At 60.7% G+C, this 218,553-nt stretch carries 208 protein-coding genes, 4 tRNA genes and 3 pseudogenes (1 of these 215 only partly in view); 104 read left to right on the top strand and 111 right to left on the bottom strand.

All coding sequences use genetic code 11. The features are described from left to right. Positions 1 to 532: 532 nt before the first annotated feature. The 5 genes from ACVW0Y_RS02355 to ACVW0Y_RS02335 form a co-directional block, all read right to left on the bottom strand. Positions 533 to 955: a group I truncated hemoglobin gene (locus ACVW0Y_RS02355; RefSeq protein WP_457435805.1), complete on the bottom strand. Its 423-nt coding sequence runs from the start codon at positions 953 to 955 to the stop codon at positions 533 to 535. A gap of 2 nt (positions 956 to 957) precedes the next feature. Further along, positions 958 to 1,818, bottom strand: a complete 861-nt coding sequence (locus ACVW0Y_RS02350) for a DUF3034 family protein (protein WP_457435803.1) — start codon at positions 1,816 to 1,818, stop codon at positions 958 to 960. Positions 1,819 to 1,885: 67 nt separating this feature from the next. Then, positions 1,886 to 4,258 carry a putative bifunctional diguanylate cyclase/phosphodiesterase gene (locus tag ACVW0Y_RS02345; protein ID WP_457435801.1) on the bottom strand — a complete coding sequence of 791 codons (2,373 nt, stop codon included), beginning with the start codon at positions 4,256 to 4,258 and terminating at the stop codon, positions 1,886 to 1,888. After that, a complete protein-coding gene (locus ACVW0Y_RS02340; RefSeq protein ID WP_457435800.1) occupies positions 4,242 to 4,937 on the bottom strand; it encodes a methylamine utilization protein in 696 nt (231 codons plus the stop codon). Before ACVW0Y_RS02340 ends, ACVW0Y_RS02345 begins: the two co-directional genes overlap by 17 nt. Before the next feature lie 233 nt (positions 4,938 to 5,170). Then, positions 5,171 to 5,923 (bottom strand): helix-turn-helix domain-containing protein, encoded by a 753-nt coding sequence (locus tag ACVW0Y_RS02335; protein ID WP_457435835.1) that lies wholly within the window; start codon positions 5,921 to 5,923, stop codon positions 5,171 to 5,173. Positions 5,924 to 6,182: 259 nt separating this feature from the next. Here ACVW0Y_RS02335 and lon point away from each other — a divergent pair, with 259 nt between their 5' ends. The 5 genes from lon to cmoB all read left to right on the top strand — a co-directional run bounded on the left by lon (position 6,183) and on the right by cmoB (position 11,739). Then, the gene (gene lon, locus ACVW0Y_RS02330) at positions 6,183 to 8,588 is read left to right on the top strand and encodes an endopeptidase La (protein WP_457435799.1); all 2,406 of its coding nucleotides are present in this window, start codon (positions 6,183 to 6,185) and stop codon (positions 8,586 to 8,588) included. Positions 8,589 to 8,745: 157 nt separating this feature from the next. Beyond that, on the top strand, positions 8,746 to 9,144 hold the full coding sequence (locus tag ACVW0Y_RS02325) for a protease inhibitor I42 family protein (RefSeq protein ID WP_457435797.1): 399 nt from the start codon (positions 8,746 to 8,748) through the stop codon (positions 9,142 to 9,144). Between the two features lie 187 nt (positions 9,145 to 9,331). Next, entirely contained in the window at positions 9,332 to 10,009 is a 678-nt protein-coding gene (locus ACVW0Y_RS02320; RefSeq protein WP_457435795.1) for a lysoplasmalogenase, read from the top strand. Positions 10,010 to 10,042: 33 nt separating this feature from the next. Further along, positions 10,043 to 10,786: a carboxy-S-adenosyl-L-methionine synthase CmoA gene (gene cmoA / locus ACVW0Y_RS02315; protein WP_457435793.1), complete on the top strand. Its 744-nt coding sequence runs from the start codon at positions 10,043 to 10,045 to the stop codon at positions 10,784 to 10,786. After that, positions 10,783 to 11,739 carry a tRNA 5-methoxyuridine(34)/uridine 5-oxyacetic acid(34) synthase CmoB gene (cmoB, locus tag ACVW0Y_RS02310; RefSeq protein ID WP_457435791.1) on the top strand — a complete coding sequence of 319 codons (957 nt, stop codon included), beginning with the start codon at positions 10,783 to 10,785 and terminating at the stop codon, positions 11,737 to 11,739. Before cmoA ends, cmoB begins: the two co-directional genes overlap by 4 nt. Positions 11,740 to 11,851: 112 nt before the next feature. Here the strand turns inward: cmoB and pdxJ are convergent, their stop codons facing one another. The 11 genes from pdxJ to rpoE form a co-directional block, all read right to left on the bottom strand. Next, positions 11,852 to 12,595, bottom strand: coding sequence for a pyridoxine 5'-phosphate synthase (gene pdxJ / locus ACVW0Y_RS02305; protein ID WP_457435789.1), 744 nt, complete (start codon positions 12,593 to 12,595; stop codon positions 11,852 to 11,854). Further along, complete coding sequence (gene recO / locus ACVW0Y_RS02300; protein WP_457435788.1) at positions 12,588 to 13,286, bottom strand: DNA repair protein RecO; 699 nt, start codon at positions 13,284 to 13,286, stop codon at positions 12,588 to 12,590. Before recO ends, pdxJ begins: the two co-directional genes overlap by 8 nt. Positions 13,287 to 13,301: 15 nt before the next feature. Next, the gene (gene era / locus ACVW0Y_RS02295) at positions 13,302 to 14,204 is read right to left on the bottom strand and encodes a GTPase Era (RefSeq protein WP_457435787.1); all 903 of its coding nucleotides are present in this window, start codon (positions 14,202 to 14,204) and stop codon (positions 13,302 to 13,304) included. Then, complete coding sequence (rnc, locus tag ACVW0Y_RS02290; RefSeq protein ID WP_457435784.1) at positions 14,197 to 14,886, bottom strand: ribonuclease III; 690 nt, start codon at positions 14,884 to 14,886, stop codon at positions 14,197 to 14,199. Before rnc ends, era begins: the two co-directional genes overlap by 8 nt. Continuing rightward, positions 14,883 to 15,260: a DUF4845 domain-containing protein gene (locus ACVW0Y_RS02285; protein ID WP_457435783.1), complete on the bottom strand. Its 378-nt coding sequence runs from the start codon at positions 15,258 to 15,260 to the stop codon at positions 14,883 to 14,885. The genes rnc and ACVW0Y_RS02285 overlap by 4 nt, the downstream gene beginning before the upstream one ends. 96 nt (positions 15,261 to 15,356) lie before the next feature. Further along, on the bottom strand, positions 15,357 to 16,211 hold the full coding sequence (gene lepB, locus ACVW0Y_RS02280; RefSeq protein ID WP_457435781.1) for a signal peptidase I: 855 nt from the start codon (positions 16,209 to 16,211) through the stop codon (positions 15,357 to 15,359). Positions 16,212 to 16,216: 5 nt separating this feature from the next. Continuing rightward, positions 16,217 to 18,016 (bottom strand): translation elongation factor 4, encoded by a 1,800-nt coding sequence (lepA, locus tag ACVW0Y_RS02275; protein WP_457435780.1) that lies wholly within the window; start codon positions 18,014 to 18,016, stop codon positions 16,217 to 16,219. Between the two features lie 153 nt (positions 18,017 to 18,169). Continuing rightward, entirely contained in the window at positions 18,170 to 19,603 is a 1,434-nt protein-coding gene (locus ACVW0Y_RS02270; protein ID WP_457435779.1) for a DegQ family serine endoprotease, read from the bottom strand. Positions 19,604 to 19,727: 124 nt separating this feature from the next. Further along, entirely contained in the window at positions 19,728 to 20,675 is a 948-nt protein-coding gene (locus tag ACVW0Y_RS02265) for a MucB/RseB C-terminal domain-containing protein (protein WP_457435777.1), read from the bottom strand. Positions 20,676 to 20,683: 8 nt separating this feature from the next. Further along, the gene (locus ACVW0Y_RS02260; protein WP_457435775.1) at positions 20,684 to 21,286 is read right to left on the bottom strand and encodes a sigma-E factor negative regulatory protein; all 603 of its coding nucleotides are present in this window, start codon (positions 21,284 to 21,286) and stop codon (positions 20,684 to 20,686) included. Between the two features lie 31 nt (positions 21,287 to 21,317). Beyond that, a complete protein-coding gene (gene rpoE, locus ACVW0Y_RS02255) occupies positions 21,318 to 21,899 on the bottom strand; it encodes an RNA polymerase sigma factor RpoE (protein ID WP_108095477.1) in 582 nt (193 codons plus the stop codon). A 374-nt stretch (positions 21,900 to 22,273) separates the two neighbouring features. Here rpoE and nadB point away from each other — a divergent pair, with 374 nt between their 5' ends. After that, on the top strand, positions 22,274 to 23,890 hold the full coding sequence (nadB, locus tag ACVW0Y_RS02250) for an L-aspartate oxidase (RefSeq protein ID WP_457435774.1): 1,617 nt from the start codon (positions 22,274 to 22,276) through the stop codon (positions 23,888 to 23,890). On the opposite strand, the gene ACVW0Y_RS02245 is transcribed toward nadB, so the two are convergent. Beyond that, positions 23,859 to 24,296, bottom strand: a complete 438-nt coding sequence (locus tag ACVW0Y_RS02245) for a protein YgfX (protein ID WP_457435773.1) — start codon at positions 24,294 to 24,296, stop codon at positions 23,859 to 23,861. The two genes, nadB and ACVW0Y_RS02245, sit on opposite strands and share 32 nt — an antisense overlap. Beyond that, positions 24,280 to 24,534 carry an FAD assembly factor SdhE gene (locus tag ACVW0Y_RS02240; RefSeq protein WP_457435772.1) on the bottom strand — a complete coding sequence of 85 codons (255 nt, stop codon included), beginning with the start codon at positions 24,532 to 24,534 and terminating at the stop codon, positions 24,280 to 24,282. Before ACVW0Y_RS02240 ends, ACVW0Y_RS02245 begins: the two co-directional genes overlap by 17 nt. 121 nt (positions 24,535 to 24,655) lie before the next feature. On the opposite strand from ACVW0Y_RS02240, the gene ygfZ reads away from it, so the two are divergent. From ygfZ to ACVW0Y_RS02220, 4 genes are all read left to right on the top strand, one after another. After that, positions 24,656 to 25,597, top strand: a complete 942-nt coding sequence (gene ygfZ / locus ACVW0Y_RS02235; protein WP_457435770.1) for a CAF17-like 4Fe-4S cluster assembly/insertion protein YgfZ — start codon at positions 24,656 to 24,658, stop codon at positions 25,595 to 25,597. A gap of 47 nt (positions 25,598 to 25,644) precedes the next feature. Next, entirely contained in the window at positions 25,645 to 26,481 is an 837-nt protein-coding gene (locus ACVW0Y_RS02230) for an HDOD domain-containing protein (RefSeq protein WP_108095482.1), read from the top strand. 438 nt (positions 26,482 to 26,919) lie between these two features. Continuing rightward, positions 26,920 to 27,858 carry an omptin family outer membrane protease gene (locus tag ACVW0Y_RS02225; RefSeq protein WP_457435768.1) on the top strand — a complete coding sequence of 313 codons (939 nt, stop codon included), beginning with the start codon at positions 26,920 to 26,922 and terminating at the stop codon, positions 27,856 to 27,858. Positions 27,859 to 28,105: 247 nt separating this feature from the next. Continuing rightward, positions 28,106 to 28,960: a DUF6279 family lipoprotein gene (locus ACVW0Y_RS02220; protein ID WP_457435766.1), complete on the top strand. Its 855-nt coding sequence runs from the start codon at positions 28,106 to 28,108 to the stop codon at positions 28,958 to 28,960. A 36-nt stretch (positions 28,961 to 28,996) separates the two neighbouring features. On the opposite strand, the gene ung is transcribed toward ACVW0Y_RS02220, so the two are convergent. Further along, positions 28,997 to 29,689 carry a uracil-DNA glycosylase gene (ung, locus tag ACVW0Y_RS02215; RefSeq protein ID WP_457435765.1) on the bottom strand — a complete coding sequence of 231 codons (693 nt, stop codon included), beginning with the start codon at positions 29,687 to 29,689 and terminating at the stop codon, positions 28,997 to 28,999. A 144-nt stretch (positions 29,690 to 29,833) separates the two neighbouring features. On the opposite strand from ung, the gene ACVW0Y_RS02210 reads away from it, so the two are divergent. Then, positions 29,834 to 30,259: a PaaI family thioesterase gene (locus tag ACVW0Y_RS02210; protein WP_457435763.1), complete on the top strand. Its 426-nt coding sequence runs from the start codon at positions 29,834 to 29,836 to the stop codon at positions 30,257 to 30,259. A 10-nt stretch (positions 30,260 to 30,269) separates the two neighbouring features. Here ACVW0Y_RS02210 and ACVW0Y_RS02205 read toward each other — a convergent pair whose 3' ends face one another. Next, the gene (locus ACVW0Y_RS02205) at positions 30,270 to 31,169 is read right to left on the bottom strand and encodes an aspartyl/asparaginyl beta-hydroxylase domain-containing protein (protein WP_457435762.1); all 900 of its coding nucleotides are present in this window, start codon (positions 31,167 to 31,169) and stop codon (positions 30,270 to 30,272) included. 223 nt (positions 31,170 to 31,392) lie between these two features. Here ACVW0Y_RS02205 and ACVW0Y_RS02200 point away from each other — a divergent pair, with 223 nt between their 5' ends. From ACVW0Y_RS02200 to ACVW0Y_RS02190, 3 genes are all read left to right on the top strand, one after another. Further along, positions 31,393 to 32,241 carry an HDOD domain-containing protein gene (locus tag ACVW0Y_RS02200; protein ID WP_457435761.1) on the top strand — a complete coding sequence of 283 codons (849 nt, stop codon included), beginning with the start codon at positions 31,393 to 31,395 and terminating at the stop codon, positions 32,239 to 32,241. Positions 32,242 to 32,408: 167 nt separating this feature from the next. Continuing rightward, positions 32,409 to 33,227, top strand: a complete 819-nt coding sequence (locus ACVW0Y_RS02195) for an enoyl-CoA hydratase (RefSeq protein ID WP_457435759.1) — start codon at positions 32,409 to 32,411, stop codon at positions 33,225 to 33,227. A gap of 15 nt (positions 33,228 to 33,242) precedes the next feature. Continuing rightward, positions 33,243 to 34,346 (top strand): enoyl-CoA hydratase/isomerase family protein, encoded by a 1,104-nt coding sequence (locus ACVW0Y_RS02190; RefSeq protein ID WP_457435758.1) that lies wholly within the window; start codon positions 33,243 to 33,245, stop codon positions 34,344 to 34,346. 92 nt (positions 34,347 to 34,438) lie between these two features. On the opposite strand, the gene ACVW0Y_RS02185 is transcribed toward ACVW0Y_RS02190, so the two are convergent. The 3 genes from ACVW0Y_RS02185 to ACVW0Y_RS02175 form a co-directional block, all read right to left on the bottom strand. After that, positions 34,439 to 35,791, bottom strand: a complete 1,353-nt coding sequence (locus ACVW0Y_RS02185) for an HlyD family type I secretion periplasmic adaptor subunit (RefSeq protein WP_457435757.1) — start codon at positions 35,789 to 35,791, stop codon at positions 34,439 to 34,441. Next, positions 35,781 to 37,982, bottom strand: a complete 2,202-nt coding sequence (locus tag ACVW0Y_RS02180; RefSeq protein WP_457435755.1) for a type I secretion system permease/ATPase — start codon at positions 37,980 to 37,982, stop codon at positions 35,781 to 35,783. The genes ACVW0Y_RS02185 and ACVW0Y_RS02180 overlap by 11 nt, the downstream gene beginning before the upstream one ends. 214 nt (positions 37,983 to 38,196) lie before the next feature. Further along, a complete protein-coding gene (locus tag ACVW0Y_RS02175) occupies positions 38,197 to 39,549 on the bottom strand; it encodes a TolC family outer membrane protein (RefSeq protein ID WP_457435754.1) in 1,353 nt (450 codons plus the stop codon). A gap of 370 nt (positions 39,550 to 39,919) precedes the next feature. On the opposite strand from ACVW0Y_RS02175, the gene ACVW0Y_RS02170 reads away from it, so the two are divergent. From ACVW0Y_RS02170 to ACVW0Y_RS02150, 5 genes are all read left to right on the top strand, one after another. Continuing rightward, positions 39,920 to 48,496, top strand: coding sequence for a retention module-containing protein (locus ACVW0Y_RS02170; protein WP_457435753.1), 8,577 nt, complete (start codon positions 39,920 to 39,922; stop codon positions 48,494 to 48,496). 168 nt (positions 48,497 to 48,664) lie between these two features. Then, positions 48,665 to 49,003, top strand: coding sequence for a tryptophan synthase subunit beta (locus tag ACVW0Y_RS02165; RefSeq protein WP_457435752.1), 339 nt, complete (start codon positions 48,665 to 48,667; stop codon positions 49,001 to 49,003). 145 nt (positions 49,004 to 49,148) lie between these two features. After that, a complete protein-coding gene (locus tag ACVW0Y_RS02160) occupies positions 49,149 to 49,529 on the top strand; it encodes a hypothetical protein (RefSeq protein ID WP_457435750.1) in 381 nt (126 codons plus the stop codon). 558 nt (positions 49,530 to 50,087) lie between these two features. Next, positions 50,088 to 51,443, top strand: coding sequence for an MATE family efflux transporter (locus ACVW0Y_RS02155; RefSeq protein WP_457435749.1), 1,356 nt, complete (start codon positions 50,088 to 50,090; stop codon positions 51,441 to 51,443). 111 nt (positions 51,444 to 51,554) lie between these two features. Beyond that, a complete protein-coding gene (locus ACVW0Y_RS02150) occupies positions 51,555 to 52,049 on the top strand; it encodes a hypothetical protein (RefSeq protein WP_457435748.1) in 495 nt (164 codons plus the stop codon). Positions 52,050 to 52,412: 363 nt separating this feature from the next. Here the strand turns inward: ACVW0Y_RS02150 and ACVW0Y_RS02145 are convergent, their stop codons facing one another. Next, on the bottom strand, positions 52,413 to 53,075 hold the full coding sequence (locus tag ACVW0Y_RS02145; RefSeq protein WP_457435747.1) for a TetR/AcrR family transcriptional regulator: 663 nt from the start codon (positions 53,073 to 53,075) through the stop codon (positions 52,413 to 52,415). A gap of 57 nt (positions 53,076 to 53,132) precedes the next feature. Between ACVW0Y_RS02145 and ACVW0Y_RS02140 the strand changes: the two genes are divergently transcribed. Next, the gene (locus ACVW0Y_RS02140) at positions 53,133 to 54,221 is read left to right on the top strand and encodes a DUF2855 family protein (protein WP_457435746.1); all 1,089 of its coding nucleotides are present in this window, start codon (positions 53,133 to 53,135) and stop codon (positions 54,219 to 54,221) included. Between the two features lie 128 nt (positions 54,222 to 54,349). Here the strand turns inward: ACVW0Y_RS02140 and ACVW0Y_RS02135 are convergent. The 5 genes from ACVW0Y_RS02135 to ACVW0Y_RS02115 form a co-directional block, all read right to left on the bottom strand. After that, positions 54,350 to 55,572 (bottom strand): IS3 family transposase gene (locus ACVW0Y_RS02135; protein ID WP_457435745.1). Its coding sequence is split into 2 segments (ribosomal slippage): positions 54,350 to 55,221 and positions 55,221 to 55,572, totalling 1,224 coding nucleotides; the frame shifts between segments, so codons are not numbered across the junction. Positions 55,573 to 55,662: 90 nt separating this feature from the next. Beyond that, positions 55,663 to 57,135, bottom strand: a complete 1,473-nt coding sequence (locus ACVW0Y_RS02130) for an inorganic phosphate transporter (protein WP_457435743.1) — start codon at positions 57,133 to 57,135, stop codon at positions 55,663 to 55,665. Positions 57,136 to 57,295: 160 nt separating this feature from the next. After that, positions 57,296 to 58,468, bottom strand: coding sequence for an MFS transporter (locus ACVW0Y_RS02125; protein ID WP_457435742.1), 1,173 nt, complete (start codon positions 58,466 to 58,468; stop codon positions 57,296 to 57,298). A gap of 123 nt (positions 58,469 to 58,591) precedes the next feature. Next, positions 58,592 to 59,395, bottom strand: coding sequence for an SDR family oxidoreductase (locus tag ACVW0Y_RS02120; RefSeq protein WP_457435741.1), 804 nt, complete (start codon positions 59,393 to 59,395; stop codon positions 58,592 to 58,594). Between the two features lie 114 nt (positions 59,396 to 59,509). Then, positions 59,510 to 59,890, bottom strand: a complete 381-nt coding sequence (locus tag ACVW0Y_RS02115; RefSeq protein WP_457435740.1) for a DUF2784 domain-containing protein — start codon at positions 59,888 to 59,890, stop codon at positions 59,510 to 59,512. A 138-nt stretch (positions 59,891 to 60,028) separates the two neighbouring features. Here ACVW0Y_RS02115 and ACVW0Y_RS02110 point away from each other — a divergent pair, with 138 nt between their 5' ends. Beyond that, positions 60,029 to 60,187 carry a DUF3309 family protein gene (locus tag ACVW0Y_RS02110; protein ID WP_108095509.1) on the top strand — a complete coding sequence of 53 codons (159 nt, stop codon included), beginning with the start codon at positions 60,029 to 60,031 and terminating at the stop codon, positions 60,185 to 60,187. Between the two features lie 179 nt (positions 60,188 to 60,366). Here ACVW0Y_RS02110 and ACVW0Y_RS02105 read toward each other — a convergent pair whose 3' ends face one another. From ACVW0Y_RS02105 to ACVW0Y_RS02095, 3 genes are all read right to left on the bottom strand, one after another. Next, positions 60,367 to 62,025 carry a cation acetate symporter gene (locus ACVW0Y_RS02105; RefSeq protein ID WP_457435738.1) on the bottom strand — a complete coding sequence of 553 codons (1,659 nt, stop codon included), beginning with the start codon at positions 62,023 to 62,025 and terminating at the stop codon, positions 60,367 to 60,369. Then, positions 62,022 to 62,333 (bottom strand): DUF485 domain-containing protein, encoded by a 312-nt coding sequence (locus ACVW0Y_RS02100; RefSeq protein ID WP_457435736.1) that lies wholly within the window; start codon positions 62,331 to 62,333, stop codon positions 62,022 to 62,024. Before ACVW0Y_RS02100 ends, ACVW0Y_RS02105 begins: the two co-directional genes overlap by 4 nt. 336 nt (positions 62,334 to 62,669) lie before the next feature. Next, the gene (locus tag ACVW0Y_RS02095; protein WP_457435735.1) at positions 62,670 to 63,524 is read right to left on the bottom strand and encodes a glycine betaine ABC transporter substrate-binding protein; all 855 of its coding nucleotides are present in this window, start codon (positions 63,522 to 63,524) and stop codon (positions 62,670 to 62,672) included. Positions 63,525 to 63,612: 88 nt separating this feature from the next. Between ACVW0Y_RS02095 and ACVW0Y_RS02090 the strand changes: the two genes are divergently transcribed. After that, complete coding sequence (locus ACVW0Y_RS02090; protein ID WP_457435733.1) at positions 63,613 to 63,846, top strand: hypothetical protein; 234 nt, start codon at positions 63,613 to 63,615, stop codon at positions 63,844 to 63,846. 79 nt (positions 63,847 to 63,925) lie between these two features. Then, on the top strand, positions 63,926 to 65,485 hold the full coding sequence (locus tag ACVW0Y_RS02085) for a glycoside hydrolase family 17 protein (protein WP_457435732.1): 1,560 nt from the start codon (positions 63,926 to 63,928) through the stop codon (positions 65,483 to 65,485). Between the two features lie 115 nt (positions 65,486 to 65,600). On the opposite strand, the gene ACVW0Y_RS02080 is transcribed toward ACVW0Y_RS02085, so the two are convergent. Then, entirely contained in the window at positions 65,601 to 65,984 is a 384-nt protein-coding gene (locus ACVW0Y_RS02080; protein WP_457435731.1) for a hypothetical protein, read from the bottom strand. Positions 65,985 to 66,150: 166 nt separating this feature from the next. Here ACVW0Y_RS02080 and ACVW0Y_RS02075 point away from each other — a divergent pair, with 166 nt between their 5' ends. From ACVW0Y_RS02075 to ACVW0Y_RS02060, 4 genes are all read left to right on the top strand, one after another. Beyond that, the gene (locus ACVW0Y_RS02075) at positions 66,151 to 66,639 is read left to right on the top strand and encodes an N-acetyltransferase family protein (protein WP_457435730.1); all 489 of its coding nucleotides are present in this window, start codon (positions 66,151 to 66,153) and stop codon (positions 66,637 to 66,639) included. Positions 66,640 to 66,718: 79 nt separating this feature from the next. Then, the gene (locus ACVW0Y_RS02070; RefSeq protein WP_457435729.1) at positions 66,719 to 68,014 is read left to right on the top strand and encodes a serine/threonine protein kinase; all 1,296 of its coding nucleotides are present in this window, start codon (positions 66,719 to 66,721) and stop codon (positions 68,012 to 68,014) included. Further along, positions 68,011 to 68,799 carry an MlaA family lipoprotein gene (locus tag ACVW0Y_RS02065; RefSeq protein ID WP_457435728.1) on the top strand — a complete coding sequence of 263 codons (789 nt, stop codon included), beginning with the start codon at positions 68,011 to 68,013 and terminating at the stop codon, positions 68,797 to 68,799. The genes ACVW0Y_RS02070 and ACVW0Y_RS02065 overlap by 4 nt, the downstream gene beginning before the upstream one ends. A 155-nt stretch (positions 68,800 to 68,954) precedes the next feature. Further along, positions 68,955 to 69,794, top strand: coding sequence for a pirin family protein (locus tag ACVW0Y_RS02060; protein ID WP_457435726.1), 840 nt, complete (start codon positions 68,955 to 68,957; stop codon positions 69,792 to 69,794). 29 nt (positions 69,795 to 69,823) lie between these two features. Here the strand turns inward: ACVW0Y_RS02060 and ACVW0Y_RS02055 are convergent, their stop codons facing one another. Both ACVW0Y_RS02055 and ACVW0Y_RS02050 read right to left on the bottom strand, forming a co-directional pair. Beyond that, positions 69,824 to 71,017, bottom strand: a complete 1,194-nt coding sequence (locus ACVW0Y_RS02055; RefSeq protein ID WP_457435724.1) for a patatin-like phospholipase family protein — start codon at positions 71,015 to 71,017, stop codon at positions 69,824 to 69,826. Between the two features lie 45 nt (positions 71,018 to 71,062). Beyond that, positions 71,063 to 72,013 (bottom strand): lipid A biosynthesis lauroyl acyltransferase, encoded by a 951-nt coding sequence (locus ACVW0Y_RS02050; protein ID WP_457435723.1) that lies wholly within the window; start codon positions 72,011 to 72,013, stop codon positions 71,063 to 71,065. Between the two features lie 162 nt (positions 72,014 to 72,175). Between ACVW0Y_RS02050 and minC the strand changes: the two genes are divergently transcribed. The 7 genes from minC (at position 72,176) to ACVW0Y_RS02015 (ending at position 77,612) form a co-directional block, all read left to right on the top strand. Next, positions 72,176 to 72,913 carry a septum site-determining protein MinC gene (minC, locus tag ACVW0Y_RS02045; RefSeq protein WP_457435722.1) on the top strand — a complete coding sequence of 246 codons (738 nt, stop codon included), beginning with the start codon at positions 72,176 to 72,178 and terminating at the stop codon, positions 72,911 to 72,913. Between the two features lie 99 nt (positions 72,914 to 73,012). Continuing rightward, positions 73,013 to 73,828 carry a septum site-determining protein MinD gene (gene minD / locus ACVW0Y_RS02040; protein ID WP_271197518.1) on the top strand — a complete coding sequence of 272 codons (816 nt, stop codon included), beginning with the start codon at positions 73,013 to 73,015 and terminating at the stop codon, positions 73,826 to 73,828. Further along, positions 73,825 to 74,079 (top strand): cell division topological specificity factor MinE, encoded by a 255-nt coding sequence (gene minE / locus ACVW0Y_RS02035; protein WP_108095523.1) that lies wholly within the window; start codon positions 73,825 to 73,827, stop codon positions 74,077 to 74,079. The genes minD and minE overlap by 4 nt, the downstream gene beginning before the upstream one ends. Positions 74,080 to 74,153: 74 nt before the next feature. Then, the gene (locus tag ACVW0Y_RS02030) at positions 74,154 to 74,789 is read left to right on the top strand and encodes an RluA family pseudouridine synthase (RefSeq protein WP_457435721.1); all 636 of its coding nucleotides are present in this window, start codon (positions 74,154 to 74,156) and stop codon (positions 74,787 to 74,789) included. A 146-nt stretch (positions 74,790 to 74,935) separates the two neighbouring features. Further along, positions 74,936 to 75,772, top strand: a complete 837-nt coding sequence (locus tag ACVW0Y_RS02025) for a hypothetical protein (protein ID WP_457435720.1) — start codon at positions 74,936 to 74,938, stop codon at positions 75,770 to 75,772. 52 nt (positions 75,773 to 75,824) lie between these two features. After that, the gene (locus ACVW0Y_RS02020; protein WP_457435719.1) at positions 75,825 to 77,111 is read left to right on the top strand and encodes a M18 family aminopeptidase; all 1,287 of its coding nucleotides are present in this window, start codon (positions 75,825 to 75,827) and stop codon (positions 77,109 to 77,111) included. A 102-nt stretch (positions 77,112 to 77,213) separates the two neighbouring features. Continuing rightward, positions 77,214 to 77,612, top strand: coding sequence for a GFA family protein (locus ACVW0Y_RS02015; RefSeq protein WP_457435718.1), 399 nt, complete (start codon positions 77,214 to 77,216; stop codon positions 77,610 to 77,612). Between the two features lie 78 nt (positions 77,613 to 77,690). Here the strand turns inward: ACVW0Y_RS02015 and ACVW0Y_RS02010 are convergent, their stop codons facing one another. After that, positions 77,691 to 78,407, bottom strand: coding sequence for a UTRA domain-containing protein (locus ACVW0Y_RS02010; protein ID WP_457435717.1), 717 nt, complete (start codon positions 78,405 to 78,407; stop codon positions 77,691 to 77,693). 330 nt (positions 78,408 to 78,737) lie between these two features. On the opposite strand from ACVW0Y_RS02010, the gene ACVW0Y_RS02005 reads away from it, so the two are divergent. The 7 genes from ACVW0Y_RS02005 (at position 78,738) to ACVW0Y_RS01975 (ending at position 85,075) form a co-directional block, all read left to right on the top strand. After that, entirely contained in the window at positions 78,738 to 79,796 is a 1,059-nt protein-coding gene (locus ACVW0Y_RS02005) for an ABC transporter substrate-binding protein (RefSeq protein WP_457435716.1), read from the top strand. A 180-nt stretch (positions 79,797 to 79,976) separates the two neighbouring features. Beyond that, a complete protein-coding gene (locus ACVW0Y_RS02000) occupies positions 79,977 to 80,783 on the top strand; it encodes an alkaline phosphatase family protein (RefSeq protein WP_457435715.1) in 807 nt (268 codons plus the stop codon). Beyond that, complete coding sequence (locus ACVW0Y_RS01995; protein ID WP_457435714.1) at positions 80,780 to 81,622, top strand: ABC transporter permease; 843 nt, start codon at positions 80,780 to 80,782, stop codon at positions 81,620 to 81,622. The genes ACVW0Y_RS02000 and ACVW0Y_RS01995 overlap by 4 nt, the downstream gene beginning before the upstream one ends. Then, positions 81,609 to 82,406: an ABC transporter permease gene (locus ACVW0Y_RS01990; RefSeq protein ID WP_457435713.1), complete on the top strand. Its 798-nt coding sequence runs from the start codon at positions 81,609 to 81,611 to the stop codon at positions 82,404 to 82,406. Before ACVW0Y_RS01995 ends, ACVW0Y_RS01990 begins: the two co-directional genes overlap by 14 nt. Continuing rightward, positions 82,403 to 83,389, top strand: coding sequence for an ABC transporter ATP-binding protein (locus ACVW0Y_RS01985; protein WP_457435712.1), 987 nt, complete (start codon positions 82,403 to 82,405; stop codon positions 83,387 to 83,389). Before ACVW0Y_RS01990 ends, ACVW0Y_RS01985 begins: the two co-directional genes overlap by 4 nt. Next, a complete protein-coding gene (locus tag ACVW0Y_RS01980) occupies positions 83,389 to 84,042 on the top strand; it encodes an HAD family hydrolase (RefSeq protein ID WP_457435710.1) in 654 nt (217 codons plus the stop codon). The genes ACVW0Y_RS01985 and ACVW0Y_RS01980 overlap by 1 nt, the downstream gene beginning before the upstream one ends. 169 nt (positions 84,043 to 84,211) lie before the next feature. Continuing rightward, positions 84,212 to 85,075, top strand: coding sequence for a lipopolysaccharide kinase InaA family protein (locus ACVW0Y_RS01975; RefSeq protein ID WP_457435709.1), 864 nt, complete (start codon positions 84,212 to 84,214; stop codon positions 85,073 to 85,075). Between the two features lie 58 nt (positions 85,076 to 85,133). On the opposite strand, the gene ahpF is transcribed toward ACVW0Y_RS01975, so the two are convergent. The 3 genes from ahpF to ACVW0Y_RS01960 all read right to left on the bottom strand — a co-directional run bounded on the left by ahpF (position 85,134) and on the right by ACVW0Y_RS01960 (position 88,670). Next, on the bottom strand, positions 85,134 to 86,690 hold the full coding sequence (gene ahpF / locus ACVW0Y_RS01970; RefSeq protein ID WP_457435707.1) for an alkyl hydroperoxide reductase subunit F: 1,557 nt from the start codon (positions 86,688 to 86,690) through the stop codon (positions 85,134 to 85,136). A 289-nt stretch (positions 86,691 to 86,979) separates the two neighbouring features. Further along, entirely contained in the window at positions 86,980 to 87,543 is a 564-nt protein-coding gene (ahpC, locus tag ACVW0Y_RS01965) for an alkyl hydroperoxide reductase subunit C (protein ID WP_457435705.1), read from the bottom strand. A 164-nt stretch (positions 87,544 to 87,707) separates the two neighbouring features. Beyond that, positions 87,708 to 88,670 carry a zinc-binding dehydrogenase gene (locus ACVW0Y_RS01960; protein WP_457435703.1) on the bottom strand — a complete coding sequence of 321 codons (963 nt, stop codon included), beginning with the start codon at positions 88,668 to 88,670 and terminating at the stop codon, positions 87,708 to 87,710. A 138-nt stretch (positions 88,671 to 88,808) separates the two neighbouring features. On the opposite strand from ACVW0Y_RS01960, the gene ACVW0Y_RS01955 reads away from it, so the two are divergent. Next, the gene (locus tag ACVW0Y_RS01955; protein WP_457435702.1) at positions 88,809 to 90,896 is read left to right on the top strand and encodes a carboxy terminal-processing peptidase; all 2,088 of its coding nucleotides are present in this window, start codon (positions 88,809 to 88,811) and stop codon (positions 90,894 to 90,896) included. Between the two features lie 94 nt (positions 90,897 to 90,990). Next, positions 90,991 to 92,751: a bifunctional diguanylate cyclase/phosphodiesterase gene (locus tag ACVW0Y_RS01950; protein WP_457435701.1), complete on the top strand. Its 1,761-nt coding sequence runs from the start codon at positions 90,991 to 90,993 to the stop codon at positions 92,749 to 92,751. Between the two features lies 1 nt (position 92,752). Here the strand turns inward: ACVW0Y_RS01950 and ACVW0Y_RS01945 are convergent, their stop codons facing one another. The 7 genes from ACVW0Y_RS01945 to ACVW0Y_RS01915 form a co-directional block, all read right to left on the bottom strand. Then, entirely contained in the window at positions 92,753 to 93,223 is a 471-nt protein-coding gene (locus tag ACVW0Y_RS01945) for a sel1 repeat family protein (protein WP_457435700.1), read from the bottom strand. Further along, entirely contained in the window at positions 93,224 to 93,589 is a 366-nt protein-coding gene (locus ACVW0Y_RS01940) for a hypothetical protein (protein WP_457435698.1), read from the bottom strand. Next, positions 93,586 to 93,921, bottom strand: a complete 336-nt coding sequence (locus ACVW0Y_RS01935; RefSeq protein ID WP_457435696.1) for a helix-turn-helix domain-containing protein — start codon at positions 93,919 to 93,921, stop codon at positions 93,586 to 93,588. Before ACVW0Y_RS01935 ends, ACVW0Y_RS01940 begins: the two co-directional genes overlap by 4 nt. A gap of 118 nt (positions 93,922 to 94,039) precedes the next feature. Continuing rightward, on the bottom strand, positions 94,040 to 94,489 hold the full coding sequence (locus ACVW0Y_RS01930; RefSeq protein ID WP_457435694.1) for a YkvA family protein: 450 nt from the start codon (positions 94,487 to 94,489) through the stop codon (positions 94,040 to 94,042). Between the two features lie 355 nt (positions 94,490 to 94,844). Next, positions 94,845 to 95,585, bottom strand: a complete 741-nt coding sequence (locus ACVW0Y_RS01925) for an FKBP-type peptidyl-prolyl cis-trans isomerase (RefSeq protein ID WP_457435693.1) — start codon at positions 95,583 to 95,585, stop codon at positions 94,845 to 94,847. Positions 95,586 to 95,901: 316 nt separating this feature from the next. Next, a tRNA-Asp gene (locus ACVW0Y_RS01920) sits at positions 95,902 to 95,978 on the bottom strand. Positions 95,979 to 95,993: 15 nt separating this feature from the next. Beyond that, a tRNA-Val gene (locus ACVW0Y_RS01915) sits at positions 95,994 to 96,069 on the bottom strand. Positions 96,070 to 96,229: 160 nt separating this feature from the next. Here ACVW0Y_RS01915 and rdgC point away from each other — a divergent pair. The 3 genes from rdgC to sugE all read left to right on the top strand — a co-directional run bounded on the left by rdgC (position 96,230) and on the right by sugE (position 98,573). Beyond that, positions 96,230 to 97,150: a recombination-associated protein RdgC gene (rdgC, locus tag ACVW0Y_RS01910; RefSeq protein ID WP_457435692.1), complete on the top strand. Its 921-nt coding sequence runs from the start codon at positions 96,230 to 96,232 to the stop codon at positions 97,148 to 97,150. A 16-nt stretch (positions 97,151 to 97,166) separates the two neighbouring features. Continuing rightward, the gene (locus ACVW0Y_RS01905; protein WP_457435690.1) at positions 97,167 to 98,141 is read left to right on the top strand and encodes a bile acid:sodium symporter family protein; all 975 of its coding nucleotides are present in this window, start codon (positions 97,167 to 97,169) and stop codon (positions 98,139 to 98,141) included. Positions 98,142 to 98,258: 117 nt separating this feature from the next. Further along, entirely contained in the window at positions 98,259 to 98,573 is a 315-nt protein-coding gene (sugE, locus tag ACVW0Y_RS01900) for a quaternary ammonium compound efflux SMR transporter SugE (RefSeq protein WP_457435689.1), read from the top strand. A gap of 126 nt (positions 98,574 to 98,699) precedes the next feature. On the opposite strand, the gene ACVW0Y_RS01895 is transcribed toward sugE, so the two are convergent. The 5 genes from ACVW0Y_RS01895 to ACVW0Y_RS01875 all read right to left on the bottom strand — a co-directional run bounded on the left by ACVW0Y_RS01895 (position 98,700) and on the right by ACVW0Y_RS01875 (position 103,271). Then, on the bottom strand, positions 98,700 to 100,574 hold the full coding sequence (locus ACVW0Y_RS01895) for an MFS transporter (protein ID WP_457435688.1): 1,875 nt from the start codon (positions 100,572 to 100,574) through the stop codon (positions 98,700 to 98,702). A 197-nt stretch (positions 100,575 to 100,771) separates the two neighbouring features. Next, positions 100,772 to 101,101: an AzlD domain-containing protein gene (locus tag ACVW0Y_RS01890; RefSeq protein WP_457435687.1), complete on the bottom strand. Its 330-nt coding sequence runs from the start codon at positions 101,099 to 101,101 to the stop codon at positions 100,772 to 100,774. Continuing rightward, a complete protein-coding gene (locus ACVW0Y_RS01885) occupies positions 101,101 to 101,814 on the bottom strand; it encodes an AzlC family ABC transporter permease (protein ID WP_457435686.1) in 714 nt (237 codons plus the stop codon). The genes ACVW0Y_RS01890 and ACVW0Y_RS01885 overlap by 1 nt, the downstream gene beginning before the upstream one ends. Positions 101,815 to 101,843: 29 nt before the next feature. Further along, complete coding sequence (locus ACVW0Y_RS01880; RefSeq protein ID WP_457435684.1) at positions 101,844 to 102,698, bottom strand: AraC family transcriptional regulator; 855 nt, start codon at positions 102,696 to 102,698, stop codon at positions 101,844 to 101,846. A 3-nt stretch (positions 102,699 to 102,701) separates the two neighbouring features. Further along, the gene (locus ACVW0Y_RS01875; RefSeq protein WP_457435682.1) at positions 102,702 to 103,271 is read right to left on the bottom strand and encodes a GNAT family N-acetyltransferase; all 570 of its coding nucleotides are present in this window, start codon (positions 103,269 to 103,271) and stop codon (positions 102,702 to 102,704) included. Positions 103,272 to 103,438: 167 nt separating this feature from the next. Between ACVW0Y_RS01875 and ACVW0Y_RS01870 the strand changes: the two genes are divergently transcribed. Both ACVW0Y_RS01870 and ACVW0Y_RS01865 read left to right on the top strand, forming a co-directional pair. Next, positions 103,439 to 106,924: a hybrid sensor histidine kinase/response regulator gene (locus ACVW0Y_RS01870; protein WP_457435680.1), complete on the top strand. Its 3,486-nt coding sequence runs from the start codon at positions 103,439 to 103,441 to the stop codon at positions 106,922 to 106,924. Between the two features lie 189 nt (positions 106,925 to 107,113). Next, positions 107,114 to 108,025 (top strand): alpha/beta fold hydrolase, encoded by a 912-nt coding sequence (locus ACVW0Y_RS01865; RefSeq protein ID WP_457435678.1) that lies wholly within the window; start codon positions 107,114 to 107,116, stop codon positions 108,023 to 108,025. Positions 108,026 to 108,102: 77 nt separating this feature from the next. Here the strand turns inward: ACVW0Y_RS01865 and rmuC are convergent, their stop codons facing one another. Continuing rightward, positions 108,103 to 109,485 carry a DNA recombination protein RmuC gene (gene rmuC / locus ACVW0Y_RS01860; RefSeq protein WP_457435834.1) on the bottom strand — a complete coding sequence of 461 codons (1,383 nt, stop codon included), beginning with the start codon at positions 109,483 to 109,485 and terminating at the stop codon, positions 108,103 to 108,105. A 167-nt stretch (positions 109,486 to 109,652) separates the two neighbouring features. Further along, positions 109,653 to 110,063, bottom strand: coding sequence for a tetratricopeptide repeat protein (locus ACVW0Y_RS01855; protein WP_457435676.1), 411 nt, complete (start codon positions 110,061 to 110,063; stop codon positions 109,653 to 109,655). Between the two features lie 668 nt (positions 110,064 to 110,731). Here ACVW0Y_RS01855 and ACVW0Y_RS01850 point away from each other — a divergent pair. The 7 genes from ACVW0Y_RS01850 to ACVW0Y_RS01820 all read left to right on the top strand — a co-directional run bounded on the left by ACVW0Y_RS01850 (position 110,732) and on the right by ACVW0Y_RS01820 (position 115,639). Then, entirely contained in the window at positions 110,732 to 111,724 is a 993-nt protein-coding gene (locus ACVW0Y_RS01850; protein WP_457435674.1) for a D-cysteine desulfhydrase, read from the top strand. A gap of 118 nt (positions 111,725 to 111,842) precedes the next feature. Next, positions 111,843 to 112,643, top strand: coding sequence for a cystine ABC transporter substrate-binding protein (gene tcyJ / locus ACVW0Y_RS01845; protein WP_457435673.1), 801 nt, complete (start codon positions 111,843 to 111,845; stop codon positions 112,641 to 112,643). After that, positions 112,643 to 113,308, top strand: coding sequence for a cystine ABC transporter permease (tcyL, locus tag ACVW0Y_RS01840; RefSeq protein ID WP_457435833.1), 666 nt, complete (start codon positions 112,643 to 112,645; stop codon positions 113,306 to 113,308). The genes tcyJ and tcyL overlap by 1 nt, the downstream gene beginning before the upstream one ends. 7 nt (positions 113,309 to 113,315) lie before the next feature. Then, positions 113,316 to 114,086, top strand: coding sequence for an L-cystine ABC transporter ATP-binding protein TcyN (tcyN, locus tag ACVW0Y_RS01835; RefSeq protein ID WP_457435832.1), 771 nt, complete (start codon positions 113,316 to 113,318; stop codon positions 114,084 to 114,086). Between the two features lie 201 nt (positions 114,087 to 114,287). Continuing rightward, on the top strand, positions 114,288 to 114,500 hold the full coding sequence (locus ACVW0Y_RS01830) for a cold-shock protein (protein WP_108095560.1): 213 nt from the start codon (positions 114,288 to 114,290) through the stop codon (positions 114,498 to 114,500). 561 nt (positions 114,501 to 115,061) lie between these two features. Beyond that, entirely contained in the window at positions 115,062 to 115,298 is a 237-nt protein-coding gene (locus tag ACVW0Y_RS01825; protein WP_457435672.1) for a hypothetical protein, read from the top strand. Positions 115,299 to 115,351: 53 nt separating this feature from the next. Then, a complete protein-coding gene (locus ACVW0Y_RS01820; protein ID WP_457435671.1) occupies positions 115,352 to 115,639 on the top strand; it encodes a DUF3509 domain-containing protein in 288 nt (95 codons plus the stop codon). A gap of 74 nt (positions 115,640 to 115,713) precedes the next feature. On the opposite strand, the gene ACVW0Y_RS01815 is transcribed toward ACVW0Y_RS01820, so the two are convergent. From ACVW0Y_RS01815 to dapA, 6 genes are all read right to left on the bottom strand, one after another. After that, positions 115,714 to 115,992, bottom strand: coding sequence for a hypothetical protein (locus tag ACVW0Y_RS01815; protein WP_457435670.1), 279 nt, complete (start codon positions 115,990 to 115,992; stop codon positions 115,714 to 115,716). A 66-nt stretch (positions 115,993 to 116,058) separates the two neighbouring features. After that, positions 116,059 to 116,346 carry a hypothetical protein gene (locus ACVW0Y_RS01810; protein WP_457435668.1) on the bottom strand — a complete coding sequence of 96 codons (288 nt, stop codon included), beginning with the start codon at positions 116,344 to 116,346 and terminating at the stop codon, positions 116,059 to 116,061. Positions 116,347 to 116,870: 524 nt separating this feature from the next. Continuing rightward, a tRNA-Ser gene (locus ACVW0Y_RS01805) sits at positions 116,871 to 116,960 on the bottom strand. Positions 116,961 to 117,117: 157 nt separating this feature from the next. Then, positions 117,118 to 117,987: a phosphoribosylaminoimidazolesuccinocarboxamide synthase gene (locus tag ACVW0Y_RS01800; RefSeq protein WP_457435667.1), complete on the bottom strand. Its 870-nt coding sequence runs from the start codon at positions 117,985 to 117,987 to the stop codon at positions 117,118 to 117,120. A 106-nt stretch (positions 117,988 to 118,093) separates the two neighbouring features. Next, the gene (gene bamC / locus ACVW0Y_RS01795; protein WP_457435665.1) at positions 118,094 to 119,212 is read right to left on the bottom strand and encodes an outer membrane protein assembly factor BamC; all 1,119 of its coding nucleotides are present in this window, start codon (positions 119,210 to 119,212) and stop codon (positions 118,094 to 118,096) included. A 17-nt stretch (positions 119,213 to 119,229) separates the two neighbouring features. Further along, complete coding sequence (dapA, locus tag ACVW0Y_RS01790) at positions 119,230 to 120,108, bottom strand: 4-hydroxy-tetrahydrodipicolinate synthase (protein WP_457435663.1); 879 nt, start codon at positions 120,106 to 120,108, stop codon at positions 119,230 to 119,232. 167 nt (positions 120,109 to 120,275) lie between these two features. Here dapA and ACVW0Y_RS01785 point away from each other — a divergent pair, with 167 nt between their 5' ends. Next, positions 120,276 to 120,836, top strand: a complete 561-nt coding sequence (locus ACVW0Y_RS01785) for a glycine cleavage system protein R (protein ID WP_457435662.1) — start codon at positions 120,276 to 120,278, stop codon at positions 120,834 to 120,836. Between the two features lie 10 nt (positions 120,837 to 120,846). After that, positions 120,847 to 121,320 carry a peroxiredoxin gene (locus ACVW0Y_RS01780; RefSeq protein WP_457435660.1) on the top strand — a complete coding sequence of 158 codons (474 nt, stop codon included), beginning with the start codon at positions 120,847 to 120,849 and terminating at the stop codon, positions 121,318 to 121,320. A 61-nt stretch (positions 121,321 to 121,381) separates the two neighbouring features. Here ACVW0Y_RS01780 and ACVW0Y_RS01775 read toward each other — a convergent pair whose 3' ends face one another. Continuing rightward, a complete protein-coding gene (locus ACVW0Y_RS01775) occupies positions 121,382 to 122,452 on the bottom strand; it encodes an AI-2E family transporter (protein ID WP_457435658.1) in 1,071 nt (356 codons plus the stop codon). Between the two features lie 47 nt (positions 122,453 to 122,499). Then, positions 122,500 to 122,739: a sulfurtransferase TusA family protein gene (locus tag ACVW0Y_RS01770; RefSeq protein WP_457435657.1), complete on the bottom strand. Its 240-nt coding sequence runs from the start codon at positions 122,737 to 122,739 to the stop codon at positions 122,500 to 122,502. A gap of 98 nt (positions 122,740 to 122,837) precedes the next feature. Between ACVW0Y_RS01770 and ACVW0Y_RS01765 the strand changes: the two genes are divergently transcribed. After that, positions 122,838 to 124,271, top strand: coding sequence for a M48 family metalloprotease (locus ACVW0Y_RS01765; RefSeq protein ID WP_457435655.1), 1,434 nt, complete (start codon positions 122,838 to 122,840; stop codon positions 124,269 to 124,271). 60 nt (positions 124,272 to 124,331) lie between these two features. Here ACVW0Y_RS01765 and nadA read toward each other — a convergent pair whose 3' ends face one another. The 17 genes and pseudogenes from nadA to ACVW0Y_RS01680 form a co-directional block, all read right to left on the bottom strand. Further along, on the bottom strand, positions 124,332 to 125,390 hold the full coding sequence (gene nadA, locus ACVW0Y_RS01760; protein WP_457435654.1) for a quinolinate synthase NadA: 1,059 nt from the start codon (positions 125,388 to 125,390) through the stop codon (positions 124,332 to 124,334). 160 nt (positions 125,391 to 125,550) lie between these two features. Continuing rightward, positions 125,551 to 125,626: transfer RNA gene (locus ACVW0Y_RS01755), tRNA-Lys, on the bottom strand. 54 nt (positions 125,627 to 125,680) lie between these two features. Then, positions 125,681 to 126,355 (bottom strand): 7-cyano-7-deazaguanine synthase QueC, encoded by a 675-nt coding sequence (gene queC / locus ACVW0Y_RS01750; protein ID WP_457435652.1) that lies wholly within the window; start codon positions 126,353 to 126,355, stop codon positions 125,681 to 125,683. 1 nt (position 126,356) lies between these two features. Continuing rightward, positions 126,357 to 127,004, bottom strand: coding sequence for a 7-carboxy-7-deazaguanine synthase QueE (queE, locus tag ACVW0Y_RS01745; protein WP_457435650.1), 648 nt, complete (start codon positions 127,002 to 127,004; stop codon positions 126,357 to 126,359). Between the two features lie 118 nt (positions 127,005 to 127,122). After that, positions 127,123 to 127,941 carry a tol-pal system protein YbgF gene (gene ybgF / locus ACVW0Y_RS01740; protein WP_457435648.1) on the bottom strand — a complete coding sequence of 273 codons (819 nt, stop codon included), beginning with the start codon at positions 127,939 to 127,941 and terminating at the stop codon, positions 127,123 to 127,125. A gap of 6 nt (positions 127,942 to 127,947) precedes the next feature. Beyond that, positions 127,948 to 128,445 carry a peptidoglycan-associated lipoprotein Pal gene (pal, locus tag ACVW0Y_RS01735; RefSeq protein ID WP_457435647.1) on the bottom strand — a complete coding sequence of 166 codons (498 nt, stop codon included), beginning with the start codon at positions 128,443 to 128,445 and terminating at the stop codon, positions 127,948 to 127,950. A 52-nt stretch (positions 128,446 to 128,497) separates the two neighbouring features. Beyond that, a complete protein-coding gene (gene tolB / locus ACVW0Y_RS01730; RefSeq protein WP_457435646.1) occupies positions 128,498 to 129,796 on the bottom strand; it encodes a Tol-Pal system beta propeller repeat protein TolB in 1,299 nt (432 codons plus the stop codon). Next, complete coding sequence (gene tolA, locus ACVW0Y_RS01725) at positions 129,793 to 130,788, bottom strand: cell envelope integrity protein TolA (protein ID WP_457435645.1); 996 nt, start codon at positions 130,786 to 130,788, stop codon at positions 129,793 to 129,795. The genes tolB and tolA overlap by 4 nt, the downstream gene beginning before the upstream one ends. Next, positions 130,788 to 131,240 carry a protein TolR gene (gene tolR, locus ACVW0Y_RS01720; RefSeq protein ID WP_108095578.1) on the bottom strand — a complete coding sequence of 151 codons (453 nt, stop codon included), beginning with the start codon at positions 131,238 to 131,240 and terminating at the stop codon, positions 130,788 to 130,790. The genes tolA and tolR overlap by 1 nt, the downstream gene beginning before the upstream one ends. Positions 131,241 to 131,280: 40 nt before the next feature. After that, complete coding sequence (gene tolQ, locus ACVW0Y_RS01715) at positions 131,281 to 131,976, bottom strand: protein TolQ (protein WP_108095579.1); 696 nt, start codon at positions 131,974 to 131,976, stop codon at positions 131,281 to 131,283. Positions 131,977 to 132,014: 38 nt separating this feature from the next. Then, positions 132,015 to 132,428 (bottom strand): annotated as a pseudogene (gene ybgC, locus ACVW0Y_RS01710) (tol-pal system-associated acyl-CoA thioesterase); the annotation flags it as partial. Between the two features lie 77 nt (positions 132,429 to 132,505). Then, positions 132,506 to 133,558 carry a Holliday junction branch migration DNA helicase RuvB gene (gene ruvB / locus ACVW0Y_RS01705; protein ID WP_457435644.1) on the bottom strand — a complete coding sequence of 351 codons (1,053 nt, stop codon included), beginning with the start codon at positions 133,556 to 133,558 and terminating at the stop codon, positions 132,506 to 132,508. Further along, entirely contained in the window at positions 133,559 to 134,164 is a 606-nt protein-coding gene (gene ruvA / locus ACVW0Y_RS01700; protein WP_457435643.1) for a Holliday junction branch migration protein RuvA, read from the bottom strand. It lies immediately after the preceding gene. A gap of 28 nt (positions 134,165 to 134,192) precedes the next feature. Continuing rightward, positions 134,193 to 134,717, bottom strand: coding sequence for a crossover junction endodeoxyribonuclease RuvC (gene ruvC / locus ACVW0Y_RS01695; protein WP_457435642.1), 525 nt, complete (start codon positions 134,715 to 134,717; stop codon positions 134,193 to 134,195). A gap of 138 nt (positions 134,718 to 134,855) precedes the next feature. Continuing rightward, positions 134,856 to 135,605: a YebC/PmpR family DNA-binding transcriptional regulator gene (locus tag ACVW0Y_RS01690; RefSeq protein WP_457435640.1), complete on the bottom strand. Its 750-nt coding sequence runs from the start codon at positions 135,603 to 135,605 to the stop codon at positions 134,856 to 134,858. A 95-nt stretch (positions 135,606 to 135,700) separates the two neighbouring features. After that, entirely contained in the window at positions 135,701 to 137,476 is a 1,776-nt protein-coding gene (gene aspS / locus ACVW0Y_RS01685; RefSeq protein ID WP_457435639.1) for an aspartate--tRNA ligase, read from the bottom strand. Between the two features lie 62 nt (positions 137,477 to 137,538). Continuing rightward, complete coding sequence (locus tag ACVW0Y_RS01680) at positions 137,539 to 137,760, bottom strand: FmdB family zinc ribbon protein (protein WP_119955747.1); 222 nt, start codon at positions 137,758 to 137,760, stop codon at positions 137,539 to 137,541. A 344-nt stretch (positions 137,761 to 138,104) separates the two neighbouring features. On the opposite strand from ACVW0Y_RS01680, the gene ACVW0Y_RS01675 reads away from it, so the two are divergent. From ACVW0Y_RS01675 to ACVW0Y_RS01660, 4 genes and pseudogenes are all read left to right on the top strand, one after another. Further along, a complete protein-coding gene (locus ACVW0Y_RS01675) occupies positions 138,105 to 138,575 on the top strand; it encodes a Dps family protein (RefSeq protein ID WP_457435638.1) in 471 nt (156 codons plus the stop codon). A gap of 115 nt (positions 138,576 to 138,690) precedes the next feature. Continuing rightward, positions 138,691 to 139,758, top strand: a complete 1,068-nt coding sequence (locus tag ACVW0Y_RS01670; protein ID WP_457435636.1) for a GGDEF domain-containing protein — start codon at positions 138,691 to 138,693, stop codon at positions 139,756 to 139,758. Between the two features lie 162 nt (positions 139,759 to 139,920). Further along, positions 139,921 to 140,241 (top strand): annotated as a pseudogene (locus ACVW0Y_RS01665) (cold shock domain-containing protein membrane protein); the annotation flags it as partial. A 57-nt stretch (positions 140,242 to 140,298) separates the two neighbouring features. Beyond that, on the top strand, positions 140,299 to 140,523 hold the full coding sequence (locus ACVW0Y_RS01660; protein WP_162998724.1) for a cold-shock protein: 225 nt from the start codon (positions 140,299 to 140,301) through the stop codon (positions 140,521 to 140,523). Between the two features lie 64 nt (positions 140,524 to 140,587). Here ACVW0Y_RS01660 and ACVW0Y_RS01655 read toward each other — a convergent pair whose 3' ends face one another. Together ACVW0Y_RS01655 and ACVW0Y_RS01650 are read right to left on the bottom strand one after the other, a co-directional pair. Beyond that, positions 140,588 to 140,794, bottom strand: a complete 207-nt coding sequence (locus ACVW0Y_RS01655) for a SlyX family protein (protein WP_457435634.1) — start codon at positions 140,792 to 140,794, stop codon at positions 140,588 to 140,590. 3 nt (positions 140,795 to 140,797) lie between these two features. Then, on the bottom strand, positions 140,798 to 141,223 hold the full coding sequence (locus ACVW0Y_RS01650) for an HIT domain-containing protein (RefSeq protein ID WP_457435633.1): 426 nt from the start codon (positions 141,221 to 141,223) through the stop codon (positions 140,798 to 140,800). An 817-nt stretch (positions 141,224 to 142,040) separates the two neighbouring features. Between ACVW0Y_RS01650 and ACVW0Y_RS01645 the strand changes: the two genes are divergently transcribed. Next, positions 142,041 to 143,303 (top strand): OprD family porin, encoded by a 1,263-nt coding sequence (locus ACVW0Y_RS01645; RefSeq protein WP_457435631.1) that lies wholly within the window; start codon positions 142,041 to 142,043, stop codon positions 143,301 to 143,303. Positions 143,304 to 143,391: 88 nt separating this feature from the next. Here ACVW0Y_RS01645 and ACVW0Y_RS01640 read toward each other — a convergent pair whose 3' ends face one another. Further along, entirely contained in the window at positions 143,392 to 143,799 is a 408-nt protein-coding gene (locus ACVW0Y_RS01640; protein ID WP_457435831.1) for a PaaI family thioesterase, read from the bottom strand. 114 nt (positions 143,800 to 143,913) lie between these two features. On the opposite strand from ACVW0Y_RS01640, the gene ACVW0Y_RS01635 reads away from it, so the two are divergent. The 3 genes from ACVW0Y_RS01635 to ACVW0Y_RS01625 are packed head-to-tail and all read left to right on the top strand — an operon-like array spanning position 143,914 to position 147,202. Next, complete coding sequence (locus tag ACVW0Y_RS01635) at positions 143,914 to 145,629, top strand: proline--tRNA ligase (RefSeq protein WP_457435629.1); 1,716 nt, start codon at positions 143,914 to 143,916, stop codon at positions 145,627 to 145,629. 32 nt (positions 145,630 to 145,661) lie between these two features. Continuing rightward, positions 145,662 to 146,618 carry a hypothetical protein gene (locus tag ACVW0Y_RS01630; RefSeq protein ID WP_457435627.1) on the top strand — a complete coding sequence of 319 codons (957 nt, stop codon included), beginning with the start codon at positions 145,662 to 145,664 and terminating at the stop codon, positions 146,616 to 146,618. 8 nt (positions 146,619 to 146,626) lie between these two features. Continuing rightward, positions 146,627 to 147,202 carry a lytic transglycosylase domain-containing protein gene (locus ACVW0Y_RS01625; RefSeq protein ID WP_457435626.1) on the top strand — a complete coding sequence of 192 codons (576 nt, stop codon included), beginning with the start codon at positions 146,627 to 146,629 and terminating at the stop codon, positions 147,200 to 147,202. Between the two features lie 80 nt (positions 147,203 to 147,282). Here ACVW0Y_RS01625 and ACVW0Y_RS01620 read toward each other — a convergent pair whose 3' ends face one another. Together ACVW0Y_RS01620 and ACVW0Y_RS01615 are read right to left on the bottom strand one after the other, a co-directional pair. Further along, positions 147,283 to 147,558: an acylphosphatase gene (locus ACVW0Y_RS01620; protein ID WP_457435624.1), complete on the bottom strand. Its 276-nt coding sequence runs from the start codon at positions 147,556 to 147,558 to the stop codon at positions 147,283 to 147,285. 4 nt (positions 147,559 to 147,562) lie between these two features. Beyond that, entirely contained in the window at positions 147,563 to 148,060 is a 498-nt protein-coding gene (locus ACVW0Y_RS01615; protein WP_457435622.1) for a TlpA disulfide reductase family protein, read from the bottom strand. Between the two features lie 30 nt (positions 148,061 to 148,090). Between ACVW0Y_RS01615 and ACVW0Y_RS01610 the strand changes: the two genes are divergently transcribed. Next, positions 148,091 to 149,500 (top strand): PilZ domain-containing protein, encoded by a 1,410-nt coding sequence (locus ACVW0Y_RS01610; RefSeq protein WP_457435620.1) that lies wholly within the window; start codon positions 148,091 to 148,093, stop codon positions 149,498 to 149,500. A gap of 127 nt (positions 149,501 to 149,627) precedes the next feature. Next, positions 149,628 to 150,020, top strand: coding sequence for a hypothetical protein (locus ACVW0Y_RS01605; protein WP_457435618.1), 393 nt, complete (start codon positions 149,628 to 149,630; stop codon positions 150,018 to 150,020). Between the two features lie 69 nt (positions 150,021 to 150,089). On the opposite strand, the gene ACVW0Y_RS01600 is transcribed toward ACVW0Y_RS01605, so the two are convergent. Then, positions 150,090 to 150,311 carry a hypothetical protein gene (locus ACVW0Y_RS01600; protein ID WP_457435615.1) on the bottom strand — a complete coding sequence of 74 codons (222 nt, stop codon included), beginning with the start codon at positions 150,309 to 150,311 and terminating at the stop codon, positions 150,090 to 150,092. A gap of 165 nt (positions 150,312 to 150,476) precedes the next feature. Beyond that, entirely contained in the window at positions 150,477 to 151,715 is a 1,239-nt protein-coding gene (locus ACVW0Y_RS01595; RefSeq protein WP_457435613.1) for a virulence factor BrkB family protein, read from the bottom strand. Between the two features lie 110 nt (positions 151,716 to 151,825). On the opposite strand from ACVW0Y_RS01595, the gene arsC reads away from it, so the two are divergent. The 3 genes from arsC to ACVW0Y_RS01580 are packed head-to-tail and all read left to right on the top strand — an operon-like array spanning position 151,826 to position 153,193. Further along, positions 151,826 to 152,179, top strand: coding sequence for an arsenate reductase (glutaredoxin) (arsC, locus tag ACVW0Y_RS01590; RefSeq protein ID WP_457435830.1), 354 nt, complete (start codon positions 151,826 to 151,828; stop codon positions 152,177 to 152,179). After that, positions 152,176 to 152,793, top strand: a complete 618-nt coding sequence (wrbA, locus tag ACVW0Y_RS01585; protein WP_457435611.1) for an NAD(P)H:quinone oxidoreductase — start codon at positions 152,176 to 152,178, stop codon at positions 152,791 to 152,793. The genes arsC and wrbA overlap by 4 nt, the downstream gene beginning before the upstream one ends. Further along, complete coding sequence (locus ACVW0Y_RS01580; RefSeq protein ID WP_457435609.1) at positions 152,786 to 153,193, top strand: DUF2069 domain-containing protein; 408 nt, start codon at positions 152,786 to 152,788, stop codon at positions 153,191 to 153,193. The genes wrbA and ACVW0Y_RS01580 overlap by 8 nt, the downstream gene beginning before the upstream one ends. Before the next feature lie 126 nt (positions 153,194 to 153,319). On the opposite strand, the gene hda is transcribed toward ACVW0Y_RS01580, so the two are convergent. The 3 genes from hda to ACVW0Y_RS01565 form a co-directional block, all read right to left on the bottom strand. Then, complete coding sequence (gene hda / locus ACVW0Y_RS01575) at positions 153,320 to 154,024, bottom strand: DnaA regulatory inactivator Hda (RefSeq protein ID WP_457435608.1); 705 nt, start codon at positions 154,022 to 154,024, stop codon at positions 153,320 to 153,322. A 415-nt stretch (positions 154,025 to 154,439) separates the two neighbouring features. Next, a complete protein-coding gene (locus tag ACVW0Y_RS01570; protein ID WP_457435606.1) occupies positions 154,440 to 155,552 on the bottom strand; it encodes an AI-2E family transporter in 1,113 nt (370 codons plus the stop codon). Between the two features lie 86 nt (positions 155,553 to 155,638). Continuing rightward, the gene (locus ACVW0Y_RS01565) at positions 155,639 to 156,733 is read right to left on the bottom strand and encodes a DUF2066 domain-containing protein (RefSeq protein ID WP_457435604.1); all 1,095 of its coding nucleotides are present in this window, start codon (positions 156,731 to 156,733) and stop codon (positions 155,639 to 155,641) included. A 167-nt stretch (positions 156,734 to 156,900) separates the two neighbouring features. Between ACVW0Y_RS01565 and ACVW0Y_RS01560 the strand changes: the two genes are divergently transcribed. The 4 genes from ACVW0Y_RS01560 (at position 156,901) to ACVW0Y_RS01545 (ending at position 161,131) form a co-directional block, all read left to right on the top strand. Continuing rightward, positions 156,901 to 158,514: a methyl-accepting chemotaxis protein gene (locus ACVW0Y_RS01560; protein WP_457435602.1), complete on the top strand. Its 1,614-nt coding sequence runs from the start codon at positions 156,901 to 156,903 to the stop codon at positions 158,512 to 158,514. 183 nt (positions 158,515 to 158,697) lie between these two features. Next, positions 158,698 to 159,756 (top strand): phosphoribosylformylglycinamidine cyclo-ligase, encoded by a 1,059-nt coding sequence (purM, locus tag ACVW0Y_RS01555; RefSeq protein ID WP_457435600.1) that lies wholly within the window; start codon positions 158,698 to 158,700, stop codon positions 159,754 to 159,756. After that, the gene (gene purN, locus ACVW0Y_RS01550) at positions 159,756 to 160,412 is read left to right on the top strand and encodes a phosphoribosylglycinamide formyltransferase (RefSeq protein WP_457435598.1); all 657 of its coding nucleotides are present in this window, start codon (positions 159,756 to 159,758) and stop codon (positions 160,410 to 160,412) included. The genes purM and purN overlap by 1 nt, the downstream gene beginning before the upstream one ends. Before the next feature lie 8 nt (positions 160,413 to 160,420). Continuing rightward, positions 160,421 to 161,131 (top strand): DUF3108 domain-containing protein, encoded by a 711-nt coding sequence (locus ACVW0Y_RS01545; RefSeq protein ID WP_457435596.1) that lies wholly within the window; start codon positions 160,421 to 160,423, stop codon positions 161,129 to 161,131. Positions 161,132 to 161,227: 96 nt separating this feature from the next. On the opposite strand, the gene ACVW0Y_RS01540 is transcribed toward ACVW0Y_RS01545, so the two are convergent. Then, positions 161,228 to 162,811: a phosphatidylinositol-specific phospholipase C gene (locus tag ACVW0Y_RS01540; protein ID WP_457435594.1), complete on the bottom strand. Its 1,584-nt coding sequence runs from the start codon at positions 162,809 to 162,811 to the stop codon at positions 161,228 to 161,230. A gap of 419 nt (positions 162,812 to 163,230) precedes the next feature. Here ACVW0Y_RS01540 and ACVW0Y_RS01535 point away from each other — a divergent pair, with 419 nt between their 5' ends. From ACVW0Y_RS01535 to ACVW0Y_RS01525, 3 genes are all read left to right on the top strand, one after another. Continuing rightward, positions 163,231 to 163,524 (top strand): hypothetical protein, encoded by a 294-nt coding sequence (locus ACVW0Y_RS01535; RefSeq protein ID WP_457435592.1) that lies wholly within the window; start codon positions 163,231 to 163,233, stop codon positions 163,522 to 163,524. Positions 163,525 to 163,620: 96 nt separating this feature from the next. Beyond that, complete coding sequence (locus ACVW0Y_RS01530; RefSeq protein ID WP_457435590.1) at positions 163,621 to 165,261, top strand: VRR-NUC domain-containing protein; 1,641 nt, start codon at positions 163,621 to 163,623, stop codon at positions 165,259 to 165,261. Between the two features lie 10 nt (positions 165,262 to 165,271). After that, a complete protein-coding gene (locus ACVW0Y_RS01525) occupies positions 165,272 to 167,566 on the top strand; it encodes an ATP-dependent DNA helicase (RefSeq protein WP_457435589.1) in 2,295 nt (764 codons plus the stop codon). A gap of 88 nt (positions 167,567 to 167,654) precedes the next feature. On the opposite strand, the gene ACVW0Y_RS01520 is transcribed toward ACVW0Y_RS01525, so the two are convergent. Both ACVW0Y_RS01520 and ACVW0Y_RS01515 read right to left on the bottom strand, forming a co-directional pair. After that, positions 167,655 to 168,476, bottom strand: a complete 822-nt coding sequence (locus ACVW0Y_RS01520) for an HDOD domain-containing protein (protein ID WP_457435587.1) — start codon at positions 168,474 to 168,476, stop codon at positions 167,655 to 167,657. Positions 168,477 to 168,591: 115 nt separating this feature from the next. Further along, the gene (locus ACVW0Y_RS01515; RefSeq protein WP_457435828.1) at positions 168,592 to 169,455 is read right to left on the bottom strand and encodes a helix-turn-helix domain-containing protein; all 864 of its coding nucleotides are present in this window, start codon (positions 169,453 to 169,455) and stop codon (positions 168,592 to 168,594) included. Positions 169,456 to 169,592: 137 nt separating this feature from the next. On the opposite strand from ACVW0Y_RS01515, the gene pobA reads away from it, so the two are divergent. The 3 genes and pseudogenes from pobA to ACVW0Y_RS01500 all read left to right on the top strand — a co-directional run bounded on the left by pobA (position 169,593) and on the right by ACVW0Y_RS01500 (position 172,391). Then, positions 169,593 to 170,777 carry a 4-hydroxybenzoate 3-monooxygenase gene (gene pobA / locus ACVW0Y_RS01510; RefSeq protein WP_457435585.1) on the top strand — a complete coding sequence of 395 codons (1,185 nt, stop codon included), beginning with the start codon at positions 169,593 to 169,595 and terminating at the stop codon, positions 170,775 to 170,777. 297 nt (positions 170,778 to 171,074) lie between these two features. Then, positions 171,075 to 171,839 (top strand): annotated as a pseudogene (locus ACVW0Y_RS01505) (PAS domain-containing protein); the annotation flags it as partial. Then, positions 171,813 to 172,391: a methyl-accepting chemotaxis protein gene (locus tag ACVW0Y_RS01500; protein WP_457435827.1), complete on the top strand. Its 579-nt coding sequence runs from the start codon at positions 171,813 to 171,815 to the stop codon at positions 172,389 to 172,391. The pseudogene ACVW0Y_RS01505 and the gene ACVW0Y_RS01500, both read left to right, overlap by 27 nt. 44 nt (positions 172,392 to 172,435) lie before the next feature. Here ACVW0Y_RS01500 and ACVW0Y_RS01495 read toward each other — a convergent pair whose 3' ends face one another. Next, positions 172,436 to 173,539 carry a phosphatidylinositol-specific phospholipase C gene (locus ACVW0Y_RS01495; RefSeq protein ID WP_457435584.1) on the bottom strand — a complete coding sequence of 368 codons (1,104 nt, stop codon included), beginning with the start codon at positions 173,537 to 173,539 and terminating at the stop codon, positions 172,436 to 172,438. A 404-nt stretch (positions 173,540 to 173,943) separates the two neighbouring features. Between ACVW0Y_RS01495 and ACVW0Y_RS01490 the strand changes: the two genes are divergently transcribed. Next, positions 173,944 to 174,165 (top strand): hypothetical protein, encoded by a 222-nt coding sequence (locus ACVW0Y_RS01490; protein WP_457435583.1) that lies wholly within the window; start codon positions 173,944 to 173,946, stop codon positions 174,163 to 174,165. A gap of 62 nt (positions 174,166 to 174,227) precedes the next feature. Here the strand turns inward: ACVW0Y_RS01490 and ACVW0Y_RS01485 are convergent, their stop codons facing one another. Next, a complete protein-coding gene (locus tag ACVW0Y_RS01485; protein WP_457435582.1) occupies positions 174,228 to 175,715 on the bottom strand; it encodes a helicase HerA-like domain-containing protein in 1,488 nt (495 codons plus the stop codon). Positions 175,716 to 175,845: 130 nt separating this feature from the next. Between ACVW0Y_RS01485 and ACVW0Y_RS01480 the strand changes: the two genes are divergently transcribed. Further along, entirely contained in the window at positions 175,846 to 177,723 is a 1,878-nt protein-coding gene (locus ACVW0Y_RS01480) for a methyl-accepting chemotaxis protein (RefSeq protein WP_457435580.1), read from the top strand. A gap of 206 nt (positions 177,724 to 177,929) precedes the next feature. After that, positions 177,930 to 178,850 (top strand): LysR substrate-binding domain-containing protein, encoded by a 921-nt coding sequence (locus ACVW0Y_RS01475; RefSeq protein WP_457435579.1) that lies wholly within the window; start codon positions 177,930 to 177,932, stop codon positions 178,848 to 178,850. Positions 178,851 to 178,947: 97 nt separating this feature from the next. Here the strand turns inward: ACVW0Y_RS01475 and ACVW0Y_RS01470 are convergent, their stop codons facing one another. Together ACVW0Y_RS01470 and purU are read right to left on the bottom strand one after the other, a co-directional pair. Then, complete coding sequence (locus tag ACVW0Y_RS01470; protein ID WP_457435578.1) at positions 178,948 to 179,121, bottom strand: hypothetical protein; 174 nt, start codon at positions 179,119 to 179,121, stop codon at positions 178,948 to 178,950. 79 nt (positions 179,122 to 179,200) lie between these two features. Next, positions 179,201 to 180,052 (bottom strand): formyltetrahydrofolate deformylase, encoded by an 852-nt coding sequence (gene purU, locus ACVW0Y_RS01465; RefSeq protein ID WP_457435577.1) that lies wholly within the window; start codon positions 180,050 to 180,052, stop codon positions 179,201 to 179,203. 301 nt (positions 180,053 to 180,353) lie between these two features. Here purU and mvaT point away from each other — a divergent pair, with 301 nt between their 5' ends. Then, a complete protein-coding gene (mvaT, locus tag ACVW0Y_RS01460; protein ID WP_457435576.1) occupies positions 180,354 to 180,728 on the top strand; it encodes a histone-like nucleoid-structuring protein MvaT in 375 nt (124 codons plus the stop codon). Between the two features lie 110 nt (positions 180,729 to 180,838). Here the strand turns inward: mvaT and sbcB are convergent, their stop codons facing one another. After that, positions 180,839 to 182,278, bottom strand: a complete 1,440-nt coding sequence (sbcB, locus tag ACVW0Y_RS01455; protein ID WP_457435825.1) for an exodeoxyribonuclease I — start codon at positions 182,276 to 182,278, stop codon at positions 180,839 to 180,841. A gap of 349 nt (positions 182,279 to 182,627) precedes the next feature. Between sbcB and ACVW0Y_RS01450 the strand changes: the two genes are divergently transcribed. Genes ACVW0Y_RS01450 through ACVW0Y_RS01425 form a run of 6 tightly spaced genes read left to right on the top strand, consistent with a single transcriptional unit; the run spans position 182,628 to position 189,582 of the window. Next, on the top strand, positions 182,628 to 183,347 hold the full coding sequence (locus tag ACVW0Y_RS01450; RefSeq protein ID WP_457435575.1) for an RDD family protein: 720 nt from the start codon (positions 182,628 to 182,630) through the stop codon (positions 183,345 to 183,347). Between the two features lie 10 nt (positions 183,348 to 183,357). Continuing rightward, on the top strand, positions 183,358 to 184,335 hold the full coding sequence (locus ACVW0Y_RS01445; RefSeq protein WP_457435573.1) for a stage II sporulation protein M: 978 nt from the start codon (positions 183,358 to 183,360) through the stop codon (positions 184,333 to 184,335). Further along, positions 184,322 to 185,905 (top strand): DUF4129 domain-containing protein, encoded by a 1,584-nt coding sequence (locus ACVW0Y_RS01440; protein WP_457435571.1) that lies wholly within the window; start codon positions 184,322 to 184,324, stop codon positions 185,903 to 185,905. The genes ACVW0Y_RS01445 and ACVW0Y_RS01440 overlap by 14 nt, the downstream gene beginning before the upstream one ends. Further along, complete coding sequence (locus tag ACVW0Y_RS01435) at positions 185,902 to 187,152, top strand: DUF4350 domain-containing protein (RefSeq protein ID WP_457435570.1); 1,251 nt, start codon at positions 185,902 to 185,904, stop codon at positions 187,150 to 187,152. Before ACVW0Y_RS01440 ends, ACVW0Y_RS01435 begins: the two co-directional genes overlap by 4 nt. Beyond that, positions 187,149 to 188,240 (top strand): AAA family ATPase, encoded by a 1,092-nt coding sequence (locus ACVW0Y_RS01430; protein ID WP_457435568.1) that lies wholly within the window; start codon positions 187,149 to 187,151, stop codon positions 188,238 to 188,240. Before ACVW0Y_RS01435 ends, ACVW0Y_RS01430 begins: the two co-directional genes overlap by 4 nt. Before the next feature lie 10 nt (positions 188,241 to 188,250). Beyond that, entirely contained in the window at positions 188,251 to 189,582 is a 1,332-nt protein-coding gene (locus ACVW0Y_RS01425) for a DUF58 domain-containing protein (protein WP_457435566.1), read from the top strand. A 131-nt stretch (positions 189,583 to 189,713) separates the two neighbouring features. On the opposite strand, the gene ACVW0Y_RS01420 is transcribed toward ACVW0Y_RS01425, so the two are convergent. From ACVW0Y_RS01420 to ACVW0Y_RS01410, 3 genes are all read right to left on the bottom strand, one after another. Further along, the gene (locus tag ACVW0Y_RS01420; RefSeq protein WP_457435565.1) at positions 189,714 to 190,070 is read right to left on the bottom strand and encodes a PilZ domain-containing protein; all 357 of its coding nucleotides are present in this window, start codon (positions 190,068 to 190,070) and stop codon (positions 189,714 to 189,716) included. Between the two features lie 60 nt (positions 190,071 to 190,130). Next, positions 190,131 to 190,556 (bottom strand): DUF4124 domain-containing protein, encoded by a 426-nt coding sequence (locus ACVW0Y_RS01415; protein ID WP_457435564.1) that lies wholly within the window; start codon positions 190,554 to 190,556, stop codon positions 190,131 to 190,133. Between the two features lie 105 nt (positions 190,557 to 190,661). Then, the gene (locus ACVW0Y_RS01410; RefSeq protein WP_457435562.1) at positions 190,662 to 191,033 is read right to left on the bottom strand and encodes a tetratricopeptide repeat protein; all 372 of its coding nucleotides are present in this window, start codon (positions 191,031 to 191,033) and stop codon (positions 190,662 to 190,664) included. 168 nt (positions 191,034 to 191,201) lie between these two features. Between ACVW0Y_RS01410 and ACVW0Y_RS01405 the strand changes: the two genes are divergently transcribed. Further along, positions 191,202 to 192,005 (top strand): outer membrane assembly lipoprotein YfiO, encoded by an 804-nt coding sequence (locus tag ACVW0Y_RS01405; RefSeq protein WP_457435561.1) that lies wholly within the window; start codon positions 191,202 to 191,204, stop codon positions 192,003 to 192,005. 104 nt (positions 192,006 to 192,109) lie between these two features. Further along, positions 192,110 to 193,561, top strand: a complete 1,452-nt coding sequence (gene pyk, locus ACVW0Y_RS01400; protein WP_457435560.1) for a pyruvate kinase — start codon at positions 192,110 to 192,112, stop codon at positions 193,559 to 193,561. 50 nt (positions 193,562 to 193,611) lie between these two features. Here the strand turns inward: pyk and pabB are convergent, their stop codons facing one another. After that, positions 193,612 to 194,958 carry an aminodeoxychorismate synthase component I gene (gene pabB / locus ACVW0Y_RS01395; RefSeq protein ID WP_457435559.1) on the bottom strand — a complete coding sequence of 449 codons (1,347 nt, stop codon included), beginning with the start codon at positions 194,956 to 194,958 and terminating at the stop codon, positions 193,612 to 193,614. Between the two features lie 163 nt (positions 194,959 to 195,121). Here pabB and ACVW0Y_RS01390 point away from each other — a divergent pair, with 163 nt between their 5' ends. The 7 genes from ACVW0Y_RS01390 (at position 195,122) to ACVW0Y_RS01360 (ending at position 206,023) form a co-directional block, all read left to right on the top strand. After that, a complete protein-coding gene (locus tag ACVW0Y_RS01390) occupies positions 195,122 to 197,833 on the top strand; it encodes a LuxR C-terminal-related transcriptional regulator (protein WP_457435557.1) in 2,712 nt (903 codons plus the stop codon). Then, positions 197,830 to 200,562, top strand: coding sequence for a LuxR C-terminal-related transcriptional regulator (locus ACVW0Y_RS01385; protein WP_457435555.1), 2,733 nt, complete (start codon positions 197,830 to 197,832; stop codon positions 200,560 to 200,562). Before ACVW0Y_RS01390 ends, ACVW0Y_RS01385 begins: the two co-directional genes overlap by 4 nt. Positions 200,563 to 200,821: 259 nt before the next feature. After that, entirely contained in the window at positions 200,822 to 201,286 is a 465-nt protein-coding gene (locus ACVW0Y_RS01380; protein WP_457435554.1) for a DUF6160 family protein, read from the top strand. Positions 201,287 to 201,399: 113 nt separating this feature from the next. Then, complete coding sequence (locus ACVW0Y_RS01375; RefSeq protein ID WP_457435553.1) at positions 201,400 to 202,161, top strand: C39 family peptidase; 762 nt, start codon at positions 201,400 to 201,402, stop codon at positions 202,159 to 202,161. Positions 202,162 to 202,227: 66 nt separating this feature from the next. Next, positions 202,228 to 203,229 carry a transporter gene (locus tag ACVW0Y_RS01370; RefSeq protein ID WP_457435551.1) on the top strand — a complete coding sequence of 334 codons (1,002 nt, stop codon included), beginning with the start codon at positions 202,228 to 202,230 and terminating at the stop codon, positions 203,227 to 203,229. A gap of 19 nt (positions 203,230 to 203,248) precedes the next feature. Beyond that, positions 203,249 to 204,859 (top strand): outer membrane protein transport protein, encoded by a 1,611-nt coding sequence (locus ACVW0Y_RS01365; RefSeq protein ID WP_457435549.1) that lies wholly within the window; start codon positions 203,249 to 203,251, stop codon positions 204,857 to 204,859. Positions 204,860 to 204,868: 9 nt separating this feature from the next. Continuing rightward, positions 204,869 to 206,023 carry a MalM family protein gene (locus ACVW0Y_RS01360; protein WP_457435547.1) on the top strand — a complete coding sequence of 385 codons (1,155 nt, stop codon included), beginning with the start codon at positions 204,869 to 204,871 and terminating at the stop codon, positions 206,021 to 206,023. 39 nt (positions 206,024 to 206,062) lie between these two features. Here the strand turns inward: ACVW0Y_RS01360 and ACVW0Y_RS01355 are convergent, their stop codons facing one another. From ACVW0Y_RS01355 to ACVW0Y_RS01345, 3 genes are read right to left on the bottom strand one after another with little or no spacing between them, the layout of a single operon-like run. After that, on the bottom strand, positions 206,063 to 206,836 hold the full coding sequence (locus ACVW0Y_RS01355; RefSeq protein WP_457435546.1) for an enoyl-CoA hydratase: 774 nt from the start codon (positions 206,834 to 206,836) through the stop codon (positions 206,063 to 206,065). Between the two features lie 20 nt (positions 206,837 to 206,856). Beyond that, complete coding sequence (locus ACVW0Y_RS01350) at positions 206,857 to 207,795, bottom strand: iron-sulfur-binding ferredoxin reductase (protein ID WP_457435544.1); 939 nt, start codon at positions 207,793 to 207,795, stop codon at positions 206,857 to 206,859. Continuing rightward, positions 207,788 to 208,915 (bottom strand): diguanylate cyclase domain-containing protein, encoded by a 1,128-nt coding sequence (locus tag ACVW0Y_RS01345; protein ID WP_457435542.1) that lies wholly within the window; start codon positions 208,913 to 208,915, stop codon positions 207,788 to 207,790. The genes ACVW0Y_RS01350 and ACVW0Y_RS01345 overlap by 8 nt, the downstream gene beginning before the upstream one ends. 220 nt (positions 208,916 to 209,135) lie before the next feature. Here ACVW0Y_RS01345 and ACVW0Y_RS01340 point away from each other — a divergent pair, with 220 nt between their 5' ends. Both ACVW0Y_RS01340 and ACVW0Y_RS01335 read left to right on the top strand, forming a co-directional pair. Beyond that, entirely contained in the window at positions 209,136 to 210,656 is a 1,521-nt protein-coding gene (locus tag ACVW0Y_RS01340; RefSeq protein WP_457435540.1) for a fumarate hydratase, read from the top strand. A gap of 282 nt (positions 210,657 to 210,938) precedes the next feature. Next, positions 210,939 to 211,250 (top strand): hypothetical protein, encoded by a 312-nt coding sequence (locus ACVW0Y_RS01335; RefSeq protein ID WP_457435539.1) that lies wholly within the window; start codon positions 210,939 to 210,941, stop codon positions 211,248 to 211,250. A gap of 175 nt (positions 211,251 to 211,425) precedes the next feature. On the opposite strand, the gene ACVW0Y_RS01330 is transcribed toward ACVW0Y_RS01335, so the two are convergent. From ACVW0Y_RS01330 to ACVW0Y_RS01295, 8 genes are all read right to left on the bottom strand, one after another. After that, on the bottom strand, positions 211,426 to 211,728 hold the full coding sequence (locus ACVW0Y_RS01330; RefSeq protein ID WP_108095696.1) for a ribbon-helix-helix domain-containing protein: 303 nt from the start codon (positions 211,726 to 211,728) through the stop codon (positions 211,426 to 211,428). A 34-nt stretch (positions 211,729 to 211,762) separates the two neighbouring features. Continuing rightward, positions 211,763 to 212,344 (bottom strand): DJ-1/PfpI family protein, encoded by a 582-nt coding sequence (locus tag ACVW0Y_RS01325; protein ID WP_457435538.1) that lies wholly within the window; start codon positions 212,342 to 212,344, stop codon positions 211,763 to 211,765. A 97-nt stretch (positions 212,345 to 212,441) separates the two neighbouring features. Next, complete coding sequence (locus ACVW0Y_RS01320) at positions 212,442 to 213,029, bottom strand: DUF2846 domain-containing protein (protein WP_457435536.1); 588 nt, start codon at positions 213,027 to 213,029, stop codon at positions 212,442 to 212,444. A gap of 160 nt (positions 213,030 to 213,189) precedes the next feature. After that, complete coding sequence (locus ACVW0Y_RS01315; RefSeq protein WP_457435535.1) at positions 213,190 to 214,347, bottom strand: phospholipase D-like domain-containing protein; 1,158 nt, start codon at positions 214,345 to 214,347, stop codon at positions 213,190 to 213,192. A gap of 53 nt (positions 214,348 to 214,400) precedes the next feature. Then, on the bottom strand, positions 214,401 to 214,976 hold the full coding sequence (locus tag ACVW0Y_RS01310) for a YceI family protein (RefSeq protein WP_457435533.1): 576 nt from the start codon (positions 214,974 to 214,976) through the stop codon (positions 214,401 to 214,403). Positions 214,977 to 215,047: 71 nt separating this feature from the next. After that, entirely contained in the window at positions 215,048 to 215,395 is a 348-nt protein-coding gene (locus ACVW0Y_RS01305) for an amidase (protein ID WP_457435532.1), read from the bottom strand. After that, positions 215,395 to 216,525, bottom strand: coding sequence for a serine hydrolase domain-containing protein (locus tag ACVW0Y_RS01300; protein ID WP_457435530.1), 1,131 nt, complete (start codon positions 216,523 to 216,525; stop codon positions 215,395 to 215,397). The genes ACVW0Y_RS01305 and ACVW0Y_RS01300 overlap by 1 nt, the downstream gene beginning before the upstream one ends. Before the next feature lie 142 nt (positions 216,526 to 216,667). Further along, the gene (locus ACVW0Y_RS01295) at positions 216,668 to 217,552 is read right to left on the bottom strand and encodes an acyl-CoA dehydrogenase (RefSeq protein WP_457435528.1); all 885 of its coding nucleotides are present in this window, start codon (positions 217,550 to 217,552) and stop codon (positions 216,668 to 216,670) included. 137 nt (positions 217,553 to 217,689) lie between these two features. Here ACVW0Y_RS01295 and olsB point away from each other — a divergent pair, with 137 nt between their 5' ends. Beyond that, the gene (gene olsB, locus ACVW0Y_RS01290) at positions 217,690 to 218,439 is read left to right on the top strand and encodes an L-ornithine N(alpha)-acyltransferase (protein ID WP_457435527.1); all 750 of its coding nucleotides are present in this window, start codon (positions 217,690 to 217,692) and stop codon (positions 218,437 to 218,439) included. Next, positions 218,439 to 218,553: the 5' portion of a lysophospholipid acyltransferase family protein gene (locus ACVW0Y_RS01285; protein ID WP_457435525.1), read on the top strand. Its footprint extends 680 nt past the window's final position; only the first 115 of its 795 coding nucleotides appear in the window; its start codon is at positions 218,439 to 218,441; the stop codon falls past the right edge of the window. Before olsB ends, ACVW0Y_RS01285 begins: the two co-directional genes overlap by 1 nt.

Genomic DNA, 218,553 nt, shown 5'->3' with positions numbered 1-218,553 from the left:
ATAGACGTACAAACCTGCGTCGATCCATCACCCCGCCCTAGACCGACTCCTGGAAGAACCTGCTTGGCGGACCACTGGATTCCGTGCTTCGCCGGGATGACGGTGATAGACGTACAAACCTGCGTCGATCCATCACCCCGCCCTAGACCGACTCCTGGAAGAACCTGCTTGGCGGACCACTGGATTCCGTGCTTCGCCGGAATGACGGTGTTAAACGCACAAACCTGCGTCGATCCATCACCCCCGCCCTAGACCGACTCCTGGAAGAACCTGCTTGGCGGACCACTGGATTCCGTGCTTCGCCGGAATGACGGTGATAGACGTACAAACCTCCGTCGTCCCAGCGCAGGCTGGGACCCAGAATCCCGTGGCGTGCGTCGGTGCTTGAACTGCCCCCCATCACCGGCGGCAATCGAACTCGTAGGTTGGGTCGATCCGCGTTCGGTGAGCGCAGCGCAGCGAAGCCCAACGCAAGCGACCACCGTAATTAGGCACATTGGGCTTCGCCGTTGGCTCAGCCCAACCTACGTGTCTACTTTTCGATCACCTGCCCACGCATCGGTGCCAACCGCGCCAGCAGGCGGTTCTGCGCCGGTTGCGGTACGCCTTCGGCGGCCATGGCGTCCTGCAGATCTTCGACCAGGGCGTTGAAGTCGCTGCGGGTAAGGTGCTGGCCCTTGTGGCTTTCTTCCATGCTGTCGCCGGTGTAGGTGCAGGGCCCGCCGGCTTCGACACAGAACTGTTCCACCAACTTGTCACGCAGGCGCTCGATATCGATATTGACGAAGTGCTCGACGATGCGCGGGTCTTTGGCGATGTTCAGCAACATGCCCTCAACGATGCGAGTGATGCCCTCGCGCTCGCCCAGGTCGCGGTACAGGCTGTCATCCTTGGGCGGTTGCTGGGCGCAGGCGGCCAAACCCATTACCAGCAGCAGGCTGATCAACAAGCGCATGTTCAGAAACTCCCCTGAAGGGACAGGTAGGCACCGTCCTGGTTGTCCAGAGTGGCGATTTCACCCAGGCGGGCGTAGGCCAGCACCACGGAAAGGTGTTTGTTGGGAAAGTAGCCGATAAACACATCCGCCCAATCGCTTTCACCGGCGAAGTTGAGGTTGTCCGGTTTTTCCCGGTACTCCACGCCCATGGCCCAGCGCGGGTTGAACAGCACCGCCAGTGAGCCTTCCTTGAGCACGCTGCGCTCGTCGCGACGGTCGCCACCAAAACCGAGCAGGCCCAGTTCATTGGCACGGCTGTAGCGCAGGCCGCCGTTGACCAGCAGGTTGTAGCCAAAGGCGCCACCAAGGAACAGGCGACTGGCGGTGATATAGCCCTCGGTATCTTCGTCGCGCTGGGCACCCACCAGGCTGGGGATAAGAAAATCTTTTTGGCGTTTGTGTTCGATACCCAGGGACACCTGGGGCAGCTGGTCGTAGATCAGGTCGCCGAACAGACGCAGCTTGAGGCCGAAGATATCCTGGCTCAGGGTGGTTTCCGGCAGATTCAGATCGCGGGCCAGGGTGCCGAGGTCGAAGCGTTGACGGGCGTAGGACAGCTCGATGCGATTGCCGAAGGACACCGCGCCGCCGGCCACGTCGAGGCGGTAGTCGCCGGTTTCCACGCGGGTGACAAAGGCAGTGCCGCCCCACTCGCTTTGCTCGCCATAACCAGCCAGTACCGCCCAGGGCGTGATGCCGCCGCCCGCCGCGCCGTCGATGCTGCTGGCACCACCGGTGGCCAGCAGGCGGCCGTTGTCGGCCAGGGCGGCAGCGCTGGCGAGGCTGAGGCCGAGGGTTAGCGCGCCAAGGGTTTTCTTCATGCGTTCTTCCCTATTTCTGCCGTAGGTTGGGTTAAGCGAAGCGAAGCCCAACCTACGACCGCGTTTTTTAATGCACCATCGCCAGCCCGGCTCGCAGCGGCTGGCCGACCCAGGCTTCGAAGGCGCTGGCGGTCAGCGGCCGACTGATCAGGTAACCTTGGGCGGTGTCGCACTGCCATTTCTCCAGCAGGCGCAGGCTGCGCTCGAACTCCACGCCCTCGGCCACTACTTTCAGGCCCAGGCTGTGGCTCATCTCGATGGTGGAGCGCACGATCACCGAGTCTTCGCTGGCATCGTCCAGGTCTCGGACAAAGGATTGGTCGATCTTCAGTTCCTGCACCGGCATGCGTTTGAGCTGGGCCAGGGATGAATAACCGGTGCCGAAATCATCCACCGACAGGCTGATGCCGCAGTCGCGCAGGCTGTGCAGCACCTTGAGCGCGGTTTCCGGGTTCTGCATCACGGCGCTTTCGGTGATTTCGAAAATCAGTTGTTCGGCGGGCACCGCGTATTGGGTCAGCAGGCGGCTGACGCGCGTAGGCAGGCCGATATCGTGCAGGTCTTCGGCGGAGATATTCAGCGACATCAATACCCGCAACCCCCGTTGGTTCCACTCACGCAGCTGGCGCAGCACCTCTTCGATCACCCAGGCGGTGAGGCTCTGAATGCTGCCGGTGCGTTCGGCCAAGGGGATGAATTCGCCGGGCGAAACCATGCCGTACTGTGGGTGTTGCCAGCGCAACAGCGCTTCGGCCTGGCGCACGTGGCCTTCGTTGATGTTCAGTTTGGGTTGATAGTGCAGCACCAGCTCGTTGCCTTCGGCAGCGCGACGCAAGTCGCGGATCAGGTTGATCTGCCGTTCGTGGTCGTCCTCGCGGCCCTGCTGGTACAGCTGCAAGCGCCCAGGCGTCTGCGCCGCGTCACGCATCGCCAGGTTGGCGCGGCGCAGCAGCTCGTCCGGGGTGGCACCATCTTGCGGGTAGGCGGCAATGCCGATGCTGCAGTCCAGAGCGATGTCCTGAGTGCCGACGCGCAGGGGCTTGATCAGCAGTTGCTGCAGTTGGTCAGCGGTGGCCACCGCGCCGTCGCGGTCACTGCCATCGAGCATCACCAGAAACTCGTCGGCAAACAGCCGCGCCAGGCTGTCACCGGGGCGCAGTATCGCCTGCAGCCGGCGGCTGACCTGCTGCAGCGCCAGGTCACCGCCACCGGGGCCGCAGGTTTCATTCACCGAACGGAAGTTACCGATGCCCAGGTTAAGCACCGCCATCGGCCGCTCGGCCATGATCGAACTGCCCAGGCGTTCCACCGCCAGGGTACGATTGGGCAAACCGGTGAGGCCATCGTGCAGGGCGTTGTACGCCAGTTGTCGCTCGCGTTCGGCGAGGTCGGTTTGCATTTTTTGAAAGGTTTTGGCCAGCACGCCGAGTTCGTCGCTGCGTTGCAACTCGATGCTGCCCTGATAATCGCCCTGCCCCACCCGCTCGGCCACACGCGCCAGCTCGCGCACCGGCCGGGAAATGCTGCGGGCCAGCAACAGCGCGCCGCCCAGGGAGGCGACCAAGGCACACAGGGCAATCAGCAATACGCGTTGGTCCAGGGGTTTGAAGGCCACCAGCGCCTCTTCGAGGGAGCTGTGCAAAAAGGCTTGCACCTGGTAATCCGCGCCATTGGCCAGGACCAGTTGCTCGTTCAGGTAGCGCTTTCCGGAAAACTCGAACTCCTTGAGCGTGGTGGTGCGCTCAAGCTGCAGGTTGGCCGCCATCATTTCCGATTCCTGGTCGGCGCTGAGGGTGCTGATCAGGCGGCCAGGGCTGTTGTTTTCGATGGCCAGAAACGACACGTCGAGGTTGGTTAGTGAGCGCAGTTCGTTGGCCAGCGCCTCGTCCATGCGAAAGCCCATGACCACCCGGGCAATCGGGAGCGGTGCCAGTACCTGAGTCTCCACCAGCAGGTGCGGCTCGTGGTTGATCGACACGATCAACGCCGATTGGCCCGAGCGCCGCGCTTCGGCCAACTCGCCCGCGTAGCGCAATGGGGTGCCCGCCTTGAAGGTGTCTTGGCCTTGGCTTGGCGCGCTGCTGTCGGCAGTGGCGGTGATGCTGCCATCCAGGCCGAGCAGCAGTACTTCGGTGGCCTCTATGCGTTTGCCATGGTTGGCCAGCACCGAGCTGATGGTGGCGGTGTCGCCGCTGGCGACCGCGTCTTTAAAGCCGAAATCCGAGGACAACACCTGCACCGCATCGCTGATCTGCCGGCTGCGCACGTCAAGCAGGCGCTCGAAAACCCGCACACCCACCTCCAGCTGTGCGCTGGCCTGTTTTTTCACTGCGTCGGCGGTCGCCACTTTTATCGCGAAGTACAGGCTGCCGATCACCACCAACAACAGCAGGATCAGGACGCCGGTAATGCGCGACTGGAAACTATTGCTTGGTTTCACTCGCGGCCTTCTTGAATGCGTCGCCAAAGGCTGATGGTTTGGGTTGGTACTTTTCTGCCCGCTCTTCGGCGTCGTCGGTGACAGTGATGGTGTATTGCTGGGCGCTGCCCTGCTCGCCCAGGGTCAGCTCAGGCGCTTTTTGCGGCAGCAGATCGGGGGTTTTCGGGTGCCAGAGGGTGACGCTGTAGCGGCCTGCGGGCAGTTCCAGCCTGGCCACACCGCTGGCATCGCTGGTGGCGAACCAGGGGTCGTCGGTGACGTAGATATAGCCCACCATCCAGTCGTGGATATTGCAGCCCAGCACCACTACGCCGGGTTTGTCGAAGGTGATCGGCTCGGAGGGCGTGCCTTCGTACAGGCGCAGTTCGAAGCGCTTGACCGGGGAAAAGGAGTAAACGTGGTGGCGGATATTGTCGCTGTTGGGGAAGGTGACTTGGGTGCTGGTATGCACGGCCAACACCTGGGGTGAAAACTGCTTTTGCACCTGGTCCATGATCGCCGTCTGCGCAGGAAGCTCCCCGCCGATGGGGCCTTGCAAGGTGATCACCGCCCCTTCTATGGGCTTGCCCTGAGCGTCGAGCATTTTCGCCTGCAAGGGCGCGGCACCCACCGAGCAACTGGTGAACACCACGCAGACCGCGAGACTGAGGAGCAAACGCAGGTGAAGCCATCCAGGCATATCAACGACCTTGTCGGGTGCAGGAAAACGCTGGTTCGAAGTGCTGAACAGAGACTCGGTCAAGCCAAATACCCGCCCTTGCTTGGCAGACTAGCGGATTGACCAGCGATATTCAGCAGAAAATATGGCATGTAGCCATCACCGCTCTGTCGCATTCGAAAACTGGCGGTTCAGGGGAAATATAGTCGGGAAATACCCAAGGCCCAGTCTCAAGGCTGAGACAGCGCCGGGGGTTACTGCACGCCGCGTAAACGCTTTGGGGTCAGCCCGAGGTAGCGGCGCATGGCGGTGGTCAGCGCGCTCTGGCTGGAGAAGCCACATTCTTCGGCGATGCGAATCAGCGGCAGGGCGCTTTCGCGCAGCAACCGGGAGGCGCGGTCGAGGCGGATTTTCAGCAGGTATTGATGGGGGGTCAGGCCCAGGCTGTCTTTGAATTGAGCATGGAAATGGCTGGGGCTCAGGCACGCCACCTGGGCCAGTTCGGCAACGCTGATACGCCGGGCCAGGTGCTGATCGATATAGGCATCCAGACGCTCGACATTCAATGGCCCCAACGACCGTGGGTGGCGCTCGCCAAACAGACGTACATGCAAGGCGCGCAGCAGCACACCGCTAAGGGAGCGCGCCAGTTGCGTGTCGCTGCCATAGCGTGCCAGTTCGGCGCCGGCATAGCTGAGCAGGTTCTGGAAATCGGCATCCAGCGCCGGGTAACGCGGCATATCGAATAGCCGGGCGAGCAGCTCGAGGTCGTCGGCCGAACTATCCTGCTCATCCAGGTCGATGATCAGCATGCGGTTGTCGCCGACCCCGGCGAACTGATGTTCAGCATCGCCGGGCACCAGGCAGGCGCGCATACGACACACCTCGCCACCCCGGCCGTTGACCTCGAACTCCGCACGGCCAGCCAGCGACAGCACCAGCTGATGGTGATCGTGGGCGTGTTCGTGGGTTTGGTCGTCGAGGCGTAACAGGCGGGCTTCAAGCATGGCGGCAAGGGGGTAAAAAAGAGCGCGCATGGTACGTGAACGACCGGTCATTTCCCAGCCAAGGCCGACGGGCGTGCGCCATTTCCGTGCATTCCACCAACTTTGTAGGAACGGCTTCAGCCGCGATGCTTTTTACCCGTTCCAGAGCATCGCGGCTGAAGCCGCTCCTACAGGGCTGGGAGCCAGACCACGAGATTGCCATTGAATTGTTTGCCCACCCGACCCATCTACCTAACCACGTAGTGATCACAGGTGCCGCATGAACGACCACGTTACCGATATCGACGACGAAGACGCGCTGACGCCCGAGGGCCTGCACCTTCCCCACGCCCTGGCGCTGCCCAATCAGCGGCCGCCGGAACGCTTGTATGTCATCCCCATTCACAACCGCCCGTTCTTCCCGGCCCAGGTGTTGCCGGTGATCGTCAACGAAGAGCATTGGGCGGAAACCCTCGAGCTGGTGGCCAAGACCGAGCACCACAGCCTGGCATTGTTCTATGTCGATCAGCCGGTGACCGACCCGCGCCATTTCAATACCGACAGCCTTCCCGAGCACGGCACCCTGGTGAAAATCCATCAGGCCAGCCGGGTCGACGGCAAGCTGCAGTTTGTCGCCCAGGGCCTGCAACGGGTGAAGATCCGTGGCTGGCTGAAACGCCATCGCCCGCCCTACCTGGCAGAGGTCGAATACCCGCCGAGTGCCGACGACAAGCGCGATGAGGTCAAGGCCTATGGCATGGCGCTGATCAATGCGATCAAGGAGCTGCTGCCGCTCAACCCGCTGTATAGCGAAGAGCTGAAGAACTACCTGAACCGTTTCAGCCCCAACCAGCCCTCGCCCTTGACCGACTTCGCCGCCGCCCTCACCACCGCCGCGCCAAAAGAGCTGCAAGAGGTGCTGGACACCGTGCCAGTGCTGCAGCGCATGGAAAAAGTGCTGCCCATGCTGCGCAAGGAAGTGGAAGTGGCGCGCCTGCAGAGCGAGCTGTCGGCGGAAGTGAATCGCACCATTGGCGAACACCAGCGCGAGTTCTTTCTCAAGGAGCAGCTCAAGGTCATCCAGCAGGAGCTGGGCCTGACCAAGGACGACCGCAGCGCCGACATCGAACAATTCGAGCAGCGCCTGGAGGGCAAGACCCTGCCCGAGCAGGCGAAAAAACGCATCGATGAAGAGCTGAACAAGCTGTCGATTCTGGAAACCGGCTCGCCGGAATATGCCGTCACCCGCAACTATCTGGACTGGGCCACCCTGATTCCCTGGGGCGTGCACGGCAAGGACAAGCTCGATCTGCAACATGCCCAGCGTGTGCTGGATGAACAGCACGCCGGGCTCGACGATATCAAGGAGCGGATTCTCGAGTTCCTCGCCGTCGGTGCCTTCAAAGGCGAGATTTCCGGTTCCATCGTGCTGTTGGTGGGACCGCCCGGGGTGGGCAAAACCAGCATCGGCAAGTCGATTGCCGAAACCCTGGGGCGGCCGTTCTACCGCTTCAGTGTGGGCGGCATGCGCGATGAAGCAGAGATCAAGGGCCATCGCCGCACCTATATCGGCGCACTGCCCGGCAAGCTGGTGCAGGCACTGAAGGAAACCGAGGTGATGAACCCGGTGATCATGCTCGATGAAATCGACAAGCTCGGTGCCAGCCACCAGGGCGACCCGGCCTCGGCGCTGCTGGAAACCCTCGATCCGGAGCAGAACGCCGAATTCCTCGACCATTACCTGGACCTGCGCCTGGACCTGTCCAAGGTGCTGTTCGTGTGCACCGCCAACACCCTGGATTCGATTCCCGGGCCGCTGCTGGACCGCATGGAAGTGATTCGTCTGGCCGGCTATATCGCCGAAGAGAAATTCGCCATCGCCAAACGCCACCTGTGGCCCAAGCAACTGGAAAAAGCCGGCGTGCCCAAACAGCGCCTGAGCATTAGCGATACGGCGTTGAAAGCCATTATCGAGGGCTATGCCCGCGAAGCCGGCGTGCGCCAGTTGGAAAAACAGCTGGGCAAAGTAGTGCGCAAGGCCGTGGTGAAACTGCTGGGCGATCCGGCCAGCAAACTGAAAATCGGCCCCAAGGATCTGGAAGCCTACCTGGGTATGCCATTGTTCCGCCGTGAGCAATTGCTTTGCGGGGTCGGCGTGATCACCGGCCTGGCCTGGACCAGCATGGGCGGTGCCACCCTGCCCATCGAAGCCACACGCATCCACACCCTCAACCGCGGCTTCAAGCTGACCGGGCAACTGGGTGAGGTGATGAAGGAATCGGCCGAGATCGCCTACAGCTACGTCAGTTCGCACCTGAAGGAATTCCGCGGCGACCCGACCTTCTTCGACCAGGCCTTCGTGCACCTGCATGTGCCGGAAGGCGCAACGCCCAAAGACGGCCCCAGCGCCGGCGTGACCATGGCCAGCGCCTTGCTCTCCCTGGCGCGCAATCAGGAGCCGAAAAAAGGCGTGGCCATGACTGGGGAACTGACCCTGACCGGGCATGTGCTGCCGATTGGCGGGGTGCGGGAGAAAGTGATCGCGGCGCGGCGGCAGAAAATCTACGAACTGATCCTGCCCGAAGCCAACCGTGGCGACTTCACCGAATTGCCGGAGTACCTCAAAGAAGGCATCACCGTGCACTTCGCCAGACGCTTCAGTGATGTCGCCAAGGTGTTGTTTTAAGGACTCGCACTCCCCGTAGGAGCGGCTTCAACCGCGATGCCCTTGAGATCAAAAGCATCGCGGTGGAGCCGCTCCTACGGGGATTTTCGTATCCGACAAATGCCCGGTTTGGCGCTATGCTTGCGGCCATTCGTCGCCCTTTGGACAGGAAGGTTTTATGACCGCTGCTCGCCTGCTACTCCCCGTTGGCTTCGCCCTGCTGGCCGCCTGCGCCCAGCAACCCAGCAAAGATGTGGCCGTGCAGGTCGAGAATTCCGGCGATTGCCCGGCCGTCTTGCACACCGGCCAGCAATTGATCGTGACCCTGAGCAGTAACCCCACCACCGGCTTTCGCTGGCAGACCAAGGATGCCGCCAGCAGTGTGCTGCGGGTGCTCAGCCCGGAGGTCTACAGCAATCCTGAAGATGCCGGCATAGTCGGTGGTGCGGGTATATCCACCTGGCGTTTCCAGGCCAGCGCGCCCGGTACCGGTGAGCTGTTGATGGCTTACCACCGCCCCTGGGAGCCGGAAGTGGCCCCGGCGGAAGTGTTCGATTGCGCGATTACGGTTAAATAACCAACCCCTCAATTGCGTAGGAGCGGCTTTAGCCGCGATGTTCTTGATCGCAAGCATCGCGGCTGAAGCCGCTCCTACGGGTTGGCTAAGCGGCGCAATAAGTGCCTAGCGCTGACGCATTACGCCTGGGGTTTGCCCCGTAGCCTGGGCATAGTCGCCTACACAACAACCACAACAAGGACTGTGTATGCGCTGGTTCGCTCTCGCCCTGCTGGGCACCCTGACCTACCTCTACGGCTTGTTCGCCGCTCTGCCCCTGCTCTGCCTGCTGGCCAAACCGCTACCGGTGCTGGCGCTGTTGGGCTGGCTGCGGGGTGCCGAACCCGGCCCCTATCGACGCTGGATCGCCATCGGCCTGCTGTTCTCACTGGCCGGCGACATGCTGCTGCAGTGGTCGCCCGAGCTATTCGTGTTTGGCCTGGGAGCATTTCTGCTCGGCCATCTGGCCTATCTGCTGGCCTATCTCGGCGACAACCGCGCCTTCGCGCCGTTGGCCTTGCTGCTGGCCCTGGTCGCCGGCGGCAGCATGTTCGCCACCCTGGCCAGTGCTGGCCTTGGCGCTTTGCTGATTCCAGTGGCGCTATATGCCCTGGCCATCAGCGCCATGCTCTGGCGAGCGCTGGCGCGCACCGCTAACCACCGGATCAGCCGGCAATCGGCGTACTTGGCCGCCATCGGCGCAGCGCTGTTTGTGCTGTCGGACAGCCTGATCGGCATCCACCGCTTTGTCACCCCGTTTGCCGGTGCCCACTACGCCATCATCCTCACTTACTGGCTGGGCCAATGGGGCATTACCGCCTCGGCACTGCAGCGCCACGCAACCGTTGAGAAGGATGGGTATGGCAGCGCGGCCACAGCTGGTTAAAATGGCGCCCTTTTTGAGCCAAGCGTAACCACCGTGAGCCAGGAATCCGACCGTCTTTTCGCCGTGCCTTTGCCGACCGTGCCCGACTTCACCTTCAACGAAGCCGTGGCGCGGGTGTTTCCGGACATGATCAAACGCTCGGTGCCAGGCTACCCGACCATCGTCGAAAACATCGGCGTACTGGCGGCGCAATTCGCCCAGCCGCACAGCGTGCTCTACGACCTGGGTTCGTCCCTGGGCGCGGTGACCCAGGCCCTGCGCCGTCATGTGAGCTGCAGCGACTGCCGAGTGATCGCGGTGGATAACTCCAGCGCCATGGTCGAGCGCTGCAGCGAATACCTGCATGCCCAGGATTCGATGTTCCAGGAGCTGCTGCCGGTAGAAGTGGTCGAGGCCGATATTCTCGGCCTGCAGCTGCAGCCAACGTCCCTGGTGGCGCTGAACTTCACCCTGCAATTTATCCAGCCCGAACAGCGTCTGCAGTTGCTCAGCCAGATTCGTCAGGCCCTGCTGCCGGGCGGCGCACTGATTCTGTCGGAAAAGCTGCGCTTCGATGACGAGCAGGAGCAGGAACTGCTCACCGACCTGCATGTGGCGTTCAAACGCGCCAACGGCTACAGCGAGCTGGAAATCGCCCAGAAGCGCAACGCCATCGAAAACGTGATGAAACCCGACAGTCTCGAACAACATCGCGAACGCTTGCTGGCCGCCGGCTTCAGCAAAGTGGTGCCGTGGTTCCAGTGCCTGAACTTCGCCTCGCTGATTGCCCTGCCATGATTGACCTCAGCCCTCTGGTCCGCCATCTGGCGGGCACGCCCCTGGCCAACTGGGCCAACACCCTGCAAGCGCAGCTTGATACCAAGATGGACAAGGGCCACGGCGATCTGGAGCGCTGGCAAGGTGCGCTGGATGCCCTGCCGGCCCTGCTGCCGAGCACCGTCGACCTGCAGAACGGCTTGCTGCTGGATAGCGACTGCGACGATGCCACTCGCGTACAGATGCGCCAGGCGCTGATGGGCCTGGTGCCCTGGCGCAAGGGCCCGTTCGATCTGTTTGGCGTGCATGTCGATACCGAATGGCGCTCGGACTGGAAGTGGTCGCGGGTTTCACCCCATCTGGACCTGCGCGGCAAGCGCGTGCTGGATGTCGGTTGCGGCAACGGTTACTACCAGTGGCGCATGCTCGGTGCCGGTGCCGACAGCGTGATCGGCATCGATCCCAACTGGCTGTTCTTCTGCCAGTTCCAGGCCGTGCAGCGCTACCTGCCGGAACTGCGCGCCTGGCATCTGCCCTTTGCCCTGGAAGACCTGCCCGCCGGCCTTGAAGGCTTCGACACGGTGTTTTCCATGGGTGTGTTCTACCACCGCCGCTCGCCCATCGAGCATCTGCTGGCGCTCAAGGATTGCCTGGTGAAAGGTGGCGAGTTGGTGCTGGAAACCCTGGTGATCGAAGGCGACGTCAATCAGGTGCTGGTGCCCGAAGACCGCTATGCGCAGATGCGCAACGTATGGTTCCTGCCGTCGGTGCCGGCCCTGGAGTTGTGGCTACGCCGCGCCGGGTTTACCGATGTGCGCTGCGTGGACGTCAGCGTGACCAGCGTGGAAGAACAGCGCAGTACCGAGTGGATGCGCTATCAATCGTTAAGCCACTTCCTCGACCCCGACGACCACAGCAAAACCGTGGAAGGTTTGCCGGCACCGATGCGGGCGGTGATTACCGCCCGCAAGTAGGTCGATGCCCCTGCAAAAATCTCGCGGCTAAAGCCCCTCCCACAGGAAATTGCATATCCCTGTGGGAGGGGCTTTAGCCGCGATGCTTTTGATCTAGGCCGGTCCGACTTACTTAGCGATGCGCCGCTGCCACAATCAATTGCTTCATCTCCGCCACTGCCGACTTAAAGCCTACGAACAACGCATGCGCCACCAGCGCATGGCCGATGTTCAGTTCGTTGACGCCTTTGATCGCCGCCACCGCCTCAACGTTGTGGTAGTGCAGGCCGTGCCCGGCATTAACGATCAGCCCCTGGGCCAGACCAAAGGCCACACCATCGGCAATGCGCTTCAGCTCTTCAGCCGTTTCGCTCGGGGTATGGGCGTCGGCGTAACGGCCAGTGTGCAGTTCAATGGCCGGGGCACCGACACGGCGCGAGGCTTCGATCTGGCGCTCGTCGGCATCGATAAACAACGACACTTCACAGCCCAGACGCGCCAGGCGCTCAACCGCCGCCTTGATCCGCGCTTCTTGCCCGGCTACATCCAACCCACCCTCGGTGGTCAGCTCCTGGCGGGTTTCCGGTACCAGGCAGATATGCGCCGGGCGGATGCGTTCGGCGAAGCTCAGCATCTCTTCGGTGACGCCCATCTCGAAGTTCATCCGCGTCTGCAATACGTCCTTGAGCAGCAGCACATCGCGCTCTTGAATGTGCCGGCGATCTTCACGCAGGTGCACGGTGATGCCATCGGCACCGGCTTCTTCGGCGTCCAGCGCGGCTTTTACCGGGTCGGGATAGCGGGTGCCACGGGCCTGACGCAGGGTGGCGACATGGTCGATATTCACGCCCAACAGAATGCGATTGGCGTCAGTCACGGGGTGGCTCCTTCAAGGTCATAAACAGTTCGCGGCTGACCAGCGGTCGACCGCCTAAGTGGGGGGCCAGGGCCTGGCGCATCAGGCGTTTGGCCGCAGCCAAAGCGCCCGGCGCGGTCCAGTCGGCCTCGGCCATGGCAAGCAATTCGGCACCTTGGAACAGGCCCGGCTGCAACAGGTGCACCGGCTCCAGGCCTGAGTCCGGCAGCAAACGGTACAACTGGCCGACCACGACCGGCTGGCCGTGCAGGTCCTCGGCAAGGGCAAAACCATAGCCCAGTTCGTCCAGCAGGCGCCATTCGAATGCACGCAGCAACGGTTCCAGCGCACGGCCAGCGGCCAACGCTTCGAGTGTGGCGGCGTAGGTGTCGAACAAGACGGGATGGGGATCTTCGGCGGGCAGCAGGCGCAGGATCAGCTCGTTCAGGTACAGCCCGCTGAACAGCGCCTCACCATGCAGCCAACGGGGAATGCCGGCCGCTTCCAGACGGCCAACATTCTTCAGCTCGCCCCGTCCGCGAAATTCCACTTCCACCGGCACGAACGGTCGCGCCAGGGTGCCGGCTTTGCCACGGGCACCGCGCAACACCGCGCGCAGACGGCCTTGGGGGGTAAGGAAATCGACCAGCGCGCTGCTTTCGCGGTAGGCCCGGCTATGCAGGATAAAAGCCGGCTGCGCGCTGTTTTGCATGGGGAGCTCGGGGGCTTAGAGGTCGGCGTAACCCAGGGAACGCAGGGCGCGCTCGTCATCGGACCAGCCACCTTTGACCTTGACCCAGAGATTGAGCATGACCTTGGAGTCGAACAGCACTTCCATGTCTTTGCGCGCATCCATGCCGATGCGTTTGATCCGCTCACCCTTGTCGCCAATGATGATTTTCTTCTGGCCGTCACGCTCCACCAGAATCAGGGCATGGATATGCAGGGTTTTGCCCTGCTGCTTGAACTCTTCGATCTCGACGGTGATCTGGTAAGGCAGCTCGGCACCGAGCTGGCGCATGATCTTTTCGCGTACCAGTTCAGCGGCCAGAAAGCGGCTGCTGCGGTCGGTGATCTGGTCTTCCGGGAAGAAGTGCTCGTTTTCCGGCAGGTGCTTGTTGATCAAGCCTTCCAGGGCATCGAGGTTGTGCCCGTGCTGCGCGGAGATCGGCACGATTTCGGCGTTGGGCAGCTGGGTTTGCAGCCACTCCAGGTGCGGCATCAACTCGGACTTGTCTTCGATCCGGTCGGTTTTGTTGATCGCCAGAATCACCGGACCCTGCACGTACTGCACACGTTCGAGGACCATCTGGTCTTCGTCGGTCCAGCGGGTGCGCTCAACCACAAAGATCACCACGTCGACGTCCTTGAGGGCCGCCGAAGCCGTTTTGTTCATATAGCGGTTAAGCGCTTTCTCGCCGTTCTTGTGCATGCCGGGGGTGTCGACGTAGATGGCCTGGATCGGCCCTTCGGTCTTGATACCGAGCATGTTGTGACGGGTGGTCTGCGGCTTGCGCGAGGTGATCGCCAGCTTCTGGCCGAGGATGTGGTTGAGCAGCGTCGACTTGCCCACGTTGGGGCGGCCGACGATGGCGACATAGCCACAGCGTGTTGCGGTTGAATCAGTCATGGCCATTCTCCACGCCAAGGGCGATCAAGGCAGCTGCGGCAGCCACCTGTTCGGCGATGCGCCGACTGGCACCCTGCCCTATGGTCTTGTCATTCAGTAAGGTGATCTGGCACTCGACGACAAACATCCGGCAGTGCGGCTCGCCCTGGATATCCACCACTTCGTAGCGCGGCAATTCGCAGCCACGCGACTGCAGAAACTCCTGCAGGCGGGTTTTCGGATCTTTGTTGGTGTCCACCAAGGTCAGACCGTCCAGTTCCGAGCTTAGCCATGCCAGCACCCGCTCGCGCGCCGCTTCCATGCCGGCATCCAGATAAATCGCGCCGATCAGGGCTTCCAGGGCATCGGCAAGAATCGATTCACGGCGAAAACCACCGCTCTTCAATTCACCGGAACCCAGACGCAGGTATTCGCCCAGATCAAAACCGCGGGCCAGAACGGCCAGGGTCTCACCTTTCACCAGCCGTGCGCGCAAACGCGACAACTGGCCTTCGCGCGCCTGCGGGAAGCGCTCGAACAGGGCTTCACCCGCGACGAAGTTGAGAATGGCATCACCGAGGAACTCCAGGCGCTCGTTGTTGCGCCCGGCAAAGCTGCGGTGAGTGAGGGCCAGGATCATCAGATCCTGGTCTTTGAAGCTGTAACCGAGCTGACGCTCTAGACGACCTAATGCAGCACTCACGGCATACGCACGCGATATTCTTTGTCGAAACGCGCGACGAGGTCGAGGTTCTGGATCAGCGGTTCACGGGTTTCGTATTTCAGGTGGACGCGGAACTCGTTGTTATCCAGCTTCACTTCCAGGGCTTTGTCCAGATCGATGCCGGTGATGGCGTTGATGGTCATGGACTTGCGAACGTGCTCATAGAACTCGGGAACGCTACGTACATCGGCAACCTTGTCGGTTTCAACGCCGGTGATGGATTTTTCCAGCGCCGCGTTATCCATGTAGTGAGGGAAGATCTTGAACGCAGCGCTGGCGAAGAACGCCACCACAGCAGCAGTGATCATCCACCCCAGCATCGACATACCCTTTTGCGAACGCGCAAATGTCATGTTTGACCTCAGTGTCAGTGTTTTTTATGAAAGTCCAAGCCTCTGCGGGCCTGACTATATATAGCGTGCGGCGCTGGTTTTAGCAGCGCCGACGGATCAGTGAATCAGGCCTACCCGTGACAGAGTCGGCCAATTGCGCATTTTCGGGTCGGCCCAGCTCAACCACACGGCAAAGGCTTTGCCGACGATATTCTTGTCCGGCACCATGCCCAGCAGCTCTTTTGGAATCTTCGGATCGTTCCAGTAGCGGCTGTCGTTGGAGTTGTCGCGGTTGTCGCCCATCATGAAGTAGTGCCCGGCTGGCACTGTCCACTCGTTGCCGGGATCGGCGCGGTAGCGGCTCATTTCGATGCGGATCAGGTGTTCGACGGCACCCAGTTTTTCCTGGTACAGCGTGGCGCTGCCCAAGGAGCCCGGCTCTTCGCCCAGCAGCTTCTTGGCCACCGACTCACCGTTGACGAACAATTGCTTGTCGGCGGTGTAGCGGATCTTGTCGCCCGGCAGGCCAACTACACGCTTGATGTAGTTGATGGTCGGCTCGCTCGGGTAACGGAACACCATCACGTCGCCGCGTTGCGGGTCGCCCACCTCGATCACTTTGGTGTCCAGCACCGGCAGGCGAATGCCGTAGGCAAACTTGTTGACCAGAATGAAGTCGCCTACTTCCAGGGTCGGCTTCATCGAGCCCGAAGGGATCTGAAAGGGCTCGACCAGAAACGAGCGCAGCACCAGCACGATCGCCAGCACCGGGAAGAACGACTTGCCGTACTCCACCAGCAACGGCTCGCGGTTCAGCTGATCGACAACCGCCTGATCAGCCTCGCTGACCTGCCCGGTATAGGCCACCACGGCGGCGCGACGGCGCGGTGCCAGCAATACCAGGTCGAGCAAGGCAAGCACGCCGCAGACAGCCACGGCGATCACCAACAACAGCGGAAAATTGAACGACATAGGGATTAACCATCCAACCTGAGCACTGCAAGGAAGGCTTCTTGTGGAATTTCCACGTTGCCGACTTGCTTCATCCGTTTTTTACCGGCTTTCTGCTTTTCCAGCAGTTTGCGCTTACGGCTGACGTCACCGCCGTAGCACTTGGCCAATACGTTCTTGCGCAGCGCCTTGACGGTGGTGCGGGCCACAATCTGCCCACCGATGGCAGCCTGAATGGCCACATCGAACATCTGCCGCGGGATCAACTCTTTCATTTTCTCGGTCAACGCGCGGCCTTTGTAGTGCGCGTTATCGCGGTGCACGATCAGCGCCAGGGCATCGACCTTGTCGCCGTTGATCAGTACATCGAGCTTCACCAGATTGGCCGACTGATAGCGGTCGAAATGGTAATCCAGCGAAGCGTAGCCACGGCTGGTGGACTTCAGGCGATCGAAGAAGTCCAACACCACTTCGTTCATCGGCAGGTCATAGCTAACCTGTACCTGAGTACCTAGGAACAGCATGTCGCGTTGCACGCCACGCTTTTCGATACACAGGGTGATGACGTTGCCCAGGTGCTCCTGCGGCACCAGGATATTGGCGCGCACGATTGGCTCGCGCATATCCTCGATGGCCGACAGGTCGGGCAGCTTCGAAGGGTTGTCGACGTAGATGGTCTCGCCGTTCTTCAGCAGCAACTCGAAGATTACCGTCGGTGCCGTGGTGATCAGATCCAGGTCGTACTCGCGCTCCAGGCGCTCCTGGATGATCTCCATGTGCAGCATGCCGAGGAAGCCGCAACGGAAGCCGAAGCCCAAGGCGTCGGAGCTTTCCGGCAGATATTGCAGCGACGAGTCGTTGAGGGTCAGCTTTTGCAGCGCTTCGCGGAAATCTTCGAAGTCATCGGAACTGACCGGGAACAGACCGGCATACACCTGCGGTTGAATGCGCTTGAAGCCTGGCAGCACATCGACGTCAGGCGTCGAGCTGAGGGTCAGGGTGTCACCCACCGGTGCACCGTGAATGTCCTTGATGCCGGCGATGATAAAGCCCACTTCGCCCGCTTTCAGGTCAACGGTGGCGGTGTGCTTCGGGGTGAAGACGCCGACACTGTCCACCAAGTGGATCTTGCCGGTGGACTTGACCAGGATCTTGTCGCCCTTCTTCACGCAGCCCTGGCGCACACGCACCAGCGAGACTACGCCCAGGTAGTTGTCGAACCAGGAGTCGATGATCAGCGCTTGCAGTGGGTCTTCGATATTGCCGGTGGGTGCCGGGATGGTCGCAACCAGACGCTCGAGCACTTCATCAACGCCCATGCCACTCTTGGCGCTGCAGGCCACGGCGTCGGTAGCGTCGATACCAATGATTTTCTCGATTTCTTCCTTTACCCGGTCCGGATCGGCCTGGGGCAGGTCCATCTTGTTCAGCACGGGCATCACTTCCAGGCCCTGCTCAATGGCGGTGTAGCAGTTGGCGACCGATTGCGCCTCCACGCCCTGACCGGCATCGACCACCAGCAAGGCACCTTCGCAGGCGGCCAGCGAGCGGCTGACTTCGTAGGTGAAGTCAACGTGGCCCGGGGTGTCAATAAAGTTCAGCTGGTAGGTTTTGCCGTCCCGCGCCTTGTAATGCAGGGTGACGCTGTGGGCCTTGATGGTGATGCCGCGCTCACGCTCGAGGTCCATGGAATCGAGGACCTGGGCTTCCATTTCGCGTTCGGACAAGCCGCCGCACATCTGGATAAAGCGGTCGGCCAGGGTCGATTTGCCGTGGTCGATGTGGGCGATGATGGAGAAATTGCGGATATGACTCAGGTCACTCACGGATCAACACTCAAAAAGGCCGCAGGCAGACTGCCCGCCGAAAAATAGCCGGGAAGTGTACCTGATCGACGCCGCAGGCGTCACCCGTGCCGCCGACTAGCGCCCATGAAAAAGGGCGGTAGAACCGCCCTTTCTGGTATTACCGATCAAGCGTCATTCCGACAACTTGAAGGTAATGAAGCTGGCACGCCCCTCGCGCAGCACGCGCATCGACACCGAACGGTTCTTCGGCAGAGCCTGGGCAACCTGAGTGAAGGTCTTGGCCGAGTCGATAGCTTGATTATTCAGATGAGTGATAACGTCGCCTGGACGCAGGCCGATCAGTGCTGCCGGGCCATCCTGCACTTCCTTGATTACCACACCACCCTTGAGGTCGAGCGCCTTGCGCTCGTCTTCGCTGAGCTCGGCAACTTTCACGCCCATGCGGTTGCTGCTGCGCTCGATGGCCGACTCGCCGCCACCATTGGCGGCAATTTCGTCATCTTCGGCGGGCAGATTACCGACGGTCAGCTCCAGTTTCTTGCGCGAACCTTCGCGAATCACTTCCAGCTCGGCCTTGGTGCCGGCCTTCATACGACCCACGAGATGCGGCAGGTCGGCGGACATGATGATTGGCTGATCATTGAGGCTCAGAATCACGTCACCTACTTGCAGGCCGCCTTTGGCCGCTGGGCCATCTTCCATCACCTGAGCAACTAGAGCGCCAGCTGGCTTGTCCAGACCGAAGGACTCAGCCAGGTCTTTGTTGACCTCCTGAATCACCACGCCCAGCCAGCCGCGGCTGACCTTACCGTCGGTTTTCAGTTGATTGGCAACGTCCATCGCCACATCCATCGGAATGGCGAACGACAAACCCATGAAACCGCCCGAACGGGTGAATATCTGCGAGTTGATACCAATCACTTCGCCCGCGAGGTTGAACAGCGGACCGCCGGAGTTACCCGGGTTGATCGCCACATCGGTCTGGATGAACGGCACGTAGCTTTCGTTCGGCAGACTACGCCCCTTGGCGCTGACAATACCGGCAGTGGCGGAATGGTCGAAGCCAAAAGGCGAACCGATGGCCAATACCCAGGCACCCACCTTCAGATCTTCAGACTTGCCAATCTTCACCACCGGAAGATTCTTGCCTTCGACCTTCAGCAAGGCCACGTCAGTGCGCGGGTCGGCACCAATCAGCTTGGCCTTCAGCTCACTGCGGTCGGACAGGCGCACGATGATCTCATCAGCACCGGCCACAACGTGATTGTTGGTCAGTACATAACCGTCAGGGGAAATAATGAAGCCCGAGCCCAACGACTGGGCACCCCGCTGCTGACGACCTTTCGGCGAACGCGGCTGTTGCGGGAGGTTACGCTCGAAGAACTCACGGAAACCCGGCGGCAAACCTTCAAGATCGGGGATACCCGATTGGGAGTTGCCTGCGACTTGGTCCGGAACCTTTTGCGTGGTGCTGATATTCACCACGGCTGGCGCTGCCGCTTCGACCAGGGAGGTGAAGTCAGGCAGTTCGGCATGGGCAGTCACAGCCTGCCCGAGTAAAAACAACGTCAGAAACGCAGACAAGCCAGATTTCAGGCTAAGCATCGACTTCAGCTCCCATTAAGGACCAGCAAATACCACATGAATTGCCGCGCTCAAGCAGCGCGACATACGACTCTATGGCTAACGCGCGCAGCGCCAGCAGCGCGCGCACGAAAAACTCGACGACTTATTGCGCCGCCTGCATATCTCCAGCGCGCATCGACAAGGCGACACGCTCGGCCGTCCCCAATGGGATCTCGCCAATGACCGTCACCATCACATCTCCCGCCGTTGTGGAGATGCGCTTGGAAACCGCGACAGTTGGCCCCAACTGGGTACGAGCGTCCTCCACGGTGGCACCGTGCAGCTGCTCAAGAAAGACGGAAAACCGCGCCAGGCCATCGCCATACATCAGGCAGGCCACCGGTTCGGAGGACACCAGACTATGGCGTTCGACCGCATTGCTCAGCGCGAAACCGGGTGGCAACCATTCGGAACGCCAGGCCTTGGGATCAATGCCTTTGCTTTCGGCAAAATGCACGGGCTGACAGGTGGCACCCGGTTTCAGGTCCGCCTCGGCAGGAGCGCTCATTTCAATACTGGAGAATTGGAAACGCTCAAGTAGCTGCCCCTTCTCGTTCAACAAGAGGGATTTCAGTGGCAAACCGGTTTCACGATCCAGATGCAGCTCGAAGCCATAGCGATGCTGATCCCGCGGCAATACCGCCAATACCACAGCATCGCGCCCAGCGACACGCGACTCGCCGATAATGCGCAAGTCGTACCAGGCAGCCAATTGTTTCGGATCCAGAGCACGAGCTGGCCAGTTCTGGCCGTCGGAAACCTGATCAGCCAGACCACCGCTAACGCACTCAGTTCGGCCGTTGACTCGCAGCACTTCCTGAACAGGACCATCGAGTTGCAAAAGGCGCTCGCGCACTTCCGCGCCACCAGATGCCTGATGCCAGATCGTATGAGTGGAAAAACTGCCGTTACGCTCGTAGACGAACGTCCCGTGAAAACTCTGTTGCTGCTCCGCCTCGGCGAGGCGGCCCAGCCAATCTTGCGCGTCGGTGGCGTGTACCGGCAGGGCCAGAACGCCACCTAGCAGAACCAGGGAGGAAAGTCCGCGCATGATCCTCCTCAGCGGTTTTCCAGACTTGCAGCACGCGCGTAGGGCAGAACACTATCCGAACCGCTCATCGCTGCCTGTTGCGCATGTTGACGCAGGTACCCTGGCAGACGCTGCTCATGCCAGTTCAGCTGGCTTGGACGCACGGCCTTGGACTGCTGAGCCGAAACGGGCTCGGAGCTTTCGGTGTAACCCGCCAGCAGTGCAGCACCTTGAACTTGCGGCATCGGCAGGGTGGGCTGGACGTTGTTCTGGGCCAGTTGCGTGCCCAACACTTCGTCCTGGTTGTACAGACGCACACCTGCCAGAACAGCCAGGGTCACCGAGGCAGCTACCGCCAGACGACCCAGACCACGCCAGCGACCCGCTACTGCTGCCACTGGCGCGGCAACCGGGGAAGCTTCGTCGGCGAGAGCCTTAGATACCGCCGCAGCGATATCCAGGTTCGGCACCAGCAGATCTTTGTGCATAACTGCGCGAGCTACTTGATAGCGCGCCCAAGTCGAGCGCAATTCAGCGTCATCGCTGGCGCTGAGCACACGGCGCAGCTCCAACTCGTCCGCCTCGTTATCCATGATGGCGGATAACGATTCTTGCAGGGCTTCACGACTCATGGCGATTCCTCTCTTGGCTAGCGCCGCTGTCTCAGGCTCCCTGCAACAGAGGTTGCAGGACTTTATCAATGGCCTCACGAGCGCGGAAAATCCGCGACCGCACAGTGCCTACTGGACATTGCATGACGCTGGCAATGTCTTCGTAACTCAGACCGTCGAACTCTCGCAAAGTTAGCGCGGTGCGCAAATCTTCTGGCAGTTGTTCGATGGTTCGATGCACGGCATTTTCAATCTCATCCCGTAACATCAACCGCTCTGGAGATTCGATGTCCTTGAGAGCGTGATCGCCCTCGTAGAACTCCGCGTCTTCAGCGCTTACATCACTTTCCGGAGGCCGCCGACCGCGCGACACCAGGTGGTTCTTCGCCGTGTTGATGGCGATGCGGTACAGCCATGTATAAAAGGCGCTGTCACCGCGAAAGTTGGCCAGTGCACGGAAGGCTTTGATAAAGGCTTCCTGGGCAACATCCTGAGCTTCATGAGGATCGTGCACAAAACGCACTATCAACCCGAGAATCTTGTGCTGATACTTCAACACCAACAGATCAAAAGCTCGTTTGTCGCCACGCTGCACCCGCTCGACCAGCTGCTGATCATCTTCCTGGGTAAGCATGAACACTCCTCAATTGAGTTCGGAGAGAATGCCGTTCCAGCAAGTGAATCAACTTGCCAAGATAGACTCGGGTCTTGCGCAAAAGTTCTCCCCTCCAAACACGTTCCGCACATAAATGCTTTTGTCTTGCACGGAATCGCGCAGCACGACTAGCACGCCGGCTGCGCGGATAATCTTGTCACCGCTAATGGCTGTAATGAGTGCGCGACAAGCCGCTCTCGATACAACCCAAACGGCATTGTCCCCATCTGGGTGACTGCCTATGGAACCTGGAAGTCTAAGAAAGTTCCCAGGGCCTATGGACCGTCATAAGCGCGCTATTGTGCAGCCGGCCCCATCTATATACTAGTGGCCGCTTCTCGTGGAATTCGAACATGAGCCAACATTTTCAGCACGACGTTCTGGTCATCGGTAGCGGCGCTGCCGGCCTGACTTTAGCCCTTACTCTGCCTAGCCATTTGCGCATTGCCGTGCTTAGTAAGGGTGACCTTACAAATGGTTCAACTTATTGGGCACAAGGTGGGGTTGCTGCCGTGCTCGATACTGCCGACACCGTCGAATCCCACGTTGCCGACACCCTCGACGCCGGTGCCGGCCTGTGCCGTGAAGACGCTGTGCGCTTCACCGTCGAACACAGCCGCGAAGCCATCGAATGGCTGATCGAGCAGGGCGTGCCCTTCACCCGTGATGATGAGACCGCGCGCGAAGACGGCGGCTTCGAGTTCCACCTGACCCGCGAGGGCGGCCACAGTCATCGACGCATCATCCACGCCGCCGATGCTACCGGTGCCGCCATCTTCAACACCCTGCTCGCCCAAGCCCGCCAACGGCCGAATATTGAACTGCTGGAACAGCGCGTCGCCGTCGATCTGATCACTGAGCGCAAACTCGGTCTACCTGGCCACAACTGCCTGGGTGCCTATGTGCTGAACCGCAATAGTGGCGAGGTAGACACCTACGGCGCGCGTTTCACCATATTGGCCAGCGGCGGCGCAGCGAAGGTCTACCTCTATACCAGCAACCCGGACGGTGCCTGTGGCGATGGTATTGCCATGGCCTGGCGTGCCGGTTGTCGAGTGGGCAATCTGGAGTTCAACCAATTCCATCCCACTTGCCTATATCACCCCAAAGCCAAGAGTTTCCTGATTACCGAAGCCATTCGTGGCGAGGGTGGCCTGCTCAAACTGCCCAATGGCGAACGTTTTATGCAGCGTTTCGATCCGCGGGCCGAACTGGCACCCAGGGATATCGTCGCCCGCGCCATTGACCATGAAATGAAGCGCCTGGGGGTCGACTGTCTATACTTGGACATCAGCCACAAGCCCGCCGATTTCATCAAAAGCCACTTCCCGACTGTTTATGAGCGCTGCCTGGATTTCGGCATCGATATCACCCGGGAAGCCATTCCGGTAGTCCCCGCCGCCCACTACACCTGCGGTGGCGTGGTCGTGGATCAACATGGCCACACCGATGTACCGGGCCTGTACGCCATTGGCGAAACCACTTTCACCGGCCTGCATGGTGCCAATCGCATGGCCAGCAACTCGCTGCTCGAGTGCTTTGTGTATGCCCGCTCGGCAGCGGCAGACATCCTCAAGCAACTGCCAAACACCCCTGCTCCGCAAAAACTGCCGAGTTGGGACGCCAGCCAGGTAACCGATTCGGACGAAGACGTGATCATCGCCCACAACTGGGACGAACTCCGGCGCTTTATGTGGGACTACGTCGGCATCGTCCGCACCAACAAGCGCCTGCAGCGCGCACAGCACCGCGTGCGCCTGCTGCTGGATGAGATCGATGAGTTCTACAGCAACTACAAGGTCAGCCGCGACCTGATCGAGCTGCGCAACCTGGCCCAGGTGGCAGAGTTGATCATTCGCTCGGCAATGCAGCGCAAGGAGTCCCGCGGCCTGCATTACACCCTGGACTATCCGGACCTGCTGCCCGAAGCCCGCGACACTATTCTGGTGCCGCCCATCTACGGCGAGTGAACTTCAGCTTCACCCGCAGTTGCCGGTGTACCTCAACCGGCAATGCATCCCGGGGAATACACAGCCCCCGCACCCACCACTGCCCCGGCAGGCGAAAGCGCAGCACGATCAGCAGCGGCAGCGCCAGGCTATCCGGGCGCAGCTGCACCGACTGCCAGCCATCTGCTGGCCGCCACAGGTACCAGCCATCGGCATCATGGCGAATTGCGGAAAAGCCCGACGCGCGGGATAGCCACAGCCAGCCGGCGTGAACCACGCACAGTAGCGCCCCGAGCAGGGATGCCCAAAACGGAATGGCAGCGGAGAACAAAGCGACCAGCGCGCAGAGTTGCGCGCCGAGGTAGAACGCCAGCAGTTGCCGTGAGGCCCGCCAGCGGCATTCGAAGGCCCTACTTGGGCTGGACACGGTCCAGAATCATCCGAACCATGCGCTGGAGATCGGCATCTTCCGGTTCGCCGCGCTGCATAAACCAGCCGAACATGTCCTGATCCTCGCATTCCAGCAGTTTGCGATAGCGCTCGCGGTCAGCGTCATCCAGCGTCGGGTAGACTTCCCGTACGAAGGGCACCAGCAGTACGTCCAGCTCCAACATGCCGCGGCGGCTGTGCCAGAACAGACGGTTCAGTTCAATTTCGTCGACCATTGATGCGGCTCCTGCAAAATAGGCCGGCAGTATAACGGTGCCTGGCCTTTACCGGCACCCGCTGACAAGCTCAAGGCTGGGCCCTATGATTAGCCTCCAGACTTTCAATCAGCGATTCCCCATGGCCGACTCCGCTTTTTTCTGCACGCTGTCCCACGAAGGCGTTCTTGCCGTTCGCGGCCCCGACGCCAGCAAATTCCTCCAAGGCCAAGTCACCTGCAATCTCAACTACTTAAGTGATAGTAACGCCAGCCTGGGTGCCCGCTGCACCCCCAAGGGCCGCATGCTGTCGAGCTTTCGCATTGTCAGCGAAGGCGACGGTTACCTGCTGGCGATGGCCAGCGAGCTGCTGGAACCGCAGCTCAGCGACCTGAAAAAATACGCCGTATTCTCCAAATCCACCCTCAGCGACGACAGTGCCGAGTGGTTGCGCCTGGGCCTGCACGATGCCGACGAACTGCTCAGCGAGCTGGGCCTGATGCTGCCCAATGACGCCGACGGCGTGGCGCGCGGCGAAGGTCTCTTCGCGATTCGCCTGCCGGACGGCCGTATCGAGCTGTGGCTGCAACAAGCAATCCGCGCTGCAGTGCTGCAACAGATTCAGGGCAAGCTGCCGGAGCGCCCGCTGAATGACTGGCTGCTGGCCCAGGTTCGCGCTGGCATCGGTCAGGTGTTCGGGGCAACCCGTGAGCTGTTTATTCCGCAAATGATCAACTTGCAGGCCGTTGGCGGCGTCAGCTTCAAGAAAGGCTGTTACACCGGCCAGGAAATCGTCGCGCGCATGCAGTACCTGGGCAAACTCAAACGCCGCCTGCAGCGCCTGAGCCTGGAAGGTGCCGAATTGCCAGCGGTGGCCAGCGAACTGTTTTCCCCGGTACACCGTTCCAGCGTTGGCGAAGTGGTGATGGCCGCACAAAGCAAAACGGGCGTGGAACTGCTGGCGGTATTGCAGGAAGATGCCGTCAGTGATGGACGGATTCATCTTGGCAGCGAAACCGGCCCGGCCCTGCAGTTATTGGAATTGCCCTACACCTTGAACTCGGATCGCGAGATTCAGCGTTAACCCCTATTCTTCCTCCGCCAAGCGCCTCGGCTCTTAGAGAAACGTCCATGAGCAAACTTGCTGACAAAGTCCAACACGAACTGATTCAGGCCATCGACAACGATGAACTGGTGTTGCCAACCCTTCCCGAGGTGGCCCTGAAAGTTCGCGAAGCCGCCGAAGACCCGGACATCAGCATTCCCCAGCTGAGCAAAGTGATCGGCAACGACGCCGCCCTCACCGCGCGCATCATCAAGGTGGTGAACAGTCCCTTGCTGCGGACCAACAAGGAAATCACCGACCTGCAGATGGCCGTCGGTCGCCTTGGCATCAACTACACCTGCAACCTGGCCACCGGCCTGGCGATGGAGCAGATGTTCCAGGCCACCTCCGACGTGGTTGACCGCAAAATGCGCGAAGTGTGGAACAAAAGCACAGAAATCGCCGGCATCAGTCATGTTTTGTGCCGTCACTACACCCGTCTGATGCCCGACCAGGCCACCCTCGCCGGCCTGATCCACCAGATTGGCGTGCTGCCGATCCTCACCTACGCCGAAGAGCACGATGAGCTGCTGTCCGACTCCATCAGCCTCAACCATGTGATCGAAAAAATTCACCCGATCATTGGCGACAAAATTCTCAAGGCCTGGGACTTCCCCGAGAACATCGCCATCCTGCCCAGCCAATATCTGGACTTCACCCGCAATTCGCCGAAAGTGGATTACGTCGATATCGTTCAGGTCGCCACCCTGCAGAGCTACCTGGGCAGCGAGCATCCGTACACCCAGCTCGATTGGTCGCAGATTCCGGCGTTCGCCAAGCTCGGTCTGGACCCAAGTGCCGACCTCAATGCCGATGAAGACCTCTCCGCCGCCATGGAAGCGGCCATGAGCATGCTGCAGTAAACCTTCAGCAGCCAGCCAGGGCGATTTGTCACTAAGCCGAGCCCATGGCTGGGATCGGGATCGACCTATGCGCATTCTGTTGTTGTGCATCAGCTTGTGGGTGAGCGCCGCGCCGGCGCTCGCCGAGGATGCGGGCCGTGCCTGGCAATGCCGAGCTGATCGCGCGGTTCAACCAGGGCCTGAAGCCGCCGCGGGACAGCGGCAAGATCGCCCAGTACCTGCTGGATGCCCAACAGCCACTGAGCCTGGTGCCTTGATCAGGCTTCAGCCCTTCGGCTGACCCGTACATGGCGTTGAATCGCCGCTCCTAGCAAACCATTCGACCAGCAACAGGCGAAGAATCTACGCCGCAGAAGGCCGCCACCTACAGCAGTCACCCTTACCAAGTTTGTTTTATAGCCGCTCCTTAAACCGACTCGGCAACTTGGTAGCCCTCCAATGAAATGTATCGCCCTTGCGCTTGGCACACTCCCGTTTCTGACCCTATCCCCAGCATTCGCCCAATCCGAACCCTCCCCCTTCGAGCTCAACCTCGACAGCAGCAGTATCAGCACCAGCGCCTCGCTTGGCTGGCTGCGCGGTGAAGCCGAAGAACTGGTTTACAACCCCAATGGCAGCAAACTCAGCCAACTGAACTGGAAGTTCAACGGCGTGAATATCCTCAAAGCCGATATTGCCTGGGAGCCCTTCAACTGGCTGACCGCCAGTGCCCGTGGCTGGATGGCGATCTCCAAGGGTAATAGCGACATGGATGACTACGACTGGCTCAGCCCCAACCAGAGCAACTGGTCGCACCACTCCGAACACCCCGACACCCGCCTACAAGATGCCAACGAATACGACCTCAACCTGAAAGGCTGGGTCGTGCAACAGAGCGGGCTGAAACTTGGCGTGACTGGCGGCTTTCAACAAACCACCTTCAGCTGGGACGCCTATAACGGCAGCTACAACTACGACAACGGCCAGGATGTCGGCACCTTCAACGAAGGCAAGGTGATCAGCTACAAGCAGACCTTCAAAGTGCCCTACATCGGTCTCGCCGCGGGCTACCGCTACCAGGACCTGGAAGTGAATGCGCAAGTGAAGTACAGCGAATGGGTCGATGCCACCGGCGAGGATGTGCACCACCTGCGCAACCTGGGCTTCGCCGACGATCAGTCGGGGTCCAAGTACTACGGTGCCTCAATGGATGTCGGTTACTACCTGCTCAGCGACCTGAAAATCTTCACCGAACTGGCATGGAATGATTACCGCGAGAAAGTTGGCGACAGCCGTGCAACCAATCACGCCACCGGTGTAACCACCGACCATGGCAGCAGCACTGGCCTGAGCAACACCAACTACAACGCGTCTCTGGGCCTGCAGTACCGTTTCTAGGCTCAAGCGCCAGCAGGCCGCCGGCCGGTCCTTCACGCTGATTGATGGGCTAACCACCCTATATTTCTTCGGCCATACGCCTGAGGCAGCGATCGACGCGACGAAGTTCTATGTGTGAAGTCAGGCCGGTAGCTGGTCGAATCTACCCGCAACTCGGTTAACGGGCGGCGGCAGCGCGCTACAAAAGCACGCGCACTTCTTCCTGATAGGCCGGTCTATGCTCAGACTGGCCCTCAAGGAGAAGCCCATGGGCAAGCGGCTGCGGATTCTGTTGCTACTTACCGGCCTGGCACTGATCGCCTCGTGCAGCCGACTGGAACTGGCCTATCGCAACCTTGACTGGTTGATTCCCTGGTCGCTGGACAATTACGTAACCCTCAGCAAAGAACAGAAGGCCTGGCTCAAGCCGCGGCTGACCGCCCATATCGCCTGGCACTGCCAAACCCAACTGCCCGCCTATGCCGCCTGGTTGCAACGCAGCGCCACACTGGTGGCAGAGCCCCAGCCCGGCGCGGCGCAGTTCGATAGCCAATTCACCGATTTCCGCCATGCCGTGGATGCCATCGTCGTGCAGGTCACCCCTGATCTCACCGAGCTCCTGCGTGGGCTGAGCCCCGAGCAGGTAGATGAGCTGCAGGCAAATCTGAGTAAACAGAACCAGGAGCAGCGCGAAGACTACCTCGGCGTGCCGCTGGCCGAACAGATAGACGAGCGCGCCGAGCGCATGGAAGAACGTCTGCAGCCATGGTTCGGACGTTTGCATAAGGAGCAGAAGACGCGAATCAAGGCTTGGTCGCAGCAATTGGGGGAATACAACCAAGGTTGGCTGGACAATAACCTGCGCTGGCAGCAGGCGTTTCTCGCCGCGGTACGGGAACGCAACAGTGAGCAGTTCCCCGAGCAGATGAAGAGCCTGTTGCAGCAGCGGATGAGCTATTGGAGGCCGGCGTATCAGCAGGAATTTCTAGGTGCCCAGCAGGCGTTGAGCGAGTTGTTCAAGGATCTGCTGAGCGACGCCAATCAGCAGCAGCGGGAGCGCTTGGGGGATCGCTTGCAGGGCGCGCGTAAACAGCTCAATGAGCTGACCTGCCCTTCTGCCTGAAGATCAGCCGCAATTTCCTGGAAACGGCGTTACCTGCTAGAGCGCCGGCAATTTCCAATCAATCGGCTCCAGCCCCCGCTCTTTCAGGTACTGATTGGCCCGGCTGAAATGCCCGTTGCCGATAAACCCGCGGTGCGCCGATAGCGGCGAGGGGTGTACGGACTTGAGCACCAGATGACGGGTGGTGTCGATCAACCCCTGCTTGCTCTGCGCATGAGCGCCCCACAGCAGGAACACCAGATTGCCAGGCCGCGCATTGACCACTTCGATCACTTTGTCGGTAAACGGCTGCCAGCCCTTTTTCGCGTGCGAGCCGGCGTTGGCCTGCTCGACCGTCAGCGAGGTATTCAGCAGCAATACGCCCTGCTCGGCCCAGCTCTGCAGGTAGCCGTGGCTGGGGATGTCGAGGTTGAGGTCGCGCTTGAGCTCTTTGTAGATGTTCTGCAACGACGGCGGCGTCGGCACCCCCGGCTGCACCGAGAAGCACAGGCCATGGGCCTGGCCGGGGCCGTGATAGGGGTCCTGGCCGATGATCACCACTTTTACCTGGTCCAGCGGCGTGGAGTTCAGGGCATTGAAGATCATCGGGCCGGGGGGAAAGATCACCTTGCCGGCCGCCTTTTCGGTGCGCAGGAATTCGCTCAGGGCCAGCATATAGGGCTTGTCGAACTCCTCGCGAAGCGCGGCCTTCCAACCTGCTTCGAGTTTGATCCGGTCGTCTGCGGTCATGCTGGGTCCTGCCCCTGAGAAAAGGTTCGCGCACGCTAAGGAAGGCCAGGTGCCAAGTCAAGGCACGCTGATGCGTCACCATCACGGCACTGGATGCACATTGTCGTCTGGCCCTGGCGGGTCAATGCTCAAGCCGACCCCCTGATGAGCACGATCATGAACGCCACTGCCGGCATTACCCGCGAACGCCTGGAACAGGCCCTGGAACACTCCACCTTCGCCCAGATGCTGGGCGCCGAACTGCTCGACTTCGAGCCCGGCAAGGTCAGCCTGCAAGTGCATGCACGCCCCGATCTGTGTCAGCACCACGGCTATATCCACGGTGCGGTGGTGGGTTTTATGGTCGACAGCGGTTGTGCCTGGGCAGCCGCATCGATGGTCGGCGATGTGGTCACCAGCGAATACAAACTCAATCTGCTGGCCCCGGCCCTTGGCGAAAAGCTGATCTGCCGCAGCGAAGTGCTCAAGGCCGGACAACGCCAGGCCGTGTGCCGCGCCGATGTGTTTGCGGTGAAAGATGGCGTAGAGAAACTGGTGGCCACTGGCTTGGCTACTATCGCCAGGGTCTAAGCGCCAGGGCCTAGGCCAGGACTATGGCCAGTACCACCGCGCCGACCAACAGCAGCTTGGTGGCGCGGTAGGCGGTTTTATTCCAGGCCTTGAACCGTCGCCGGTACTGGCCGCCAAGCCAGACAAAGCGGAACAGTTTGCTGATCCGCCCCTCCTGATCGCCGATTTCGTTGGGCGAGGCGGCCGCCGCCAGCAAGGTACGGCCCAACCAGCGGTTCAGTGCTTCGGCCCAGGCGAAGCGCAACGGGCGCTCCAGATCACAGAACAGAATCAGCCGGCTCTGCTCGGTACCGTTCTGCGCCCAGTGAATAAAAGTTTCGTCGAAGATCACACTCTGCCCATCGCGCCAGCTGTGGCGCTGGCCGTCTACCTCGATAAAGCAGCGATCGTCATTGGGGGTGACCAACCCGAGGTGATAGCGCAGCGAGCCGGCATAGGGATCGCGGTGCGGGTTCAAGGTGCCATGGGGGCCGAGCTCGGCAAACATCGCGGCTCTGATAAATGGAATCTGCTGGAGCAAGGCCACGGTCTGCGGGCAATGCTGCTGCGCCGAAGGCAGGTTGGCGTCGTACCACTTCAGGTAGAAGCGCTTCCAGCCGGCTTTGAAAAATGAATTGAAGCCGGCGTCATTGTTGCGCTCGGCAGCCTTGATCCGCGCCTGCTGTTGCAATGCCAGGGTTTCTTCACGAATAAGCTGCCAGTTGGCATCCAGCAGATGCATGGCCTGGTAATTCTCGACCTGGGGAAACGGCTGCGCCGGCACCCGGGAAAAGGCATACATAAACAGGTTGATGGGGGCCATGATCGAGGAGTGATCGGCAAACTGACGCAACAGAGGCAGGCGCACCCGCCCGCGAAAATGCACAAACAGAATGGAAAACAGCACAACCGCCAACACGATCCACTTCATTGCAGCCTTCACCTCACCAGTACCGGCTACCCAGTGGCCGGCAAGGCGGCGACTGTATGCACCCTCCCCCCAGTGCGGCTGTAGGCTGCATCTGCCTGCCTGGCGGCCCCGTCCGAGACGGTCTGCACCGGCAGCCGTCGAGGCAAACCCCGCCCAATGGTCGGCCACCGGGCTCAAATGCTTACTACGCTTGTAGTTCGAGCAGACCAGGAGAACGCCCCCCATGGAGACCCGCCACGAAGGTCTGAAGTTTTCGCTGTACTCAAGCTTTCTCAAGGGCAACGCCAAGGTTCCGCAGATGCCGGAAACCTCGCTGCGCCTGCGCAAGTTGCTGGATTCCGAGCACGCCTCGCTGGAACAGGTAACGCGCCTTTTACACAGCAACCCGCCATTGGCCGCTTACCTCTTGCAGTTCGCCTCCAGCCCCATGCTGCGTAATGTGCGCCAGGGCGTGAACCTGCAGGAGGTGGTGTCGCGCATCGGCATGACGCGGGTGAATAACCTGGTGCTGACCTTTGCCGTCGAGCACCTGTTCACCAGCCAGGACCCGGTGCTGATCAAAGTCTTTCGCGCGCGCTGGAACGCTGCGCTGATGTGCGGCGCTTACTGCGCCTGCCTGGCCCAGCAGCTCACCCGCCTGCCGGTGGAAGACGCCATGCTCGCCGGTCTGCTGCAGGACATCGGCAGCCTGCCGCTGCTCGATGAATTGGAGCGCTGGCCGGAGGTGCAGCGCGAAGAGCCGGAGCTGCAAAGCCTGTGCGAGCAGCTGTCAGCCGATATCGGGGTAATCGTGCTTACCGCCTGGCGTTTGCCCAGCGTACTGGTGGATTGCGCCCGCCATCGCAGTGCCTGGCAGCGCAAACGCGAGGGCAGCGCCGACCTGGTGGATATCGTTCAGGTGGCCCGGCAACTGAGTGGCAACGGCGACGATGAACATCTGCTGCAGCTGCCGGCCTGGCGTCGCCTGCTGGGGGACCGCGCCGACGATCTGTCGCCGCAAGTGCTGCGCGATGAGCTGGACGGCGAAGTGGCTTTCTGGTTCAAACTGCTGGGCGGCAAGCCTGCTGTCTAGATGCGTAGCCTGGTCGACTGATCGAATGCAGGGGTACGCAAGACCTGCAGGTTTTTGCATACTCAGCCGTGCCACTTGCTGAAGGCGGGCATCACCACCAATAACAATCCTCATAACAATCCTCATAACAACCCGGGCGCCGCCACCAACGACAGGGATACGAGTGAATGAGCAATGCCGTTGAAACCTATCATCCAAGCCTGGCCGACCTTACCCACAAGCTGACGGTGGAAAAACACGGGCACACTGCCCTGCTGACCATCAACCACCCGCCAGCCAATACCTGGGACCGCGAGTCACTGATCGGCCTCAAGCAGCTGATCGAACACCTCAACCACGACGACGATATCTATGCCCTGGTGATCACCGGCCAGGGCAGCAAGTTTTTCAGTGCCGGTGCCGACCTCAATCTGTTTGCCGATGGCGACAAGAGCCGCGCCCGGGAGATGGCCCGACGCTTTGGCGAAGCCTTCGAGGCATTGCGTGATTTTCGCGGGGTGTCCATCGCCGCCATCAACGGCTACGCCATGGGCGGCGGCCTGGAATGTGCGCTGGCCTGCGATATCCGCATTGCCGAACGCCAGGCCCAGATGGCCTTGCCGGAAGCCACCGTTGGCCTGCTGCCCTGTGCCGGCGGCACCCAGGCCCTGGCCTGGCTGGTGGGCGAAGGCTGGGCCAAGCGCATGATTCTGTGTGGCGACCGGGTGGACGCGGAAACCGCCTTGCGTATCGGCCTGGTGGAACAGCTGGTGGACAGCGGCGAAGCCCGCGGCCATGCCCTGCTGCTGGCGGCCAAGGTGGCGCGTCAGAGCCCGGTGGCGGTACGCACCATCAAACCGCTGATTCAGGGTGGCCGCGAACGCGCACCGAATAGCTGGTTGAGCGAGGAGCGCGAGCGCTTTGTCGACCTGTTCGACGCTGACGACACCCGCGAAGGGGTAAATGCCTTCCTGGAAAAACGCGAGCCGCAATGGCGCAACAAGTAGTTTAGGAATCCGTTTATGAATGTGCTTTTCGAAGAACTCGCCGGCCAGCATGGTGCCCGCGTCGGCATCGCTACCCTGGATGCGGCGAGCAGCCTGAATGCCCTATCCCTGCCCATGATCGAAGCCCTGGACGCCAAGCTGGCGGCCTGGGCGCAAGACCCGAGCATTGCCTGCGTGGTGCTGCGCGGCAATGGCGACAAGGCCTTCTGCGCCGGTGGCGATGTGCGCAAGCTGGTGGACGCCTGCCGCGCCCAACCCGGCGAGGTACCGGCCCTGGCCGAACGCTTTTTTGCCGATGAATACCGCCTCGACCACCGCATCCACACCTACCCCAAACCCTTTATCTGCTGGGCCCACGGCTATGTGCTGGGCGGCGGCATGGGCCTGCTGCAAGGTGCCAGCATCCGTATCGTCACCCCCAGCAGCCGCCTGGCCATGCCGGAGATCAATATCGGCCTGTACCCGGATGTGGGTGGCAGTTGGTTCCTCAATCACCTGCCGGGCAAGCTCGGGCTGTTCCTCGGCCTGACGGCGACCCAGGTGAACGCCCATGACGCCCTGCTGCTGGGCTGGGCCGACCGCTTTCTCGGTGATGACCAGCAAGACACGCTGATCGACGGCCTGCTGCAACTGAACTGGGCTGAACAACCCGCCCGCCAGCTCAACAGCCTGCTCAAGGCCCTGGAACACGAGGCCAACCAGCAGTTGCCGGACGCCCAGCTGATGCCGCGGCGCAACCATATCGACAATCTGCTGGACGTCGCGGATGTGGCCAGCGCCTGGAAGGTGTTGGTGGCCCTGCAAGACAGCAGCGATGGGCTATTGGCGCGCGGGGCAAAAACCCTGGCCGGCGGCTGCCCACTGACCGCGCATCTGGTCTGGGAGCAGATCGAGCGTAGCAAGCACCTGTCGCTGGCCGAGGTGTTCCGCATGGAATACGGCATGAGCCTGAACAGCTGCCGTCACCCGGAATTTGCCGAAGGCGTAAGGGCGCGGCTGATCGACAAAGACAACACCCCGCATTGGCACTGGCCGGATGTGGCGACCATTCCCCGCTCGGTGATCGACGCGCATTTTGTGCCGACCTGGGAAGGCGAGCATCCACTTAAGAATCTATGAGTTTTGGCGCTTAAGTGCATCGCGGCTGAAGCCGCTCCTACGGGCAGCACAATCGGTAGGAGCGGCTTCAGCCGCGATGCTTTTAATCGTCCTTAGCGCTCGCGCAGAGCTTCCGCCTTGGCGCGCAGAATCGGTTTGAGCAGATAGCTCAAGATGCTTTTCTTGCCGGTGATGATATCCACCGAGGCCACCATACCGGGAATGATCAGCAGCGGTTTCTCTTCGCTGCCGAGGTGGCTTTTGTCGGTGCGCAGTTTGATCAGGTAGAAGGTGGTCTTGCCGTCTTCTTCGGTAACGGTGTCCGCGCCGATCTGTTCCAGCTTGGCTTTCAGGCCGCCGTAGATGGTGTAGTCGTAAGCAGTGAATTTGACGATCGCCTCCTGGCCTGGGTGCAGAAAGGCGATGTCCTGCGGGCGGATTTTCGCTTCCACCAGCAGGGTGTCATCCAACGGCACCACTTCCACCAGATCGCTGCCCGGCTGAATCACGCCGCCGATGGTGTTGACCAGCAGGCTCTTGACGATACCGCGTACCGGCGAGGTCACCAGGGTGCGGTTGACCCGATCTTCCAGGGCCTTGCCGGTGGCCTGGGATTTGCTCAGTTCGGTGCGCGCTTCGTTCAATTGGGTCAGGGCATCGCTGCGGAATTTGCCGCGGGTTTCGTCGATCTTGCGTTCGGCTTCGGTAATCGCCGATTGCGCCCGCGGAATAGCCAGGCTGGTGGCGTCCATCTGCCCACGGTTTTCCACTTCCGCACGTTTCAGGCGCAGCACTTCCACCTGGGAAATCGCGCCCTGAGCCACCAGCGGCTCGGACATGGCAATCTCCTGGCGCAACAGGTTCAGGCTGCTGCGGTACTGCTCCTGTTTCGATGCGAACTCGCGCAGTTCCTGCTGTTTTTGCACCAACTGCTGTTGCAGCCCGGCCACTTCGTCGCGGAGTTGCTGCTGACGACTCTGGTACAGCTGCAGCTCGCTTTCGGCCTGGCTCGGCACCTTGCCGCGAATGTCGTCGCTGATCACCAGCGGCTTGCCTTCGGTTTCCGCCACCAGGCGGTCCACGCGCAACTGCCAGCCCAGGCGCTCGGCCTCGGTTTCGCCGACGTTGGAGACAAAGCGGGTGTCGTCCAGGCGCAGCAGCGGGTCGCCGATTTTGACGATCTGCCCTTCGTGCACATACAACTCGGCGACGATGCCGCCTTCCAGGTTCTGGATCTTCTGGATCTTCGACGAGGGAATGGCTTTGCCATCGCCGCGGGTCACTTCATCGATCTGGGCAAAGTGCGCCCAACCGAACATAAAAACGAAGAAACCGATCAGCCCCCAAATGGTCAGCCGCACCACGCGCGGGGCATCTTCTACCAGGGCTTTGCTGAGTTCCGGCAACGGTTCGCCATCCAGCGAGTCGCGGCCTTTGAAGTAACTGGCGAGGCTTTTAAGCGACACTGATCTGCCCCTTTTTCAGAGCTTCCATAACGGCGTTTTTCGGGCCATCGGCAATGATCTGGCCCTTATCGATAATCAGCAGGCGGTCGACCAGATCGAGCATCGAGGAGCGGTGGGTAATCAGCAGCACGGTCTTGGTGGCGATCACCGCTTGCAGGCGCTGTTTGAGGTGCACTTCCCCGGTGTTGTCCATGCCACTGGTGGGCTCATCGAGCAGCAGAATCGGCGGGTCGAGCAGCAGCGCACGGGCCAGGGCGACGTTCTGCCGCTGGCCACCGGACAACTGATGGCCGCGTTCACCGACTTGCAGCTCATAGCCTTGCGGATGCAAACGGGCGAATTCGTGTACGCCGGCCAGCTCGGCCGCCTGCAGCACCAGCTCGTCTTCCACATAGCGGGCGCCGCTGACCAGGTTGTCGCGCAGGGTGCCGCTGAACAGGTGGATATCTTGCGGCACGTAGCCGATGTTGTGGCGCAGCTCGCTGATGTCCAGTTGGCGCATGTCCACCCCGTCCACCAGCAGGCTGCCGGAGTCGGCCTGGTGCAGGCCGACCAGCAACTTGGCCAGGGAGCTTTTACCCGAGCCGCTGCGGCCGATGATGCCGATCTTCTCGCCGGGGCGAACCACCAGATTGATATTCGCCAGGGCGATGTTCTGCTGCTGCGGGTAGTTGAAGTTGAGTTGGCGCAACTCGATGGCACCCTGCACACGCCGCCGGGTCAACGGACGGTCTTCGGCCTGGCGCTCTTGCGGCAGGTCCATCATCTGGTCCACCGAGGCCATGGTGACCTTGGCCTGCTGGTAGCGGCTGAGCAGTCCGGACAATTGCGACAACGGCCCCAGGGCGCGACCACTGAGCATGTAACAGGCGATCAGGCCGCCCATGCTGAGGTTGCCGTCGATGATCTGGTACACGCCGAAAATGATCATGATCACCCCGGCCAACTGCTGAATCAGCATGGTCGAGTTCATTGCCAGATTGGACAGCATGCGCGCCTTCAGCTCCAGCCGGCTCAGGGTGCCGATGGTTTGCTCCCACTGGTACTGACGCTCGCTCTCGGCGTTATTGACCTTGACCGCGTCCAGCCCGGCGAGGGTTTCGATCAGGCTGGATTGCCGCTCGGCAGCCAGGGCCATGCTGCGCTCGATGGTTTCGGTCAGTGGCTTTTGCAGCGCCCAACTGATCAGCAAGGCCAGGGGAAAGGCCATCACCGGAATCCACACCAGGTGCCCGCCGAGCAAGGCGATCACCAGCAACACCAGCAAGGTGAAGGGCAGATCGATCAGGCTGGTAAGGGTCAGCGAGGCGAGAAAATCCCGCAGGGTCTGAAACTCGTGGATGTTCTGCGCAAAGCTGCCGACGCGCTTGGGCCGGTACTTCATTGACATGCCGACGATGCGTTCGAACAGCGTGGCGGAAATGATCAGGTCGGTCTTTTTCCCGGCCAGGTCCAGGCACAGGCCGCGCAGGCTTTTCAGCAGAATATCGAACAGGTAGGCACCGCTGATGCCAATCGCCAGTACCCACAAGGTGGCGGCAGCCTGGTTGGGCACCACGCGGTCGTAGACGTTCATCACGAACAGCGGCGCACCCAGGGAAATGATGTTGATCAGCAGACTTGCGGCGATGGCGTCGGCATACAGCCAGCGCGAGCGCTTGAGGGTGTCGCGAAACCACGACGAGGTACGCGGAATCAGCGAGCCGTTGTCAGCGTCGAACTTGTGCTGGGGTTGGGCGAAGAACACCTGACCGCTGTAATCCTCTTGCAGCTTGTCCACCGCCACCTGCACTTCGCCGCCGTCGCTTTCGCTCAGCAGCAGCCGCGCATAACCGGCGTCGATACCCACCAGAATCGCGCTACGACCGCCTTTGAGCAGCAGCATCGCCGGCAAGGCCATGGCCGGAATAAGTTCCAGCTTGCGCTGCAGCAAACGCCCTTGCAGGCCGGCACGGGCCGCAGCACGGGGCAGTAATTCGGCACTCAGACGCTGCGCCGGCAATGGCAGGCCGGTGGTCAGCATCGCCCGACTGACGGGCTTCTGATGCAAGGCACAGAGCGACAACAGGCTATCGAGCAACGGGTCGTCATGCTGGCCACGGGGATCATGGTGAAGCGGCGGTTGGCTGACGTCTGGTTCCACGCTAAACACTCTTGGCACTGAAGATGGGGTGCGGCTGGGGCTATCCATAGCGAGTACGGCAACGTCTTATAAAGACGTAGGCCGAAGCAACGCGGGAGTGTGGGCACTTTAGCTGGTTGTCGGCGCGGGGGCTAACTGGCACAGGGACAAATCTGCACTACCGGCACAAACCAATCGCGGCTGAAGCCGCTCCTACAACGATACGCAATCTGTAGGAGCGGCTTCAGCCGCGATGCTCTTCAGCTAGAGGCGGACGCCGAACTCAGTTCAGACCAGGCAACGCAATCTGCGGCTTCACGTCGTTCTGCACCACGGTTTCCATCGGTGCGACCACACCATGGGTTTTCAGCAAGGTGCCGAGGGTGGCTTGCAGGCGGTACTGGGTGTACTGCTCGGCCAGTTTGATTTCGGCCAAGCGGCGCTGGGCGCTGAACAGCTCGTTTTCGCTGTCGAGCAAGTCCAGCAGGGTGCGTTCGCCGAGGGCGAATTGCTTCTGGTAGGCGGTGCGCACTTCGCTGGTTTCATCCACGTATTGCTGGGCAATCGGCAACTGGGTGCGTGCATTGTTCAGCGCGTTCCAGGCCAGGCCCAGTTCTTCGTTGAGCTGACGCAGGGCGTTGTTGCGGATATCCAGCGCTTCACCGGCCTGGTACGAGCGCGCCTCCAGGGTGGCCTTGTCGCTGCCGCCGCTGTACAGGTTGTAGCGCATGCGCAGCATGGCTTCCCACTCGTTGTAATGACCGTCCTGGCCATCGATATCGTTGTTGGCGGAGCGGCCCAGCTCGGCATCGAAACGTGGGTAGAAGGTCGACTTGGCGGCTTTGTACTGCTGCTCGGCGGCGGCGATATCGGCCTCGGCGGAACGCAGGATCGGGCTGTTCTCGATCATTTGCTGACGCGCCTGGGCCAGGGTTTCCGGCAATTGAATGCCGGTGGTTGGCACTTGCAGGTCGACCGGATCGGCACCCACGGCGCTATAGAAGTTGGTTTGCGCATCAACCAGATTGGTCTGCTCGGTGATCAGGTTGTTACGCGCCTGGGCCAGACGCGCTTCGGCCTGATTGAGGTCGGCCATGCGACCGACGCCACGGTCGGTGCGCAGGCGGATCTGGTCATGAATGCGTTCGTGGCTTTGCAGATTGGCCTCGGCCAGGTGTACCAGGTCCTGACGGGTAAGCATTTCCAGATAGACCTGGGCAACGGTCAGCGCGGTGCGCTCGGAGGTGTTGAGCAAGGCATAGGCGCGGGAGTTGACGGTGGCTTTGTTGCGGCCCACTTCGCTGGAAGTGGCGAAACCGTCGAACAGCATCTGGCTCAGGCGCACGGTGGATTCACCGCGACTCAGGGTATTCCAATCATTACTGCCGGCTTCGGCGCGGCTGGAAGGATCGTCGGTGCCTTCGCGGCCATAACCGGCCAACACATCCACTTTTGGCAAGTAGCCGCCCTGGGCCGCACGTAGACCAGAGTCAGCCGCCAGGCGTCGATTAACTGCCGCATGAACCTCAGGGTGTTCGGTGACCGCTTGTTGCATGGCCTCCTGAAGGGATTGGGCCGACACCGAAAAACTGGCACTTACAGCAACAGGCAGCAACGCAAGAAAAGCAAAACGCATGTGAGATTTTCCCCTGAAACCTACTCCCGGCGCCTACTGACGTGTCTTCAGGCGTTCGAAAGCGGCAGATGTTAGATAGTTTTTATGGCGAAAAAATAAGTGAGAGCCACTTCTCATATCCGTGTATCAGATTCACCTTACTAGCAAAGTGACATTACCCGATGGATTGTTTAGGATGTCGCAAAATTGGTCAATAGTTTGGCAGAAAGATGCCAACCAACACAACAAAACCAAAATATTGACGCCATTTTTTAGACGCCTATCCCTGGCAAGATCCTTGCCTGAATAGGGGTCACCCGCTCTATCGCTTGACCAATCCGACCTTATTTGCACTGCCGTTTGCCTGAAGCTTGCCAGGGAGAGTCACTACATGAGCACCGCCGTCGCCATCGTTAAAAGTATTGTTGGCCAAGTTATCGCGACATCCGCCGAGGGTGCTCATCGCGTCCTTGTCGAAGGCGACCGTTTGTATGTAGGCGACACCCTGGATACCGGTGCGGGCGGTATGGTCAGCCTGGAATTGGCCGACGGGCGCACGCTCGACCTGGGTCGCGATACCCAGTGGAGCAGCGCCGATTCGGCCAGCGAAAGCGCTGCCACCCCGGCGCAGAGCACTGCCGACGCCCATGCCGAAGTGCTCGATGTGCAACGCGCCATCGTCGCCGGTGCCGACCCGACCCAAGACCTCGCCCCCACCGCAGCCGGCCCTGGTGCCGGCGGTGCTGGCGGTGGTGCCGCTGGCGGCAGCCATACCTTTGTCTTGCTGAGCGAAACCGCTGGCGCGGTACAACCGGACATCGGTATCGCCTTTACCGATCCCGCTGGCGGCGATGCGGTGGTTCAGGAACAGGCCTTCAGCACCGATCAGAACCTGCCCCCGGCCTTTACCGACGCCGCCGGAAATGATGCATCTACGACAATAAATGTCACCACCGACGAAGACGTTGCCTTCAACGGTGCCTTCAGCGCTACCGACAACAACGGCGACGCTTTGACGTATACCCTGGGCAGCGGCGTCAGCCACGGTGCCTTGACCGTCACCCCGCAAGGCGTGTGGGTGTACACCCCGGCCGCCAATTACAACGGCCCGGACAGTTTCCAGATAGTGGTCACCGACGGCCGCGGCGGCAGTGACACCCTGACCGTGAACATCGGCGTCAACCCGGTGAACGACGCCCCGCTTGCCGATCCGGCCACTGGCAGCGCCACCGAAGACAGCCCCTTGGTCAGCGGCCAGTTGACCGCCAGCGATGTCGACAGCGGCGACACCCAGACCTTCACCCTGCAAAGCGGCAGCACTGCGCCCGCCGGCTTTACCCTGAACAGCAACGGCACCTGGTCCATCGACCCAAGCAACGCGGCCTATCAAAGCCTGGGTGCCGGTCAGCAGCTGACCGTCAGCGTGCCGTTCACCGTCACCGACAGCGGCGGCCTGACCAGCAACAGCGTGCTGACTCTGACCATTACCGGGGTCAACGATGCCCCGGTAGTCAGCGGCACCGTTGCCGTCTCCCAGACCGAAGACGACAGCAACTTCACCGTCAACCTGCTGAGCCACGCCAGCGATACCGACAACGGCGACAGCCTGAGCGTGACCAATGTCGCCCAGTCGGGCACTGACGACGCGTCCGGCGTGACCATCAATGCCGATGGCACCCTGAGCGTGAACCCCAACGCCTACAACTACCTGGCCGTCGGCGAAAGCGTCACCCTCACCTACAACTACAACGTAGTTGACCAGAACGGCGGCAGCACCCCGGCCAGCGCCAGCATCACCATCGATGGCGTCAACGATGCGCCCGTGGTGAGCTCGGCCGTCAGCGCCACCTTCAGCGAAGATGCCGCGCTGCAGACTATCAACCTGCTGCAGAACGCCAGCGACGTAGACCTCAGCGACAGCCTCAGCGTTGCCAATCTGCAGGAAACCAGTGGTGGCAATACCAGCGGCGTCACCCTGAACAGCGACGGCACCCTGAGCGTCAACCCGGACGCCTACACCTACCTGGCGGCCGGTCAGACCCTAACCCTGAGTTACACCTACAACGTGATCGACGGTAATGGTGGCGTGACCCCAACCGCCGCCACCCTGACCATCACCGGCCAGAACGATGCGCCAGTGGCCGTCGCCGATGTGAAGTCGGGCAATGAAGACAGCGTGATCACCGGCAACCTCATCGCCAATGACACCGACGTGGACAGCGGCGCGGTGCTCAGCGTGTCCAAATTCAGCTACCAGTTGCTCGGCTTTACCGTTACCGCCAACGCCGGCAGCCACCTGGATATCCCGCTGGTGGGGCGTATCAGTGTTTCTGCCAACGGTGACTTCACCTTTACCCCGGTGGCGAACTACAACGGCAACGTGCCGACCGTCACCTATACCCTTACCGACGGCACAGCCAGCACCACCTCCACGCTGAACATCACGGTTGATCCGCTTAACGACAACCCGGTCATCACCGCGCCAACCACCGCGCAAGTCAGCGAAGACGGCAGCAAAGTATTCGGCCTCGGCCAGACCATCGCCACCACCGATGTCGATGGCGACACCCTGACCGCCAAACTGACCGTGGCGCACGGCAGCCTGACGGTTGGCGCGCTGGTGGGTAGCGGCGTCACCGTAAGCGGCTCCGGTACCGGCACCCTGGTGCTCACCGGCAGCCAGTTGGCGATCAACGCGGCGCTGCAAGGCCTGACCTACAAGCCTGTGGCCGACTACAACGGCAACGACCTGCTGCATATCACCAGCACCGACGGCACCGCGACCACCAGCCACGACGTGGCCATCACCATTAACCCGGTTGCGGATATTCGCGCCGACAGCGTCAGCATCAACGAAGACAATGTGCTCAGCTTCAACGCCATTACCGGCGTGGGCGGCGGCACGGCCGACAACTTCGAAAATGCCGGTCGCGCCGTTACCGGCGTAACCCAAGGCCAACACGGTAGCGTTAGCTACAACGCCGACGGCAGCCTGGTTTACACCCCCGATGCCAACTACAACGGCAGCGACAGCTTCACCTACACCGTGACCTCCGGCGGCGTGACTGAAACCGCCACCGTCAGCGTGACTGTGCGCCCGGTAAACGATGCTGCGGTGCTGAGCGATGCCAACGTCCACGTTGCCGAAACCGACAGCGCCATCACCACCACTGGCCAGCTGACCATCACCGACATCGACAGCCCGGCCACCTTCACCGCGCAAAGCAACGTGACAGGCACCTACGGCACCTTCAGCATCACTGCGGGCGGCGCGTGGACCTTCGTTGCCAACTCGGCGTTCAACGCACTCAACGAGAACGACAGCGTCAGCGAGACCTTCACCGTGACCAGCGCCGATGGCACCCCGACCAGCGTCAAGGTCACCATCGAGGGCACCAACGATGCACCTGTCGCCAGCGCCAGCGTGGTGGGTAGCGGCAGCGAAGACCCGAGCCGCCCGATCCAGATCACCCTCGGCGGCAGTGATGTCGACGGCAGCGTGACCAGCTACTCCATCGAGTCCCTGCCGGCACACGGCAACCTGTACGCCAACGCCGACGGCAGCGGTCCTCTCGCCGCGGGCGACGTGGTGACCGGCCCGGTGTATTTCGTGCCGACCGCGAACTGGGGCGGCAGCACCGCGTTCGACTTCAAAGCCATCGACAACAGCAACGCCAGCTCCACCACCAGCAGCGCCACCATCACCGTCACCCCAGTGGCCGATGCGCCCACCCTGACCTTTGGCGGGGCCAGCCAACTGCTTGCCACCGGTTTCGAAGAAACCGCCGTGACTGGCGGCCATAACGGCAATGTCGCCGTCGGCACCCTGGGTGGCGGCCAATGGCACACCGGTAACAGCGGCGATGCTGTGGAAATCGGTAGCGAAGGCACCTATATCAGCGGTGGCAGCAACACCAATCAGGTGCTCGAACTGGAGCGCAACCCAGGCGATGCCAGCAACCTGTTCACCACCATCAGCGCCGACGCCGGCGAAACCTTCGTGGTGCAGTTCCAATACTCGCCACGCAGCGGGCAGGAAGCCAACTCCGGTATCGATGTGTATTGGGGCGGCCAGAAAATCGGCAGCCTGAGCGGCACCAGCGCCGGTCTGGTCACCTATACCTATACCCTGCCGGCCGCTGCCGCTGGCAACTACACCTTGGAATTCCGCGCCACCGACAGCAACTCCCTGGGCGGCCTGCTGGACAATATCAGCGTGTCGTCGCAGCCCAACGTCGGCCTGGAAGACCACGCGATCAAACTGTCCAGCATCAGCGCGGCAGTTACCGACACCGACGGTTCGGAAAGCATCACCAAGATCACCATCGACGACGCCCCAGCCGGCTCGATCATCAGCGATGGCCATGGCAACACCGTTACCAGCAGCGGCGCGCCGATTGATATCAGCAGCTGGGCCAAAGGCAGCCTGACCTTTACCCCACCGCAAGACTTCAACGGCAGCATCGTCCTTCACGTCAGCGCCACTTCCAGCGAAGCCACGGGCGGCAGCGCCACCACTACCCTGCCGCTGACCGTCACCGTACTGGCGGAAAACGATGCACCGACCACCGCCAATCAGAGCCTGAGCATTGCTGAAGACACTGCCCTGAACGGCACCATCGTCGGCCACGATACGGACGGCGATGCCCTGACCTACAGCCTGGCCACCGGCCCGGCACACGGCACGCTGACCCTCAACGCCAATGGCACCTTCACCTACACACCGAGTGCCAACTACAGCGGCAGCGACAGTTTCACGGTGAAAGTGGCCGACCCGAGTGGTGCGTTTGTGAACAGCGTGGTCAGCATCGGCGTCACCCCGGTGAACGACGCACCGGTCACCGCCGACCAAAGCAAAACCACCCCCGAAGACACTGCCATTAGCGGCCAAGTGGTTGCCAGCGATGTCGAGGGCGATAGCTTGAGCTACGCCATCCAAAGTGGCAGCGCCCACGGCAACCTGGTGCTCAACACCACCACTGGTGCCTACACCTACACCCCGACTGGCAATTACAACGGCAACGACAGTTTCACCATCCGGGTTTCCGACGGTAAAGGTGGTCTGGCCGACAGCGTGGTCAACATCAACGTCACCCCGGTGAACTATGTCCCGACTGCCCCGAACCAGTCACTGAGCACCGCCGAAGACACCGCCTTGAACGGCGCTATCGCGGGCCACGACGCGGACGGCGATGCCCTGACCTACAGCCTGGCCACCGGCCCGGCACACGGCACGCTGACCCTCAACGCCAATGGCACCTTCACCTACACACCGGGTGCCAACTACAGCGGCAGCGACAGTTTCACGGTGAAAGTGGCCGACCCGAGTGGTGCGTTTGTGAACAGCATGGTCAGCATCGGCGTCACCCCGGTGAACGACGCACCGGTCACCGCCGACCAAAGCAAAACCACCCCCGAAGACACTGCCATTAGCGGCCAAGTGGTTGCCAGCGATGTCGAGGGCGATAGCTTGAGCTACGCCATCCACAGTGGCAGCGCCCACGGCAACCTGGTGCTCAACACCACCACTGGTGCCTACACCTACACCCCGACTGGCAATTACAACGGCAACGACAGTTTCACCATCCGGGTTTCCGACGGTAAAGGTGGTCTGGCCGACAGCGTGGTCAACATCAACGTCACCCCGGTGAACGATGTCCCGACTGCCCCAAACCAGTCACTGAGCACCGCCGAAGACACCGCCTTGAACGGCGCTATCGCGGGCCACGACGCGGACGGCGATGCCCTGACCTACAGCCTGGCTACCGGCCCGGCACACGGCACGTTGACCCTCAACGCCAACGGCACCTTCACCTACACGCCGACTGCCAACTACAACGGCAGCGACAGCTTCACGGTGAAAGTGGCGGACCCGAGCGGTGCGTTTGTGAACAGCGTGGTCAGCGTCGGCGTCACGCCGGTCAACGATGCGCCGGTCGCGGTTGCCGACCACTACACCCCCGGCCTTACTGGCCAGTACTTCGGCTATGCACAGGGCAGCGGCGACAACCTGGCCACCATCGCCCAAGTGGAATCGCTGATCGCCGGCAAAACGCCGAATGCGACCTTTATCGCCACCGTCCTGAACTACGGCAATGGTGTCAGCAACGACCTGGGTGCCGGCACCAACCTGCAGACCTTCCTGGGCAACGACAAGGCCAGCCTGTCCGCCGACCCAGTCACCACCACTGACGCGATCATCAAGCTCAGCGGCCAGGTCAGCCTGGCCGCCGGCAGTTACACCTTCAAAGTGACCTCCGACGACGGTTTTATCCTGCGCATCGACGGTCAGGACGTGGTCAAGTTCGACGGCAACCGCGGCGCCGCTGCCACCACCGCCAACTACACCATCGCCACTTCCGGCAACCACCAGATCGAGATCATCTACTGGGATCAGGGCAGCAATGCCTCGCTGAAAGTGGAAACCAAGCTCGCCGGCAGCAACGACAGCACCTACACCGTGCTCGGTGCCAGCGGCAACACCAGCTCGCTGACAACGGCCGAAGACACCGCGCTGACCATCAAAGCCAGCCAGTTGCTGGGCAATGACAGCGACGTGGACGGCGACACCCTGACCCTGACCAGCGTGCAGAACAACACGCATGGCATTGTGGCGCTGAGCAACGGCGTGGTCACCTTCACCCCGGATGCCAACTACAACGGCGAAGCGACCTTCCAGTACAGCATCAGCGATGGCAAAGGCGGCACCGCCAACGCTACCGTGACCCTGAATGTGACGGCGGTGAACGACGCGCCAAGCGTCTTGGCAACACCGGTGGCCCTGACCGCGGCCAACGAAGACAGCAGCGTGACCATCACCTCGGCGCAACTGTTGGCCAACGCCAGCGATGTCGAAGGCAATACCTTGAGCGTGCTCAACCTGACTGTGCCAAGCAGCCAAGGCTCGCTGGTGGCGAACGGCAACGGCACCTGGACCTTCACCCCGGTGAAGGACTGGAATGGCACCGCGACCTTCAGTTACAACGTCAGCGATGGCACGTTGAGCACCCCGGATACCGCCACCCTGGTGATCACACCGGTGGCCGATGCAGTAGCGGATACCGCCACCCTCAAAGAAGACAACGCCATCACCCTCAACGTGCTGGGCAACGACAACTTCAGCAATACCGCCACCATCACCGCCATCAATGGCACGGCCATCAGCAGCAATGGTTCGGTGAGCGTCGACCACGGCTCGGTGAAACTGGTCAACGGCCAACTGCTGTTTACCCCAACTGCCGACTACCACGGCCAGTCGAACTTCACCTACACCGTGACTTCGGGCGGCGTGACCGAGTCTTCGACCGTCAAGCTGATGATCAACTCGGTAAGCGACGCCAGCACGCCGACCATCAGCGTGACGCCTAAGGGTTACTGGACCTTCGACTCGGCCACCAACAATGCCACCACCGTCAGCAACGTCAGCACCGGACAAACCGGCACCCTGGTGGACAGCGTGGCGAAAAGCGGCAACACCGGTAACTCGAACATTCCAACCCTGAGCAACGATTCGCGCGCCACTGGCGCTGGCTCTTACCTGACGCTCAACAGCGGCAGCGATACCGGCGACCATATTGACGTCGCGGCATCGGTCACCAATGTTCTGCTGGGTGCCGCCACCCTGACCTTCTGGATCAACACCGCGCAGGCGGGCGGCTCCGATGGCAAGGGCAACTCCTGGAACAACCCGAGCATCATTGGCAGCGAGCAGGTGAGCGGCGGCAACGATATCCAGTGGGGTGCCATCAACAGCAGCGGCCAGATCGGCTTTGGTCTGGGCAACGTCAACGGCGTGTACAGCATCACCGCGATCAACGACAGCCAGTGGCACAACATCGCCATTTCCCGCGATGCCTCCAGCGGTCTGGTCAGCGTGTATGTCGACGGCAAGCTGGAAGCCACCGGCAGCCCGAGCGACAGCGCCTTCACCGGCACGCTCAACCACCTGCTGGAAATCGGCGTGACCGATACCTTCAGCGGCAACGGCACCGATGCCAGCGACTCGGCCTACTTCAAAGGCGCGCTGGATGACCTGCGGATCTACAGCGGCGTGCTGACGGCCGACCAGATCGCCGCCATCAACCATGTGGAAAACGGCTACCAGGGCACGGCGATTGCCAATGCCACCACCAGCACCGAGAACACCCTGAGCCTGAGCGTTACCGACACGGCCAGCTCGCTGACCGTGACCGGCCTGGAAAACGGCATGACCATCAGCGACGGCAACGGCCATTCGGCGACCTCCGCTGGCGTGGACTCGGTGATCGACCTGAGCACCTGGACCACCAGCAACCTGACCCTGGGCCACACCGGCACTGACTCGGCGACGCTGATCTTCACCGGCACCAACACCGCTGCCAATGGCGATACCAGCAGCACCAATGAGTACCTGACCCTGGCCAACGGCACCTCGGTATTGGCCACCGGTACCGGTGCTGCGGACACCCTGAACGGCTCGTCGGCCTCCGACCTGCTGCGCGGCGGTGACGGTAACGACACCCTGTATGGCCTGGCGGGCCATGACCGCCTGGAAGGTGGTGCCGGCAACGACAGCCTGTACGGCGGCGCAGGCAACGATGTGCTGCTGGGCGGCGACGGCAATGATCTGCTGTTCGGCGGTAGCGGCAACAACATCATGACCGGTGGCGGGGGTGCGGACACCTTCACCTGGCAGGCTGGCGATGTCGGTAAATCGACCATCACCGACTTCAACGCCGTCGATGGCGATCGCATCAACCTCAGCGATCTGCTGCCGGATATCACCGACACCAATGTGCTCAGCTACCTGAAAGTCGATACCGCCACCTCGACCATTCAGGTCAGCACCAGCGGCCATATCGACCAGGGCGCGGATGTCAGCATCACCCTGCAAGGGGTGGATCTGACCACCTATGGCTCCTCGTCGGCGGACATCATCAAATCGCTGGTTGCCGGTACCGATCCGGTGGTGAAAACCGACCACCATTAATTAGGGCGGGACTAAACGGCGCGTCTCCAGCAGTTCGGAGTTCGCGCCGTTTTTTTATCCGGAGAACGCTGCCTGGCAAGAATGCGTTGCAGGCGCTACACACAACTGGCAGGGTTTGCGTTTGCCCAGCCGGCGTGTGCATTTCAACCAATAAGAGAGGGTTTGCTGATGCTGTATATCCAGCGCAACGAGTTCGGTGAACTGACGCGCGTAGAAGCCGCCGCCTTCGAGGGTGCCACCGGTACCCTGCCCGCCGACGACCACGACGTCCAGGCCTGGTACGCCAACCACACCGTCGAGAGCAACCTGCTGCAACTCAAGCAGAGCGACCTGGAAATGATCCGGGTAATCGACGACCTGATTTCCGTACTGATGAACAAAGGCGTACTGCGCATCACCGACCTGCCGCCGGCCGCCCAGGGCAAACTGCTCAGCCGCAACCAATCGCGGGAAGCCTTGGGTGGGCTGCACAGGCTGATCAACGATGATGATGCCGGGGTGATCTGAACCCTTTGTTTAAGAGGCTGAAGCCCGAAGAAGACCCCGTTTAATTGCCGGAGCGGCCTCAGCCTTGACCTTTTGATCTGTGGAGGCGCTGTTTTAACCGCGAGCCACACTACCCCCAAACCCGACGTGCCCATGGAAGATCGATATGCACAAACGGATGGCGCTGCTTTTTATTGCTTTGCTTTCGACCAGCGCCGCGGCTGAAGACGAGGACTGTTCGCCTCAGGAACCCAGTCTGGCGTCACTCCGCGAGCTGCTGAAATCGAGCCCCTACGAACTTGCCCACCAGGAAGCAAAACTGGAAAAACCACGTTTCTACGGGGTTCTGGGGTACGGGCGAACAGTCGTTAATATTGACAGTGAGCTGGCCAACTGCGCGGCCAGAAACGGCCAGGTCAAAGATATGCCCGGCACATCGGACTATCTGTGCACCGCCGAAATAGACAATCTCCAGCCCTCCGCTCTACGGTTTGCCGAGAAGTACAACCTTGAGCTGGCAAAGTTGGCGCACCTGGACTGCAATTGATACGTTGGCTAAAAGCAGAGAACCAATTGGACCTTAAAACTGCCCACGATTTTTCCAGTAGCAACCGCACACAGATAGAAACGAGTGACCGCTGCGGATGCTTTCACTGCCTACAGATATTCGGTCCAATGAACACCACTGAATGGATTGATGGGGACGCCACAGCGCTTTGCCCTGAATGGGGCATCGATTCAGTTATCGGCTCCGATTCATACGCCGGGCGGAGCAAAGAGTTTTTGGCGGCCATGCACGCCTATTGGTTTTAAATCACCTGGCAAACAGTACGTTAACGATCAACAGCATCGCGGCTAAAGCCCCTCCCACCAGACCGCAAAATCCCGTAGGAGCGGCTTGAGCCGCGATGCTGTTGATCTTGGCAAGGCGACCGTTTTTTTGCGTTTGCAGGGATCGCGGCTAAAGCCGCTCCTACGGATTGTGCTATCTGGTGGGAGGGGCTTTAGCCGCGAGCTTTTTGTCGCCCCATCACTGACTTGTCTCAGGTGCAAAAAAACCGTGTTCATGCTCAGATGACCGACTGCCGAACCACGAGCCCTTGCGATGCACGCCCCCACCCAACGCCCGCTGTGGCAGGTGTACCTGCTATTTCTGTTACCGATGGTGCTGTCGAATTTCCTGCAGGGGCTGTCGGGCACCCTCAATAGCATTTATATCGGCCAGATGCTTGGCACCCAGGCACTGGCGGCGGTGTCGGGGATGTTTCCCATCGTGTTCTTTTTTATCGCCCTGGTGATCGGCCTGGGTGCCGGGGCCTCGGTGTTAATCGGCCAGGCCTGGGGCGCCCGTGAACCCCAGATGGTCAAGGCCATCGCCGGCACCACCCTGACCCTCGGTGCCCTGATCGGTCTGCTGGCTGCGGTGGTCGGCACGCTGTTCGCCCACGAAGCGATGGTGGCCCTGGGCACTCCAACGGACGTTCTGGAAGACGCCACGGCGTATATGCAGGTGATGATGCTGATCATGCCGCTGCTGTTGGTGTTCGTGCTGTTCACCCAACTGCTGCGCGGCGTGAGCGACACCGTGTCGCCGCTGTTGGCGCTGATTCTCTCCACCGTCGCCGGCCTGCTCCTGACCCCGGCGCTGATCAAGGGCTGGCTGGGCTTGCCGCCGATGGGCATTCAAAGCGCCGCCTACGCCGGCCTGTTCAGCAACCTGCTGGCGATGCTGCTGCTCACCGTCCGCTTGCGCTACAAAAACCATGTGCTGGCACCCGACCTTGCGCTGCTCAAGGCGCTGCGCGTCGACCGGGCAATTGTCGGCAAGGTACTGCGCATCGGCCTGCCCACCGGTTTGCAGATGGTGGTGATTTCGTTGTCGGAGCTGGTGATTCTGGCCCTGGTCAACCAGCATGGCTCGCAAGCCACCGCGGCCTATGGCGCGGTGACCCAGATCGTCAACTACGTGCAGTTCCCGGCCCTGTCGATTGCCATCACCGCTTCCATTCTGGGCGCCCAGGCCATTGGTGCCGGGCAGGTGCAACGCATCGGCGCGATCCTGCGCACCGGCCTGCTGATCAACACCTGCCTGACCGGTGCCCTGGTGCTGCTCGGCTACGGGCTATCGCACTGGCTGCTGGGGCTGTTTATCACCGACCCGGCCACCCGCGCCCAGGCCGAACACCTGCTGCACATCATGCTCTGGAGCATTCTGGTGTTCGGCTACCAGGCCGCCGTGGGCGGCATCATGCGCGCCAGTGGCGTGGTACTGGTGCCGGTGGCCATCTCGATCTTCTGCATCCTCGGCGTACAAACCCCGGCGGCCTATTGGCTGGATATGCAGTTTGGCCTGGAAGGCGTATGGATGGCGTTTCCACTGGCCTACGTCACCATGCTGCTGATGCAGGTGTTGTACTACCGGATGGTGTGGCGGCATCGGCAGATTACGCGGTTGGTGTGATGGCTGCGGTGCGGCTGGCAGTGCGCTAGCCAGGCGCACGTATCCCCGGCATCATCCGCTTCACCGCAAAAGGCTGCGCAAGTACGCGCCAGCCAGCCATGAGCTCACGGAATGAACGCCGACCAAGACGACGCCCCCTATTACCTGCAACGAACCCAGCCGCGCGCCAACCTCTGGCGTTGGCTGCTAGCGCTGGCGTTTGGCACCTTGATCAGCTTGGGCCTGCTGTTTCTCGCCGGGCAATCCTTCCAGCAACCCACCGAAACCGCAGCGCCAATGCCGGTAGTCAGCCCCGTTCTGCGCAGCCAACCCGCGGCAGTCATCGAAGCCCGTGTGGCGGCCCCGAACTCGCCCGTTGCAGCGCCAGCGCCCGCTGCAAACGCGGCGAAACAGACCGTGTTCAACGACCACAACTACCAGCCCAAACCCTTGGTCAATTCGCTGTCCATGCCGCCAGTGACGACGCCCTCATCGCGCTCCGCCGAGGGTGCGGGCACGGTCACCGGTATCGCTGAAAAGCCCATGGCCTGTTGGCCGTTTCGCGAGGGCAGCATCGAGTACCGCGATTGCAAACGCGCAGTGCAGCTCAATAGCCGCAATCGATAACTCACTTAGCGAGAAAAGCAGATGAAGAAGATTATCTGCGCCACTGCGCTACTGCTGACCTTGGGCATTGCATAGGCTAACGATGCGACCGAGGCACCGGAAAAGTTCATCAGTTTGATGACGCCTGAACCGATTGCAGCTGCTAAGGATTCGGTGGCGCTGCCAAGACCAGATGGCACGAAACCAGAGATAGCGAAGGAGCACAAAGACAAGGCCAAAGCGGCCCTGGTACGCATCGGCTCATACAAATACCACCAATATCTGCAAACCCAGCGGCTGGGTACGCGGTGGAAATAGCGCTTCTATATGTGGACAACGGCACTATCACTTACGACCGATAAGCCGTGTGTTCAACAGAGCGCTTCAGACGATCTGCCCCACCCGCTGCAGCAACATCCCTTTCATCTCCGCCAGCCACAGCCGTTGTTGCTCAGCGCTTAACTGCGCGGTGAGGTAGTAACGCCGTCCGCCCCAGATGCTGGTCAACCAGGCATCGATGATTTCCGGGGCGGGCTGGCGTGGCAGGTCATGGCAGGCGGCGAATACTGCACGCCATTTGCCGGCCAGCTCTTCATAGGCGCGCGCCTGGTGTTTGCGTTCGGCGATTTTGTATTCGAGCTGGATCAGTTCGTAGCCAAACATCGAGCGCTCGGGTTCCGGTGGGTTGCAGCAGACTTCCAGCAAACGCTCGATGCGCTCCTGCCAGCTGAGATCGGTGGGTTGCACCACGTCGCTGTCCAGGCGCGTCAGCAGGCATTCGATGCCGTAGCGCACGTAGCCGGACAACAGCGCTTCCTTGCTGGGGAAATAGTCGTAGAGCGTGCCGATGGCGACGCCCGCTTCCAGGGCCACCGCGCGGGTGGTGAGGTTCGTCCAGCCCTGGCGCAGCCAAATCCGAACAAAGGCCTCGAAGATGGCCTCCACGGTGAAGATCGCGCGGGCCTGGCTGGGGCGTTTGAGCGGCTTGCTGCGCGGCTTGGCCGGATCGGCTGGCGGCGTATTGGCGTTTCCGAACCCGCGCTTCATGGTTAGCTCGTACTCTGTAACGACACGCTTACTCCGCACAAAAACCAGGAGCCCGCCATGTCAGGTCGCAGCAACGTAACACGCCTTCTTACCGAAAAAAACGCACTGGATCAGAGCCATATCGAGCAGCACGAGGAAGACCTCAGCGCCGGCCCCGGTGAGATTGTGGTCAAGCTTGAGCGCTTGTCGCTGACCACCAACAACATCACCTATGCCGCCTTTGGCGACTCGATGAATTACTGGGATTTCTTCCCCACCGGTGACGCCGGCCTGGGCCATGTGCCGGTGTGGGGTTTTGCCGATGTGATCGCCTCCAGCGTTGATGGCGTGGCGGTGGGCGAGCGCTTCTACGGCTACTTCCCGATTGCCAGTCACCTGCGCATGCAGCCGGAACGCGTCACCGACCGCGGCTTTTATGACGGCTCCGCCCACCGCCGCAACCTGACCTCGGCCTATAACCAGTACACCCGCTGCAGCTGGGATCCGTATTACAGCCCGGCCACGGAGAATCTGCAGATTCTGCTCAAGCCGCTGTTCCTGACGTCGTCCATGCTTGCCGATTTTTTGCAGGACAACGACTTCTTCGGCGCTACCCGGCTGGTGTTTTCCAGCGCCTCAAGCAAAACCGCGTTCGCCACGGCCGTGTGTCTGGATGCTGCCGGCGTGGAACGGGTGGCGCTGACCTCGCGCAGCAATACCGCGTTTGTCAGCGGCTTAGGCTGCTACGAGCAGACACTCGCCTACGACGACCTCAGCCAACTGAGCACGGACCAGCCGACCCTGTACGTGGATTTCTCCAGCGACCTGGCACTGCGCGACCGGGTGCACCAACACTTCGGCAGCCAACTGCTGTACAGCTGCTGCGCGGGTTCTGCGCAGAACACCGACCCGGCGCAGCTCACCGCTATTACCGGGCCGCAGCCGCAGCTGTTCTTTGCGCCGATTCAACTGCGCAAGCGCAATGCAGATTGGGGGCCGGTGAAGGTGTCCGAGCATATTGGTGAGGGGCTGGTGCGCTTTTATGACCAGGTCATGCCGCTGTTGGAGGTGAAGGTGAGCCAGGGTTTCCCGGCAGCGCAGGAGCTGATCGGAAAGCTGTACCACGGCAAGGTGCTTGCCAAGGAAGGGCATATCGTCGAGCTATAAGCGGCGCATACGCCGCGATTGGCCGGGCCTGAAACGCCAGAAGCTCGCGGCTGAGCGGAGCGCCGGAGCGGCCGTTCCTAGAGGATTTGTATGTCTAGTCCTGAAATAGGTTTACACCTGTTTCACTCTCAAAACGCCCGATGCACCGCATCGGGCGTTTTGTATTTCAAGGCCAGATGCGGCCGCTCTTCGTTATAAATCCCCACCGACTCGTCCACCATCTTCCGAGCCTCCACCAGGTCTTTAGGGCGATGTAGCAGGAATTCCATCTTCAAAATCCCGTTCACTCGCTCTGCCATCGCGTTTTGGTAACAGTCGTAGCCGTCGGTCATTGAGCAGGTGATGCCGTGCTTGACGTGCAGCCGCTGGTAAAGATCCGAGCAGTACTGCGCCCCACGGTCTGAGTGATGGACCAACGGCTGATCTGTTTTCCGCTCCCCTACGGCGTTCTTCAGCGCCTTGATCACCGACTCCGTGTGCAGATTCTCATGCACATGGTGCCCCACGATTTTGCGTGAGAACGCGTCGGTTATAAGGCTCAAGTAAGCCACGCTTTCCTGGGTCGGAAGGTAGGTTATGTCAGCCACCCAAACTTGCTCAGGTCCCGTAGCAACGATCTGTGCAGGCCCTTCTTTTAGTAGGTTGGGATGCCGCCGAAACCGATGATGACTGTGGGTGGTTTTGTGGTACGCACGCTTGCGAGGCACCAGTTCACGCGCTTCACGCAGGATCGCAAACAGCCGATCTCGACCCACCTGGAGCGCTGTTTCGGCTTCGATATGCAGCAAATGATGCAGCTTGCGGGTCCCCAACCTTGGTTGGCGGCGGCGCTTTTCCAAAACAAAGTCCAACACGCTTTGATCGTGTTGGGCGCGGGCCTCGTGTGCCCAGATTTGCTTGTAGTAAGCCTGGCGCGAAATCCCCATAAACAGGCAAGCCCTGGTGATACTCAGGCCTTCGATTTGCCCTTGCGAGAGGACTTGCCGGGTCGCTTTTTTACGATGGAAACGCCGTAGTCATTTTTCAGAACATTGACGACGGCTTCAAAGAATTGAGCCTTCTGGTTGCTCAATGCGAGCTGCTCTTCAAGCTCTTTGATCCGCTGTTCTGGCGTCAGCGGTGCAGATGGCTCGTCCACGGCACGGGTCCTCCGAACTCGAATAGATGCGCCTTGACTCCAGTCCTGCCGACCATGCTTGCGTAACCACACCAACACTGTCGATCTGCCCTGGATGCCGTAGCGGGTTTGAGCGTCTTTATAACTCAACTCGCCTTTTTCGACTTGGTCCACGACGGCCAGCTTAAAAGCCAAGGTGTAATCGCGCTGACTGCGCTTTTTACCCGAATCCATTGAGTCCTCCTGAAGATGGTCAGAAGGTGTAAACCTTATTCAGGACGGAACAGTATCCATAAAAAAGCCCCGCATCTGCGGGGCTCTTTATTAGTCGACGAAGCGTGTGGCTAGCCAGAAGAGACTGGCTGCAAGGCCCATCGAAATCGGCAAGGTCAGCAACCAGGCCAGCAGGATATTGCGCACAGTGCCGCCCTGCAGGCCGCTCTTGTTGGCGACCATGGTGCCGGCCACGCCGGAGGACAGTACGTGGGTGGTGGACACCGGCAGGCTGAACACGTTGGCCAGGCCGATGGCGAAGGCGGCGGTGATCTGCGCCGACATGCCCTGGGCATAGGTCATGCCCTGCTTGCCGATTTTTTCACCGATGGTCAGTACCACCCGCTTCCAGCCGACCATGGTGCCGATACCCAGCGCCAGGGCCACCGCCAGAATCACCCAGAACGGCGAGTATTCGGTGGTGGCGGTGAGGTCTTTGCGCAGCTTGTCGAGGTCGGCTTTTTCCCGCGAGGCCAGGCCGTCGAGCTTGCCGACTTTCTTCGCGGTGTCGTCCAGGCACAGCAGGTAACGACGCACTTGAATGCGCGTGTCCGGCGCCAGGCTGTGGTAGTCGGTGACGCCTTTGAGGTCGCTCAGCAGGCCGGCGATGGTGGCTTCGGTCTGCTGCGGGTTGCAGCGGAACAGCTCAGGCATCTCGGCGGTATTGGCTTTACCCAGGGCCAGGAACTCGCCGAGGCTGTCGCGGTTGCGGTCGTAGAACTGGCTCAGGTGAATAGTGGCGTCACGGGTGCGCTCGATCTGGTAGGTGGTGCTGTTCAGATCCAGTACGAACTGCGCCGGCACGATACCGATGAGCACCAGCATGATCAGGCCGATGCCCTTCTGGCCATCGTTGGAGCCGTGCACGAAGCTCACGCCCATGGCCGACAACACCAGTACCAAGCGATTCCAGAACGGCGGGTGTTTCTTGTCATCGATCTTGCGGCGCTGCTCCGGGGTCTTGTGCATCTTCGACAGCGGGCGCCACCATTTCAGACCGAGCAGCACCAGGGCCGCCACCAGGAAACCGGCGAGGGGCGAGGCAAGCAGCGACATGCCAATATCAATCGCCTTCTGCCAGTTCACGCCATCGGCCAGCGGAATATCGCTGATCAGGGCATTGGCCAGGCCGACACCGAGGATCGAGCCGATCAGGGTGTGCGAGCTGGAAGCGGGAATACCGAAGTACCAGGTGCCCAGGTTCCAGGTAATGGCGGCGGCCAGTAGCGAGAAGACCATGGCCAGGCCGTGGCCGGTGTTGACGTTGATCAGCAGTTCCACCGGCAGCAGATGGACGATGGCATAGGCCACGCCGACGCCACCGAGCAATACACCGAGGAAGTTGAATACACCGGAGAGCATCACGGCCAGGTGGGGCGGCATGGCTTTGGTGTAGATCACGGTAGCCACCGCGTTGGCGGTGTCATGGAAGCCGTTGATGAACTCGAAGAACAGGACGAACGCCAGGGCCAGGATCAGGCTGATAAGCACCCAGGGTTCCAGCCCGCTGAAAAGATCGAACATGTGGTTTTCTGTTCAGGTCGAAAGGGGGCGCGATTATGCCAGATAACCGCCACGTGAAAATCCTCAAACTGCTGGCTGGTAACGCTAGCAGAGAAAAACTGTCATGCCATCTTCATAAAGCCCAGAGCCCGCGCGGGCTGTGGGCTGGTGCGGCAAATTGTTACTGGGCGGCGACCGGCTTTGCGCGAGGACGCAGCTGCCAGGCCAAGAGGATCATGCTGGTGGCCAGGCCAGTGAGCACTACGAACGGCACCTGATAGCTACCGGTGAGATCGCGAACCAGGCCGGTGAGAATCGGTGTAAAGCTGCTGATGCCGTAGCCGGCGCAGAGCATCATCGCGGTCCAGCGACTGACCGCCAGCGGGGTGTTGACCTCATACATCGGCAGCACCAGCGACAGCGCAAACGAACCGCTCAGGGCCAGGCCCAGGAGCAGCGCCCAGAGCTGCGGCAGCAGCTGCGGCGCAAAGGCAATCATGCCCAGGCACAGGCTTGAGGTAATGGCGCATAGCAGCAGCAACTGGGCGCGGTTGTCGTAGCGCTGGGCCAGCCACGGCAGGACGAAAGCGCTGGGCAGGCCGATCATCATGAATGAGCTGAACAGCGTGTTGCTCTGCGTCGGCGAAAAGCCCACTTCGTGGTAACGCGCGGTCAGCCAGGTGGTGAGGGTATAAAACAGCCCGGCCTGAATGGCGAAGAAACCGGTGATCACCCAGGCCCGCGGTTCACGCCAGGGTAAACCACCGCCGCTGCCCACTAGCGCAGGGTCTTCCTGTTTGTTCGGTACCCACAGCCAGAGCAGGAACGCCAGCAGCGCCGGTAACGCCCAGATCGCCAGACCCCAGTGCCAGCGCTCACCCAGCAGGCCGGTGAGCGGCCCGGTGAGCACTGCGCCACCGGCACCGCCGATGGTCATGCTCAGGGAGTACCAGGCCACCACTCGGCCGACCTTGCCGACAAAGTGGCGTTTGATAAAGCCCGACAACAACGGCCCGGCAATAGCGATACCGGCCCCGACAAACACCGCACTGCCAATCAGCACGCTGCTGTGATGGCTGGCCAGACGCAGCACCAGGGCGCAGCCGATCAGCGCCATGCAGCCAACAATGGTGCGTTCCAGGCCAAAACGGACGGCCAGGCGCGGAGCCATGGGTGCCAGCAAGCCCATAAACAGCACCGGCAAGGCGGTGGTCAGGGCGATCAGGCCACGGCTCAGGGACAGTTCATTGGCGATCTGTTCGATCAGAGGAGCGAGGGAGGTGATGCCTGGGCGCAAATTGATTGCGGCGAGCACCAGGGCGACAAACAGTAAGCCCCGAGAGATGGGTTTCACAGAAGTAGTCAACGTAGCGACGACCAGGCAGGCCGGGCCCGCAACCCTACTATTCAACGGCGGTGGCTAACAAGTCTGGCCGGCAAAATAATTGACCGGCCAGACAAGTTATTCACAACAGTATTACTTGCCTTTGGCGCGCATCTTTCCGGCCATTACCGCCATCTCGTCGTACAGCGCTTGCGGGTTCTTCTGCTTCAGCGCCCAGGCCATGCGGCCCTGTTCGTGGGGCAGAATCATAAATTCGTTATTGGCCACCGAGGTGAAGATGTAATCGGCAATATCGGCCGCGCTGATCGGGCTGCTTTCCAGCAGTTTGCCAACCTGGGCTTTCATGGCCGGGGTCGGGCCACGGAAGGAATCCATCAGGTTGGTCTGGAAGAACGATGGGCACACCACATGCACACCGATTTCCTGCTCTTTGAGCTCGGCCAACAGGCTTTCCGAAAGCGCTACCACGCCGGCTTTGGCAACGTTGTAGTTGCTCATGGCCGGGCCCTGCATCAAGGCGGCCATGGAGGCGATATTGATGATCTTGCCCTTGCTGCGCTCCAGCAGCGGCAGGAAGGCTTTGCAGCCCTTGACCACGCCCATCAGGTTGATGGAGATCTGCCAGTCCCAGTCTTCCAGGGACAGCTCGCTGAAAAAGCCGCCAGAGGCGACACCGGCATTGTTGACGATGACATCGACGCCACCGAACTTGGTTTCGCAAGCCTGCGCCAGGGCGGTCAGTTGGCTGTAGTCGCGCACGTCGCAACGCAGGGTGAAGCCATCGCCGCCAGCTTCGCGGACCAGCTTCAGGGTTTCCGCCAGGCCCGGCTCGCTGACATCGGAGAGCGCCAATTGCCAGCCTTCGCGCGCCCAACGCAACGCGATTTCGCGGCCCAAGCCAGAACCCGCGCCGGTGATCATGATGCGATTTTGCATAGTGAGGCTGCCTTTTCTTGTAAGTGTCGGGGGTGAGGAGTGATGCCAGTGTAACGAAGGCATCTGCCCGGCCCACGCACCATTAGGCTGCTGAATGAGCCAAACAAACCAAGCTCATGCCTGGTGTTTTTTTGCGCGCAGAACGCCACGCAGCAGGTACAGGTAAACGGCCAGATTGAGCGCCAGCACCACGGCCCCAAAGCCCAGCTGCATGTCGGCGGTAAGGCCGCGCGGATAGATCAGCGGAATCAGGTAATGCTCGATAAAACCGCCCTCGTAGCCCGATTGCCCGGCGGCCAGGCGCAAGCGGTTTTCCAACGGCGTCAGCGGGCAATACAGATGAAAGAACTCCACCGCCGCCCCCCAGGTTACCGCTGGCAGATGCAGCGCCAGTAACCAGCGCCAGCGCAACACCAACAACCCGCCGAACAGCACGAACAGAATGAACAACAGGTGCACCAGCACCACGCTGTCAGCGCCCAGACGATAGAGCATTGCCACCCCTGCGGAGAAATAACCTGAATTTTTGCAAAGCCGCTCCGGTCGTAACTAATAGACGAGGCCAGCGCACCCTTTTGTGCGTGGTCTCTGAAGGAAGTTGCACTTTATGGTCTAGAACAAGGAATCCAAACCATGGGCCTCAGCACAATTCTGATCGTGGTACTTATTCTTCTCCTGGTCGGCGGCCTGCCGCTGTACCCGCATTCCAGAAGCTGGGGCTACGGCCCGTCAGGCATTCTGGGTACCATTCTGATCATCGTGATCATTCTGGCGTTGCTGGGCAGGATCTAGTTCCTCACCGGCAACAAGAGCCCCGCCCCGTGCGGGGCTTTTTATTGCCTGGCAAAAAGCATCGCGGCTGAAGCCGCTCCTACCGATTGTGCGATCTCGCAGGAGCGGCTTCAGCCGCGATGCTCTTGATAAAAAAAGGCAGCCCGAAGGCTGCCCAAATCACTCAGAGTCTTTACTTATCAGTGCGCTGCTGCACCGCTGGCACCCAGGCCAGTCTGCGAGCGGACGAACTGCGGCAGGAAGCGCGCGCGCTCTTCACCGGCCGAGGTGGATTTATCGGTGATCGAGAAGAACCAGATACCGCTAAAGGCCACGATCATGGAGAACAGCGCCGGGTATTCGTACGGGAAGACCGCCTTGGCGTTACCCAGTACCTGTACCCAGACGGTTGGGCCGAGGATCATCAGACCGACAGCGGTCAACAGACCCAGCCAGCCACCAATCATGGCGCCACGGGTGGTGAGGTTTTTCCAGTACATGGAAAGGAACAGCACCGGGAAGTTGCAACTGGCAGCGATGGAGAACGCCAGGCCCACCATAAACGCGATGTTCTGTTTCTCGAAGAGAATGCCCAGGCCAATGGCGAGTACGCCGAGGGCAATGGTGGTGATCTTCGATACACGCAGTTCATCTTTCTCGTTGGCTTTGCCGTTTTTCATCACGCTGGCATAGATGTCGTGGGACACCGCCGAAGCGCCCGCCAGGGTCAGACCGGCTACTACGGCCAGAATAGTGGCGAAAGCGACTGCCGAGATAAAGCCGAGGAACAGGCTGCCACCCACCGCATTGGCCAGGTGCACCGCCGCCATGTTGTTACCACCGAGCAGAGCGCCCGCTGCATCTTTGAACGCCGGGTTGGTGCTGACCAGCAGGATCGCGCCGAAGCCGATGATAAAGGTCAGGATATAGAAGTAGCCGATAAAACCAGTGGCGTAGAACACGCTCTTACGGGCTTCCTTGGCATCGCTCACGGTGAAGAAGCGCATCAGGATATGCGGCAGACCCGCCGTACCGAACATCAGCGCCAGGCCCAGGGAGATCGCCGATACCGGGTCACTCACCAGTGCACCAGGGCTCATGATCGCCTGACCTTTGGCGTGCACTTTCACCGCTTCGGAGAACAGCATGCCGAAGTCGAAGTTGACGTGTTTCATCACCATCAGCGCCATAAACGAAGCGCCCGACAGCAGCAGCACGGCCTTGATGATCTGCACCCAGGTGGTGGCCAGCATGCCGCCGAAGAGCACGTAGAGCACCATCAGAATACCGACCAGAATCACCGCAACGTGGTAATCCAGACCGAACAGCAGTTGGATCAGTTTGCCGGCACCGACCATCTGCGCGATCAGGTAGAAGGCCACCACCACCAGCGAACCGCTGGCGGACAGGGTACGAATTTCCTTCTGCTTGAGGCGATAGGAAGCCACATCGGCAAAGGTGTATTTGCCCAGGTTGCGCAGGCGTTCGGCGATCAGGAACAGAATGATCGGCCAGCCCACCAGGAAGCCGATGGAGTAGATCAGGCCGTCATAACCGGAGGTGTACACCAGGGCGGAAATACCCAGGAACGAGGCCGCCGACATGTAGTCACCCGCAATCGCCAGACCGTTCTGGAAACCGGTGATCTTGCCGCCAGCGGCGTAGTGATCGGCGGTGGAGTTGTTGCGTTTGGACGCCCAGTAGGTGATGAACAGGGTGGCGCCGACAAAGACGACGAACATGGCGATGGCCGCCACGTTGATCGGTTGGCGTTGCACCGCGCCGGTAATGGCATCGGCAGCCCAAAGGGCCGGAGCGAAGGCGAGCAATGCGCACGCAGCAAGGTTACGAGCGATCATTGTTTCACCTCGTCCAGAATGGCCTGGTTCAGGTCATCGAACTCGCCGTTGGCGCGGTATACGTAGATACCGGTCAATACGAAAGCGGAAAGGATCAGGCCGATACCAGCGGGAATGCCCCAGGTGGTTGGCGAACCTTCGCTGATCGGCGTACCGAACAGGCTGGGGTCGAAAGCAATGATCAGAATGAAGGCCACATACAGGCCAAGCATGATGGCGGATAGTATCCAGGCGAATCGCTCGCGCTTGGCTACCAGTTCTTTGAAGCGCGGACTTTTCTCAATCCGCTCGTAGATGCTGTCGTTCATTTTATTTTTATCCTCCGCAGCACGGGTTGCTGGTGAGGTAACTCTAGTTGGCCCGGAGCCGGAAGACAGACGACCTTAGTCTTATGCTGCCGTTCAAAAGGCCGGGAGGTTCGCGCATGCGTCGTTGAAAACGGGCGCGAGATGCTTATTGGCTACAGCCAACTCCGCTCCCACCCCTGTTTTCGCCTGGCCTGCGCTTCCCTCCCGAGCCTTTGATTCGGCAGCGCCACGGGTTGATAGCGCAATACTGTGGGCTTCAGCCGCGATGCTTTTGACCTTCCACAAAAACCACAAAGCCGCTCAGTGAGCGGCTTTGTGGCAAACGCGTTAGCTAACTTACTTCAACCACTCGTTCACCCGGTCCGGGTGTTCAGCGACCCATTTCTTCGCCGCGTCAGCCGGCTTGGCACCCTCTTCCACGGCCAGCATCACGCCGCCGATCTCATCCGGGGTCCAGGTGAATTTCTTCAGGAAGGCCACCACTGTCGGGGCTTTGGCTTCCAGGCCGGGGTTGGCGATGCTGTCGACGTGCTCAGCGGCGCCATAGACGCCTTTGGGGTCTTCCAGGAAGCGCAGTTTGTATTTGGCGAACATCCAGTGCGGAATCCAGCCGGTCACCGCAATCGGCTTCTCGGCGCGAATGGCACGGGCCAGTTCGGCGGTCATGGCGCTGCCGGAGCTGGCCAGCAGTTTGTAGTCGAGGCCGTAGTCCTTGATCGCCTGGTCGGTTTTCAGCATTACCCCCGAGCCGGCATCGATGCCGACGATGCGGCCGCCAAAGCCGTCTTTCTCGCCTTGCAGGTCACCGATGGCTTTGGCTTTGACGTATTCAGGCACGATCAGGCCAATTTTCGCGTCGTTGAAGTTCGGGCCGAGGTCGACCACTTGGTCTTTCATTTTTTCGTAGTAGGCACCGTGGGTCACCGGCAACCAGGCCGACAGCATGGCGTCGAGCTGACCTTTGGCCACACCCTGCCACATGATGCCGGTGGCGACGGGCATCAGTTGCACGTCGTAGCCGAGTTTTTGTTTGATGATTTCCGCTGCGACGTGGGTGGTGGCGACGCTGTCGGACCAGCCATCGACATAGCCGATTTTCAATGTAGGTTTATCGGCGGCAGCTGCCAAACCACTGCTCAGTGCCAGTGCGAGACCCGCACCCAAACCCAATAACCGACGCATTTTGCTCATAAGTCTGTTCCCCGAAATAGTGGCTCGGCGACTGCCGAGTGGCAGGTGATTTGTCTGTGTCTGGTCTATCTAGTGCGGAGTCTGCGAAGTGATCGTTTGGCCTCACGCCCTGAGCCGGTCGTGCGCCGACACCTCGATAATCGACCCAACCGGTCACGGCACCTGCTCCAAGAACGACATCAACACGGCCAAGAAACGACAGGATCAGGCTGGAAACGACAAGGCACTTATCCAGGGCCGGCAAGCGATTGCAAAAGCAGCGAAATTTATGATTGAACGCCTGTTCAACTACCGCCCAGCCCGCCTTGTTTACATGCGCTAACACTGGCCAATGGCGGCTCTACGCTAAATACCGGGAATGCAGGTAAACTGCGCGGCTTTGCTCCCAGACGCGCCTAACTATGCCCGCTACTGCACGTTTCCCCGCCCTGCCCTATGTGTTCGCCTGCCTGCTTGCCGTATTCGCCATTGGCGGTCTCTGGTATGGCCTGGGCAAACCGCTGGTGTTGCCCGACGCCGCCACTCCTACGCACAAATTGCAGTGCGCCTCCTACACGCCGTTCGACAAGGATCAGTCGCCGTTCGACAAGCCTTTCGCCCTGCGTCCGGAGCGCATGGATGCCGACCTGGCCCTGCTGGCCACGCGCTTTCACTGCATTCGCACCTATTCCATGACCGGCCTCGAAGCGATTCCCGAGCTTGCCCGCAAGCACGGCCTGAAGCTGATGCTCGGTGCCTGGGTGAATGGCAACCCGGTGGACACCAAGAAGGAGGTCGATGCGCTGATCAAATCGGCCAACGACAATCCGGATGTGGTGCAGTCGGTGATCGTCGGCAACGAAACCCTGCTGCGCAAGGAAGTCACTGGCGCGCAACTGGCCAAGCTGATTGGCGACGTGAAGGCGCAGATCAAACAGCCGGTGACCTACGCCGATGTCTGGGAGTTCTGGCTCAAGCACCCGGAAGTGGCACCTGCCGTGGACTTCCTGACCATTCACCTGCTGCCCTACTGGGAAGATGACCCTACCGGCATCGACGAAGCCCTGGCCCACGTCGCCGAGATTCGCCAGGTGTTTGGTGCCAAGTTCGCCCCCAAGGACATCTTTATCGGTGAAACCGGTTGGCCAAGCGAAGGCCGTCAGCGCGAAACCGCGGTGCCGAGCCGGGTCAACGAAGCCAAGTTTATCCGTGGCTTCGTCGCCATGGCCGAGCAGAACGGCTGGAACTACAACCTGATCGAAGCCTTTGACCAACCCTGGAAGCGCGTCAGTGAAGGGGCCATGGGCGGTTACTGGGGCCTGTTCGATGCCGATCGCCAGGACAAAGCCGTGCTGGCCGGCCCGGTTTCCAACTTTGCCAACTGGACCCTGTGGTTGAGCGTCAGTGGCGTGATCTTCCTCGCTACCCTGCTGCTGGCCGGGCGTCCCAACTCCACCCGTTCCGCCCTGCTGCTGCCGCTGCTGGCCGCTGTGGGTGCGTGCTGTATTGCCCTGTGGAGCGAGATGGCGCGGGTCAACAGCCGCTATATAGGTGAGTGGTTGTGGGCCGCCTTCCTGGTGGGCCTCAACCTGGTGGTGCTGGCCCATGGTGCCCTGGCGCTGTCGAGCAAGGCTGGCTGGCGCGGCAACCTGTATGGCTGGCTACAAGCGCGTGCCGGCTGGTGGCTGGCGGCCAGCGGTTTCGCCGCAGCGGTGCTGATGCTCGGCCTGGTGTTCGACCCCCGCTACCGCTGCTTCCCGAGCATGGTACTGGTGCTGCCGGCGCTGGTGTACCTGTGCCGTCCGGTGGCAGGCCCACGCCGCGAGATCGCCCTGCTGACCCTGATCCTCGGTGCCGGCATTCTGCCGCAGCTGTTCCAGGAGACGCTGGCTAACTGGCAGGCGCTGGGTTGGGCGGCAGTCAGTGCATTGATGGTGGCTGCGTTGTGGCGCAGTTTGCGGGTCAGGGCTCAGGTGGCTTAAACACAGGCAAATAAAAAGGGGCTCAGATGAGCCCCTTTTCTTTATTGCTCAACAGCATCGCGGCCGAAGCCGCTCCTACGGGGATGGCGGATATGCACAATCCTTAGGAGTGGCTTCAGCCGCGAAGCCCTTGAGCCAACCGCGGCGCCCGCACCAGGCGCAACGCGGCGATCACTACGGCAAACACCGCCAGACTGGCGCTGTATAGCACCAGCGCCGGCAAGGCGAACACCAGGGCCGCCACCGCCAACCACCAGCCCGCACGGCCCGGGACGATAAAGGCCAGCAAGGCACCGACCAGACCCGTCAGTGCAATGACGCGGAAGTGGATCAACAGGCCCAGACCGTTACGCACCTGGCATTCCCAGCGCTGAGCCTGGTCAACGCAGATACCGACCCACTGGCTGTCTTCCATCAGGGCAAAACGCAGCCCGTAGGCGGCGGCCAGCCACAGGGCCAGAACGATCAGCAAGGCGATCAGGGGCAAACGACGGGACATGGGTTTCTCCGGAATATAAATCGGCGCTCAGGATAAACGCCCAAGCAGGGTATGCAAGGGCCAGAGCACGAAACATCAATTCTGTAGACGGTAATTGATGACACCCTGTTGCCGCCCGCGCGCCGAGCCTGCAAGCTCCGCTGATCACGCCATTTGAGGAGCCCGTATGTCCCGTATCCAACTGCGCAACGCCACACCCGATGACGTCGGCCTGATCCTCAGCCTGATCCATGAGCTGGCGGTATACGAGAAACTCAGTGATCAAGCGGTCGCCACCCCCGAGGATCTGACCCTCAACCTGTTCGGCCCACGCCCGTTCGCCGAGGTGCTGATCGGCGAACTGGATGGCGAGCCGCAGGGCTTTGCCCTGTTTTTCCCGAACTTCTCCACTTTCCTCGGCAAGCCCGGAATTTATCTGGAAGACTTGTATGTACGCGAGCAGGCGCGCAGTTCCGGCCTGGGCAAGGCTTTACTGACGCGTCTGGCACAGCTGGCGGTGGAGCGGGGTTGCGGGCGTCTGGAGTGGTCGGTGCTGGACTGGAACGAGCCGGCGCTGGGCTTTTATCGCCGCCTTGGGGCCCGTCCGCAGGACGACTGGACCACCTACCGTTTGAGTGGTGCAGCGCTCGGCGAGCTGGCCAAGCAAGCCGAATAAAATTGTCTGTGCTATACCAGCACAGCGGTTGTCATAACGCCGGATTCACTCTGCACTTTATCTTCTAAAGGGATTTGCGATGCCGCGCCTCTCACGCTTTGCTGCGCTTTTGGCTGGTCTGTGCCTGAGCCCGTTGTTGTCGGCCGCCGACATTGACGCGGCCAGTTATGGTTTTCCACTGGACAATCCGTTCGAGGCAACCATCGCCACGACGCCGCCGGACATGCGTCCGCAGTTGCCTGACGATAGTGATATCGACCAGGCCGACTACACCCTCAAGCTCCACCCCGAACGGGAGCTGGAGGTACCAGACAACTTCTGGCCAGTCACCACCCTGCGCTACCGCATGGCCAAGCAGAAAGGCCCGGCACCGCTGATCTTTATCATTGCCGGCACCGGCGCGCACTACTCCAGCAGCCTGGCCGAGGGTTTGAAGAAAGTCTTCTACGGCGCCGGCTACCACGTCGTGCAGCTGTCCTCGCCAACCAGCTATGACTTTATGACCGCCGCCTCGCGGCATGCCACGCCAGGGGTCAGCATTGAAGATGCCGACGATCTGTACCGGGTGATGCAGGCCGTGCGCGCTCAGCACCCGGATGTGGAAGTCACCGACTTCTACCTCACCGGCTACAGCCTGGGGGCGCTGAATGCGGCGTTCGTCAGCAAACTGGATGAAACCCGGCGCAGCTTCAACTTCAAGAAAGTGCTGATGCTCAACCCGCCGGTGAACCTCTACACCTCGATCAGCAACCTTGATCGCCTGGTGCAGACCGACGTCAAAGGCATCAGCAACAGCAGCACCTTCTATGACGTGGTACTCGGCAAGCTGACCCGCTACTTCCAGCAGAAAGGCTACATCGATATCAACGATGCGATGCTGTTCGATCTGCAGCAATCCAAGCAGCACCTGTCCAACGAGCAGCTGGCGATGCTGATCGGCACCTCGTTCCGCTTCTCCTCGGCGGACATTGCCTTTACCTCCGACCTGATCAACCGCCGCGGCCTGATCACCCCACCGGAAACCCCGATCAGTGAAGGCACCAGCCTGACCCCGTATTTCCGCAAAGCCCTGCAATGCGATTTCGACTGCTATATCCGCGAGCAACTGCTCCCTATGTGGCGCGCCCGCACCGACGGCGGCAGCCTGTTGCAACTGGTCGATCAGGTCAGCCTGTACGCCCTGGAGGATTACCTGAAAACCAGCGAGAAGATCCTGGTGATGCACAACAAGGATGACGTGATACTCGGCCCTGGCGACCTGGGCTTTTTACGCAGAACGATGGGTGACCGTTTGACCCTTTACCCGCACGGCGGGCACTGCGGCAACCTCAACTACCGCGTAAACACTGCCGCCATGCTGGAGCTGCTGAAATGACCAAGCCTTCTCTACTGCTTGCCCTGTTGCTCGCCAGCGGTGCCCTGCAGGCTGCCGACCCCATCGCCGCACCCGGTACCCCGGCCGAACCGGACGGTTTCACCGAGCCACTCAAAGAGCTGAAATTCAACCCTGGCCTCGACCAGCACGAATTCGAGCGCTCGACCCTCGATGCGCTGAACGTCTACGACCCGCTGGAATCGATGAACCGGCGTATCTACCACTTCAACTACCGCTTCGATGAGTGGGTATTCCTGCCGGTGGTGGATGGCTACCGCTATATCACCCCGCAGTTCGTGCGCAGCGGCGTCAGCAACTTTTTCAGCAACCTGGGCGATATCCCCAACCTGCTGAACAGCCTGTTGCAGTTCAAAGGCCAACGCTCGCTGGAAACCACCGGCCGCCTGCTGGTCAACACCACCATCGGCGTTGTCGGGCTGTGGGATCCGGCCACCATGATGGGCTTGCCCAAGCAGTCGGAAGACTTTGGCCAGACCCTGGGCTTCTACGGCGTACCGGCCGGCCCTTACATCATGCTGCCGATCCTCGGCCCCTCGAACCTGCGCGATGCCGGTGGCCTGTTGGCGGATTTCAGCGCGGAACAACAGATCAACTTCCTCAACGTCGCCGAAGTCAGCCAGGACCACCCCGCAGTGTTTCTGCTGCGTTCCATCGACCGCCGCTACGTGACCAACTTCCGCTATGGCCAGACCAACTCACCGTTCGAATACGAGAAGGTGCGCTACGTCTACACCGAAGCGCGCAAGTTGCAGGTTGCTGAGTAAGGCCAACCTCACCTCCCCGTAGGAGCGGCCGGTCCGGCGCTCCTACGAAGGGCAAAAAGATTTATTTATTCGATTGATATGACGCTTATTTCGCACCAATCAATCTGATCAGAACCATTACCATGGCCCCATTCACCTGACTGGAGCCTCTGGCCATGAACCGCACCGTCCTAAGCATCCAACCCGGCCAAGCCGCCTCCGACGGCGCTGGCGTGCGCCTTACCCGTGTATTCGGCGGGCTGGGCGTGGAGCGTTTCGACCCCTTTCTGATGCTGGATGAATTCGGCTCGGTAAACCCCGACGACTATATCGCCGGCTTCCCCCCGCACCCGCACCGCGGCTTTGAAACCATCACCTATATGCTCGAAGGGCGCATGCGCCATGAGGACCATCTGGGCAATGTCGGCCTGCTCGGCAATGGCGGGGTGCAATGGATGACGGCTGCCCGCGGCATTATCCATAGCGAAATGCCCGAGCAGGAAGAAGGCGTGATGCGCGGCTTCCAGCTGTGGCTGAATCTGCCGGGCAAAGACAAGCTCGGCGACCCGGGTTACCGCGACATTCCCGCCGAAGAGATTCCGCGCATTCGGACGGCGCAAGGCGTCGAGGTGGTGGTGATTGCTGGCCAATTCGACGACGGCGAGGTGCGACAGACTGGTGCCGTGCAGCGCCCGCACACCGAACCACAGCTGTTCGACCTGCACCTGGGGGCTGGCGGCAGCGTGGTGCCGCGCCTGCCCGAAGGCCATCGAGTGATGCTCTACGTCTACGACGGCAGCATTCAGATTGATGGCCGCACCGTTGACGCGGGAAAGCTGGTGCGCCTGTCCGATCAGGGCGAGCTGCAACTCGGCAGCGAGCAAGGTGCCAATGTCTTGCTGGTGGCCGGCAAGCCACTGGGCGAGCCTATCGTGCAATACGGCCCGTTTGTGATGAACACCCGCGAGGAAGTGGAGCAAGCGTTGCGCGATTTTCGTGATGGGGTGTTGGCCTAAGAGCATCGCGGCTGAGGCGGCGCTCCGCTTCAGCCGCGAAGCTCGTGCAGCGACTCTGCCACCTGCGGCTCCAACCCTAGAAAGCGCACCAGCTCGGCCTTCTTGGCCATGGCGTCCTGGTAGCCCAGTTCGATCAACTCATTGCAGTAGCCCGACTCAAACAACAGGTAACTCAATACCCCTGCCCCACCGGCCTTCTTCGCCCCCGGCCCACGCAAGAACAGCCGCAGGGTGCGCGGTAGTTCGTGCCAGTGGCGGGCGGCGATATGGTCTAGGGGTTTACTGGGCGCAATCACCAGTACATCCACGGGGTTGATCGCGGTGCTTTTCGCTGGCAGATCGGAGGGCAACAACCGGCACATCTGGTTCATCCGCTCAAGCAGCTCGATATCGCTTTCCAGACTGTCGATAAAGGTGCTGTTGAGCAGATGGCCGCTGACCTGGGCCAGGCTCGGCGGCCCGACCACCTTGGCACGCGTCGGCACGTTCGCCGGGTTGGCGTTGCCACTTACCCCCACCACCAGCACCCGATTGGCGCCCAGATGCAGCGCCGGGCTGATCGGTGCCGACTGGCGCATGGCACCGTCGCCAAAGAACTCACGATTGATTTTTACCGGGGGGAAGATCAGCGGAATGGCGGCACTGGCCAGCAAGTGTTCGAGCTGCAAACGGGTTGGCACCCCGACACGGCGATGGCGGTACCAGGGATCGATGGCGGCCCGGCCTTGGTAAAAGGTCACCGCTTGCCCGGAGTCGTAGCCAAAGGCGGTGACCGCCACTGCGCGCAATTTGCGCATCCGCACCGCTGCGGCGATGCCGGTGAAATCCAGGTGCTCGGCGAGCAGATCACGCAGGGGCGAGCTGTCGAGCAAGGCCACCGGGGTACGCTTGCCCAAGCCCAACAGGCTATGGCCAAAAAACCGGCTGGCCTGGCGCACCACGCCAGAGAAGTCGCTGCGGTACACCTGGTAGGTATGAAAGCTTTGCCAGACATGGGTCAGGCGCTTGATCGCCTCGTTGAACTGCAATGCCCCGCAGGCCAGGCCCACGGCATTGATAGCGCCGGCAGAGGTGCCAACGATCACAGGAAAGGGGTTTTGCGTGGTGTCGGGAAGCAGATCGGCGATGGCTGCCAGCACACCGACTTGGTAGGCAGCGCGTGCGCCACCGCCCGAGAGAATTAGCCCAGTCACCGGTTTTGCGGGGGCTTGCGCTAAATTCATCGAGACGCCTCAGAAATTTCTTCCGAGTATAGAGGCGCAGCGAAATTATCGATGGGGTTTTGTAGGCCGTAGCTTTTTGTACAGCTTCGCCTCACCCGGCGGCCGGGTCTTGAAGCGGCGATGGGCCCACAGGTATTGCTCGGGGCAGCTCAGAATCGCGCGCTCCACCCATTGATTGACCCGCAGGCAATCCTCTTCCTCCGACTCGCCGGGAAAATTGCGCAGCGACGGGTGAATCACCAGTTTGTAGCCGCCGCCATTGGGCAGGCGCTTCTGGGTGAAGGGCATGACCTGGGCACGGCCCAGACGGGCGAACTTGCTGGTGGCGGTAACAGTGGCGGCAGTGATACCGAACAAGGGCACAAACACGCTCTGCTTGGCACCGTAGTCCTGGTCGGGGGCATACCAGATCGCTCTGCCGGCGCGCAGCACCTTGAGCATCGCCCGCACATCTTCCCGCTCGATGGCCTGGGCGTCGTGGTTGTGACGCTCGCGGCCGCGACGCTGGACGAAGTCGAACAGCGCATTCTTGTGCTCGCGGTACATGCCGTCGATGGTGTGGCGCTGGCCCAGCAAGGCAGCACCGATTTCCAGGGTGGTGAAGTGCACGGCCATCAGGATCACGCCCTGCCCTTGCAGCTGAGCTTCCTGCAGATATTCCAGGCCTTCGATATGGGCCAGGCGCGCCAGGCGCTTGGTCGGCCACCACCAGCTCATGGCCATTTCGAAAAAGGCGATGCCGGTGGAGGCGAAGTTTTCCTTCAGCAGCTTCTTGCGCTCGGCCGCCGACAGCAGCGGGAAGCACAGCTCAAGATTGCGCGCAGCAATTTCACGACGGGAGCGGGCGCCCACATACATTACCCAGCCCAGCGCGCGGCCCAGCCCCAGCAACGCCACATAGGGAAGCTGCACCAGCAGCCAGAGCAGGCCCAGGCCGAGCCAGAGCAGCCAGTAACGCGGGTGAAGAAAATGACGGCGAAACTGCGGACGATCCATCTAGCTTTCCGGAATTCAAACAAAGGCGCGCATTCTACAGGACTGCACGCGGCTTGCGGCCCAACCGCGTTCTCGCTATAAGTCCGGTCTCAATCAGAGCCGCCCGGCTCTGCTGGCACTTCTGCATTCAGCACATTTCTACGAAGGCGCATCAGGCACCCCATGAGCCAAGCCGATCTGCTCAACCAAGACCCCGTATTCCAGCTCAAAGGCAGCATGCTCGCCATTACCGTGTTGGAGCTCGCGCACAATGACCTTGAGCGCCTGGAACAGCAACTGAGCGAAAAGGTTGCCCAGGCACCGAACTTCTTCAGCAATATCCCGCTGGTGCTGGCGCTGGACAAGTTGCCCGCCGCCGAAGGCATTCTCGACCTCGGCGCGCTGATGGCGCTGTGTCGCCGCCATGGCCTGCGCACCCTGGCGATTCGCGCCAACCGCGAAGAAGACATCGCCGCCGCATTGGCCCTGGATATCCCGGTGCTGCCGCCGTCCGGTGCCCGCGAGAAGCTGGTGGAGCCGGTGGAAATCGCTGCCAAGAAGAAGGCCGAAAAGCCGCCGGAGCCGGTGGTCAAGCCCACCAAAGTGATCAACTCGCCGGTGCGCGGCGGCATGCAGGTGTATGCCCAGGGTGGCGATCTGATCGTGCTGGCACCGGTCAGTGCCGGTGCGGAACTTCTCGCTGACGGCAACATCCATGTTTACGCGCCGATGCGCGGCCGGGCTCTGGCCGGCGTCAAAGGCGACACCAAGGCGCGGATTTTCTGCCAGCAGATGGGTGCCGAAATGCTCTCGATCGCCGGCCAGTACAAGGTCGCCGAAGACCTGCGCCGCGACCCGCTCTGGGGCGATGCGGTGCAGGTCAGTCTGACGGGTGACGTGTTGAACATCACCCGGCTTTAACGGATACTGCGGCCACTTTTCAGGACACAAAAAAGGGCATCTGGAAGCCACGTCTTGGCGTCAGATTCCCGCATTTCTTCATATTTGGGGTGAATCACCTTGGCCAAGATCCTCGTAGTCACTTCCGGCAAGGGTGGCGTCGGTAAAACCACCACCAGCGCCGCCATCGGTACCGGCCTCGCCCTGCGTGGGCACAAGACTGTCATCGTCGACTTCGACGTCGGTCTGCGTAACCTCGATCTGATCATGGGCTGTGAACGCCGCGTAGTGTATGACTTCGTCAACGTCGTCAACGGCGAAGCAACCCTGACCCAAGCCCTGATCAAAGACAAACGCCTGGAAAACCTTTACGTCCTCGCCGCCAGCCAGACCCGCGACAAAGACGCACTGACCAAGGAAGGCGTGGAAAAAATCATCAATGAGCTGCGCGAGACCTTCGAATACGTGGTCTGCGACTCGCCGGCCGGTATCGAGAAAGGTGCCCACCTGGCGATGTACTTCGCCGATGAAGCCATTGTCGTGACCAACCCGGAAGTCTCCTCGGTACGTGACTCCGACCGTATGCTGGGCCTGCTGGCGAGCAAATCGCGCCGCGCTGAGCTGGGCGAAGAGCCGATCAAGGAACACCTGCTGCTGACCCGCTACAACCCCGAACGCGTGCAGAAAGGCGAAATGCTCGGCGTTGAAGACGTTGAAGAAATCCTCGCGATCCGTCTGCTGGGCGTGATCCCCGAGTCGCAAGCCGTGCTCAAGGCCTCGAACCAGGGCGTGCCGGTGATCCTCGATGACCAGAGCGATGCTGGCCAAGCCTATAGCGATGCCGTCGACCGCCTGCTGGGCAAGGAAGTCGCGCACCGTTTCCTCGATGTGAAAAAGCAGGGCTTTATGCAACGCCTGTTTGGAGGTCGTGAATGAATATTTTCGACTTCTTTCGCGAGCGCAAAAAAGAAACCACCGCGTCGATTGCGAAAGAGCGTCTGCAGATCATCGTTGCCCACGAGCGCGGCCAGCGCAGTAAACCGGACTATCTGCCGGCTCTGCAGCAAGAGCTGGTCGAGGTGATCCGCAAGTACGTGAATATCGACTCGGACCAAGTGCAGGTTGCCCTGGAAAACCAAGGTAGCTGCTCGATTCTCGAGCTGAACATTACCCTGCCGGATCGTTGATCCGCGGAGTAAGCATGACGGCGGCTTCGGCCGCCGTTGTCGTTTTTGTAGATTCGCTTTTGTGGAACTGATGCATGCCGCTGTCGAACGTTGAAATCATCTACCAGGACGCCGAAGTGCTGCTGGTCAACAAGCCAACCCTGCTGTTGTCGGTACCCGGCCGCGCGGATGACAACAAGGATTGCCTGATCACCCGCTTGCAGGAAAACGGTTATCCCGAAGCGCGCATCGTCCATCGCCTGGACTGGGAAACCTCCGGCCTGATTCTGCTGGCCCGCGACGCCGACAGCCACCGCGAACTGTCGCGCCAGTTCCATGACCGCGAAACCGAGAAAGCCTATATCGCCCTGTGCTGGGGACAGCCCGAGCTGGACAGCGGCAGCATCGACCTGCCCCTGCGTTACGACCCGCCAACCAAGCCGCGCCATGTGGTGGACCACGAGCACGGCCGCAATGCGCTGACCTTCTGGCGCGTACTCGAACGCTGTGGCGACTGGGCACGGGTGGAGCTGACGCCCATCACGGGCCGCTCGCACCAGTTGCGGGTGCATATGCTGTCGATAGGGCACCCGCTGTTGGGCGATGGTCTGTACGCCCATGAACAGGCGTTGGCGGCCTACCCTCGTCTGTGTCTGCACGCCGCCATGCTGGCCTTCACTCAGCCGAAAACCGGTGAGCGCCTACGTTTCGAGTGCCCGGCACCGTTCTGATTGGCGGCGGTGCATACGCTGCGATAGGCACCGCCTCGCTGCTAACAGACATTTGTGTCACTGGCGTTACAAAACATTGCGATTTTCAACAGTGACGGCCTCATAATGGCGCACTTTTGCTTAGTACCAGCACGGAGGCTGGCGCAATGTACCTTCAACAGCTCCAGCGCGATTACCCCTTCCCGCTCCAATTCCAGAACACCACCCTGTTCCTGCGCCACGCGCCGGATGCGGGTGTGCTGACAGCGCTGCGGCAGCTGATTGATGGACGCAAGAACGCCAAACGCAGGCGCTTCAGCAGCCCCCTCGCGGCCGGCACCCAGGGCCTGTTCGCCAAGATCGAACAGCTCGACACCTTCAAGACCAAGTTGCGTGTCACCTGGCACAAGTCCTACCGCGACGGGCGCTATGAATGGCCGATCGAAGAGCTGCTCAACACTGCCGAAGCCAACCGCCGCGGTGCCCATGTGCCGCCGCTGGTGGGCTACGGCCACACCAAGTCGGGCCTGGGCCTGACCCGCGAAGTGTTTCTGCTCACCGAACTGCTCGACGACCTGGTCGATGGCAAGCTGTGGCTCAAACAGCATCCGGATGAGGTCGGCCAGTTTATTGCCACCGCATTCACACTGCTGGACAGCCTGCTGGCCAAGAACATCACCCATATGGACTTCTGGGCTGCCAACCTGATGATCAGCCCGGACGGCAGCAGTGCCCGCGCTATCGACCTGGAAAACGGCTTTTCCCGCCGCTCGGAGTTTTTCAGCGAAACCCTCGGTTTCCAGATGGGCTTCTTTTATTACCGCGAGATCCACAAATTCATCACCGAGCGCCATTACGACGCGCTGGTGGAACAGTTCATTGCCACCCAGGGCCCGTTCGATCGCGCCCGTTTCGAGGCGGTGTACCAATTGGCCAAGCATGAAAAGGTCGGCCGCAAAGAACGCCGTGATGTGTTTCTCAGCGGCAAGCTGGTGATCGGCTGAAGCCTGCCGCCGTATACGGTAAACTCCGCGGCATTGCCGCCTGGAGTGCCCTATGCGCGAAGAATTGAACCAAGGCCTGATCGATTTCCTCAAGGCCTCGCCGACCCCGTTCCACGCCACCGCCAGCCTGGCCATGCGCCTGGAAACTGCCGGTTATGTGCACCTGAACGAACGCGAAACCTGGCACACCGAAGCCGGCGGCCGCTACTACGTTACCCGTAACGACTCCTCGATCATTGCCTTCAAGCTGGGCAAGCGACCGCCGCTGGAAGGTGGTCTGCGCATGGTCGGTGCCCACACCGATAGCCCGTGCCTGCGGGTCAAGCCGCAGCCGGAACTGCAGCGCCAGGGTTTTTTGCAACTGGGGGTGGAAGTCTATGGCGGTGCCCTGCTCGCACCCTGGTTCGACCGCGATCTGTCGCTGGCCGGCCGCGTGACCTTCCGCCGCGACGGCAAGGTGGAAAGTCAGCTGATCGACTTCCTGGTGCCCATCGCCACCATCCCCAACCTGGCCATTCACCTGAACCGTGAAGCCAACCAGGGCTGGGCGATCAATGCGCAGAACGAACTGCCGCCGATTCTGGCCCAGGTCGCCGGCGACGAACGCTACGACTTCCGCGCCCTGCTCGCCGACCAGTTGGGTCGCGAACATGGCCTGAACGCCGACGCGGTGCTGGACTACGAACTGAGCTTCTACGACACCCAGGACGCTGCCGTGATCGGCCTGAACGCCGACTTTATCGCCGGCGCGCGCCTGGACAATCTGCTGTCGTGCTTCGCCGGCCTGCAAGCGCTGCTGCACAGTGCCGACGACGAAAGCTGCTTGCTGATTTGCACCGACCACGAAGAAGTCGGCTCCAGCTCCTGCTGCGGTGCCGATGGTCCGATGCTGGAGCAGGTATTGCGCCGGGTATTGCCGCAGGACGAAGACTTTGTCCGGATCATCCAGAAGTCCCTGCTGGTATCCGCCGACAACGCCCATGGCGTGCACCCCAACTACGCCGACAAGCACGATGGCAACCACGGCCCGAAACTCAACGCCGGCCCGGTGATCAAGGTCAACAGCAACCAGCGCTACGCCACCAGCAGCGAAACCGCTGGCTTTTTCCGCCACCTGTGCCTGGCCGAAGAAGTGCCGGTGCAAAGCTTCGTGGTGCGCAGCGACATGGGCTGCGGCTCGACCATCGGCCCGATCATCTCCAGCCAGCTGGGCGTGCGTACCGTGGACATCGGTTTGCCGACCTTTGCCATGCACTCGATTCGCGAGCTGGCCGGCAGCCATGACCTGGAGCATCTGGTGAAGGTGCTGACCGCGTTTTACGCCACGGAGTTGTTCTAAAAATCGACGACACCCGGCAGGAGCGGCCTCAGCCGCGATGCTTTCAAGCAAGCGCATCGCGGCTGAAGCCGCTCCTACAGGCATGCGATAGAGGGAGGAACCATGTTCGGCAGCTGCTTGTGCAAGACCATCACCTACCAGGTCGACAGCCTCGACATGCCCATCAGCCACTGCCATTGCGACACTTGCCGCAAGGCTCACGCGGCCGCATTCGCGACCACGGCCGGGGTTCTGCGTGAGCATTTCCGCTGGTTGAGCGGCGAAGACAAACTGACCCGCTTCGAATCCTCCGCCGGCAAATTCCGCTGCTTCTGCTCGCTGTGTGGCAGCCAGTTGATTGCCGACCGCCCTGCTCAACCGCATGTCATCGTGCGCGTCGCGACCCTGGATGAAGACCCGGGCAAGCGGCCGCAGCAACATATCTGGACTGAGCATGACAAGGCATGGCTCGCCGGCGAAGGCATTCCTGCCTATCCGCAATGGCAGCCAGGGCGCGGATAGGCTTTTGTGGGAGGGGCTTCAGCCGCGAGCTTTTGATTTTAAAAGCTCGCGACTGAAGCCCCTCCCACACGTAATGCGTTACTCCGGCACCTCGACGCTCACATGAATCGCATCATGCCGCCAACACTCGATATCGCAATCGATCAAGCGCCCATGCTGGTCGCGGTTGACCCGGGTGATGCGCAGCGCCGGGCTGCCGACTGATACCTTCAACGCCGCCGCCGCATCCAGGTGCAATGCCGTCGGCACCATATCGAAACGCACGCGGCCGTAATGGATGTTGTATTGGCGGGCGTACAGCTCGGTCAGCGACAAGGTCAGATCGAAGTCGAGAATGCCGGGGAAGTACGCCGGATTGAGGTAGTGCTCGACATACAGCACCAGCCGCCCATCCACCCGGCGTGCCCGGCGGATCTGGATCACGCTGGACAATGCCGGCAACTCGAGCAAATCGCAGATCGCCGCCGGCGCCGGTAGCAAGCGCGCCGAGATCACTTCCGTGGCCGGTTTGCGCCCCTGCTCGCCGACCATGGCATCGAAGTGACTGCGCACCAGCGGGTTGTAGGCCAGGCGTGGCAGCGAGACAAACCAGCCGCGGCGCTCTTCGCGATATATCAGCCCCTGCGCCTCCAACTGCCCCAAGGCTTCGCGCAAGGTGATCCGCGTGGTATCGAACACCTCGCTCAGCTTGCGCTCGGCCGGCAGCTTGCTGCCCGAGGGCAACAGGCCATGTTCTATCTGCTCTTCCAATGCATGACAGATGGCTGTCACAGCACGGGGTGCCTCATCTCGCATCAATTGCCCTCATCTGGACTAGTCCAGCACCATTTCAGCGCCAGCCTGGGCGCTGCAAACGCCCGGAAACCTCGGTAAACCCTAGCCAGCCTAGATGACTGTTGGATGACAACAAGGCCGGTTTGCACGCTACATGCCAACCGCAACGCACCTTCTATATTTTCTAAATCAAGCACTTAACCATGGTCTACGCTTGCTTGAAGCACCGCCGGCGTGGCCGCGCAGTGCGGCGTGCCAGAGCGGTGCGACACAAAATTGTCATCCATTGCCGCTAACTTGGCTTGGCTATTGCTGATCTAGACCAACACCCTCAACACGAAGGAGCGTCGAATGAAACGCCTGTTGCTAGCTTCAATCCTGGGATCGACCATTGCTCTGGCCAACCTGGCCATGGCTGCAGACACCGACCTGAAAAGCCTGGAAACCGCCGCCAAAGCAGAGGGCGAAGTGAACAGCGTCGGCATGCCGGACAGCTGGGCCAACTGGAAGGACACCTGGGTCGATCTGGGCAAGCTCTACGGCCTCAAGCACCTGGACACCGACATGAGCTCGGCCCAGGAAATCGCTAAGTTTGCTGCTGAAAAAGACAACGCCACTGCCGACATCGGCGACGTCGGTGCGGCCTTCGGCCCCATCGCCACCGCACAGGGTGTAACCCAAGCCTACAAACCAAGCACCTGGGCGCAGATTCCGGACTGGGCCAAAGATAAAGAAGGCCACTGGGCACTCGCCTACACCGGCTCCATCGCCTTTATCGTCAACAAGAAGCTGGTCAACGACGTGCCAAAATCCTGGGCGGACCTGGAGAAAGGCAAGTACAAGGTCGCCATCGGTGACGTCAGCGCCGCCGCCCAAGCCGTTAACGGCGTACTGGCTGCCGCCATCGCCAAAGGTGGTGACGAGAAGAACATTCAGCCAGGCCTGGACCTGTTCGCTGAAATCGCCAAGCAAGGTCGTCTGTCGCTGTCCAACCCCACCATCCAGACTTTGGAAAAAGGTGAAGTGGAAGTGGGCATCGTCTGGGACTTCAACGGCCTGAGCTACCGCGACCAGATCGACCCAAGCCGCTTTGAAGTGCTGATCCCATCCGACGGCTCGGTGATCTCCGGCTACACCACCATCATCAACAAATACGCCAAGCACCCCAACGCGGCCAAACTGGCGCGTGAATACATCTTCAGCGACGCTGGCCAGATCAACCTGGCCAAAGGCAACGCCCGCCCGATCCGCGCCGAACACCTGACGCTGCCAGCCGAAGTGCAAGCCAAGCTGCTGCCGAACGCGCAATACGCCAAGGTGCAACCGATCAAGGACGCCAAGGCCTGGGAAGAAACCTCCAAGGCCCTGCCAAGCCTGTGGCAGGAAAACGTAATCATCAATATGGAATAAGGCGCTGGCCTGCCTGAGTGAGTGAGCGAGAAGAAAGCGGCCCGCCGCTTTCTTCTTTTTCCAGCAACACACGATCCCCGTAGGAGCGGCTTTAGCCGCGAGCCTTTAAGAACAAATGCATCGCGGCTAAAGCCGCTCCTACGGGGATCGAGTTACGCTCTGCCAAATATGGAATAGCGAATGAAACATAACGTCATCCTCGTACTGCTCGACGGCCTCAATTACGGCGTCGCGCAACACGCCATGGGCCATCTCCAGGCCTATTGCGGCGCTGGCCGTGCGGCGCTGTACAAGCTCGAATGCGAGCTGCCGGCGCTGTCCCGACCACTCTACGAATGCATCCTCACCGGCGTACCACCGATTGAAAGCGGCATCGTGCATAACGATGTCTCGCGCCTGTCCAACCAACAGAGCATTTTTCACTACGCCAGCGCTGGCGGCTTGAGTACGGCGGCAGCGGCGTACCACTGGGTCAGCGAGCTGTATAACCGCAGTCCGTTCAACGCCGCGCGCGACCGCCACACCGAAGCGGCGCAGATGCCGATTCAACACGGCCACTTCTATTACGCCGACCACTACCCGGACTCCCATCTGTTCGCCGATGCCGAAAGCCTGCGGGTTCGTCATGCGCCGAACTTCCTTCTGGCCCACCCGATGAATATCGACGACACCGGCCACAAGCACGGCCTCGACAGTCCGCAGTATCGCAACAGCGCCCGCAGCGCCGACCTGCTGCTGGCCGAGTACCTGCAACGCTGGCTGGACGCCGGCTACCAGGTACTGGTGACCGCCGACCACGGCATGAACAACGACCGCTCGCACAACGGCCTGCTCACCGAAGAACGTGAAGTGCCGCTATTTGTGCTGGGGGATGCCTTCAGCCTGGATACCCATGCGCAACCGAAACAAACCGACCTGTGCGGCACCATCTGCGAGTTGCTCGGTGTGGCCCACGACAAACCTGTCTGCCGGGAGCTGTTGAAGTGAGTTCAGTGACCCGTGGCAAATGGCTGGCCCTGTTGTGCCTGTTGCCCTTCGCCATCTTCTTTATCGCCTTTCAGATCGCGCCATTGTTGTGGGTGGCGATCAACAGCCTGGACAGTGCCGCCGGTTGGGGCCTGAGCAACTACACCAAGGTATTCAGCTCGAAGTTCTACCTGCAGGCGATTCAGCACAGCCTGGAGATTTCCTTTTGGTCGAGCGTGATCGGCATTGTTATCGCCATTCTCGGTGCCTACTCGCTGCGCAAGGTGGACAGCAAGCTGCGTGACTTCGTCATGGCCTTCTCCAACATGACCAGCAACTTTGCCGGCGTACCGCTGGCCTTCGCCTTTGTGATTCTGCTCGGCTTCAATGGCGCGCTGACCATCATCCTCAAGCAGGCCGGGGTGATCGACGACTTCAACCTGTACTCGAAAACCGGGCTGATCGTGCTGTACACCTACTTCCAGATTCCCCTCGGCGTGCTGCTGCTCTACCCGGCCTTCGACGCCCTGCGCGAAGACTGGCGCGAGTCGGCCGAATTGCTCGGTGCTGGCACCTGGGATTTCTGGCGGCATATCGGCTTGCCGGTACTGACTCCGGCGCTGCTGGGCACTTTCATCATTCTGCTGGCCAACGCCCTGGGCGCGTACGCCACGGTATATGCGCTGACCACCGGTAACTTCAACGTGTTGCCGATCCGCATCGCCGCCATGGTGGCGGGCGATATCTCGCTAAATCCAAACTTGGCCAGCGCCCTGGCGATGGTGTTGGTGGGGCTGATGGCGGTGATTACCGTGGTGCATCAATGGCTGTTGAAGAGGAGCTACCATGTCGCGCGTTGAGGCCCGAGCAGCCGGGCTGTATCACCGCACGGTGGTTACCCTGCTGTTTCTGATTCTGTTGTTGCCGCTGGCCGGCACCCTGCTCTACTCCATCTCGACCAGCTGGTCGGCGACCATTCTGCCGGACGGCCTGACCCTCAAATGGTATGCCCAGCTGTGGACCGACCCGCGCTTTCTCGCCGCCTTTGGCCAATCCCTGCTGGTGTGTTTTGGTGCTCTGCTGCTGTCGGTGCTGTTGATTCTGCCGCTGCTGTTTGTGGTGCATTACCACTTCCCGAAACTCGACGGCCTGATGAACATTCTGATTCTGCTGCCCTTCGCCGTGCCGCCGGTGGTGTCCTCGGTGGGCCTGCTGCAGATCTATGGGTCCGGGCCGCTGGCGATGGTGGGAACGCCGTGGATTCTGATCGGCTGCTACTTCACTGTGGCGCTGCCGTTTATGTACCGCGCCATCACCAACAACCTGCAAGCGATCAACCTCACTGACCTGATGGACGCCGCTCACCTGCTCGGTGCCAGCACCTGGAAAGCGGCCTTTCTGGTGGTGCTGCCGAATCTGCGCAAGGGGCTTATGGTGTCGCTGTTTCTGTCGTTCTCCTTTCTGTTTGGCGAGTTCGTGTTCGCCAACCTGCTGGTGGGCACGCGCTATGAAACCTTGCAGGTCTACCTGAACAACATGAAAAACAGCAGCGGCCACTTCAATAGCGCCCTGGTGATTTCCTACTTCTTTTTCGTGCTGCTGTTCACTTGGGCAGCCAACCGTTTGAACAAGGACCAAGCATGAGTTTTCTGAGCATTCAGGGGCTGCACAAAAGCTACGCCGCCACCTCGATTTTCAGCGATATCAACTGCGAAATCGGTAAGGGCGAATTCGTCACCCTGCTCGGCCCGTCCGGTTGCGGCAAGTCCACCCTGCTGCGCTGCATCGCCGGCCTGACCGAAGTGAATGGCGGGAAGATTCTGCTCGAAGGCAACGACCTGGTGCCGCTCTCGCCGCAAAAGCGCGATATCGGCATGGTGTCCCAGAGCTACGCCCTGTTCCCCAATATGAGCGTGCAGCAGAACGTCGCCTTTGGCCTGCGCATGCAGAAAGTCAGCAAGCAAGACAGCGCCACGCGGGTCAAGGAAGCGCTGGCTATGGTCGAGCTCGGGGCCTTTGCCGATCGCTATCCACACCAGCTTTCCGGCGGCCAATGTCAGCGCGTGGCCCTGGCCCGGTCACTGGTTACCCGCCCACGCTTGCTGCTCCTCGACGAGCCGCTGTCGGCCCTCGATGCACGCATTCGCAAACACCTGCGCGAACAGATCCGCAGCATTCAACAGGAGCTGGGGCTGACCACCATCTTCGTCACCCACGACCAGGAAGAAGCGCTGACCATGTCCGACCGCATCTTCCTGATGAACGCCGGCAAGATCGTCCAGAGCGGCGATGCCGAAACCCTTTATACCGCCCCGGTGGATGCCTTTGCCGCCGGTTTTATCGGCAACTACAACCTGCTCGACGCCGATGCCGCCAGCCGTTTGCTGTTGCGCCCGGTCGCCAGCCGCGTGGCGATTCGCCCGGAAGCGATTTCCCTTGGGGTCGGTGATATCGACGCCGAAGTGCGCAGCCATAGCCTGCTCGGCAATGTGATTCGCTACCGCGTCGAAGCCCGTGGCGTGGAGCTGCTGGTGGATGTGCTGAACCGCAGCGCCGACGATTTGCATGGCAATGGCAAGCGCCTGAATCTGAGCATCGACAGCAGCGCGATCCGGGAGGTGGCGTAATGGCCCTGGCAATTTTCGACCTCGACGACACCCTGATCGACGGTGACTGCGCCAGCCTGTGGAGCGAACACATGGCCGATATCGGCTGGGTGGACGGCGAGTCGTTCGTCAAGAAAGACCACGAGCTGATGGCGTTGTACGCCGAAGGTAAATTGGCCATGGAAGATTATATGGCCTTCAGCCTGTCGCCCTTGGTGGGGCGCACGGCCGAGGAGGTGGCATTTGTCGTCGAGCCCTTTGTGGAAGATGTGATCGAACCGATCTTCTTCAGCGACGCCACCCGCTGCCTGGCCACCCATCGCGAAGCTGGCGACCGGATTCTGGTGATTTCCGCCTCGGCGCATTTTCTGGTCAGTGCCATTGCCGCGCGATTGAAGATCGATGAAGTGTTGGCGATAGATCTGGAAGAAGCGCACGGCCACTACACCGGCAATACCCGCGGCGTGCTGACCTACCGCGAAGGCAAGGTCACCCGCTTGCAGGCCTGGTTGGCAGAGGAAGGTGAAAGTCTGGAGGGCGCGTACTTCTACTCCGACTCGCGCAATGATCTGCCACTGCTGTCGCAGGTGAGCCAGCCGCGGGTAGTAAATCCCGACCCGGTGCTGCGTGAGCATGCCGTCAAAGCCGGCTGGCCAATCCTTAGCTGGCGCTGACAGTAACGACGCCCCCCTGTAGGAGCGGCTTTAGCCGCGATGCTTTTACAGTTAAGAGCATCGCGGCTAAAGCCGCTCCTACGAAAACAATGCACCCTGCCTCCTGTAATCAACCCGCCCTTCGCTTACCATGGCGCGCTTTTTTCGCCCAAGCACAAGGACCGGCTGCATGCGCCACCTCAAACGTCTTACCCGAAATTACATTCAGCAGGACATTCGGGGTATCACCTTCCACCTGGACCCCGCTCGGCAGGCCCCCCTCGCAGCCGCCATCGAGCAGTTTTTCGCTCAGCCTGAGCAACGGGTATTCCTTGATCCCCCGGAAGACACACGTCTGGTATGTCTATTGGCGGGCGAACAGAAATGGGTGCTCAAGTACAACCGCTTTGAGCATTGGAAGAAGCAACTGCGCAACTACCTGGGTTTGAAGAAGTCCTTTGGCCTGTTCGACCTGACCAACGAATTCATCAACCTGTCGGCCATCCGCGCCAAAGCTGACTACCTGCCGCCAATTGCCGCCTTCGGCTACAAGGCCAGGTTTCCGTTTCTGCACGAGGAATACCTGCTGATCGGTTTTCTCGATGCCCATCAGAGTGTGGATGCGCGTTTGACCGAAGCTCCCGAACAGGCCGCCACCTTGCTGCCCCAGGTGTTCCGCCTGTTCTCGCGCATGCTCGACGATGGTTTTGTGCATATGGACCCACACCCGAAGAACGTCCTGATTGGGCCGGACGGCCAGCTGAAGCTGATCGATTTCGAAATGTGCGCCCACTCGGTGATCAACCGCGATGCCAGCCTCGGTTTTCTGCTGGGCTACTTTTTCACCTACTGGATCAAGCGCTTTATTGCCGAGGACGCGTACCGCGCCATCTGCGCAGGCTATTTGCAGCAAGAACAGCAAGACCTGGATCGCCAGGTATTTGATCCGGTGTTCGAACGCTTCCTGGCCAAACCGGTCTCGCGCACCACGCGCTACTCGATCCTCTCGTCGGCAAAGGCGCAAGCCGAGTTCATTCGCGCTCATCGCGGGTAAAAATGGCGCGCATGAAAAAGGGCAGCCGAGGCTGCCCTTCTTATTTATCGCTGAACGATCAGGTGGTACGGATCAGGTGATCAAAGGCGCTCAACGACGCTTTGGCCCCCTCGCCTACCGCAATCACGATCTGCTTGTACGGCACAGTGGTCACGTCACCGGCAGCGAAGATGCCTGGCAGCGAGGTTTCACCACGGGCGTCGACAATGATCTCGCCACGGTTGGACAGCTCGATGGTGCCCTTCAGCCATTCGCTGTTGGGCAGCAAACCGATCTGCACAAAGATGCCTTCCAGCTCGACGTTGACGAACTCGTCGGAGTTGCGGTCCTTGTACACCAGGCCAGTGACTTTCTGGCCATCGCCTTTTACTTCGCTGGTCAGCGCGCTGGTGATCACTTTCACGTTCGGCAGGCTATGCAGCTTGCGTTGCAATACGGCGTCGGCGCGCAGCTGGCTATCGAACTCGATCAGGGTGACATGGCTGACGATACCGGCCAGGTCGATGGCCGCTTCCACGCCCGAGTTACCACCACCAATCACCGCCACGCGCTTGCCTTTGAACAGCGGGCCGTCGCAGTGCGGGCAGTAGGCCACGCCACGGTTGCGGTATTCCTGCTCGCCCGGCACGTTCATTTCGCGCCAGCGGGCACCGGTGGAGAGGATCACGGTTTTGGCTTTCAGCGAAGCGCCGCTTTCGAACTTGATTTCGTGCAGCTCACCGGCGTTTTTCGCCGGCACCAGCGCAGTGGCACGTTGCAGGTTCATGATGTCGACTTCGTACTGTTTCACATGCTCTTCAAGGGCACGGGCCAGTTTCGGGCCTTCGGTTTCTTGTACCGAGATGAAGTTTTCGATGGCCATGGTGTCCAGCACCTGACCGCCGAAACGCTCAGCCGCCACACCGGTACGGATGCCTTTACGTGCGGCGTAAATAGCCGCCGCAGCACCAGCTGGACCACCACCAACCACCAACACGTCGAACGCTTCTTTGCTATTGAGCTTGTCGGCATCACGGGCAGCAGCACCGGTGTCGATTTTTGCCAGAATTTGCTCGACGTCCATACGGCCCTGGCCGAACAGCTCGCCGTTCAGGTAGATGCTCGGCACCGACATGATCTGGCGCTTCTCGACTTCGTCCTGGAACAGCGCGCCGTCGATGGCGACGTGGCGGATGTTGGGGTTGAGCACGGCCATCAGGTTCAGCGCCTGGACCACGTCCGGGCAGTTCTGGCAGGACAGCGAGTAGTAGGTTTCGAAGTTGAATTCGCCGGGGATGTCCTTGATCTGCTCGATCACATCCGCCGCGACCTTCGAAGGGTGGCCGCCCACTTGCAGCAGGGCCAGCACCAACGAGGTGAATTCGTGGCCCATGGGAATACCAGCAAAACGCAGGCTGATGTTCGCGCCAGGGCGATTCAGGGCGAAAGACGGCTTGCGTTCATCGCTGCCATCTTCTCGCAGGGAAATTTTGTCGGTCAGGCCGACGATTTCGTGCAGCAGACCACTGAGTTCGCGGGATTTGTCGCTGTCATCGAGGGAAGCGACGATCTCGAAGGGCTGGGTGACCTTTTCGAGGTAGGCCTTCAACTGGGTCTTCAGAGTGGCGTCCAACATGATAGCGGTACCTTCCTTTTACGAATTTCAGGGAAAAAAATGCCCGAGCGGATTGCGCCCAGGCATTCGGGCGTGCGGAGCAGGTAATGCCCCGCAGCGCTGCTTACCTTAAACGGTGGAGCCTGATGGCAGGCTCCGGGCCGTTTTAAAGACGGCTTCCAAACCCAGCGAGCGACGCTGTGGCAAGGCGAAATCAGGCGAGGGCGCGGAATTTACGAGCTGTAAATGAGCAGCCCGAGCCTGATTTCAACGCCCGCCACAGTGAAGCGCAGCGGGTTTGGAACCGTTTTTAGATCTTGCCGACCAGGTCCAGGGACGGAGCCAGAGTGGCCTCGCCTTCTTTCCACTTGGCTGGGCAAACTTCACCTGGGTGAGCAGCGGTGTACTGAGCAGCTTTCAGCTTGCGCAGGGTTTCCGACACGTCACGAGCGATCTCGTTGGAGTGGATTTCTACAGTCTTGATCTGACCTTCCGGGTTGATCACGAAGGTACCGCGCAGAGCCAGACCTTCTTCCGGGATGTGCACGCCGAAAGCGTTGGTCAGTTGGTGAGTCGGGTCACCGATCAGCGGGAACTTGGCCTTGCCAACAGCTGGCGAGGTTTCGTGCCATACCTTGTGGGAGAAATGAGTGTCGGTGGTAACGATGTAGACTTCTGCACCGGCTTTCTGGAACTCGGCGTAGTTGTTAGCGGCGTCTTCGATTTCGGTTGGGCAGTTGAAGGTGAATGCTGCCGGCATGAAGATCAGAACCGACCACTTACCCTTCAGGGACTGCTCGGTCACTTCGATGAATTTACCGTTGTGGAAAGCATTGGCGGTGAACGGTTTGACTTCGGTATTGATCAGAGACATTCGCTAAGTCCTTCTGGTTGAGAAATTTCAGGGTTAAGAAATTTGCAGGAAGGATAGTAGGCCGATCTGTCTGAAAGAGCACATTGATTGAACCCATGACAACGATTGCTTTAGTAAATCGATGCCACGGGATTGCAATACAAATGCGTAATGGAAACTGCTGATTAGCTTAGAGATTCATCCAAAAGCAACGCGACCTTCCCAGACACGGTATTGCTGGCGAGTGCAGCAAAAGCGGCCTCCACATCCTTGGCTGCAAAGGTACGCTCCAACTGCGGTTTTAGTCGACCCTCGGCAAACAATGGCCATACATGCTGGCTGAGATCGCCGAGCAGGTCAGCCTTGAACTGGTCGCTACGATTGCGCAGGGTAGAACCGGTGAACTGCACCCGCTTGGCCAGCATCAAGGCCAGGTCGAATGTCGCTTCGCGGCCGCCCATCAACCCGATGGACACCCAGCGCCCATCCAGCGCTACCAACTGCTGGTTGAGGGCCGCGTAGTTGCCGCCAACCGGGTCGAGGATCACGTCGAAGGGAGCGAAATCTCGCAGGCTTTGCAGATCCGTATCGCGCACTGCGCCGCCCTGAGCGCCCAGGTTTTCACAGTAGGCCAGGCGATCCGCCGAGCCGACGCTGACCCAGCATGGGTTGCCAAAGGCTTTGCACAGTTGAATGGCCGCCGAGCCGACACCACTGGCACCGGCATGCAGCAGCACTTTTTCCCCTGGCTTTAGTTGTGCCAGTTGGAACAGATTCAGCCAGGCGGTGGCATACACCTCGGGAATCACGGCGGCTTCGACCAGGCTCAGACCGTCTGGAACCGGTAATGCATGACGGCCATCGACCACCACTTCTTCAGCCATACCGCCGCCGGCCAGCAGCGCGCAAACCCGATCGCCCACTTGCCAGGCGCTACCCGGGCCAACCTCGCTGACTACCCCGGAGCACTCCAGACCCAGAGCATCACTGGCACCCGGTGGCGGTGGATACAGACCTGCGCGCTGAAGCAGGTCGGCACGATTGAGACCGGCCGCCGCCACGCGAATTCGGATCTGCCCGACGTCACAGGTGAGACTTGGTCGTTCTGCCCATTCAGCGCGTCCTTCGATGCCTTGCAATGCCTTCACGGTGCCTCCATAGTGAGTTCGGACTGAGCCCGGTGCGAACCATCGAGCTATTTGCATTATGCAGCCGGGGCCCAACGGAACCGGCGCTCTCAAAGACGGCCTAATATGCGTTATCAACTACCCTCGCGTCGACTCAGCATGCAGCGCTTCGTTCCCAGCACCGCCTTAGCCCTTTTGATCGGTTTCAGTGCCCTACCCCTTACGGCTTGCGCCGCCACCACCGCCAATAACAGCTGGGACAAACTGCAGCCAGACCGCGAGCAAGTCATCGCCAGTCTGAATGTGGTGGAACTGCTCAAGCGCCACCACTACAGCAAGCCGCCACTCAATGATGACCGCTCGGTGATCATCTATGAGAGCTACCTCAAGCTGCTCGACCCTTCGCGCAGCTACTTCACTGCCAGTGACATTGCCGAGTTCGATAAATGGCGCACGCAGTTCGACGATTTCCTTAAGAGTGGCGACCTCGACCCGGGGTTCACCATTTACAAACGTCACCTCGACCGCCTCAAGCAGCGCCTCGATTTCGCCTTGGGCTTGCTCAACAAAGGCATCGACAAGATCGATTTCAGTGTTGATGAAAGCCTGATGGTCGACCGCGAAAAAGCCCCGTGGGCCAAGGACACCGCCGAGCTCGACGAGCTGTGGCGCAAGCGCGTGAAAGATGAAGTGCTGCGCCTGAAAATAGCCGGCAAGGAACCCGCGGCCATTCAGGAGCTGCTGACCAAGCGCTACAAGAATCAACTCTCGCGTCTGGAGCAGACCCGCAGCGAAGATATCTTCCAGGCCTATATCAACACCTTCGCCCAGTCCTATGATCCGCACACAAACTACCTGTCGCCTGACAGCGCGGAAAACTTCGATATCAATATGAGCCTGTCGCTCGAAGGTATCGGTGCCGTACTGCAGAGCGATAACGACACCGTCAAGGTCGTGCGCCTGGTGCCGGCCGGCCCTGCCGACAAGAGCAAACAGGTGAACCCTTCCGACAAGATCGTCGGCGTCGCCCAGGGCAATGGCGAGATGGTCGATGTGATCGGCTGGCGTCTGGACGAAGTGGTCAAGCTGATCCGTGGTCCGAAAGGCTCGGTGGTGCGCCTGGAAGTAGTGCCTGCCACCAATGGCCCGAACGACCAGACCAGCAAGATCGTCGCCATCACCCGTGAAGCGGTGAAGCTGGAAGAACAAGCGGCGAAGAAGTCGGTGCTCAAGCTCAACCACGACGGCCGCGACTACAAGCTCGGGGTGATTGAGATCCCGGCCTTCTATCTGGACTTCAAAGCCTTCCGCGCCGGTGACCCGGATTACAAGAGCACCACCCGCGACGTGAAGAAGCTGCTGGCTGAATTGCAGAAAGAGAAAGTCGACGGTGTGGTCATCGACCTGCGCAACAACGGCGGCGGCTCCCTGCAGGAAGCCACCGAACTGACGGGCCTGTTTATCAACCAGGGCCCAACCGTACTGGTGCGTAACAGCGATGGTCGCGTCGATGTACTGGCCGATGAAAACCCAGGCACTTACTACAGCGGCCCGATGGCCCTGCTGGTGAACCGTCTTTCGGCCTCGGCTTCGGAGATTTTCGCCGGGGCCATGCAGGACTATCACCGCGCGCTGATTCTCGGTGGCCAGACCTTCGGCAAGGGCACAGTGCAGACCATTCAACCGCTGAACCATGGCGAGCTGAAACTGACCCTGGCCAAGTTCTACCGGGTGTCCGGACAGAGCACCCAGCATCAGGGCGTGCTGCCAGACATCGCTTACCCGGCGGTTGTCGACACCAAGGAAATCGGCGAAAGCGCCCTGCCCGAGGCCATGCCGTGGGACAGTATCCGTCCAGCGATCAAGCCCGAAAGCGATCCGTTCAAGCCGTTCCTGGTCGAGCTGAAAGCTCGTCATGATGCCCGTGTGGCGAAAGACGCCGATTTCGTCTTCACCCGTGAACGTTTGGAACTGGCGCAGAAGCTGAGTCACGAAACCACCGTGAGCCTCAACGAGACCAAACGTCGCGCTCAGCATACCGACATCGAAACCCAGCAACTGGCCATGGAGAACACCCGCCGCGCAGCCAAGGGCCAGGAGCCGCTGAAGGAGCTGAAGAAAGAAGACGAAGACGCTCTGCCGACCGAGGACGACAAGATCAAGCCGGAGGACGATGCCTACCTGTCCGAGACCGGGCAGATTCTGCTCGACTACCTGGGCTTGAACTCGGCGATGGCCAAGCACTGACGGAGCGTCATCAAGCAGTCATCAAACTGTCGTGAAATAAGGGGGCTGATAGCGATATCAGCCCCTTTTGTTTTCAGGACATCGAGAGCCATCAATGACCGTCACCGAGCAGTTGAGCGCGCTGGATCAGATCCTTGCTCACGGCGACCTGCATAGCCTGTTTCAGCCCATCGTGTCGCTTTCCGAACGGCGCATTCTGGGTTACGAAGCCCTTACCCGCGGCCCTTCGAATAGTCCCCTGCACTCCCCCGTCAATCTGTTTGGCGTAGCCCGCCATGCCGGTCGCCTGAGCGAACTGGAGTTGGCCTGCCGCAAAAGTGCCTGCCAGCATTTCAGCGAGCAGAAGCTGGAGGGCAAGCTGTTTCTCAACGTCTCACCCGACTCGCTGCTGGAACCCACCCACCAGCCTGGTCGCACCCTCAAGCTGTTGCAGACCTACGGTATTCCGCCGAGCCAGGTGGTGATCGAGCTTACCGAGCAGTCGCCCACCGAAGATTTCTCCCTGCTTTACACCGCCCTTCACCACTACCGCGCCATGGGTTTCTCCATCGCTCTGGACGATCTAGGCGCGGGTTATTCGAGCCTGCGGCTGTGGTCGGAATTGCGCCCGGACTACGTGAAGATCGACCGGCACTTTATCGACGGCATCCATCAGGACGCCGTGAAACGCGAGTTCGTCGGTTCCATTCTGCAAATGGCCAAGGCCTCGCGCGCGCAAGTGATTGCCGAGGGCATCGAGCTGGTGGAAGAGCTCACCGTGCTGGCGGAAATGGGCGTCGATCTACTCCAGGGTTATCTGCTCAGCCGCCCCCAGGAACACCCACCGCGGGACGCCCGAGCCTTGCTACCGAAACTGGAGGCCAGCCCGCCGACGCTCAGCGAAGAAGGCAGCGACCTCAGCGCCCTGCTCAACGAGCAACCGGCAGTCAGTGAAAGCCTGCCGATCGCGGCGGTACTGGAAGCCTTTCGTGCCCAGGCCAACCTCAATTCCCTGGCGGTGTTGAACGCCGAGCAGCAGCCCGTAGGCATCGTCCACCGCCATTCGCTATCTGATGCCCTGCTCAAGCCGTTCGCCACCGACCTGTTTGCGCGCAAGCCGATCAGTCGCCTGATGAGCACCGACTTTCTCGCCGTGGATCTGGGACAGAGCCTGCAGAAGGTCAGCCGCCTGCTGACCAGCCGCGCCCGCCAGCGCATGGAAGAGGATTTCATCATCACCTTGCATGGCCGCTACCAGGGACTGGGGCGGGTGATCGATGTGCTCAAGCTGATCACCGAGCTGAAAATCCAGCAAGCTCGCCATGCCAATCCACTCACCCTGCTACCTGGCAACGTACCTATTCAGCAATGCCTCGCGCGCCTGCTGCAGCAAGCCCGCGAAGCGGTGATCTGCTACGTGGACATCGACAGCTTCAAGCCCTTCAACGACCTCTATGGGTACGCCAAGGGCGACGAGATTCTGCTGTGTCTGGCGCAATGCCTGAGCGAGCGTGTCGATCCGGCGCGCGACTTTGTCGGCCATATCGGCGGCGATGATTTTCTTCTGGTGTTGGGCTCGTCAGATTGGCGCTCGCGTCTGCACTATCTGCTGGAAGATTTCCAAGGTCAGTGCCGACGTTTCTACAGTGCCGAGCACCTGGAAGCCGGTTGTTTTATCTCGCACAACCGTAAAGGGCAGCGCGAGGAATTCCCCTTGTTATCACTATCCCTGGGCGTGGTGCATTTGCACCCTTCCAGCTGCGCCACGCTGGATGCGGCACAGCTTGCCGGGCTGGCCTCGGAAGCCAAGCGCCAGGCCAAGAATGTGCCCGGCTACAGCCTGCACATCATCGATACCCAGAAGCTTTCCGCCTGAGTTACAGACCAAGTTCGGCAGCACGCTGGGCATAGTGCTCGGCCAGCTGCGGATCGGCAGCCAGACCATGCTCGCCCTGGGCATATAACTGCGCCAGACGACGCGCGGCCAATGGATGGCCGGCATCGGCGGCAAGACGCCACCAGTTCGTTGTTGCGACAGCGTCGGGGGCATTGCGGGTGTCACCGGCCAGGCTGAGCACACCGAGTTGGTAGGCTGACTTCGCATCACCCGCTGCTGCTGCCTTGCCCAGCAGACGAATACCTTCCTCCCGCGCGCCAAAACCGCGACCGCGAAATACCAGCAGGTGACCGTAGAAACTTTGCGCGGCAACATCATCCAATGCCGCCATGCGCGCGAACTGCCCTTCCATCCAGCTCCACACCCGCGGTTGCTTGACCAAGGCCGGCCAACGCAACAGGCGGCGGGCGACGAAGTAGCCCAGACGGGCCTTGATTCGCCAGTAGACCACTCAGGCCTCGTCCGGGTAGTCGTACTCGAACACGCGCACTACTTCGGCGGCATGCCAGGAAGCGGCAGCGACGCCATCACTCGGGCCACTGAAACGACCGAGGCGCAGTGCACATTCGAAGAAGCCGGTGCGTGGCAAACGGCTGGCACCCTGGCTGATCACCAGCGAGCTGCGCAGCGGATGCTCGGCCCGCGCATCCAGTGCGGCCAGGTGCTCCAACGCGGCGGTCAGGGTTTGCATGGCGGGAGTAGGTAGTTCGAGACGCTCGATCAGCGCGCGATAGGTAAGCAGATGGCGCTGTCTGCGCGCTTCCGCCAATTCACCCAGTAGCGCCTGCCAATGCTGGCGACTAATGCTTACGCTCACGTATCGGCCTCCCAACTGCTGACACCCAGGTTCCAGGCCAGGGCGCGGCGAATCGCCGAATCGGGTTGGCGCTCACCGCTTTCGATCATGGTCAGATAATGTGGGCTGATGCCCACGGTACGAGCCAGGGCTTCTAAGGTCAGCCCCTTGGCCTCGCGCAGCGCCGTCAGCTCACTGAAACTGGACACCGCCGGAGCCGTTCCGGCGGGTTCGCCGGTCGACTGTACGGGCGCAGGTGCGCGACCTGCCGCCTGCAACAACGCTTGATATTCCGCCCATGGCAACACCGCATATTCGGCTTCGCCATCACGCATGATTACCTGCACATCCATCACCGCCTACCCCATGGAAAAGCAGTGCCGACTGCTTCAGCACTTTCCTTGTAAGGGCGCATCTTAACAGGCCAAACCGCGATGAGGGCGTGAAGCGTGGGGCAAGTTTTCCGCGTTTTTAACGCGCTGATTCCACGTCCGATGATGGCACCGATGATGGCAACTTCAGCAATTCCTCCTGCTGTTGCGGGGTACGTGCCGCCAGCCAGGCACGGAACTCATCCAGTTCGACGCTCCAGGTACGCAGCAGCCAACCAAGCACGGCGATGTCATCGACAAAACCGAAACCTAGCAAGGCGTCGGGAATCGCATCGATCGGCGACAGGAAATACAAAAGTGCCGCGACCACCGAGAGTAATGCCTGGGAGCTGATGCCACGGTACTCACCTCGCCACCAGGCCATGCACAAAGCCAGTAACACTCGTAACTCTGCCTTCAGGGCACCGAGGCGACCGCCCTGGGCGGCGCTTTTGCGCGTCACCGCCAAGAGCAAAGCCGGCAATCTGCCGCGTGCGATAAAGCGTTGTGCAATGGGTAGGTAACGCGCGAAATTCCATGGAGTTTTCATCGGCAAACCTCCTCAGCCCGCGTGCTTACTGGGCTGGCTGGGTTATCCACCGAACCTGTGGATAACCTTGTGAACAACCTGCCAACCCTATAGGCAAAAGCCCATGCCATGGGGCTTTGCTTCAGATCGGGCATTTTTTAATCAGCATAAAAAAACAAATAAAATCATATAGTTATTAAAAATATAGAGTTGGTACGCGAGTGTCACCTGATGGCAATGCGAGCTGTTCGCGGAATGTGCATAACCGTAACACCTGCGCTTAATTCAGACCTGCCAGTCACTCCCCGGTTCGAATTAAACCCTGCAGAAACGACAACGCCCCGTCGAGACGGGGCGTTGTGATGACACGGAGGTATTACTTGGCTGGAGCGGCTTCTGGCTCAGCTTCTGGTGCCGCAGCTGCGGATGGATCCTTGATCCCCAGCAGTTCCAGATCGAATACCAGTACCGAGTTGGCCGGGATCGCCGGGCTCGGGCTCTGGGCACCGTAGGCCAGTTCGCTCGGGATGTAGAGCTTGATCTTTTCGCCAACGTGCATCAGTTGCAGGGCTTCAACCCAGCCTGGAATCACGCCGCTAACCGGAAGGTCGATCGGGCTACCGCGCTCGACGGAGCTGTCGAACACCTTGCCATCAGTCAGCTTGCCTTCGTAGTGAACGGTCACCACGTCGGAGGCTTTCGGCTGAGGACCATCAGCTTTCTTCACAACTTCGTACTGCAGGCCCGAAGCGGTGGTCACCACGCCTTCGCGCTTTTTGTTGTCTTCGAGGAATTTCTTGCCTGCTGCAGCCGATTCTTCGGCGAGCTTGGCGCTGCGCTGTTCCGCGCGTTCCTGCAGAGCTTTGAAGGCTTCCATCAGCTCTTCGTCTTTGAGCTTCTGCTCTTTCTTACCGATAGCATCTTCGATGCCTTGAGCAACAGCCTTGGAATCGAGATCGTCCATGCCTTCTTGAGCCAGGCTTTTGCCCATATTCAAGCCGATGCCGTAAGAGGCTTTTTGCGCGGGGGTTTTCAGCTCAACGCTGGTCTGCGAATCGCAGCCCGCGAGCACCAGGCCCACCAAGGCCACCGCCGCCGCTAAACGATGTTGTCTCATACTTTTTCCTTGTTCGTGCGCTATAGAGGGCAATCGAGTGAAGCTGCGAGCTTAGCAGGCTGCCGGGATCACTGGCTACGGGGATACGAACCAGAAAAACGGCATAAGTTCAGGGATGCAAAAGGAATTTTTCCCGAACATTGCCTGGAAAAGTCCTGGCAAAAGAACATCGAAAAAAGCACACCGATAGGCGCAGAAAGTCTGCGTATCGAAACCTGTATAAGGAAGGGAACTAGTGCGGGTAGAAACGAAAAAAGCGACCCTAAGGTCGCTTTCTAAGCGCTGGCTCTACTTCAGTCTATAGAGCAGCTAAATATGGCGCAGCGGACGGGACTCGAACCCGCGACCCCCGGCGTGACAGGCCGGTATTCTAACCGACTGAACTACCGCTGCGCGTAACCTCAAGATTGGTGGGTGATGACGGGATCGAACCGCCGACCCTCTGCTTGTAAGGCAGATGCTCTCCCAGCTGAGCTAATCACCCTTCACTCTCGAAGTGGGGCGCATGATACGGAGCGATCCTCACCCTGGCAAGCCCTTTTTAAAATAATTTTTACTGAGGTTCCAAAGGCTTAGCGCAGGGTTGGCCAATAGCGCCGAGGGGGGAATAATGCGCCCTTTGCGAAAACTGGAGTTCTCCCCTCATGTGGTTCCGTAACCTGCTCGTCTATCGCCTCACCCAAGATCTGCCCTTCGATGCGCAAGCACTGGAAACCGCACTGGCCGCCAAACCCGCCCGCCCCTGCGCCAGCCAGGAACTGACCACCTACGGTTTTATCGCCCCGTTCGGCAAAGGCGAAGACGCTCCTTATGTGCACGTCAGCGGTGACTTCCTGCTGATTGCCGCGCGTAAAGAAGACCGCATTCTGCCGGGCAGCGTGGTTCGCGACGCCGTTAAAGAAAAGGTCGACGAGATCGAAGCCGAGCAGATGCGCAAGGTCTACAAAAAGGAACGCGACCAGATCAAGGATGAAATCATCCAGGCCTTCCTGCCGCGCGCCTTTATCCGTCGCTCCTCCACCTTCGCCGCCATCGCGCCGAAGCAGGGCCTGATTCTGGTCAACGCCGCCAGCCCGAAAAAAGCCGAAGACCTGCTTTCTACCCTGCGCGAAGCCATTGGCTCGCTGCCGGTACGTCCGTTGTCGGTAAAAGTGGCCCCGACCGCCACCATGACCGACTGGGTCAAAACCCAGACCGCCGCCCCTGGCTTCCATGTCCTGGACGAGTGCGAGCTGCGCGATACCCAGGAAGACGGCGGCATCGTCCGTTGCAAACGTCAGGACCTGACCAGCGAAGAAATCCAGCTGCACCTGTCGGCCGGCAAGTTCGTCACCCAACTGTCCCTAGCCTGGGAAGACAAACTCTCCTTCGTGCTCGACGACAAAACCGTTATCAAGCGCCTGCGCTTTGAAGACCTGCTTACCGACCAGGCCGAACAGGACGGCGGCGACGAAGCCCTGGGCCAACTGGACGCCAGCTTCACCCTGATGATGATGACCTTCACCGAATTCCTGCCGCAGCTGTTCGAAGCCCTCGGCGGCGAAGAGATTCCACAAGGCGTCTAACCACTAGGAAACCGATATGCGTGCACTGGCAGCCCTCAGCCGCTTTTTCGGCAATACCTTCGCTTACTGGGTGCTGCTGTTTGCAGTGCTGGCCTTCTTTGTACCGAGCTGGTTTATCGGCATGAAGGTCGCAATCGTGCCGCTGTTGGGCGTGGTGATGTTCGGGATGGGCCTGACGCTGAAGCTCGACGACTTTGCCGAGGTCGCCCGCCATCCGTGGCGCGTGGCTCTGGGTGTGGTCGCCCACTTCGTGATCATGCCAGGCGTGGCCTGGTTGCTGTGCCAGCTGTTTCATCTGCCGGCCGAGATCGCCGTCGGCGTGATTCTGGTCGGCTGCTGCCCAAGCGGCACCGCCTCGAACGTGATGACCTGGCTGGCCAAGGGCGATCTGGCGTTGTCGGTGGCCATCGCCGCCGTTACCACCCTGCTCGCCCCGCTGCTGACCCCGGCGCTGATCTGGCTGCTGGCTTCGGCCTGGTTGCCGGTGTCGTTCGCCGATCTGTTCTGGTCGATTCTGCAGGTGGTGCTGTTGCCTATCGTGCTTGGCGTGGTGGCGCAACGGCTGCTGGGTGAGCGCACGCGGCTGGCGGTGGATGTATTGCCGCTGGTGTCGGTGGTCAGCATCGTGCTGATCGTCAGCGCTGTAGTGGCGGCCAGTCAGGCGAAGATTGCCGAGTCCGGCCTGCTGATCATGGCGGTGGTAATTCTGCACAACAGCTTTGGTTTTTTGCTGGGCTACTTCACCGGCAAGGTCTTCAAGCTGCCGCTGGCGCAGCGCAAATCCCTGGCGCTGGAAGTGGGCATGCAGAATTCCGGATTGGGCGCGGCACTGGCCAGTGCGCATTTCTCACCACTGGCGGCGGTGCCCAGCGCGCTATTCAGCGTTTGGCACAATATCTCCGGGGCGTTGTTGGCCACATGGTTTCGCCGAATGGAAGACGACACAACGGCATCAACCAACGAGCAACCACCCGTTCAACCAGCACCCTGAAATAATTACCGAGCTTGCCCTTGGGCGAACTTTGTGCAAAATACTGCACAGCCTGAGGACGACCTCGGGCCTGCCTAGTAGACCGGGGACGACCCCACTCTCTGTGGAAGTAGTCTTATGTCCTGGATCATTCTGTTCGTCGCTGGCCTATTCGAAGTGGCTTGGGCCGTTGGCCTGAAATACACCGACGGCTTCAGCCGCCCTCTCCCTACCGCACTCACCGTTGGTGCCATGCTGGTCAGCCTGGGGCTGTTGGGTCTGGCCATGAAAGAGCTGCCGCTGGGCACTGCTTATGCGATCTGGACCGGTGTGGGTGCCGTGGGTACGGTCATCGCCGGCATCATGCTGTTCGGCGAAGCCATTACCCTGATTCGCTTGGGCAGTGTGGCGTTGATTATCTGTGGGTTGGTTGGGCTCAAGCTCAGTCACTGACCTTCAACTCAACTCCGTCATTCCCGCGCAGGCGGGAATCCAGAATGCTGCGTCGTGCACCTGGCTTGGTAAGACTCGAGATTCTGGGTCCCCGCCTGCGCGGGGACGACGGGGAACGGCGAAAACTTACTTAACCGCCCCACGCAACTCCCCAACCTGCGCCTGCAATATCGCCGGCGTAGCCGATTCCGGTGCCAGCGGCGCACCCGCTACCAACGTGATCCGCGACCACAGCCGACGGAACAGCCCCTTGCCCGGGTCTTTGCTAAAGAAGCTGCCCCACAGCCCTTGCAGGGCCAGGGGAATCACCGGCACCGGGTTCTCTTCGAGGATGCGCGTAACGCCCGCTTTGAACTCGTTGATCTCACCGTCGGTGGTCAGTTTGCCTTCCGGGAAGATCAATACCAGCTCACCATTTTTCAGGTACTCGCCAATCTTCTTGAACGCCTGGTCGTAGATCAGCAGGTCTTCACTGCGCCCGGCAATCGGCACGGTGCCAGCGGTGCGGAAGATGAAATTGAGCACCGGCAGGTTGTAGATCTTGTAGTACATGACGAAACGGATCGGCCGGCGCACCGCACCACCGATCAGCAGCGCATCGACGAACGACACATGGTTGCACACCAGCACCGCTGCGCCCTCATCGGGAATCCGCTCGAGGTCACGGTGTTCCACGCGGTACATGGAATGGCTGAGCAGCCAGATCATAAAGCGCATGGTGAATTCGGGAACGATCTTGAAGATGTAGCTGTTCACCGCGATGTTCATCAGCGACACCACCAGGAACAACTGCGGAATCGTCAGTTTGGCCACGGCCAGGAACAGGATCGAGGCAATTGCCGAGACCACCATAAACAACGCGTTGAGGATGTTGTTGGCCGCAATCACTCGCGCCCGCTCATTCTCGGCGGTACGCGACTGGATCAGCGCATACAGCGGCACGATATAGAAGCCACCGAAAATGCCGATGCCGAGAATGTCGCCCAGCACCCACCACGCCTGCCCATAACCCAATACCTGCAACCAGGTATGCGCCTCAGCGGTCTGCGGGAAATTGCCCGAATGCCACCAGAGCAGAATGCCGAACAGGGTCAGCCCAATAGAACCGAATGGCACCAGGCCGATTTCCACTTTGCGCCCGGACAGGCGCTCGCAAAGCATCGAGCCCAGCGCAATGCCTACGGAGAACACAGTAAGAATCAGGGTGACCACGGTCTCGTCGCCGTACAGCCATTCTTTGGCGTAGGCCGGAATCTGTGTCAGGTAGATCGCGCCGAGAAACCAGAACCACGAGTTCCCCACAATCGACCGCGACACTGCCGGACGTTGGCCGAGGCCCATGCGCAGAATGGCCCAGGACTGACGGAAGATATTCCAGTCCAGCACCAGGCTCGGTAGCGCTGCCGAGGCCGGCGGAATACCGCGACTGCTGAGGTAGCCGGCGACAGCGATGGCGACGATGGCGGTGGCCACCAGCGGACCGTAAGTCTGTTCGGACATCATCACGCCAGCGCCGATAGTGCCGGCCAGAATCGCCAGGAAGGTGCCCATTTCCACCAGGGCGTTGCCCCCCACCAGTTCGTCTTCCTGCAGGGCCGCCGGCAGAATCGAATACTTCACCGGACCAAACAGCGCCGAGTGCGTCCCCATGCCGAACAGGGCCAGGAACATCAGCGTCAGGTTGTTCAGCAGAAAACCTGCAGCACCCACCGACATGATCAGGATTTCCGCCAGCTTGATGGCGCGAATCAACTTGTGCTTGTCGAACTTCTCGCCGAACTGGCCACCGAGGGCCGAGAACAGAAAGAACGGCAGGATGAACAACAGCGCGCAGAGATTCACCAGCACCGTGCGGTCGCCGGAAATACTCAGCTTGAACAGGATGGCGAGAATCAGCGACTGCTTGAAGATGTTGTCGTTGAAGGCACCGAGCAATTGCGTGACGAAGAAAGGCAGAAAGCGTTTTTTACCCAGCAAAGCAAACTGCGAGTGTGTGGTCATGATCCCTGTGTACCTGTGTGAGGCCACGCTGGCCGTCCAGCATTGGACTGCATGTGCATGGCACAAAGCCACAGGGGGAAGTCGTTTTTGTGCAGAGAAATGCGAAAAATCGTAGGGCGAATACCCCGCCAGGGGTATCCGCCGTTTCTGTGCCCACCGTGACCTCGGCGGCGGACAACCGCGAGCGGTTATTCGCCCTACAGGGGTAATTGGCCGAATGCCCAACGCAGCAGAAAGAACAGCACAAAACCGCCGCCAATGGTGGCGAGCAAATGTCGGGTGACCGCGGCAATCAAAATCGCCCCGAGCCCCGCCAGCAGGTAGGCATTGTCCAGGCGCAACGCCAGGTGCTCGCCATCGGGCAGCAACATCCCAGGCAGCACAATCGCAGTGAGTACAGCTGTGGGCACGTAGTGCAGCCCCTGCAGCACCAGCGGCGGAAAACGCAGGCTGGGCCAGGCGAACAGGCTGTAGCGCACGGCGAAAGTGATAAGTGCCATGCCCAGAATCAGTAACCAGGTCTGCATCACTCGTCCTCCCCGGCCACTGCGCTTTCAGCCCGACGCTCCAACACCACGCCCACCACAATCCCGGCCATTGCCGCTGCCAACAGACCCAGCTTATATGGCAGCGCATGACAGAGCACCGCCACGGCACCGGCGACCAGCGCCGCCGCCACCTGAGGAAAGTTACGCAGCAGCGGCACGACGATGCCGATAAAGGTCGCCAGCATGGCGAAGTCCAACCCCCAACCGGCCAGGCTGGGCATGGCCTGACCAAACAGCACGCCGAGCAACGACGAACTGATCCAGCACAGGTACAAGGCCACCGCCACGCCCGCGTGGTACCACTGGCCATGGTTGCCGGCACCGTGGGCGAGGTAACGGCGTTGCACCACCGCAAAGGTTTCATCGGTCAGGCCAAAGGCCAGGGGCACGCGCCAGGTCTGCGGCAGGTGGGCGATAAAAGGCTGCAACGAGGCGCTATAGAGTACATGGCGCAAGTTGACGATCAGGGTGGTAAACAGAATGACTGCGGCACCGGTGCCGGCGGTCAGCAAACTGATGGCAATAAACTGCGCCGAACCGGCATACACCAGCATCGACATGCCCAGTGCCTGCCACAGGCTAAGGCCGGCCACGCTGGCCAGGGTGCCGTAGATAATGCCAAAGGGGGCGATGCCGACGATCATCGGCACGCTGTCGCGCAAACCATAAACAAACAACTGCGAGCGGGTCATTGGAGCTCCTCCTGACCGGCAAGCCTAGGTCAGGCGTCGTTCACCGTCTTGAACGATCTTGCGCACGCCTGCCGATATTCACCCGGCCCCACGCCGTAAGCCTGTTTGAACTGGCGCGTGAGGTGGCTCTGATCGGCAAAGCCTAACTGCATGGCCACGTTCACCGGCGCGCAGCCCGCCTTGAGCAAGGCACGCGCCTGTTCGATACGCCGCTGCTTGACCCAGGCATGGGGCGGCAAACCGGTGGCCCGGCGAAAAACCCGAGCAAAGTGGAAGGGCGACAGATTGACCGTGGCGGCCAATTGCTCCAGCGACGGCGGCTCGACCAGCGAGGCACCGAGCAGCTCCTTGGCCCGGGCCACCGCCTGCGGCTCGCGCCCGGCTTCGGCGGCCGTACGCACTTTGGCGTAACGCTGGAACAACAACAGAATCGCCTCACGCCAGGCAGTTTGCCGCTCCAGTGCCGAGGCATGACCGTCGCCCAGCAACCGATGCAGCCCGCTGAACAGGCCGGCCAGCTGGGGATCGTGGAGCACGCTGGCGGCAAACGAAGGCAAGCCCTCGGGGGCCAGCTCCAGCTCCTCGAACACCGCATTGACCTGGCCGATCTCGGGGTAATAGGCGCGGTACAACCAGCCCTCGTCATGGGCCTTGGAACCGGTGTGGAGTTCGTCGGGGTTGATCAGCACCATGCTGCCCACCGGTGCCAGGTGCTCGGCACCGCGGTGGTTGAAGCGCTGGGCACCGCGTTCGATCACGGTGAACACGTAGCCGTCATGCACATGGGGAGCGAAGCGCTGTTCGATGTAGTGGGCATGCAGCAGTTCGACGCCACCCAACTCTTCTGCCTGCCAAAACCGTGTCTGCTCACCCGCCGATGCCATCTGCTACCCGCTAAAACGCGCCTCTAACTGTTGCTTGACCGCCGGCCACTCGCGGTCGGTCAGGCTATATAGCACGCTGTTGTCCAGACGCCCATCGGCCAGACGTCGATGATTGCGCAGCACGCCTTCACGCACGGCACCAAGCTTGTCGATTGCCGCTTGGGAGCGCAGGTTGCTGGCCGCGGTGCGCAATTGCACGCGCACCATGCGCCAGCTTTCAAAGGCATGCCGCAGCATCAGGTACTTGATCATGCTGTTGAGGCCCGTGCCGTGCTGGCTGGCCTCCAGCCAGGTGCCGCCGATTTCGCAGGAGGGCAAGGCCGGCTGAAACTCGAAAAAGCGCGTGGTGCCCACCAAGCGATCCCCCAGACGGACCACCAGCGGCAACGCCTGATCCTCGCGCTGCTGGGCCAGGGCACTGCGGTACCAGTCCAGGCGCAGCGGGCCGCTCATGTAGATCAGCTGCTCGCGGTTGCCTTCGGCCAGTGTCACCAGCGCAGGAATATCCGCGTCGAGCATGGGTTCCAGGCGTAATGCACCCCGTTGCAAGGTGATGAGTTGGGGTTTGAACATGAGTGACTTCCTAGTTAGCGAGCGCAGGCGCGCGGCAATCGCAATCAGGCCTTGCGACCTTAGTCGCGCCTGACTGAATGACACTTTGATGCGACACTGACCAGCACCTCGACGTTCCGCTCGGGGCACCATCAGAACCAATAAAACCCAGCATTTTCGGAGTACGCATGTCGTTGTCCAGCGGGCTGATCGCCACGGTCGCCCTGTGCTACATGGCCATTATGTTCGCCATTGCCTTTTACGGTGATCGCCGTCGCACGCCCATGCCACCCAAGGTGCAAGCCTGGGTGTACAGCCTGTCGCTGGCGGTGTACTGCACGAGCTGGACCTTCTTTGGCGGCGTAGGTCAGGCCGCCGGGCAACTCTGGTCGTTCCTGCCGATCTACCTCGGCCCCATCCTGCTGATGCTGTTCGCCCCCTGGGTACTGCAGAAGATGGTGATGATCAGCAAGCAGGAAAACATCACCTCCATCGCCGACTTTATCGCCGCCCGCTACGGCAAATCGCAGCTGTTGGCGGTGGTGGTGGCGCTGATCTGTCTGGTCGGCGTGTTGCCCTATATCGCCCTGCAGCTCAAAGGCATCGTGCTGGGTGTGAACATGTTGATCGGCTCCGGCCACGTGCAAGACACCACCGGCACCCGTTCCCAGGACACCGCCCTGGTGGTCTCGCTGGTGCTGGCGTTGTTCTCCATTCTGTTCGGCACCCGCAACCTGGATGCCACCGAACACCACCGTGGCATGGTACTGGCGATTGCATTTGAATCCCTGGTGAAGCTTCTGGCGTTTCTGGCAGTCGGTGCCTATGTCACCTGGGGTGTTTTCAACGGTTTCACCGATCTGCTCGACCAGGCCGCTGCCACACCGCAGTTGGAAAGCTTCTGGGCCGAGACCATCAATTGGCCGTCGCTGATCGTGCAGACCGGCGTGGCAATGATGGCCATCGTCTGTCTGCCCCGGCAGTTCCACGTCACAGTGGTGGAAAACATCGAGCCGAAAAACACCCGCCTGGCGCGCTGGGTGTTTCCTGCCTACCTGGCCTTGGCGGCGCTGTTCGTGATTCCCATCGCCCTGGCCGGCAAGATGCTGCTGCCGGCCGGGGTGATTCCCGACTCCTTTGTCATCAGCCTGCCCCTGGCCCATGCCCATCCGGCACTGGCCATGCTGGCATTTATCGGCGGCGCATCGGCGGCCACCGGCATGGTGATCGTCGAAGCCGTGGCGCTGTCGACCATGGTGTCCAACGATATGCTGTTGCCCTGGCTATTACGCCGGCAAAGCGCCGAACGGCCCTTCGAAGTATTCCGCCATTGGATGCTCTCGGTACGCCGGGTGAGCATCGTGGTGATTCTGCTGCTGGCCTACGTCTGCTACCGCCTGCTCGGCTCCAACGCCAGCCTGGCCACCATCGGGCAGATTTCCTTTGCCGCCATCACCCAGCTGGCGCCGGCCATGTTCGGTGCCCTGCTGTGGAAACAGGCCAACCGCCGTGGCGTGTTCGCTGGTCTGGCTGCGGGCTGTCTGGTGTGGTTCTACACCCTGGTACTGCCAGTGGTGGCCCACAGTCTGGGCTGGTCGCTGGCGCGTTTTCCGGGGCTGGAGTTTCTCCTCTATCAATCCATCGGCATGCAGGTCGACCCGCTGACTCGCGGCGTGGTGCTGTCACTGGCGAGCAACTGCACCCTGTTTGTCTGGGTCTCGTATTTCTCTCGCACGCGTGTGGCCGAGCACTGGCAGGCCGGGCGCTTTATCAGCCAGGAATTTGCTACCAAACCGAGCAGCCGCAGCCAGCTTGCGGTGCAAGTGGATGACCTGCTGAGCCTGGCCGCCCGCTTTGTCGGCGAAGAGCGGGCGCAGCAAAGCTTTATCCGTTTCGCCTACCGGCAGGGCAAAAGCTTCAACCCCGACCAGCCCGCCAATGGCGACTGGATTGCCCATACCGAACGCCTGCTGGCCGGTGTGCTCGGTGCCTCGTCGACCCGTGCGGTGGTGAAAGCTGCCATCGAAGGCCGCGATATGCAGGTCGAGGATGTGGTGCGCATCGTCGACGAAGCCTCCGAGGTGCTGCAGTTCAACCGCACCCTGCTGCAAGGGGCGATCGAGAACATCACTCAGGGCATCAGCGTGGTCGACCCCTCCTTGCGTCTGGTGGCCTGGAACCACCGCTACCTGGAGCTGTTCGATTACCCCGAAGGCCTGATCAGCGTCGGTCGGCCGATTGCCGACATCATTCGCCACAACGCCGAGCGCGGCCTGTGTGGGCCGGGCGAGCCGGACGCCCACGTCGAACGGCGGTTGTACTGGATGCGCCAGGGCCGCGCGCACACCTCTGAGCGACTGTTCCCCAACGGCCGGGTGATCGAGCTGATCGGCAACCCGATGCCCGGTGGCGGCTTCGTAATGAGCTTCACCGATATCACCGCCTTCCGCGAAGCCGAGCAGGGCTTGAAAGAAGCCAACGAAGGCCTGGAACAACGGGTGGCCGCGCGTACCCATGAACTGTCGCAACTCAACCTGGCGCTGAGCGAAGCCAAGGGCGTAGCGGAAAGCGCCAATCAGTCGAAAACCCGCTTCCTCGCCGCCGTCAGCCACGACCTGATGCAACCACTGAACGCCGCACGCCTGTTCTCCGCCGCCCTCGCTCACCAACCGGATGCCTTACCGGAGGAGGCGCAGCAACTGATCCGCCATCTGGACAGCTCGCTGCGCTCGGCCGAAGACCTGATCAGCGACCTGCTGGATATTTCCCGCCTGGAAAACGGCCGCATCACCCCCGAGCGCCACGCCTTCGAACTCAACACCCTGTTCGATACCCTGGGCGCCGAGTTCAAGGCCCAGGCACAGGAACAGGGTGTGAGCTTCCACCTGCGCGGCAGCCAACTGCGGGTGGACAGCGATATCAAACTGCTGCGCCGGGTGCTGCAGAATTTCCTTACCAACGCCTTCCGCTACGCCAGCGGCCATGTGCTGCTGGGCGTGCGCCGCTGCAGCGAGGGCCTGCGCCTGGAAGTGTGGGACCGCGGCCCGGGAATTCCCGAAGACAAGCGCGCGGTGATCTTCGAAGAATTCAAACGCCTGGACAGCCACCAGACCCGCGCGGAAAAAGGCCTGGGCCTGGGGCTGGCGATTGCCGACGGCCTGTGCCGGGTGCTTGGGCACAAACTGGAAGTACGCTCGTGGCCGGGCAAGGGCAGCGTATTCAGCGTCACCGTGCCGCTGGCCAAGACTCCCTCGCCGACCGCCGTAAATGGCAACGGCAGCGATGCTAACGGCCATCATCTAAGTGGCGCGCAAGTGCTGTGCATCGATAACGAAGACAGCATTCTGGTGGGCATGCACAGCCTGCTGTCGCGCTGGGGTTGCCAGGTATGGACCGCGCGCAACCGCCTGGAATGCGAACACTTGTTGGCCGAAGACGTACGCCCGCAACTGGCACTGGTGGACTACCACCTGGACGAAGGCGAAACCGGCACCGAGCTGATGGCCTGGCTGCGCACGCGCCTGGGTGAACCGGTGCCCGGGGTGGTGATCAGCGCCGATGGCCGTCCGGAACTGATTGCCCAGGTGCATGCGGCAGGCCTTGAGTACCTGCCAAAACCGGTGAAACCGGCGGCGCTAAGGGCGCTGCTGAGTCGGCATCTGCCGCTGCGCTAACCACCGCCCCGTCCCTCGCAGGAGCGGCTACAGCCGCGATGCTCTTGACGCCGTTTGCAGGGATCGCGGCTGAAGCCGCTCCTACGGGACCCGGGTTCGCCCTAACCTTGGGATGGACTCGCTGGTGCCTGCTGGTCACGGTCACCGTCCTCCTCCAATACTGGCACCCTGCCCGATTGGAGCGCCGCCATGACCGTTGCCGTACAGATCGCCTGCCCTGCCCCGCTCACCCAACAGCTGATGGTAAACAGCGCCGGCGTGCAACTGGCTACCTACCGCTGGGGCAACCCGGCCGGCCCGGTTCTGCTGCTGGTACATGGCTACCCGGACAACCATGATATCTGGCTGCCGCTGATCAACCAGCTGGCGGCGGATTTTCAGATCATCGCCTACGACGTGCGCGGTGCCGGCGCATCGGATAAACCCAGACACCGGCGCGACTATCGCCTGCCCTTGCTGGCCGACGACCTGGAGGCCGTGATTCTGGCCCACAGCCCCGAGCGACCGGTGCATCTGATCGCCCATGACTGGGGCTCGATTCAAAGTTGGGAAGGCGTCACCGAACCTCGCCTGCAAAACCATCTGGCGTCCTACACCAGCATTTCCGGCCCGTGCCTGGACCATGTTGGCTACTGGATGGGCGAGCGCGGCAAGTCAGGTAAGGCCAGCGCCTTGCGGCAACTGCTCGGCCAGTTGCTCAGTTCCTGGTACATCGCCTTTTTTCACCTGCCATGGATTCCGGAACTGGCCTGGCGCCACGGCATGGCCAAGCTCTGGCCACGCTTTTTGCGCCAGGTGGAAGGTATCCGCCCGGCGCGAATCAGCAGTACGCAAAGTGAGGATGGCCAACAGGGGGTAAAGCTCTATCGCGCCAATTTTATTCGCAGCCTGTTTACGCCGCGTCAGCGCTTCACCCAGGTGCCGGTGCAATTGGTGGTGCTGACCCGCGACCGTTTTGTACGGCCGCACCTGTTCGACAACTTGCAGCACTGGGCGCCCAACCTGACGCGCCGGGAACTGGCGGCCGGGCATTGGAATTTACTGGCCGAGCCTGCGCCGTTGGCGGGGTGGGTCAGGGAGTTTGTGGCCAACGTTAAGTAGGGCGGATATCCGCATCGTGGATATCCGCCGTCCTACGATTGGGGAATCGGCGGATATCGCCTGTGGCGATATTCGCCCTACGGAGCCGGTGTGGGCTCTACCGTTTCGTCATCGTCGAAATGCGGTAAACCCGCCGCGCGTTCGAGTAACTCGCTGGGCAAACTCTTGCTCGCCCGTGCGCCCAATAGTTTGAGATTTTCCACCCGGCTGATGATATTGCCGCGCCCGTCGGCAAGCTTGTTGCGCGCCGCCGCGTAGGCTTTGTCGAGCTGGCCAAGTCGGCTGCCGACTTCATCCAGATCAACAATAAAAGCTACGAACTTGTCGTACAGCGCCCCGGCGCGCTCGGCGATTTCCCGGGCGTTCTGGCTTTGCCGCTCCTGGCGCCAGAGGCTGTCGATCACCCGCAAGGTGGCCAGCAAGGTGGTCGGACTGACGATCACGATGTTCTGCTCGAAGGCTTCCTGAAACAGCCCGGGATCGGCCTGCAGCGCCGCGGCGAAGGCCGCCTCGATGGGCACGAACAGCAGCACGAAATCCAGGCTGTGCAGGCCTTCCAGGCGCTGGTAATCCTTAAGCGACAGGCCCTTAAGGTGGCCGCGCAACGACAGCACATGCTGCTTGAGCGCTTGCTGGCGTATCGCGTCATTTTCGCCGGCCACGTATTGCTGGTAGGCGGTCAGGCTGACCTTGGCATCCACCACCACCTGGCGTTCTCCGGGGAGCTGAATCAAGACGTCCGGCTGAAAGCGCGCGCCATCCTGGCCCTTCAGGCTGACCTGGGTCTGATACTCGCGGCCCTTCTCCAGGCCAGCATGCTCAAGCACCCGTTCCAACACCAACTCGCCCCAGTTGCCTTGGGTTTTCTGCCCCTGCAGGGCGCGTGTAAGGTTGGTGGCTTCATCGCCGAGGCGCTGGTTGAGCAGTTGCAGACGCTCGAGCTCCTTGCTCAGGGAAAAGCGCTCGCGGGCTTCTTGTTGATAACTTTCTTCCACGCGCTTTTCGAACGACTGGATGCGCTCTTTCAGCGGGTCGAGCAATTGCCCCAGGCGCTGCTGACTGGTTTCGGCAAAGCGCTGCTCGCGCTCATCGAAGATCTTCCCGGCCAGCTCGGCGAACTGCGCCCGCAGCTCGTCACGCGAGCCTTGCAGGTCGTTGAGGCGTTGCTGGTGGTGGTCCTGTTGCTCGCGCAGTTCGGCGCTGAGGCTGGCACGTTCGGCGCTGAGCTGACGTAGCTCGGTCTCTTTCTGTTCCCGCTCGCTGCGCCACTCCTGGGCGGCATCACGGGCGCGCCCGCGCTCACTGTGCAGCAGATCGGTTTCCCGGCGCAGGGCGGCCAGTTCGGCTTGTTGCTCGGCTTTGGTTTCGCTCAGCTCGGCGATATCGCTGCGATAGCCATCGAGTTGCGCGGCCAGACCATCCTGCGCCAGTTGCGCGGTGCTCAGACGCTCATCAAGCAAAGCGTTCTGCGCCTGCGCCTGGGCCAGACGCCGTTGCTGCTGCCAAAGCAGCGCCAGCAGCGGCACGGCGGCAGCTGCCAGACCAATTAACAGGGTGGGCAGATCGATAGGCATGAAAGGCTCCGCGCAAGAATGCCAGGCAGTATAACCAGCCTTGGATGCCCGGTTTACAGCGGCGCGGACAAGGCCTGCAAACGTTGCCGGGCTTCATCGCAACCCTGGGCAGCAGCCAGCTCCAGCCAGTGTCTGGCTTCGCTCACATCATAGTGACGCGGCTGGCTATACAGCTTGCCAAGTTCAAGCTGGGCACGACGGTCGTGGGCGCGGCCGGCTTGGCGCAGCAGTTCGAAACCAATGCGCCGGTCGCGGGTATTGCCGCACTCATGGCAGAGCAACTCGCCCAAGCGGCTCTGTGCCACGACCACACCCTGGCGAGCGGGTTGTTTCAACAGGCGTCCAGCAAACTGCTTGGTGCGGACCCTCTGGCCAAAACGCGGGCTATCCAATAGCCACAACGCAATCCGCAGCGGAAAGCGCGGTGTTGTTTGTGTAACGGCGGTGATGGAATTTCGCGGCATAAAGAAGGGCGATGGCGTCAGAGGGCGGCCACTCTACTCCGTTTTTCTTGTGGGTAAAGTCTTGAAAAAGTTCAGCACCCGCGATCTAGAGCAAGCGCTTGGGACAATCCACAGAACCTGTGGATAACTCAGTGGGTAACTTGGGAGCAAGCCTCGCGAAGGCCGATGGTGCGGGGCTCAAAGTCGAATTGATGATTTTTTCACCAACTAAAAAAGTCTATATTTTTCATTGACTTAATCGGCAAACAAAAAAACTTGAAGCCTCGTATAGGATTTTCTGCCGGTGCCACAGGCCCGCGTCGCAATTGTGCACAAGTTTTGACGCCAGCTCGCCTGACGCCCTTTTTGGGGGCACCTGTAGGAACTGTTTGGGCCCGTAAGTCGGTAGTTTTCCTACAACCTTTGCTGGAACCCACGGAACTGCTGAGCTGACGCTTGGTCGCGCGTAAGCAAGCCGACACAATTTCATCACCAAAGTCTGTTAGCGCTCGCCCCGGCAACACCAGCAAAGCCGTTTCACCCGTCCTGTTATTGGCCTGAATCGATGCGCTAAAGCTGTGCAGGCAGGTCACTTGGCCAGCACGGGGCATGGCTGTACCTGCAGTTGTGCAGGTACGGATCGCTACCTATAGTCCTCTGCTTCCCGCCCTATTGGTTTGCCAGCCACCATGATCAGCCAGCACCTCGAACGCATCGCCCGCCTACCCCTGTTTACCGCCCCTACGCCACTGGAACCGCTGCCGCGGCTGTCCGCCAGCCTGGGCCGCGAGCTGTATATCAAGCGCGATGACACCACCCAGTTCGCCCTTGGCGGCAACAAGGTGCGCAAACTCGAATACCTGCTGGCCGATGCCCAACGCCTTGGTGCCGACACCCTGGTAACGGCCGGAGCGATTCAGTCCAACCATGTGCGCCAGACCGCCGCCGTTGCAGCGCGCCTTGGCCTGGGATGCCTGGCGCTGCTGGAAAACCCCATCGGCACCGAGGACAGCAACTACCTGAGCAATGGCAACCGTCTACTCCTCGACCTGTTTGGTGCCGAGGTGCAGGTGGTCGCCAATCTCGACAATGCCGATCAGCTATTGCGGGAGGCCGCCGAGCGTTTGCGCAGCCAGGGCAAGCAACCCTATGTGGTGCCGATTGGTGGCTCCAATGCATTGGGCGCTTTGGGCTATGTTCGTGCGGGGCTGGAATTGGCCGATCAGATCGAGGCTAGTGGTGTGGAGTTCGCCGCCGTGGTGTTGGCCTCGGGCAGTGCGGGTACCCACAGCGGCCTGGCGCTGGCTCTGGCGCAGCGGCTGCCGCAGTTACCGGTGATTGGTGTCACCGTGTCGCGCCCGGTCGCCAGCCAACTACCCAAGGTGCAAGGTCTGGCCGAACGCACCGCCGAACTGCTCGGCATACCGCTGCCCGACGCTTTCAACGTGGAGCTATGGGACGAATATTTTGCTCCGCGCTATGGCGAAGCGAATGCCGGCACGCTGGCCGCCATCAAACTATTGGCCAGCCAGGAAGGCGTGTTGCTCGATCCGGTGTACACCGGCAAAGCCTTCGCCGGCCTGCTCGACGGCATTGCTCGGCAGCGCTTCGCCGGCAACGGGCCAATCGTGTTTTTGCACACCGGTGGCTCGCCAGCACTGTTCGCCTATCACCCGGCGTGAGGGCAAAACTCATATTCACTAAAGTTACCGATATCTAATTTTTTATTATTTTATCGAATAATATTTTTCGCTCTATAGTTATCCCCACTTATATGCCACCTAAGGTTAGGGATTCGCTATGACCATCTCCACACTGCGCCGCACCTTCATTCTTGGCAGCCTGAGCCTGGTGCTCGGTGCCAGCTTTATCGGCACCAGCCAGGCCGCTGACGACCTGCTGCAGACCATTCAGAAGAAAGGCTCGATCCAGATCGGTCTGGAAGGCACTTATCCACCGTTCAACTTCCAGGACGAGAGCGGCAAGCTGACCGGCTTTGAAGTGGAGTTCGCCGAGGCGGTGGCCAAGGAGCTGGGGGTGAAGGCCGAGTTCCAGCCGACCAAATGGGATGGCATTCTCGCGGCACTGGAATCCAAGCGGCTGGATATCGTCGTCAACCAGGTCACCATCTCCGAAGAGCGTAAGAAGAAGTACGACTTTTCCAGCCCCTATACCGTTTCCGGCATCCAGGTGCTGACCCGCAAGGGCCAGGAAGACAAGTTCAGCAAACCCAGCGATCTGGACGGTAAAAAAGTGGGCGTGGTGCTGGGTACCAACTACGAACAATGGCTGAAAGAGAACGTGCCGGGTGCCGATATCCGCACCTATGACGATGACGCCAGCCGCAATCAGGACGTCCGTGTCGGCCGTCTGGACGCCATTCTTGGCGACCGTCTGGCCGCGTTCGAACTGATCGAAAAAACCGGCGATACCCTGGCTGTCGCCGGCAAGCCATTTGCCCCGCAGGAAGCCGGCATTGCCTTGCGCAAAGGCAACCCGCAACTGCTCGCGGCCATCGACAAAGCCATCGCCAAACTGCGCGCCGATGGCACTCTGGAAAAACTCTCGGTTAAGTGGTTCAAGGCTGACGTGACCAAATGATCGATGAGAGTCTGCAGCTTGCGCTGAACTCTGCGCCCTTCCTTTTGAAGGGCGCCATCTACACCATCGTATTGAGCCTGGGCGGCATGTTTTTCGGCATGCTGCTGGGCTTTGCTCTGGCACTGATGCGCCTCTCGCATCTGAAAATTCTCAGCTGGACCTCGCGCATCTATGTGTCGTTCTTTCGCGGCACACCGCTGCTGGTGCAGCTCTTCATGATCTATTACGGCCTGCCGCAGCTAGGTATCCAACTGGACCCGCTGCCGGCGGCGCTGGTGGGTTTCTCGCTGAATATGGCGGCCTACGTCTGCGAAATTCTGCGCGCCGCGATCGGTTCCATCGACCGGGGCCAATGGGAAGCGGCCGCCAGCATCGGCATGACCCGTGCGCAAACCCTGCGTCGCGCCATCCTGCCGCAAGCCGCGCGCACTGCCCTGCCGCCGCTGGGCAACAGTTTTATCTCGCTGGTCAAAGACACGGCCCTGGCCGCCACCATTCAGGTGCCCGAGCTATTCCGCCAGGCGCAGTTGATCACCGCGCGCACCTTCGAGATTTTCACCATGTACCTGGCCGCCGCGCTGATTTACTGGGTGCTTGCCAGCGCGTTGGCGCTGCTGCAGAACCACCTGGAAGCACGCGTGAACCGCCACAACCAAGAGCCATGAAATGCCCATGATCGAAGTTCGCGCCCTGACCAAAGTGTTCAATGGGCAGACGGTGCTCAAGGGCATCGATCTGGATGTGGCAGCCGGTGAAGTGGTGGCGATTATCGGCCCCAGCGGCTCGGGCAAAACCACCCTGCTGCGCATGCTCAATCTGCTGGAAGAACCCAGCAGCGGCACCATTCGCGTGGGCGATATGTTCGTTGACGCCAACAAGCCTATGGCCAAGCAGAAAGAGCTGATTCGCAGCCTGCGCCAACGGGTGGGCTTCGTGTTTCAGAACTTCAATCTGTTCCCCCATCGCACAGCCCTCGAGAACATTATCGAAGGGCCCATCGTGGTGAAAAAGGAGGCCCGCGCCAGCGCCATCGAACGGGCTCGGGCCCTACTGGCCAAGGTGGGACTGGCGGGCAAGGAAGATGCCTATCCACGGCGTCTGTCCGGCGGCCAGCAGCAACGCGTGGCCATCGCCAGAGCCCTGGCCATGCAACCGGATGTGATTCTGTTCGATGAGCCCACCTCAGCACTGGACCCGGAACTGGTCGGCGAAGTGCTGGCGACCATTCGCAGTCTGGCCGAAGAAAATCGCACCATGCTGATCGTTACCCATGAGATGAGCTTTGCCCGTGATGTGGCCAATCGAGTGATCTTTATCGACCAGGGCGTGATCGTCGAACAGGGCGAAGCCAAGGCGCTGTTTGCCAATCCGCGCGAGGCGCGCACGCAACAGTTTCTTAGCAAATTTACCGAACAAAATGACGTTGCAAGGCACATAAATTAAAGAGTAAAAGTAGGGCGATTCAGGGCGTTGCGAAGGACTCGCACTCGGCGAATAAACCTTGTATGGTGTTGCCACTGTGCTGCTTGTGTCACCGTGAATCGCAATGGAAGCTAGTTCTTGCCACACGACTCCTTTTACTCTTTGCACTCAGTCCCGACCTGGTCTTATGACCTCAGTTAACTTTGTTCAAGGAGCTACACCATGTCCAATCGCCAAGCTGGTACCGTTAAGTGGTTCAACGATGAAAAAGGCTACGGCTTCATCACTCCACAATCGGGCGGCGACGATCTTTTCGTACACTTCAAAGCTATCCAGAGCGATGGCTTCAAAAGCCTGAAAGAAGGCCAGTCGGTTACTTTCGTAGCTGCCAAAGGCCAGAAAGGCATGCAAGCTGAAGAAGTTCAGGTTGCCTAATTCAGCCTTGCGCTGAATGTAAAAAGCCTCACTTCGGTGGGGCTTTTTTATGCCTGGAATTTTTCACCAGCATCGACCGCAGGTTGGTGAAATGCAACCGCTGGTCAGACCGACTGGTCACGCTGGGGTTTTTCCCGTAGGGTGCCGCCGGTTAGTACCACGTCTGAAAATCAATTACGCCCTCCTCTCCAGCTTCCAGCTCAACCGAGCCCTGCTGATGTGAAGTGCCTGATGCCAAGTGACAGCTCCTGCAGCGCACCTGGCTGGCCTCCAGATAAAGCTCCACCGCCCTCTGTAAAGACCGCCGTGTTGCCTCCAACTCTGCAACGGCCAATCCGTTGATTGATCAGGTTTACCACTGGAACCGCACCTAAAAAGTGTTCCGTGGAACCTGCCCTCCGAAGTACCTACCTGCATTTTAAAGCCACGCCAGTTGGCGGAACTTTATCCTGCGGTCCTGCTCCGATTAGAGTCATTTGCGCTCGCCCATTTGGCGGCCAATATCGGAGTTTTTTTGTTAGCGGCAAGAACGCCGCATGTGTGTAGGAACATCTAATAATGATGAATACCCAACCCCAAGTTCAGGATGCCATCAGCACCCTGCGTAATGCCTTCGCCCCTCTGGCCTGCCATATCCAGGCCGTGCGTAACGGCTGCTTTAGCTTCACCATCGTCAATGATCGCGGCGTCGCCCGTCATTGCGAACGTCTCTACCCCGAGCAGTACGCAAATGGCTCGCTGCAGCATGTAATCGACCGTACGCGCCAGACCCTGGCCAGCAAAGGCCTGGCAGCCTGAACCTACGGCTAACGTGACGGTCAGAGCTATCTCACTCGCGACGGAGCGCTGATATGCGTCATGTTAATTTCGACCTGCTCGAGAAAGCCTTCCACCCGCTGCGCCCGTCCCTGGGCCAGCGTCGCCCCGATGGCAGCGTGGTGCTCACCCTCGCTGACAGCAACGACGAAATGGCCTATAGCCGCGTGATCAGCTCGGACGAAGTGGTCAGCGCCGAAGTGTTCGGCCAAGTGGTAGAAGGCGTACGTCGCGAACTCTGCGTACGTGCTGGTTCACTCTCCTCGGAGATCAGAAAACAGCTGGTGGAAAACGCCGGTGTGATGAGTTACATCCCCGTCTGAGCGCTCACCTGAACGCATAAAAAAACCGGAGTCTGTTGCCACAGACTCCGGTTTTTTATGGACGATCAACCTGCTTACTTACAGGTCACCACCAAGCTGCGGTCGGCATAGTCGCCTGGCTCCAAGCCTAGCACCCGATCGTCGGGAGCAGCGTCTGCGCGCCCCTTCTTGCCGACTATGTCATACCCGCTCGGGCAGCTCTGCATGGCTTTTTCGTAGCAGTGCTGCCACTTCAACGCCTGCCCGGAACAGTCGATGCTCAAGGCCTCGCTGCCATCTTTGGTGATGGTTTCATTCACCGTCGCACAGCCGGCAAGCGCTACAAAGAACGCCGCCGCAATCCACCTTGCCATATTCATACCTTCGAGCACTCAGTCAGCCGAGGCCAAACCGCTGGCCCATTGTGGTGGCAGAAAAATCTATCGGCAAAGCACGATCATGTTGCGACTGGAGAAGCCATCGGGGTTCAAACCGAAGGGGTAGTTTTCATCGTAATCCCCCTCCCCCACACCAGACTTCGCCAGCACTTTGTACCCGGCGCTGCCGCAGTTTTTCGCAGCCTCGCTCAGGCAGTTTTCCCACGACGAACTCAACCCCGAACAACTAATGTGCAAACCCGATTTCTTACCGTATTTCTTGTGCACCGTCGGAGCCGATGAACAGCCGGCAATTGCCAGCACAGTAAGCAGTATCAAAAGACGCTTCATACAGTGTCCTTATGCGGCGCCTGTTTTTATTGGATGGAAAAACGCTCTAGCGTTACGCAGCACCCGTTTTGCTGAGGGGCAAAATCTCTGGCTGCACAACCTCTCTACCTACCATCCGTGGCCCCGCTCTCACCTCCCGCAAGCGCTCAATCTCGAGCGTGCTCAGTGGGCGATGAGATTAATTGCTCCGCAGTATCAGCGAAAGACTATATGGGTTACAACGACTTGCAGACTGTATGAAAAACGATACCGATATTTCGCTTTCATGCCGCTGCCAGGGCCAGCAACATACCCTGAATTCATTACGCTGCGATGGCGCTGCGGTCGCCGATCTTGCCATTAGCTGCGCAGCAGAAGCACTAGGCGCTGCCTTTGCACAAGTGATAGTCGGGGCGTGTCTAACGCAGGATAGCGGCGCATATGGACGCGCCAGGAAGGGGCTGTGTGCTGTGCTCGACAGCTACAGACCCAGAAACGCAAAAGCCCCCGAAATCTGACGACTTCGGGGGCTTCGCTTTAAATGATGGCGGGGAAATAGGGATTCGAACCCTAGGTGCTATCGCTAACACAACGGATTTCGAATCCGTCCCGTTCGGCCACTCCGGCATCTCCCCAGCGGCGCGCATGATAACAGCTCAATCACCGTTGGTGAAACCCAAAAATACAAATTTTTCGCATGCATTCAGATGCTTGCGCCAACCCGTCAGCGTCGCTCGCCATAACGTAAAAGAGAGGCCGAAGCCTCTCTTTTACGTTAACGCCAGAAACCGATCAAGCGGTCAGCTTGATCAATGCTTCGCGGTACTTGTCAGCGGTTTTCTGGGCGACGTCAGCCGGTACGGCGGGCGCTGGCGGCTCTTTGTTCCAGCCGGTGGATTCCAGCCAGTCACGCACGAACTGTTTGTCAAAGCTCGGCGGGTTTTTGCCTTCGACGTAACTCTCCACCGGCCAGAAACGGCTGGAGTCAGGCGTCAGCACTTCGTCCATCAAGGTCAGGGTGCCGTCTTCGTCCAGACCGAACTCGAACTTGGTGTCGGCGATGATGATGCCGCGGGTGGCCGCGTAGTCGACGGCGGCGCTGTAGAGGGCGATGGCGGTGTCACGTACCTTGGCCGCCAGCTCTTTGCCGATCACCGCTTCGCACTGCTCGTAGGAGATATTTTCGTCGTGATCGCCCACGGCCGCTTTGGTCGATGGGGTGAAGATCGGCTGCGCCAGTTTGGAGGCCTCTTTCAGGCCAGTCGGTAGTTGGATACCACAGACGGTGCCGCTCTTCTGATACTCCTTCCAGCCCGAGCCGACGATATAGCCACGCACAATGGCTTCCACCGCAATCGGTTGCAGACGCTTGGCGACCACCGCCCGACCTTCCACCAAGGGCAGCTCGGCAGCTAGCACCACATCTTCCACACGGTCGCCAGTGAAGTGGTTGGGCACCACGTCGGCCAGCTTGTCGAACCAGAAGTTGGAGATGGCGGTGAGGATCTTGCCTTTGTCCGGAATCGGCTCGGCGAGGATCACGTCAAAAGCCGAGAGACGGTCGGTGGCGACCATCAGCATGCGCTTGGCGTCGATCTCGTAAAGATCACGAACCTTGCCGGAATAGATTTTCTTCAAGCTCAAGGTGGAGGGAGTGGTCATGGAAGATTTCCGCCTTTACTAAACGAAACAGGCGAAACCTGATGGTTTCGCCTATTGATTCTGCGAGCTGGGCTAGCCGGCATCAAGGACGCCGGCCTGCTTGCTATCAGCCCAGATTTTCCTGGATCAAGGCCAACACGCGGCGAGCCACTTCGGCTGGCGCAACGGTGTTGAGGTCTTTTTCCACGGTGACTTGCACGCTGTCCGCGGCCTTGGTCAGACGCACCTGATAACGCTCGGCACGGGCGTCGATTTCTTCCTTGGTCGGCTCGCTGCTCCACAGACGACTGAAGAAGCCAGGCTCTTTGTCTTTGACGGAGGTGCCTTCAGCCAGGTTGATGTAGTACACACCAAGGCTGCGGTTGAGGTCGTCAACGCGCACGTTGGCGGTCTCCAGGGAGCGGCCGACGCTGGACCAGGCACGGTCGAAGTCGGCACCCAGGTTGAGTACCGGGTTGTTGTTGCCGTCTTCGGTCAGGCTGACGCGGCTAGGCGCATCGAAGTCGCGAGCGGCCAACAGGGATACCGAACCGCCCTGCTCAGCGCTACGCGCCATGCTGGCAAGCATTTCGTCGAGCAGCGCAGCATCGAGGCTGGCATTGGTCGATTTGCTTGGGAAGGCAACATCGGCAGTGCTATCGGCAGGACGCGCGGCGCTGACCACATAGATCTCACTGGTATTGCGCTGCACGCCTGGTTCGATACGCACGCGAACACGGGTTTCGCTTTTCGGGTCGACGTCAGCCACGCGGCCACTCAGACGACGAGCCATGGGTGCCGACAGCTCTTCGAAGCGCTGCCAGTCGGTGCTGAATTCGCCGGTTTGCGGACGATCTTCGCTGATGCGAAAACCGTTGTCTTCGAAGAACTGGTGAGCCACTGGCCAGACTTCCGCCGGTGGACGCTGAGCCACCAGCCAACGCGCGTCGCCGCTCTTCTGCAGGCTGAACTCGCTGGAATCGGCTACGGCAGCCAGGGGTTGCGGACGCGGTACTTCGTATTCGCCCTGCGCGGTGGAATCAGCAACGTTGCGCGGTACCGGCAGCAGCGGGTCGAGCGGTTTAACGTCGAGGCCGGACGGCACTTGCATCGCCGGGCTCTGGTGTTGGTTCAGGTAATCACTGCCACGATCACGGAAATAACCATCTTCACCCCACAGCCACCCGCAACCGCTGGTGCTGGAAATGATTACAGCAAGGGCAGAAAGTCCGGCCAGTCGCTTCATGCGTAGTGCTTCCTCAATTAAACCAATACGCCGGACTGGCGCAGGGCCTGACGCAGCGGTTCATGACAACGCGGACTCAGCCAGGTCAGTGGCAGACGAATGCCTTCCACCATCAAGCCCATTTCCTGCAGGGCCCATTTCACCGGAATCGGGTTGGATTCGATGAACAGCGTTTTGTGCAGCGGCATCAGACGATCGTTGATCGCCCGGGCTGTCACGGCATCGCCGGCCATCGCCGCAGCGCACAGCTCGCTCATGGCGCGCGGTGCAACGTTGGCAGTCACGGAAATATTGCCCTTGCCACCCATAAGCATCAGCTCGACGGCAGTGGCGTCGTCACCGGAATACACCAGGAAGTCGCTGTCAACACGGTCCAGCACTTCGCGGCCGCGTTGCAGGTCACCGGTGGCTTCTTTGATGCCGACGATGTTGGAAATCTTCGACAGACGCTCAACGGTTTCCGGCAGCATGTCGCACACCGTGCGGCCTGGAACGTTGTAGAGGATCTGTGGAATGGCCACCGCCTCGGCGATGTGGCGGAAGTGCTGGTACAAGCCTTCCTGGGTCGGCTTGTTGTAGTACGGGGTCACCAGCAGGCAGGCATCCGCGCCAGCGCTCTTGGCATTGCCGGTGAGCTCGACCGCTTCACGGGTGGAGTTGGCGCCGGTACCGGCGATCACCGGAATACGACCGGCGACCTGATCCACCACGCGGCGAATCACTTCGATATGTTCGTTAACATCCAGGGTCGCCGACTCACCAGTGGTGCCGACCGCGACAATGGCGTTGGTGCCTTCTTGCAGGTGGAAGTCCACCAGCTTGCTCAGCGCGTCCCAATCAAGACGACCCTGCGCATCCATAGGCGTGACCAGTGCCACCATACTGCCCGCAATCATGCAACCGCTCCTGCCGGAAAAAGAGAGCCGTAATGGTACTGGCGCTACCTGGCTTGCACAAGCGAAGTACCGCGCTATGAGCATTCCCCTCAGCGACAGTTTTCGCTAACCTTCCGGCTTTGATCGACAGTTTACCTGCCGACCGCTCATCGCTTTAGGAATGCTGCATGTCCACCCCCATCGTCCGCGAACAATTCCTTGTCATCAGTGCTCTTGGCACCAACCCGATGGAACTGACCAACATTCTCTGCCGCGCCAGCCATGAGAACCGTTGCGCGGTGGTCAGCACCCGTCTGAGCCGCCACGGCGAGTACAGCGCGCTGGTGGTTCAGGTATCCGGCAACTGGGACGCGCTGGCCCGCCTGGAAACCAGCCTGCCGTCGCTGTCGAAGAAACATGCCTTCACCGTCAGCGTGGTTCGAAGCGCCGCCGCCGAAATCCGTCCCCAGGCCCTGCCTTATGTGGCCTACGTGAGCTCGGTGTACCGTCCGGATATTCTCAATGAGCTGTGCCAGTTCTTTATCGACCACAATGTCGAGCTGGAAAACCTCACCTGCGATACCTACCTGGCCCCGCAAACCGGCGGCACCATGCTCAACGCCACCCTGACGGTGACCCTGCCGGCGGGTACGCAAATCAGCTGGCTGCGCGATCAGTTCCTGGATTTTGCCGATGCGTTGAACCTGGACGCGCTGATCGAACCGTGGCGCCCACAAACGCCGGCATAAGGAAAACAGCATGAGCGTTTCTCTCGACCAGGCCGTCGCCGATTTCAGCGTGCCGGCCACCAGCGACAAGCACATCACCCTCTCGGCACTCAAAGGCCAGCAAGTGGTGATCTACTTCTACCCCAAGGACAGCACCCCCGGCTGCACCACGGAAGGCCAGGGTTTCCGCGACCAGTACGCGGCGTTTAAAGCGGCTAACACCGAAGTGTTCGGCGTATCGCGCGACAGCCTGAAATCCCACGAGAACTTCAAGTGCAAACAAGAGTTCCCGTTCGAGCTGCTGTCGGATAAAGACGAAGCGCTGTGCCAGCTGTTCGATGTGATCAAACTGAAAAAGCTGTATGGCAAGGAATACCTGGGCGTGGACCGCAGCACCTTTCTGCTCGATGCCAACGGCGTACTGCGCCAAGAATGGCGCGGCGTAAAAGTGCCGGGGCATGTCGATGCCGTTCTGGCTGCCGCCCAAGCGCTAAACAAGGGCTGAATCATCGGCCAATAAAAAGCCCGGCCAAGTACCGGGCTTTTTTATGCGCGCTACAGCCGTCTTACATCAACGGTGCCACCACTGGCTCCTGACGTGGCCAGGCATCCAGCAGCGCTTTACAGAGCGTTGCCAGGGGAATGGCAAAAAAGATCCCCCAGAAACCCCACATGCCGCCAAAGAGCAGCACCGCACAGATGATCACCACCGGGTGCAGGTTCACCGCTTCGGCGAACAGCAGCGGCACCAGCACATTGCCATCCAGCGCCTGGATAATGCCGTAAACCGCCATCAGGTAGATGAACTGATCGCCCCAGCCCCACTGGAACAGCGCGATCAACGCCACCGGCACGGTAACCACCACCGCGCCGACATAGGGCACCACCACCGAGAAGCCCACCAGCAGGGCCAGCAGCGCCGCATAGTTGAGGCCCAGGGCGATAAAGGCCACATAGGTAGCACCACCGCAAATCAGGATCTCGATGACCTTGCCGCGAATGTAATTGGCAATCTGCTGGTTCATTTCCCGCGCCACACGGGTGATCAGCGTGCGCTCACGTGGCAGGTAGCCGCGAAACCAGCGGCCGATCAGCGCACCATCCTTAAGAAAGAAAAACACCAGGATCGGCACCAGCACCAGATAGATCATGGCGTTGACCAGCAGCGGCAGACTGGACAGCGAGAACGTCAGCGCCAGCTGGCCGAAGCTGCCGATTTCATTGCGCACCACTTCGATCACGTGCAGCACCTGCTCATCCGACACCAGCTGTGGATAACGTTCCGGCAGCAGCAACAGCAGCGACTGCCATTTGCCCAGCATGCCCGGCAGCTCGTTGAACAGGGCGATCAGCTGTTGCCAGAGCAGCGGCACCAACACCAGCAAACAAACGCCCAGCGCACTCATAAAGCAGGCGAACACCAGCCATACCGCCACCACCTGCGGCACTCGCACACGTTGCAGGGTACGCACCAGACCTTGCATCAGAAACGCCAGGACCAGGCCGGCCAACACCGGTGCCAGCATGCCACCGAAGGTCAGCAGTACGCTGAAGGCCAACACTAACAACACCGCCAGCACCACCGCTTCCTCATCGGAAAAGTAGCGCTGCACCCAATTGCGGAGAACCTTGAACATCGAAATTCCTTAACAGCCGACGCCAGATGCGCCAGTACTTGTGGAAGCTAGGCCTTGCGCAGCCAGTAGCGATACACCCCGACCTCCGCCTCTTCACGCAGCAAGGTATGCCCGGCCAGTTTGGCGAACGCACGGAAGTCTCGCTGCGAGCCGGCATCGGTCGCGGTCACCTTGAGCACCGCACCACTGGCCAGACGATTGAGCTCGAGCTTGGCCTTGAGCAATGGCAGCGGGCAATTCAAACCGCTGGTATCCAGTTCGGCATCCACTATCACGGCATCGCTCATCAAAATCGGCTCCAAAAATCAGAAGAGCAGGATACCGAGGTGGTCAGCCGACCGCCATGGCGGCTACAGTAGAGACTTTGCCGCCAAGAGCTTCGTGCATGAATCTTCTGCGCCCTACTCTGCTGTCGCTTGCCTGCTTGCTCGCCTCTCCTGCTTTCGCCGATGACCTGCCTTCACTGGGTGACTCCAGCTCCTCCATCGTTTCCCCGGAGCAAGAGTTTCAACTGGGACGCGCGTGGCTGAGTGTGGTGCGCAGCCAGGTGCCGCAGCTCAACGACCCGCAGTTGAAAGAGTTCGTCGAAAGCAGCGTGTACAAGCTGGCCGAAACCAGCGACCTGCATGACCACCGCCTGGTGTTCATCCTGATCAAGGATCCGCAGATCAACGCCTTTGCCGCGCCCGGTGGGGTAATTGGGGTAAACGGCGGCCTGTTCCTGTATGCCCAGACCGAAGCCGAATACGCCGCTGTACTGGCCCACGAACTCGGTCACTTGATCCAGCGCCACTATGCCCGCGGCTTGCAGGCGCAACAGCAGATGCAGGTGCCAGTGATGGCCGCCATGCTTGCCGGCATCATTGCCGCAGCAGCGGGTGCTGGCGACATCGGTATGGCCACCATCATGGGCACCCAGGCGGCCGCTATTCAGAATCAGCTGCGCTTCTCCCGGCAGAACGAGCAGGAGGCCGACCGCGTTGGCGTGGTCAACATGGAACGCGCCGGCTACGACCCGCGTGCCATGCCGACCATGTTCGAGCGCATGGCCCGCCAATACCGTTACGACAAGCGCCCGCCAGAGTTCCTGTTGACGCACCCGGTGACCGAATCCCGTATCGCCGACACCCGCAACCGCGCGGAGCAATATGGCCAGGGCGGTCGCGAAGACACCCTGGAATACCAACTGATGCGCGCCCGCGTGCAGCTGACCTTTGAAGAAACCCCGGGCATCGCCGGCAAGCGCTTCCGCGCCATGCTGCAGGACGACCCGGGCATGGATGCTGCGCGTTACGGCCTGGCTCTGGCACAGGTAAAGAACGGCCAGCTCAATGAGGCCCGCGACAGCCTGGCAACCTTGCTGAAGAAAGATCCCAACAACGTCACCTACAACCTCGCCCAAGTCGATTTGGACATCACCGCCAACCGTCTTCCGGATGCCAAGGCACGGGTCGACAAGATGCTTGGCCAGTTCCCGGACAACTACCCGCTGCAACAAAGCCGCATCGATCTGCTGCTCAAGCAAAACCAGGCACCACAAGCACAGAAAGCCCTGGAAGAGCTGTTGAAAGCACGCCCCAACGATCCGGATATCTGGTACCAAGTGGCCGAAGTGCGCGGCCAAGCAGGCGACATCATCGGCCTGCACCAGGCACGCGCCGAGTACTTCGCCCTGATGGCGGACTTCGATCAAGCGCTGGAGCAGTTGGACTTCGCCAAGCGCCGCGCCATCAATAACTTCCCGCTGGCGTCGAAAATCGATGCGCGACAGAAAGAGATCATGGAGCAGCAACGCATGATCAAGCAGTTGATGCGTTAAAAAATCGCGGCTGACCGGAGCGCCGGACCGGTCAGCCGCGAATACTGCTTAGACAATTGATCAGGCGTTCCCCGCCACCTTCAAACGCGCCGCCTGAGTAAAGTCGAGCATGCGCTTGAGCGGTTTCAGCGCTCGGGGAATCAAGGCAGGATCAACAAATATCTCGTTGCTGCCTTCACGCAAGCATTGCAGCGTGCGCTCCAGGGTATTCATCGCCATCCACGGGCAGTGCGCGCAACTGCGGCAGGCCGCGCCGTTTCCGGCGGTTGGTGCCTCGATAAAGATCTTGTCCGGGCACAGCTGCTGCATTTTGTAGAAGATGCCGCGATCGGTCGCGACGATAAAGGTCGAGTTCGGCAAGGTTTGCGCAGCCTTGATCAACTGACTGGTGGAGCCCACGGCATCCGCCAATTCGATCACCGACTCCGGCGACTCCGGGTGCACCAGAATCGCGGCGTCCGGGTACAAGGCCTTCATATCCTCGAGCTGCTTGGACTTGAACTCCTCGTGAACGATGCAGGCACCGTCCCACAGCAACATGTCAGCGCCGGTTTGCTTCTGGATATAGCGACCCAGGTGCTTGTCCGGTGCCCAGATAATTTTCTCGCCGTTATCCATCAGGCTCTCGACGATTTCCAGCGCGCAGCTGGAGGTCACCACCCAGTCAGCACGGGCTTTTACGGCGGCAGAGGTGTTGGCGTAGACCACCACGGTGCGCTCCGGATGCTGGTCGCAAAACGCGGAAAACTCATCCACCGGGCAACCCAGATCCAGCGAACAGGTCGCCTCCAGGGTCGGCATCAGCACGCGCTTTTCCGGGTTGAGGATTTTCGCCGTCTCGCCCATGAATTTAACGCCGGCCACCAGCACGGTTTTTGCCGAATGCTGATTGCCGAAGCGGGCCATTTCCAGGGAGTCGGACACGCAACCACCGGTTTCTTCGGCCAACGCCTGAATCACCGGGTCGCAATAATAGTGAGCTACCAGCACCGCGTCCTGAGCCTTGAGCTCGGCGGCAATTTCGCCGCGCAGACGAGTTTCTTCTTCAGGCGACAGGGGCTTGGGTTGTTTGGCATCGAGGTGCGCCTGGACCAGCAGGCGCTCGGAAATCTGGGTCATGTCATCAGGCTCTGAATATGCTTTCAGTGCCGCGCAGTATACCCGCCTGAACTGAGTGCAAACGTCGCCGAAGGGAGAATTCTGATACGTCAGAAACGAAAAAACCCGGAACACTCTGAAGAGCATTCCGGGTTTTCCGGTCCTTCTTTCGAAGGAAATATGGTGGGTCGTGTGGGACTCGAACCTACGACCAATTGGTTAAAAGCCAACTGCTCTACCAACTGAGCTAACGACCCGCGGTGTGCATAATACTGATTTAATTCATAAAATCAACAGCATGCGGTAAAGATTTAGAAATAACGGGTAGGGTCTTTCACGTCGGCTTCAGCGAAACCTGCTGCTCGCAGGCGGCAGCTGTCACATTTGCCACAGGCCCGGCCATCGTCATCGGCCTGGTAGCACGACACCGTTAGCGCGTAATCCACGCCTTGAGCCATACCGGCCTGGACGATCTGCGCCTTACTGAGAAACTGCAACGGTGCCCGAATACGAAAGCCCTGCCCCTCCACCCCAGCCTTGGTGGCCAGGTTGGCCATGCGCTCAAAGGCTTCGACAAACTCCGGACGGCAATCCGGGTAGCCGGAGTAATCGACCGCATTGACGCCGATAAAGATATCCTGCGCGCCCAGCACTTCGGCCCAGCCCAGGGCCAGCGACAGAAACACCGTATTGCGCGCCGGCACGTAGGTCACCGGAATGCCTTCGCCCGGGGTTTCCGGCACGGCAATGCTGCTATCGGTAAGGGCCGAACCGCCCATGCCATCGAGGTTCAGACCGATCACCTTGTGCTCGATCACCCCCAATTGCTGGGCCACGCGCTGAGCCGCTTGCAGCTCGGAGCGATGGCGTTGGCCGTAGTCGAAACTCATGGTGTAGCAGGCGTAGCCATCGGCCTTGGCCATGGCGACCACGGTGGCGGAGTCGAGGCCGCCGGAGAGCAGAATTACCGCTTTTTTATCTGTCATGTCAGTGTCCCGGCTGGTCGTTCCAAAGAATCTTGTGCAACTGCAACTGCAAGCGCACCGGCAGGTTGTCGGCGACGATCCAGTCGGCCAATTCGCGCGCATTCATTTGCTGTTGGCTGGGGGAAAACAGCACCTCGCCAGCGCGATTCTGCAGGCCGTACTGAATCAGCTTGGACACCGACCAGTCGTAGTCTTCGCGGGAGCAGATAACGAACTTGACCTGATCGTTAGGCGTCAGGAACTCGATGTTCTCGTAGCGGTTACGCGCCATTTCGGCTGAGCCTGGGGTCTTCAGATCGACCACCTTGCTCACACGCGGGTCGACCGCCGATACGTCGAGGGCACCGCTGGTTTCCAGCGACACCTCGAAGCCGGCATCGCACAGACGTTCGAGCAGGGGAATACAGTTGGGCTGAGCCAGCGGCTCGCCACCGGTGACGCAGACATAGCGCGGCTTATAGGCAGCGATCTGCTCGACGATGGCGTCAAGGGACATGATTTCGCCGCCGCTGAAGGCGTAGGCGGTGTCGCAGTATTGGCAGCGTAGTGGGCAGCCAGTCAGGCGTACGAACACTGTCGGTAAACCGGCGGTGCGCGTCTCACCCTGCAACGAGTAAAAGATCTCGGTAATGCGCAGGTTTTTTTGCATATCAGCCACGGGCGTGACGGCGAAACAGGCCATCCGCCTCCGTTGCGGGAATTGGGGCGGCGATTCTAACGAAAAAACCCGCGACAGGCGCGGGTTTTATTGAACAGCGGGTCAGGCTTTACAGGCGTTGCAGATCGCGCTGGGCCAATTGAGCCGCCGAACTGCCAGGGTACTGAGCGATCACCTGCTGCAGAATGCCCTTGGCCTTGTCGGTGTGACCGAGGCGCTGTTCGACATCGGCCAGCTTGTACAGCGAATCCGGCACCTTGTTGTGGGTCGGATAGAGCTGGCTGACCTTGGCAAACGCTTGCCCGGCACCTTGCAGATCGCCCTTGGTCAGGTTCACTTCACCCAGCCAGTATTGCGCGTTGCCGGCGTACTGGCTCTGTGGGTATTTGCGCAGGAAAGCGCTGAACGCCTGGCTGGCCTTGTCGAAATCTTTGGCCTTGATCAGGTCGAAGGCAGCATCGTAGTAGAGCTTTTCCTTCGCCGGATCACCCGGCTCGGTGCTCGCCGCAGGCTGTTGCGCTGCTGGCTGCACGGGTGCAGCGCCGGCATTGATAGCACCGGCATTGCTGGAATCAGGGGTAGCGGCAGGAGCACCAGAGGCACCGCCGGCTATACGTCTGTCGAGGTCTTGATAACGCTCCAGGCCTTCTTGTTTCAGGCGCTGAATTTCGTTCTGTTGTTCCTCGACCATGCCGCGCAAGCGGCCTAGCTCGTCTTGCATTTGTTGCAGCTGCATGAACAGCTCACCCTGTGCCGAGGCAGGGGCCGTAACCCCTCCCCCTGCATAGGCGCCGGTCGTGCCATAACCCGCAGGTGGATAACTGCCACCGCCATTGCTGGCGTTGCTGTCTTCCACCGGAACCGCAGCCCAAGCCGCAAGCGGCAGGCTGAGAGTCAATATAGTCAGAGCACGACGGCACGTTCGCATGTCGAATTACTTACGCAGTTCAACGCGACGGTTTTGAGCCCAGGATTGCTCGTCGTTGCCGGTAGCAACTGGACGCTCTTCACCATAGGAAACCAGTTCCAGCTGAGCCGGGGAAACGCCTTGCAGAACCAGGTAGCGCTGAACGGCTTTCGCACGACGCTCGCCCAGAGCCATGTTGTACTCACGGGTGCCGCGTTCGTCGGTGTTGCCTTCCAGAACGACGCGAGCGCCATTGCCTTTCAGGTCTTTGGCGTGAACGTCCAGAGCGCGCATGGCTTCTGGCTTCAGGTCCGAGCTGTCGTATTCGAAGTAGAAGGTGGTGATAGCGCGCAGAGCAGCTTCTTCGCTCAGGTTGCCGTCTACACCGCTGTTGTTGGCGTTGTAGCCAGCGTTTGGATCAGTAGCGTTAGCGCCGTCGCTGTTTTCGCCTTTGGAGGAGCAACCTACTGCTACGGCCATGGACAGAGCCAGAGCTGCGAACTTACCGAATTTCAACATTTCCATAGTAAAACTCCTAATGAACCCCAGTGTGTTAAGTAATTGGTGCAGCGCCGCATCAGTTCAGGAAAGGCGACCAGGATGGCTCTCGGATTTCGCCTTGCGCGGTTGGAATCGGAAGTTTTACGCGTCCATTGATGGAGGCAAGAATCAAGACTCCACGGCCCTGCTGGCGGGTGGCGTAGATTACCATGGTGCCGTTGGGCGCGACAGTAGGCGACTCATCCAGATTGGTATCCGAGAGGATCCGCAACTTGGAAGTTTGCAAGTCCTGCGCCGCTACTTTGAAGTTGGTGAAGCCGTCCTGACGGTGAATCATCACCAGCGTCTTCTCGTCAGCAGACAGTTTGGGGTTGGCGTTGTAGTTACCTACAAAGGTCACCCGATCCACTGCACCGCCGTTAATAGTCGTCTTATAGATCTGCGGTTTCCCGGCACGATCCGATGTGAAGTAAATAGTCTGACCATCACGGCCCCAGAAGGGTTCGGTATCAATTGCATAGTGATTGGTCACACGGGTCATCTGCCGGCTACCCAGATCCATCACGTAGATCTCCGGGTTGCCATCGCGCGACAACACGAATGCCAGCTTGCTGCCATCCGGCGAGAACGCCGGGGCGCCATTGAGGCCTTCGAAGTTGGTGATCTGCTCGCGGCGACCGGTGTCGATGTGCTGAATAAAGATGCGCGGGCGGCGCTGCTCAAACGACACATAAGCAATGCGCTTGCCGTCACTGGCAAAACGCGGCGACAGAATCGGTTCACGCGATTGCAGCAGGGTCACGGCGCGGGCGCCGTCATAGTCCGAGCGCTGCAGGGTGTAACGGGTATTGGTGGCGGAGAAACGTTCAGCGGTCACGTACAGCATCTGGGTGGAAAACGCGCCCTTGATACCGGTGAGTTTTTCGAACGACTGGTCGGCGATGTAGTGCGACATATCGCGCAGTTGGTCGGTGGTGCCGCCTACGCTGCCAGCGAATACCTGCTGCTCGGTAGCGACGTTGAACAGGGCGAACTGCACCTGCAAACGACCACCGTTGGGCACGATGTTGCCAACCAGCACGTACTGCGCACCCAGCGCTTTCCAATCGCGGTAGATCACTTCGCTGGCCTGGGTCGGCAAGCTGATCATGTTCTGCCGCGGGATTGGCTCGTACATGCCGGAGTTGCGCAGGTCTTTGCCAATCACATCGGACATGTCTTCCGGCAGCACAGTGCCGCCCTGCCAGCCAAACGGCACTACTGCGATCGGGGTGGCACCAGCGGCACCGGTGGTCACCAGCAGTGGGTCGGCAGCCTGAACGGAGCCGGCCAGCAAGGCCACTCCGAGCAAGGCGATACGCATCAAGATTTTCACAGACCTAGATCCTCTGGTTTGAAGATGACGGCGCGCTGCCGGTAATTTCTTTCGAAGGTAGCGCTGTCCAATTGTTGCATTTCGCTGATGCGGCCAATATTGCGCACTGCAGACAACGCCGAGTTATCGAAAGGACCATCACCACTGGAGCGGGTCACGCTGGCGTTGGTGATGGTGCCGTCCGGCAACATCTGAATCATGATCTGAACACTCATGCCATCGCGCGCTGACGGCGGCTTCTGCCAATTTTCGCTGATCAGTTTGACAATCAGGTCATCCAGATTGCCCGACACCGTATCACCCACTTCGTCAGCGGTGGTGGCCTGGCGTTCGGTGGTATCGGAAAGCAGCTCGGCCAAGGCCTGAGCTTTTTTGTCGTTGGCTGATTTGCGAGCTGCTTCGGCGGCTTTTTTCTTCACAGCTTCGGCCGCGGCCTTTTTCTTGTCGGCCTCAGCTTTCTTGGCATCGGCAGCAGCTTTTTTCTTCGCAGCCTCGGCGTCAGCTTTCTTCTTCGCCTCTTCCGCGGCTTTCTTCTGTTCTTCTTCGGTTTTCTTCTTGGCGATATCGGCGAGTTTCTTTTCTTCCGCTTTTTTCGCTTCATCAGCTTTCTTGGCTTCGGCGGCCTTTTCGGCTTCCGCTGCCTGCTCGGCCGCTTCGGCTTTTTGAGCTTCTTCGGCTTTCTTTTGTTCCGCCGCTTTTACTGCCTGCTGCTTCTCTTGCTCAACCTTCTTGGCTTCCAGCTGCTCAACCTCGTATTGCTTGGCAGCGGTTCTCTTCGCTTCACCGGCAATTTTCTGGTTGGTCTGCACCGTGGCCGGGCTCTTGGATTTCAGCTCATACAAGGTGGCCTGAACAATCGGCCTGGCCGGTGGTAGCTCCGGGGTAAAAGCAAAGCTGACAAACAGCATGCCGAACAACAGGACGTGCAGCCCTATCGCCCAGATGCTTGGCCAGAAAAAGCCTTCCGATGAGGAGCGCTCGCGTTCCTGCATTAGGGTGCCTCAGTAATCAGGCCGACGTTACCCACACCGGCTTGCTGCAGACCGCCCATGGCCGCCATCACGGCGCCGTAGTCGACCACTTTGTCGGCACGGATGAACACTTGAGTCTGCTTACCCTGGGCACGGCTCTGATTCATGATCGCCGTCACCGCGGTGGTCATTTCCGCCAGCGTCAGGGCCTTGGCCTGCTGCTTGTCGGTGTCCACCTCGCTGCCAAGGTTCCAGTAGTAGGTCTTGTCGGCCTTGATCGAGATGGTCAGCACCTGGGTGTTGTTGTCTTGCGGCAAGGCATCGCTGGATACCTTGGGCAAGTCCACCTTCACACCCTGGTTGAGCATCGGGGCAGTCACCATGAAAATCACCAGCAGCACCAACATCACGTCGATGTAGGGCACCACGTTCATTTCGGCGACTGGTTTACGTCTCTTACGAATACGTGCCATGAGTTAAACCTTTCCTAAAGCCTTCAGTAAAACCAGCGACTTACTCGTCGCTGGTGTGCACTTTACGGTGCAGGATGGCTTGGAATTCATCGGCGAAGGTGTAGTAACGGCCGATCAGGGTTTCGCCACGAGCGGCAAAGCGGTTGTAGGCGATTACCGCCGGGATGGCGGCGAACAGGCCGATCGCCGTGGCGATCAGCGCTTCGGCAATACCCGGGGCCACAGTGGCCAGGGTCGCTTGCTGGGCAGATGCCAGGCCACGGAAGGAGTTCATGATCCCCCACACGGTACCGAACAGACCGATGTACGGGCTGGTGGAACCGACGGTGGCAAGGAACGGCAGGCTCTGCTCGAGCTTCTCTTCTTCACGGGAAATTGCCACGCGCATGGCACGGTTGACGCCGTCCATGACCGCGTCCGGATCCACACCCGGCTGCTGGCGCAGGCGCGAGAACTCTTTGAAGCCGCCACGGAAGATCTGCTCAACGCCCGAATCCGGGTCCGGGTTGGCGCCGGCCTGGCGGTACAGCTTGGACAGGTCGATACCCGACCAGAAACGCTCCTCGAATGTCTCGAGCGAACGGCGCGCCGCACGGATCATGGTGCTTTTCTGAAAGATCATGATCCATGAGGTTACCGATGCGCCTACAAGAACCAGCATGACCAGCTGTACCACGATGCTGGCGTTGCTGATCAGGCTCCACATAGAGGTATGGTCGACGACGGTGGCTTCCACGCTTAATCTCCTGCTTTGGATGTACCCGTGCCGCTCAGGCCGGCAAAGGCCGTACGCAAAGCTTCGGGAATGGCCCGGGGTTTCAAACTGTCGGCGCGCACACAGGCCACCAGGAACTGCCCTTCACAGAGCAGAGTTTTATCCGTAGCCCGCCTGACCTGTTGACGAAAGCGCAGGCTGGCACGGTTTAATTCGATAACTTCGGCGCTGACTAACAGCTCATCGTCCAGACGCGCCGGCGCGTGATAACGCGCTTCGCTGGAATGCACGACAAACAGCATCTCCCCCGCCAGCTGCGACTGAGCAAAGCCCAGGTCACGTAACCGTTCGGTGCGAGCCCGCTCCATGAATTTAAGGTAATTGACGTAATACACGATGCCGCCGGCATCGGTGTCTTCGTAGTAAACCCGACAGCGATGCGTGAACGGCTCAAGCCCATTTTGCGCGCGCATACTCTAGTGCTTACTCCCCAGGTTGCCAATCGGGCAAACCAACTGTTTTTTGTCCATTTGCATCACTAGCGCCAACCTCAATCATCCACAGCGAACATATCGGTCTGCGGCAGATCGCCCATGCGCTTGGGCACATTGAGACCGAAGTGTAGATAAGCATGCCGGGTCACCACTCGACCACGGGGCGTGCGCATGATGTAGCCCTGCTGAATCAGATAGGGCTCCAGCACATCTTCAATGGTGTGCCGCTCTTCGCTGATGGCCGCGGCCAGGCTGTCGACGCCCACCGGACCACCGTCGAACTTCTCGATCATGGTCAGCAGCAAGCGGCGGTCCTGATGATCGAAGCCATGCTCATCGACATCCAGCAGGTTCAACGCCAGGTCGGCAATCGCCCGGGTGATATGGCCCTGGGCGCGTACTTCGGCGAAATCGCGCACGCGGCGCAGCAGACGGTTGGCGATTCGCGGGGTGCCACGGGCGCGACGGGCGATCTCGAAGGCCCCTTCCGGGTCCAGTGGCAAACCGAGAATGCCGGCCGAGCGCTGCACGATGGTGGCCAGATCGGCCGTGCTGTAGAACTCCAGGCGCTGCACGATACCGAAGCGGTCGCGCAGCGGATTGGTCAGCATGCCGGCACGGGTGGTGGCACCCACCAGGGTGAAAGGCGGCAGGTCGAGCTTGATCGAACGGGCGGCCGGACCTTCGCCAATCATGATGTCGAGCTGGAAGTCTTCCATCGCCGGGTACAGCACTTCTTCAACGATGGGCGACAGGCGATGGATCTCGTCGATAAACAGCACATCGCCAGGCTCGAGGTTGGTCAGCATCGCCGCCAGATCACCGGGGCGTTCCAGCACCGGGCCGGAGGTGCTTTTGATCGACACGCCCATTTCCTGCGCGATGATATTGGCCAGGGTGGTTTTACCCAGGCCGGGCGGGCCGAAGATCAGGGTGTGGTCGAGCGATTCCTGACGGCCACGCGCCGCCTGAATAAACAGCTCCATCTGCTCACGCACTTTCGGCTGACCGATGTACTCGGCCAGACGCAGCGGCCGGATGGCGCGGTCCAGTTGTTCATCGCGGTCACGGCCAGACGAGGCGGTGATCAGGCGGTCGGCGTCTATCACTTAAACCATTCCTTTCAATGAACGACGGATCAACTCTTCGCTGCTCAGGCCATCTTCCTGCACGGCCGATACTGCGCGGCTCGCCTCCTGCGGCTTGAAGCCCAGGGAAATCAGGGCACTCACGGCGTCATTCTCCGCACTTGAGACTGTGCCACCGGCACGAGGTTCAGTAACGAAAGTGGCGATGCCCGGCACCGTTTCCCAGGCCTTGAAACGGTCTTTAAGCTCCACCAGCAAACGCTCGGCAGTTTTCTTGCCGACCCCCGGAACACGGGTAAGCGCCGAGGTATCTTGCGCCTGAACGGCACGCACCAATTCATCAACTTCCAGCCCGGACATCAGCGCCAGGGCCAGCTTGGGCCCGACACCATTGAGGCGGATCAGCTCGCGGAACAGCTCTCGCTCACGCTTCTCGGCAAAGCCGAACAGCAGATGGGCGTCCTCGCGCACCACCAGATGGGTGTGCAGCGTTACCGGCTCGCCGACGGCGGGTAGGCGATACAGGGTGGTCATCGGCACTTCCAGCTCATAGCCCAGACCGTTCACATCGAGGATAAGGTGCGGCGGCTGCTTTTCCAGCAAGGTCCCGCGCAAGCGTCCAATCACGAATTCAGTTCCTTAATCAAAGCGGGCGTCACAGGCGCAAGCGGCCGCCGCGACTGCGGGCGCCGACCAGGCCGTGGGGAATCAGGCTGGAACGAGTGTGCGCATGACACAAGGCAATAGCCAGCGCATCGGAGGCGTCGATCTGCGGTTTTTGTGTCAGCTTCAGCAAATGCATCACCATCAGCTGCACCTGCTGCTTGTCCGCCCCGCCGGTACCGGCAATCGCCTGCTTGACCTGGGTGGCGGTGTATTCGGCAATCTCCAGGCCGTGCTCCGCCGCTGCGACAATTGCGGCACCGCGGGCCTGACCGAGTTTGAGCGCCGAGTCGGCGTTCTTGGCCATAAACACCTTTTCGATGCCCATGGTCACCGGTCCGTAGGTTTCGATCACCTCTCGCACGCCGCGAAACACGATCTGCAAGCGTTCGTGCAACTCGCCTGCGCCCGTACGAATGCAGCCCGAGGCGACATATTCACAGCCACGACCGATATCGCGCACCACGCCGTAACCAGTGATCCGCGAACCGGGGTCAATGCCGAGAATAAGGGTCATAGCACCTGCAAGTGGGGTAAGAGAGGAAAGGGGCCAGCATATAGGAATGTGCTGACCGCATCGCGGCTGAAGCCGCTCCTACGAGAGCGCGGCACCCGTAGGAGCGGCTTCAGCCGCGATGCGGTGAATTGGCAACCCTTAGCCAACCTGCTCCATGATTTCTTCGGGAATTTCGCCGTTGAAATACACGTTCTGCACGTCGTCCAGGTCTTCAAGCATGTCGATCAGCTTAAGTACCTTCTGCGCCACTTCCAGCTCGGTGAGTTCTACAGTGATAGACGGGATCATGCTGATCTCCGCTTCATCACCTTTAAAACCAGCCTTGGTCAGCGCCTCGTTAACCGAAATAAAGTCGACAAAACTGGTGAACACATCAATGGAACCGTCTTCGTGGGTCACCACGTCGTCGGCACCGGCTTCCAGTGCCGCTTCCATCAAGGCGTCTTCGTTTACGCCCGGGGCAAAGCTGATCTGTCCCTTGCGGTCGAACATATAGGCCACGGAGCCATCGGTACCGAGGTTGCCGCCACACTTGGTGAACGCATGGCGCACAGCAGCTGCAGTGCGATTGCGGTTGTCAGTCATGGCTTCAACGATCACGGCCACGCCGTTGGGGGCGTAACCCTCGTAACTCAACTCTTCAACCTTGGTGCCGTCGTCTGCCCCCACGCCGCGCGCAATGGCACGGTCGATGGTGTCGCGGGTCATGTTGGCACCCAGCGCCTTGTCCACCGCCAGACGCAAGCGCGGGTTGTCCGCCGGAATGCCGCCGCCCTGGCTGGCCGCCACGGTCAGCTCACGAATCAGCTTGGTGAAAATCTTGCCCTTTTTGGCGTCCTGACGCCCTTTACGATGCTTGATGTTGGCCCATTTGGAATGACCCGCCATAACGCGCTCCGTCTTGTCCTTTAATTGAAAACGCCCCTGACTCTAAACAGAGAAAGGGGCGCTGCAAGAAAGCCCGACCCGAAGGCCAAGACCTCTTAGTCGGCTTTAACCTGCTCGCGCAAACGAATGTGCAGATCACGCAGCTGACGAGGATCAACCTCACCCGGTGCCTGGGTCATCACATCGGCAGCGCTCTGGGTTTTCGGGAAGGCGATCACTTCACGAATCGACTGCGCACCGGTCATCAGCATCACCAGACGGTCGAGGCCGAAGGCCAGACCACCATGGGGCGGCGCACCGAATTTCAGCGCATCGAGAAGGAAGCCGAACTTCTCTTCCTGCTCTTCTTCGCTGATACCCAGCACACGGAATACCGTTTGCTGCATCGACTTGTCGTGGATACGGATCGAACCGCCGCCCAACTCGGTGCCGTTCAGCACCATGTCGTAAGCGCGCGACAGGGCGGCAGCCGGATTGGCCTCCAGCTCGGCCGGGGTGCACTTGGGCGAAGTGAACGGGTGGTGCAACGAGTTCAGGCTGCCATCTTCGGCTTCTTCGAACATCGGGAAGTCGACGACCCACATCGGTGCCCACTCACAGGTGAGCAGGTTGAGGTCGTGACCCACCTTGATCCGCAGCGCGCCCAGGGCGTCGCAAACGATCTTGGTCTTGTCGGCACCGAAGAACACGATGTCGCCGTCCACAGCGCCTACGCGGTCAAGAATGACGTTGAGGTTGGCTTCCGGGATGTTTTTCACGATCGGCGACTGCAGGCCTTCAACACCTTTGGCGCGTTCATTGACCTTGATATACGCCAGGCCCTTGGCACCGTAGTTGCCGACGAACTTGGTGTAATCGTCGATCTGCTTGCGCGGCATGCTGCCACCGCCCGGTACGCGCAGAGCGGCGATACGGCATTTCGGATCGTTGGCCGGGCCGCTGAATACTTTGAAGTCCACGTCTTTCAGCTGGTCGGCAACGTCTACCAGTTCCAGCGGAATACGCAGGTCCGGCTTATCGGAACCGTAGCGGCTCATGGCCTCGGAGAACGGCATGTGCGGGAATTCGCCGAACTCGAGGTCCAGAACCTCTTTGAACAGCTGGCGAATCATCTTCTCGGTGATGGCGATGATGTCGTCTTCGTCGAGGAAGCTGGTCTCGATGTCGATCTGGGTGAATTCCGGCTGACGGTCGGCACGCAGGTCTTCGTCGCGAAAGCATTTGGCGATCTGGTAGTAACGGTCGAAGCCGGCCACCATCAGCAGCTGTTTGAACAACTGGGGCGACTGCGGCAAGGCAAAGAAGCTACCGGGGTGGGTACGGCTAGGTACCAGGTAGTCACGGGCACCCTCAGGAGTGGCGCGGGTGAGGATCGGGGTTTCCACGTCGAGGAAGCCATTCTCGTCGAGGTAGCGACGGATGCTGCTGGTGACGCGCGAACGCAGCTTCAGCTTCTCGGCCATTTCCGGACGGCGCAGGTCGATAAAGCGATAGCGCAGACGGGTTTCTTCACCGACGTCGGTGTATTCGTTCAGTGAGAACGGCGGGGTTTCCGCTTCGTTGAGCACTTCCAGCTCATAGCCCAGCACTTCGATCGCGCCGGAGGCCATGTTGGCGTTGTTGGCACCGGCCGGGCGCAGACGCACCTTACCGGTGATCTTCACCACGTATTCGCTGCGCACGCGGTCAGCCTTGGCGAAGGTTTCGGCGCGATCCGGATCGAACACCACCTGGGCCAGACCTTCACGGTCACGGATATCGAGGAAGATAACCCCGCCGTGATCTCGGCGGCGATGAACCCAACCGCACAGGGTGACTTCCTGACCTTCCAGGCTTTCGTTCAATTGGCCGCAATAATGGCTGCGCATCATGATGGTGGTTTCGCTTCTCGTAATTCGACTATTCGGTGTGCTGCTTAAGCGACGCTATCGCCTTAATCGGCTTTGTCGCCGCCAGCCAGGTTCTTTTTCGCGCCGGTCTTGAAATCGGTCTCGTACCAGCCGCTGCCTTTCAGGCGAAAACCGGGCATGGACAACAACTTCTTCAACTCGGGTGCCTTGCAGGTCGGGCAATCGACCAGAGGCGCGTCGCTGAATTTCTGAATGGCTTCCATCTGATGGCCACAGGAAGCGCATTGGTAATCGTAAATTGGCATTGGCTCATCTCGGCTTGCGTTCTGCAAAGTCAGCTCAGGGTCGCCCCGGCTGTGCCGCGAACTCCGCGTGGCGCGGCCCCTCGCAACAAGGTGCGGGAGTATATGACGGATCACGCCTGTCAATAAACCCAAAAACCGAGCCTGGCAAACCCTAAAGCGGCCAATTGAGGAGAAAGTCGACGGAGCACAGCCAAGGCGATAAACCGCTCAGCCGTTCAAGCCAACCATGCATTTGCCCAATAGCATTTATTGACCCAAGCCCCGCGACAGCTCCCCCAAGGCCCATGCTAGGCTCTAGCCATCGATTTAGCCCGCTTCTATCCGTCTGAAAAAGGAGAAACGCCATGGAAATCAACATCGGAATTGCCGAACAGGACCGCGCCGCGATCGCCGAAGGCCTGTCGCGCCTGCTCGCCGACACCTACACCCTGTACCTGAAAACCCACAACTTTCACTGGAACGTCACCGGTCCGATGTTCAATACCCTGCACCTGATGTTCGAGGGGCAGTACACCGAGCTGTCGCTGGCTGTCGACGCCATTGCCGAGCGTATCCGCGCCCTTGGCTTTCCGGCACCAGGCACCTATGCCGCCTACTCGCGCCTGTCCTCGATCAAAGAGGAAGAAGGCGTGCCTTCAGCCGATGACATGATCAAGCAACTGGTGCAGGGCCAGGAAGCCGTGGTACGCACCGCCCGCGGCATTTTCCCGCTGCTGGATAAAGTCAGCGACGAGCCCACCGCAGACCTGCTGACCCAACGCATGCAAGTGCACGAGAAAACCGCCTGGATGCTGCGCAGCCTGCTGGCCGTATAAGCCGCAACCAGAGTAAAAAATGACCGCGGCCCGGCGCAAACCGGGCCTTTCGCTAGGCGCAAGCGGCACTGCTGCTCTATGCTCTGGCAATCGATAGTTTGAACCCGTACGACCCATGAGCCAGCCGCCGAAATTGCCCAGCATTTTAAGTCTCTACCCCGAGGAGACCCGTGAGGCAGCGGACCTACTCAAGCAAGCCGTACCACTGATGATGCGCCACGATATTCCGCCCAACCCCGTGCACTACGCGCTCTGGTACACCTACAGCAAGGGCCAGGAGCCGGAGCTCAATCGGCGTCTCGACAAAACGGTCAAGGATTTCGATAGCTTCCCGCCGGAGACCGCCGCCAAGCTGTTTCGCGACTACGTCATTCGCGGCGAACTGGAAGAAGCCCGCGCCGGCCAGCAGCAAGTAATCGAACTGGTCGACGATATAGAAGGTGGCATCTCCCATAGTGTGACCAGCGGCCAGGCCTATCAGGACAGCCTCACCCACGGCCTGAGCGCCCTGCAGGAACCGCTGGTCGACGACCTGCCCAGCGTGCTCAATGACCTGCAGCAGAGCACCCAGCTGATGCAGGACCAGCAGGAAAAATTCCTCTACCGTCTACGCAGCGCCCAGGAAGAAATTTCCCACCTGCGCGGCCAGCTCGAACGCGCCCATATGGCGGCCACCCTGGATAGCCTGACCAACGTCTTCAACCGCCACGCCTTTACCCGCCTTCTGGAACAGACCCTGGCCCAGGGCCATCAGGGCGTCGCCCTGGTGATGCTGGATATCGACCACTTCAAACAGTTCAACGACCAGTACGGCCACCCGCTGGGCGACCGCGTACTGCAGCATGTCGGTCAGTTGCTGCGCGAACTGCTGCCGCCACAGGCAATGGCAGCCCGTTATGGGGGTGAAGAGTTCTGCGTGATTCTGCGCGACAGCCACGATATGGAAAGCGCCCACGCCTTTTCCGAACACCTGCGCCTGAAAATCCAGGCACTACGGGTCAAGGTGCGGCGCACCGACGAAATCCTCGACACCATCACCGCCTCGTTCGGTGTAGCCCTCGCCGAAGTTGGCGACAACCTGGAAAGCCTGCTTACCCGCGCCGACGATGCCCTGTACCAAGCCAAGCGCAGCGGTCGCAATCAGGTCCACCCTCACCTACCCGAGCCTGCGCTAAGCGCTTGATTTGAGTAGCCCTCCGCTTTGCTGTTAAATACGCTCCGTGCTGCCGCCCCGTGCGGCGCATAGGCTGGTGCCATGCGCGTGTAGAAGCCGATCTTTATTTACGGCAACCCGTGCAAACCAGCTCTTCTGCTGATCCATCCTTATTAAGTGAGCTCATTGCACATGCTGAAAATCGTCCACCTGCTTGTGGGAGTTGCCGCACTACTCCTGTCTTTTATCCCAAGTTTGCACGCCGAAAGTCTTCCCTACCTGCAACAACCCGACGCCATCTACCTTGCCTTGTTCGGCCTGATCAACCTGCTATTGGCACCGCTTTTCCCAATCTGGCACATCGGCGTCCGCCAACAAATACAGGGCCTGGTCAGCGCCCTGCTGGTACTGGCAGTCGTGCTGCAAGTGCTTATTCTGCTGGCACCACTGCCCGTTATCGGTGGCCAGCCTGCCGTTCTGCTCAGCCTGCTCACGGTATTGCTTGCCGTCGTGCTGCATCTGGGTGCCAACCTGCGCATGAACAGCCGTAGCAGCGCAGCTCCACAGGACCTGGGCGACCGCGAGACCGGCACCGTCAAGTGGTTCAACACCTCCAAAGGCTTCGGCTTTATTTCCCGCGACTCCGGCGACGATATCTTTGTGCACTTTCGCGCCATCCGCGGCGAAGGCCACCGCGTTCTGGTCGAAGGCCAACGCGTAGAGTTCTCGGTAATGCAACGCGACAAAGGCCTGCAAGCTGAAGACGTGATTGCCGCCCTGCCGCAACGCCGCTAGTTTTTCGACTGCAATAAAAAACCCGCCAATGGCGGGTTTTTTATTGGCTGCAGCATTCCCTCTATTAATAGTGGGGCGGCGGTGCCTCTTCTTCGGAGATGCCGAAGCCGCTCTGCATATCGTCCTGACGCTTGGCCAGCGCAGCGATCTGCAATTGCAGGCGCTCGATAATCCGCTGCTGACCCACCATCTCGTCGTTCAAGGCCTGAATGGTGTCGTCCTGAAAGGCCAAGCGAGTTTCCAGCTCCATTACGCGCAATTCCAGGCTCATGGCTTACTCCTCGGCAAAGACAAAATCACCGCCCAATACCAGGCGCAACTTGGCTCGGATGGCGGCAACCTGTTCAGCGGCATAGGCCTGCGCCGCAAACTTGCCCCACACCGGTGCCGGCCAGGCTGCGTCAGTACGGCGGCGAACAATCACATGCATATGCAGCTGACTGACCACATTACCCAGGGTGGCAACGTTCATTTTGTCAGCGGAAAAAGTGTCTTTTAACAACTCGGTCAGCGTGACCGTTTCATGCCACAACTGCTTCTGCTCATCGGCACCGAGCTGAAACAGTTCGCTCACTTCTTCCCGGCGCGGAACCAGAATGAACCAGGGATAGTGGTCGTCATTCATCAATAACAAACGGCACAGGGGAAAATCGCCGATCAGCAGGGTGTCGTTCTGCAAACGTGAATCCAGGGCGAACATACACAGGCTCCTACTTATATATATGTACAACTCCGCAAAGGGCGACCCGACGCGGAAAAGGTAGTCGTCGCACAGGATACCCGCTTGAGGGAAAAATCTCGCCACAGCCCGGACGCGCCTGTCCGCCCAGAAAAGAGCACGCCGCCGGTATCACTCTCCCGCGCATCAAAGGGTCGCTTACTTTGCGCACCAAAAAAGCGCCAGGAACTAGCCCGGCGGATTTTTCCATGCACTCAAGCTGTGCACCTTCTGTTACCCAACCACCGCCAAACCCACTTTTGCCGCGTTACTGCCACCAGCAGTAACGGTCGCCACCGCAGACAGGCGCTGCAACGAAGGCACTAATGTGGCCCCACCTGTTGCATTTTTCACTACGCAGCGCTCAACAAATCACACAAGGGAACTTTTTCTCTGGGCTTTTGGCTTTTGTGCACGCTAATTGCTTTATGCCTAGCAAGATCAATGAGCACCGACACCAACAGTGTTTGTGTACCTTGCTTAGTACAACAGTTAACTCCCGGGACAAGAATTAACTGCTGGACTGTACAGGGGATTAATGAGACCGGTTTTATCGGTTCTTTAATCATCAGAAATCACAGGAAAGTTAATCGCTAGGATGCAAGCGTAAAACTACGAATTTGCGACATGCCACATAAGCTTTTGCGACATCGTCGTTAAGAATTTGTAAGGACCATGCACTATCTGTCGCCAACAATGTCGCCGTGATATAACTTAGCGCCGACACAAAAAGAAAGAGCCGCCCATACAACAAATAAGATGGGCAGCGCAACTCTTCTAAACCAAAGGAGCAATCACGATGCAAGTGATGAAGTGGAGCTTAATCGCCCTAGCAGTAGCGGGCAGCACCCAACTGGCTGTAGCCAGCGAACAGTCCGACTCTAAGGGCTTTGTAGAAGACAGCAGCCTCAGCGTTTTGGCTCGCAACCTCTACTTCTCCCGTGACTTCCGCAACAACACCTCTGGCAACAGCCAAACTCGTGAATGGGGCCAAGGCTTCATCGGTACTTTCGAGTCCGGCTTCACCCAAGGCCCCGTAGGTTTCGGCGTTGATGCAATCGGCCTGGCCGGCATCAAACTGGACAGCGGTCGTGGTCGTAACGGTTCCGGCCTGTTCCCGACTGACAGCGACGGCAAATCGCAAGACAGCTACGGCGAGTCGGGCGGCGCAGTCAAAATGCGCGTTTCCAACACTGTTCTGAAGTACGGCACCCAGTTCACCGCAATGCCGGTGTTCGCCACTGACGACAGCCGTCTGCTGCCAGAAACCACCGAAGGTTTCCTGGTCACCAGCAAAGAAATCGAAGGCCTGGAACTCAACGCCGGTCACTTCACCGCTTCCAACGCTCAATCGGAAACCAACCACGACAGCCTGGGCCTGACAAAAGCCGACGTATTCGGCGGCACCTATGCCTTCACCGACTCCCTGAGCACCACCCTGTACTACTCGAAAGTAGAAGACTACTGGCGCAAGTACTACGTCAACGTCAACTACACCTTGCCGTTGGCCGAAGACCAGTCCCTGGCCTTCGACTTCAACCTGTATGACACCAAGAGCTCGGGCAAAGACCTGTACACCGCCTTTGACGGCGACAAACTGGACAACACCGTTGCCAGCATCTTTGGTTCCTACACCATCGGCGCTCACACCTTCGGTCTGTCGTACCAGCAAGTTTCCGGCGACGGCGACTATGGCTACGGCGTAGACGGCGGCGGCACTGTGTTCCTGGCCAACTCCATCGCACGTTCCGACTTCAACGCTGAAGACGAGCGTTCGTACGGCGCTACCTACAAGCTGGACTTCGCCACCCTCGGCGCTCCCGGCCTGACCTTCATGACCCGCTATGTAACTGGTAAAGATGCCAACGTTACCAGCACTAATGACGGTAAAGAGTGGGAACGCGACGTAGACGTTAAGTACGTTCTGCAAGACGGCCCAGCTAAAGACCTGAGCCTGCGCGTTCGTCAAGCCACTTATCGTTCGGGCGACGGCACCTACTACGGTTCGCCTTCGATCGACGAACTGCGCCTGATCGTTGAATACCCACTGAGCATTCTGTAATCCAGAACTCAGCAGGTAATTCGATATAAGAAAAGCCCGGCATTAGCCGGGCTTTTTTTCGTCTGCTAGCTGACAACAAACAGCACATTCAAATTGGCAACGCGTAAGTTCCCGTTACATGGGCCACTAGATTGTCATCATCTCCCGCCGAATATAACGACACTTCGCAAACCGCCTGACGCCGACTTAGTTTGAGTATTTGCGCATGGGCAATTAAGTCCACCGGCTTGGGTTTGGCCAGAAAGTTGATGTTCAGATTGGCGGTCACCGCCATCTCCACCCTGCCCAACCGACCGAGCACCACGGCGTACATTGCGGCGTCAGCCAAGGCCATGATGGTCGGCCCCGAAACGGTGCCGCCGGGGCGCACCAATTTGGCCTGGAAGGGCACGCGCGCGTAGGCGCTGTCGGCATCCAGGCGATCAATGCACAGGTCGATATCTTCGGCCATCGGCACCCCAAAGCGGATCAGCGCTTGTACTTGTTCGGCAGTCAAAGCTGTCACTCGAAACCCCTTACATTGCAGTGGCCTGAATCCTGTACGCGGCAGTACAGGCCCCGTACAATGCCGAGCACTTCCTTGCCTTCGCAACTGATATAACGGCCAAACATGCGTACCAGTCAGTATTTGCTCTCGACCCTGAAAGAAAACCCAACCGACGCCGTCGTGGTCAGCCACCAGCTTATGCTGCGTGCCGGCATGATCCGCAAACTGGCCTCAGGCCTGTACACCTGGCTACCAATGGGCCTGCGTGTTTTGCGCAAAGTGGAAACCGTCGTTCGCGAAGAAATGAACGCCGCTGGCGCTCTCGAAGTGCTGATGCCGGCGATTCAACCGGCTGAGCTGTGGCAGGAATCCGGGCGCTGGGAACAGTACGGCCCTGAGCTGCTGCGTTTGAAAGACCGTCACGGCCGTGAGTTCTGCGTGGGCCCGACCCACGAAGAAGTGATCACCGACCTGATGCGCAACGAACTGAGCAGTTATAAACAGTTGCCCATCAATCTGTACCAAATTCAAACAAAGTTCCGCGATGAAATCCGTCCGCGCTTCGGTGTGATGCGTGGCCGCGAGTTCACCATGAAGGACGCCTACTCCTTCCACAGCGACCAGGCGTCCCTGCAAGAAACCTACGATCGCATGCACCAGGCGTACTGCAATGTGTTCAGCCGCCTGGGCCTGAACTTCCGTCCTGTACAGGCCGATACCGGCTCCATCGGCGGCACCGGCTCCCACGAATTCCACGTACTGGCCGAGTCCGGTGAAGACGATATCGCCTTCAGCAACGTCTCCGACTACGCCGCCAACGTCGAAAAAGCCGAAGCCATTCCGCGCGAAAGCGCCCGTGGCACCGCTAGCGAAGAAATGCGCCTGGTCGACACCCCGAACGCCAAGACCATCGCCGAGCTGGTGGAAGGCTTCAACCTGCCGATCGAAAAAACCATCAAGACCCTGGTGGTGCACGCTGCCGAGGAAGGCAAGCTGGTCGCGCTGATCGTTCGTGGCGACCACGAGCTGAACGAAATCAAGGCCGCCAACCTGAAACTGGTTGCCAGCCCGCTGGAATTCGCCAGCGAAGCCGAACTGCGCAACGCCATTGGTGCCGGAGCCGGTTCCCTCGGCCCGCTGAACCTGCCACTGCCATGCGTGATCGACCGTTCGGTAGCCCTGATGAGCGACTTCGCCATCGGTGCCAACATCGACGACAAGCACTACTTCGGCGTGAACTGGGAGCGCGATCTGCCGCTGCCGGAAGTGGCCGACCTGCGTAATGTGGTGGCCGGCGACCCAAGCCCGGATGGCCAGGGCACGCTGGAAATCAAACGCGGTATCGAAGTTGGGCATATCTTCCAGCTCGGCAGCAAATACAGCGAAGCAATGAACTGCACCGTGATGGGCGAGAACGGCAAACCGGCCATTCTCAGCATGGGTTGCTACGGCATCGGCGTGTCCCGCGTAGTGGCTGCGGCCATTGAGCAGAACAACGACGAGCGCGGCATTCTCTGGAGCGATGCCCTGGCACCGTTCCAGATCGCCCTGGTACCGCTGCGCTACGAAAACGAAGATGTGCGCGCGGCCACCGACAAGCTGTATGCCGACCTCACCGCCGCCGGCTTCGAAGTGCTGCTGGATGACCGTGACAAGAAAACCAGCCCCGGCATCAAGTTTGCCGACATGGAACTGATCGGTATCCCGCACCGCATCGTGGTCAGTGACCGCGGTCTGGCCGAGGGCAATCTGGAATACAAAAACCGTCGTGACACCGAGGCGCAAGCCATTCCGGTGGCCGAGGTGTTGTCCTTTATCCAGGCCCGTACCGGTCGTTGATTGTCAGCCCAAGATTGTTAACTCGAGCCCCCATGTTCAAGCCACGTTCCACCCGCCTCATCGGCACCGCCTTGTGCGGTGCCTTGCTGCTCAGCGGCTGCGCCAACCATATGTCGCAGCGTGCCGAGCGCGAGGAGCGCGCTGAGCGCAAATTGCTCAACCACAGCCTGCAGATCGACGTGGGGCAACCCAACGTGCTCGAGCTGCCGCAGCGTCGTATACGTATTCAGGACCAGAAAACCTTCGAGGTCACTGAGTACGAAGTCACCCGTATTTACGACCGCTACACGCCTTATCAGGCCTGGCGCGAATTGTACGAAGTGCCCTTGGGCGCGGTCGCGGTGGTGGCAGGTGTGGGGGCCAACGTGCTGAACGTGGTGTTGCTCGGCAACGTGCCGGAAACCGCTACCAAAGGCTGGATCGACTATGGCTTCGCCGGTCTCAACCCGTTTATGAACACCCAGTCCAACGGGCGCTCGCAACAGAACCTGGCGAAGATCAACGAACAACAGAAAGACAAACGCACCGAATATTCCAGCCTGCCCTGGGCCGAGCGCCCGGTGCTGGTTACTGCCGGCCCGCAAACCCACGAGCTGAGCACCGACCGCAATGGCGTGCTGCGCCTGAACCTGCTCGACGGCCCGTTCGCTGAACAGGATGTCAGCCGCGTCGGCAAGTTGCTGCTGAGCGTCGAAGACGAGCAAGACAACACCCGTAGCGAGGCCAGTCTGCAAGTCAGCAAAACCCTGCGTGGCAAGCTGCTGGAAGCCCATGCACTGATCTACGATGACCTCGAAGACGACGAGGTTTCGCAGTGGGTACACCGGGTCAAACGCCTGTCCGACCTTGGCCTGGAAGAAGAAGCCAATGAGCTGGAACAAAGCCTGATCGAACTGACCCGCAACGACCCCGAGCTGCAGCAGGAATTCCTCACCTCGCTGCGCAAGGACGCCGGCCGCCTGGTGGCCGATCCGGGCACCAGTAACTGAGCCACGCCATGACCGCGTGCACGCGCCTGGCGCTGTTCTTTTTACTGGCGCTGGCCCTGCCGCTGAGCGCCAACGTGCGCCAGGCTCCCGAGCCGGAGCTGCGTGACCTGCTGCAGCGCACCGTGTCCGAAGCCGACAGCTTTGTGGATCGCTACGACGCCGAGGTCTGGCTGCTGGATATGTCCACCCGGCTGAGCCGCTATATACCTGACGCCGAAGAGCGTCTGACGCTGCTCAAGCAGGTGCACCACGAAGCCAGCAAAGCCGGCCTCAAGCCGGACCTGGTGCTGGCCCTGATCCATGTCGAAAGCCGCTTCAACCGCTTCGCCATTTCCTCGGTCGGTGCCCAGGGCATGATGCAGGTGATGACCTTCTGGAAAGCCGAACTCGGCCGCGAACAGGACAACCTCACCGACAACGCCACCAACCTGCGTTACGGCTGCACCATCCTCAGCTACTACCTGAAGAAAGAGAATGGCGACATGAACCGGGCGTTGGCGCGCTACAACGGCAGCCTCGGCAAAAATACCTATTCGGGAAAGGTGGTTGGTTACTGGCAGGATTATTGGTACGTGAAACCCTGAATAGCATCGCGGCTGAAGCCGCACCTACAGTCAGCACAATCCGTAGGAGCTTCAGCCGCGATTGGTTTGCCCCTTTCAGCTCAGCCGCGAACAATAAACCCGGCAATCCCCTGCAGCGGATGTTCTTGCAACTCCACCGCCGTCACCTTGGCCTTCTTCGGCCCGGTTTCCAGCCAGACCGCCAACTCGCGCACGGCCTCTTCCTCGCCTTCCACCAACACTTCAACCCGGCCATCGGCCAGGTTGCGCACCCAGCCGTCGAGGTCCAGACGCGTGGCTTGGGCCTCGGTGCTCTGGCGGAAAAATACGCCCTGCACCTTGCCGCTGACATAACCGTGTAAACAGATGCGCGCCATGCCGTCACTCCTTCGCTTGCAGTTCAGCCAGGCGCTTGCTCAGGCCCGCTGCGGTTTGCTCGCCCATCAGGCGCTCGCGCACCTGGCCTTTGGGGTCGACCAGATAGGTCACCGGCAAGGCCTCGCTGCGCGGCAGCTTGAAGCGTTCGCCGGGGTCTTGGGCCAGTACGGTGAAGCGGATGCCCATGGCGTCGGCAGCCTTGCCCAGCGCTTCACTCTGCAAGGCATCGAAGTTCACTCCCAATACCCGGATGTGGCGGTCCTTGAGTTGCTCGGCCAGGGCGTTCAGTTCGGGGATCTCGGTACGGCAGGGAGCGCACCATTGGGCCCAGTAATTAATAACTAACCACTGGCCTTCCAACTGCTCAGCCGTTACCTTTCGTCCATGCTGATCGACACCAAAGTCTTCAGCACAGCCGACCAAAAGAAGCCCGGCACATAACCCCAAGGCAATCTGCCCCATGAGCACTTTTTTAATGACCATACGCAGCAGCGCTGCCATGCATTCGATCCTTATACCTGCAGGGTTGATATGACCCTGGACGCTCTACGCCTTGAGGTGCCAGAACTCCTCGACGAAGCCGCCGCACCGCTGGCCGACCTCAACGAGCGGCTGGCAGAGGCGCGTCGGCAATCGCACGAAAGCGCGCTGCACCTGGTCCTGGGTCTGCTGTTTCGCCTCAATCGCAGCGCCATGACCTTACTCGAAAGGCAACGCGCGCTGCAAAGCCTGAGCGAAGAGTACCGCCACTACGCCGAGTTCTACCGCCACGGTGCCACGCCGTCGATGCTGTTCGTGCGCTTCTGCGGGGAAATGGCCATCGGCTTCAAACGCCTGCTGCTGCAGATTCTCCAAGGTCGGCAACCTTCACGCCCACACCTGGCCTGGTGCCTGTATATGGCCCAGCACTTTCTCGCGCAGAGCCTGCTGCGGCATTACCAGCTGTATCAGGAACCACCCGCCAGTCTGTGGCGCGACAGCCACTTGCTGTATTGGATCGGCGAACACCAGGATTGCCTCGACGAGCCGGTGGCCGCCGCCTTCCACCCATTGCCGGCGAGCACCCTGCGTGGCCTTTACCAGCAGATGCTGTTGCTGGCGTTGAGCAACCCCTTCCACCTGGCCGAAGGCGAAGGGCCGGTATTGTTCAGCGCCCTGGCACCGCTGGCAAAGCTGGCGCGTCTGCTGCCTTGGGATGACGAAGACGAGGCCGAAGGGCCGGTGGTCGATCTCACCGAAGCGCAGCCCTGTCTGACCTTCGAGCAGCAGGTCGAGGGCGACCCCGCCTACCTGCGCCGCTTCGAACTGGGTGCCTTGTTGGTCGCCCTGCACGAGCCGGCACCGCTGCAGACCGAGCAGGAAGGCGAACTGCTGCAACGGGTCCGTCATCATTGGTTGGGCCGTCAGCAACGCCGCCATGAACGCTCCGATCAGGTCGGCGATTGCAGCCTGGTGGTTGGCCTGACCGCCATCCATGCGCAACTGCTGGAACATCGTCCGGGCCACTGCGCCGCGCAGATGCTCGACACCAGCCCTGGCGGCGCACGCCTGCTGTGCCATGTCGATCAGGGCCGTTTGCTGCCAGTCGGGCAGTTGCTGCTGCTATTGACCAATAGCGGCACACCCACCCTGGCCCTGCTGCGCTGGCGCCACCAGAACGCCGATGGCCTGCACCTGGGCCTGCGCTATCTCAAGGGGCTGCCGCGCCCGGTGTGGCTGCGCCGCAGCCCCAGCACGCAAACCCACCCGGGGGTGCTGCAAAGCACGCCGGTCAGCGGTGGCGGCTGGAACCACGGCCTGTGGCTGCCCAACGGCCAGTTCAGCGCCGGGGAAAACCTCTGGCTGCAACTGGTCAGCGTAAACAACCAGGCGGCCCTGCCCCTGCCCCCTGCCAACCTCGAAACCGCCTCGGTCAGTCGTCATCCCCTGAAGCTGGCCTAATGGTCAAAACTGCGAGACTGGTCACGCGGGGCGGCGGCCAAGCGCACAGTTTGCTTGCACCGGCGTGCCTATAATTTCGACCGCCTGTCCTATAACTCCCAATCTAAAAATCAGCCCGGAAGCCACCATGTCCCAAGCCCACGACAAGCTGATCGGCCCAGTGCCATCACGTATCACCGACGCCGCCCGCCTGGCCGTGACCGAGTACGACGGTCGCGTTGCCGACTTCAACGTCGCTGCCTGGCTGCAACTGCCCGGCCTGGCCAATCTGCCGGTGTCACTGATGATCAGCTACCGCGATGCCGGTGCGCGCCGCGAAGTGTTGGTGGACCACGGCAAGGTGAACGCCCAGGGCAAGATTCTGCTGTCCGGCATCGGCCGCTTGCCGGTGAAACAGAAGATCGAAGATATGCAGGTGTGCCTGCGTTCGGCGATTCCGGCCACCAGCCTGGTGGTGGAAGAACTGTTCGTTCAAGCCGTGGAATTGGCCGTAGCCCAGAGCCAACAAGCCTTGGCCTGAGCCTTCCCAACGAACGTCTGAAAACCCCGCGCACTGTCGCGGGGTTTTGCGTTTATGGGGTGTGGGTTTCTAGCGAGGGGTAGCGTTGCAGGTGACACGCTCGGGGGCAAACTCGACCTCAGCATCCTGCTGCGCAGCAACGGGCGCACGGGGCACCAACGACTCCGGCCAGCGGGCGAAATTCAGCCCGGTGATGCGTTTGAGTCCTTCCAGTGCATGTTCTGGATGGGTGTGTTGCAGGGCAATCACGGTGCCGTGCTTTTTCGCGGTATGGCTCTTGGGGTTACTCATAGCACCCGAATTCCTTGGCTAGTCCGTGCCAGGCTGGCAGTTTGATAGCTATCTGCGAGGGAGAGAGCCAAAAGCGTGCCAACTGTTTTTACATCCATTTCGTGGGCTACAGCGCCCCACAGGCCGCTGTAATCCGCAGCCCTACGCGCAAACTGACATTTTTTGTCAGTCGGCACCACCCTCCGCGGCCGGGCCTGCTTGCAACCATTGCATCAGGCTAGCCCCGAACAGCTCCGCCTGCTCGTCATGCAGGGCCTTGAGTGCCGCGCGCAAGCCGGGATACCAAGCCTCATCCAGCTGCGTCGGCAGTTGCTCCAGACGCGGCATCGGCCACGGGCTGTGCAGCAACAGCTGATGCAGGCTGTACTGGCCCAGATCGCGACACAGCACCCAGCCGCCACCACTGGCGCGGCAAATCAGCAATTCGTTTTCAAGGAACTCGACGATCTCGTCCCACTCATCCTCCGGCAAGCGCCAGCCTTGCGCATGCACATCATCCAGGCGCAGTACCTCACCGCGCACCTGGGCATCGTGAAACCTGCGCAGCAACCCGAGCATCACCAACAGGCGTGGCAATGCGCGACGACGCCAGTGCCGCGAGGAACCGAGGTTGCAGGCCAGCTCGGCACCGAAAAGCACAATCAGCCAGGACAGATACACCCACAGCAGAAACAGCGGCACTGTGGCGAAGGCGCCATAGATCAGTTGGAAACCGGGAAACAAGCGCACGTACAAACCGAACAGGGCCTTGGCCACCTCGAACAACACCGCGGCGAACACCCCGCCCAACAGAGCGTTCTTGATCGGTACCCGAGTATTGGGCACCGAGGCGTAGATCAGGGTGAAGGCCGCCACGCTGGACATCAGCGGCGTCAGGCGCAACACGGTCTCGGCACCGATCAGCGCATCTGGCCCGGAAATCAGCGACAGCGAGGTGATATAGGTGCTGACCACAAAGCCCACACCGAGCAGCAACGGGCCCAGGCTGAGAATCGCCCAATAGAGCAGAAAGCTGGAAATCCCGCGACGCGGCTGACGCACACGCCAGATATTGTTCAGGGCCTTTTCCACCGTTACCAACATGGCGAAGGCCGTGACGGCGAGAAACACCACACCGATCCAGGTCAGTTGCCGTGCCTGGGTGGTGAAGTTATTCAGGTACTCCTGCACCATCTCGCCGGAAGCGGGCAGAAAGTTATGGAAGATAAAGTGCTGAATCTGCTCGCCCACACCGGAAAACGCCGGCACCGCCGAGAGCATGGCAAAGGTCACCGTCATCATCGGTACCACCGCGAACAGCGTGGTATAGGTCAGCGCCGCGGCACTGTTGGGACCATGGTCGGCCAGAAAACGCCGCAACAGGAATCGCCAGAATTCCACAAAATCATCGAAACCTTGGCGCATGCCCACTCCCTTGTTAGTAGTAAATCGCCGCGCCAACGCCCCAGGCTGTTCAGGCAAAGCGGCCGACGCGGGTAGAATAGCCGCCACCCTAGGCAAGATGCGACATGCACATGACCGACCTGACGCTTTATCACAACCCGCGCTGCTCGAAATCCCGTGCCGCGCTGGAGCTTCTTGAAGCCCGTGGCCTGCAACCTACTGTGGTGCGCTACCTGGAAACGCCACCCAGCGCTGCCGACATCACTGCCCTGCTGAGCAAACTGAAGCTGTCTGCACGCGAGCTGCTGCGCAGCGGTGAAGAGGAATACAAAACCCTCAACCTGAGCGATGCCAGCCTGAGCGAAGCGCAGCTGATCGCCGCCATGGCTGCCCACCCCAAACTGATCGAACGGCCGATTCTGGTGGTCGGCGAGCACGCCGTGATTGGTCGCCCGCCTGAGCGCGTGCTGGAGTTGTTGCCATGAGCCAGCCGTACATTCTGGTGCTCTACTACAGCCGCCACGGTGCCACCGCCGAAATGGCCAAGCAGATCGCCCGTGGCGTGGAGCTCGCCGGCCTGGACGCACGCCTGCGCACCGTGCCCGCCATCTCCACCGAATGCGAAGCCGTAGCTCCGAGCATCCCGGCCGAAGGCGCGTTGTACGCAACGCTCGACGAGTTGAAAAACTGCGCCGGTCTGATCCTTGGCAGCCCTACCCGCTTCGGCAATATGGCCGCCCCGCTCAAATACTTTCTCGACGGCACCAGCAGCCTGTGGCTGACCGGCGAACTGGTGGGCAAACCCGCCGGCGTATTCACCTCTACCGCCAGCCTGCATGGCGGCCAGGAAAGCACCCTGCTATCGATGATGCTGCCGCTGCTGCACCACGGCATGCTGATTGCCGGCCTGCCTTACAGCGAAGCCGCGTTGCTGGAAACCCGGGGTGGCGGCACGCCCTACGGCGCCAGCCACCACGCTGGAGCCGACGGCAAACGCGCCCTCGACGAACATGAAATCAGCCTTTGCCGCGCCCTCGGTCAACGCCTGGCCCACACTGCATTGCGCCTGCGCGCCCCGTTGGAGAACACCCGTGGCTAAAACCCCCAAGCCCCTGCCATCACTCGAGTGGCTGGCCCCACGCCTGAAAGTCAGTCGCGTACTTACCTTGATCAGCTTCTTCGCCCTGGCCGCCCTGCTGCTGACCTGGAACCTGGTCTACGCCGACCTGCACGGCGCGCGCACCTGGGTGATCCTCTGCATCGAACTCGGCCCGCTGGCCTTGCTCGCCCCCGGCTTGCTGCTGGGCAACGCCCGCGCCCACGCCTGGACCTGCTTCGTGGTCAACCTGTACTTCATCAAGGGTGTGCTTGCCGCATTCGACCCGAACCGCAGCTGGTTGGGTTGGACTGAAAGCGTGCTGAGTCTGGCGCTATTCACCAGCGCACTGCTCTACACGCGGTGGCGGTTTCAGCATGACCGGAAGTTGGCGGGCGAGTAATTTGTTCCCCTGGAAAACCAATCGCGACTGAAGCCGCTCCTACGCAATGAGCTAACCCGTAGGAGCGGCTTCAGCCGCGATAGATCTCAATACAGAACGAAGACTTTCATCCAAAGGCAGTGGTGATCACCAGCCCAGGGTTTCTTTCAAGAAGGGAATGGTCAGCTTGCGCTGCGCCTGCAGCGAGGCCTGATCCAGCTGCTCGAGCAACTCGAACAGCGCACTCATGCTGCGGGTGCCACGGGTGAGGATAAAACGCCCCACCTCATCGGTCAGGTGCAACCCGCGGCGCGATGCGCGCAGTTGCAGGGCACGCAGCTTGTCTTCATCGGCCAGGGTCTGCAGCTGAAACACCAGCGCCAGGGTCAGACGTGATTTCAGGTCCGGCAACTGCACCAGCAATTCCCGCGGCGAAGCACTGGCCGCCAGCAAAAGGCGTCGGCCGCTGTCACGCAAGCGATTGAACAGATGGAACAGCGCCTCTTCCCACTGCGCATTGCCAGCAATCGCATCCAGATCATCCAGACATACCAGCTCGCACTGCTCCAGGTTGTCCAGCAACTCCGGACCGTGTTGCACCACCTCGGCCAGCGGCAGATACACCGCCTGCTCACCACGCTGCTCAAAGCGCAGGCACGCAGCCTGAAGCAAATGCGTACGCCCTACCCCGTCGCTGCCCCACAGGTACATCAGGCTTTCCGTCCAGCCGGCCTCGGCCTCGCACAACCGCTCGACATAGCCGAGCGCCGCGGCATTGGCCCCGGGGTAATAGTTCGCAAACGTGGCGTCATCGCGCAGACGCACACCAAGGGGGAGCTGTATCGGTTTCATGCGGGAGTAAGGCGGTTCCGGGTGGCACCAGGGAGGCGCGCAGCAAAGGGGGCGAAGTTTATCGGCTTCTGCGCGCTAAGTCATTGATGGCAAAAGCCAACCTGCTTAATTGGCGTCGTGGGGCTCGGGTCTGCTGAGTTTTCCATATAGAAAAATACTAGCCCCGCGCAACTGGGTCGAGATTGGGATGGTTCCGAGCGTGGTGGTGGGCGATGTGCGCATGGTCGACTTGCGGCGACTGCAAGCGGATTTGCACCGGAGCAAGAAAGGATTTACCGAGGGGAATTACCCCGTCGTGCAATCCAACGCACGCTTGTAGGAGCCGCTGGGCGACATTCCGATCAGCCGCGATGCTGTTGATCTTGATGAGCATCGCATCGCGGCTGAAGCCGCTCCTAAAGGTATTACCTATGGCTTACTCCGCCGCAGAGGCCGGCACTATCTCAATTACCTCAACCGTCTCCACCACCTGCTCTTCGCCGTAGACATCGGACTTTTTATAGAAGTCGTGGGCATGGCGCAGCAGCACCATGATCACCGCCGCCACCGGCAGGGCCAGCAGGATGCCGGTAAAGCCGAACAGTTGGCCGCCGGCCAGAATGGCGAAGATCACCGCCACCGGGTGCAGGCCGATGCGGTCACCGACCAGCAGGGGCGTCAGCAGCATGCCTTCTAGCAGTTGGCCGACGGTGAATACGGCGGCGATACCCAGCAATGGGTAAAACTCGGGGCCGAATTGGAACAGGCCGGCAGTGATGGCGGCACCAAAGCCGACGACAAAGCCCATATACGGAACGATGCTGGCCAGACCGGCGATGATGCCGATCAGCAGGCCCAGCTCCAGGCCCACCAGCATCAGGCCGCTGGCGTAGATAATGCCCAGACCGAGCATCACCAGAAGTTGCCCGCGCAGGAACGCGCCTAGCACTTCGTGGCATTCGCCGAGCAGTTGCACGATAAAACCTTCGCGGCTGCGCGGCAGCAGGCTACGCACTTTGGCGACCATGATGTCCCAGTCGCGCAGCAGGTAGAAACTCACCACCGGAATCAGTACCAGATTGCCCAGCCAGCCCAGCAGCGCCAGGCTGGAAGCCCCGGCCGAGGCCAGTACGGTGCCGACGATATCGGTGGTTTTGCCCAGGTGCTCGGTGACGGCCGCTTTGACCTGGTCGAATTTCCAGAAGCCATCGACCAGGCCGAGCTGGGCTTGCACCCACGGCAGCGCGCGGTGTTGCGCCCAGTCGATCATTTGTGGTGCCAGTTCATACAGGCGCACCAGCTGTTTGCCGAGTAACGGCACCAGTACCAGCAGGGCGATCACCAGGATCAGGGTGAACACGCCAAACACCACGATCACCCCCCAGGTGCGCGACAGTTTCCAGCGCTCCAGCAGGTCGACAATCGGATCGCCCATATAGGCCAGCAGAATGCCGATCAGAAAGGGCGAAAGTATCGGGTGCAGCACGTACAACAACCCACCGAGCAGAAACAGCGCGGCAATCCCTAGCCAGTGACGTGTATCAGTCATGCTCAACAGCCTCGAAGAAAAGGGGTTCACCAACTGGTTTTCACCAGTTGGCTTTTTACCAGCAGGCTTTTTACCAGCCTGCTTTTTTACCAGCCGTAATGCAGCACGTTAGCGGCAGCTGCCGGTACTGGCGCAACCGGTGCAACGGCGGATGGGTCGGCCGGTGCCGCAGCGGCGTCAACCGCGGCAGCGGCAACTGGCTCTGGCGGCAGTTCACGCATACGGGCCAGGGCCAGTTGCGCGCGCAGCTGCTCGGCGCTGGCTTTGACTCGGTAGGTCAGGCGATCACCCACGGTGCTTTGCAGACGGGCGTCGAAGGGTTCCAGCAGACGCTGCAGTTCGGCATAGCGGGTCAGATCGGCGCCCTGGATATCCAGCGTCAGATCCTGAGCGGCGCCCTGCGCGGCGACAAAGTGGGTGGCCAGGCGTTGGCTAACGGCCAGCAACACCGCATCGGCGACGGCATCAGCACTGGTGCCTTCGGCTTTGCCTTGTTCACGCTTATCGCCCAGCCACAGGCGCCATTGCGCTTGCCACTGGCCGCCTTCTTCCTTGGCGTTGACGGCCAGTAGTGCGTCGGCACCGTAACGGGCGGAGGGTTCTTTCAGCGCATCGGGGTTATTGGCGGCGAGGTTTTCGGCGGTGCCGGCCAGCTGCTCATTGAGGTCGGCGATGGGTAGACGCAGCGGCAAACCACGATTCTGCGCCGCACGTTGCAACGAGGCCGCCGCTGGCTGGCTATCGCCCACCAGGCTCGCGCCCTCGGCGCTGGTGTTCAACCACCAGGCCAGCACGGCCGGACGATTCGCGCTCCACAGGGCAATGCCAGCCTGACGCAGGCTGCGGTCGGTGCTGATGGCATCGAAGTCGACCACCAGTACCTGGGGCGGGCCGTTTTCGTAGCCGTATTGGCTGACCAGTTGTTGCGGGTCTTTGCGCAGTTCGGCGATGGCCGGGTTGGCAAGCGCCTTGTCGCTGCCGGTCAGGCGCAGCACCAAGGTATCCAGGGCGCTGCTGAGGGCGGCGGCGCGCTCATCCGGTTGCTGGCTGGCTACCGGCTGGCGTACTTGATAGAGGTTTTCCACAGGGGCGGCCTGGGACGCCAGGCTGCACAGCGAAAGGCACAGGGTAAATAACGAACGAGCGACTAACGGGCTGAACAGTGAGGCGGACAAACGCATGGTGGGTTCTCGGCTCAGGGACAGGCAGCAGGCCTGAGGACAGGGCACTGCGGCAAAGAGCACTACCTTAAACAGCCCTCTGCGACCCGGCAACCGCAGAAAGGCCAAGGCTTGCGCATAAACCAGCTTAACTAGTGCTAAGCGACTGCCCATTGGAGGAACACAAGGTGTCGATAAAGCTCCGTTTGCTGCTGTTAACCGGCACCGGCCTGCTGGCCGCACTGATCCTCAGCCTGGTCAGTTTCGTCGGCAACCATCAGGTGGCCGATGCGGTGCGGGCCAATCAGGTCAGCCTGACTGCCCTGCGCAATCATATGGAAGCGGACATGATGCACGACGCCCTGCGCGCTGACGTGCTGGCCGCCCTGTTGGTCGGTCTGGGGAAAAGCACCACCAACGCCGAGGAAGCCCGTTCGAGCCTGGAAGAACACGCCGGGCATTTTCGCGAGGTGCTGACGGAAAACCTTAGCCTGCCGGTGAACGACGCCATCAAGGCCGGACTGAACAAGGTCAAGCCAAGCCTGGATGCCTATATCGCCGCGGCCGAAAGCATCGTCGCCCTGGCGCTCAAGGATGCCGATGGCGCGCAGAAGCAATTGCCCACCTTCAATGCCGCCTTTACCCAGTTGGAAGGGGAAATGGCCAGCCTTAGCGAGCTGATCGAAGCCAACACCGGGCAAACCAGCAAAGACACCGAAAGCGCCATCAGCACCGCCAACCTCACCTTGGCGGTGGTGTTGATCGCCAGCCTGGTGCTGTTGGTGGTGCAAGGCACGTGGATCGTTCGCAGCATCATGCGGCCGTTGCTGGCGGCCAGCGAGATTGCCAGCAGCATCGCCCAGGGCGACCTTGGCCGCAGCATCGAGCAGCCCGCACAGCAGGATGAGGCCAGCGCCCTGATCCGCAGCCTGGCCACCATGCAGCGCGACCTGCGCGGCATGATCGGCGTGGTTCGCGGCAACGCCGACAGCGTCAATAGCCTCACCCAGCAACTCAGCGCCGGTTGCCATCAGGTGGCCGGCAGCAGCGCCCAGCAGAGTGAAGCGGCCAACACCATGGCGGCGGCGGCCAGCGAAATGACCGCCAGCATTGAGGAAATCACCCGCCACTCCGGCCAGGCGCTGGATATGGCCAACCAGGCCGAACGCCTGGCCAAGGACGGTGGCAAGGTGATTCACCAGGTAGTGCAGGATATGGACGGTATCGCCCGCTCGGTGCAGCAGTCGGCTCAGGTGATTCGCACCCTGGATCAGGAATCCGAGCAGATTTTCGGCATTATCCAAGTGATCAAGGGCATCGCCGACCAGACCAACTTACTCGCTCTGAATGCCGCCATCGAAGCGGCCCGCGCCGGCGAACAGGGTCGTGGTTTTGCCGTGGTCGCCGATGAGGTGCGCAGCCTGGCCGGACGCACCAGCACTTCAACCCAGGAGATCGCTGCGATGGTGCAGCGTATTCAAACCAGCACCCGCGATGCCGCCACCAGCATGGAGGCCGGCGTGGCGCAGGTGGACAAGGGCATGGCAGTAACCGCTGATGTCGAGCGGGCGATTCGCGAGATTCTTGAAGCCACCCTGACCACCACCCAACTGGTCAACGACATCACCCGCACCATTGGCGAACAGAGCCTGGCCAGCAACGAGATCGCCCATCAGGTGGAAACCATCGCCAATATGTCGCTGAGCAACAGCGACGTGATCGGCAAAACCGCCGACACCACCGATGAGTTATCGAGCCTGGCGGGCAAATTGTCGCTATCGGTGGACCGTTTCCGACTCTAGCTACGGACGTTCGGCGCTAATTGGCGTTTTTTCCTGCCCGTCCGGCTGCGCAGATGGCCGCCTGCCGGCAAGCCTGATAAAATCGCGCGCCTTCGCAGACCGTGCCTCCCCCGCGTGCTGGCCCATGTGCCGCCGCCTGTCCCGGTCGCTCCCCGAACATCCCTTTCATAAAGGCCTGGATCTATGAGCAAGCAACCCTCCATTAGCTACAAGGACGCCGGCGTCGACATCGATGCAGGTGAAGCCCTGGTCGAACGCATCAAAAGCGTGGCCAAGCGCACTGCGCGTCCGGAAGTGATGGGCGGCCTGGGTGGCTTCGGTGCCCTCTGCGAGATCCCAGCAGGTTACAAACAGCCGGTACTGGTCAGCGGTACCGACGGCGTCGGCACCAAGCTGCGCCTGGCGCTGAACCTGAACAAACACGACAGCATCGGCCAGGACCTGGTGGCCATGTGCGTAAACGACCTGGTGGTATGCGGTGCCGAGCCGCTGTTCTTCCTCGACTACTACGCCACCGGCAAACTCAATGTCGATGTCGCCGCCACTGTGGTCACCGGCATTGGTGCCGGTTGCGAACTGGCTGGTTGCTCGCTGGTCGGTGGGGAAACCGCCGAGATGCCGGGCATGTACGAAGGCGAAGACTACGACCTGGCCGGCTTCTGCGTGGGTGTGGTGGAAAAAGCCGAAATCATCGACGGCTCCAAGGTACAAACCGGCGACGCCCTGATCGCTCTGCCTTCCTCCGGCCCGCACTCCAACGGCTACTCGCTGATCCGCAAGATCATCGAAGTGTCCGGTGCCGATATCGAAACCGTACAGCTCGAAGGCAAAGCGCTGACCGAACTGCTGATGGCTCCGACCCGCATCTACGTCAAACCGCTGCTCAAGCTGATCAAAGACACCGGCGCGGTAAAAGCCATGGCCCACATCACCGGTGGCGGCCTGCTGGACAACATCCCCCGCGTACTGCCAGACGGCGCTCAGGCGGTGGTAGACGTCGCCAGCTGGAAACGCCCGGCGGTGTTCGACTGGCTGCAAGAGCAAGGCAACGTCAATGAAACCGAGATGCACCGCGTGCTGAACTGCGGCGTCGGGATGGTTATCTGCGTCGCACAGGAACACGTCGAGGCCGCTCTGGCCAACCTGCGTGCCAGCGGCGAGCAGCCATGGGTGATCGGCCAGATCAACGCCGGCACCGACGATGCCGAACGCGTTGTGTTGAATAACCTGAAAGCCCACTGATGCCCAACGCCTCGCCCTGCAATGTTGTGGTGCTGCTGTCCGGTTCGGGCAGCAACCTGCAGGCGTTGATCGACGATATTCAGACCGAGGCCAGTCCCGCCCATATCACTGCGGTGATTTCCAACCGCAGTGATGCCTATGGCCTGGAGCGGGCCAAAGCGGCCGGCATCGCCACCCATGTGCTGGACCACAAAGCCTTCGCCGACCGGGAGAGCTTCGACAGCGCACTGATGGCACTGATCGACAGCTGCCAGCCGCAGCTGGTGCTGTTGGCCGGTTTCATGCGCATTCTCAGCGGCACCTTTGTGCGACATTACCAAGGCCGCCTGCTGAATATTCACCCTTCCCTGCTGCCCAAATACAAAGGCCTGCACACCCACCAACGGGCGCTGGATGCCGGCGACCACGAACATGGCTGCAGCGTGCACTTTGTAACGGAGGAACTCGATGGTGGGCCTCTGGTCGTACAAGCTGTTGTGCCGGTACGCTTGGATGACACGGCGCAGAGCCTGGCCAACCGCGTACATGCACAGGAGCACCGGATTTACCCCCTTGCTGTGCGCTGGTTCGCTGATGGCGACTTGCGCCTTGGCGATCAGGGGGCAATGCTGAAAGCGCAATTGTTACCGGCCACCGGCCACCTGATCCGAACCTAGGAGACTTTATGCGTCGTGCCTTGCTGTTCGTCCTCGCCGTGCTCACCCTGCCGGCGCAGGCCCTGGAGCTGAAACCCTTTTCGGCCAGCTACACCGCCGACTGGAAACAGATCCCCGTCAGCGGTACTGCCGAGCGCAGTCTGCAAAAGCAAGCCGACGGCCGTTGGCTGCTGAACTTCAAAGCCTCCATGCTGGTGGCCAGCCTCACCGAACAAAGCACCTTCCGCATCGACAGCAATACCTTTCTGCCGCTGACCTACCGCTACGACCGCAGCGGCCTGGGCAAGGGTAAAAGCGTTGAGCTGGATTTCGATTGGGACGCCAAGAAAGTCATCGGCAGCGACCGTGGCGACCAGGTGTCCTTGCCCCTGAACCGTGGCGTGCAAGACAAATCCACCTACCAGGTGGTGCTGCAAGCCGACGTCGCCGCAGGCAAGAAGACCATGAGTTATCAGGTGGTCGATGGCAGCGACATCGAAACCTATGACTTCCGCGTGCTGGGCGAAGAGAAGGTCGAAACCATGGCCGGCAGCGTCGAGGCCATCAAGGTGGAGCGCGTACGCGACCCGACCCAGAGCAGCCGCAAAACCGTGCTGTGGTTCGCCAAAGACTGGAACTACCTGCTGGTGCAGCTGTACCAGGTGGAGAAAGACGGCAAGGAATACCAGATCATGCTCAAAGACGGCAGCGTGGATGGCAAAGCGGTGAAAGGCAGCTAAGCCTAGCGTTGTAAAAAAGCCCCGCTCAGTGCGGGGCTTTTTTATGCACCTAAAAATTTATGCGGTAACCGGGCTTATTAATGGCGTGCTGACAGGCTATCTGGGCAAACGGCCTATGCTCGATGAAATGCCCGCATTAATGGTCACTGGGTTGACAGTCACCGGGCTGACAGTCGCTGGGCTCACAGTCGTTGTACTGACAGTTGTTGTACTGGCAGATGGTGTACTGGCAGGTGGTGTACTGGCAGGTGGTGTACTGGCAGTCGCTGGACTGACAATCGCTGGCCTGAAACCCTCTGCGCTGACAGTGACTGAACTGACATCCGTTACCGTGACACCCACTGGATTGGCGCAACCAAGACTCTCAATCCCATCCATATTGGCCACATTGATCGGCTGGCCGTCGCAGGACAGATCAAGCCGTTTGGGCGCAGCACTGGTCGCATCAGTGCAAACACTGCGAGCAGTGTCGTACACACCGTTGCAGGAAATATCTGGCGCATGGTGATTTCTCTGCATTGAGTGATCACAGCTCAGATATCGCCCCTGGTACCCCACCAGAAGGCTACACGCAGGTAGAAACTCGATAGTGATAGGTTTGATTGTGTTCGTATTGCGCACGTAACAGGTCTGACGCCCTGGGGTGAATACTTGATCGCCGTCACAGCGTAAGGCGAAGGGTGCCGTGACGGCGGTCAATGAGGCCAGACTGCGCCCAAAACAAGTCACCAATTGGCCGGTCACGCTATCGAGATAAACCGCCGCGCAGTTAACGTTGTTGGCACGGATAATTACGTCGATCAAGCCCGCACCAGGGTAATCCATCGGCAAAATACCCATGTAGCGCTGCGCTGCCGGCCTGCTCAGCACGTTGGCAACTATGTAGTTATAAATATCTGGATTAACCTCCGATGCCGAGCCTAAAGGCGTTTGCGGTGGCGAGTCGAAGGCCAGATTGTTAACCACATTGGTTTTCGTCGTTTGTGCAGCCACTATCTTCGCCTTGACGATACCCAGCTTCTTTTTGCTCTCGGCGCCGAAGTTATAACCAATCTGCCAAACATCTTGAATATCGAAATTCGTGTAATCAAACCCGCTCACTTTAACCATCAGATTTTCTTCTAGAAGAACCATTTTCCCACGCACATCAGCGATTTTTGGATTAAGTTCCGTTGGCTGCCAAATGTAATCGGCATACTGCGCTATATACGAAGCGTAGGTATCGGCAAAGCTGCGGGTATTGCCTGAGGCCCCATATTCTTCCTTGAGCCGGACAAAAACAAACTCACTGGGGTTCTGCTGCAAAAACGTGGAAATATCCGCCAGCACGCGACCGAACATGATTTTCTGAAAATACGCGCCATGGTGAATAGTGAATGTATTACCTATATGTCTTAGGCGTATATCAAGAAAGCGAATACCGCCGTTCAATTGCTGAGGAATGCTCAACGTCTGATTTTGCGACCACATCACACCGTAGCGCGCGGCCGATTCATGCGTGCCTGGAATTGATATATCCCTTATTCGGGTCTGATCGTCCAACCAGCCCATCCAACGTTTGTTCGCGGGGAGGTCCTCGGTCCCGCTATAAACACCCTCGCTGGCCTTGGCCATTCCCAGGCAGAGGCACACGAGCATAAATAGTAAAACCTTAACAACATCACGTCTGACAGCGGCCATAACATTCTCTCCAATAGTAAGCGGAGACAAAAGCTATGCGAATGGAAAACCACAACTCAAGCGCAACTACCCGTTATAGACGGCACTGACAATAAACAAGGAGATTGCATCGAGAGATACGCCCAACCGCGAAACTACTTCAGCGCTAAATTAGCGCCCGCAAGCAGACACCTTACATTTACCCGTTAATGCACCCGCAAACTGCGCAAGAAAAATCGGCGCAATATCTTGTTCAGTCAGTTGCCCATTGCCCTGAACAAGCAAATAAAAACCATCCAGAAAAACATAACTTGTGTTCCTACAGTGTTCGGAAAATTGTCTTTTTACGAACACTCCTACAAAACAAAAATCTCAGACTGGCATCCATATCTCCGTCGCTCTTAACTTGCGCCTGTGCAGTCAAGCCACGGAGCCCTCCTATGAACGTCCGCCCGATCTCAACCGCCCTGCTGCTTTCGCTGTTCACCAGCCTTCCCGCGCTGGCCGATGGTGGCACCCTCAGTTTCCAAGGGCGGATCGTTGAATCAGCCTGCAGCGTCACAGCCAGTGCGCAGACCAGCGGCCAAGCCATCAGCCCCGGCGTCAATCTGTTGGTGAGCCCGGCAAACGACGCGTGCTCGCGTTACTCCCCGGCCTTTACCGCGCAATACCTGCCGCTATCGGCCAGCGAAACCGACCTGGCCAATCGGGTTATCACCATTACCTACAACTGAGGGCCGACGGCCTGCGCGCCGCCACCGATCTATTTGCGATTGCCAGGGCGCGCCGGCACTGGTATCTGTACATGCAAACAGTGGTTTGGCGTAACGATGCATTCCCTCGAAGATCCCCGTTTCTATTACCTGGCCAATTTTCATAAAGCGCTGGCCTGGCTCGCTGCGCGTTATAGCGACCTGTTCAGTGCCGACGAGGCGGCATTTGTGCGCCTGTTCCCCGAGCTACCACTGCCCTCCCAGGCCCTGCTGACGCGGATGATCATGCGCAAGGGCCCGCACTTTCGCGCCAGCAAACTCAGTTATGAAGAGATCGGTTGTTCCCGCCAGGCGGCCGAGGTGCTGCTGGCGCACGGCTGGCTCAGCAGCGCGAGCGAGCTAAGCCTGGCCGAGCTGTTCGCCCACCTGCGCAAGGATGAAGTGCTACTGCATTTCGGCGCGCTGCTGAGCAACCGCAGCGCCAACAAGCCGCTGCTGCTGGAACAGTTGCAAAGCCAGCTCGAGGGTGAGCGCCCCTTCGACCAATGGTGCCCGCAACTGGATGACCCGTTGCTGACCCTGACCATTGGCGAGCTGATCGACCGCCTGCGCCTGATGTTCTTTGGCAACCTGCACCAGGACTGGGTCGAGTTTGTGCTTTCCGACCTGGGCATCTTCCGTTACGAACAGGTGGCGATGAGCGCCGACTCCCGCGGCTTCACCCGCCGTGAAGACATCGACACCTACCTGCACCTGTGGCACTGCCGGCAGCGCTTCGAGGCAGGCGAACCGCTGACCGAAGTGCTGGAGCAGATCGCTGCAGTACACACCGACAACCCGCTGCTGCTGGAACGACGTGGCAAGCTGCTGTTCCGCATTGCGCAGCACCTGGAACGCCTCGGCGAGCTGGAGCACGCGCTGGCCCTATATGGCCTCAGCGCCTACCCGGAGTCACGGCAACGGCAGATTCGCGTGCTGGAACGCCTGGCGCAGTACGAACAGGCTCATATCCTGGCGCAGCAGGCTGCGGCGGCACCGGTCAACGATGGCGAAGCGCAGTTGGTGGCCCGTGCGCTTACCCGGCTGAACCGCCAGCTGGGTCTGGCCAAGGCGAGCAAACCGGCCAAGGTGGAAGCCGGGCGGATCGAACTGAGCTTGCCCTTCCATCCCGATTTCAGCGTCGAGCAACGGGTGCAACTGCACCTCAGCGAAGATCAGGCCCCCGTGCACTATGTGGAAAACACCCTGATCTGCAGCCTGTTCGGCCTGCTCTGCTGGCCGGCGATCTATGCCCCGCTGCCGGGGGCGTTTTTCCATCCATTCCACAGCGGCCCGGTGGATCTGCTGCGCGCCGACTTCACTCAGCGCCGCGCCACGCTGTTTGCCGATTGCCTGGCGGCGCTGGACTGCGAGACCTACAAAACCCGGATTCGCAGCACCTACCAGGAAAAATTCGGTATCCAGTCACCCTTCGTATTCTGGGGCCTGCTCACTGAGGAGCTGCTGGAGCAGGCCCTCACCTGCCTGCCCGCCGCCCACTTGCGCGCCTGGTTTCAGCGGCTGCTGAGGGATATCAAAGCCAACCGCGCCGGGATGCCCGACCTGATCCAGTTCTGGCCCGCCGAGCAGCGCTACCGGATGATCGAGGTGAAAGGCCCGGGTGATCGCCTGCAGGACAACCAGAAGCGCTGGCTGGCGTTCTGCGCCGAGCACGCTATGCCGGTGGATGTCTGTTATGTGCAGTGGGCGGACGTATGAGGTGCCTGGCATGATTTATCAGGTGGCGGTGCGCGCCCTGTGCGAGTTCACCGCCAAGCAGGGCGACCTCGATCTGCGTTTCACCCCCTCGCCCACCGCGCAGGAAGGCATTGCCGGGCATATGAGCGTGGTGGCGCGGCGCGGCTCGGGCTATATCGCCGAGCTGCCGCTCAGTGGTGAATATGAAGGTTTGCTGGTGCGCGGCCGCGCCGATGGCTACAACCCCGACGACAACCTGCTGGAAGAAATCAAAACCCACCGTGGCGATATCGCGCGCATTCCGGAAAACCACCGACTGCTGCACTGGGCCCAGGTCAAGGTCTACGGCGCGTTGCTGTGCGCCGAGTACGAGCTGGAAGAAGTCGACCTCGCAGTGGTGTACTTCAATGTGCTCACCCACAAAGAGACCAGCTTTCGCGAGACCTTCAGCGCCAGCGCCCTGCAGGCGTTTTTCCAGATGCATTGCCAGCGCTTTATCACCTGGGCCAAACAGGAACAGGCGCACCGCATCGAGCGTGATGACAGCCTCGGGCAGTTGCGTTTCCCCCACGCCAGTTTTCGCAGCGGTCAACGCCAACTGGCCGAAGCGGTATACCGCGCCGCCCGCGATGGCCACAGCCTGATGGCCCAGGCCACCACCGGCATTGGCAAAACCATCGGCACCCTGTTTCCCCAGCTCAAGGCCTTTCCCGAGCAAAAGCTTGATCGCCTGTTTTTCCTCACGGCGAAAACTCCGGGCCGCCGCCTGGCCCTGGATGCTCTGCAAACCCTGCGCGCCCAGGAGCCAAAGATCGCCCTGCGGGTGCTCGAGCATGTGGCCCGTGACAAAGCCTGCGAGCACCCGGACAAAGCCTGCCACGGCGATTCCTGTCCCTTGGCCAAAGGCTTCTACGACCGCCTGCCCGCCGCCCGAAAAGCGGCGCTGGATAGCCAATGGCTGAACCAGGCGGCGGTGCGTGACGCGGCCCTCGCCCACGGCATCTGCCCCTATTACCTGAGCCAGGAGCTGTGCCGCTGGAGCGACGTGGTGGTGTGTGACTACAACTACTACTTCGATATGACCGCCTTGCTCTACGGCCTTACCCAGCTCAACGAATGGAAAGTCACCCTGCTGGTGGACGAGGCGCACAACCTGGTGGAGCGCGGCCGCGGCATGTACAGCGCGGAGCTTGCGCAGGCGCGTTTCAAGATCATGCGCGGCCTGGCACCCAAGGGCCTGAAGAGCGCCCTGGACCGCGTCAACCGCCACTGGAACCAGCTGCATCAGGACCAGGAGGCGCTGTATCAGGTGTACCCGGCGGCACCGGACCTGTTCATCATGGCCCTGCAAAAAGCCGTCAGCGCGATCACTGACCACCTCACCGATCAGCCCACCGGCAACGAAGCCGAGCTGTTGCACTTCTACCTCGACGCCATGCTGTTCTGCCGCCTGGCCGAGGTATTTGGTGCCCATTCGCTATTCGATATCAGCCGCCACCTGGGCCCGGGCGGCAAATCGCAATCCACCCTGTGCATCCGCAACGTGGTGCCGGCGCCGTTCCTTGCTCCACGGCTGGCCGCCGCCCATAGCTGCACGCTGTTCTCAGCCACCTTGAGCCCGGCCAACTACTATGCCGACCTGCTCGGCCTGCCGGAGCAGACGCCCTGGCTGGATGTGGAGTCGCCGTTTCTGGCCGAGCAGTTGCAGGTACAGGCGGTTAGCAACCTGTCCACCCGCTACGTCGACCGCGACCGTTCACTGGCACCAATCACCGCGCTGATGGCCCGCCAGTTCATCGAGCGGCCCGGCAACTACCTGGCTTTTTTCAGCAGCTACGCCTACCTGGAACAGGTGCGCGACCAGTTCGTCGCCGCCCACCCGCAGGTGCCGATCTGGGTGCAATCGCGGCAAATGGACGAAGCCGAGCGCCAGCACTTTCTCGAACGCTTCCAGGAAAGCGGCCAGGGCATCGGCTTTGCCGTGCTCGGCGGTGCCTTTGGCGAGGGGATCGACTTGCCCGGCAAGCGCCTGATCGGTGCCTTTATCGCCACCCTGGGGCTGCCGCAGATCAACCCGATCAACGAGCAGATCAAGCAACGCATGCAAGCCATGTTCGGCAGTGGCTATGACTACACCTACCTGTACCCCGGCCTGCAGAAAGTCGTGCAGGCCGCCGGCCGGGTGATACGCACCCAGCAGGATCAGGGCGTGGTGTATTTGATGGATGATCGCTTTAGCCAGGCGGCGGTAAGACGCTTATTACCGACCTGGTGGGAAGTGGGGCGGTGTCGGTTGCCGACCGGGGATGAGACGCTTACGCCGTAAATCGACGTTTGCCGGGATCGCGGCTCAAGCCGCTCCTACCGGTTGTGCGATCCGTAGGAGCGGCTTCAGCCGCGATGCTGTTGATCTTTTAGCCCAACAACTCGGCAAAGGCCTTGTCCGCCTCCAGCACTGCCGGCAGCGCGGCAAATACCGCATCCAGATCGAGCTCTTCCAGCAACGGCCCGCCCAGGGATTCCCTGGCTTCCTCGGTAGCGCCGCCGTGGCTTTGCAGGGCTTCGGCGATCAGTACGGCCTGGGCCAGGGTCTTGGGCAGGGGCTGATCAGGCGGTGCCTGCAGCGGTTTGACCTGTAGGGCAATGGCGTTCTGGATCAGCTTGGGCAGTTGCCAGCGGCGCGCCAGTTCCGCGCCGACTTCGGGGTAACCAAAGCCCAGTTGCAGGGTTTCATTGACCACCCGGCCAACGGCACCGTGCTTGCTGGCGTTCAGTTTGGCGGCGTATTGCGGCGCGCCGGTCTGAATCAGCAGCTCGCCGATGTTATGCATCATGCCGCAGGTAAACGCCGTGTCGGCATCCTGGCCCGCCTGTTTGGCCAACAGGCGGCTGATACTGGCAACCTGGAAACTGTGGGTCCAGAACCCCTTGAGATCGAAGCTGGCGTCGGCCTTGAAGGCACCGGTCACCGCCGAGGCCAGCACCAGGGTACGCAGGGTGTTGAAGCCCAGGCGCGAGGCGGCGTCTTCGATACTGGTGGATTCCCGTACCCCGCGGTAGCGCGAGGAGTTGGCCAGGCGCAGCACCTTGGCGGCGATTACCGGGTCCAGAGAGATATTGCGCGCCACGCTGTCCAGGCTGGACGACGGGCTGTCGAACTGCTGGATCAGTTCCAGGGCTACCTTGGGGATGCTGGGCAAGGCATGCAGGTCGGCAAACAGCGTTTCTATATCCATGGGCTCACTCTCGCTTGGACGGCAGGTCTAGGAAATCATAGGCAACTTTTTGCTGCGCACCGCGCCACCCGGTGCACGTCACCGCATTGATACCGGCAAGCGTCACCGAACGAAACTAGCGCTGAACGCGAAAGCCCTTGGGCGACAGGCCCGTGCCGCGTTTGAAGAAGCGGGAAAAATACGCTGGATCGGCAAAGCCCAAACTGTCGGAAACCTGATTAACGGTCATGGCGCTGTACACCAGGCAGCGCTTGGCTTCCAAAAGCAGGCGCTGATTGATCATCTGCAATGCCGACTGCCCGGCCAGGCGCCGGCACAGGGCGTTGAGGTGGGCGGCGCTGATGCTCAGGGCACTGGCGTAGCGCTCGATGGGCAGGTGCTGGCGAAAGTGGTTTTCCAGCAGACGTGTGAAAGCCTCGACATGCTCTCGCCCACGGTCCGGCCCGGAGCCCGGAGATTGCGCCTCGGCGCGGCGGCTCAGGGACACCAGCAACACGCTGATCAGCGACTGCAGCATCAGGTCACGGCCGCTCTGCTGCTGGTCGTATTCAGCGGCAATCGACTCGAACAGCGCATCCAGATAGCGTCCTTGCGTGCCGATGGCAAAGCACGCCGGCGCGCGCAGGACCTGGCTGTCCAGGCTGGCGGCCAGCTGTTCGGCCAGGGGTTGGGCCAGGCTGAGGATATAGCCCTGCACATCATCGGAAAAACGAAAACCGTGCACACAGAGCGCCGGCACCACCTGCAGCGAGCCGCCGCCGACCTCGGTCAGGACGTCCTCGATCTGCAACTGCGCCTGGCCGGACTGCACATACAGCAGCTGCACCAGATCGCTATGCCGATGCGCTTTGATCTCCCAATGGTGCAGGCGGCTACGCTCGGGAATCGACTCGCAATGAATCAGGTCGGGCGTCGGCCAGGCACCGGTTTCGCCATACAGCTTGAATACCGGAACCGGATTTTCGGCGTTTTTCAGCACGGTAATAACCCATGAAAAGTGCAAGAAAGCTGTTCGATATTGCCTTCTCAGTCGTGCTTTAACCACAAAAAATACAGGCGTTATAAAAACAATTAAGTCCCTCTGCCGCGCATGGCAGAGCTGACAGGAAAACGCCCATGAAAACTCAGATCGCCATTATCGGCGCCGGTCCGTCCGGCTTGTTGCTCGGCCAGCTACTGCACAAGGCCGGTATCGCCAACGTCATCATTGAACGCCAAACCCCGGACTATGTGCTCGGCCGCATCCGCGCCGGCGTGCTGGAGCAAGGCATGGTCGACCTGCTACGCGAAGCCGGCGTCAGCCAGCGCATGGACGCCGAGGGCCTGGTGCATGACGGGTTCGAACTGGCCTTTGACGGCCGCAGCGAACATATCGACCTCAAGGGCCTGACCGGCGGCAAGACCGTAATGGTCTACGGCCAGACCGAAGTCACCCGCGACCTGATGCAGGCCCGTGAGGCCGCCGGCGCCAGCACCTTCTACAGCGCCAGCAATGTGCAGCCCCATGAGCTCAAGGGCGAGCAGCCCTACGTGAGCTTTGAACACAACGGCCAAACCCTGCGCCTGGACTGCGACTACATCGCCGGCTGCGATGGTTTTCACGGCGTTTGCCGGCAAGCCATCCCCGCGGGTGTGCTCAAGGAATTCGAACGCGTCTATCCCTTCGGCTGGCTCGGCATCCTCGCTGACACCCCGCCGGTCAACGAAGAACTGATCTACGCCAACCACGAACGCGGCTTCGCCTTGTGCAGCATGCGCTCGCCGACCCGCACCCGTTATTACGTGCAGGTAGGTGCCGAGGAGAAGGTCGAAGACTGGCCCGATCAGCGCTTCTGGGATGAACTCAAAGCCCGCCTGCCCGCACCGGTGGCCGCCAGGTTGGTGACCGGCCCGTCGATTGAAAAAAGCATCGCGCCGCTGCGCAGTTTTGTGGTCGAGCCAATGCAGTACGGGCACCTGTTTCTGCTTGGCGATGCCGCCCATATCGTCCCGCCGACCGGTGCCAAGGGCCTGAACCTGGCGGCCAGTGACGTCAGCACGCTGTATCGCATTCTGCTCAAGGTGTATGGCGAGGGGCGTACCGACCTGCTCGAGAAGTACTCGCAAATCTGCCTGCGCCGGGTGTGGAAGGCTGAGCGCTTTTCCTGGTGGATGACCTCGATGCTGCACCGCTTCCCCGACACCGATGCGTTTAGCCAACGGATGCAGCAGACCGAGCTGGATTACTTCGTCAGCTCCGAGGCGGGGCGCAAGACCATTGCAGAAAACTATGTAGGGTTGCCGTACGAAGCCATCGAGTAAGGTGCTTAAGCGCCCAATAAACTGCACACCCGCCAGCCCGGCGATCTGCCGATAGCCACAGAACAACCCATGGCCTGTTTGCAGCTCGCTACTAAAAGCAGCTACAGCGCCTGAGGGCGGCCAACGACTGGAGAGTTTGCTTGGCCGCGGTGGGTGCCGCGCCTGGCCACCCACCGCGAAACAACTTGTAGCATTCTGCCATCCGTCCTAATTTTCTCTTCTACGCTTCAGGAAGATTTCGCTGTGCCGACCTAACAAGCAAATGGAATGCACTCCTTAAAAGGCGGGTAATCGAGCATGTTCAATAATCAGCTGAAAAAAAGACTGATGGAGTTGGAAGAGGAAGTTGCACGCACCCAACAGGTCAAGGAATCCTTGTACGAGGAAATGTTGGTCCTTGAGGTCGACCTTGCCGGCAAGATCGTCTTCGCCAATGAAAACTTCCTCCGCGAAATGCTCTACCGTCCAGACCAATTGATCGGTCACCCCCTCGATGCATTCTTCCCCGACAGCTTTCGTCAGGAAGAAAACTACCGCCGCCTGAAACAGTCGTTACAACAAGGTGAGCACCTGCGTGGTGCCTTCCGCCTGTTGCGGGGCAACGGCGAGGAAGCCTGGTTGCGCCTGATCTGGCAACCGATGCGCGATAGCAAAGCCAGGCTGACCAGCTTCTCGCTATTTGCCAACGATCTGACCCGCACTATCGAAGCCTCGAAAGAACATGAAGGCATCATCAACGCCCTGCTGCGCTCCACGGCGGTGATCGAATTCAACCTCAAGGGTGAAGTGATCAATGCCAATGATCGCTTTCTCGGCGCTATGGGCTACACCCTGGAGCAGATCAAAGGCAAGCATCACTCCACGTTCTGCGACCCGCACGAAGTGAACAGCACGGCCTACAAAGACTTCTGGGCCAAACTCAACCGGGGTGAATTTGTTGCCGGACGCTTTAAACGCGTCGATGCCTTTGGCCGACCGGTATGGCTGGAAGCTTCCTATAACCCGGTGCACGACGCCCATAACCGTCTTTATAAAGTGGTGAAATTCGCCACGGTGATTTCCGACCAGGTCAATCAGGAAATCGCCGTGGCCGAGGCCGCCAATATCGCCTACAGCACGTCGCAGCAAACCGACCTCAGCGCGCAGAAAGGCGCATCGGTGGTGCAGCAGACGGTGGACGTTATGCGCCAGATCACCCTGCAAGTGCAGGATGCCGCCGAGGGCATCGAAGCCCTGGATAAACAATCGCAACTGATCAGCTCGATCATCAAAACTATCAGCGGCATTGCCGGCCAGACCAACCTCCTGGCGCTTAACGCCGCCATCGAAGCCGCCCGCGCCGGCGAACAGGGCCGTGGCTTTGCCGTGGTGGCGGACGAAGTGCGCCTGCTGGCCGGCCGTACCAGTCAGGCGGCGGAAGAGATTGTCGAGGTGGTGCAGAAGAATCAGCAGCTGGCACAGACCGCTGTGGACAGTATGTCCAGCAGCCGGCAGCAGGCCGAGCAGGGGCTGGGACTGGCCAATGAGGCGGGGGCGGTGATTGTCGAGATTCAGGACGGCGCGCAGAAGGTGGTGGACGCCATTGGCCAGTTTGCCAATCGGCTGAAGGCATAAAAAGCCCTGGCTGAGCAACAGCCCAGGGCGTTTTTACCCGCTCCCTATTTACGGACCGCTTTGGGATAAAAGCGATTGGCCGCAACTACGCTTTCGATCAATCCCGGCCCCGGGAAGTCCGCGACGATAACCCCCACATAAGCACTGTTTTGCAGAAAGCCGAATGACGACAGGCTGCCACCGGCTGCATCCTTGCCTACGCCATTCTTCTTGTTGATTTTGTCGATGTATTGACGGGTCAGAACGTTTGTTCCTTCAAAGGCAATGGTGCAGATACCAATGAAGCAGTTGACCCGCGGGAAGTCCTTCCACTTCCAGCTCCAACCCGGCGTGGTATAGCCCGTGGCCAAGCGGGCTGCAGAGGTGCCTGGCGAGGAGTGGCCACTGGCAACGAAATACGGAAAGGCGATATTGCTGCCCACCAGATAGTTGATAAGGCCGGTGATGCCTGGCTTTTGCGAATAGTCCAGATAGTTTCGAACCTTCTCCCACTTGGCATATAACGCCCAATTGGTCGGGACTTCCCAGGAGTCCTGCAGGCCAAACGAGTAGTAACTCATGCCAAAGCCCGGTATTGCCGAGTAGTCGTAGTCAAGCAGAACGACCAGTTTTCCGCGCACGTCGCCCACCCGGGGTGGGGAGTAACTATTGGCGTTCCTCCTCCAGACGACATCGCTGTAAAGCGGTGATGACATGTATTTATTTACGATGGCGGGGAAGTTCGCGTCGTTACTTTCCTCCTGTTTCAAGCGCATCAATACAAACTCGGTGGGATGCGCCTTTAAATAAGCCTTCACCTGATTCAACACGTCGCCAAACATGAGGTTCTGAAAAACCACCCCATGGTGAATTGCCAATGAGCCATTGGTATATTTCGCCCGGACATCCAGAAAGCGGATGCCGGCTCTCAGCTGGGTGGGAATATCCAATGTCTGGGTCTGGGCATAGGGGCCGCCATAGCGGCTAGCAGATTCGTGCGTCCCGGGAATGGAAACCTGCATGATGGACTGGCGGTCAAGCAGGTCTTTCATCCAATCGGCCTTGACCGTCGTACCCGCCATGCTTGAGTCGTGGTAGTAGGCGCTGTCCCAATGCGCATGAGCGAACAAGGGGACCATCGCCAATAAGTAAGGAATGCAGCGCTTCATTAAATCGTCTCCGTCATTGATGAATAACGGGGCGAGAAGCTACTGATGGCACTGTGCCCACCGCATAGTCGGATTCTAGTTAACTATGCGAATTTTCTACTAAGAATGTAGGGAACAAAGAAGCTCAAGAGCGTGTCGTGCTCAGTCTGGGTACCCAGGCAATTAATAGACGAGAGCGTTACATAGATAGATTTTTCATTTCGCTTGGCTATAATCACGGCACGACCGAAAAACGTCGCTCTTTCAATTAATTCAAATGTCATAACCAACTGAATTAATTAGTTTTTAATATCATCAATAGATCAACAAACAACCGAACCGGGCATCAACCCCTTCCCTCGACCGCTAACATAGCGATGCGACCACATGGCCGGCGGCCGGTTAACCAGGACCAGAGAAACTACGTGACTAAAGACGAACTGCGCGCCGAACTTGAGCGCCAGGCGCAGCGTTACAAGGAAGTTTACGGCGGGGAAGTTGTAACCTACGCCGCCCAACCGGAACCCGAACGCAAGCCTTGGCGCAAACGCTCCAATTTCCTCGATCAGGCCTTCGAGCGAGAGTTGGAAAAAATCGAAAAAGAACAGCAAGCCCGAATCGACTCCGCCAAAGACACGGATCTCTGACGGCTGCCTGTAGCCGGGCGATGGGGCGCATACCTAAGCGGTAACCGCCCGGCCCGTGCGAGTCAGCGGCGTTTTTTGCCGAGCAATGAGCCCAACAAACCGCGCACCAGTTCGCGACCGATCTGATTGGCCGCTTGCCGTGCCGCGCTTTTCAGGGCCTGTCCGGCGGCGCTGCCCAACAGCTCGCCAGCCATATCGACAAAGCCTCCGCCGGCCTTGCCCGTTGCCACCGGCGGAGCGTCCTGCGCTTCGCTGCTGGCCGCCGCACGGGTGGTAAGGCGTTCGTAGGCCGATTCACGGTCCACGGCTTTGTCATAGTGGCCGGCCTGCGGCGACTGGCGGAGCAACGCGGCGCGCTCGCTTTCGCTCAGCGGTCCGATGCGCGACTGCGGTGGCGCAATGGCCACACGCTGAACCATGGCCGGAGTGCCCTTCTCTTCCAGGGTACTGACCAGTGCTTCACCAATACCCAGTTCAGTCAGCACGCTCAAGGTGTCAAACGCCGGGTTGCTGCGAAAGCCATCCGCCACTGCTCGCAGCGACTTCTGTTCTTTCGCGGTGAAAGCGCGCAAGCCGTGCTGAATCCGCAGGCCCAATTGCGCCAGCACATCGTCGGGCAGATCACTGGGCGACTGAGTGACGAAATACACGCCCACGCCCTTCGAGCGAATCAGCCGCACCACCTGCTCAAGGCGCTCCTGCAATGCCTTGGGGGTGTCGGCAAACAGCAGATGGGCTTCATCGAAGAACAGCGCCAGCACCGGTTTATCGGCATCGCCGCGCTCTGGCAGTTGTTCGAACAACTCGGCCAGCAGCCATAACAGGAAGGTCGCATAGACCTTGGGCGCTTCGTGTACCAGGCGGCTGGCGTCGAGCAGGTGAATGCGCCCGCGGCCGTCGGCATCAGGATGAAGAATGTCCTCGAGTTGCAGCGCCGGCTCACCGAACAGCGCCTCGGCACCCTGTTGTTCCAGGGTCGCCAGGCGCCGCAGCAGGGCCTGACTGGAAGTGCTGGTGAACAGCGCACTGTCGGCCCCGAGCAACTGCGGGTGGTCCTTGAGGTGGTTGAGCATGGCCTTGAGGTCTTTCAGGTCCAGCAGCAACAATCCCTCGCGATCAGCCACCTGGAACGTGGCGTACAGAGCCGCCTGCTGGCTATCGGTCAGCTCCAGCAGATTGCTCAGCAGCAACGGGCCCATCTCGCTCAACGTGGTGCGCAGCGGATGACCGCTAACCCCTTGCACATCCCACAAGGTCACCGGATAGGCCTGCGGCTGGTGATTGAGCCAGGGCATGCTGGCGATACGTTCGGCCACTTTGCCCTGCGGCGAACCGGCGGCACCTATACCACACAGATCGCCCTTGATGTCGGCGGCGAATACCGCGACACCGGCATCGCTGAAGGCCTCCATCAGGTGCTGCAGGGTGACGGTTTTGCCGGTACCGGTGGCACCGGCAATCAGGCCGTGACGGTTGGCCAGACGCAGCGATTGCGCCACCGGTTGCCCGGCCGGATCGGCACCGATAAAAAATTCATTAAGCCCTGGCATTTCACTCTCCCGTTTTAAAGCTTTAATGCAGTGTGGCCGACATAACGAAAGACACGGAGCCGAGTCGATCGACCCACCCCCTGCTAACCAGCTCAAGACTGGTGGCAGTGCCAACCGGACGCAAGAAGCCATGACCAATAATCTGAAGTTCAGCCACAAGATTCTGCTTGCGGCCTCGTTGGTGGTGATCGCCGCCTTTTCCCTATTCACCCTGTACAACGACTATCTGCAACGCAATGCCATCCGCGACGATTTGAACAGTTACTTGCAGGAGATGGGTGAGGTCACTGCAAGCAATATTCAGAACTGGCTGTCCGGACGCATTGTGCTGGTGGAAAGCACCGCGCAATCGATTGCCGGCAATAGTGATGCTGATGTGGTGGCCAAGCTTCTGGAACAGAAAGCACAAACCTCGACCTTCGATTTCACCTATCTGGGCAGAGCCGATGGCAGCTTTATCATGCGCCCCACCAGCGAGATGCCAGCCGGCTACGACCCACGCACCCGCCCCTGGTACAAGGACGCCATGGCCGCCGGTACCACCACCCTCACCGAACCCTATGTGGACGCCGCCACCGGCGCACTGATCATCACCATCGCCACCCCGGCGCAAACCGCAGGCGTGGTTGGCGGCGATCTGAGCCTCAACGCGCTGGTGAAGATCATCAATTCCCTGGACTTCGGCGGTATGGGCTACGCCTTCCTGGTCAGCGCCGACGGCAAGATTCTGGTGCACCCGAACAAAGATCTGGTGATGAAGAATCTCAAGGACCTGTACCCCAACAACACGCCAAGCATCAGCAGCGCCATCAGCGAAACCGAGCTCAATGGCGAAGAACGCATTCTCACCTTCGCCCCGGTCAACGGCTTGCCGTCGGTGAAGTGGTACGTCGGCCTGTCGGTGGACAAGGACAAGGCCTACGCCATGCTCACCAAGTTCCGCGCCTCGGCCATCGTGGTCACGGTGATTGCGGTGATCGGCATCCTGTTCCTGCTCGGCATGCTGATCCGTGTGCTGATGCAACCGCTGCATGTAATGGCCAAGGCCATGCGCGATATCGCCCAGGGTGAAGGGGATCTGACCAAGCGCCTGGCGGTGCAATCGAAGGATGAATTCGGTGATCTGGCCTCCTCCTTCAACCAGTTCGTCGAACGGATTCACAGCTCGATCCGCGAAGTGTCCTCGGCCACCAGCCAGGTCAACGAAGTCGCCAAGCTGGTGGTCAATGCCTCCAACTCGTCGATGGTCAATTCCGATGAGCAGGCCGCCCGCACCAACAGTGTGGCCGCGGCGATCAACCAACTGGGTGCTGCCGCTCAGGAAATCGCCCGCAATGCTGCCGATGCCTCAAGCCAGGCTTCGGACGCCAAGGTGCTGGCCGAAGACGGTCGTCAGGTGGTGGAGAAAACCATCCACGCAATGAACGAGCTCTCCGACAAGATCCGCACCTCATGCGGCAATATCGAAACCCTCAATGGCAAGACCGTCGATATCGGTCAGATTCTCGAAGTGATCAAAAGCATTTCCCAGCAAACCAACCTCCTCGCCCTTAACGCCGCCATCGAGGCCGCGCGTGCTGGTGAAGCCGGGCGTGGTTTCGCCGTGGTCGCGGACGAGGTGCGCAACCTTGCTCACCGTACCCAAGAGTCGGCGCAGGAAATCCAGAAGATGATCGAAGAGCTGCAAGTGGGCTCCCGTGAATCGGTGACCACCATGACCGAGAGCCAACGCTACAGCGAGGAAAGCGTGGAGATCGCCAACCGCGCGGGCGAACGTCTGGGCAGCGTGACCGAACGGATCGGCGAGATCGACGGCATGAACCAGTCGGTTGCCACCGCCACCGAAGAACAGACCTCAGTGGTGGAATCGCTGAACGTGGATATCACCGAAATCAACATGCTCAACCAGGAAGGCGTGGAAAACCTGCAGGCGACCTTGCGCGCGTGCGGCGATCTGGAACAACAAGCCACTCGCCTGAAGCAGTTGGTGGATAGCTTCCGAATCTAAATGATTGGCGTAGGTTGGGTTGAGCGCAGCGAAGCCCAACGATACGCTGCAACTCGCCCAACCACCGTTTCCAAACAGAACAATCGAGAAACGCCTCAAACGCCCTGTTTGGTCGCGGTGTTGATGCTGACCTTTGCGTATCGTTGGGCTTCGCCTTTGGCTCAACCCAAACTACGCCGTACATTTTCTGGTTGGGACCGACATCGATGAATCGCAATGAACTGCGCAAGGCCGATATCAACCTGATGGTGGTATTTGAAACCTTGATGCAAGAGCGCAACGTCACGCGCGCAGCGGAAAAACTGTTCCTCGGCCAACCCACCATCAGCGCAGCGCTCAATCGCTTGCGGGCGATGTTCAATGACCCACTGTTCATTCGCGTCGGCCGTCGTATGGAACCCACGGCCCGCGCCGAGGAGCTTATTCAGCACCTGTCGCCGGCCCTCGACGCCATGTCCGTGGCGCTGAGCCTGACCCACGATTTCGACCCCGCCACCAGCAGCATGACCTTTCGCATCGGCTTATCCGATGACGTTGAGTTCGGCCTGCTGCCGCCCATGCTGCACACCCTGCGCAAGGAAGCGCCCAACGTGGTGTTTGTGATTCAGCATGTGGACTACTGGCGGATTCCCGACTTGCTGGCCAGCGGCGATATCACCGTCGGCATCAGCCAGACTCGCGGTCTGCCCGCCAATGCCAAACGCAAGTTGCTGCGCCATATCCACCCTCGCCTGTTACGCGCCGATGCCTCCGACAAGCCGCTGACCCTGGATGAATACTGCGCCCGGCCCCATGTGCTGGTGTCGCACACCGCCAATGTCAGTGGCGTGGTGGATGAGTGGCTGAACGATATCGGCCGCAAGCGTCAGGTGGTGTTGTCGGTACCGCAGTTCAGCGCATTGCCGGCGCTGCTGGCCGGCACCGATCTACTGGCCAGCTTGCCGGACTACGCGGCCGACGCCATGGCCGCTGCCGGGCAACTGTTCGTCGAACCGATGCCCTTCCCCACCCCGACCCTGGACCTGGCCATGGTCTGGCTGAGCATCATGGACACCGACCCGGCCGAGCGCTGGCTGCGCTCGCGGCTGGAGGCGTGCATGAGTGATCGGGTGGCGATGGCGTACTAAAGCGCGCCTCGTAGGAGCGGCTTTAGCCGCGATGCTTTTGGCACCTGAAATACATCGCGGCTAAAGCCGCTCCTACAGGGACCCGTCGCGGGGTCGTTTAGGGAGCCGGCTTTTCCGTTTCAGGATGCAGTTCATCCCAGAGCTTGGCGGCCTCTTCGAACTCGGTGCCGGTTTGCTCGTCCATCGCCTCGGGGTCGTAGCGGCTTAGGCAGCCTTCACCCAGGGTCGGGGGCGGAGTCGATGTAGCGCGATCCAGCGGGTCATCACTCATAACGCTTACCTCTCAGCCATAGGGTGCGCCGTGTGCACAGTTGCAGTCGCGCCAGCGGCACCCCCGAGCAATCTGGTGATCAGTCGAACACTACGGTTTTGTTGTTGTGCACCAGCACGCGGTCTTCCAAGTGATAGCGCAAGCCGCGCGCCAGGACCATTTTTTCCACATCCTTACCCAGACGCACCAGCTCTTCGATGCTGTCGCGGTGGCTGATGCGTACCACGTCCTGCTCGATGATCGGGCCGGCGTCGAGTTCTTCGGTGACGTAGTGGGAGGTCGCGCCGATCAGTTTCACCCCACGCAGGGAGGCTTGGTGATACGGCTTGGCGCCGATAAAGGAGGGCAGGAAGCTGTGGTGGATGTTGATCACCCGCTGGGCGAATTCCTGACACAGCTCCGGCGGCAGAATTTGCATATAGCGCGCCAGCACCACCACGTCGGCACCGGCTTCACGCACCAGGCGCGTCACTTCGGCGAAGGCTGGCGCTTTGTCCTGCGGGTTGACCGGCACATGGTGGAACGGAATGCCATGCCACTCGACCATGCTGCGCAGATCGTTGTGGTTGGAGATCACACAGGGAATCTCGCAATCCAACTCATCACTGTGCCAGCGGTGCAACAGGTCGGCCAGGCAATGGGACTCGCGGCTGGCCATCAGCACCACGCGTTTCTTTTGCTCTGAATCAGTAATCCGCCATTCCATGGAAAATTGCTTGGCAATGGGTGCGAAGGCCTGGCGGAAACCATCGATATCGAAGGGCAACGAGTCGGCGCGAATTTCATGGCGCATGAAGAACCAGCCACTCTGGTTATCCGAATGGTGGCTCGCTTCGGTGATCCAACCGTTATAAGTCGCCAGAAAGTTACTGACCTTGGCAACGATACCGACGCCGTCGGGGCAGGCGATTACCAAGCGAAAAGTGCGCATGCGGGAACTCCAGAAACTCACAAAGGCCGCCATTCTAGCCACAGCGCAGGAAAAGTTCAGCTGTAACGCTCGTCCCACTCGCCCTGCGCGGTCGGCAAATCCATGCTTATTGGAGGGCTATAGTTGTGCCTAATAGCAGCGACGCCTGCGCATACATTTAATTATTCACACGCCCCGCAATGGTTCACGCAATAGACTTGAAACTAATTCAGGCAAAACTTTTCAAACATGTTTACTTGCATAAAGTGCGTGACTATTATTACCAACACTAACCCCCGACCACAGATTCAAGGTATCGCCCATGTCCCTGATCAATGAATACCGCGCTACAGAAGAAGCCATCAAAGAACTGCAAGAGCGCCTGAAAAACCTCTCGCAAGATGACAAGCTGAAAAAAGAACTGGAATTCGAAGGCAAACTGCGCACCCTGATGGGCGAATACCAGAAGTCGCTGCGTGACATCATTGCCATGCTCGACCCGGATGCCAAATCCAGCAAAGCCCCACGCGCCGCTAAAGCCACTGGCAGCAAGCGTGCTCGTAAAGTTAAGCAATACAAAAACCCGAACACCGGTGAAGTCATCGAAACCAAAGGTGGCAACCACAAAACCCTGAAAGAGTGGAAAGCCAAGTGGGGCGCTGCCGCCGTTGAAGGCTGGGCTACTCTGCTCGACTAAACTATCGCCCCGGCAGAGCAACTCTGCTTTCGCGATAAATAAAAAACGCCGGTTATGCCGGCGTTTTTTATTGCCTGGATTTTATTTCCGGGCTTAGTCCAGGGCTGAGCCTAGTCCAGGGCATAGCGCTGACGTAACCCCAGGGCATAATCACGCCACTGCTGCAGCAGCGCCTGCTGCGCGGCATCGGCAGTGCTCCAGGCTTGCTGCAGGGCGCTGTCGAACTCGGCCAGGGTATTGGGCGCGCCCCATTGCGGCGCGCTCAAACGTTGCTGGCAGAAGCTGCGCCATTGTTGTTGTTCGTCGCTACTGAGGGTGGCGGGGAAGTTGCGGGCGCGGTAGCGAAACAGCAATTCCGGTAAACGCCCATCATCGAACGGCCATTGTTGCTGGGCTAACGCCTGGGGTTCGGCAACGCGCACTTGCTCGCACAGACGACGATCCCGGTCACCAATAAATCCGTCATATAACTGCTGTTCGGGATCTTCGCTGGGGGTAAATTCTTCAGCGGCATATAACGCCTGCAGTTTTTCCTGCCAAGTTGCCTGACTGTCACGCAGTCGCGCCGCCCGGCTTTCAATCGCGGTCATATCCAGTTGCAAACGCTGTTTATCTTCTTCGCGCAGTACCGCCATCGGTGCCATCACCGGGCAGCGATTGATATGCAAAAGTTTCAAGGGCACTGGCAATTGCCCTTCGGCCAATTGCTCGCGGCGGGTGTAAAGCAGGCGGCGCAAGTTTTCTGCATCAAGGTCAAACAAGGGTGCCGGATCATTCTGTAAGTCACAGACAATCAAAGCATTACGATTGCGTGGGTGCCAGGCCAACGGCAATACCACCGCCAGATAATTACGCGCCGCCGAAAAGCGGCCGGATATATGCACCAGCGGCTGCAGCAAGCGAACTTGGTCGAGCACCTTCTGTTTGCTGCGCAATTGGTAGAGGTAGTCATAGAGTTTCGGTTGTTGGCTACGCAGCAACTTGGCCAGGCCGATAGTGGCGCGCACATCGGACAAGGCGTCGTGCGCCTGGCCGTGGTCGATGCCATTGGCGGCCGTCAGTCGTTCCAGCTTGAGGCTGACCCGGCCGTCTTCCTGCGGCCAGTTGATCCCTTCGGGGCGCAGGGCGTAAGCCGTGCGGACCACATCGATCAGATCCCAACGGCTATTGCCGCCCTGCCACTCGCGGGCATAGGGATCGAAGAAGTTGCGATACAGGCTGTAGCGGGTGACCTCATCGTCAAAGCGCAGGCTGTTGTAGCCGGCGCTGCAGGTGGCCGGGGTGGCCATTTCGGCATGCACGCGGGTCATAAAGTCGGCTTCATCCAGCCCCTCGCGCGCCAGCCGCTCAGGGGTGATGCCGGTGATCAGGCAGGCCATGGGGTGCGGCAGGATATCGTCGCTGGGACGGCAATAGAGGTTCACCGGCGCGCCGATTTCGTTCAGTGCTTCGTCGGTGCGAATCCCCGCCACTTGCAGCGGCCGGTCGCTGCGCGGGTCGATGCCGGTGGTTTCGTAGTCGTACCAGAAGATGCTTGCGCTCACGGCGATTCCTTTTTTGCGTGCCGGCGGTTTGATGGCTGGCGGGGTCAATGAAAGCCGCCGCAGTCTAGCACTGGGAAAACCAGGATCTGCTGCCGCGCTTGCGCAACCGGCATCAGCGAGACTTGTCGCCCGCAGGCCTGGCGACTAGCATGCAGCCATTCGGAGAAATGCCCCACAAGGACGTCAGCATGAACACTGATTTCGCCCCTCCTCTGCCAGCCCATATAAAGCCTCGCAGTGGGTGTCGCCCATAGGCCCGAACCCGTTTGCCGCATGCGCCGCGCCATTTACCTGGTCTGGTTGCTTCCCCGCCTGCTGCTCGCTAGCATCGGGCTTTCCTCGACGCAGTACACCGATGCCTCACACCCCTGCCCTCGCCACCGTCCCCGGCACTGTGCTGGATACCCGGTTCCATGTGGAAACCCCGGAAGGCATTGACCTGGTCATGCGCCCCGCCGGTTTGCTGGTGCGCGCCCTGGCATTTGCCATCGACCTGGCAATCCGCGGGGCAATTCTCGGCGTGATGTTTTTAGTCCTCAGCCTGCTCGGCCAACTCGGCATGGGCCTGGGGGCCATCGTGCTGTTTCTGGTGAACTGGTGGTACATGGTGCTGTTCGAGGTATTCAACCAGGGACGCTCGCCCGGCAAGCAATATATGGGGCTGCGCGTGGTGCATGACGACGGCACGCCAATCGGCTGGGCCTCGTCACTGACCCGCAACCTGCTGCGGTTTGTCGACGTACTGCCCTTCGCCTACACCTTTGGCATTCTCAGCTGCCTCTATAACAGTGCCTTCAAACGCCTCGGTGATCTGACCGCCGGTAGTCTGGTGGTGTACCGCGACGTGCCGCTGCAACGCCCGCCGCTGGTCAGTGCCGAACCACTGCGCGCGCCCTTTGCCCTGAGCCTCCATGAGCAGCGCGCAGTGCTGAGCTTTAGCGAACGCCAGGGCGAATTGTCGGCAGCGCGGCGTACCGAACTGGCGGCAATTCTTGCCGAGCCGTTGCAGGTACCCGTCGAGCAAGCCGAACAGCAGCTCAACCGCATCGCCAGCGGCTTGCTGGGTCCGACATGAAAGCACCGACATGAAACAGACCCTCTTCGAAACTCGCTACCAGGCCGAGTGGCAACGCTTCACCGGCCTGCTCGAAGCCCTGGAACGTGGCAAGGCCAGCAGCAGTGCCTGCCAGGCCTTCGCCGCCGACTACCGGCGTCTCTGCCACCACCTGGCGCTGGCCCAGGAGCGCGGTTACAGCAGTCATCTGATCGACCAGTTGCAGCTGCTGGCCATGCGCGGCCACCAGCAGTTCTACCGCCACCGCAGCCACCTGGGGGCACAGATCATTCAATTCGTGCTCGGCGGTTTTGCCCGTCTGGTGCGTGAGGAATGGCGCAGCGTGCTGCTCGCCACCCTGATGTTTTTCGGCAGCCTGCTTCTGATGGGCGCGCTGGTGTATGGCTTCCCCGATCTGATCTACAGCGTCATGGCCCCCGATCAGGTGGCCGAGATGGAGCGCATGTACGACCCCGACGCGCGCCGCATCGGGCGTAACGAACGGGATTCCGGCGATGACTGGATGATGTTCGGCTACTACATCATGAACAACATCGGCATCTCCTTTCAGACCTTTGCCAGCGGTTTGCTATTCGGCCTGGGTAGTCTGTTTTTCCTGCTGTTCAACGGCCTGACCATTGGTGCCGTAGCCGGCCACCTGACCCAGGTGGGCTACAGCGAAACCTTCTGGTCGTTTGTGATTGGCCATGGCGCGTTCGAACTGACCGGCATCGTTTTCTCCGGCGCTGCCGGTCTGAAAATGGGCTGGGCCTTGCTGGCACCGGGGCGTTTCACCCGCGCCGAAGCCTTGCGCCTGGCCGCTGGCCGCGCAGTACAACTAGTGGCCGGGGTGATCCTGTTCCTGCTGATTGCCGCCTTTGTCGAGGCCTATTGGTCGTCGATGACCTTTACCACCCCGCTGGTCAAATACGTTGTCGGTGCGGGCCTGTGGACCCTGGTGCTGAGCTACTTCACCTTTGCCGGACGCTCTGCCCATGCGCCTGACTGACGCCAGCGTGGCGATTCGCCCGCGCAGCAACTGGGAAGCCATCGACCTCGGCGTACTGCTGGCGCGCCAGCACGTCGGGCTGTTGTTCAGCAGCTGGCTGCTGATCAGCGTGCCGGTTTTTCTGCTGATCAGCGCCGCACTCTGGCAGTACCCGAGCATCGCATTTTTTCTGTTCTGGCTACTCAAGCCGGCGTTTGATCGCTTGCCGCTACATATCCTCTCCCAGGCGCTGTTCGGCAATACACCGACGCTTAAACAAGCCGTGAAAGCCTGGCCGCGTCTGCTCAAACCGCAGTTACTGCAGAGCCTGACCTGGCGTCGCCTGAGCCTGACCCGCAGCTTCGATCTGCCGGTGCTGCAACTCGAAGGCCTGGCCGGGGCAGCGCGCAGCAAACGCCTGGGCGTGCTCGGCCAGCACAGCACCGCCGGGGCCACCTGGCTGACGGTATTGGGCGCGCATCTGGAAGGCGCGCTGTGGCTGGGCCTGACCACGCTGTTCTACCTGCTGCTACCGCAACAGATGAAAACCGACTGGGACTGGCAGAACCTGATCCGCCCCGGGGCCGCTGAATGGCTATGGCTGGAGCACCTGAACAATTCGCTGTACCTGCTGATTCTGGCGGTCTGGGAACCGGTGTATGTGGCCTGTGGTTTCACCCTGTACCTGAACCGCCGCACCACCCTGGAAGGGTGGGATATCGAACTGACCTTCCGCCGTCTGCGCCAGCGCCTCACCGGTATCGCCTATGTGCTGATGCTCGGTTTCGCTGTGCTGTTACTGCAGACGCCCAGCAGTGCCTGGGCCGAAGAAGCGGCGGTAAGCAGCTGCCCGATTCCCTACGACGATCCCCTCGGCCCGGACAAAGACCGCCTGTTCAACCAGCCGCTGACCAGCAAGGCGGCGCAGAGCAGCATCAGCAGCATCCTCGACCAACCGCCATTCGAGAATCGCGAAACCGTCACCCTCTGGCATTTCGGCGATGAGCAAAAGGACCCGGCTAAAAAGCCGCAGAAATCCGGCAGCACCGGCCTGCTGGACGGTTTCGAGCAGTTGCTGAAAGCCTGGCAAGCAGTGAAGTGGCTGGCCAGTGGCGTGGAAATTTTGCTCTGGGGCACGCTGATCACCTTGGTGGTGCTATTGGTCTGGCGTTACCGCGAATGGCTGAGCACCTTTACCACACGCCTGTCGCGGCCCAAGCGCCAGGCCCGCGAAGTGCCGAGCATGCTGTTCGGCCTCGACGTGGCACCGCAAAGCCTGCCCGAGGATGTCGCCGGTGCCGTCGAACGGCTCTGGAGCGAACAACCGCGCGAAGCCCTCGGCCTGCTCTATCGCGCCCTGCTCAGCCGCCTGCTGCACGACTTCCAGTTGCCGCTCAAAGGCTCGCACACCGAAGGCGAAGTGCAGCAACTGGTCAACAACCTTGAGCACAGCGACCTGAGCCGCTTCACCCAGGTACTGACCCGCCACTGGCAGAACCTCGCCTATGGCCACCAGCTGCCGCCGGACAATCTGAAACGTGGCCTCTGCGAAGGCTGGCGGCGGTTGTTCCAGCCAGGAGCGCCGGTATGAATCGGCGCCAATCGTTTTTTCTCGGCGCGGTCATCGTTCTGCTGCTGGGGCTGGCCGCTGTCTATGTGCTCAGCCAGCTCACCCCGTACCAGAAAGAAATCAAACTCGGTGCCTCACCGGAAGCGGCCGCCACTCCTTACCTGGCCGCCGAGCACTTCCTCCAGGCTCGCGGCCTCAGCGTGCAGCGCGCCGATGGCCTGCAAGTGCTGAACGACCTGCCGAGCCCGGGCCACACCCTGTTGCTGCTGGGCAGCCGCGAACAGATGACCCCACGCCAAACCGAACGGGTACTGGCCTGGGCCGCCAAGGGTGGGCATTTGCTGGTGGTCGCCGAGTCGTTATGGGATGAACAGCTGGGCAAGAGCGACGACCTGTTGCTGGATCGCCTGGGCATCCATCAGTTGCTCACCGAAGACCTCGACGAAGGCAGCCAGGCCGAAGGCGAAAAGAGCGAGGGGCAGCCGTCCGCCACCGAGCAGTCAGCCACCGAACAGTCCACAAGCGACGAAGAAGCCGCCAGCAGCGACGAAGACGACCACTACCCCGAACTGACCAAGCTGTACCTGGAAAACGAAGAAGCCCCGGCGTATGTCAACTTCGATACCGACTACCACCTGTTCGATGCCAAGAACCAGGCCCAGGCCTGGGCCAACAGCGCCGACTCCACCCATATGCTGCAACTGAACTACGGCGATGGCCTGGTGACGGTGGTGACCGACAGCTGGATCTGGCAGAACAAGTACATAAAGGCCTACGACAACGCCTGGCTGCTCTGGTACCTGACTCAGGACAGCAAGGTCACCCTGCTGTACCGCGCCGACCGCGACAACCTGCTGACCCTGCTGTGGCGCAACTTCCCCGAAGCCCTCGCCGCCCTGGCGCTGCTGATCGCCCTGGTACTGTGGGCCAATGGCCGTCGTCAGGGGCCGCTGCTGGCACCGGCCAGCCTGGCCCGTCGGCAGTTGCAGGAGCACCTGCGCGGCAGCGCCGATTTCCTCCGTCGCCACAGCGGCGAACAGACCCTGCTGCAAGGTCTGCAACGGGATATCCAACGCCAGGCGCGCCGTCGTCACCCCGGTTTCGAACGCCTGGATATCGCCACCCAATGGCAGATCCTCGGCCGTCTCAGCCGTTTACCCAGCAGTGCCATTAGCCAAGCCATGCGTCCGTTGCCCAAGCAACGGATCTCCGCCACCGAATTCACCCGCCAGGTCGCCCACCTGCAAACCCTCAGGAATGCCCTATGAGCGAACAGACGCCCGATCAGCCCGGCACTCAACCGGCCGCGCCAACCCCCGAACTGAAACTCGACCCGCAAGCGCTCGCGCCAGCTGCCAGTGGCGCAGCGCCGGCTGCCGCCCCCACACCTGCCAATAGCCAGCGGCAGCGCGCCAGCCAGTTGGCCCAGGCCCTGCGCCAGGAGCTGCAGAAAGCTCTGATCGGCCAGACGGCGGTGATCGACGACGTGCTCACCGCCCTGCTGGCCGGCGGCCACGTGCTGCTCGAAGGTGTACCGGGGCTGGGCAAGACCCTGCTGGTACGCGCCCTGGCCCGCTGCTTTGGCGGTGACTTCGCGCGCATCCAGTTCACCCCCGACCTGATGCCCAGCGACGTCACCGGCCACGCCGTGTACGACCTGCAATCGGAGCAGTTCAAACTGCGCAAGGGCCCGGTGTTCACCAACCTGCTGCTGGCGGACGAAATCAACCGCGCCCCGGCGAAAACCCAGGCGGCCCTGCTGGAAGTGATGCAGGAACGTCAGGTGACCCTGGAAGGCCGTGCCCTGCCAGTGGCGCAACCCTTTATGGTGTTGGCGACGCAGAACCCCATCGAGCAGGAAGGCACCTACCCCTTGCCCGAGGCCGAACTGGACCGCTTTATGCTCAAGCTGCGGATGGATTATCCACAGCTGGACGAAGAGCTGAGCATGGTCCGCCAGGTCAGCCGCTCGTCCCGCGCCGATATGCTCGATGTGGTGCCGCTGCGCCCGCTGCTGCAAGCCAAGGACGTTCTGGCCCTGCAGAAAATCGCCAGCGAACTGGCCCTCGACGATCAGGTGCTCGACTACGCCGTGCGCCTGGCGCGCACCACCCGCAGCTGGCCAGGCCTGGCCATTGGCGCCGGGCCACGAGCCTCGATTGCCCTGGTGCGCGGTGGCCGTGCGCGGGCCTTGCTGCGCGGCGGCGACTTTGTGACCCCGGACGATATCAAGGGCTGCGCCCTGGCCGTGCTGCGTCACCGCGTGCGCTTGTCGCCGGAGCTGGATATCGAAGGCCTGTCGGTAGACCAAGTACTGCAACAGATGCTCGACCAGGTGGCAGCACCGCGTCTATGAAGGCAGCCCAATGAAACCCTCGCGCCTGCTTCTGCTGCTGCTCGGCAGTCTGCTGGGCCTGGCCATCGTGCTGGGCATCCTGCAGGCCCTGGACGTGCACGTGCCGGCCACCCTGCATAGCCTGTGGTGGGCGGCGCTGGTGGCGCTGGCCGTGGTCAGTGCGGTGGATGTGCTGTGGCTGCGGCAATTGCCCTCGCCCCAACTGAGCCGCAGCCTGCCGGGCAATCTGTCGCTAGGCCGTTGGGGTGAGGTGCAGTTGCTCGCCCAGCACAGCTTCAAACATCGCCAACAGCTGGAGGTATTCGACCATGTGCCGGCCGGCATGGACGTCGAGTTTCTGCCGCAGCGCATCGAACTGCGCCCTGGCGAGCAGACCCAGTTCAGCTACCGGGTACGGCCGCTGGTGCGTGGCCATTTCAGTTTCAGCCGCTGCGAGCTGGGCATCCCCAGCCCGCTGCGCCTGTGGCAGGGCCGCCGTTTCCTGCAGTTGCCGGGTGCCACCCGGGTGTACCCGGACTTCGCCCGCCTGTATGACGCCAGCCTCAAAGGCGTTGATGACTGGCTCGGCCAACTCGGCGTGCGCCAGCAACAGCGGCGCGGTCTGGGCCAGGAATTCCAGCAACTGCGCGAGTTCCGCGACGGCGACACGCTGCGCCAGATCGACTGGAAGGCCACCGCGCGCAAACGCACACCGATTGCGCGCGAGTATCAGGACGAACGCGACCAACAGATCATCTTCCTGCTCGATTGTGGCCGCCGCATGCGCAGCCAGGACGGCGACCTGTCGCACTTCGACCATGCCCTCAATGCCTGCCTGCTGCTCAGCTATGTGGCCCTGCGTCAGGGCGATGCGGTGGGCCTGGCGACCTTTGCCGGCGACCAGCCGCGCTTTCTCGCTCCGGTCAAAGGCCAGGCGCATTTGAATGTGCTACTCAACGCCGTGTACGACCTGAAAAGCACCCAGCGCCCCGCCGACTACGCCGCCGCCATCGACGGCCTGCTGGCCCGCCAGCGACGCCGTGCACTGGTGGTGATCGTCAGCAACCTGCGCGATGAAGACGACGAGCAACTGCTGGCCGCGGTCAAACGCCTTGGCCGCCAGCACCGGGTATTGCTCACCAGCCTGCGCGAAGAAGTGCTCGACAGCCTGCGCCAGCGCCCGGTGCAGAACTACGAAGAAGCCCTGGCTTACTGCGGCACGGTGGACTACCTCAACGCCCGCACCAGCCTGCATGACCGGCTGACGGCCCATGGCGTGCCGGTGCTGGATGCGCGGCCGAGCCAACTCGGTCCCGAATTGGTAGAAAAGTATCTGGCGTGGAAAAAAGCGGGCGTGTTCTAACCCAGGAATGTGCTGCAAACGCACCGATATGAGCCCATCCCCGTCGTCCTCGCGCAGGGGATGACGGTGTTGGGGGGGTAACGCGCAGGTTGGGTTGAGCCGCAGGCGAAGCCCAACAGGTCGGCTCAGGATTAAACCGGAGCAGCGACAGTCTGGAAGGTGAAGTACTGGCGCAGGGCGTCGACCATCTCGACGTATTCGGCAGGCGGGGCGACCAGGGCGAAGCCGGAGTCCCAGCCGCCGGGGGTGACATCTTCGCGGCACCATTGGCAGGTGGCGGAGAAGTTGATGATGCGTTGGCCAGTCGGCCCGGGAATTTTCAGACACATCTCGAAGCGTGCGCCCACCAGCATCGGCAGCTCGCTGATCAGCATCAGCCCGTCCAGCGACACATTGCCAATATGGCCCATGGGCTTGTCGGTGATGCGGTTGAAGACATTCAGGTAGTACGGCAGCTGATGTCGATCGATTCGGCGTTCACTTCGCATGATGGCAAATCGCTACGGGCGGCCCATGAGTATGGCCTCTGGGTCAGGGTTGAGCCAGCCTCAGTCGCAATCCTGCGCAATCTGCTGGCCCAGTTGGCGACGAGCGGCGTCCATCTGCTGGTCGCTCAGGTACTCGCGCTCGCCTTGTTCGTTCACCGCGTAATAGGTGCTACCGGGGCGAATTTTCGCCAGCTTGTAGCGCAGCCTGCCGCAGTATTCGTTGATTTCGGCCTGCTGCTTACCGGCACGCTGTTCGACTTGCGCCTGTTCATCGCGGCGCGCTTTGTAGAAGTTATCCGTGCGTTCCTGGCGCTGACGAGTGGCATCGTCGCTTTCGATTACTTGCGGCTTGACCTGCACCTGGCTCGCGCCGGATACGGGACGTTGATCGAAATGCACCTGGCCTTGGGCATCGGTCCATTTATAGATTTCCGCACTGGCCTGCATGGACAACACCAGCAGTGCCGCCGGCAATACAAAGCGCATGGCCTTCCTCCCTGAATAAACGCCAACGCCCGGCACCTTGCCGGGCGACGCTATCTTGGCGAACTGCCGAGAACTTGCCAATAGCATGTTGGCGCAACCGATGGGTTACAGCGGTGCCGCCGACACCTTGGCCGGCTGGTTCGGTTTGTGGCCAATTTGCTGCAGGGTGTCCAGGCGGGCGCGGGCGCGGTAGGCGTATTCGCTGGATGGGTAGCGGGCAATGATGAACTGGTAGGTCTGGGCGGCGTCGACGAACAGGTTCTCGCGTTCCAGGCACTGGCCACGCAACAGCGAGATCTCCGGCTGGACATAGCTGCGCGAGCGGCTTTTGCGCTCGGCCTGGGACAGCTCCAGCATGGCCTTGTCACAGTCGCCAGCGTTGTACTGTTTGTAGGCCTGGTCCATGTGGTAATCCAGCGACATGCTGTTGCAACCCACTGCACTCAGCGCCATGACCAAAATAAGCAAAATTCTCATAGGCATATCCTCCAATGAGGAGTGTATCGACAGTCACTGAAAAAACTGCAGATGCAATGTTCAGCATATCCTCCGATTGGAACAGCGCCAGCACCCTTGGTCCAGCGCCACCGCCTGTCTAGACTGAAGCGGCGTAACGGCACACAACAATAAGAACAAGGAACCTGCATGCTCCCTCGCCCATTGCTGTCCCTGCTGTGCTGCGTGCTACTGAGTGCCTGCGCCCCCACCACGCCGTTGTTTCTGGCCCAGGTCGGCACCCAGGAAGCGGCCGAATCGAAAGAGCTGAAAAACAAGCGCATGCTCGCCGCCATCGAAGACGAAGGCGATCTGCTCACCTACAGCGCCATGGCCATCCGCGACGGCAGCAGCGCCAAGGCCGAAGCTACCTACCTCAAGGGCTACCAGGACAACCAGCTGAGCAACGAGGTACGGGCCATCTCCCTGTACCAGATCGGCCTTATCTATATGAGCCGCTTCAACGACCAGCGCGACGACACCAAGGCCCTCAACACCTTCTATAAGGTGCGCAACGAGTTCGCCCAGACCCGCGCCGCGCGTCGCAGCGAGCAGCGCATCGCGCTGATCGGCCAGCGCGCCAACGAACCCCTGCAACAAAATGCCCGCCAGCTGCTGGCCAACTGGAAGCCCAGCCAGAGCCTCGACCTCAACAAGCCCAGCCTCGACCCGGACCTGACCCTGCTATCACGGCGCGCCGTGCTCAAGGACCGGGTCAGCGACGCCGAGGAGCTGTACCGGATCGCCCTGATGGACGACGGCGTGGAAGCCTCGATCAAGCACGAAGCCATGTACCAGGTGGCGTTGATGTACCTGGCAGCCGACAACCCGCACCCCAGCCGCGACAAGGCCATCAGCTACCTGCGCCAGTTGCTGGCCCAGCACCCCAGTGCTGAGCTGGCCGCCAAAGCCGCCCGCCATCTGGATACTGCGCTGAATACCGTCACCCCTTGAGCACAGGGCTGGAAAGCGCAGCAGAAGGTAGTGCAGCGGAACAATGACTACAGCGGCGCAGCATAGTAGCCTCGGCTTCTGCTCGCCCTTTGGAGTCTTTACGCATGACCTTTCGCCGCACCAAAATCGTCGCCACCCTCGGTCCAGCCAGCAACTCCCCGGAGGTTCTGGAACAACTGATTCTTGCCGGCGTAGACGTCTGCCGCCTGAACTTCTCCCACGGCACCCCGGACGAACACAAAGCGCGCGCCAACCTGGTTCGTGAAATCGCTGCCAAGCACGGCCGCTTCGTGGCCCTGCTCGGCGACCTGCAAGGTCCGAAGATCCGCATCGCCAAATTCGCTGACAAGCGCATCGAGCTCAAAGAAGGCGACAGCTTCCGTTTCTCCGTGACCCATCCGCGCGATGCCGGCACCCAGGAAGTGGTGGGCATCGACTACCCGGACCTGATCAAAGACTGCAAAACCGGCGACGAGCTGCTGCTCGATGACGGCCGCGTGGTGATGCTGGTGGAATCCACCACGGCCGATGAGCTGCACTGCCGTGTACTGATCGGCGGCCCGCTGTCCGACCACAAAGGCATCAACCGTCGTGGTGGCGGCCTCACCGCCCCGGCCCTGACCGCCAAAGACAAAGCTGATATCAAGCTGGCTGCCGAAATGGAGCTGGACTACCTGGCCGTGTCCTTCCCCCGCGATGCTGCGGACATGGAACTGGCCCGTCGTCTGCGCGACGAAGCCGGCGGCACCGCCTGGCTGGTGGCCAAGATCGAACGCGCCGAAGCCGTGGCCGACGACGAAACCCTCGACGGCCTGATTCGCGCCAGCGATGCGGTAATGGTGGCCCGGGGTGACCTCGGCGTGGAAATCGGCGATGCCGAGCTGGTGGGCATCCAGAAGAAAATCATCCTGCACGCACGCCGTCTGAACAAAGCAGTGATCACGGCCACGCAGATGATGGAATCGATGATCAGCAGCCCGATGCCGACTCGCGCCGAAGTGTCCGACGTGGCCAACGCCGCCCTGGACTTCACCGACGCGGTGATGCTCTCGGCCGAAAGCGCCGCCGGCATGTACCCGGTGGAAGCAGTGAAGGCCATGGCCCGCGTCTGTGTCGGTGCGGAAAAGCACCCGACCAACAAGCGCTCCAGCCATCGCCTCGGGCATACCTTCGAGCGCTGCGATGAAAGCGTGGCCCTGGCGGCCATGTACACCGCCAACCACTTCCCCGGCGTCAAAGCGATCATCGCCCTGACTGAAAGCGGCTACAGCCCGCTGATCATGTCGCGCATTCGCTCGCAGGTGCCGATCTTTGCCTTCACCCCGCACCGCGAAACCCAGGCCCGGGTGGCCATGTTCCGTGGCGTGTACACCGTACCCTTCGACCCGGCAGCGCTGCCGGCGAACAAAATCAGTGAAGCGGCGATTGATGAGCTGGTGAAACGCGGCGTGGTGCAACCCGGTGACTGGGTGATCCTGACCAAGGGTGACAGCTACCACACCACCGGTGGCACCAACTCGATGAAGATCCTCCACGTCGGTGAACCTCAGGTCTGATCTGGCCTGGCTAGCTCCGGCCCGCCCGCATCAGCACGGCGGGCCGGATATCAGACAAGCCCTTCGAGGGTTTGCAGGAGCACCCGCACCTTGGTGATCGATTCGTTGTACTCGGACTGCCAGTCCGAGTCGGCAACGATGCCGCCACCGCCCCAGCAGCTGACCTGAGCGTCCTTGATCAGCAGGCTGCGAATGGCGATCGAACTGTCCATTTCCCCCCGTACATCCACATACAACAGCGAGCCGCAGTAGATAGCGCGCTGGGTCGGCTCGAGCTCGTCGATAATCTGCATGGCGCGAATTTTCGGTGCCCCGGTGATGGAGCCACCCGGGAAACTGCTGGCCAGCACATCGAGGGCATCCTTGCCCGGTGCCAGGGTGCCGACCACGCTGCTCACCAGGTGGTGCACGTTGGGGTAGCTTTCCAGCACGAACAATTCCGGCACCCGCACCGAACCGGTGGCGCAACTGCGGCCCAGATCGTTGCGTAGCAGGTCGACGATCATCAGGTTTTCCGCCCGCTCCTTTTTGCTCGCCATCAGCTCGGCGGCCAGGGCCTGGTCTTCGGCCGGGGTCTGGCCGCGCGGGCGGGTGCCCTTGATCGGCCGGGTTTCCACCTGGCCCTGATGCACCCGCACAAAACGCTCAGGGGACAGACTGACCACCGCCTGCCCCTCCCCCAGCGCCTGATAGCCGGAAAAGGGTGTCGGGCAGGCCCGACGCAAGGCCTGGTAGGCCGCCCAGGGCTCGCCCTGACAGGGCGCTCGAAAGCGCTGGGCGAAGTTCACCTGGTAGCAATCACCGGCCTGGATATAGCCCTGAATCCGCTCGAAGGCTTCACGGTACTGGGCTTCGCTAAGGTCGGCGGCGAAGTCCTGCTGCAGGCTGAACGGCTGTAGCGCCGGCGCGCTGCCCTGCTCGAACAGGTTCACCAGACGCTGGCGCTCGTCCGCCGCCAGGGCCGGGTGGAACAGCAACTGGCTGGTGCCCAGTTGGTGATCGCTGATCAGCGCCCAGGCGTACAAACCCAACTGTGCATCCGGCAATTGCAGGTCATTCAGCGCCGGACTCGGCAGGTGCTCCAGACGGCGACCGAAATCGTAACTCAGGTACCCCATCAGACCGCCGGCAAACGGCAGCTCGCAGCCTGCTGGCAGCTCCGCCACGCCCAGTCGGGCCAGGGCCGCACGCAGGCGCTGGATAAAGTCGTTGGCCGATTCGTCAGCGCTGGGTGCCAGCGCTGCCAATGGCCAGGCGCTCATAAGGTCATAGCGTGCACGCTGGGACAAAGGCCGACCGCCGTCGAGCAGCACCGCACCCGGCGCGGTGCGGATGTGGGAGAAGTACTCAGACGGGTCTGATCTATAAGGCAGCGGATGCAGCGAACAAGTAGGCATGGGCAGGGTCGAGCGGGCGCGGGCGCCGATTGTAGAGCGCTGCCAGCATTCATCCTAGAGCGCGTGAGTGGGTTTACTCGGAGATAGCGAGCTGATTAGTATGGATAGATCCCAAGGGTACGAAATTTCTTATCAGAATAATAATTTTCAAGGGATCCAGGTCATGGATGAAGTGCGAGATCCAGCCGCTGGTAGCCTTCTTCGCTCGAAGCTGCGGCCACCGCAAGTACCTGCCGACTATCTGCCGCGGCCCCAGGTGCAAAACGCACTGGCGGCCAATCCCCATGCGCGACTGATATTGCTGTCAGCCCCCGCCGGCTTTGGCAAGACCACCGCCCTGGCGGCCATGGCTCAGGCCTATGCCGAGGCCGCTAACGCCGTCGCGTGGTTTTCCCTGAGCCCCGAAGACGACGACCCCTCGCGGTTTTTCCAACAACTGATCGAAGCCCTCGATACCGCCATTCCCGGCCTTGGCCAGGACGCCCTGGGTTACCTGCAGAACACCATGCGGGTACCGGCGGCCGCGCTGATGGAAAGCCTGCTGGCCGACCTCACGCAGCGTGAACAGCCCCTGCTGCTGGTGCTCGATGACCTGCATCTGGTGCAGGACAGCGAGCTGCTGGCGAGCCTCAACCGCTTGATCAAACTGGCCCCCAGCGGCTTTGTCCTGGCCGTCGGCAGCCGTTCCACCCCGGCGCTGAACCTGGCCACCTGGCGCGCCAAGGAGCTGCTGCTGGAAATCGGCGCGCCGGAATTGCGCATGAGCAAAGCCGAAACCCGCGAGTACCTCGACCGTGGCGGCCTGCACCTGGACGAAGTGGCGCTGAATGCCCTGCACAGCCACACCGAAGGCTGGGTGGTTGGCGTGCACCTCGCCAGCCTGTGGCTGCGCCATCAGCCGCAAGCCTCGGAGCAGATGGCCGAGATGGGCGGCGACCAGGTGGCCGTCGGCGACTACCTGCTGCGCAGCGTGTTCGAACAACTGTCGGTGGATATGCAGGACGCCCTGCTCGCCCTCGGCGTGGCCACCCAACTCAGCGGCGACCTGGCCAATGCCCTTACCGGGCGCCAGGACGGCCAGCAGTTGCTGGAAAAACTCGAAGCCATGCAGCTGTTTCTGCTGCCCCTGGACCGCGAACGGCAGTGGTACCGCTTCCATAACCTGTTTGCCGACTTCCTCCGCTCGCGCCTGAAAGAGCGCGATCCGGAACGTCTCAGCCAGCTGCACTTCAATGCCAGCCTGTGGTTCACCAACCACCATATGCAGAACCTGGCAATCGAACACGCCTGCCTGGCCGACGACCCGCAAATGCTCGCCGCGCTGGTCGATGGCTGCGGCCTGGAGCTGATCAACCGCGGCCAACTGAACCTGATCTACCGCTGGCGCCAGCGCGTGCCCAACGATATCGCCGAGCGCTTTCCGGTGCTGGTGCTGGCCGATGTCTGGAGCCGCGCCGCCGAGCTGTCGCTGCCCGAAGCCAATGGCATGCTCGATGAGCTGCTGGCGCGCTGGGGCAAAAACAAAAGTGAAGGGCCGCTGAGCGACAAGGTGCTGGCCACTCTGGCGATCAAAGCCGTGCTGGCCTTGCAAAAAGATGACCTGGATACCTGCGTGGCCCTGGCGCGCAAGGTGGAAGCGCAGCTCGGCCAGCACACCGCGTTTCTTGAAGTGGCCATGCTGATCATCGGGGCCCTGGCCCTGGTGATGCTCGCCCAACCGGACCAGGCTCGTCGCCTGCTGGCGCTGGCGCAGCAGCGCAAACATTTCCTCGAAGGCCGCTACCTGGATATGCAGCTGGCCAACGTCGAGATTTTGCTGTGCCTGGAGCAAGGCCAGGTGAAGCAGGCGCAGTTGCTGTTCGATCAGCTGCGCGCACGGCTGATTCCCTGGTTCGGCGAGAAGTCCCGGGCCCTGGCCCTGCCGACCATTACCGAATCGCTGATCGCCTACCAGCAGGGACGTTTTGCAGCCCTGGAAGAAAACCTCGGCTGGGCCATGGCCACAGTGGATGTGATCAACCCCATCGACCTGTATGCCCAGGGCATGCTCAGCCTGGCGCGCACTCAGCGGATCCAGGAAAAGCCCAAGGATGCGCTGGCCAGCCTGGTGCTGATGCAAAACCTGGCGGCGCGCAACCAGTCGTGGCGCTTCTATGCCCAGGCCGCTGGCGATGAAATTGCCTTGATTCTGCAAGAGCCGGCCACCGACCGGATCAAGCGTGCCGAGGCGCGGTTCCAGAGTGTCGATTGGCCCAAGCTGGCCAGCCACTACCAGGCCATGAATTTCAACCCGGTGCTCTGGGTTCAGGGCCTGACCCGCATCCGCCTGCAGCAGGCCCGCGCCCATTACAGCGAGGCGCTGCACGAAATCACCCAACTGCGTGGCCAACTGCAGACCGGCTGGCATGGCCTGCAGCGTCTGCGTCTGGACCTGCTTTCGGCCCTGAGTTACCAGCGCCTGGGCTACCAGGAGCGGGCGCAATCGATGCTGGTGCAGTGCCTGATCAGCGCCGAACGCGAAGGCGTGCGCAGCCTGTTTATCGAAGAAGGCGAAGGCATTCGCCTGCTGCTGCAGAACCTCGAAGCGGCTGAGCGCCAACCGGCGTTGCAGGGTTTTATCCGCGGTCTGCTGGCGGTATGGCCGGGCCAGGATGCACGCAAGTCCCTCGAAGTGCTGGAAGAAGGCCTGACCGAGCGCGAGCGCGACGTGGTGCTGTTGGCCGCCAAAGGCATGTCCAACGAAGAGATCGGCCAACAGTTGGTCCTGGCATTGGGCACGGTGAAATGGCACCTGCATAACATTTACGAGAAGCTCAAAGTGCGCAACCGGACCCAAGCCATCCGCCGCGCCCGCGAGCTGGGGCTGCTGCAATGACGACCCTGATCAGCAGTTCCCTGGCCCATCTGCCCACCCTGCCCTTGCTGCGCACCAAGTTGTTTCCCGCCGATGCCGGCAGCCGTCCGCAACTGCTGCGCCAGGCTCTGATCGAGCGGCTGTACGCCTCGCGCTCGCAGCGCCTGGTGATTCTCAGCGCCCCGGCCGGTTTCGGTAAAAGCACGGTACTGGCCCAGTACCGCCAGCGCCTGTTGGCCAGCGATGCGCGAGTGGCGTGGTTGTCCTGCGATGAAGCCGACAGCGAGCCGCAGCGCCTGCTGCAATACCTGGTGGCGGCCATCAATGCCGTGGCACCGGGTTTTGGCAGCAACACCGCCGGCCTGCTGCAAGGCGATGTGAGCTGGCCGCAGGAAGCCCTGATCGACGCCTTTCTCGCTGACCTCAAGCGCCTGGATGGCGAGGTCTACATCATGCTCGATGACTTCCATCGCATCCGCCACGCAGCCATGGGCCCGGCGGTGCGCTACCTGATCGAGCATCTGCCGACCACCGTGCACCTGCTGGCCAGCACCCGCTACCAGGCGCAATTGCTGGTGGAAGAGCCGTCGCTGAAACCCTGGACGCTGTGGCTGAAAGCCGAAGACCTGCGGCTGAGTTTCGAGGAAACCGCCGCCTATTTCCGCGAGGTCAAACAGCTGGTGCTCAGCCGCGACGAACTGAGCCTGCTGCACAACCGCAGCGAAGGCTGGATCACCGCCCTGCACCTGGCGGCCCTGGCCCTGGCCCGGCATCCGGACCGCGCGGCGTTTCTCGCCGGGCTGTCGGGCACCGAGCGCAATATCGCCGATTACCTGGCCGAAGACGTGGTCGCCAGCCTGGCGGATAGCCTGCAACTGTTCCTCGACCAGACCTCGGTGCTCGATGAGTTCAATGCCGAGCTGTGCAACGCCCTGACCGGACGCCGCGATGGCCTGGAAATGCTGGCGCGGCTGCAGACCGAGCAATTGTTCATCATTCCCCTGGACGAACAGGGCGAGTGGTTCCGCTACCACCATCTGTTTGCCGAATTCCTCCAGGGCCGGCTGGCCAAACATGGCGACCCCACCACCCTGTTGCACTCCGCGGCGCGCTGGTGCGAAAGCCACGATTTGCCGGATCGCTCGATCAAGTACGCACTGCGTGCCCGCGACTACAGCTTTGCCGCCGAGCTGCTGGAGCGCCAAGGTGCCAAGCTGATCGCCAGCAACCGCGTGTACGGCATTCTGGCGATTCTGAAAAGCGTGCCCACCGAGGTGATTCGCGAGCATCCGGTATTCCAGATCTTCTATGCCTGGCAGTTGGCCTTCGAACAGAAATTTGCCGATGCCGAGGCGCTGATCGAAGAAGTCAGCAATCGCCTGCTGCAAGGTCGCGGGCAAACCCTGCACTTCGCCCTGGTCGAACTGCTCGCCGCTGCCCAGGTGCTCAAGGCCCTGGTGCTGCTGTACCAAGACAAACTCGAAGCCTGCCTGAAAGTGGCGCGCCAGTGGCTGGGCATGGCCCCGGGCAACCAACCGGTGTTTCGCGTCAGCCTGTCCTGCGTGCAGGCCGCGGCCTACGCCTTGCTCGGTGAGTTTGGCGAGGCAGCGAAATCCATCGCCCTGGCGCGGGACAACCTGCGCCAGACCGAAAGCGAATACCTGCATGCGATGACCAGCCTGATCGAGTCGCTGATCTGCAAGGAAAGTGGCGAGCTGGAACGCGGCCGTGCCCTGGCCGAGGCCGCGCGCACCCGGGTCGAACGGGTATTCGGGCGGCGCAGTCGAGTCGGTGGCCCCTTGGCGCTGGCCTATGCCGACCTGCTCTATGAGCAGGACCGGCATGCGGCGATTCTCGCCGAGCTGCCGCTGGCCACCACCTGGCGCGACGTCGCCACCCCCACCGAACTGATCAGCCGCGGCAAATTGGTTATGGCCCGCGCACGCTTCTTTGCCGGCGAACCGGAACAAGGCCTGGCCCAGTTGGATGAATGGCTGGGTGAGTTGCACGGCGCCGGTTACGAACGGGTGTTTGCCCTGGGCATGAGCTGCAAGGTGCAGTTTCTGCTGTGGCTGCAGCGGCCCAATGAAGCCGAACGCATCTGCCTGCAGATGCAGCAGCACTTGGCGGTGTTGCCGGCCGGGCGTTATCTGGATGCGGAAACCGCCCTGGCCCTGTCCGAAGGCCGGCTGGCCCTGTGCGAGCGACGTGCCGACAAAGCCCAGGCCAGCCTGGAAGCCTGCCTGGCGAAACAGACCGCTGAGCACCAGCGCGACCGCCGTCTACGTCTGTCGCTGTTACTTTCTGTGGCGTACTGGCGCAAAGGTAACAGCGAAAAAGCCTTCGCCCTGCTTGAGCCCACCCTTGAAGACGCCTGGAACAGCGGCTACCGGCGCCTGTTTCAGGACGACGCCTTGTGGCTGCTGCCGCTCTGGGACGCCTGGCGCGTGGCCGAACCGAAACGCGCCGCACCCTGGCAGGGCCTGGCGGAAATGCTCCGTGAGCAGTGCCGACGCCTGGCTGTGGACCCGGAAAGTTTCAATGAGAATCAGGATGTTAGCCACCGCGAGCGGGAGATTCTGCGCTTCGTGGCGGCGGGTCTCTCCAACCGCGATATCGCCCAGGCCGTGCATTTGTCCGAGGCCACCATCAAGTGGCACCTGCATAACCTGTTCAACAAGTTGGGCGTGCGCAGCCGCACTCAGGCGGTACTCAAGGGCAAGGCCATGGGGCTACTGAGCGAAGCTTGAGGCAGAGCGTGGGCGGCAATGTGCTACCGCTGTTTGGCGCATGGCCATCCTCCATCCCTTGGATGGGCTGGCAGCCGCTTCGTTGCTCAGTAGCTTTATCACAGGGCGGGAAGCACTCAACGCTTCACGAATCCAGGTCTGTCGTCACCAGGATGGGCGCGACAGGCATGGGGATCGGCGCAAGTCGATCCAGTTGCCAGTAACAGGAGTGGCTGGCAACACCCGGGGATACCCACCTGTGATCTTGGAGATAAAAACAATGAAAAGTTTCAAACAACTCGCTCTTGCTGCAGCTGTACTGGCTGCCCCGTTCATGGCTCAAGCCGACCTGCGCGCAATGGACGATTCCGCGCTGTCGAGCGTCACCGGCCAGGACGGGATCAGCATCTCCGGCAACTTCGGCGGCAGCGTCGGTAACGTCAAGTACACCGACAACGACACTGGCGGCGGTAGCTTGAACATCAGCAACGTAGGCTTCACCGGCTTCACCATTTCCGATGCCAACCCGCTGAAAATCGACGTGGTCACCACCTCCATCGGTGGTACCGATACTCAGCAACTGGCCATCAGCCTGCCCAACATGACCGGTACCGTGTCGGTTGGCGGCATCTACGTCGGCGGCACCTATGCCAACGGCGCAACCACCGGCGCAGCCAGCATCGGCTCCCTGGCGATCTCCGATATCAATATGGCGGGCACCACCGTCAAGGTATGGGGACACTGAGTTAGCAACATCCCTTGCTAACCCGAAGCCTTATCGGTTCCTGCCGGTAAGGCTTTTCTCAGCCACACAGCCGCGTCAAACAGCTAAAAAGAGTCGCTGCATCAGGACCAAAAATGATCGAAATTCTTCTCGGCAGTCTATTGGGCGTGTTCGGTTTTACCGAAGCGCTGGACACCAAACCGCCGCCCCAGGGCACGGTCAATCTGACCCAACAGCTGACGCCCGGCATGCCCATGCGTGAGTCGGTGACGTTGGAGCCGATGAGCCAATTGCAGTTTCGCAATGTGATCCGCCAGGCCTATGACTACAGCTGTGGTTCGGCGGCGCTGACCTCCATGCTCGACTACTTCCTGGGTCGCAACCTGCAGGAACGTCAGGTGATGGAGGGGCTGTTGCGCTATGGCGAGGCCGACAAAATTGTCGAGCGGCGGGGCTTTTCCCTGCTGGACATGAAACGTTTCGTCGCCGCCCTGGGCTACAAAAGTGGCGGTTTTCGTGCGGCGTTTGCCGATCTCGATGAATTGGAGCACCCGGCATTGGTGCCCATCGAGTACGCCGGTTTCAAACACTTTGTGGTGGTGCGCGATGTGTACAACGAGCACGTATTCGTCGCCGACCCGGCACTGGGCAATATCAGTTTCACCCGCGCACGCTTCGAAGAAATCTGGGATCAGAACGTGCTGTTCGTGATTTACCCCAGCGGCCAGGAACCGCATAACGCCATGGCCCTGACCGAGCAAGACCTGCGCCTGGTGGACGACCGCACCGTCAGTCTGCTGGCGTTTCGCGAGTTCCCACAGATCACCAAGTTCACCACGAACCAGGCCGACGAGCTGGGTTCGGGCGGCGATATCCGCTACATCCGCCGCAAGTAGCACTCACACCAACACGTACGGCAACACCTGCCCGGCATAACAAGAAAATAACTGGGGATTGGCGTCATGGGGATTAAGGGATTGGCCTGCGTGGCCATGCTGACGCTCGCGGTGAGCGCGCCTGCCTGGAGCGACGAGCCTTCGGTAGACGACGCCCGCGAAGCCTTGAGCAAAAAAGACGACGATGCCGACAGCTCCAAGGCCCTGGCCGAAGTGTTTCAGGCTGCCGAAAAGAGCTACACCCTGCTCAAGCAAGGTGAACGCACGCTGACCTATGGCTTCGACTATTCGCTGCTGCGCGACACCCAGATCACCACCTACCGCACCGGCAACAACGTTTACAGCGTGATCGGCGAGAGTGAAGCCCAACACACCTTCACCAACTCCTTCACCTTCGACTACGGCGTGTGGGACAACCTGACCTTCAGCATGCGCGTGCCGCTGGTGGCCAAGTACGACACCGAGCGCGATATCAATGTGTATAGCCTCGGCGATCTGTCCGCCAGCCTGCGCTGGCAGCCGTGGAGTTCCCACCGTGGCAAGCCGGTGACCACCCTCTACGGCACCCTCAGCCTGCCTACCGGGACCAGCCCCTACGAGATCAACCCGCAAAACGACCTGTCCACCGGCAACGGTTTCTACAGCATCGGCGGCGGTGCCAACGTCTCTTACGTGATCGACCCGGTGGTGCTGTTCGGCTCGGTTGGATACACCTACAACGTGCCGGTGAATGTCGATCAGGAACGTGGCGGCCGGCACCTGGAAAAAGTCGACCCCGGTTCGAGCCTGTCGATGAGCATGGGCTTTGCCTACGCGCTGTCCTATGACGTGTCGCTGAGCACTTCGTACCAGATGTCGCAAACCTTCAAACCGACCTACACCTTCTCCGACACCACCCTGGAGGGTAACGAGCAAACCAGTGCGCTGATGAACTTCTCCCTGGGGCTGCGCACCTCGCCCAATTACATCGTCAACATCAATGCCGGGTTCGGCATGACGGAAGACTCCCCCGACGTTTTGTTAGGGGTGTCGATGCCATTGGATATTCAAGGCCTGAAGGCCCAATAACCTAAGAGCGAATGCCGTCATGACGACACGACTATCGCCACAGGTGTGGGCGATTTCCGGGATCTGCTGGCTTGCTGCCTGGCTTCTGGCCATGCCGGCCGAGGCGCAACTGGCCAACGACCTGACCATTGGCAACCCCAAAGCCATGGCCATGGGCAACGCGGTGACCGCCGATTCCACCGGCATCGATGCCGTGCATTACAACCCGGCGGCGCTGACCAAACTCAAGGGCCGGCAGAGCACCATCAAGCTGATCAGCGGCGTGATGGATATCCGCGCCAAGTTCAAGGCACCGCCCAACTACGGCGACAGCACCCTGGGTTTTACCGATGACCCGGTGAAGAACTCCAGCAGCCGCACCCTGACCCCGGTGATGTACCTGCCAGGCATGGGCGGCATGACCGAACTGCCGGTGCTGATGGCACCGCTGGCCGGGGTGTCGGTGAACCCGCCAGGTTCCAAGTTCACCTTCGCCACCAACATCTACGCACCGATGGCCCTGGGCTATTCGCGCGATTCCGATGACGACCCGGGCCGCTACCAGGGCCGCAAGATCGCCCTGCAACGCATCACCTATTTCTCGCCATCGGTGGGATACCAGGCCAACGACACCTTGGCCCTGGGGCTGTCCATCGGCTTCTCGCACCAGGCCATGGCGCTGAACCAGGACTTCCGTAACCCCGGCATGCTCACCGGCGTAGTGCGCCTGCTCAACGAGGCGATCTGCCAACCGGGGCTTGGCGACATGATCGGGCCGCTGATCAACGTCTGCGGCGGCAAGATCGGCCCCTACGATTCGCTGGCCAATATGGACCTGGACCTGCAACAGAGTCTGTCGCCCACCTACAACCTCGGCGTGCTGTGGGAGCCCACCGACTGGTTCGCCTGGGGTGCCACCTACCAGAGCGAGGCGCGAATGCACCTGCAGGGCAAATACCGCATCGACTATTCCCAGCAATGGCAGGGTTTCTGGTCGGGCCTGCAGGGTTCGGTGTTCGGTCAGGTGCTGAGCCCGTTGTTCCCCTATGGCAACGTCGATGAAGAACGCGGCAACGCCTCGCTGAACATGGTGTTCCCGGACAACTTCAACACCGGCATCAAGCTGCACCCATTCGATAAATGGACGTTCAACTTCGACGCCAAGTGGAGCGATTACAGCGACTGGAACAAATTCGAAATCGAGTTCGACCGCGAGCTGGACCTGCTGCGCATCGCCAAGATCTTCGGTGCCGGCAATGCCACCGACCACTCGATCATTCTCGACCGCGGCTACCAGGACACCTGGAGTTTCGCCGTCGGCACCCAGTACGACGTCACCGACCGCCTGGCCCTGCGCGCCGGCTACGAATACCGCCCCTCGGCCATCCCCAAGGACAAGGCCGACGTACTCGCGCCGATTGGCGACGCCAACCTCTATGGCCTGGGTTTCGGCTACCGCTGGGACAAAGACACCACCATCGATTTCGGCTTCAACTACTTCGTGTCCAAGCAGAGCATCCCGGCCGGCACCAGTTGCAACGTCAACTGCACCGGCATCGACAACCTGGTGTACAACCCGTACGCCGACCTCGACATCAAAACCACGGTGAAGGCCTACATCATGGCCCTCACCTACACCTCGACCTTCTGAGGCCCGGTTATGCAGCGCTTACTGCTCCTATCCTTACTGCTCAGCGCCACCAGTGCCCAGGCCGCACCAGGCCGCTACCTGACCTGGGTCGATGACCAGGGCCGGGTGCACAACACCTTCGTCGACAACCACTACAGCGAACAACAACGCCAGGCGGCCAAACGCATCACCCAGAGCGATCAGGAGCGCATGAACCAGAGCGCCAATCCGACCTGGCCAAGCGAGAAGAACAACGGCGAAAGCAAACGCCGTTACTTCACCTGGGTGGACGCCAGCGGCAACCTGCAGAACAGTTTTTATGCCGGTGCCCAGGTGGCCGGCAGCAAGGCCGACAATCTGCTGGCCAACGGCGAACATTCCAGCGACTACATCGATGCCGATGTACTGGAAGGCCGCAACTTCGCCCGCCCGGAAAACGGCACGCCGTATTACACCTGGGTCGACGAACAGGGCCGGATGCACAACTCCACGCTGCCGGGTCAGGGTCGCAGCGCCGCGCCGACAGCACCCTCGACTGTGCGCTACAGCGAAGGCCGGCAAATCGAGTTCGGCAACAAGGGCACCGTGCTGCCCGCCCTCGACGGCCAGCCCACCGCCGCCATGCAGGCACTGCTGGCCGGCAGCAGGGGCAACGACAGTGAAGGCCTGTACCAGAATCTGGTGCAGCAATGCTGCGGGCAACTGGCCGACAGCGACTTCACCGAGCTATCCGGCGAAGAGCCGCGCTATGAAGAACTCAACCGCTATTCGCCGAGCTTCAATTTCCCCATGGGGCGCAGCTACTACGTGGCGATGAAATTGCCGGCGGCGGGACGTACCTATGGCTTGCGGGTGCGCAGTTTTGCCAACAAGAAAGTGGTCTACCCGTCACTGCTGTTTCTTGACGAGGCCAAGCGCCCTACCCGCCTGGTCAGCGATGCGGTGTACCAGTTGCACGGCGAAACCTGGTACCGCTATGCCTTTATCGAAGGCACCGTGCCGGTGAAAGCGGCCGAGGGTGAACGTTACGTGCTGCTGCTGACCACCGACGAAGACAAACACCTGCAGACCCTGGACAACAAACCGTTCAAACGCCCCCTGCAAGACCTCAGCCTGGACGAGGCCGGTATGCAGGCCCACGCCCATAGCGATGAAGGTGGTTTTGAACTGGCGATTGTCAGGTAGGCGCAAGCGCTGCGCCCACCTGCTGTGACGCGACGCGGCTCAGGCGAACTTGCTGAAGTCCGGTTTGCGTCGTTGCATAAAGGCCGACAAGGCTTCGATGGCTTCCGGTGAACGCAGGCGCTGATTGAACAACGCGCCTTCGTCGGCAATCACCTGGCGCAGCTGTTCGCGCCCCGGCCCCTGCATCAGCCCCTTGCTGACTTCCACCGCTTTGGGTGGCAGGTGCAGAAAGCGTTTGGCCATTTCCTTGGCTTTGGCCAGGGTGGCCGCACCATCTTCCAGAGCCTGGTTGGCAATGCCCCAGGCGGCGGCCTGCGCGCCAGTGAACGACTCACCCAGCAGCAACAGTTCGGCAGCTTTGGCGTGGCCGAGCATCTGCGGCAGGATCAGGCTGGAGCCATATTCCGGACACAGGCCCAAGGCCACGAAGGGCATTTTCAGGGTGGCGTCCTGGCTGACGTAAACCAGATCGCAGTGCAGCAGCAGGGTGGTGCCGATGCCCACTGCCGGGCCGGCAACTGCCGCCACCACTGGTTTCTTCAATTCGAACAGCGCCTGCATGAATAAGAACACCGGGCTGTCCATGCCAGTCGGGGGTTCCTGGAGAAAGTCGGCAATATCGTTGCCGCTGGTGAAGCAGCTGTCGCCACCGCAAATCAGCACCGCACGCACGCTCGGGTCGGCGTCGGCTTGTAACAGAACCTCGGCCATGCGGCTGTACATGGCGCGGGTGAGCGCATTCTTTTTATCCAGACGGTTCAGGCGCAGGGTCAGCAGACCCTCCTCGCGCTCGACCACTACGTGTTCGCTCATAACATCCTCGACCAGGCTTTTCAGGCGTGCGGCAGAAACAGGTCGGCGAACAGCTGATTACGCGGCAGACCTGCCAGATAGAGCCGGCGCGAGAAGGTTTCGAGACTGGCCGGCTGGCCGCAGAGTAAGGCGAGGGTTTGTCGTGAAACAAGGCGTAGTTCGGCCAAAGCGGCAGGCAACTCGGCCGCTTGCACCAGCTCGATGTGCAGCTGTGGATGGCTGGCCGCCAGGGCCCGCAGTTCCGCCGCGAGATAGTGCTCGCTGCTGTGGGCAGCCACATGCAGTAGGCGGATATTGCCCTGGTGGTCCTGACGCAAGGCCTCGCGCAGCAAGCCATAGAGCGGCGCCAGACCGGTGCCGGCAGCCATCAGCAGCAGCGGCCGGTGCTGCCAGTCGGGATCGTAGTGCAACGCGCCGCCGCGCAGTTCGCCCAGGCGCAGGCTGTCGCCAGTTTTGAACTGGCGGGCAGCGGTACTGAAGGCACCGTTTTGGCGGCAATCGATATGAAACTCCAGCCAGGGGTCTTCGCCCGCCAGGCTGGCCAACGAATAGGGCCTGGCGATGCCGTCGGCGGTCCAAAGCAACAGATGCTGGCCGGCGCGATAGCGCAGCGGACGCTCGGCCTGCAGGCGCAAACGCAAGACGTTGGGGCTCGGCCAATCGACGCTGGCAACCGTGGCCGGCAAGCCATCACGCAGCGGATCGAACACTGCCACCGCCAGGTCGTCCACCACCCGACACTGGCAAGCCAGACGCCAACCTTGCTCACGCTGCGTGGCAGCCAGCGCCTCGGGTTTATCGTCCAGCACCTCGCCTTGCAGGCAATGCACCATGCAGGCGTGGCAACTGCCGGCGCGACAGCTATAGGGTACGGCGATACCGGCGGCGAGCAGGCTATCCAACAGATTGCTGCCAGGGTTTACCGCCAGCACCTGGCCGGCGACGCGCAACTCAGGCACCACTGCCCTCCCAGGCCGCGTGGCAACAGTTGCGCCCGCTGTGCTTGGCGCGGTACAGCGCCTGGTCGGCACGGTGCAGGGCCTCGTCGAGGTCGTCGCCCATGGTCAGCAGGGTCATACCGGCAGACAGGCTGATGCTGTGCACCGTCACGCCCACCGGCTCGGCACCGGCAAAGGCCTCGCGCAGGCGTTCGCAGCAGGCGGTGAGCTGATCGGCGTCGGTATTGGGCAGCAACAGCACGAATTCTTCGCCGCCGTAACGGGCCAGAACATCGCCGTCGCGCAGACAGGCCTGCGCCACAGTGGCAAAGGTTTGCAGCACGCGGTCGCCACTGGCGTGGCCATGCTGGTCGTTGATGCGTTTGAAATGATCAAGATCGATCAGCGCCAGGCCGTGCTGCATATCCGCACGCAGGTTGCCCAGCTCACGGGCGGCCAGGCGCAGAAAATGCCGGCGATTGAACAAGCCGGTGAGTTCGTCGGTGGCCACCAGGTCTTCGAGCTGGCGCATCATGCCGCGCAGGGTGTCCTGGTGGGCCTGCAAGGCAAAGCGGCGCTGGCGCATACGTTGGCGCAGGGCCTGAACATAACCGGCAAACAGGCTGAGCCAGACCAGCATCCCCGCCAGCACGCCTACTTGCAGGGCCGCCAGTTTCGGATCGGGCAGGCGCATCTGGAAGGCATCCCAGAGATTGACGCAGGCAAACCCGAAGAACGCCAGGGCCGCGCAACGGGCGAACACGCGGGGGGCCAGCTGGAATACGCCGAACAGCAGGATCAATAGATAGAACACCAGCATGGTGCCGCGGGCGGTGTTCAGGTCGTACATCAGGTAGGTGAGCAGGCCCAGGGCGACTATCACCTGAGGCTCGGTAAGGCTGGGGTCGCCAAAGCGCAGGTTGATGCCGCTGATGAATATGCCGAAGAACGCCAGTTGGCTGATGATCACCAGGCCACCGACCAATGCCGCGGTGGCCGGCTCGGCCTGATACAGACCGCTGAGCACCAGCACCATGAAGATCAGCAACGTCAGGCCGTAAGTGGCCGCGGCCATGCCGAATCGCTTCAGCAGCAGGCTTTGTAGGGCTTTCTGTGTCCCTTTCTTTTTTGCGCTGCTCATGGGCTCCGTCCCGTGCTGGCATCGTGCCCTCACTGTACCTAGGTGAAGGCAAAAAACCTAGCACGCCCGTTCGTGCGTTAATCGACCAAGGTCTATCGTCAGCGGATGCGCCAACCGCGCGCTGCGCGTTATACTGCCGCGCCTTTTTTGCCATACCAAGCCTGCTGGGCCCAAGCCCCGCGCGCTGAGATGTTCCCGTGTTTATAGAGGAGCGCGCTGCATGACCGTGATCAAGCAAGACGACCTGATTCAGAGCGTCGCCGACGCTTTACAGTTCATTTCCTATTACCACCCCGTGGACTTCATCCAAGCCATGCACGAGGCCTACCTGCGCGAAGAATCGCCAGCCGCCCGTGACTCCATGGCGCAGATCCTGATCAACTCGCGCATGTGCGCCACCGGCCATCGGCCGATCTGCCAGGACACCGGTATCGTTACCGTGTTCGTGCGCGTAGGCATGGACGTGCGTTGGGATGGTGCCACCATGGGCCTGGACGACATGATCAACGAGGGCGTGCGTCGCGCCTACAACCTGCCGGAAAACGTCCTGCGCGCATCGATCCTCGCCGACCCGGCAGGTGCCCGCAAGAACACCAAGGACAACACCCCGGCGGTGATCCACTACTCCATCGTTCCCGGCAACACCGTGGAAGTGGACGTGGCAGCCAAAGGCGGCGGCTCCGAAAACAAATCGAAGATGGCCATGCTCAACCCGTCCGACTCCATCGTCGACTGGGTGCTGAAAACCGTTCCGACCATGGGTGCCGGCTGGTGCCCACCGGGCATGCTCGGCATCGGCATCGGCGGCACCGCGGAAAAAGCCGCGGTAATGGCCAAGGAAGTGTTGATGGAATCCATCGACATCCACGAGCTCAAGGCCCGCGGCCCGCAGAACAAGCTGGAAGAAATGCGCCTGGAGCTGTTCGAGAAGGTCAACCAGCTGGGCATCGGTGCCCAGGGCCTGGGTGGCCTGACCACCGTGCTCGACGTGAAGATCATGGACTACCCGACCCACGCCGCCTCGCTGCCGGTGTGCATGATCCCCAACTGCGCCGCCACCCGTCACGCCCACTTTGTGCTCGACGGCTCCGGCCCGGCCTCGCTGGAAGCGCCACCCCTGGACGCCTACCCGGAAATCGTCTGGGAAGCCGGCCCGTCGGCGCGCCGCGTCGATCTCGACACCCTGACCCCGGAAGACGTGCAGAGCTGGCACCCGGGCGAAACCGTGCTGCTCAACGGCAAAATGCTTACCGGCCGCGACGCTGCGCACAAGCGCATGGTGGAAATGCTCAATAAAGGCGAAAGCCTGCCCGTGGACCTCAAGGGCCGCTTTATCTACTACGTCGGCCCGGTCGACCCGGTGGGTGACGAAGTGGTTGGCCCGGCCGGCCCGACTACGGCCACGCGGATGGACAAGTTCACCCGGCAGATCCTCGAGCAAACCGGCCTGCTGGGCATGATCGGCAAGTCCGAACGTGGCCCGATTGCCATCGACGCCATCCGCGACAACAAAGCGGTGTACCTGATGGCCGTGGGTGGCGCTGCCTACCTGGTGGCGCAGGCGATCAAGAAGTCCAAGGTGCTGGCCTTCGCCGAACTGGGGATGGAAGCCATCTACGAGTTCGAAGTGAAGGACATGCCGGTGACCGTAGCGGTCGACACCAAGGGCGAGTCGGTGCATATCACCGGCCCGGCTATCTGGCAGAAGAAGATCAGCGACAGCCTGGCGGTTGAAATCTAAACGCCACTAAAGCGCGATAAAAATACCCGGCCAAGCGCCGGGTATTTTTTTGACGTCAGAAAAGCACGAGAAAAACGACAAGGACAATGTCATACGCGACAGCATGGCGAATGGCTTACAAACGGTAGTGGCAGGCTGATATCCCCCTGCGTAAGATCGCCCCCACGGAAATGACGGAATATGCGCACAAACCCCCGGGGCAGGAACCCGGATCGCTACGGATGGTTGTAAACGCTTTGCTGCCTGAGTGCAGTCAACCCGAACCATCAAAGAGCGATTGGTATGAACAGCAGCAGCCGTCTTGCATCTCTTCTTGCAGCCGTAGCATTCACCCTTATGGGTGCTCAAGCCCAGGCAGGGCAAGCCTCCGGCAACCTGGCCATCGGTCTCACCATTACCTCCAGCTGCGCTCTCAGCAGCGGCACCAGCGGCCAATCTCTGCACGTTGAAAACCACAATTGCGATGGCATCAACAGCTTCCGTGTTGACCGTGAAAGCAATGGCGTGCGTAGCGAATCCCCGCTGAAGAGCAACTCGGTCAGCGACGTTAAAGGCTCCGAAGCCGGTCCAACCGTAGTCACTCTGTACTGGTGATTGTCCTACAAAAGTAAGTATTGATCCTGGCTTTGTAAGTCTTGTCCTACAAGACATAGGCGATACGCTTACAGACTAACCAGGTAGTACGTTTTTTATTTCAAGCACTCATTGCGACCTTCGCAATCTGTAGGCGCGGCTTCAGCCGCGATCCCTGCAAACCTCGCCCCCACCCTTACGACCGATTCGCCACCAGGGTCAGCGGCGCACGCTTGTCCTGCGGCTGGGCCAGATACCGGCAGCAGCTCACGCGCAGAAACGACGCGAAGTTCACCACCTCGCCGCGGTAGTCCATTACTTCCTCATACAGCTTGCTGATCAGCTGGTTGGTGGTCATGCCATCCACCGCAGCGATTTCGGAAAGAATGTCCCAGAACTGGTTTTCCAGGCGCAGGGTGGTGACTACCCCGCAAATGCGCAGGGACCGCGAGCGCGACTCGTACAAAATCGGATCGGCTTTTACATACAGCTCGCACATGGGCCCTGCTCCTTATCGCGTGGGTTTGGAAAGCTTACAGGGTGATCTGGGTGCCCAACAGCAAGAGCAAACCCGCCAGCCAGTTCGGATGGGCCGGCCAGGCCGGCGCGGTGACCAGATTGCCTTCGATATGGGCATGGTCCACGGCGATTTCCACGTAGGTGCCGCCGGCCAGTTTCACTTCCGGGGCGCAGGCCGGGTAAGCGCTGCACTCACGACCTTTGAGAATGCCGGCAGCGGCCAGCAGCTGCGCACCGTGGCAGACGGCAGCAATCGGCTTGCCGGCTTTGTCGAAGGCTTTCACCAGATCCAGCACCTTCTTGTTCAGGCGCAGGTACTCGGGCGAGCGGCCACCGGGCACCACCAGAGCGTCGTAATCCTTGGCCTTGACCTTGGCGAAGTCGAAATTCAGGCCGAAGTTATGCCCGGGCTTTTCGCTGTAGGTCTGGTCGCCTTCAAAATCGTGGATGGCGGTGCGCACACTCTGTCCGGCGGTTTTGTCCGGACACACCGCGTGCACGGTGTGGCCAACCATCTGCAGGGCCTGAAACGGCACCATCACTTCGTAGTCTTCAACGTAATCGCCAACCAGCATCAGAATCTTTTTAGCGGCCATCTGAGGTATCTCCGGGCAGATCAATGGGTGTGTGGCCAGTATTGCCGGGCCACTCACAGGGCAGGTAATAGGCTAGTACTACCTGCCCGAATCGCCGTCAAAGTCCCAGAGCGCCCCAAAACCCCGGCTCTGGTTTGCGCTCACCCTCGGCGGTAAAGCGCTGCGGTGCCTGGAATTGGTGGGTGGCGCGGATCTCCTGTTCCGCCAGGCTGGCGGGCACCAGCTGCAACGGACCGTCGCCCAGGGTTGGCGTGCCTTCCGCCAGAGGCGGCGGATTGAGTTCGTCATAGCGCAGGTAGTAGGTACCGCCGGCCGCTACATCCAGGTTGAAACCGGCGATGCGGTTGAAGTCGAACATGCCATCGGCCAGCGCCGTCCAGAACGAGCCGAACAGCGGCCGACGCATTTCCAGCGGGTAGCTGGCCATGTCCAGCTCCAGCACCAGGTAGCTGTTACTGGGCAGGCTGCCAATCAGGTTCTTATGCAGAAACACGCCGGGGGCTTCAATTTCCTGATCGGCCCACGCGCTTTGCGGGCGATAGAGATACACCAGGGCATGCTCTTCATCGCTCAAGGCGTGGGGGGTGAATAGCGGGCCGTCGTTGGTATCGAGGAAGGCCCCGGGAGAGGAACAGCCGGCCAGGCACAGCAAGAGAAACAGAACGAGTGGGTGATGTCGGCTCAAGCGCGCATTCCTCTTATGGTTATGCGGTTGAGAATAGCCAGGGCGGCGCTGAACAACACCCGACAAAAGGCTGGGATCACCGTTTGCAGGAATCGCGGCTGAAGCCGCTCCTACGCACCGCACCTACCGTAGAAGCGGCTTCAGCGGCGATTGGCCTTTGCTACTTACGCCGATCCAACAGCGTCACCACCACCCTATCCAACCACCCCCACACCCTTTGCTGCACACGCTTCCACAGCGGCCGCGACTGCCAGAGTTCCAGAGTGATTTCGCGGCTCTGGCTGAAGTCATGCTTGAAGCTGTTCACCACCGCTTCAGTCAACGGCGGCTCCACCGCTTCCAGATTGGCTTCCAGATTGAAGCGCAGATTCCAGTGATCGAAGTTGCATGAGCCAATGCTGGTCCAGTCATCCACCAGCACCATTTTCAGGTGCAGAAAACACGGCTGGTACTCGAAAATCTTCACCCCGGCGCGCAGCAAACGCGGGTAGTAGCGCTGGCCGGCAAAGCGCACTGGTGGGTTGTCGGTCTGCCGGCCGGTCAGCAGCAATTGCACCTGTACACCCCGCTGCGCCGCTTTGCGCAGGGAGCGGCGAACCTTCCAGCTCGGCAGAAAATAAGGCGTGGCCAGCCAGATACGCCGCTGTGCGCTGTTCAGGGCACGCACCAGCGACTGCACGATATCGCGGTGCTGCATGGCATTGGCATACGCCACCCGGCCCATTCCCGAGCCATGGGCCGGAAATGCCGGCAGCCGTTGCCGCGGGCCCGGCACAAAGGGCAACCAGGCGCGATTCTGCGGGTTGGCCAGCCATTGCTGCTCGAACAGGTGCTGCCAGTCATCCACCAGCGGCCCGGCTATTTCCACCATCACCTCATGCCAGGCGCTGTGGTCTTCACCCGGCGTCCAGAATGCATCGGTGACACCGGTGCCGCCGACGTAAGCCTGCTCGCCATCCACCAGCAGCAGTTTGCGATGGTCGCGATACAGGTTGCGCTGCCAGCGCCAGATCTTGATCGGGTTGTAGAAGCGCAGCTCGATGCCGGCCTGCACCAGACGCTCACGGTCGAGGGCGGAAAACGCCGCGCTGCCAAAGGCATCGAACAGGCACCGCACCCGCACCCCGCGCCCGGCAGCCGCACAGAGCACCTGCACCAGCAGATCGACACAGGCACCCGATTCCACCAGATACAACTCCAACTCCACCTGGCGCTTGGCACCGGCGATGCAGTCGAACATGCGGGGAAAAAACTGCGGGCCATCCACCAGCAATTCAAAGCGGTTGTCGGCACGCCAGGGGTAAATGCGCCCCGGCATCAGCACTGCATCCTGTGCACTTGGCCCACGATCAACTCCCTAGTGAGGCATTTCTAACGTGAGGAAAAAATCAGCACGGCACCCACCGGCACCGACCAGCTGATGGTGGAAACACCCGCCAACTTGCGCAGCGCCTCGATGCCCTCGCTCAGGTCGAAATCCTCGACCTGCAGCACCAGCGGTGCCAAGGTCACCACCTGAAAACGTTGCTCGTCCAGACGGGTCGCCAGCAGTTCGGCGCTGTAGCTCTGCTGGCGGCCATGCAGCTCGACCGTCAGCGGCAAGCGCAATTCCAGCTGCGCACCGGGGGCCAGATTGCTGATCGGCGCGAGGTCGATCTGAGCATTGACCAGGGCTTCGGGAAAGCGTTCGGTATTGAACAGCAGCGTGCGCAAACGTTCGTCGCGCAGCGCAATGCCGGTGCTCGCCGACTCCAGCTCGACCCGTAGCTTGGCCACGCCCTGATCATCGATCTGGCCATGCAGGGTAAGAAAGCGGTGCACCTCGGACAGCTTGCCGCCCTTGGTGGAAATAAACGACAGGCGCGAGGACTCGTTGTCCAGGTACCAACTGGCCTGTGCGGCAGGCACTGCCAACACAGCAAGAAGAAAGGTAAACAGCTTAAACATCAGCACTCCCGGGGATTGGCTCAGGCGGCACCTTAACCGCCTGAGTCTGGCATGCAAACCCCGGATCAGCCTCAGGACTTAGGCAATTCCAGCGCCTGCGGCAACAACTGACAGCCTTCGCGCTGGCTCTTCCAGGCCGCAGACTGGGTGCTGCCCAGACCACGAGCGGTCACCCGTTTGTTGGCCACGTCGTCGAAAAAACCACTGATGGGGATGATCTGTTTAACGTAGCTCTGGCAGTACGCCGCCTCGTTATCCATCACATAACGGCACGAGCAATACTCCTTCGCCGACAGCGCGCCGATGATGCCGGGGAAGGCCGCCAGGTGCACACGATTGACCCAGGCCAGCGCGGCCAGGGCGAGCAGAATCACCAGCAGGACACTGCTGAACGGGCGACGTTTGATAAAGGCGCTCATCATTTGCCCTCCTGTTGTTGCACAGCAGGCGCAAAGGCGGCCCGGGCCAGTTTCAACAGTTCATTGTGCGAATAGCTGTGGTCGCGGTCATCGGCGTAACGCACGATCACCAGATCATCCTTGGGCAATACATACAGGGCCTGGCCCCAGTGGCCGAGGGCGGCGAAGGTATCGTCCGGGGCATCCGCCCAAGGCTTGGCGGTGCCGGCCAGCGGCGTGTTCAGCCACCATTGGCCACCGGGCACCGCTTCACCTTCGGTTTCTTTGGAGGGCTGGTAATTGGCGAACGGCGTGCGGTTGAACGCGACCCAGGCCTTGGGCAGCAGTTGTTGCTCGCCCCAGCGACCGTCGCGCTCCATCAACAGGCCGACACGGGCCAGATCACGCGCAGTCAGGTAGGCATACGAGGAGCCGACAAAGGTGCCGGCGGCATCGCTTTCCCACACCGCGCTGGTGATGCCCAGCGGTTCGAACAAAGCGGTCCAGGGATAATTCTTGTACGCCTCGGTGCCGACCATACCGCGCAACGCGGCAGAGAGCAGATTGGCGTCGCCGCTGGAATAGAGAAAGCGCGTACCGGGAGTGACCGCTTGCGCGAAGCCGGCCGCGAAGGCCGCCATATCGCCGCGACCACGGGTATACAGCATGGCCACCACGCTGGACTTCACCGGCGCATATTCATAGCCCTCCTGCCAATCCAGCCCCGAGGCCCAGTTGAGCAAATGACCGATCTTCACCTCCGGATGCGCGGCCATCGGCGGATAGAACTTGGCGGCCGGGTCGTCGAGTTTGAACAGGCCTTGGCCGTAGGCCACGCCCAGGGTCGTGGCCATCAGGCTTTTACTGATCGACCAGGCCAGGTGCGGCGTGGTGACCTTGGTGGGGCCGGCATAGCGTTCGTAAATGATCTGGCCATCGCGGATCACCAGCAGGGCATCGGTGCGCACACCTTTGCGGCTGTCATCGTCGCGCGGAGCAAAGGCATAGGCCTCGAGGGCGGCAACTGCCGGGCTGGCGGGTGCCGGGCTTATGGCCCAGTCCGCGGCGGGCCAGGTTTCGGCGAAGGCATGGGGCAGCGAACAGAGCAAACCGAGCGCAAGGCTCAGACGACGCAAGACGGGAACGGGCATTGGGCAGCCTCTTGTTGGCAAAGGCGCAACCCTAGCATGGGGCCGATAAACGGCAATAGCGCCGAACGCGCCGTGCAAGGCGACGGTTCGGCGCGAAAAGTCAGCAGCGTCGCAGGTTGGGTTGAGCCCCGCGAAGCCCAACCTACGAACTCAAGCTGGCCAGCGCATTCTGCAAACGTTTCTCGCGCGCGACGCGGGCGATTTCCAGCAGGCTGCTGTCGCGTTTCCACAGGTCCTGCCAATGGGGTTTGCCGTTGTCCATGGCGCAGTCGATTTCCCCACGCAGGTGGGTGAACTGGTCGAACACCCCGGCCAGCAACAGGTGGGTGGCCGGCTCGTTCATGCCCATGCGGGCGATTTCCGCACAGCTGCCCAGCAGCGCCAGCAAGCGCAACCGCAGGCCCTGATGCCAGGCGTTGTCGCAACCCACGCCGTACAACCAGGCGACCAGTGCCACCAGCACATGCAGATCTTCCAGGGAGCGGAACGGCTTGGCGTAGGCGTCCCAACCATCCCCCGGCAAACGTTCGCAGGGTGCCGCCTGCAGATGCAAACGGCCATGGCTGACATCCGGCATCAGCGACAACGGCGGCAGCACCTCCACCCGCACCCCCGGCGTACCGTTGTAAGTCACACACATGGCGATCTGCGGCGCGGTGCCCGGCAGCTCGCTGCGTGCTGCCACCAGCAGCCAATCGGCGGCATCGGCGGCGGTGACGAAATCCTTGCGGCCGGACAGGCTCAGGCCGTCGAGCCGCACCTGCAGATCGGTTGGGCGCACGCTGCGGTTTTCGGTAACGCAGAAGGCGCCCAGGGTCCAGGGCGCCGACGGCCACAAGGCGCGCAAGGCAGCCTGGTAACCAGCAAGAAAAGCCAGGCCCGGGGTGGCGGCCAGACGGCCACCCAATAACGCCTGTTCAAACGGCGTAACGCCCTCACCCAGGCGCGCCAACAGGGCGGCATACCACTCTTCCAAAGCCAGGGCCGGCAGGCGCTCGGTGCACGCCAGCAGTCGTTGCCAGTACATATGTGCGTCCTCGTTCACTGATTCATACAAGCATCACAGAATATTCATATTGATGACACCGGGTGTTTCTAGCCTGAGCTTGCCCAACAAGGTCGACCGGCTGCAACCCGATCAAGCCGGCTTATGGAGGCTACTCGATGTCTACAATCGCCCGCGACACCACTGCCGAACGCCGCCTGCAAGCCGAGCGTCTGGTTGGCCCGCGCGCCCTGCGCGAAGCCCAGGCCTTGCGTTTCAGCGTATTCAGCAAAGAGTTCGACGCCAAACTGAAAGGCGCAGAGTTGGGCCTGGACATGGACGATTACGACGGCCACTGCGCCCATATCGGCGTGCGTGACCTCAACACCGGCAAGCTGGTCGCCACCACGCGCCTGCTCGACCACAACGCCGCCCGCAGCCTCGGGCGTTTCTACAGTGAAGAAGAATTCAGCCTGCATGGCCTGGCCCATTTGCAGGGCCCGGTACTGGAAATCGGCCGCACCTGCGTCGACCCGGCCTATCGCAATGGCGGCACCATTGCCGTGCTCTGGAGCGAACTGGCCGAAGTGCTCAACGAAGGCGGTTACAGCTACCTGATGGGCTGCGCCAGCATCCCCATGCAGGATGGCGGCATCCAGGCCCAGGCGATCATGCAGCGCCTGCGCGAACGCTACCTGTGTACCGAACACCTGCGCGCCGAACCGAAAACCCCACTGCCAAGCCTGGACCTACCAGGCAACGTCATCGCCGAAATGCCCCCGCTGCTCAAGGCCTATATGCGCCTGGGCGCCAAGATCTGCGGCGAGCCGTGCTGGGACCAGGATTTCCAGGTGGCCGACGTGTTTATTCTGCTCAAGCGCGACGAGCTTTGCCCACGTTACGCCCGCCACTTCAAGGCGGCCGTGTGATGAGCAAGCTGCGCCTGTACGGGCGCATCGCCAGGCTGCTGGCCACCGTCGGCCTCGGTCTGCTGGTGGCCGGCGGCATGAGCCTGGTGGAGCGCCTGCAACTGCGCAACGAAA

The sequence above is a fragment of the Pseudomonas sp. TE3786 genome (genome assembly GCF_054057335.1).
The sequence above is the reverse complement of the archived record's forward strand: the minus strand, read 5'-3'. Positions and strand labels throughout refer to the sequence as shown.

Bases quoted from the DNA above. Each gene is read 5' to 3' on its own strand.
- tolR (WP_108095578.1), bottom strand. From the start codon at position 131,240: ATGGCACGTATTCGTAAGAGACGTAAACCAGTCGCCGAAATGAACGTG.
- ACVW0Y_RS02285 (WP_457435783.1), bottom strand. From the start codon at position 15,260: ATGACATTTGCGCGTTCGCAAAAGGGTATGTCGATGCTGGGGTGGATG.
- ACVW0Y_RS02355 (WP_457435805.1), bottom strand. From the start codon at position 955: ATGCGCTTGTTGATCAGCCTGCTGCTGGTAATGGGTTTGGCCGCCTGC.
- ACVW0Y_RS01475 (WP_457435579.1), top strand. From the start codon at position 177,930: ATGAATCGCAATGAACTGCGCAAGGCCGATATCAACCTGATGGTGGTA.
- ACVW0Y_RS01325 (WP_457435538.1), bottom strand. From the start codon at position 212,344: ATGGCCGCTAAAAAGATTCTGATGCTGGTTGGCGATTACGTTGAAGAC.
- ACVW0Y_RS01425 (WP_457435566.1), top strand. From the start codon at position 188,251: ATGAAACCCTCGCGCCTGCTTCTGCTGCTGCTCGGCAGTCTGCTGGGC.
- ACVW0Y_RS02260 (WP_457435775.1), bottom strand. From the start codon at position 21,286: ATGAGTCGTGAAGCCCTGCAAGAATCGTTATCCGCCATCATGGATAAC.
- minE (WP_108095523.1), top strand. From the start codon at position 73,825: ATGAATATTTTCGACTTCTTTCGCGAGCGCAAAAAAGAAACCACCGCG.
- ACVW0Y_RS02145 (WP_457435747.1), bottom strand. From the start codon at position 53,075: ATGAAGCGCGGGTTCGGAAACGCCAATACGCCGCCAGCCGATCCGGCC.
- ACVW0Y_RS01890 (WP_457435687.1), bottom strand. From the start codon at position 101,101: ATGCAGACCTGGTTACTGATTCTGGGCATGGCACTTATCACTTTCGCC.
- ACVW0Y_RS01950 (WP_457435701.1), top strand. From the start codon at position 90,991: ATGACCGTCACCGAGCAGTTGAGCGCGCTGGATCAGATCCTTGCTCAC.
- ACVW0Y_RS01300 (WP_457435530.1), bottom strand. From the start codon at position 216,525: ATGCCCGTTCCCGTCTTGCGTCGTCTGAGCCTTGCGCTCGGTTTGCTC.
- ACVW0Y_RS01855 (WP_457435676.1), bottom strand. From the start codon at position 110,063: ATGCCGCGAAATTCCATCACCGCCGTTACACAAACAACACCGCGCTTT.
- cmoB (WP_457435791.1), top strand. From the start codon at position 10,783: ATGATTGACCTCAGCCCTCTGGTCCGCCATCTGGCGGGCACGCCCCTG.
- ACVW0Y_RS02350 (WP_457435803.1), bottom strand. From the start codon at position 1,818: ATGAAGAAAACCCTTGGCGCGCTAACCCTCGGCCTCAGCCTCGCCAGC.
- ACVW0Y_RS02085 (WP_457435732.1), top strand. From the start codon at position 63,926: ATGCCCGCTACTGCACGTTTCCCCGCCCTGCCCTATGTGTTCGCCTGC.
- ACVW0Y_RS01675 (WP_457435638.1), top strand. From the start codon at position 138,105: ATGGAAATCAACATCGGAATTGCCGAACAGGACCGCGCCGCGATCGCC.
- minC (WP_457435722.1), top strand. From the start codon at position 72,176: ATGAGCCAAGCCGATCTGCTCAACCAAGACCCCGTATTCCAGCTCAAA.
- ACVW0Y_RS01925 (WP_457435693.1), bottom strand. From the start codon at position 95,585: ATGAGACAACATCGTTTAGCGGCGGCGGTGGCCTTGGTGGGCCTGGTG.
- ACVW0Y_RS01540 (WP_457435594.1), bottom strand. From the start codon at position 162,811: ATGGCCGCTGTCAGACGTGATGTTGTTAAGGTTTTACTATTTATGCTC.
- ACVW0Y_RS01935 (WP_457435696.1), bottom strand. From the start codon at position 93,921: ATGGATGTGCAGGTAATCATGCGTGATGGCGAAGCCGAATATGCGGTG.
- ACVW0Y_RS01690 (WP_457435640.1), bottom strand. From the start codon at position 135,605: ATGGCGGGTCATTCCAAATGGGCCAACATCAAGCATCGTAAAGGGCGT.
- ACVW0Y_RS01930 (WP_457435694.1), bottom strand. From the start codon at position 94,489: ATGAAAACTCCATGGAATTTCGCGCGTTACCTACCCATTGCACAACGC.
- dapA (WP_457435663.1), bottom strand. From the start codon at position 120,108: ATGATTGCGGGCAGTATGGTGGCACTGGTCACGCCTATGGATGCGCAG.
- ACVW0Y_RS02015 (WP_457435718.1), top strand. From the start codon at position 77,214: ATGTTCGGCAGCTGCTTGTGCAAGACCATCACCTACCAGGTCGACAGC.
- ACVW0Y_RS01520 (WP_457435587.1), bottom strand. From the start codon at position 168,476: ATGGATATAGAAACGCTGTTTGCCGACCTGCATGCCTTGCCCAGCATC.
- pabB (WP_457435559.1), bottom strand. From the start codon at position 194,958: ATGCCTACTTGTTCGCTGCATCCGCTGCCTTATAGATCAGACCCGTCT.
- ACVW0Y_RS02065 (WP_457435728.1), top strand. From the start codon at position 68,011: ATGACCAAGCCTTCTCTACTGCTTGCCCTGTTGCTCGCCAGCGGTGCC.
- ACVW0Y_RS02080 (WP_457435731.1), bottom strand. From the start codon at position 65,984: ATGTCCCGTCGTTTGCCCCTGATCGCCTTGCTGATCGTTCTGGCCCTG.
- ACVW0Y_RS01565 (WP_457435604.1), bottom strand. From the start codon at position 156,733: ATGCGTTTGTCCGCCTCACTGTTCAGCCCGTTAGTCGCTCGTTCGTTA.
- ACVW0Y_RS01370 (WP_457435551.1), top strand. From the start codon at position 202,228: ATGGGGATTAAGGGATTGGCCTGCGTGGCCATGCTGACGCTCGCGGTG.
- ACVW0Y_RS02170 (WP_457435753.1), top strand. From the start codon at position 39,920: ATGAGCACCGCCGTCGCCATCGTTAAAAGTATTGTTGGCCAAGTTATC.
- ACVW0Y_RS01625 (WP_457435626.1), top strand. From the start codon at position 146,627: ATGACCGCGTGCACGCGCCTGGCGCTGTTCTTTTTACTGGCGCTGGCC.
- ACVW0Y_RS01390 (WP_457435557.1), top strand. From the start codon at position 195,122: ATGGATGAAGTGCGAGATCCAGCCGCTGGTAGCCTTCTTCGCTCGAAG.
- ACVW0Y_RS01525 (WP_457435589.1), top strand. From the start codon at position 165,272: ATGATTTATCAGGTGGCGGTGCGCGCCCTGTGCGAGTTCACCGCCAAG.
- ACVW0Y_RS02105 (WP_457435738.1), bottom strand. From the start codon at position 62,025: ATGATCGCTCGTAACCTTGCTGCGTGCGCATTGCTCGCCTTCGCTCCG.
- ACVW0Y_RS01305 (WP_457435532.1), bottom strand. From the start codon at position 215,395: ATGAGCGCCTTTATCAAACGTCGCCCGTTCAGCAGTGTCCTGCTGGTG.
- ACVW0Y_RS01990 (WP_457435713.1), top strand. From the start codon at position 81,609: ATGTCGCGCGTTGAGGCCCGAGCAGCCGGGCTGTATCACCGCACGGTG.
- ACVW0Y_RS02230 (WP_108095482.1), top strand. From the start codon at position 25,645: ATGAGCAAACTTGCTGACAAAGTCCAACACGAACTGATTCAGGCCATC.
- tcyN (WP_457435832.1), top strand. From the start codon at position 113,316: ATGATCGAAGTTCGCGCCCTGACCAAAGTGTTCAATGGGCAGACGGTG.
- ACVW0Y_RS01330 (WP_108095696.1), bottom strand. From the start codon at position 211,728: ATGTGCGAGCTGTATGTAAAAGCCGATCCGATTTTGTACGAGTCGCGC.
- ahpF (WP_457435707.1), bottom strand. From the start codon at position 86,690: ATGTTGGACGCCACTCTGAAGACCCAGTTGAAGGCCTACCTCGAAAAG.
- ACVW0Y_RS02325 (WP_457435797.1), top strand. From the start codon at position 8,746: ATGACCGCTGCTCGCCTGCTACTCCCCGTTGGCTTCGCCCTGCTGGCC.
- aspS (WP_457435639.1), bottom strand. From the start codon at position 137,476: ATGATGCGCAGCCATTATTGCGGCCAATTGAACGAAAGCCTGGAAGGT.
- ACVW0Y_RS02140 (WP_457435746.1), top strand. From the start codon at position 53,133: ATGTCAGGTCGCAGCAACGTAACACGCCTTCTTACCGAAAAAAACGCA.
- ACVW0Y_RS02000 (WP_457435715.1), top strand. From the start codon at position 79,977: ATGAAACATAACGTCATCCTCGTACTGCTCGACGGCCTCAATTACGGC.
- ACVW0Y_RS01635 (WP_457435629.1), top strand. From the start codon at position 143,914: ATGCGTACCAGTCAGTATTTGCTCTCGACCCTGAAAGAAAACCCAACC.
- ACVW0Y_RS02010 (WP_457435717.1), bottom strand. From the start codon at position 78,407: ATGCGAGATGAGGCACCCCGTGCTGTGACAGCCATCTGTCATGCATTG.
- ACVW0Y_RS02265 (WP_457435777.1), bottom strand. From the start codon at position 20,675: ATGCGCGGACTTTCCTCCCTGGTTCTGCTAGGTGGCGTTCTGGCCCTG.
- ACVW0Y_RS02020 (WP_457435719.1), top strand. From the start codon at position 75,825: ATGCGCGAAGAATTGAACCAAGGCCTGATCGATTTCCTCAAGGCCTCG.
- ACVW0Y_RS02130 (WP_457435743.1), bottom strand. From the start codon at position 57,135: ATGTTCGATCTTTTCAGCGGGCTGGAACCCTGGGTGCTTATCAGCCTG.
- ACVW0Y_RS01680 (WP_119955747.1), bottom strand. From the start codon at position 137,760: ATGCCAATTTACGATTACCAATGCGCTTCCTGTGGCCATCAGATGGAA.
- ACVW0Y_RS02195 (WP_457435759.1), top strand. From the start codon at position 32,409: ATGAGCAATGCCGTTGAAACCTATCATCCAAGCCTGGCCGACCTTACC.
- ruvC (WP_457435642.1), bottom strand. From the start codon at position 134,717: ATGACCCTTATTCTCGGCATTGACCCCGGTTCGCGGATCACTGGTTAC.
- ACVW0Y_RS01780 (WP_457435660.1), top strand. From the start codon at position 120,847: ATGAGCGTTTCTCTCGACCAGGCCGTCGCCGATTTCAGCGTGCCGGCC.
- ACVW0Y_RS01415 (WP_457435564.1), bottom strand. From the start codon at position 190,556: ATGCGCTTTGTATTGCCGGCGGCACTGCTGGTGTTGTCCATGCAGGCC.
- tolA (WP_457435645.1), bottom strand. From the start codon at position 130,788: ATGCAGGAACGCGAGCGCTCCTCATCGGAAGGCTTTTTCTGGCCAAGC.
- ACVW0Y_RS01385 (WP_457435555.1), top strand. From the start codon at position 197,830: ATGACGACCCTGATCAGCAGTTCCCTGGCCCATCTGCCCACCCTGCCC.
- ACVW0Y_RS02150 (WP_457435748.1), top strand. From the start codon at position 51,555: ATGAACGCCGACCAAGACGACGCCCCCTATTACCTGCAACGAACCCAG.
- ACVW0Y_RS01375 (WP_457435553.1), top strand. From the start codon at position 201,400: ATGATCGAAATTCTTCTCGGCAGTCTATTGGGCGTGTTCGGTTTTACC.
- ACVW0Y_RS02205 (WP_457435762.1), bottom strand. From the start codon at position 31,169: ATGAAGTGGATCGTGTTGGCGGTTGTGCTGTTTTCCATTCTGTTTGTG.
- ACVW0Y_RS01570 (WP_457435606.1), bottom strand. From the start codon at position 155,552: ATGACTGATACACGTCACTGGCTAGGGATTGCCGCGCTGTTTCTGCTC.
- ACVW0Y_RS01905 (WP_457435690.1), top strand. From the start codon at position 97,167: ATGCGTGCACTGGCAGCCCTCAGCCGCTTTTTCGGCAATACCTTCGCT.
- ACVW0Y_RS02175 (WP_457435754.1), bottom strand. From the start codon at position 39,549: ATGCGTTTTGCTTTTCTTGCGTTGCTGCCTGTTGCTGTAAGTGCCAGT.
- ACVW0Y_RS01345 (WP_457435542.1), bottom strand. From the start codon at position 208,915: ATGAGCAGCGCAAAAAAGAAAGGGACACAGAAAGCCCTACAAAGCCTG.
- ACVW0Y_RS01495 (WP_457435584.1), bottom strand. From the start codon at position 173,539: ATGAAGCGCTGCATTCCTTACTTATTGGCGATGGTCCCCTTGTTCGCT.
- ACVW0Y_RS01435 (WP_457435570.1), top strand. From the start codon at position 185,902: ATGAATCGGCGCCAATCGTTTTTTCTCGGCGCGGTCATCGTTCTGCTG.
- ACVW0Y_RS02100 (WP_457435736.1), bottom strand. From the start codon at position 62,333: ATGAACGACAGCATCTACGAGCGGATTGAGAAAAGTCCGCGCTTCAAA.
- lepB (WP_457435781.1), bottom strand. From the start codon at position 16,211: ATGTCGTTCAATTTTCCGCTGTTGTTGGTGATCGCCGTGGCTGTCTGC.
- ACVW0Y_RS01765 (WP_457435655.1), top strand. From the start codon at position 122,838: ATGAATCTTCTGCGCCCTACTCTGCTGTCGCTTGCCTGCTTGCTCGCC.
- nadA (WP_457435654.1), bottom strand. From the start codon at position 125,390: ATGACCCAGATTTCCGAGCGCCTGCTGGTCCAGGCGCACCTCGATGCC.
- queC (WP_457435652.1), bottom strand. From the start codon at position 126,355: ATGACAGATAAAAAAGCGGTAATTCTGCTCTCCGGCGGCCTCGACTCC.
- ACVW0Y_RS01335 (WP_457435539.1), top strand. From the start codon at position 210,939: ATGAACAGCAGCAGCCGTCTTGCATCTCTTCTTGCAGCCGTAGCATTC.
- ACVW0Y_RS01645 (WP_457435631.1), top strand. From the start codon at position 142,041: ATGCAAGTGATGAAGTGGAGCTTAATCGCCCTAGCAGTAGCGGGCAGC.
- ACVW0Y_RS02225 (WP_457435768.1), top strand. From the start codon at position 26,920: ATGAAATGTATCGCCCTTGCGCTTGGCACACTCCCGTTTCTGACCCTA.
- ACVW0Y_RS01820 (WP_457435671.1), top strand. From the start codon at position 115,352: ATGCGTCATGTTAATTTCGACCTGCTCGAGAAAGCCTTCCACCCGCTG.
- sugE (WP_457435689.1), top strand. From the start codon at position 98,259: ATGTCCTGGATCATTCTGTTCGTCGCTGGCCTATTCGAAGTGGCTTGG.
- ACVW0Y_RS01410 (WP_457435562.1), bottom strand. From the start codon at position 191,033: ATGAGAATTTTGCTTATTTTGGTCATGGCGCTGAGTGCAGTGGGTTGC.
- ACVW0Y_RS01610 (WP_457435620.1), top strand. From the start codon at position 148,091: ATGACCCTGGACGCTCTACGCCTTGAGGTGCCAGAACTCCTCGACGAA.
- ACVW0Y_RS01885 (WP_457435686.1), bottom strand. From the start codon at position 101,814: ATGACCCGCTCGCAGTTGTTTGTTTATGGTTTGCGCGACAGCGTGCCG.
- queE (WP_457435650.1), bottom strand. From the start codon at position 127,004: ATGCAAAAAAACCTGCGCATTACCGAGATCTTTTACTCGTTGCAGGGT.
- ACVW0Y_RS02075 (WP_457435730.1), top strand. From the start codon at position 66,151: ATGTCCCGTATCCAACTGCGCAACGCCACACCCGATGACGTCGGCCTG.
- mvaT (WP_457435576.1), top strand. From the start codon at position 180,354: ATGTCCCTGATCAATGAATACCGCGCTACAGAAGAAGCCATCAAAGAA.
- ACVW0Y_RS02030 (WP_457435721.1), top strand. From the start codon at position 74,154: ATGCCGCTGTCGAACGTTGAAATCATCTACCAGGACGCCGAAGTGCTG.
- ACVW0Y_RS02115 (WP_457435740.1), bottom strand. From the start codon at position 59,890: ATGCTCTATCGTCTGGGCGCTGACAGCGTGGTGCTGGTGCACCTGTTG.
- tcyJ (WP_457435673.1), top strand. From the start codon at position 111,843: ATGACCATCTCCACACTGCGCCGCACCTTCATTCTTGGCAGCCTGAGC.
- ACVW0Y_RS02025 (WP_457435720.1), top strand. From the start codon at position 74,936: ATGTACCTTCAACAGCTCCAGCGCGATTACCCCTTCCCGCTCCAATTC.
- ACVW0Y_RS01365 (WP_457435549.1), top strand. From the start codon at position 203,249: ATGACGACACGACTATCGCCACAGGTGTGGGCGATTTCCGGGATCTGC.
- ACVW0Y_RS01470 (WP_457435578.1), bottom strand. From the start codon at position 179,121: ATGAGTGATGACCCGCTGGATCGCGCTACATCGACTCCGCCCCCGACC.
- ACVW0Y_RS01865 (WP_457435678.1), top strand. From the start codon at position 107,114: ATGACCGTTGCCGTACAGATCGCCTGCCCTGCCCCGCTCACCCAACAG.
- ACVW0Y_RS02060 (WP_457435726.1), top strand. From the start codon at position 68,955: ATGAACCGCACCGTCCTAAGCATCCAACCCGGCCAAGCCGCCTCCGAC.
- ACVW0Y_RS02180 (WP_457435755.1), bottom strand. From the start codon at position 37,982: ATGGATAGCCCCAGCCGCACCCCATCTTCAGTGCCAAGAGTGTTTAGC.
- ACVW0Y_RS01430 (WP_457435568.1), top strand. From the start codon at position 187,149: ATGAGCGAACAGACGCCCGATCAGCCCGGCACTCAACCGGCCGCGCCA.
- ACVW0Y_RS01830 (WP_108095560.1), top strand. From the start codon at position 114,288: ATGTCCAATCGCCAAGCTGGTACCGTTAAGTGGTTCAACGATGAAAAA.
- ACVW0Y_RS01955 (WP_457435702.1), top strand. From the start codon at position 88,809: ATGCAGCGCTTCGTTCCCAGCACCGCCTTAGCCCTTTTGATCGGTTTC.
- ACVW0Y_RS02340 (WP_457435800.1), bottom strand. From the start codon at position 4,937: ATGCCTGGATGGCTTCACCTGCGTTTGCTCCTCAGTCTCGCGGTCTGC.
- ACVW0Y_RS02155 (WP_457435749.1), top strand. From the start codon at position 50,088: ATGCACGCCCCCACCCAACGCCCGCTGTGGCAGGTGTACCTGCTATTT.
- ACVW0Y_RS01895 (WP_457435688.1), bottom strand. From the start codon at position 100,574: ATGACCACACACTCGCAGTTTGCTTTGCTGGGTAAAAAACGCTTTCTG.
- ACVW0Y_RS01785 (WP_457435662.1), top strand. From the start codon at position 120,276: ATGTCCACCCCCATCGTCCGCGAACAATTCCTTGTCATCAGTGCTCTT.
- ACVW0Y_RS02190 (WP_457435758.1), top strand. From the start codon at position 33,243: ATGAATGTGCTTTTCGAAGAACTCGCCGGCCAGCATGGTGCCCGCGTC.
- ACVW0Y_RS01535 (WP_457435592.1), top strand. From the start codon at position 163,231: ATGAACGTCCGCCCGATCTCAACCGCCCTGCTGCTTTCGCTGTTCACC.
- ACVW0Y_RS01480 (WP_457435580.1), top strand. From the start codon at position 175,846: ATGACCAATAATCTGAAGTTCAGCCACAAGATTCTGCTTGCGGCCTCG.
- ACVW0Y_RS01485 (WP_457435582.1), bottom strand. From the start codon at position 175,715: ATGCCAGGGCTTAATGAATTTTTTATCGGTGCCGATCCGGCCGGGCAA.
- ACVW0Y_RS01420 (WP_457435565.1), bottom strand. From the start codon at position 190,070: ATGCGAAGTGAACGCCGAATCGATCGACATCAGCTGCCGTACTACCTG.
- ACVW0Y_RS02200 (WP_457435761.1), top strand. From the start codon at position 31,393: ATGGAGACCCGCCACGAAGGTCTGAAGTTTTCGCTGTACTCAAGCTTT.
- ACVW0Y_RS01975 (WP_457435709.1), top strand. From the start codon at position 84,212: ATGCGCCACCTCAAACGTCTTACCCGAAATTACATTCAGCAGGACATT.
- wrbA (WP_457435611.1), top strand. From the start codon at position 152,176: ATGAGCCAGCCGTACATTCTGGTGCTCTACTACAGCCGCCACGGTGCC.
- lon (WP_457435799.1), top strand. From the start codon at position 6,183: ATGAACGACCACGTTACCGATATCGACGACGAAGACGCGCTGACGCCC.
- ACVW0Y_RS01440 (WP_457435571.1), top strand. From the start codon at position 184,322: ATGCGCCTGACTGACGCCAGCGTGGCGATTCGCCCGCGCAGCAACTGG.
- ACVW0Y_RS01875 (WP_457435682.1), bottom strand. From the start codon at position 103,271: ATGTTCAAACCCCAACTCATCACCTTGCAACGGGGTGCATTACGCCTG.
- ACVW0Y_RS02005 (WP_457435716.1), top strand. From the start codon at position 78,738: ATGAAACGCCTGTTGCTAGCTTCAATCCTGGGATCGACCATTGCTCTG.
- ACVW0Y_RS01405 (WP_457435561.1), top strand. From the start codon at position 191,202: ATGCTCCCTCGCCCATTGCTGTCCCTGCTGTGCTGCGTGCTACTGAGT.
- hda (WP_457435608.1), bottom strand. From the start codon at position 154,024: ATGAAACCGATACAGCTCCCCCTTGGTGTGCGTCTGCGCGATGACGCC.
- ACVW0Y_RS01815 (WP_457435670.1), bottom strand. From the start codon at position 115,992: ATGGCAAGGTGGATTGCGGCGGCGTTCTTTGTAGCGCTTGCCGGCTGT.
- ACVW0Y_RS01615 (WP_457435622.1), bottom strand. From the start codon at position 148,060: ATGGCAGCGCTGCTGCGTATGGTCATTAAAAAAGTGCTCATGGGGCAG.
- ACVW0Y_RS01315 (WP_457435535.1), bottom strand. From the start codon at position 214,347: ATGCCGGGGCGCATTTACCCCTGGCGTGCCGACAACCGCTTTGAATTG.
- ung (WP_457435765.1), bottom strand. From the start codon at position 29,689: ATGACCGCAGACGACCGGATCAAACTCGAAGCAGGTTGGAAGGCCGCG.
- rdgC (WP_457435692.1), top strand. From the start codon at position 96,230: ATGTGGTTCCGTAACCTGCTCGTCTATCGCCTCACCCAAGATCTGCCC.
- era (WP_457435787.1), bottom strand. From the start codon at position 14,204: ATGACTGATTCAACCGCAACACGCTGTGGCTATGTCGCCATCGTCGGC.
- nadB (WP_457435774.1), top strand. From the start codon at position 22,274: ATGAGCCAACATTTTCAGCACGACGTTCTGGTCATCGGTAGCGGCGCT.
- ACVW0Y_RS01800 (WP_457435667.1), bottom strand. From the start codon at position 117,987: ATGACCACTCCCTCCACCTTGAGCTTGAAGAAAATCTATTCCGGCAAG.
- olsB (WP_457435527.1), top strand. From the start codon at position 217,690: ATGTCTACAATCGCCCGCGACACCACTGCCGAACGCCGCCTGCAAGCC.
- ACVW0Y_RS01295 (WP_457435528.1), bottom strand. From the start codon at position 217,552: ATGTACTGGCAACGACTGCTGGCGTGCACCGAGCGCCTGCCGGCCCTG.
- ACVW0Y_RS01810 (WP_457435668.1), bottom strand. From the start codon at position 116,346: ATGAAGCGTCTTTTGATACTGCTTACTGTGCTGGCAATTGCCGGCTGT.
- ACVW0Y_RS02240 (WP_457435772.1), bottom strand. From the start codon at position 24,534: ATGGTCGACGAAATTGAACTGAACCGTCTGTTCTGGCACAGCCGCCGC.
- recO (WP_457435788.1), bottom strand. From the start codon at position 13,286: ATGCAAAACAGCGCGCAGCCGGCTTTTATCCTGCATAGCCGGGCCTAC.
- ACVW0Y_RS01880 (WP_457435684.1), bottom strand. From the start codon at position 102,698: ATGGCATCGGCGGGTGAGCAGACACGGTTTTGGCAGGCAGAAGAGTTG.
- ACVW0Y_RS01355 (WP_457435546.1), bottom strand. From the start codon at position 206,836: ATGAGCGAACACGTAGTGGTCGAGCGCGAGGAGGGTCTGCTGACCCTG.
- purU (WP_457435577.1), bottom strand. From the start codon at position 180,052: ATGCGCACTTTTCGCTTGGTAATCGCCTGCCCCGACGGCGTCGGTATC.
- ACVW0Y_RS01380 (WP_457435554.1), top strand. From the start codon at position 200,822: ATGAAAAGTTTCAAACAACTCGCTCTTGCTGCAGCTGTACTGGCTGCC.
- ahpC (WP_457435705.1), bottom strand. From the start codon at position 87,543: ATGTCTCTGATCAATACCGAAGTCAAACCGTTCACCGCCAATGCTTTC.
- ACVW0Y_RS01775 (WP_457435658.1), bottom strand. From the start codon at position 122,452: ATGTTCAAGGTTCTCCGCAATTGGGTGCAGCGCTACTTTTCCGATGAG.
- ACVW0Y_RS02095 (WP_457435735.1), bottom strand. From the start codon at position 63,524: ATGAGCAAAATGCGTCGGTTATTGGGTTTGGGTGCGGGTCTCGCACTG.
- ACVW0Y_RS01600 (WP_457435615.1), bottom strand. From the start codon at position 150,311: ATGAGTAACCCCAAGAGCCATACCGCGAAAAAGCACGGCACCGTGATT.
- ACVW0Y_RS01850 (WP_457435674.1), top strand. From the start codon at position 110,732: ATGATCAGCCAGCACCTCGAACGCATCGCCCGCCTACCCCTGTTTACC.
- arsC (WP_457435830.1), top strand. From the start codon at position 151,826: ATGACCGACCTGACGCTTTATCACAACCCGCGCTGCTCGAAATCCCGT.
- ACVW0Y_RS02120 (WP_457435741.1), bottom strand. From the start codon at position 59,395: ATGCAAAATCGCATCATGATCACCGGCGCGGGTTCTGGCTTGGGCCGC.
- ACVW0Y_RS02055 (WP_457435724.1), bottom strand. From the start codon at position 71,017: ATGAATTTAGCGCAAGCCCCCGCAAAACCGGTGACTGGGCTAATTCTC.
- ybgF (WP_457435648.1), bottom strand. From the start codon at position 127,941: ATGCGAACGTGCCGTCGTGCTCTGACTATATTGACTCTCAGCCTGCCG.
- ACVW0Y_RS02165 (WP_457435752.1), top strand. From the start codon at position 48,665: ATGCTGTATATCCAGCGCAACGAGTTCGGTGAACTGACGCGCGTAGAA.
- ACVW0Y_RS01605 (WP_457435618.1), top strand. From the start codon at position 149,628: ATGTCCCAAGCCCACGACAAGCTGATCGGCCCAGTGCCATCACGTATC.
- ACVW0Y_RS02220 (WP_457435766.1), top strand. From the start codon at position 28,106: ATGGGCAAGCGGCTGCGGATTCTGTTGCTACTTACCGGCCTGGCACTG.
- rpoE (WP_108095477.1), bottom strand. From the start codon at position 21,899: ATGCTTACCCAGGAAGATGATCAGCAGCTGGTCGAGCGGGTGCAGCGT.
- purM (WP_457435600.1), top strand. From the start codon at position 158,698: ATGAGCAAGCAACCCTCCATTAGCTACAAGGACGCCGGCGTCGACATC.
- pal (WP_457435647.1), bottom strand. From the start codon at position 128,445: ATGGAAATGTTGAAATTCGGTAAGTTCGCAGCTCTGGCTCTGTCCATG.
- ACVW0Y_RS02210 (WP_457435763.1), top strand. From the start codon at position 29,834: ATGAGCACGATCATGAACGCCACTGCCGGCATTACCCGCGAACGCCTG.
- ACVW0Y_RS01445 (WP_457435573.1), top strand. From the start codon at position 183,358: ATGAAACAGACCCTCTTCGAAACTCGCTACCAGGCCGAGTGGCAACGC.
- ACVW0Y_RS02160 (WP_457435750.1), top strand. From the start codon at position 49,149: ATGCACAAACGGATGGCGCTGCTTTTTATTGCTTTGCTTTCGACCAGC.
- bamC (WP_457435665.1), bottom strand. From the start codon at position 119,212: ATGAAGCGACTGGCCGGACTTTCTGCCCTTGCTGTAATCATTTCCAGC.
- ACVW0Y_RS02110 (WP_108095509.1), top strand. From the start codon at position 60,029: ATGGGCCTCAGCACAATTCTGATCGTGGTACTTATTCTTCTCCTGGTC.
- ACVW0Y_RS01595 (WP_457435613.1), bottom strand. From the start codon at position 151,715: ATGCGCCAAGGTTTCGATGATTTTGTGGAATTCTGGCGATTCCTGTTG.
- ACVW0Y_RS02270 (WP_457435779.1), bottom strand. From the start codon at position 19,603: ATGCTTAGCCTGAAATCTGGCTTGTCTGCGTTTCTGACGTTGTTTTTA.
- ACVW0Y_RS01620 (WP_457435624.1), bottom strand. From the start codon at position 147,558: ATGGCGCGCATCTGTTTACACGGTTATGTCAGCGGCAAGGTGCAGGGC.
- ACVW0Y_RS01825 (WP_457435672.1), top strand. From the start codon at position 115,062: ATGAATACCCAACCCCAAGTTCAGGATGCCATCAGCACCCTGCGTAAT.
- ACVW0Y_RS01630 (WP_457435627.1), top strand. From the start codon at position 145,662: ATGTTCAAGCCACGTTCCACCCGCCTCATCGGCACCGCCTTGTGCGGT.
- pyk (WP_457435560.1), top strand. From the start codon at position 192,110: ATGACCTTTCGCCGCACCAAAATCGTCGCCACCCTCGGTCCAGCCAGC.
- ACVW0Y_RS02050 (WP_457435723.1), bottom strand. From the start codon at position 72,013: ATGGATCGTCCGCAGTTTCGCCGTCATTTTCTTCACCCGCGTTACTGG.
- ACVW0Y_RS01545 (WP_457435596.1), top strand. From the start codon at position 160,421: ATGCGTCGTGCCTTGCTGTTCGTCCTCGCCGTGCTCACCCTGCCGGCG.
- ACVW0Y_RS01980 (WP_457435710.1), top strand. From the start codon at position 83,389: ATGGCCCTGGCAATTTTCGACCTCGACGACACCCTGATCGACGGTGAC.
- ACVW0Y_RS01655 (WP_457435634.1), bottom strand. From the start codon at position 140,794: ATGAGCCTGGAATTGCGCGTAATGGAGCTGGAAACTCGCTTGGCCTTT.
- ACVW0Y_RS01670 (WP_457435636.1), top strand. From the start codon at position 138,691: ATGAGCCAGCCGCCGAAATTGCCCAGCATTTTAAGTCTCTACCCCGAG.
- purN (WP_457435598.1), top strand. From the start codon at position 159,756: ATGCCCAACGCCTCGCCCTGCAATGTTGTGGTGCTGCTGTCCGGTTCG.
- ACVW0Y_RS01985 (WP_457435712.1), top strand. From the start codon at position 82,403: ATGAGTTTTCTGAGCATTCAGGGGCTGCACAAAAGCTACGCCGCCACC.
- ACVW0Y_RS01770 (WP_457435657.1), bottom strand. From the start codon at position 122,739: ATGAGCGATGCCGTGATAGTGGATGCCGAACTGGATACCAGCGGTTTG.
- ACVW0Y_RS02070 (WP_457435729.1), top strand. From the start codon at position 66,719: ATGCCGCGCCTCTCACGCTTTGCTGCGCTTTTGGCTGGTCTGTGCCTG.
- ACVW0Y_RS02335 (WP_457435835.1), bottom strand. From the start codon at position 5,923: ATGCTTGAAGCCCGCCTGTTACGCCTCGACGACCAAACCCACGAACAC.
- ACVW0Y_RS01310 (WP_457435533.1), bottom strand. From the start codon at position 214,976: ATGTTTAAGCTGTTTACCTTTCTTCTTGCTGTGTTGGCAGTGCCTGCC.
- ACVW0Y_RS01870 (WP_457435680.1), top strand. From the start codon at position 103,439: ATGTCGTTGTCCAGCGGGCTGATCGCCACGGTCGCCCTGTGCTACATG.
- ACVW0Y_RS01650 (WP_457435633.1), bottom strand. From the start codon at position 141,223: ATGTTCGCCCTGGATTCACGTTTGCAGAACGACACCCTGCTGATCGGC.
- ACVW0Y_RS02320 (WP_457435795.1), top strand. From the start codon at position 9,332: ATGCGCTGGTTCGCTCTCGCCCTGCTGGGCACCCTGACCTACCTCTAC.
- ACVW0Y_RS01530 (WP_457435590.1), top strand. From the start codon at position 163,621: ATGCATTCCCTCGAAGATCCCCGTTTCTATTACCTGGCCAATTTTCAT.
- ACVW0Y_RS01360 (WP_457435547.1), top strand. From the start codon at position 204,869: ATGCAGCGCTTACTGCTCCTATCCTTACTGCTCAGCGCCACCAGTGCC.
- ACVW0Y_RS01340 (WP_457435540.1), top strand. From the start codon at position 209,136: ATGACCGTGATCAAGCAAGACGACCTGATTCAGAGCGTCGCCGACGCT.
- pobA (WP_457435585.1), top strand. From the start codon at position 169,593: ATGAAAACTCAGATCGCCATTATCGGCGCCGGTCCGTCCGGCTTGTTG.
- ACVW0Y_RS01450 (WP_457435575.1), top strand. From the start codon at position 182,628: ATGCCTCACACCCCTGCCCTCGCCACCGTCCCCGGCACTGTGCTGGAT.
- ygfZ (WP_457435770.1), top strand. From the start codon at position 24,656: ATGGCCGACTCCGCTTTTTTCTGCACGCTGTCCCACGAAGGCGTTCTT.